Genomic DNA, 230686 nt, shown 5'->3' on the forward strand with positions numbered 1-230686 from the left:
GACTCCGGGAGGCGCCTCCACTATTCAAAGTTGAAAGGCCAGCAGAAATGCTGGCCTTTTTGCTATCTGAAATTCTAAACCCTCATGCTATGTTCAAACTTCCACGTATGCTCTCTAATCAGTAGCACCACTAGGAACAAGCTATATCAGATCACTTTTGTGCCGGTCTTTTCCTTATGTAAACCTATCATTTGCTAAACAACCAACAGCATCTGTTAACCAATTGCGCCGTTTGTGAGTGGAATGAGTGGGGAATGGAAAAGGGCGACTGTCTTTTGCGTCATTAAATTCTTCATATTTATACATAGTTGCTCATGATCCTGTAACGCTTTCATGAGTTATTACACTTATTATGACCACAAATGAAAATGATTGTCATTTACTTGTGTTGCTGCTAACCTATTGTGAAACTTTACAACATCTTATTTACTGCACGAAAGTGTATATAAAACCCCGCTAAACCTTATTAAACCTACGGTTATTCGTTTGCTTCGTATGATAAATCAGCAGATCTACCTCTTTTGTCCTACCCCTTTAGGGTAGTTCGATTTCGTAATTGATTTACATCATATTTTCATTTTCTTTCATAATTCATTATTCGCTCAGTTAAGAAATATATAACCTTCAGGAATTCTTATGAGCAAGATGAAGCTAGTCGTAATCGGTAACGGGATGGTCGGCCATCGCTATATCGAAGATTTAGTCGAGAAGACAGACGTTGCTAACATGGACATCACAGTCTTCTGTGAAGAGCCTCGCGTAGCCTATGATCGTGTACACCTTTCTTCTTACTTTTCACACCATACTGCGGACGAACTTTCTTTAGTTAAAGAAGGCTTCTACGAGAAACACGGCATCAACATGCTGATCGGTGAGCGTGCTATTAACGTTAACCGTGAAAAGAAAACAGTTTACTCAAGTACTGGTCGTGAAATTCAATACGACAAGCTAATCCTTGCTACAGGTTCATACCCATTCGTTCCGCCAATCAAAGGTAACGAAGGTAAAGACTGTTTCGTTTACCGCACAATCGAAGACTTGAAAGCTATCGAAGCAACCGCTAAGAATTCTAAATCTGGTGTGGTTGTTGGTGGTGGTTTGCTTGGTCTTGAAGCTGCAGGCGCACTAAAAGCTCTTGGTGTAACCACGCACGTTGTTGAGTTTGCTCCAAAGCTAATGGCTGAGCAGCTTGACCAAGCGGGTGGTAACCAACTTCGTCAAAAAATCGAACGTATGGGCGTTAACGTACATACAAGTAAGAACACGCTTGAGATTGCTCCTGAAGGCACTGAAGCTCGTAACGTAATGCGCTTTGCAGACGGTACAGAGCTAGAAACTGATTTCATCGTATTCTCTGCTGGTATTCGCCCACAAGACAAACTTGCTCGTCAAATGGGGCTGGGTATTGCACCACGTGGCGGTATCGAGATTAATGATCACTGTCAAACGACAGACAAAGACATCTACGCAATCGGTGAGTGTGCGTCTTGGAACCAAACGTTCTACGGCCTAGTGGCTCCTGGTTACAAAATGGCAACGGTAGCGGTTGACCACGTTGTTGGTAACGAAAGCACATTTGAAGGTGCTGACATGTCTGCAAAGCTTAAGCTTTTGGGCGTGAAAGTAGGCTCTATCGGCGATGCGAACGGTCGTACTCCTGGCTGTAAGAGCTACGTTTACCAAAACGAAGAACAAGAAGTTTACAAGCGTCTAATCGTTTCTGAAGACAACAAGAAGCTGCTTGGTGCAGTAATGGTTGGTGACACGTCTGACTACGGTGATCTTCTACAGCTTATGCTGAACGAAATCGACCTACCAGAACACCCAGATGCATTGATTCTTCCTGCTCATGCTGGTGCTGAAAAGCCAACACTTGGCGCGGATTCTCTTCCTGAGTCTGCTGTTATCTGTTCTTGTTTCGATGTGACTAAAGGCAAGATCGCTCAAGCGGTTGCTGAAGGTCACCACACAATCGGTGATATCAAAGCAGTAACAGGCGCAGGTACTGGTTGTGGTGGTTGTATTCCACTAGTGACTTCAGTACTAAACGCTGAACTTGCTAAAGCTGGTGTTGAAGTGAAGAACGACGTGTGTGAGCACTTTGCATACTCTCGCCAAGAGCTTTTCCACCTAATTCGCATCGAAGAAATCAAAACGTTCGATGAGCTATTAGAGAAATACGGTAAAGGCTACGGCTGTGAAGTATGTAAGCCTCTAGCAGGTTCTATCCTTGCTTCTTGCTGGGGTGAACACATCCTTAAGCCTGAATTAGTGAAGCTGCACGATACCAACGACAACTTCCTAGGTAACATGCAAAAAGACGGTACTTACTCTGTAATCCCTCGTATGGCGGGTGGTGAAGTAACACCTCAAGCACTAAGCGTTCTTGCTGATGTTGCTGCTGAATACAACTTGTACACCAAGATCACAGGTGCACAACGTATCGGCCTATTTGGTGCTCAGAAAGATGACTTACCAGCAATCTGGAAGAAGTTAATCGCTGCAGGTTACGAAACGGGTCAAGCTTACGCAAAAGCACTTCGTATGGCGAAAACATGTGTAGGTTCTACTTGGTGTCGTTACGGCGTTCAAGATTCAGTTGGCCTAGGCGTGATGATCGAGAACCGTTACAAAGGCATCCGTACTCCTCATAAGATGAAGTTTGGTGTGTCTGGCTGTACTCGTGAGTGTGCTGAAGCTCAAGGTAAAGATTTAGGTATTATTGCGACTGACGCAGGTTGGAACATGTATGTATGTGGTAACGGTGGTATGAAACCTCGTCACGCAGACTTACTGGCAAGCGACCTAGACCAAGAAACGCTAATCAAGTACATCGACCGTTTCATGATGTTCTACATCCGCACGGCTGCGCCACTACAACGTACTTCGGTATGGATGGACAACCTAGAAGGTGGTGTTGATTACCTACGTGAAGTGATTGTAGACAACAAGCTTGGTATCAATGACCAACTTGAAACTGACATTGCTGGCCTAGTTGATAACTTCGCTTGTGAATGGACAGATACAATCAACGACGAAGCTCAACTTAAGCGCTTTGCACACTTCATCAATGCTGATGACCGCGATGATAACGTTGTGTTTGTTGAAGATGGTCGTGAACAACACCGTCCTGCGACATTCACTGAGAAACACCCTGAAGCCATTACTTCAAAGCATCAGGGCGACATCATTCACGTAGAATCTGTTTAATTGGGAGACGACATCATGGCATTTACCAAAGTTTGTAAGATCGAAGACATTATCCCAGGTACAGGTGTTTGTGCGTTGGTTAGTGGTGAGCAAGTGGCTATCTTCCGCCCAACTGAGGCTGAAGAAGTATTCGCGATTAGCAACACAGACCCATACTTCCAATCTAACGTGCTATCACGTGGTTTGATTGTTGAGCACAAAGAAGAGCTTTGGGTAGCAAGCCCACTTAAGAAGCAACGCTTTAACCTAGCCACAGGTGTGTGCATGGAAGACGAGAACTTCAACGTGAAAGCGTACAAAGCTCGTGTTGCCAAAGGCGCTGTAGAAATCTCTGCTTAATCTTCGGATGAGTAAGATTTGATAGTTCAAGGGTTCTAGTTCTCGATATTGCCTTAACTCGGCAACTAGAGCCTTTTCCTATCCAATTTTAACTTTTAATTTAAACTTTTTAAGGACAACCTTATGTCTCCTGATTACAAACCAGCTGAATTCGTTCAAACGATGATTGATGTGGGTGAAGCGAAAACGAAAACAAGTACTCGCGATCTTCTGATTCGAAGCACTATGGCTGGTATCATCCTTTCTCTAGCGGTTGTTGTTGCTATTACAGCAATGGTTCAAACCGGTATTGGCCTTGTTGGCGCACTTGTGTTCCCAGTTGGCTTCGTCATTCTAAGTGTAATGGGTTATGACCTAGTAACTGGCGTATTCGGCCTTGCACCTTTAGCGAAATTCGACAACCGCCCAGGTATTACTTGGGGTCGTATCCTACGTTGTTGGGGTATTGTTGGTCTTGGTAACCTTATCGGTTCTTTGATTGTTGCTTTCCTTGTTGCAGTATCACTAACGGGTAACTTCTCTTTAGAACCAAACGCTGTTGCTCAAAAGTTCATTGCTGTTTCTACAGGTCGTAGCCTAGGTTTTGAAAACATGGGTATGGACGGATGGATCACGTGTTTCGTACGCGGTATCTTCTGTAACCTTATGGTATGTCTAGGTGTGATTGGCAACATGACTGCACGCACAGTATCTGGCCGTGTAGCAATGATGTGGTTCCCAATCTTCATCTTCTTCGCACTCGTATTTGAGCACACAGTGGTAAACATGTTCCTATTCCCACTAGGTATGATTCTTGGCGCTGATTTTGGTATCGCGACATGGTTGAACTTCAACCTTATCCCAACAATCCTAGGTAACATCGTTGGTGGTCTATTAATGACGTGTGTTCCTCTATACCTAACTCATGCTAAAACAGCTCCTTCTCTAGGTGCTAAGTAATTCTGAATACGGTGAAACGTAATTTAGTATGAGATTAAGAGCCCCAACAACATGTTTGGGGCTTTTTTAGTTCGAAAGCCCTTATATCATTGCGCAAATTACTCGCAATAGACTGTTTTGTTATAATTACTTCTATCTTCGTTAGTATTTAGACTGAATATTTAATTCAACACCTGATAGTCTAAGGGTTAAGGATTTGGATAAGTCATCATGAATACAGTGACTTATCACATAGATTGAAGCTTGAGATAAAACAAGCAAACCTTCGGAGCACAGCATGTCAGAAGTATCGTCATCGAATGTTAAAGAAGTAACCAAAGGATTGGTTTCATTAGTAGGCGCGGGTCCGGGCGACCCAGACTTACTTACGTTAAAAGCGGCACGAGTGATTCAACAAGCAGACGTTTTGGTTTATGACCGCTTGGTATCAAAGGATATCTTGGCGATGGCTAACCCAGAAGCGGAAATGCTGTATGTGGGTAAAAAGCTCGATCATCACTGCGTACCGCAAGATCAGATCAACCAACTATTAGTGACCAAAGCTCAAGAGAACAAACACGTAGTGCGTCTAAAAGGTGGTGACTCGTTTATCTTTGGTCGTGGTGGTGAAGAGTGTGAAACGCTAGCTGAGAATGACGTGAGATTTGAAGTGATTCCGGGCATCACAGCTGCTGCCGGAGCAACGGCTTATGCGGGCATTCCGTTGACGCACCGTGATCATGCACAAAGCGTGCAGTTTATTACAGGTCACTTGAAGAAAGATGGCGAAGATATTGACTGGCAATCTCTTGCTCAGCACAACCATACCATCGTGTTTTACATGGGCTTGAAAGAGAGTCCGAACATTCAGAAGAATCTACTCGATAATGGTATGCGAGCTGACATGCCAGTTGCGATCATCGAAAACGGTACACGCCAAGAACAAAAGGTGTTTAGAGGTGGGTTACGTGATTTAGCTGACCTTGCGAGCGTCGCAAAGAGCCCAGCGCTGATTGTTGTAGGCAGCGTGGCTCAGCTCCATGAAAAACTTGCTTGGTTTAACAAACAAGCTTGATCGTTTGACCTTCTAATTGGATCTCTAAGCCACTACTGAGTCCATCAAGAATCAAATACTGCAGCGGCTGCCTTGTCGCTGCATTTCTTGTTGGCGCATCGGCATTTCGTCAATGATATTGGTGATCTGTTTCCAATCTGTTTTGCCACTCCATCGGTGCTTCTCTTTCCCGTCTTTACCAATCAAAACAGCGGTATGTGATCCTTTCGGGATCTCGTAAATACTGGTGACTGCTTCTAAGTTAAATTCTTCTTCTAACCAAGTTGGGACTGTGTAACCACTCTCAGCAATAACCATAATGACGACATCTCGTTCGTCCAATTGACAGTTATTGAGCAACACTTCATTCAGAAACTCTTTAACGATTGAATCTTCCTTTGGAGCGAAATAAATCACACTGCGGTGTGGCAAAGGCTTTGAGTGAGAATAAGCGGGGTAGGCGAGTACTGAATTGATGGTTAAGCTCATGATTATTACCGTGCTGATGGTCAGTAGTTTAAGCAAACTAAACCAGCTACCAGAGTTTGATGGTTGATTTAAAGTTTGCATCGCTTTGGTTGTGTCGATGCTTACTATCGAATTGTGTGTTTGTCGGTGCAGCATTGCCAACCTCCCTTTAAAAACTCTAAGCCTGAGTACGATTTGAACGCTACGTAAAGAAGAAGGTGAAGATCAGAACCACCTAAGAAACGCTCAAAACAAATCCACTTACAATAAGCATAGTTAGGATTACGTAAAGACACTTAGCTTTACGCTAAAGATATTAGATTTACGTTAACGATAGCTGGCAGGTTCATTTTTATTGAGTAAAGCGACTCGCATTTTACAATTGAATAGAATAGGGTATACGGAAAATCTAAAGGTATGAATTTATGGAAAACATAGCAATTTTGGTCGACGTTCAGAACGTTTACTACACGACGCGCGACAAATACCGTTCTAACTTCGACTATAACCAGTTTTGGTATGTTGCCACGGAAGGGCGTAACGTTATTGCAGCTAATGCTTACGCAATCTCAAGCCAAGATCCAAAGCAGCGTCAATTTCATCATATCCTTCGTGGTGTGGGCTTTAATGTGAAGTTAAAGCCGTTTATTCAGCGTCGAGATGGCAGTGCAAAAGGCGATTGGGATGTGGGTATTGCGTTAGACGCGATAGAACTTGCTGAGACGGTTGATACGATTGTTTTGGTATCAGGAGACGGTGATTTCAAAATCCTTGTAGAGCGAATCAAAGAGCGCTTTGGCAAGCCTGTTGAAGTGTATGGTGTTCCCGGGTTAACTGCTCAAAATCTTATCGATTCTGCATCAAAATTTGTACCGATTGAAAAAGATTTTCTTCTATAGAGGAAATCGGGCACTTTATAATTGAAATCAATAATAACGATAATTAGAATGCAAACAGTTCTTATTTATCGGTATGTGTAATGTCTCGCGTTTTAGTTGTTGATGATGATATTCAGTTGTGTGAATTACTGGGTGAAGTGTTAGAAAATGAGGGGTATCACGTTGATACTGTTCATTGCGGTGAATCCGCGCTTGAGTTTATTCAATCTCACCCTGTCGATTTGGTTCTACTCGATGTAATGCTTCCGAACCTAAGCGGCATTCAAGTAGCAAGACGTATTTGTCAGCGTTTTGCTACTCCCATTCTTATGCTAACCGCGCTTAACGACGATGCCTCAATGCTCGATGGCTACCAAGCAGGCGCCGACCAGTACATCGCTAAACCTTTCAATGTTCCTGAACTCTTAACCCGTATTAAGGTGATCTTGCGCCGAGTGGGTTTTGAACGCCAAAGACAATCTTTAGCTTCCTCTAATCACGGCTTGTGTGAACAACTCTCTCGTTTGCCATTAACTGGCACTGAAAAAGACTTGCTTGATTATTTGGTCAAAAATGACGGTATTGTCGTCTCAAAATCTGATCTGCAAATCCATGTACTCAAGAAAGAATTGTGTCCCTTCGATCGTAATTTAGATATGCATATCAGCAATATACGTAGAAAGCTCGTTCAGGCAGGTTTGTCTAAACAACATATAAAAACCGTTCGTGGTAAAGGTTACAGTTACCTAGAGTCGGTCGGAGCATGAGTAAAAAACTGCTGCGTTGCCCTGATTTTATTGCTAAGCGTAAAGACGGACTCACTTTCCAACTGTTCAGTTACCTGACCGTCATTTTGGTGAGTATTTTGATCCTGCAAGGTGTCGCTGAAAGAGCCTTGATGAAAGCGCTGCTTAAAGTCCCAGAATCGGTAAAAGCGGAAATGCTCGACCTTGCTTACCAAGCGAATGTGTTGATCGAAGAAGGGGACATGGATGAACTCGCGGACTGGGGTAATGCTCAGCAGTATTATCTGTTCGTCATTGATAAAGACAATCGTCCGATCACACATCGTCACATGCACCCACATTTTGAATTTAAGCTCAAATACTTAAGAACGTTAGATCACCAACTTAGTGATCGTGTGAGTAAGCCGATCTTCGGCCTACCACTGGATAACGGTAAAACACTGGTTATCCAACTACCGCACCAGTTTCATCCCGCAAAATCTTTTGCGCCATATTCCTATATGCTTAAAGCATTGATTGCATTGGTCGTATTGTCTCTGTTCTCGATTATCATGGCCAAAAGCCTTCAGCAACCGTTGGATAGATTGAGAGAAGCGAGCCGCAGACTGGCTCAAGGTGACTTCACGGTCAGTGTGGTGTCGGAGTTGAACTCCACCACGCGTGAATTCAACGAGCTTGCACACGATTTTGATTATATGACCTTTGAGATTAAATCTCTGGCTGAAAAGCAACGTTGTTTGATTCGTGATGTCTCACACGAGTTAAGAACACCATTAGCAAGGCAAAACCTCGCACTACACCTGCTGCGCAGCAAGGTTGATGATAAAAGCATTGGTTTGCTAGAACGAATGGAAAATGAAACAGAAGAGATGAATAAGCTGGTGGGTGAGATACTTGAATTTAGCCGCTTAGAAACCTCTCGCTATGACTCCAAGTTAAGTTTAATGCACCTTGAGCACTATTGTTCAATGTTGATCGCGCAGATGCAAAACGATTTAAAACCGAATCAAACTTTGATTGGTTCCCTAGAGACGCCGATATCAATGGTGAACGTTGATGAGAGGCTACTGCTTCGAGTCATTGGTAACTTGGTCGGGAATGCCATTAAATACGCGGGTGAGAACGCTCATGTGGTCGTGACGACATACGAACAGGTAATGGATAGACGTTACAGTGTAATATCTGTAGAAGATGACGGTGACGGTATTCCTGATAACAAGATTGCAGGTATATTCGACCCGTTTACTCGTATTGAATCAGCAAGAGACAAACGGTCTGGTGGCTACGGTCTGGGCCTTGCGATTGTTAAAGAAGCGATGGGTGTGATGAATGGACATGTAACTGCTGAGAATAGAGAAGGTGGGGGGCTGAGAGTTAACTTGATGTTCCCAATCGGTGATTAGCTTTCCCTATTGATAATTACCTTAAATTGATAACTGTCCCAACTCAGTAGTACTGACTTAAGCGATACCCAATAAAAACGCCACTGCATCTGCAGTGGCGTTTTTCTTTATGCGCTTTGGTATGGGCTAGGCGTAGCCATTAATTACGCCTGAGCTTGAAGACAAGAGCATAAGATAAGCGAGACTATGCCTGTTGGCGAGCTAGCTTAACTTCTTCTTCTTTCTCACCTGCTGCTGGGTCGTTGAAGCGAGACTCGTCTAGAGCGCCTTCAGACTTAGCAACGATGATAGATACGGCACTATCACCTGTGATGTTTACAGCGGTACGAATCATATCAAGAAGGCGGTCAACACCCATGATTAGAGCAATACCTTCAAGCGGCAGGCCAACTTGGTTCAATACCATCGCTAGCATAACAAGACCAACACCAGGGACACCTGCAGTACCAACAGACGCCAGTGTCGCCGTTAGGATAACCATTAGGTAATCACCCATTGAAAGGTCGATGTTGTACGCTTGCGCGATAAACGCCGTCGCAACACCTTGCATGATTGCAGTGCCGTCCATGTTCACAGTTGCACCTAGTGGTACTGTGAAAGAAGCGACTTTGTTGTCTACGCCCATACGGTTCTTAGCCGTTTCCATAGTTACTGGAATTGTTGCGTTCGAAGATGCTGTTGAGAATGCAAACATGATTGCATCTTCCATCTTACGTAGGAACGTAATCGGACTAAGACCTGTGAATCCTTTAAGCATCGCACTGTAAGTCACCAAGCCATGCAACAGCAGGGTACCAGCAAGCACTAAGAAGTATTCTGCTAGGTTCCAAATTGCACCTAAGCCAAGGCCAGAGAACAGTTTCGCCATCAAGAAGAATACGCCGTAAGGAGCAAGGTTCATTAGTAGCGCAACTAGCTTCATGATCACTTCGTTTAGATCAGAGAAAACCGCAGCGATACGTTCGCCTGGCTTACCTGCAGCACTAATAGCAATACCAAACAACACGGCAAAAACGATAACTTGCAGTGTTTTTCCTTCAGCCATCGCCTGGATAGGGTTAGTAGGGAACATGTCGATGATTACTTGGCCCAGAGAAGGGGCATCCGCTGATTTGAAAGAGCTCGCAGCAGTAAGATCCGCACCAGCTCCAGGTTGGAACAGGTTACCGATAGTTAATGCTAGAGTGATGGCAACGGCAGTAGTACCGATATAAAGTGCAAGCGTTTTGCCACCCATACGGCCAAGAGTTGATAAGTCTTTAAGAGAACTTGTACCGCACACTAGTGAAACGAAGACTAGAGGCACAACAAGCATTTTTAAACTGGCGACAAAGATTTGTCCGCCCACTTCAAAGAGTCCGTTAACGATGTAGTTGTTAACAAATCCGTTGTCTGCAAAAAGGGATTGAATGGCGAATCCCGTTAATATACCTACGACCATACCGAGGATTACTCGACCAGTCAGAGACATAGGTTTCTTGGTATTCATTTAGAACACTCCTTATTATTTATAACTTTGATACCTTTTCAAAGTGAGCAGGAGATTAGCAGTCGGATAATCAATTCGAAAAACAAAAAATGAGTTTGGAATTATAGATGTGATCAAAATCACTGATAATTGTGTAAATTAAACAAATAAAAACAAAATAATTCACTATTAATTTACATCTATCGAGGGTTTTATACATAAATTTGTCGTTTCAAAGGTAGTAAATAAGAAGAGATGATTTTCTTATCAATCTTCACGTCTTCAATTGACTGAACAAATACCGTTGTTTCAAAAAATTCGGTGAAGATAACCAGTCGATTTACGTCCATGAGCCTTAACTATTTGTATTGAATGGTTTTGTTGAACTCCTCAAATATGACTCACCGACAGGCCTTTACAAAACTTTACGAATGCAAAGAATGTAAATTTAATGCAAATGGTAATAGTTATCACTTATATTCACTCCCGAAATAATTCAGTGGTACCGGCAACGGTTCAGCGAACACATCGAATAAATAACAAAGTGTTCGTCTAAAAGAATAAAAGCGGAGTAAAGGACATGTTTTCAAAGAGCCCATTGGCTTTAGTGATCGGCGCAGTATTAGCTTCACCAGCAGTATTGGCAGAAACAGTAAAAACAGACGAGCATATGGTTGTTGAAGGTCGTGACTACGGTTATAAAGCCGACACGAACACAACAGCAATGCGCATGGAGGCGACTCAATTAGAGACTCCGGGACAAGTTTTAGTAATCGATGAGCAAATCATCGATGAACAGCGTGCAACAACGCTTGGTGACGTGCTTAAGAATGACGCGAGTGTAAGTGCTGGCGGTACAAGCCGTAACCGAGAGCGTTTCTCTTTACGTGGGTTCGATCTAGAAAGTTCTTCGGGTTTTCTTCGTGATGGCAAACAACATTGGTCTCACTACCGTCAACCTATTGAATTACTTGAGCGAGTTGAAGTAGTAAAAGGTCCTTCAGGTCTACTTTATGGTCAGTCAGCTCCTGGTGGTTTGATTAACATGGTAGCTAAAAAACCAACTTATGAAACTCAAGTAAGTGTAAGTCAAGATATTGGTTCAAATGATCACTCACGTACAGTAGTGGACGTAAGTGGTAGTCTCAACGAAGCTCAGACATTGCGAGCTCGTACCGTTATAGCTAAAGAAAGTTATAGCTCATGGCGCGAATATGGTGACGGTTCGAAGCCACAAACTGAAAGGTTAGTTGGTGGTCTTTTCGTTGATTATGATGTTACAGAAGACGTACTTGTGTCACTTCACTACGACCGTACGAATGATGATGGAAGTGTTGACTCAGGTGCACTATTTGTTGATGGTAAACAAGTCGGTAGCGATAAGCATATTTGGGACGCTCAATGGTCTGAGATTGAAAATGACGTAGAGAATGTTGGTATCGATGTTAATGCTAACCTTACTGATTCAATTCGACTGAGTACTGGCTTTAATTACCAAGATTTTGAGCGTACTGATGTAGAAAGCTTTCCGGGCTTCGACAACTTAAACCCTGATGGAACTGGTACGGTTTCTCATGGTGGTAGCCATCGTCAAGATAATTGGCGTTTTCGTACTGCTTATTTAGACGTAGTTAGTGACTTTGAGTTGGTAGGTATGGAACACCAATTCTTGGTTGGCTCAAACTGGTTAGGTTATAGCTACAAGCGCGACCAATTGGGTTATAACTCAGTAGATGTTGCTCCTGGTGAAAGTGTGGGTACACCAACGTTGAGCGGCAATGACCGTCATACTTTCAGTTCTTATGATTCTTGGGGTTTTTATGCTCAAGACCTAATTTCAATAAATGAACAATGGCAAGTTTTAGCGGGCGTGCGTTTTGATCGTAAAGTTGCAAATGGTGTTGCAGAAGAACATGTTTCTCCGAAGTTAGGTGCTATTTATCACCCAGCGGAAAACGGTAGTGTTTATTTAACTTATTCTGAAAGTTTCGAGCCTCAAGGCATGGTTTCAAGTGGTCGTCGAACTTATACGAATGATGGCGAACTTCTTGACGCTAAAGTAGGTAAGTCATACGAAGCTGGCACGAAATGGGAGCTTATGGATAACAGCCTATTCGTTTCCGGTGCGATTTTTGATATTACCCAAGATAGCATCGCACTTGATGTTAAAGAGTCGAACGGTGATTACACTAAAACACAATCTGGTGAACAACATCACCGTGGTGCTGAAATTTCAGCTCAGGGCTTTATTACAGAACAGCTATCACTTAGTGGCTCTACTATGTACCTAGATGCTGAAATTGTTAATCATGAAACTTATGCTGGTAACCGTCCAGCAGATGTTCCTGAGTTCTCAGCGAGCCTTTGGTCTAAATACTCTGTTACCAATGCGACTGATGTAAACGTTGGCGTTATCTATGAAGGGTCACGTTATGGCGATGATGCTAATACATTCAAAAAAGACGGTTACACCCGTGTTGATATGGGTGTTGCATACACGCTTAAATATGACGCTGATTTAGATATGATCGTTAGGTTTAATGTTGAGAATCTATTTGATACGGATTACTTAGCCGGCGGTGGCTCAACTGATGTAATCAATGGTCAGGTATATGCTGACGGTGTAGTCATTGGCGAAGGCCGCAACTACATGGCAACACTGCAGGTTAAATACTAATTTGTCTGTAGGGTTTCATTGATAGCTTAAATACTAAGGGGAAGGTTTCGACTTTCCCCTTTCGTGATTCTGCTATTTAGTAAAAATATCCCTAGTAATGCGAGTGACTTTTAATGATAATGAGACTGCTTATCAATAAAACTCATTTGACCTTCTTCTTATAGTAAATGACTACAATTATGAATCTTTTAAAAACTAGCCTAGCGCTTGCCATCAGTTTGGTTGCAACGTCTTCTATGGCAAACAGCTTGGATCAAGCTCAATCAATTCAAAACAAGACCAATAACGCGTCGGCTTCGAGCCAAAAGGTTATTGATAAAAGCTCACAAGCGACTTTAATGCTGCAAGCTGAGATTGAGCGTCTGCAAGAAGAAGTTAAAAACTTAGAAATCTATCACGATCACCTTGCTGCATTGGTTGAAAGCCAAAACCAAGAAGCTCAAAGCATTGAAGAGCAGATCGAAGAAATCAAATACACACGCCAAGGTGTTGTGCCATTGATGTATCAAATGATCGATGGTCTTGAACAGTTGGTAGAGAAAGACGTGCCGATTAAGAAAGAACAGCGTCTAGAAAGAGTAGAAAAGCTACAAGCAATGATGACTCGTGCTGACGTAAGTGACGCTGAGAAATACCGCCGTATCCTAGAGGCATACCAAATCGAGATGGACTACGGCATTAAGTTGGGTGTTTACCAAGGTCGTGTCGCATTGGCGAGTGATAAAACAATCGAGGCAGATGTTCTGCACTTAGGTCGTATCTCTTTAGTTGCTCGTAACCTAAATGGCAGCCAATACTGGGCTTGGAATCAAACAGAAGCTCAATGGCAAGAACTTGATTCTTCTATGAAGTCTGAGCTAGATAAAGCTTACGACATTGCAAGCCAACAAGCGGCGCCAAGCCTAATTACTTTACCTGTTTCTTTAACTGTTGCGGAGGTTAAGTAATGAACTTAAAGCCATTAGCAGCATTGCTTTGCATTACATCACTTTCATTTTCTGCTTTCTCAGCTTCAGACTCAACGGCTCAGCTAGTTAATAAAGCAAAATCAGAAAACCGTACTCAAGCTTCTCACAACGTAGTGCGTGAAGCTGATTTCAAAAAGACAGAACAAGAACTGAAAGCGATCAAAGCTCAGCTTGAAGCGAAGCGTACGTCTATCCAAGGTGCGACAGATGTTCTGACTCAAACGTTCAGTGATAACGAAAACAAGCTTGCTCGCTTAGAAGAGAAGCTGCGTTTAGAAACCGGTAGCTTAGGCGAGCTGTTCGGTGTCGTTCGTCAAAACGCAAAAGAACTCGGCGCAGAGCTTAGCTCAACCGTGAATAGTGTTGATCGTGCTGAACACACTGCAACTGTTGATCAAATCATTGATGCTAAATCACTGCCTTCAATGCCACAGCTGACCGGTTTGTGGATGAGCATGGTTGAACAGATCCAAGCGAGTTCTGAGCTTAGCAAATCTCAAATTGCATTCATTAATGGTGAAGGCAATACAAACAAGGTTGACGCTTACCGACTAGGTTCGATTGGTCTTGTGACAGAGCAAGGCTATGTTAGCTGGAACACTCAGCGTGAAGATGCGATCGCTTACCTTAAGCAACCACAAAATGGTCCAACGTTAGCGTCACTTTCTTCGTTAGCGAATGGTGAAGTATCTAACGTGGTTGTCGATCCTTCTCGCGGGTTTATGCTAGAGCAATTAGCACTTACGCCAAGTTTAACTGACCGTCTACAAGCGGGTGGTGTGGTTGGTAAAGTGATTCTTGGCCTACTAGCTATTGGTCTAATCATCGCATTAGTTCGTGGTGTCTCTCTTGCTATCGCACGCCAGAAAATTCGCGCGCAACTTAAGAACCCTGAGCAAGCGGGTGATAACCCACTAGGTCGTGTTCTTGCGATGTACAACAAGGAACAAAACCAAACGGTTGAAGCGTTAGAGTTGCGACTTTTAGAAGCGGTAGTTGATGAGCAGACTCACCTAGAGAAAGGTCTATCGATGCTTAAGCTATTGGCGGCACTAGCACCAATGTTGGGCCTTTTAGGTACAGTAACCGGCATGATCGAAACATTCCAAGTGATCACTCAGTTTGGTAATGGCGACCCTAAAGTTATGGCGGGTGGTATCTCGATGGCGCTTGTAACTACGGTACTTGGTCTGGTTGCGGCGATGCCTCTTCTACTGGCACACAACATTCTTAGCACTCAAGCAGAAAACATTCGCAATATTCTTGAGAAGCAAGGTATTGGTCTTGTTGCTGAGCAGGCTGAAAAGACCGTTGAATCAAACGCTGTTGTTTCACCAGTTGGGACTGCTGCGTAATGGATATTTTGTCGGGTTCTCTATTACCAGCGAGTTGGTTAACGAGTGACTGGCTGCTGTCTTTATCAAGCTTTATGGAGCAGGGCGGTTTCGTCCTGTGGTGGCTAGCGGCTGTCGTCCTAGTGTATTGGGTGCTTGTGGTAGAACGTGTGCTTTATCTTGCGTTCTACTTTCCTAAGCAACGCCAAGCTTGGATAGCGAAATGGCATGAAAGAGAAGATCACTCTTCTTGGCATGCCAAAGCCATTCGTGAAGGTTGGTTAGGGCAAGCGAGTATCTTGCTTAACCAAAACTTGAATTTTATTAAGCTGTTAGTCGCAATTTGCCCGATGTTGGGCTTGCTAGGCACTGTAACCGGTATGATCTCTGTTTTTGATGTTATGGCGACACAAGGCAGCAGTGACCCTAAATTGATGGCTTCAGGTATCTCGTTAGCAACACTGCCAACCATGGCAGGCATGGTTGCAGCGTTAGCGGGCATGTTCGTTCACGCTCGCTTAGCGAAAGTATGTAACCGCTTAGAATTGAAATTAGAAAAATCTTTAAGGAGTCAACGATGAGACTCGGTCGACGTCATTCTAAAAACGAAGAGGCTCAAATAGACCTTACTTCGATGCTTGATATTGTCTTTATCATGCTTATTTTCTTTATTGTGACCAGTTCATTTGTTCGTGAGTCAGGGGTGGAAGTCAATCGCCCACAAGCTTCTAACGTAGTAAGCCAAAAGGATGCAGGCATCTTTGTTGCGATTACTTCTGCAAACGACATTTTCATCGACAAGCGTGTCGTAGATGTTGAACGTGTCCAAGCGACGTTAGAGCACTTGTTGCTAGAACAACCTGATGCTTCTTTGGTTATTCAAGCGGATGAACACGCTTACAACGGTACTGTTGTTAAAGTGATGGATGCCGCGAAAGGTGCAGGTGTTAAAAACATTGCGCTTGCTGCTGATAAGCGATGATCTTGGAGGATCTTCATAAATGATTCGCCTATTTCTTGCTTTACCGCTAGCGGGTGCATTGGGCTTAGCTCTGTTTTCTTTTATGGCTTGGATGGTCGATAATGGTCACCAACGTTCACCAGACAACAGTGAAACGTTAAGTTTCAACATGGTAATGGTGGAACAAGAACAAGAAATCCAAAGAAGACAACGTGCAGTTCCTGAAAAACCAGAAATGCCAGAGCCGCCACCGGAAGCGCAAACGTCTCAGTCACAAGCTGAAGTTACGCCTCTGAATTCGATGTCTTCATTACCTTCTTTGGATTTGAATACATCCATTGACGGCCTAGCGATTAACGCGCCGACATTTTCTGATTTTGGGTCAAACCAACAAGCAATGCCTCTGTATCGAGTAGAACCTCGTTACCCACCTAAAGCGCTGAAGCGTGGAGCTGAAGGCCATGTGATAATGTCTTTTACCATCGACGAAACGGGACGCCCAATTGACATTCAAGTCACTGACGCAAACCCACGTCGTATGTTTGAACGTGAAGCGATGAGAGCACTTAAAAAATGGAAATATCAACCGAAAGTCGTCGATGGAAAAGCGATAGCTCAGGTTGGTCAAACCGTGAAACTAGAGTTTAAGTTGGCAAAATGATGAAACATATATGGATATTAGTGGGCTTGTTGTTAATGCCCCTTACAACACAGGCACAAGAGCTAACCCAATATACTGCTATTCGTGTTCAAAAGGCGCATAAGCTTGCTCAAGATGAACAGGTTAAACAGGCCATTGACGTACTAGCAGGTTTAGAGCTTTCTAAGGGCTACGACAAAGCGTACGTAGCTCGTATGCTAGGTGTTTTTTACTGGCAAGATGGCAAAACCGATAAGGCGATTAAGCAGCTTACATACGCCGTCGATACCAATTTGCTGGTGGATGAACAAGCTTGGATAACGAAGCGTATGCTTGCGGATCTGTTATTAAACGATCAACAGTTCAAAAACGCGCTTCCACATTACTACGAGTTAGTAAAAACAGCGCCAGAGGCAGAAAAGAAAGACGTGCTTTGGATGCGAATTGCACAAGCGGAATACCAAATCGAAAACTGGTCGAAAGTCCTAGTGGCCATCGGTAATCACGACAAGTTCAATTCAAAACCAGAGTTATCACCTCTATCGCTAAAACTGGGCGCACAGCTTCAGTTAAAGCAGTGGAAACAGTCGATTCCTACACTGGAAAGCTTGATTGAACTTCAACCCGAGAAAGATAACTGGTGGCGTCAACTGGTTGGTATTCAACTTAGGTTAGATCGTAATCGTGATGCATTGAACACGTTAGCACTGGCTGATCTACAAGGTGTTGAGCTGAAGAACTCAGATCGCCGCTTGTTAGCGCAGCTTTACGCGAAACGTGGCATTCCAGAGCGCGCAGCACAAGAAATTAGTAAGTTAGATGATGCGAACAGCGATGTTCAACTTCTGGCTGAGCAAGCAACCTACTGGCAGTTAGCGAAAGAGTGGGACAGTGCTATTGAAGTGTGGACGTTAGCGTCTAGAAAAGACACGCAATATCATTGGAATGTGGCTCAGTTACTGGTTCAACAAGGTTACTACGATCGTGCTCTGGTTGTTTTGGATAAAGTGAAAGACAAGAACAAGCAAGCTGATGTTGCTTTAGCGAAAGTACGTTCATGGTACAAGCTAAAGAATCTTGATAATGCTCTTGCTCAAGCGAAACGTGCGAACAACATTGAGCCTTCTTCTGAGGCAAAAGGTTGGATTAAATATCTGACTCAGCTAAGAACAGTGAGTGATAACGGCAACGTCTAACTGCGAATAGCACAATAGAAGACAAGAGAAAGTAATATAGAGAAAAGGGTGTCATTTGATGGTTCAAATGACACCCTTTTTAATTTTGGCGGTTAAAGCTTTTTGAACTTTATCGTTCCAATGCGGCAGTTAAGGCTCGCACATCGTGCCGCTGGACGTAGCACTTTGAATCACGCCGCTGGTATCAGCAACCCAATTAATGGTGCAGTCACGATAAGGGTTTTTGAATGCGTGTACTGTATAACCATTGTCTAACGGTTTCTTGGTTTCAATCCAAGCATAGTTTCGAGACGCCCAAAAACTGATAGGGCGTGACCGTTCGGTGAGATAACGTTCTTGTACATCGGTTATGTCTGAACCGATGTATTCTTGAATATGTTCTTCCGTGCTGATTATTTGGCTGGTGCACGCCGTCACTAGCGCAGCAAAAGCCAAAACAAAAATACGCATTTCAAAATCCCTTTAAGCCTTATTAGCTATCGTTAAATCGGTTACTAGTCTGTATTTAACAAACCGCATCAACCGAAGAGTCCGCCGTTTGTGTATGATCTTCAAAATGTTCCAAAGATCAAATAGCTCCGAAGGTTAATAGTTACGAAGCTTAAATAGTCCCAACTTTCATTCCTTAAAGCCACAACTGCTACCTTAAACCAACCTCAATCAAGCATGTTTATATTGAGATTTTTTGAGGTTTGACCTTACTATCGATGACCTCAAATACAAGCTATCCATTCCCTTTAGTACACGTTAGCAAGAATATGCATACAGTTCGATTACTTCCCATGTAATGTTATGTAAATTTTCTTACGCCGCTCGGCAAACGTAAACAATGTAAATTGAATGCCAATACGAATGATTATCAACTAAATTGTCGCCATAAAATTTATAGGTATTGGTTTGTATGTCGTTAAAAAGTAGGGCGGTTCAGTCATGGTCTCGTCGACTTCATGTTTATATTTCTATGGCTCTTCTGTTCGTGGTTCTTTTCTTCTCAGTGACAGGTATAACCCTGAACCGACCTGAGTTATTTGAATCAAGCCAACCCAATATCCAACGCTCTACGCTAACGCTTCCTACTAGTTTATTTACGATCCAAGACGGCCGTTTAAAAGCTGACGAGACAGCCTTTGAAACGTTTCTGTTTGAAGAAGCTAACCTCTCCGGCGTTCCTTCAGGTTTGGACATCTACGCAGAGATCGAAGACGGTGAGTTGCTCATCGGTGAAGTGTCTATGGACTTCAAAGGACCCGGCTACAACGCTTCCGTTTTTGTTGACGTTACGTCTGAGTTTGTAGAAGTCGAAACCACTAATTACGGCGTTATCGCATTGTTGAACGATCTGCATAAAGGTCGTAACAGCGGTGAAGTATGGAAATGGTTTATCGATATCACTGCGCTATTGATGATCTTCTTTGTGCTTACTGGCGTGTGCTTACTGTTACCTAAGAAAAAGACGCTTAATACTTCCATCAAATGGACGGTGTTTGGGTCTGCAATCTCACTTGTTATCTATTTTGTCGCCGTGCCTTAACGCTTGATTCGATTGATGAATCGGATTGAAGAGCGAACTTAAGGTTAAACGGATTTAAAAGGTTGTTAAAAATGAAAAAAATGAACTGGAGCAAGGCGCTTCTTGCTTTATCTCTTTTGCCAAGCCTAGGTATGGCACAAGCGATTCCTGATACGGCAAAACTGGATGTCAGCTTTGAGCTTCCAAAGATTGATACCTCTATGTATGCACGTCCTTATGTGGCGGTGTGGGTAGAGAATAGCGAACGAAAGTCAGTGAAAACCATCGAGCTTTGGGTCGGTAAAGACGAATGGCTTAAGGATCTGCGCAGCTGGTGGAGAAAGGTTGGCCGTTACGATCGTGAACTGGTTGATGCTGTGACGTCTGCAACACGTCCTGCTGGCCAGTACCGTTTCGTGTGGGATGGTAAGAGCGACAGCGGTGAAACGTTAGAACAAGGCGAGTACACGGTTCATATCGAAGTGGTTCGTGAACACGGTGGCCGTAATTACCTTCGCCAAAAAGTATCACTCGCAGATTCAAACATATCTTACGAATTAAAAGCAACGGAAGAGACGGGTGAAATCACCCTGAACTACATCGCTAAATAGTAAGTACGAACTAAAACCAAGCTGAACAGAATAGACAGTGGTCATCGTAGGCTCAGATAGAGCGACACGGCTAACAATTATGAATAATGGAATTGAACATGATGAAACAGACAAAAATCAAAGCACTTGCTCTAGCGGGTGTGATGGCATTCGGCCTAGCAGCAACGACAACGGCACAAGCTCACCCACGTTGGATTTTGCCATCTCACTTTACTGTATCTAAAGAAGGTGGTGATTGGCTAACGTTCGATGTTACTGCGTCTCACGGTACGTTTGTTTTTGATAAGCCTGCTGGCAGCGAAAATGCTCATGTCATCATGCCAGATGGCCGCAGCGAGCGTCCTAACTTCGTTATTCGTGGCAAGCGTCGTTCAATCTTCGACTTCTATTTTGAAGAAGAAGGTACACACAAAGTGGCGATCAACAACCAGCCGTCTTACTACACGCAATACAAAGCGGGTCGCCGTGACACGGTGAAGTGGATTAAAGCAAACAAAGCTGAGCGTGACTCAGTTCTACCTGAAAAATCACGTGACGTGGTAACGCAGATCAGCTTCACTCGTGCAGAAAGCTACATCACGGTAGGTAAGCCAACGGATTCAGTGTTCAAAATTGAAGGCAAGCTTCTAGAAATGAAGCCTGTGACACACCCTTCAGATATCGTTGAAGGCGAACCTGTGACATTCCAGTTCTTCTACAACGGTGAAATCCAGAAAGACGTGAAAGCGGAGATTACTCGTGAAGGTACGCTTTACCGCAACCACCAAGAGCAGATTGATGTGGTGAGTGATGAGAACGGTGAAATCACGTTTACTCCAGACGTAGCAGGTCGTTACGTAATGAAAGCGAACTACAAAGGTGAGTTGATTGACAACCCACTGGCAGACAAAGCAAGCGCGAACGTTCACCTAACGTTCGAAGCGCTGCTTCAATAGTCTGTGATATCGGGGCTAGATCCCTGATTAAGAATCAAAAAAACTTAAGGGCTCATTTGAGCCCTTTATCGCTCAGTTTACTTCTGAGAATTTGCACTGTGGCTAGGGTACGAACCATGACAATAAAAACAAAACTTAACGCTTTAATGACTCCTTGCTTAGCATTGGGACTTGGTTTCGCTGCATTACCTGCGCAAGCACACTTTCCACTGATGAGCTGCTGGTTTGAAGGTAAGACTGTTGCTTGTGAAGCGGGTTATTCGGATGGCAGCAAAGCGATTGATTACGCAGTTGAGATGTACGATTACGAAGACAACTTGATTGCAAAAGAGATGACAGATAAACGTTCTATCGTTGAATTCCCACATCCTGACACTGAGTTCTACCTTGTGTTCGATTCAGGTCATGAGTTTCCAGTTGAAGTTGATGTTGTAGAGATCAGTGAAAAATGATGATTCAAAGCGTACGTGCTGATACGGGCGGCAGAGAGGGCAAATGGGTAGGACTGATCATTGTGTTCATCCTTTGCTTTGCAACTGTCGTAATCCCATTTCATCAGGCTGAATCCCACGTTAAAGCAGTGCTTGATCATCAAATTCTAGTGACTGATGTTGAACAAGAAAACTTGGCGATGCTATCAGAGCTGCGTTTAGCGCATGAAGAAATCTGTGACCTGCGCATGGACTCAGATGGTGAATGGCCGAGTGTTGCATCACTTAAAGATGAATGGGTTGCCCCGTTTGTAGAAGATCAGAGTTGGAAGCGCAAAGGTTCTCATGCTTGGGTACTGGACGAGCGTGGTTATTACTTTTCTACTCCAAGTGAACAAGCTACGCCTACCGATCATGGTTTTGCGGATTCCTTTATTTTAAATGCGAACAGCGTTTCTCCTGAAATCTGGATCTTCTTGGGCGGTGTAGCGAAACAGCCCGCTACTTTTGACCAACACACGCTAGAGTCTACGGGTTGGAAAATGGTCGTGAACGAATCAGAAATTGAACAGCATCATGAAAGCGATGCTCACTAATAATAAGAGAATTACTATGCGAATTATGACTCTGTTCATGTCGTTATTAGCGGTGTTCATGGCACCCAATGCATTGGCAAAAGAATATAAGATCGACAGCAACAAGCTGACGATTGGTATCACACTTCAACCTTACTACAGCTACGTGAAAGCCGTGGTAGGTGACAAAGTGAACATTCTTCCTTTGGTTGACGCAGGTTTCAACCCACATAACTACTTACCACAACCCAATGATTTAAAACGATTGAGCCAAATGGATGCAATCGTAGTAAACGGTATTGGTCACGATGACTTTGCGCTTAAAGTGATTTCAGCAGCGCAACGTGATGACTTAGTCGTGATCGAAGCAAACAAAGAAGTGCCTCTACTTCCTGCTCTTGGTCAGTCTGTTGGTCAAGGTGCCGTTAACCCACATACCTTTGTTGGGCTTTCGACAACAATTCAAAAGGTTTACACCATCGCGAGTGAGGTCTCTAAGCTCGACCCTGACAACGCGGCTTTTTATCGTAAGAATGCACGTAAATACGCAAAGCAATTTCGCTTTATGAAGCGCGATGCGATGTTGTCATTAGGTGAGTTAGATACTTCAGGTATGAAGGTGGCGACCACGCACAATGCGTATGGCTACATCCTTCAAGAATTTGGTGTGGATGTTGCGGCGGTGATTGAGCCTGCACACGGTGTTGAACCAAGTGCGAGCCAGTTGCAAGAAACGATCGAAAAGATCCGCGCATCGGGCATTGACGTGTTGTTCTACGAGCTAAACATGCCAAACCGTTTTGTTGACACGATTGAAGCGGAAACGGGTGTTCAGCTTTACCGTTTCTCTCACATGACGCACGGTGAATATGAAGACGATAAAGTCGAAGTTGAGATGAAGAAGAACCTAGAGACGTTAATCGAAGCCATGAAATTTGCGGCGGCGAACCAAGCTAAAAGCGGGAACGCATAATGTTAGGTCCATCAATCTCAATTAATAAACTCGGTCTGCAATACGATAACAACGTCATTCTTGATGATATCTCGCTCGAACTTAAAGCGGGCGAGTGTCATGTGATCATGGGGTCAAACGGTGGCGGTAAAACTTCATTACTGCGCTCTGTGCTTGGCCTTACGCCTTTCTCTGGCCAAATCAATATCCACTGGCCAGAAAAGCAGAGTATTGGTTACGTACCTCAAAAAGCGACCTTCGAGTCTAGCTTGCCTTTGACTGTAATGGACTTCGTACTGCTTAACCAAACACGAATCCCATTGTTTTGGCGTCGTAAATCTAAGCAATTGGATCTTGCACTCGCACAATTAGATCGCGTTGGTATGGCTACTCGTAGCGACCGCCGCATGGGACAGTTATCGGGTGGTGAGCAGCAACGCGTGCTGTTTGCCCAAGCGCTATTAGATAACCCAAGTCTACTGGTGTTGGATGAACCAACCACGGGTATGGATGAGCAGGGCGTTCGTTATCTTGAATCGCTGATTCGTGAATGTGTTGACGAGGGTCGCACGATCCTTGCGGTTCACCACGATGTAACCGCAGTACGTCGCCTTGAAGCCAATGTACATGTTGTGAATCGATTCTTGGTTGATAGTGGTCCACACGAACAAGTCTTACACCCAAGTAAAATCGAGAGCCTGTTCCAGCACTACAGCAGTGGTGCTGCGATGAACAAACCGAAGGAGGTTGCGTAATGGATTGGCTACGACAACTTGCCGTAAGTGGTGTTGAAGCGGGTTGGTTATCTGACAGCTTCATGTATGCCTTCATGGTCAATGCTTTGGTTGCAGCGTTACTACTTGGTCCTCTGTTAGGTGGTCTGGGTACTTTGGTGATTGCCAAGCGTCTGGCTTTCTTCTCAGAAGCCGTCGGCCACGCAGCGTTAACCGGTATCGCTATTGGTGTTTTGCTTGGCGAGCCACCAGAAAACCCAATTATTGGTCTGTTTAGCTTCTGTATGATCTTCGCGCTGCTTCTTCACTTTGTAAGAAACAGAACCAATGTGCCATACGATACTTTAGTTGGCGTTTTCCTTGCTTTAGCACTGGCAGTGGGTGCGGCATTGCTGATGTACGTGGCGCGTAAGATCAACATCCACATGCTTGAGAACGTACTATTTGGTTCGATTTTGACGGTAACAGACCAAGACTTAGCGATTCTCGCAGGCAGCTGCGCGATCATTATTTTGCTCTTGATACCGACGTTCAACCGTATTCTTCTAACCTGTATCAGCCCTGATATTGCCAAGGTTCGTGGTTATAACACCAGTTTCTACGACTACTTGTTTGTCATGATGATCACCTTAGTGACGATTGCAGCGGTGAAGATCGTAGGTGCTGTTCTGGTTGGTGCATTATTGCTGATCCCAGGTGCGACAGCTCGCTTGTTAACTAAACGTATGGGGAGCTTTGTTCTCTTGTCGGCATTACTCGCAACCATCGCATGTTTGGTTGGAACCGTGTTGCCTATGGAACTCAAACTGCCAGTGCCATCGGGCGCTTCAATCATCATCGTTTCTGCAACGTTTTTCCTAGCAGCAACGCTATACCGAATTGTAAGAAAGGCGTAATCATGACTTGTTTAATGAATCGTATCGCTAGCTCAGTAAAAGCAACGGCTCAAGTGAGTGTACTTGGTAGTGTATTAATGGCTGGTTCTGTGATGTCACTGAACGTGAATGCAGAAGACATCCTAACCAGTACACCTGTGACTTATGCATTGGCGACAGAGCTAACCAAAGGCACGGACATTACGACCGAATATCTGCCACCAAAGCGCTACGGCATTGATCGTCTGCCAAACTGGTTTGGTGCTAAAGGCGCAAGCAAAGTCCTTCAATCCGGCGAAAAGGCGACCGTTGCGGTAACGTTGTCATCGATCTGGCAAGCCGACCCTACGTTTGTATACGCAAGACAAAGCAATATCCGTTTAGTTGAGGTTGATGCCGCTCAAGCGATTACACCGCGTGCACAAGGCGTTGCTGCGCTTACATTGTCGAATGGTGATGTGTCTAAATACGCATGGTTAAACCCGACCAACTTAACACGTATGGCGGCGATTGTGGCTGACGACTTTAAGTTGTTGTGGCCTGCGCAAGCTGAAACGATTGATAGCAACTTACAACGTGTGATGTTGGATGTTCGTGAACTGATCAACAAGCAGCAAGCAGTATTGCTCGACAATGACGTAGATTCAGTATTGTTGCTTTCAGAAAGCTTGGAAGATTTCGCCTCTGGCAGCCAACTGTTTGTTGAAGAACGCATGTTCAAAGCTGAACTGGAATGGACAGAGCAGGACAAAGCCAAGCTTAAAGAGATGTTTTCGGAAGATGATGCTCTATGGTTAGTTACAGCGAAAAAGCCAAGCAACTTGATTAAATCATTGGTACCGAATGAGCGTATCTTGGTAGTGGATTCTGTTGATCGTTGGGGCAGAGCGGGAATCAACGCAAAAGCACCGTTTGCCCGTTGGGAAGTGCAGCCATTCAAAGGCTAACCAGCGCGATTAAAAATGGTAGGATCAAAAAAGCAGCCCAATTTGAGGCTGCTTTTTTGTTCTTGTCTGTTGGCTCTGAAAAGAGTGTCAGACAAGAGGACTGCGAGTATAAACTTACTCTGCAGCTTTTGTCTCTTCAGCTTCAACCGTTGCTTCTACTGAACCTTCAGCTTGCTCTTGAGCTGCTTTCGCTTGTTCTTCAGCTTCCATTTTTGCACGGTCAGCTTTAGAGATGTAGCGAGGCTTGTTGCTACTATGCAGTTTAGAATTCGCCTGTTTCTGCTTCTTTTTTAGAATTTGATTGATTTTTTTCTTACGGTTCATTGCTGCATAGCCTTGTATTTAGTTTAGGCGGTGGAGGATAATCATTTTAGCTCTAGAACTCAATATTTACATGGTATTCAGCAAGGAAAATATCACTATGCAGTCAGTCGAGACCGAACGTTTAAGATTAAGAATGATCACACCTCAAGATGCGGCGTTTATTCAACGACTATACAGCTCAGAAGATTTCCTGCGTTACATTGGTGATAAGGAAATCAACGACACTGAAAAGGCTGTCGAGTACATTGAAAACAACATTCTTAAGATGCATGAAGAGAAGGGTGTCTGTTTGTTGATGGTTGAAATCAAAGAAACTTCAACGCCAATTGGTATCTGCGGATTAATAAAAAGAGACACCTTAGCGTCGCATGATATTGGCTACGGGTTTGCTCCTGAGTTTTATGGTCAAGGCTTTGCCCAAGAAGCCGCGGAGGCGATAATTGAACAAGCTAAGCAGAATGCTGATATCGATCATTTAGTTGCCATCACCACCTCTGATAACATTCGAAGTATCGCATTACTGACTAAGTTGGGTTTTGTGTTTGAGCGAGTCGAAGACGTATTAAGTGAAAGCGTCAATCTCAACCTGTACGGTTTATCTCTGGGCAATTAATCATGTTTCAACATAACAACATTCTACAAGGCGAACTCGCAACGGAGTACAAAACCGTTATTGCGATGGTGCACATCTACTGTAAAGATCACCACGGTGCAGTGCGTCAGGATAACGCGTTATGTGAGGAGTGTGAGCAACTGTTGCGTTATGCCGAAACACGATTGGATAGATGCCCTTATGGTGAAGCCAAACCGACCTGCAATAAGTGTCCGATCCATTGCTATAAGCCCGATCCGAAAGAGCAGATGCGTTTAGTCATGCGCTATGCTGGGCCAAGAATGTTACTCAAGCATCCGATTTTAGCGATCAGACATTTGATACATGAAAAGCGAAAAGTGTCTGAGAAGCCACTGTCGAATGTGTCGAACCGCCATATCCGAATGAATAAGAAGTAACTGGCGTTTAAAAGTGGTTGCTGAAGAAACGAAAAAGGTCTGATTGCGCAGACCTTTTTGATGTAGATACACTTCCATCTCAGCTTGAATCTAGCCAAGTAGCCTATGCCGCTTGAGGCTCGTCATAGGTCACTGTGAGGTTGTTGATCCAGCGTCGGCTTAGGTAACGATGAGAACAAATTGCCAGTTTCACCACTTCTTCCACCAACATCAAACCATAGATGTATTTGAAATCCCATCCAGTGACAAACGCGCCGTAAACACATACTGGAATGCCGACCATCCACATCGCGATGAAATCCATGCGAAGGCAGAACGCATTATCACCACCAGCACGAATAATACCGTTAATGATCACCATGTTGAGCATGCGAATCACGACCGCAAAGCACATGATCATCATCGCAGGTGAAGCAAGCGGGTATAAAGCGTCTTTGGTCAGGTTTAGCCATGACAGAACGTGCTCTTTACCCATAAACAATAGCAAGCCTACAACCGCACCAAAACCAACCACGGCTTTGATGAACGTCAGACCCATACTCATAGCGTCATCAAACTCATCACGACCGAGTGAGTGACCAAGCAACACGGAACACGCTACAGAAATACCAAAGAATATCGAGTAACACAGCGACTCAAAAGGCGCGAGCATAGAGAACACAGCAAGTTCCGTTGTGCCCATGTGACCGAAGATCATTTGGTATGCCATAGTACCCATTGCCCATAACACGGCATTCATCGTTAGTGGCAAAGCAATACGACGGTAAGATAGCCACAATGATGGACGATGTGGTGAGCTAGGCGTGGTTAACAACCAATGTTTACGCATGCGCATGTAGCTATACATCAAGCCGACTTGAATTGCGCGAGCGAGTGTCGTCGCTAGTGCTGCACCTGCTACGCCCATAGCGGGAATACCAAAGGCACCTTTGATTAGAACGAAGTTAAGCGCAATGTTGAGTGCAATGGTCACCGCGCCTAATAGTAGCGGGGTTACGGTGTCACCTGATGAGCGCATGCTTGCTTCTACCACGACCACAATGTGAGTCAGCAGAAGGACAGGGAATCCATACCACAGGTAAGTCGCGCCAAGTTCAATCACGGTTTGATCGCTGGTCTGCAACATCATTAAAAACTGAGAACCAAGAGTGATGATTGCAGTAACAGGCAGCAGAACTTTTAAGCCAAACACCATTGCGATAGATGATACCGTTCGCGCGCTTTTTCGGTCGTTCTTTCCCCAGTATTGAGCGACTAATGTTCCGTTTGCTGAGGCCAACCCTGCCATAATCATAATAGCAACGAAGTGCCATTTTGATGCAATTCCCACAGCCGCAGCTGCTTCCATACCATAATCACTGACCATTAATACGTCAGCAAGGGCAAGAATAGCGACAAGCGCACTTTGTAAAGCAACAGGTAAACCCAGTTTAACGATACGAGGTAAGATGCTCTCTGGCTTGTTATTCATAGATGAGTTAGGGTTGATGTTAGTTGTCATAAGCTCTCCGATTTATGGCAGAACTATAGTGATTTGAGCGAAGTAACAACATGTTTAAAAAACAACAAAACCTGTGCGAATCCGTCATTGATTCAATGAGACCAAAATCAACTTGGCATGATGATGTTTTTCTCGCTGAACAGTGCAAAGAACGTTTTTTGACCGTTGAAGATATTCCAGAGATGAAAAGCTTTGGTGTCTATATGGGCGGCATGGCGAAGCTATATGATGGCTACTGGGTTGAGCGCGAATCCGTTAATGTTCATACGTTGATTTTCACTATGGAAGGTGGCGGCATTCTAACAACCGCAACATCGGTCCAAGCGATTACACCTTATACACTCGTGGTGCTTCCTGCTGAAACCCCATTTCGTTTTGAACTCGATCCTCAATATAATTATTGGAAAATGGCGTGGATGCTGACGCCTGACACCAAGCAATGGCAGCACATAGCAAGTTTAGGACAGGGGATTGTGCCTTTTGGAGAGTGTGAGCAGATCTGGTCATTAATGAACTTGGTTTACTTTGAGATAGGCGGTAGAGCCAGTTACCGTAAGTTACTCTTGAGTGAAATTATCCGAACATTGACGGGGTTTGAGCCTAAGTCGACCAGCACCACTGCACGTGTTCAAGCGCTCTATAACGAAATTGAAAGTAGTCTGCATCAGCCATGGACAGTGGCAGGGATGGCTGAAAGAGTGTTTATCAGTGAAGAGCAACTCAATAGAGTCACCAAGACGCTATTCAACCTCTCACCACGCAGTAAATTGATTCAATTACGCATGGACAAAGCCACCAGTCTACTGAAATATCAAGATTGGTCAGTTTCTATGATTGCTAATCGCTTGGGCTACAAAGATCCTTATAACTTTTCGCATCGCTTCAAAAAGCATTTCGGTTTATCACCCAGTCAATATCGAAAGAGCCATCGACTTCTTGGTTAGCCTTGCACGATGAAATGAGAAGTGTGGGAGAAGAAGGTTACATATAGGCATGAGTTGAAAAGAGCCCTTCGCTTAGACATAAAGTCTGAACTCGGAGCCCTAATGACACGCATCTAGTGTCTGTCTATTTAAGCTTACTCGCCTGCAATCTGTAGGTGAGAGCGCTTTAGGCTAGCAATCAACATGTAGATCGTTGTAGCAAGTAGAGACGCGAACAGGTAAGTGAACAATCCTGCTTGTGAATCCATAAAGCTGTCTGCAACGATTGGTCCCGCAACAGAACCGATGCTGTAGCAAAGTAGCATGATTTGAGTCACTGACACCAAGTAGCTTGGGTCAAGGTTACGGCAACCTAAGTTAATCGCGATTGGGTATAGCGCAAATGTGGCCATGCCTAATACGAACAAGCTCATGCCTAGTACGTAGAAATCGTGATTGATAGTCAGCACACCAATGCTTGCAACCCCTAGCAGGCAGAACAAAGCCATTAATAACACTTGTCCTACGTGGTGAGATAACCAAGTCACCATCGGCTGTACAGCCATACCACCCATGATAACCAAAGCCATCAAACCACCAATGTCTTCGTGTGCAATGTTACGTTGAGCAAGTTCAACTGGCATCAAGCCGTAAATCGCACCTAGCGTTAATCCGGAAACAATGCAGCCAATTAGCGCGCTGTGGCTTAATTTGCTGATCTGCTTTAAAGACAAAGATTGCGCATCGTGGATCTGTGGTGGAGTTGCTTGTCCGTACATCAGCACAATGATCGCACCAAACAGAAGGGTGAACATTGCGATGAAAGGTACGCCACCAGTAATACCTAGGTAACCGATACCAAGCTGACCAACTGCAGAACCGCCGTACAGTGAACACATGTAGATAGCGAGACGTTTTGCGCGTTGTGACTCGTCGCCGCTCATTAGCCAAGACTCTACAATCACGAAGATACCTGCAACCGCCACACCAGCCACAAAGCGAGCTAGTAGCCATACTGCTTGGTGTGGGATCAATGGCAATACAAGGATCGTTGTGATGAACACACTCAATGCGATGACGAACGCATCTTTGTGGCCAACACGCGCAATGGCACGTTCAATCAATAATGTACCAGCCAGTAGACCTGCATAGAATGCACTCGCCAACCAACTCGATAGATCTTTGTCTAAGCCATACTCAGACAGCATTAATGGTAATGAACTCATTAAGTAGCCTGAAGCGATCGCGTAAAAAGACAATGCAATAACAGGAACAGTTATGCGAGTTGTTGGTTGGATGTTGTCCAATGCAGGAGCCTCTGATAGTAAAAGAAACGATGAATTTTCCGCGACTATGGGGGAGAAACTGAATTGGGTAAAACAAATAAAAATGGTCGTTAAGATAAAAGAAATTTATCGACCAACTAAACTAAAATACGGTTGCGATATTTGGTGGTTTGGCGAGATTTTATGCGGGCAAAAAGTCGTTAAGCCGTTGTTCATTGGTGGTTTAATTTAGAAAAAGATTGCAGCGTGATTGTCTTTTTACGATTTGGATTGAGTGGGATTTTAAGTGTTAGACCGTTTCTTTACGGTATTGACGTGGCGAGTTACCACTCCACTTACGAAAGGCATGACGAAAGTTAGCGCTATCAGAAAAGCCAACTCGTTCAGATATCTCTTCAATACTCATTCGAGTTGAAGAAAGGTAGTGCCGGGAAAGGTGAAAGCGAACATGGTCCAGTATCTTCTGATAGCTCGTATCCGCTGCTTTCAGGTGACGACGCAGAGTTCGAGAAGACATGCCCAGTTCTGAAGAAATGGATTCTATAGAAGGGTAACATCCTGGCCTTTCAATCAGCATCTGAGAGACTTTCTCTTTGAGGCTACTGGGTGCACTGACTTTTGCCAGCATGTCATCACACGATTTTAAGCACATCTGTAAAGTGATGGGGTTGGCGGTAGGAAGAGATGAATACAAGGTGGTTGCGTCGAACTCCCATTCAAGCCGGTCACTATTGAATTCAACCGGGCAGCGGAAAATCTCTGTGTATAGATCGCCGTATTCAGGTTTTGGATAGGGGAAGCGGATCACTTGAGAAGGAAAGGGTTGCTGCAAGACCTCTTCGCACAAACTGTGTATCGCCGCGAACCAGTATTCACAACAAAAGGGCAGTAAAGAATCGAGTTCGATAAGTTGCTCTGCGCGAAAGTAACCAATGTTGTCTTCTACAGACATGGTTTTCCTGAGGACAGGGCCAGCAAGTTGCAGATACTTAAACCCGATTAAAAAGGCATCGAGTAGTGTTTCGCTGCTAAACACCGCATAACCGAGCACGCCGAAATCGCTGAACCTCGCTTGTTGGCCAACTTTAAGCCCCAATCCGTCTTCGTTGGAATTCGCTAACGCATTACTGAACACAGCAAGCTTTTGCGCCAAAGTGATGTGTGTATCGGGTGTGTTGAGTTGGAGAGCATCGATGTTACTGCCTTCGAGCAACTCTTCGATACTGAGAACAGGCGACAGGTAACGATGCAGCAACTGAAGATCCAGAATGCCGAATGCTTGCATGTCGGGTTCGTAAACTGCGGTGTATTCCATAAGCTGCCTCTTGTTGAATATCGATATCTTAACCGAACTTTTAACATTTACGCCTGTTGCTTGTTCTCACTTTCGCAAGCTTGTTCCAAATTTTGGTTTATGTGTGCAAGGTTTTATTGGGCTAGCGCAGGCTGTGTCCGAATATCACCGGTTTTTGTCTTTTTGAAACCTGTTCGAAATGTTATCGAAATGTTGTAATTTATTGGGCTGCACATTGGAGCGTCTCAAACATTTTGCTCAATAACGACTCTTATCTACATGACACACCAATGTGCAGGCTCGTGATGACAAGAAAGAGACTTATTACAACGATTAGAACGTCTACGGTGACCGTCACAAACAGGTCTAAGCCGCACAAGGAGATCATGGATGCACAATCTTGCTGTTAATTTGGAGCGTAGCGCTTCGCTTTTTCCAACTAAAGCCGCTCTGCGTATGGGATCGGATGAAATCAGTTTTTCTCAGTTAGAACAACTTTCTGGAAACGTGGCTGCTAACTTGAAAAGACTTGGGTTGCAGAACGGAGATAAGGTAGCGTTGTCATGCCCGAACGTGACTTACTTTCCGATAGCCTATTACGGGATTCTAAAAGCGGGTTGTGTAGTCGTGCCTTTGAACGTGCTATTCAAGGCCAGAGAGATCGCTTATCACCTTAATGACTCTAACGCGAAGGCCTATTTATGTTTTGACGACAGTGAAGAGCTTCCAATTGGTCGCTATGGTTTACAAGGTTTTGAGCAGGCAAACCACTGTGAACACTTTGTCGAGATGCCTATCCCAACAAACACAGACACTACTTTAGAAAGTAATGAGGAGCATGAATCAATCGCTGATTGGTTGGCACAACCTTTTACTCCTTTTGAGTCTGTGGCTTGTCATGGCGATGATACCGCTGTGATCCTTTATACCTCTGGCACGACGGGTCAACCAAAAGGGGCTGAGCTTTCCCACACCAACATGCAAACCAATGCGATGTCGTCACAGTATCTAATGAGATTGGAGTACAGCGACACCACAATGGCTACACTGCCTTTATTCCATAGCTTCGGTCAGACGGTGATGATGAACGCGAGTGTGCTAACAGGGTCGACCATGGTGTTGATTCCTCGTTTTGAACCGTCATTGGTTATTGAACAGATCATTAGCCATAAAGTCAGCGTGTTTGCGGGTGTTCCTACTATGTATATCGCGCTATTAAAGGCGGGAGAAGAGTCTTCTGATAGTTTAGAAAACACAAGCAAACGCTCTGAACAGGTTAAACACAGCTTGAGGTTAGGTGTTTCTGGCGGTGCTTCTATGCCGCTTGAGGTTATACGACAGTTTGAATCTCGTTTTGAATTACCAGTCTTAGAAGGTTATGGGCTCTCGGAAACGGCGCCGGTTGCGACCTTTAATCATATTGATGGCGATCGTTTATCGGGTAGTGTCGGTCAGCCTTTATGTGGCCACCTCATCAAGATTACTGATATACAAGGCAACTCTGTCGCTATGGGTGAACTCGGCGAAGTCTGCATTAAAAGCCCAAGTGTGATGAAAGGCTATTATCAAAGGCCAGAGGCGACAGCTGAATCTATTCGTGATGGTTGGTTCTTAACGGGAGATATCGGTCGCGTCGATGAGCATGGCAATTTGTTCATTGTTGACCGTGTTAAAGACATGATTATTCGTGGTGGGTACAACGTTTATCCACGTGAAGTCGAAGAAGTGTTGATGTGTCACCCCGATGTCGAAATGGTCGCGGTGGTAGGCGAGCATCATGAACATTTAGGCGAGGAGATCCACGCGCATGTGGTTCTTCACGAACATACGCAATGTGATAGTGCCGCCTTGATAGCATGGTGTCGTGAGCAACTCGCCGACTACAAATACCCGCGTAAGGTATTCATTCGTAAAGCCTTACCCATGACAGCAACCGGAAAAATCTTGAAGCGTGAGTTACACCCACTAGAAATAGCGGAGATGGCAAATGGATAGTTATGATTTTATTATTGTTGGCGGTGGTTCAGCTGGGTGTGTGATGGCTTCTCGGCTGTCGGAAGATCCTGATGTGACGGTTTGCTTGTTAGAAGCGGGTGGTAAAGACACCAGCCCATTCATTCACACACCCGTTGGCGTGGTGGCGATGATGCCAACCAAACTCAATAATTGGGCATTCGAAACGGTTGAACAGCCGGGTTTGAACGGTCGTAAAGGCTATCAGCCTAGAGGTAAGACACTTGGCGGTTCTAGCTCTATCAATGCCATGATGTACGCTCGTGGACATCGCTATGACTACGATAGATGGGAAAGCTTGGGCAATGCTGGCTGGAACTATGAATCCTGTTTGCCTTACTTTAAGAAAGCAGAAAACAACGAAGTCCACCAAGATGAGTTCCATGGCCAAGGTGGTCCTCTTAATGTGGCCAATCTTAGATCGCCAAGCCCTATGTTGGAACGTTATTTAACGGCGTGTGAATCGATAGGTGTACCTCGCAATGAGGATATTAACGGCGCTGCTCAGTTTGGGGCGATGCCGACGCAGGTAACACAGCTGAATGGTGAACGATGCAGTGCTGCCAAGGCTTACTTAACGCCAAACCTTTCACGATCGAATCTCACGGTCGTGACTAAAGCCACCACACATAAGGTTTTGTTTGAAGGCAAGAAGGCGATTGGTGTTGAATATGGTTCTAGCGGAAAGCGTTATCAGATACGATGCAACAAAGAAGTGATTCTTTCCGCTGGCGCGTTTGGTTCTCCCCAATTGCTGTTACTGTCTGGTGTCGGTGCTCAAACTGAACTAGAGACACATGGAATCGAACAGGTTCATGAGTTGCCTGGAGTGGGCAAGAACCTTCAAGATCATATCGACTTAGTACATTCGTATAAATGCAGTGAAAAGCGTGAAACTTTTGGTATCTCGCTGCAAATGGCCTCTGAAATGACCAAAGCCTTACCACTATGGCGCAAAGAACGCCGCGGTAAAATGAGCAGTAATTTTGCAGAGGGAATAGGCTTTCTCTGTTCCGAAGATCATATCGCTGTACCGGATTTAGAGTTTGTATTTGTGGTCGCTGTTGTAGATGACCATGCTAGAAAAATTCATACCAGTCATGGCTTTACCTCTCATGTCACCTTATTGCGACCGAAGAGCTACGGCACCGTAACGCTCAATAGTAATGATCCCTATGATCCGCCTAAGATCGATCCTGCGTTTTTCAGTCATCCTGAAGACATGGAGATCATGATTAAGGGCTGGAAGAAGCAGTATCAAATGTTAGAGAGTTCCGCGTTTGATGATATCCGAGGCAATGCTTTCTACCCTGTGGACGCCAGTGATGACAAGGCTATCGAGCAAGATATTCGCAATCGTGCAGACACTCAGTATCACCCGATCGGGACCTGTAAAATGGGACCTAGTAGCGATTCTTTAGCTGTGGTAGATAAAGATCTCAAAGTTTATGGATTGGATAATTTGAGAGTCATTGATGCTTCTGTGATGCCGACACTGATTGGGGCAAACACCAATGCACCAACCATTATGATTGCTGAGAAAGTCGCAGATCAAATCAAACAGCAATACGGGTTTGGCAAGCAAGAATCTAATATTCAAGCGAAAGGCGAAGCTGTAGTTTTATTCAAGAAGTTAAGTGATAACCATAAATAAAACAGTAGGTTAGATAGTCTTGATTTGGTAAGACTCTCTAACCTATTTTTGTGTGCTTACTTAGAATTAAGTAATGCTAAATCAATAGCTTAACCAATAGTATTACTTAGTTAGTGCTTGATTAAGCCACTGATCAAATTGACCTTTTGGCAGTGCACCGTTAATCGTATCAACACGTTGACCGTTCTTGAACACCATCACCGTTGGGATGCTTCTGATTTGATACATAGCCGCCAGTTGCTGTTGAGCTTCGGTATCAATTTTAACAAATCGAACATCGCCAGCGCGCTCTTTAGCGACATCGCTAAATACAGGTGCGAAACCTACACATGGGTTGCACCATGTCGCCCAAAAATCGACAACGACAGGCTGTGAACTGTTCAAAATTGATTGGAAATTCAGTGACGTACCTTCGATTGGTGCACCGTCTAGAAGTGCGTTTTTGCACTTACCACAAGTAGGGCTTTCTGAAATTCTTTCTGAAGGAACTCGGTTTACGCCACCGCAAGAAGGGCAACGTGTGTTGAATGTAGACATAACTTTCTCTTTTTATTGCGTCTCCGTGCCTAACGCGATTTACGAATCATGTACGGAACGCTTATACTGTTTAAAACAAGAATAAGATACTCAAATAAAAACAAACAATAAACAGGTAAATGATGACAAAATTTTACGCTGAAATTACGGGCTGGGGAAAGTGTCTGCCACCAGCCGTGCTATCCAATGATGATTTAAGCACTTTCATTGATACGTCTGACGAGTGGATTCGTACTCGAACTGGTATCGAAAATCGTCGTATCAGTCATGTAAATACCTCTGAGCTAGCGACCGTTGCTGCTCAACATGCAATGGCGTGTGCTGGTTTAACAGCTGAAGATATCGATCTTGTGATCGTAGCGACGTGCAGTCCAGACTCTCTTATTCCAAATACCGCGTCTAAAGTTCAACAGAACTTAGGCATCAAGAGCGCAGCAGCTTTTGACCTTAATGCAGCGTGTACAGGCTTTATCTACGGTGTTGAAACAGCAACTCGATTGATTCAAGCGGGCAACTACCGCAATGCGATCGTTGTGGGTGCAGAGCGTCTTTCATTCTTCATCGACTGGACCAAGCGTGATACTGCGGTTCTATTCGGTGATGGCGCTGGCGCTGTGGTTTTATCGCGTACTGAAGAACAAGTGGGTTTACAAGAAGCTCAAATCGGTTGTGACGCAGAGGGCCGTGACATTCTAGCAGTACCAAAATTCGGTACGTCTATGGACCGCTTTGCTGCTGATAACGGTTACTGGGATTTTGATTTCGTTGGTAAAGAGATCTTCAAGCGTGCAGTGAAAGGAATGGGCGCTGCAGCACATACAGTATTGAGTCGCACTGGCATCTCAACTGAAAACATCGATGTTGTGATTCCGCACCAAGCGAACATCCGAATTATTCAAACTCTGTGTGATATGGCGGGCATTGAACGTGAGAAAGCGTTTGTGAACATTCAAAACTACGGCAACACATCGGCTGCGACTGTGCCGATTGCATTGTGTGAATCGTTAGAGCAAGGCTTTGTTAAACCTAACTCAAACATTCTTGTGGCGGCATTCGGTGCCGGTTTAACTTGGGGGGCAGGCCATATTAAGTGGGGTAGCCGTGTTGAGCCGTTAGGTCAATCGGACGCTAAGCTTCCAGAAGCAGATAGCTCGGCATTAGAACTTCTAGAGAGAGCCATTTTACACTGTAAAACGCGTCCTAATTCTGAGAATGAGTAGCAGCATGGCGCAAGTTCGTTTTATGACAGAAGCCGACCTCGATGGAGCGGCTTTAGTTCACCAAGCTACTTTTGTTCGACAGCAAAACTCAAAAAATTGGTTACAATGTAACTTAAATGCTGCGCCACGCTTTCTTAACTTTGTTGCTGAAAGCGATGGCGAGATTGTCGGCTACATTATTTGGGTTCAAAAGAGTGGGTTTAGGCCTAAAGCTGTTTTGGAGCTAGAACAACTTGCTGTGTTACCGAGTGCTCAGGGGCAAGGATTGGGCAAAAAGCTGATTCTAGACTCTTTGCCTCAAGTGAAGCAGAAGCTATCAGAGCAGGGCTCGACACTAAAACATGTATTAGTGACCACCAGAGCAGATAACTTTGCACAAAAGCTCTATCAGTCGACATTGGGCGCTCAAGTCGAAACCACGATTTCAAACTTTTACTCAGCCGATGAAGTGCTTATGATAGCTCGCAATGTAGGTGAACGAATCTGATCGCTGAGTTCTTAGAACCATTATTATCAGCGGCATAACTCGATTAACGTTTTATTAGGGGCTTCTGTGGCCCTTTTGTTATTTCTTAGGAAGTATTTTGAAGAAAGTTTTAGCAATTGGCTACGTTTGGCCAGAACCGAATTCATCGGCGGCTGGCAGCCATATGATGTCTCTTTTACGTCTATTTAAGAGACAAGGTTGGTCAGTTGAATTTGCAACACCCGCTCAAGAAACCGAGCACATGATTGATCTCTCTGAAGAGGGCATCACAAGCCAATCTATACAGTTAAATTGCGATAGCTTTGACGATTACATTGAAGAGCTGCAGCCCGATGTTGTGATGTTTGACCGTTTTATGATGGAAGAGCAATTCGGCTGGCGCGTCGAGAAGGTATGTCCCAATGCCTTTAAGCTACTGGATACTGAAGATTTACAATTCCTACGCAATGCTCGACATGAAGCTGTTAAGAAAGAGACAGAGTTAACGAAAGAGCACCTGTACAGTGACTTGGCGAAACGTGAAATCGCTGCAATCCTGCGCTGTGATCTTTCGTTGATCATCTCAAGTTACGAGATGGAATTGCTCCAATCTGAGTTCAATATCGATCCAAAACTATTACATCACCTGCCGTTCATGGTTGATCTCAACACGTTGCCTGAAAGTACGAAAAGCTTTGAAGAACGTAAGCATTTCATGACGATAGGTAATTTTAGACATGCGCCTAACTGGGATGCAGTGCTTCAGTTACAGAAGATTTGGCCGAAGATTCGTAAGCAGTTGCCTGATAGTGAACTTCATATTTACGGATCTTATCCGCCGCCGAAAGCAACCGCTTTGCATAATCCAAAAACCGGTTTCCATATCAAAGGTTGGGCTAAAGATGCTCAAGAAGTGATGGAAGATGCACGTGTTTGTGTTGCGCCATTACGTTTTGGCGCTGGCATTAAAGGCAAGTTACTTGATGCGATGAAGCTGCAAACTCCGAATGTAACCAGCGAGATCGGCAGTGAAGGCATGCTACCGCAAGGTGAACTGCAATGGCCGGGCGCAGTGTCAGATGATATTGATGAGTTTGTTGAACAAGCTGTCGCTCTTTATAAAGATGAAAAGAAATGGCTTAAAGCTCAAAGCCAATGTCATTCAATTCTTGAAGCGCACTATGAACAGAATCAACTGGGCGACAAATTGATCGAGCGACTGACTGCGCTAGGTTCTGAGCTTGATGCGCATCGACTGAATAATTTCTTTGGTTCAATGCTTAAGCACCATAGTATGGCGAGCACTAAGTACATGTCGCAATGGATTGCTGAGAAGAACAAGGTCAAATAGCTGTTCTTTACCAAAGACAGAATAAATCTTAAGCCCTTAGGTTAACACCTAGGGGCTTTTTTCATGCAGGGCGCTTGTTAATTCCAGACTTACAAAACGACACATACTCGCAGTACATTAGCATTGACTAATTTATATTTATTAGTAAACTCTAATTTATAGGTTGTTATGAGTTTATGATGTTTGTGGATAGGAGAGGTTTGTGCTTAGTTTGATTCCTTGGGATGCTTTTTTCGGCGGCATGTTGTTAGGCGTGTCGGCCATTGTTTTAATGTTGGGGATTGGTCGAGTTGCTGGCATTAGTGGCATTGTCAGCCGATTATTGCCAACTGGCACCAGCAACAAAGAACGTAAAGATGCGGATACAGCAAACACCGAAAAACACTGGCGTATCGCCTTTGTTGTGGGAATGGTCGCAAGTGGTTGGCTATTAATTCCGACGGGCTACCAACTTCCGCAGTTAGAAGAGATGAATCTCGCTTTAGTGATTATTGCTGGCCTTCTGGTGGGCTTTGGTACTAAAACAGCGAACGGTTGTACTAGCGGGCATGGCATTGTCGGAATGGCGCGTTTATCTAAACGTTCTATTGTTGCGACCTGTGTATTTATGGGTGTGGCAATCGTAACCGTGTTTATCAAGAATCTGACTGGCTTGGGGGCATAATGAAAAGCGCTTCATTTACTATCGTTATCGGTTTGGTCGCAGGTATTCTTTTTGGCTCTGGCATGATCATCTCAGGGATGGTTGATCCTGAGAAGGTACTCGGCTTCTTAGACATTACCGGTAACTGGGACATTAGTTTGGCATTCGTCATGGGTGGCGCGCTATTGGTCTTTGCACCGTTTTATCATCTGGTCATTAAAAAGCGCGCTAAAGCCATCAATGGCGAGCCGTTAGATAGCCGTAACAATCCGTTGATAGACAGAAAGCTGATTCTTGGATCTACAGCGTTTGGCTTAGGCTGGGGGATTGCAGGCTTTTGCCCAGGCCCTGCGGTAACCAGCCTAAGTGGCGGCAACCCGACGGTGTGGGTGTTTATGATAAGCATGCTGGTGGGAATGTGGCTGGCGGATCGTATGAACAAAACGTGTTAGTAGCAAGCTTATAGCTGATTACATTGGCTTTGACGTTATCCGTTCTGAGCTGACCAAGCATAGAGGTTGACTCGCTTTCAGCACGAAAGTCAGTCAGCCTCTTTCTATATTTACTGTTTCTATTATTTTCAGTTATCTAAAATCTACTATTTAATAGTCGTTGAAACTGGGCAGTGGTCACTGAGTTTGTAGTCCAGAACATCTTGTGTTTCAAATACCTTCTGCTTTGCAGGAGAAGCATTTAGCGACTCACTCACCACAATATGATCAATAACAGAGCGGAACTGATGTGTGCGATAATTGTTGCGGTTAGAGCGTACCTTACAATCTGCACGGGTCTTTCGTGTCGCTAACTGCGCATCAGTATATTGTGATAACTCTTTCCACATCCAATCTCGTGAGTAAGCGAGGTTATGGTTAAAGTCGCCAAGAATGGCGTAGTCTTCGTTATTGCGCTCTCTTTGCTTTATCCACTTGTTCAGTTGCTGAGCTTGCACTTTTAAACGAGAGCAATCGCGGTTGGACTTATACGCTCCGCTACAACCTGCCTTTAAATGCACAGACAACATGTGAATGGGTTTAAAGTTTGTTTCTACAACGATATAGCTGGCAAACCTAAGTTTACTGTTGGATGTGGTTTCAAGCGGAAAGTCAGCGTAGTCGGTGAGGGCTACTCCTTTACGAACTGCAAATCCCGTGTATTGGTTCACTTCTTTAAATTGGCGGTTGCTGTTCTTAGATAGCGCCCGGTCAGACATCAATATCTTGTATTGATCACCAGCCACACGCTGAATGGCATTTACGTTATCGACTTCTTGAAATGCAACCACGTCTGCGTCTAAGGATTGAAAATAAGTTGCGAGTTTGTCGAAATCAGCTTGATCACGTTTGTCAGAAAACTTATTCACAGCCTCGTTGGTTGATAACCATTCGATATTCCAACTGGATATGGTCAAAGGTTCAGCAAATGTCTGGCTACTGAGTAAGCAGCCTAACATTATCCAGTTTTGAAGTCGTTTCATGCCAAATATCCCTAATTTTGTCTGCCAATATTGATGAGCCGTTATCCTACAACACTTACCAAAAATTCAACTCTTTTTAGGAGTTTTTTTATTGTTACATTGTTTCTTTTCGACTTGAGAACTAGCGTAATAATATTGAATTGATCTTAGTCAGCGTTCTCTTTTTATTGATCCAAATCAATACTCAAAGTTGGTGGTTCTCGTTAAATACGCCACAATATCTAGTGTTAGTTAAACGATAAATCGCTCTATATAGTGTGTTTGTGGATAAGTCTGTGAATACCTCAAGAGTAAGGAGAAGTGGTGAAATCAATCGTAATCAAGCGTGATGGCTCAAGAGCTCCATTCAGTAGAGATCGCATCCAAGCTGCAGTGGAAGCAGCATCAGACAAAGCCGATAAGGAAATTGCTATTTATGCACTGAATGTGGCATTAGCAGTTGAGTTGAAGCTCGAAGACTACGATGAAGTTCATATCTCTGAAATTCAAACCATGGTCGAGAACGAGCTAATGCAGGGACCATACAAGTCTCTGGCTCGTGCCTACATTGAATATCGTCATGACCGCGACATCGCCCGTGAGAAGCAAAGCGCTTTAACTCGTGAGATCGAAGGTTTGATCGAAGAAAGCAACGTTGATCTAATCAATGAAAACGCGAACAAAGATGGCAAAGTAATCCCAACTCAGCGTGACCTGCTGGCGGGTATCGTGGCTAAACACTATGCGAAAACTCACATTTTGCCACGTGATATCGTACATGCTCACGAATGTGGTGATATTCACTACCACGATCTAGACTACGCACCGTTCTTCCCAATGTTTAACTGCATGCTTATCGATCTAAAAGGCATGTTAACGCATGGCTTCAAGATGGGTAACGCGGAAATCGACACACCTAAGTCTATTTCTACGGCGACAGCGGTAACCGCGCAGATCATCGCGCAAGTGGCGAGTCACATCTACGGCGGCACAACGATTAACCGCATCGATGAGGTTCTTGAACCTTACGTTATGGCGAGCTACGAGAAGCACTTATCGCTAGCGAAAGAGTGGGACATTCATAGCCCAGAAGCTTTTGCTATCTCTCGCACAGAGAAAGAGTGTTACGACGCGTTCCAATCTCTGGAGTACGAAGTAAACACGCTGCACACCGCTAATGGACAAACACCATTCGTGACGTTTGGTTTTGGTTTAGGTGAAAGCTGGGGCTCGAAATTGATTCAGCAATCAATCTTGAAAAACCGCATTGCAGGTTTGGGTAAGAACCGTAAAACAGCCGTGTTCCCTAAACTGGTATTTGCGATCAAAGATGGTTTGAACCACCAGAAGCAAGATCCAAACTACGACATCAAGCAATTAGCGCTAGAGTGTGCGTCTAAGCGTATGTACCCAGACATTCTTAACTACGACAAAGTAGTAGAAGTGACAGGGTCATTTAAAACTCCTATGGGTTGCCGTAGCTTCTTGAATACTTATGAAGAAAATGGTGAGTTGATTCACGAAGGCCGTAACAACTTAGGTGTTGTTAGCTTGAACTTGCCACGTATTGCGATTAACGCAAAACAAGATATGGCTAAGTTCTACGAACTGCTTGATGATAAACTCAAGCTGGCTCGTCGTGCATTAGAAACTCGTATTTCTCGTCTAGAAAACGTGAAAGCACGTGTTGCTCCAATCCTATACATGGAAGGTGCATGTGGCGTTCGCTTGAAAGCAGACGACTCTATTGCCGATATCTTCAAGAACGGCCGCGCGTCTGTTTCTCTTGGTTACATTGGTATCCACGAAGCGATGACAGCACTTTACGGTACTGACGTTCACTTGTACGACGATGGCGAAATGCGTGCTAAAGCGCTTGAGCTGGTGGAGTACATGAAGCGTGAAGTGGAATCTTGGACCAAAGAGACAGGTTACGCATTCAGCCTATACGGCACACCAAGTGAAAACCTATGTAGCCGTTTCTGCAGCATCGACACCAAAGAATTTGGTGTGATTGATGGTGTGACAGACCGTGGTTACTACACCAACAGCTTCCACTTAGATGTGCAGAAGACAGTGAACCCATACGACAAGATCGATTTCGAGATGCCTTATCCTGAAATTTCTAGCGGTGGTTTTATCTGTTACGGCGAATTCCCGAACATGCAGAAGAACATCGAAGCACTAGAAAACGTATGGGATTACAGCTACACACGTGTTCCTTACTACGGCACTAACACACCGATTGATGAGTGTTACGAATGTGGTTACAACGGTGAGTTCGACTGTACAAGTAAGGGCTTTACGTGTCCTAAATGTGGCAACCATGACTCAACCAAAGTATCGGTGACGCGCCGTGTTTGTGGTTACCTTGGTAGCCCAGATGCACGACCATTTAACTTCGGTAAGCAAGAAGAAGTTAAACGCCGCGTGAAGCATCTTTAGTAAGCTCTAAGATTATTAGCTAGCTTACTTAGAAGAGCTACGTTTCAAGAAATATGTTTGGTATCGGCGCTATGTCGATACCAATTCATTTGTTTCAACTCTCGCTACTTTTCGAGTTAAACCATTAAGCCATCACGAGTTTTCAATACTGCCTTATGAATTATCACCAATATCACCCAATCGACGTTGTAAATGGCCCTGGAACACGCTGCACTTTGTTTGTGTCGGGTTGTGTACACCAGTGTCGCGGGTGTTATAACCAATCAACGCAAAGGTTGGACTCCGGGCATTTGTTTACTCAAGAGCTGCAAGACCACATTATCGCTGATCTCAATGATCCACGAATCAAGCGTCGTGGCTTGTCGCTTTCAGGTGGTGATCCTCTTCATCCTGCAAATGTATCTGAAGTGCTTAAGCTTGTTCAGCGTGTAAAAGCAGAATGTGAAGGCAAAGACATCTGGATGTGGACGGGCTACGAGCTCGACGAACTCGACGAAAAGCAGAGGCAAGTACTTGAATATGTTGATACTTTGATTGATGGTCGTTTTGAGCAAGATAAAGCGGATCCAATGTTGGATTGGCGTGGTAGTTCAAACCAAATTATTCATCGGTTCCGACTCTAGTAGACTTTCGTTAGTTAACGTCAACCTACATTAGTGCAAATTAGTAGCCTCAGCTTCTCTGTTGAGGCTTTTTTATTTTATGACGTTCTAAATTTGTAAATTGATTGAATATTGAACTATATGGAATAGGGAATATTAGATTGCACCAGTCTCAACTAGAGTTATCTCCTAAAAATCAAAACTTTGATGAATTTCTGTTTCTTAAATTGTAAATAAAATGATAACTTGGAGGCCATTACTTGAATTTCAAAGGGTTGTGACTTTCATGTTTTCACATCTACCAAAACCAACTTTAGATCCAATTTTATCTCTTTCTGTCGCTTACCGTGGCGACCCTCGTACTGATAAAGTCGATTTAGGCATTGGCGTTTACAAAAACGACCAAGGCGAAACTCCGATCATGAAAGCCGTTTCTAAGGCTCAAGATATCGTTGTTGAGACTCAGAAAACCAAAGCTTACGTTGGCCTAGCAGGCTGTGAAGAGTTTAACCAGAGCATGGTTGATCTGCTGCTTAAAGGGACTTCTGCAATGGATCGCGTAGCTGCGATTCAAACACCGGGTGCAAGTGGTGCACTTCGCATGTTGGGTGACTTAATGAAAGTTTCTCAACCAGACACCACGGTTTGGATTTCAAACCCAAGCTACGTTAACCACAAACCTGTGATGGAAGCGGCAGGCTTAAAAGTTCGATATTACAATTACTTCAGTCCTGAAACGAAGCAAGTTGATACTGCAAGAATGTTGGATGATCTTTCAAAAGCGGGTCCATCAGACGTGGTACTACTGCACGGTTGCTGTCATAACCCAACGGGTGCGGATATCAACTTTGAAGCGTGGCAGGAAATCACCAAATTATCTCAGAAGAATGGTTTCTTACCGTTCGTTGATATTGCCTACCAAGGCTTTGGTGATGGCTTAGAAGAAGACGCAAAAGGTCTTCAACACATGGCTAACAACGTCGAAGAGATGTTGATTACGACATCTTGCTCGAAGAACTTCGGTTTATACCGTGAAAGAACGGGTGCCGCTATCGTGATTGGCAAAAACAGCGAACACGTTGGCAATGCTAAAGGTAAGCTTCTAACGCTTGCTCGTTCAACTTACACAATGCCGCCAGATCATGGTGCAGCTTTGGTTAAAACAATTCTTCAGAATCAAGAGCTAACCTCGATTTGGAAGCAAGAATTGAGTGAAATGCAGCAACGTTTGTTAAATCTGCGCCAAAGTTTATGTGATGAATTGCGAAATACTTATAACACGTCACAGTTTGACTTCATTGAAAGCCATAAAGGCATGTTTAGTGTACTAGGCTTTAAAGAAACTCAAATGAATCAATTACGTGAAGAATATGGAGTCTATGGTGTTGGTGATGGACGCATCAATATCGCAGGCCTTTCCGAATCTCATATTCCTTATGTAGCAAAAGCGATAGCAAACGTTTCAAAATAGAAGGTGACTGAATGTATAATTGGAAAGCGATTGTAGTTTTAATGCTAAGTGGTGGCCTGTTTGCTTGTTCGGCTACAACTCAAGCTCCTGTTGAGCCAGAGCAAAAGCCTCAAATCGAACAACCTGTTGTGGATGACTCTTCAAAAACTGACGCAACAGAAGGCGAGAAAGTAACGGAACCTACTGAGAAGCCTGAAGAAGTAAAACCAACTGAGCCGGAAGTAAAACCTGCACCTGTTGAAAAACCAGTAGAGAAGGTTAGAAAAACAAGTGACGGCAAACTGATTCTTGGTGAAGAAGAGTGGGTGTTTGTTCCTGGTTTAAAAGAAGCGTTTAAAGCACGTGTCGATACCGGTGCAACAACCTCTTCAATCAGTGCAGTTGATATTGTTGATTTTGAACGTGACGGCAAAGACTGGGTTAAGTTCAAGATTGAACACGACGGAATTACAACTGAAGAGATCAGCTTACCAGTAGAACGCTGGGTTAAGATCAAGCAATCAAGCGCAGAAGGCACACAACGACGCGCTGTGGTTGTAGCTTCGATTCAAATTGGCGATCTAAAAGACAAAACTGAATTTACGCTAGCCGACCGAACGCATCTTTCTTTCCCACTTCTGTTGGGTAGAAGCTTCTTTAGAGATGTTGCGGTTGTCGACGTGAGCAAAAAATACGTTCAGAAGAAAATTACTAAATAACAAGTTCTGCTCGTCATCAAAGCTTTTCGTTTTGAAGAGCTATAGTTTCAAAGGTGACGGGCTTAAAAGACTTTTAGTGTTGATAAATGAAATCCCTACCAGTTCTGCTGGTGGGGATTTTTTTATTTACACCCCATAACGTATGAAAAGCATCTAAATGGTCTATGTTTACTATTCGTTTACTGTTTAGCCTCGACAACGTGATCGAGATCTCTATATAATCCGCGCTTCGATTTTTGTTTAATCCATACTTTCGTACTTCTTATTTAGGTTCTTGAAATAGCCTAATAATTATCTGTCAGTACACGCTTAGGAATTAGTTCTTTGATATCTACCGCGAACATCACAATGCAATTTGGCGCAGAGCCGCTGTTTGAAAACATCTCTGCTAAATTTGGTAACGGCAACCGTTATGGTTTGATCGGCGCTAATGGTTGCGGCAAATCAACGTTCATGAAAATCCTAAGTGGCGCATTAACGCCAAGCTCGGGCAACGTTTCTATCACTCCAGGAGAAAAACTGGGTGTGCTAAGCCAAGATCAGTTCGCTTTCGAACAGTACAGCGTTATCGACGTTGTGATCATGGGCGACAGAAAACTTTGGGAAGTAAAACAAGAACGTGACCGCATTTACTCTTTGCCAGAAATGAGCGAAGACGACGGCATGAAAGTCGCAGAACTTGAAAGTGAATTCGCGGAAATGGATGGCTACACAGCAGAAAGCCGTGCTGGCGACATCCTAATTCAAGCGGGTATTGAAGAAGAGTTCCATTTCGGCTTGATGCAGCAAGTAGCTCCAGGTTGGAAACTGCGTGTGCTATTGGCACAAGCTCTGTTTGCAAACCCAGATATCCTGCTTCTTGATGAACCAACCAACAACTTGGACATTCACACGATCAACTGGCTTGCTGAAGAGCTAAACCAGCGTAAATGTACAATGATCATCATTTCGCACGATAGACACTTCCTGAACTCTGTGTGTACACACATGGCAGACATCGACTACGGTGAGCTACGTGTCTACCCTGGTAACTACGAGTACTTCCTAGAAGCATCTGGCTTGATTCGTGAACAGCTTTTAGCAAGCAACGCTAAGAAAGCGGCTGAAATCAGCGAGCTTCAAGATTTCGTAAACCGTTTTGGTGCTAACGCATCTAAAGCAAAACAAGCAAGCTCTCGTGCCAAGAAAATGGATAAGATCACGCTTGATGAAGTGAAATCATCGAGCCGTATGAGCCCATCTATTGATTTTGGCGAAGGTAAGAAACTACACCGTCAAGCGCTTGAACTTCAAGACCTTGGTCACGGCTTCGATGGCGAAACATTGTTTGCCGGTGGTAACTTGCTGCTTGAAGCGGGTACTCGTCTTGCGGTTATCGGTGAGAACGGTGTAGGTAAAACCACGCTGCTACGTTGCCTAGTTCAAGAGCTAGAGCAAAACGAAGGTATCGTAAAATGGTCTGAAAACGCATCTGTAGGCTACTGCCCACAAGATAGTACGTCTGACTTTGATAACGACCTGAGCATCTTCGATTGGATCTCACAATGGCGCACAGTGAAGCACGATGACCTTATGGTACGTGGCATTCTAGGTCGCCTATTGTTTACTGCTGACGATGCGAACAAAAAAGCGCGTAACTGTTCTGGTGGTGAGAAGAACCGTCTGTTATTCGGCAAGCTAATGATGCAAGACATCAACGTGCTGGTAATGGACGAACCAACCAACCACATGGACATGGAAGCAATCCAAGCCCTGAACGACGCGTTGAAGGTTTACACTGGCACGCTTATCTTCGTAAGCCATGACCGAGAGTTCGTTTCTTCATTAGCAACACACATCATCGATGTAAAAGATCAACAGCTAGTGAGCTTCCAAGGTACTTATGAAGAGTACTTAGATCACCAGAAAAAGATGCTGATGGTTAGCTTATAAAGCAAGTCGCTGGCTCAGGTCGTGAACGACTAAAAGCCAGCGAAACTAACAAACAAAAAAAGCCCCGAACATTAATATGTTCGGGGCTTTTCTATGTAATACGTTTAGCTATTTATTACTCAGTAATTGAAATCTAGATTAGAATCCGAATCGAGCCGACATTAAGATTTGGTGGCCATATGTGCCGTTATTGCGCATATCAAGACCAACAGACAGTTGATCAGTTGAATGGAAACGAGCACCGATACCCAAAATTGAACGAGTGTCATCGTTGTCGATCAGTTGACCAAGGCGTGCGTTAACTTCAACGTTTGCCATTAACCAAGCTCTCAAGCCAAGGTTAATTTCTGTTTTGATGTGGTTATCGTCATTCCGTTCAATGTTGTGCAGTAACATTTGGCCAGTAACGTCAGCAAATTGACTGATTGGGCCGTTGAATCCCATACCTACCGCTGCATCCCAATCACTTTCAAATTCTGAATCGATACGAGCAACAAAATGAGAGTTCTGAGTGAACATTGTTGTGACTTCACCACCGAAAGTACTTGGGCTAGTACCCATGCGCAGCTCGAATGTGTTGTAGTTAAAGTTGTTTGCAGACGCAGAGAATGAACACAGTGCAGCGAGTCCTAAAAGGACAGTCTTATTCGTGCAACTTAGCATGGTGACTCCATATAAATTGTATTTTGCGGCAGTATAATACAAAAAAGCCTGCAATATGCAGGCCAATTATTTGAAGTCGGTATTTTTATATTAATCGCTTATAGAACCTGGATGTGGTCCACTTCGATTTCAGGTGTCTTACCACCTTCATATTCACCGAAGATACGAACTTTTGTATCAGCGGTCAGTGGTTGTGCTAGGCGGATATCATCATCAAGTTCGATTTGAATTTCACTCTGGCCATCAGAGAAGACAAACGTGTCATTCTTAAGTTGACGAACGATCTTGCCATCCACAATTGCTTCTTGCTCTGCGAACATGCTTGTGTCGGCAAGTAGTGTCGCAACAGAAACGGTTTCAATTGGGCCAGTATAAGCAATAGCGCTTTCGTGCTTGTTGCTGTTGTGGTCACTAGCCATTGCGAAAGTAGGAGCAAGGATAATAGTAGATGCGATAGCTAATACAGTTTTTTTCATGGTGAATCCCTTAATGTTGTTTTTAGTAGAAACGTTTTTCTGAATTTGAAACGTTTCTTTTCGTTAGTACGTTTTTTGTTGAAGCGCCTGTTATCGTTCACAAGCTTCGTTTCGATGGAGCTATTAAACAACACTGGGGTTGAATCCAGAGTGAGTAACACATTCATTTTCCATTCATTTTATTGAGCATCTACTCGGCAATGACGTTAAGATGGTCGCAGAGAAATATTGCCCACAGCTATAAATTGAAAATTAAGAAATTAAGAAATTAAGGATTTAAGTACAAATGCGAGCACCATTAAGTGCCCTTATGGTTCAAGGGACAACGTCAGATGCCGGAAAAAGTGTTTTGGTCGCAGGTTTATGCCGTGTTTTGGCAAGGAAAGGAATCAAAGTGGCACCTTTTAAGCCACAAAACATGGCGTTGAACAGTGCTGTGACAAAAGATGGTGGCGAAATTGGCCGTGCTCAAGCGGTTCAGGCGCAAGCTTGCAATATAGAGCCAACCGTTCACATGAACCCTGTATTGTTAAAGCCTAATTCAGATACCGGCGCGCAAGTGATTCTGCAAGGCCGAGCGCTGAGCAACATGGAAGCGACGGGTTATCATGATTACAAGAAAGTGGCGATGGATACAGTTATCGATTCGTTTGACCGACTTTCTGAAGAATATGAAAGCGTGATGATTGAAGGTGCGGGGAGCCCAGCCGAAATCAATCTTCGTGAAAATGATATCGCTAACATGGGATTTGCTGAGAAAGCGGACATCCCTGTGATCATCGTTGCTGATATTGACCGTGGTGGCGTTTTTGCGCATCTCTACGGGACATTAGCTCTATTGTCTGAATCTGAACAAGCTCGTGTAAAAGGCTTTGTGATAAATCGTTTTAGAGGCGATATCGCACTGCTTCAATCTGGCCTAGATTGGCTAGAGGAAAAAACCGGCAAGCCTGTGATTGGTGTGTTGCCATATCTGCATGGTTTTAACTTAGAAGCGGAAGATGCCATTACCTCTGCTCAAGAGTCTGACGGAGAAGCTAAGCTTAAGGTGGCGGTGCCAGTGCTAACCCGAATCAGCAACCATACAGACTTTGACGCGTTAAGATTGAATCCTTCGATTGATTTACGTTATGTCGGTAAAGGCGAACGTGTAAACAATGCTGATTTAATTATCTTGCCGGGTACAAAGTCGGTAAGAGCAGATTTGGATTACCTAAAAGAACAAGGCTGGGATAAAGATATTCAACGCCACCTGCGCTTAGGCGGCAAAGTGATGGGTATCTGCGGTGGCTACCAAATGTTAGGTAACATCATCCACGATCCTGATGGCGTTGAAGGGGAACCCGGCAGCAGCGAAGGGTTAGGGTATCTGGATACTGAAACGACCCTTACACAGCAGAAAACCTTAACCAACGTACGCGGCACCATGACGCTGGATGGCAAAACAGCACAAGTAAAAGGGTATGAAATCCACGTAGGTAGGACTGATGTCAAAGAAACAGCCTTACCGGTTCAGTTAGAATCTGGCAGCCTAGATGGCGCTGTGAATCAAGATAACTCGATTTTTGGTACTTACTTGCATGGCGTATTCGACAACAGTGATGCGTTGTCGCTTATTTGCGAATGGGCAGGAGCCAACGATGTGACCGCGATTGACCACGAACAGCTTAAAGAGCTGGGTATTAATCGAATCGCTGATGCCATCGAAGAGTACTTAAATCTTGATCTGCTTTGGCCAGAGTTAACAGCTTAAGCCGCCATTTAGAAGTTAGCTAAAGAACTTAAACGAACAATAGATAAGTGATAACAATGAAAAAGCGAGTCTTCCTTTTAACCATGGCTTTAACTTCGGCATTGAGTTCTAGTCATCTTTTTGCTGCGGAAAAGCTACGAGTTTACGCTGCATCGTCGATGACCAATGCGGTTAATCTGTTGGTTGAAGAGTTTGAGAAAGACCATTCTGTCGATGTGATTCCTGTGTACGCGAGTACGTCGTCTTTGGTGCGACAAATCGAAAGAGGAGCACCAGCAGACATTTTTATCTCGGCAAATGAGAAATGGATGACGCATTTAGTCGATCGTAAATTGGTTTATAGTGACAATGTCACAAACCTATGTGAAAACGAACTGGTGCTGATTGCTCCTAAAGAGACATCGGTAACGTTAGACCTATCAAAAGGTGAACAATGGGCTAAACTGCTTACTAATGAAAGGCTTGCAGTGGGTAACACCATGTCGGTTCCTGCTGGTATCTATGCAAAAGAAGCGTTAGAAACGTTAGGTGTATGGGACGATGTGAAAACTCGATTGGCGCCAAGTAACAATGTTCGTATGGCCTTAGCCTTAGTCGAGCGCAGTGAAGCTAAGCTTGGCATTGTCTACAAAACGGATGCGTTGCTTTCTAAAGAAGTAAACCTAGTGTCGACCTTCCCATCAGATCTGCACACACCAATACGTTACCCTGTAGCGAAGTTGAGTGATAAAGTTGTGGCAGAAGAGTTCTATACTTTCCTAAAGAGCGAAAAAGCGAAAGACACCTTGAACAGTTTTGGATTTGAAGTGCGTTAAATGATGTATTTATCGGAATACGAATACCAAGCCTTAATGCTGAGCTTAAAAGTCGCTGGGTTTGCAATCTTATGGCTTATCCCTATCGGTATTGGCTTAGCATGGCTACTTGCTAAGAAACAATTTGTAGGTAAGAGCATTGTTGAGAGTATTGTCCATTTACCTTTGGTACTTCCACCTGTGGTTATTGGCTATTTACTGCTAGTGATGATGGGCAGGCAAGGTATCATAGGTTCGTGGCTCAATGACGTGTTTGGTATTGTATTCAGCTTTAGCTGGAAGGGCGCGGCACTCGCTTGTGTGGTTGTGGCGTTGCCGCTGATGGTTCGCTCTATTAGATTGAGCCTAGAAACCGTAGACAGTAAGCTTGAAGAGGCGGCTGCTACATTAGGCGCTTCACCTCTTCGTGTGTTTTTCACGATCACTTTACCCTTGATGATCCCAGGGGTCATTACCGGCACCATGCTTTCATTCGCAAGAAGCCTAGGGGAGTTTGGCGCGACCATCAGCTTCGTTTCAAATATTCCCGGTGAAACTCAAACCATTCCTTTGGCTATGTATACCTTTATTGAAACCCCTGGCGCTGAAATGGAAGCCGCGCGTTTGTGTGTCATTTCTATTGTGATAGCGCTGGGTTCATTGATGCTATCTGAGTGGCTCAACAAAAAGTCAGCACAACGCTTGGGAGGCAATGCATGAGTGCTTTGATCCTCCAATATCAACAACAACTTGGTGAAACGTTCTTTGATATCGACTTGGAATTACCAAGTAGCGGCATTACGGCAATTTTTGGTCGTTCTGGCGCGGGTAAAACCTCACTTATCAATGCAATCAGTGGCCTTAAACAGCCCGATAAAGGTCTGATCAGCGTATCTGGAACCACACTGTTCGATAGTGAAAATGGCATTAATTTGCCGACTCACAAACGCAACGTCGGTTATGTGTTCCAAGAGTCGCGATTGTTTCCACATATGAAGGTGGCAGCGAACCTTAAATACGGTATGAAAAGCGTCGATCAAGCGCACTTTGAGCAAATAGTCTCGCTGTTGTCTTTGGGTTCATTGCTTTACCGATACCCAGCTCGTTTGTCTGGCGGTGAGAAGCAACGTGTGGCGATTGGCCGCGCTTTGTTATCAAAGCCGAGCATTTTGTTGATGGATGAGCCTTTAGCGTCTCTCGACTTGCCTCGTAAGCGCGAAGTGATGCCATTTCTGGAAAACTTATCCGAAACCGTCCAAATCCCGATCATCTATGTCACTCATAGCCTCAATGAAATTTTACGCTTGGCAAATCACCTTGTGATTATTGACCAAGGCAAAGTGATTTCGTCGGGTGTGACGGAAGAGGTTTGGGCATCGAGAGCCATGCAACCTTGGCAATCTTTCTCAGAGCAAAGCTCGTTGTTTGAAGCGACATTAGCGGAACACAATGACGATTATGCGCTGTCTCGCCTGATGTTAGGAAAGTCGACGTCGTTATGGGTTCAGAAAGTGTCGAGTGAGCTTGGTACGACAGTGAGGCTACAAGTTAGGGCAAATGATGTCTCTATCACGCTAGAACAGCCGAAAGGAACCTCGATACGTAACATCCTTCCAGTGACCATTAAAAGCGTAGAGACGCACCAACAAGGCACAAATAAGCAGAGTGTCGAGGTCGAGCTAGAGTTAGAGTCTGGGTGCTACCTATGGGCAACCATTACATTGTGGGCGCTGGATGAGTTAAATCTAGAAATCGGGCAGCGTGTTTACGCTCAAATTAAAGGTGTGAGTGTCGCTCAAAGAGATATCGCGGTAACGCATTAAACCTGACAAGGTCAGTTTTTCGATATTGCCGCGATACTGCCTGTTATAGGTTCTGAAAATTCGGTCTTGATTCCATGAATGGATACATGCGTCATTTTTATACGGTATAACTGCCAGTTTTGCGCCACACTATATGAGTGTTAAAGCATATGATTTGTCGAATCATATGAACATTAGCAACAAGAACATACAGACGTAACGATCGACGAACAGAAAATAGCGGATATAAAAAAGCCGCGTGTTTAAAGAAACATGCGGCTTAATTCTAAGTAGTACTGTTAGCGCTTAGCCTAGTTTAGGCGACTAGCGACTTACTTAGTAAAAACTTCTTTGAAATCACGCTTCAAGATTGCATCACGACGAGCTTTCTTGATTTGTTTAACCATGTCTTTTACACAGTTGTGTAGAACTTGGTCTAGCAGTTGAGCACGGTACTCTTCTTTTTCTTCGTCAGACATGTCTTCTGGAAGTTTAAGAGTAGGGAACTCTTCCATCACGTTAACACCAGCGAAAGCTTGGCTAACTGAGATTAGAGCGTGGAACTGCTCGAAGTTGTCTAACACATTTTGTGCGCTTGCTGGAAGACTATCCCAAGCTTCGCGTACTGCTTCTTCAGACACTTCGTGAATAGAAGTAACCATAAAGTGCATCTCTTTTGGTACGCCATCAAATTCGATAACTTGACGAAGTTCTGGTGAGATGGTGGTTAAATCGATTTCTTGTTGTTCGTTGTTTGTAGCGTCTGACATAGTATTTCTCTTTAAAAAGAAACAATGCTAAAAAGATCTGTAAAAAAGTCAATATAATATAGAGATTAGGGCATGATTTAAGCCCAAATTTGAGCTACTTTGAATATTCAACACTAGATAAAGGTGATGTGATGATAGAAAAGGGATCTTCAATGCGCATATTGCTGGTTGATGACGTTCAACTAGACAGGATGCAACTTGCTATCCGACTCAAGCAACTGGGTCATATTGTAGAAGCTGTCGGTAGCGGAAAAGAAGCCCTGAGTGTTTATTCTGATTTTGATCCTGAACTCGTGTTACTTGATATCAGCATGCCTGATATGGATGGTTTTGAAGTGGCGAATGAGGTTCGAAGCCGATTCCCAGAATGGGTTCCCATCATCTTTCTTAGTGGTCACGAAGAACCTGAGATGATCGCAAAAGCGATTGACGCTGGTGGCGATGATTACCTGATCAAGCCAGTAAACAAGGTTGTTTTGAATTCTAAGCTGATTGCGATGCAACGTATCGCGCACATGAGACGAGAGCTAAAACAAAGCACAGCCAAACTCGAAGAACTGAACATCCTTCTGCTGCAACAAGCCAACGAAGATGGCCTGACCAAATTGTATAACCGTCGATATATGGATACTAAGCTTGAAGAGAGCATAGCGTGGCACGGAAGACGTAATATATCCATGACAGTCATACTTCTAGATGTAGACTTCTTTAAGCCTTACAACGATAATTATGGTCATATTCAAGGGGATAAGTGCTTACAAGGGCTTGCTAATACCTTGAAACAGCTGTTTGTTCGTGCGGGAGAATTTGTAGGTCGTTATGGCGGTGAAGAGTTTGTTCTGATTCTTAGCGATACAGACAGTGAAGGCGCTAAGGTACACGCGACTCGAGTTAAAGAGGCATTGCATGAGATGAACTACGCTCATGAACACTCAACGGTATCGGATAGAGTGACAGCGTCACAAGGTGTGTTGTCATTTGTGCCAGAAGGTGGCGAATCTATTGCGTCTATTTACGAAAAGGTCGATCAAGCGCTTTATCAAGCGAAGCAAAGTGGTAGAAATACCTTTGTACAACGTAACATTTTGGAGCTTGCGCGTTAGTTGGCGAGCTCTTTTAGATATTTGAATTTATACTTCTAATAGCGTTTGAGCTAGGAAGTACTTTAAGTGATAAAAGAAATGCCACATTCGAAGTCATTTTCTATGACTAACACATCTTGGACGCTTGCGGTTCCTCTATTTTTTACCGCTTTGGCGACCACTGTTAATGCCAATACGCTATCTGATCTTTTTCGAAAGGATCTAGAGCAGAGCTTTGCCACTAGTGTATTGCTCAACGACACCGATGTTTTCACTTTTGGTATCAATAACTTTGACCCCAATAAAGTGTTTAGTTTGAACAATGAAGACATCGGTTCGAATGATTCGGTAAGTCGTCGCCAAAACATCACCTCCCTGAGTTTGCCTTACACATTTGAATTACCAAGTTACATCGAAGACAACCATCAAGAGGTGACGCTACGCTTGTCTGCATTGCGAATCGAGAACGATGTCGAGTACGCGGCAGCAAACAGAAACGATTTTCAAAAAGAGTCGGTAGTGTCTGGCTACGTCGAATTCGCGAATGTGTCCCAGCTAGACGAATATTGGAGCTTCAGCTCTGCAATCGGTAACCACATCTCTTACTACCGCAATGATTATGAATATCGCGCTTCGTTGCTAAAGCCTATTCAAGACCAACTGGATGGCGTATATCTCAATACTGATGCTTGGGCTTACATCATCGAGCCTAAAATCAAGCTGATGTACGAAGATAAGAATGACTGGGGAAAGTATAAATTGAGCACCAGTTGGCATTACTTTAATGGCATCGGCTGGGGCGAGGCGAATAATGGCAATGTCGGTCATCCTGAAGGGTGGTATATCGCCAATGAAGCCAAGGTTTTCTATGATCTCGTGCGTTGGGATAAGAACATCACTTCGATGTACTCGAGTATAAGACGAATTGATATTGGTGGTGACACCGTGGCATCTATGGGCACCACATCTTACTACGAGGGCAGTGTTGGTTGGTTGCTTAACCCAAACCTGTTTAATGAGTGGGTCGATAACGTGGGAATAGGTTTTACGATTAACTACGGAAGTAGCTTAAAAGGTGGCAGCTTGGTTATATTCTTCAACCAAGATTAAGCTCTTTTTTCCAGTTAAGCCCATACGGCCTCAAATCAATGAGGCTCGTTGAACTTGGAAGTGATAGTTATTGAAGCAGATCGCTATTAATGGCTTAAGCTATTTAGATCTCTAGCACTCAATATCTTTCGCTATCAACTATTGTTAACGGTCAATACACAGTTTGTTTCGACCGGTTTCTTTCGCTTTATACAGCGCTTGGTCAGCAAGCTTCAACACCTCTTCAGGATGTCTGGTGGTTGTACTATCAGACAATCCAATACTCACCGTCACATTCACCACTTCCGATGGTTTGCCTTTCTTGCCACGCTTTTTCATACCCACTTCATGATCGTCGGGGCGTTCATGACTATTACGAATCGTCATGTCGTAGTTTTGAACCTCGGAAATCAGAGCTTGAAGGTGCTCTTTAACTTGTTCCGAATGTTTTCCTTTGAAGATAATCGTGAACTCTTCTCCACCATAGCGATAAGCTTTAGCGCCGCCTGTGGTTTCTCTCAGAATGCGTGCCACCAGTTTTAACACATCGTCCCCAATGTCATGTCCGTAGGTGTCGTTGAATTGCTTAAAGTGATCGATATCGACCATCGCCATCGAATACTTACGCCCCAAGTGCTTCATATCGACTTCTAAGGCGTGTCGACCTGGAATGTTAGTCAGTTGGTCATTAAAGGCCATATCATGACTAGCAGACATCACATAGACGATGATCAGTGTGCCTGACAGCGAGAACATGGTGCTCGAGATGTACTGAATATCGAAGAAGATGAACGTACAAGAAGAAAGCAGGATAGCGCTATAAACCACAACATCGATAGAGCGGTTATACACCAACACGAGAATGGCAGTAAGGCCAAGCAAGCAAAGGCTATACAGCACTAAAACAAAAGGCAGTTTGGAGAAGTCTCTGACAATAAATAGAAGACCATCACTCCATGATTCAAAACCGCCGGCATGGAAGTGAGAGACGATCAATTGTGCCCACACCATAAATAGAACAAGAACGATGGCGTAGAGCAGCATCGACTTTGAGTTTACGCCGTTATCAGGGAAGGCATAAACAAGTAAGCAAGTGACAGGTACTAATGCCGCAAGTAACGAGAGCTCTAATAGCGTTGTGCCAGTATTGAGAGGCGTTTGTAAGCGAACTTGGATGATCAGATAAGCGACAAGCATGGTCACCGATACCATCGCCATTCGACCTTGTCTGAACGTATGGCATAGCAGAACCGCAACGCTCAATAAAATGTAAGGGAGGTTGCTAGCAAACCCTAAATTTGAGTCCGTCACGAGAATGACGTTGTCCATACCAACGAGCAAAATTGTTAACAGGACTAAAGGGAAGCAAAATCGAAACATGCTCGACGTTACAAAAGATGATGCCATTTATGTGGTGAGCCTAACTATATTGATGATCTTATTATTTAATACTATGCGTAGGATACGGTTAAACAAGCGATTGCCAAGCTTTTTGCCTAAATTAGAGCAAAAACATAGTCATAGGTCGCTATTGGTGCAATCATTTTTATATGTATTTGAGTTGCTATTAACCTTAGAACGAACTACACAGTATATATGAGAAATTAATTAGTCGTTATAGATACTTAACAAAATCTGCTCTGCTGCTCTTACGTTGGCGCTGTCACTTAAAGGGCTTGATGATCAGTTATCATTGAGTGACCTTTTCATTAAGCGACGAAGATCTGCAATGAAGTCAGAGTAAGATTAAATAATGCCTAAGTTTCAACTATGGACAGTAAAACCTATAACTGAGTTATAGAAAGCTATTAGGAATTGCATGGTTTCAAGTGACTTTAGAAACGACTGCGACTAGAAAAACCGCTACAAATGGAGGTGTGGTATGCAAATTAGTGTTGATGTACATAACTATATGGAAACTCTGGTCGGTCATGTATTGGCTACCGAGGAATATGTGTCTAGTTATACCAACGAACAGTTGGCCGATCTCGCGTGCTTGGCTTTGGGTCAGCTAAAACCTATCTATATTCGTTTTGATATCGATTTTCTGTCAGCATTGCCAGAAGACAAATTGGTGCTCTATAAACGCAATAGTGAGATCGCGGTCAAAAATGCAGAAAGTATGATTATTGACGATCGAAGACGTGAACGTGATGACAATGTGCCTGTTATATTTAGTCAACACAATTTTGACGATGACGTAGAATTGCAATGGTATGAAAAGCCGTTGTTGAACCGTAAACAGTCATGATAGTTTAGGGTGAATACGGTCATTTAAGGAGTAAAAACGTGGGATTCTTTTCTAGATTATTTGGTGGCAAAGAAAAAACCGAACAAAAAGTAGAGATTGAGCCAGTCGAATATAAGGGTTTCAATATCTATCAAGATGCCATTGCAGAATCTGGTCAATACCGTGTTGCTGGGCGAATCGAGAAAGAATTCGATGGTGAAATCAAAACTCACCGTTTTATTCGTTCAGATGTTGTTTCAAACAAACAAGATGCCGACGAATTGATGCTCAAAAAATCGCAGATGTTCATCGACCAAATGGGCGACAATATATTTAGCTAGCCAATTAGGGTTAGAATTGATGTTGGTCATAATTTAGAGAGCTTTCAGTGTATATGCTGAAAGCTCTTTTTAGTTTTAGGGACAAAGAACAGCTAGTAGGTTGTTATTAAAAGGATTATTGGCAAGTGGTTTGACCTCTTCGTTCGAGACGGTCGTCATTTATCCAAATGAAGCGCTCAAATTCCGTCCAAATCGTTATAAGTAATAACTTTTCCTGTTCTTTGAACAAAACGCTTGAAGTATTAGTTGTCGTTAGATACAAACGAATAAGTCATTCGTGCCAATAGTCAAGGAATAGCTATGCAAATTGGTGTACCAAGAGAAACGCTCGCAGGTGAAACGCGAGTCGCTGCTTCGCCGAAATCGGTAGAACAGCTTCTAAAATTAGGATTTGAAGTTTGTGTTGAATCACAAGCAGGTGCGTTAGCAAGTTTTGAAGATGCAGCTTATGAACAAGCTGGAGCAAAAGTTGTCACCGCAGATGAAGCTTGGAAATCCGATATTATCTTTAAAGTTAACGCTCCGATCGTTGACGAGTCTAAAAATGAAATCGATCTTCTTAAAGATGGCGCAACATTGGTCAGCTTTATTTGGCCTGCCCAAAATCCAGAATTAATGGAACAATTGTCCAGTCGTAACATCAACGTGATGGCGATGGATTCTGTACCACGAATTTCAAGAGCTCAGGCGTTAGATGCATTGAGTTCTATGGCAAACATCGCGGGTTATCGTGCTGTTGTTGAAGCGGCGCATGAGTTTGGTCGATTCTTCACGGGTCAGATTACGGCTGCGGGTAAAGTTCCGCCAGCAAAAGTACTGGTTGCAGGTGCTGGTGTTGCTGGCCTAGCGGCAATCGGCGCTGCGGGTAGCTTAGGTGCAATCGTTCGTTCATTCGATGTTCGTCCTGAAGTTAAAGAACAAGTTGAGTCGATGGGTGCTGAATTCTTGGAAGTGGATTTCAAGGAAGATACCAGTGCTGGTGACGGCTACGCAAAAGAGATGTCTGAAGCATTCAATAAGAAAGCGGAAGAGCTTTATGCAGCTCAAGCAAAAGACGTTGATATCATCATTACAACGGCGCTGATTCCAGGTCGCCCGGCTCCGAAGCTGATTACCAAAGAGATGGTAGACAGCATGAGTGCAGGTAGTGTGATTGTAGACCTTGCGGCGGCCAATGGCGGTAACTGTGAATACACGGTTGCGGATCAAGTCATTACAACGGCTAATGGTGTGAAGGTGGTTGGTTACACTGATATGGTTGGTCGACTGCCGACTCAATCATCTCAACTGTATGCAACGAACCTAGTTAACCTTCTGAAACTGCTTTGCAAAGAGAAAGATGGCAACATCAAAATCGACTTTGAAGATGTTGTTCTGCGTGGTGTTACTGTGGTTAAAGAGGGCGAGGTCACTTGGCCAGCTCCACCAATTCAAGTTTCAGCTCAACCACAACAAGTTAAGCCAAAAGCGGCCAAACCAGAGCCTAAAGTTGAAGAACCTGTTTCTCCAATTAAGAAAGTGGCGGGTATGGCGGTAGCTGTTGGTGCATTCGCTTGGGTAGCTTCGGTTGCTCCAGCTGCGTTCTTATCTCACTTTACCGTTTTTGTTCTCGCTTGTGTGGTGGGTTATTACGTAGTTTGGAATGTAAGCCATTCTCTGCATACGCCTTTGATGTCCGTGACTAACGCGATTTCAGGCATCATTGTAGTAGGTGCACTGTTACAGATCGGGCAAGGAAGTGGCGTCGTCACGTTCTTATCATTTATTGCCGTATTAATTGCAAGTATCAATATCTTTGGTGGCTTTACCGTGACCAAACGTATGCTTGAAATGTTCCGTAAAGACTAAGGAGTAACAGATGTCTGAAGGATTAGTACAAGCAGCTTATATTGTTGCTGCTGTATTCTTTATTATGAGCTTGGCTGGGTTATCGAAACAGGAATCTGCGCGTGCAGGTAACTATTACGGTATCACGGGTATGGCAATCGCGTTGATCGCAACGATCTTTGGCCCTCACTCTGCTGGTATTGTGTGGATCATCATTGCTATGGTGATCGGTGGTGGTATTGGTATCCACTACGCAAGAAAAGTAGAAATGACTGAAATGCCAGAGCTGGTTGCAATTCTGCACAGCTTCGTAGGTATGGCTGCAGTACTTGTAGGTTACAACAGCTACATCGATCCACCTGCTGCTGTTTCTATCAACCCTGCAGATATTCATGCAGAGCACGTTATCCATCTAGTGGAAGTGTTCCTTGGCGTGTTTATCGGTGCGGTGACGTTCACGGGTTCTATTGTTGCGTTTGGTAAGCTTCGTGGCGTTATCTCTTCGTCTGCATTGAACATCCCTCATAAGCACAAGTGGAATCTAGCGGCTATCGTAGTTTCTACACTGCTGATGATCATGTTCGTTAAAGCAGACGGCAGCATGTTCGCACTAATGGTGATGACACTTATCGCATTCGCATTCGGTTACCACCTAGTGGCATCGATTGGCGGTGCAGATATGCCAGTAGTTGTCTCTATGCTTAACTCGTACTCTGGTTGGGCAGCAGCAGCGGCAGGTTTCATGCTTGCAAACGATCTGCTTATCGTAACTGGTGCATTGGTTGGTTCGTCGGGTGCGATTCTGTCTTACATTATGTGTAAGGCGATGAACCGCTCTTTCATCAGCGTTATTGCTGGTGGATTCGGCCAAGAAGTGGTTGTGTCTGATGGCGATGAAGAGCAAGGTGAACACCGCGAAACATCAGCTGAAGATGTGGCTGATATGCTGAAAAACTCTAAGTCAGTAATCATCACTCCTGGATACGGCATGGCAGTAGCTCAAGCACAATACCCAGTGCATGAAATCACTGAGAAGCTACGAGCGCAGGGCATTAATGTTCGATTTGGTATCCACCCAGTTGCTGGTAGGTTACCGGGTCACATGAACGTACTGCTTGCTGAAGCGAAAGTGCCTTACGATATCGTTCTAGAAATGGACGAAATCAACGATGACTTCGATGAGACAGATACTGTATTGGTAATTGGTGCGAATGACACCGTAAACCCTGCAGCACTTGAAGATCCAAACAGCCCAATTGCTGGTATGCCAGTACTTGAAGTTTGGAACGCTCAGAATGTTATCGTATTCAAGCGTTCGATGAACACAGGTTACGCCGGTGTGCAAAACCCACTGTTCTTCAAAGAGAACACGCAGATGCTGTTTGGCGACGCTAAAAAGAGTTGTCTAAGTATCTTAGAACATCTATAGAGATCACCTCTAAACAATATGTAACAACTCGATAAGGAGCTCATTTGAGCTCCTTTTTTTATCTTACGAAAGCGACTCTATGTGTGATCTCAGTTGATACGAAGTTGACGAAGCCTGATGCAAAACTTGTCGCAATTGAGGTTTGGCTTGCCAATCAGCCTACTAGTACGTATGTACAATGTGGCCGTAATATATTGGCCTTTATCTCTGTAGCTCGCCATTCTCAAAGTTTTTCATGCGGTTAAAAATTTATCTTTGATAGCGAATGGTATATATTTGGTTGATCTATATGAATTTGCGTTGGTTTGTGATCATCAAAAGAACATTTACTCTTCTTATCGCTACGTTGTCTGTGTCTGCAAACGCATTTGCTGACTCTTTACCTGAGCGTATCGATAATTTCACCAAACTCTTTGATCATGAAACGGCAATCGAATCTTACGATATTCGAGTGCTACAGGCTGATTATCCAACACGTTTGATCATGCCGTCTTCTATGCTGCCACAAACAGCAGAGTACCCGTTAAAAGACATTCAGCGCTTGTACCAGTTATCAAAAACCTGTAGTGGTAAACTGCCGTTAAGCCCTTTGATTACTGAGCCTTTAGTTTTTACTCGTGCAATGTGTAAAGGCACCAAGCTTTCTGACCGTTGGTTTAGCCGTAGTGGTTTGATTCACCCTGGCGGCGGTTCTTATGCGGCACGATACGTTGAGAAGTACCCAGAAAAATTCGACTCTCTGAAGCGCTTTATGCATATTCAAGAGCGACCAAACACCGAACACGATGAACTACTGTCTCGCTTGCAACAAATGGATAGCGAAGCAACCACCGCGCTGTTAGCGGGTGCCAGTATGTTTGTTGAGCTTGATGAGATGTGGGTAAAACGCGGCGACAGATATTACCTGTATAAAAAATCAGTCTGGAACGAAAATGCCACGCTTGCTGGGTTATCGTTTAGCTTGTCTTCAGAAGGTAAAAGCTGTTTTGTCCAGCGTGGTAATGTGTGTTGGGAAATAGAAGATCATTCAGAGCTTCTGCAAGTCGCCATGTTTATCTTGGTTATTGCCAACATCATGCTTGTCTTAGGTTGGGCGATTTACCGCTGGAACAGCAAGAAACAAGAGATGAAGAGTCGCATGCTGGTTCTTCAAATCCTAACGCACGAATTAAGAACGCCGATTGCGAGTTTGTCATTGACGGTGGAAGGGTTCAGGCGTGAGTTCGAACACTTACCAGAATCGGTATATGATGAGTTCCGTAGGCTGTGTGAAGATACACGCCGTTTAAGACAGTTGGCGGAAGCAAGTAAAGATTACCTGCAATCAGATAATCAACCGCTCGCAACAGAGTGGGTGCCAAGTGTTGAAGAGTGGCTCCAATACAAAGTTGAAGAAGACTTTGCGCCGGGGATTGAACTCCGTGTAAACAAAGATATAGCTGCAAAAGTGAACGTATATTGGTTGGGAACGTGCATCGATAACCTAATCAGAAATGCCGTGAAATACGGTGTGGCTCCAGTAATTCTAGAACTGAATACTTCTGACAAGAAGCTGACATTCAAAGTTATAGATAATGGAGACTTGTCTCGCAAAGATTGGGGGCAACTAAGAAAGCCATTCGTAAGTAAGAGTGGACTCGGTTTAGGTCTGACGATAGTGGAATCTATGGTTGGAAAAATGGGCGGTCACATGACGCTTATCGGCCCCCCAACAACATTTATTTTGGAGATACCTTGTGAAACAGACATTGCTTCTCGTTGAAGATGATAAAAATTTAGCTGACGGTTTATTAGTTAGCCTTGAGCAAGCTGGATATGAATGTTTGCATGCAGAACTGATCTCTGAAGTTGAAGGCTACTGGGAACAAGCGGATCTAGTGATTCTAGACCGTCAACTTCCTGATGGCGACTCAGTAGATTCACTTCCAGGTTGGAAGAAAAAGAAAGATATCCCAGTTATTTTGCTGACGGCTCTCGTGACAGTAAAAGACAAAGTAGCGGGCCTAGATTCAGGTGCAAACGACTACTTAACAAAGCCATTCGCAGAGGCTGAGCTATTTGCTCGAATTCGTGCTCAACTTCGCCTGCCAGATTCTGAAGAACAAGATGCATCAAAAGTTATCGCTCAGAATCTTGTTATCGATAAAGCGACACGTGAAGTGTTTTTCAATGAACAGGAAGTAACGTTAACGCGCACTGAATTTGACCTTCTACTGTTCTTGGCAAGTAACCTTGGACGTGTGTTTACACGTGATGAGCTGCTTGACCATGTATGGGGTTACAACCATTTCCCAACAACACGTACGGTAGACACGCACGTTCTGCAACTAAGACAGAAACTGCCGGGTCTAGAAATTGAAACGCTGCGTGGCGTTGGTTACAAGATGAAAGCGTAATGAGAATAGCCTTACTTCCACTATTAATGTTTTCTTGCGTAGCGAATACCGCGCAAGCAACGGATTGGTTTAAGAGCAGCGATGCTCTGACTCAAGTTCATAAACATCTGCTAGATAATGATTTACCTCAGATGTTTGACTCATTAGTGGAAGTTTGGCAAATCAACTCGTCTCAATCACGAGAAGATCACCTCAATGAACTGTTCGATCAAGCATTGAACAAAGATTGTGGTAAAACTCTCACCAGAAAAACACTCCCAGATTGGATTAGTTCAGTCGTCGTTAAAAGACACATCATTCAAAGCCCTGGCCGAGATACCTTTCGTGTATCGATTAATGTTGAATCCGAAAACAACATTCAAGACATTACCTTCGAGAAGTGGGTCGATAAGATCGTTTCTTCGGACAGTGAGTTAACCAAAGACAGTGAAGTGGTTAACAACGCATCGGTGAGTCTATACCGCAAGCGTTACAATTTAGCCTCTCAACTTGAATCCGGTTTATACCGTTTAAGCGTTAAAGGTGATGGCGGAAAGTCTTGGAGCACTTGGGTTGTTTTGGGTGAAGTTGCCATGCGTCAACAAGTTCGCTGGGCATCAAAAGACACGTGGCGAATCGATAAAAAAGAACTACTCAATCCTTATTGTCCGCTCCCTAAGCTCGAAATCGGTTTGTACGATTACGTTGATGAACACTATGAACAGGTCTGGGGCAAGAGCTACGAATCTGATTATCCAATGAACCTTACTGGTGAAGAACTTCCTAATGATCGCTATGTTTTAGCGGTTTCAATGGTGCATTCACGCTGGCAAGGCGACATAGCGATAGAACAAGCACAAACTATCAGTAAAACTTATGATATTTCTAGCGAAGAAGAGTTAAAGTAATTTAAAATTGTGCCGTTAACTATGTAAGGGATCTAACAAAGATAAACGGCATGAAAAAAACTACAAAACTACTCGCAGCGTCAATTGCATTCGCCAGTCTTCCTCTTTCAGCAGCAAACTACGCCATTGAAGCGCGTGGTGATGCGATGGGTGGTGTTGGTGTTGTTTCAGCAAACTTCCTAACTGCTCCATTCTATAACCCAGCACTTGTTGCCATTTATCGTCGTAATGATGACATGGGAATGATCACGCCAAGTTTTGGCGGTAATTATAATGACCCTAATAACTTAGTTGATGATATCGATAATTTAGTTGACAGCATTGAGTCAGGTACTGTGACTGGTTCTGATCTAGATGCTCTTAATGGTGATAGCCTGAATGTTGATTTAGGTGGTGTTGTAGCATTCGCTCTACCAAATCAGTATATTGCAGCAAACGTATTTGCAAAAGCATACACTGAATCATTTGTAACCCCTGATACATCTAGTGACGCTGCTAATAGTGACTTGGTTAATGCTGAGTTAACTGCTGTTAAAGCTGTTTCTATTGGCATTATGGAAGCTGGTATATCATTAGCAAAATATCAAACGTTCATGGGACAACATTTGTCGTTTGGTATTTCTCCAAAACTCCAAAGAATCTATACGTATAACTACATTGCCTCGGCACAAAACTACGATCTAAGTGATGTTCGAGAAAACGACACCGCGGAAACTACATTTAATATTGATGCAGGTGCGCTTTGGTTTTACGGCCCATTTAGAGTGGGTTTTTCTGCAACGAATATTATAGACCGTGAGATTGAAACTAAATCCGTTAGCCAACAGCTAACAAGCAGCACAGGGGCTACAAGAACAGTAACATCGAGTCATTCTTATAACCTGGGGCCTGTCTACACTGTTGGTGCGGGGATCGTTTCTGATTACTTTACGTTGAGTGTTGATTATGATTTGAATGAAGCAGAGAAGTTTACTTCGTTCGAAGACAACGAACAGATGATTCGTGTTGGTACTGAAGTCGACCTGTTACGTCAACTTAAGCTAAGGGGAGGGTACTACAAGAACCTAGCTTACTCTGATTCGGAAGGAACAGTCACAGCCGGTATTGGTATCTCGCCACTCAACTTGTTCCAGTTAGATCTAAGTGCGAACTACACAAACGAAAATGCAATGGGTGCTTCAATCAATTTCCTTGCTAGTTACTAACAGTCCTTATATAGTTCTGCTCCTAAATAAAGGAGCAGAGCATGCTAAACGACTTACCAACCCTTTCTCACGAAGAACAACAGAAAGCTGTTGAACGAATTCAAGAAATGATGACTCAAGGCATCAGCACAGGACAAGCGATCAAAATTGTTGCTGAGCAAATTCGTGAAGAAATGAGTAATAAAGAAGAGTAGGGCATCAGCCCTTCTTTTTTAACACCGTAATGCACTATAACTAAATATATTACCCTCTAGTATATTATCTCGTACACCCCAACTCTTTAGTTACCCTAAATCCCAATCTACCAAAAACCATTAAATACCTTATATTCAGCAAGTTACGTCGGAGTAATCCACTTTTCAGGCTTTTCTTGGCTTTGAGTTGTAATTAAATTACAGCAAGATCTGAAAGTAAAACAATCGCCATTTTAGGTGTCAGCATTTATGTCACCACGTCTAAGTGGTTAAAAATGTGGCGTTTTTTAAGGCTAGTGACGTTGTGACTTCTATTTTTTGCGGATACGAGTGTATGAATGTTCAGAAGCAGACAAATGAGGATTTCATCTAAAAACAGCGCGAGATAAGTAGCGACGGTAATGTTCAAACCGATACCGCGAGTGACTTACCACTGGTTAGAGCGCGCGTTACTAGCCAAATATGTGGACTTTTAAAACAAATGGTTAGGAAGCTTAGAGGCGTACGGAAGAGCGGTTTATAGAGCGATTCAGGAACGATAAGTATCAACCTGAGAATGCTATCGATGGTGTTATAGCAAACGGTGTTATTACAGATGGTGTTATAGCAGATGGCGAGAGCGCGCTTATAGTCATACGAATCGATTTAAGTTCTGATGAGACAGCAAAGCTTATGGGCTTGTTTGGTCAGCACTTAAGAATCTAACGGGTGCTTAATTGGAGAGTAGATATCGACAGGGCATTAATGGCGTGTGATTGAGTATTAGCAGAGAGTTGAATGTGTAACTGCAGTCCAGTCTAGCGAGGCTTAATAAAACGTAACGACTTGGTTTCGTCCGTTGTCTTTCGCTTGGTAGAGCGCTTTGTCTGCACGTTTGATGGCAGTACGTATCGATTCATGCTCGTTAAGCTGCGTTACTTCGGTCGAAGTCGTCACTTTAAGCGCATTAGGCCAAGGGCTTTGGTCCATTGCTAGGTAAAAATCATTGATAGATTCGTTACACTGTAGCGCAGTTTGTTCCAGGCAAACGAGTAGAAACTCCTCCACCACCCCAGCGATAAAGCAAGTACTGCTCACCAAGGCTCTCGTTCGCCGTTGCGACAAACTGAATAAGTACTTTGTCACCCACTTCATGGCCATGTTGATCATTGATCTGCTTAAAATGGTCTAAATCAAACAACGCGATGTGAATCGTTTTTCCTTGTTGCGCCAGCCATTCGAAATCATAGAAGGTATCTAACGCTTCGGTTCGGTTTCTACATCCGGTCAACGGATCGGTTGTTGCCTTTACCTTGAGCTCTTCAATTTCTTCGGTCAAATAGCGTTGTTGCTCTGCTGCACGCGTTTTGCTTCTTTGCGCGATATGTAACGCACAACCCACATAATAGATGGCATACGTCACCCATAATCCAATTAGGAGTTCGCCTAACAAAGCTTTGCTGATGATTTTACCGTGGAAAACAATGCTCGAGATCTTAAGTGAATGATGTCCATCAAGCGTGCTCGCTCCAAGCCCGAGCTCAACAGACACCGCGTTTGTAATGTCTACCGCGCTACTAGTAATCGGTTGGTTGTAATGATCAATCCACCAAAAAGGAACGTTGAAGTAGTTTAAGTCGATGTGGTTTTTATCTGGTAACGAGAAGTCTAAGCGATTGAACTTATTCGACATAGCATCGCCTTTCACGCTGTAATTCTTGTCGTAATTACGAATGTAGAAGCGAAACCTTGGGTCTTCTTGGCCTTGGTAATCCATATTAATGGTGACCGAATCGTACGTAGAGAGATCGAGCCCTTTACCTTGTATCGATATAACGAATTCAATTTCACAGAAGGGTAAGCTATAGGTTCGTTCGAAGTCACACTGTAACTCAATTCCATCTTCGACTTATGTAATGAGCCTACGGTGCCACCATCGTGGTCTCTGTCTGTGTTAACGCGTGTAGGGTATTTGTCGGGTGTAATAACGTAGCTCTTATTCATGAGCGTATTAAAAAAGATCAACGACACTAGCGTGATTGCTAGGCAAAAAATCGAAAGGAATATGTTGAGTTTTCGGAATGCTTTGTCGCTCATGATACTAACCCGTACACGTGATTCGAATGTAATGCGCAATGCCTTAGAGTTGGCGCAATCGAAGATTCTATTTGAGTATTGCCCTAGGTGGAATCGGTATACCTAAAACTAACGCAGAGCTCAGGTTATACAGTAAAGAGGTTCATTTAACCAAATGGAAGTTTAAAATCTGAACGCAGAGCCTTGATTCTGAATGTTATTTGCTCAATAAGTACGGTTTTTACGGGGGTAACAATTTAACTGTATATTTATACAGTTAAATTTAAAGCGGCTCGGTTTGTTGTAATCAGAGTGGTGTGTGCAAGTTTTATGGCTTGCTGTAATAACGAGTCACGAGGCAATTGTTACTGTTCATCAATTAAAGTGGAGGGTAGTTATGTTGCAGTGTCACTTTTAAACTCAATTTTATCGAAACACTTTGTTAGCTATTTAATCTTTCGTAGCACTCATCTTGTCTTTCATTCCCAATTACGCGCCATATGTCGAACAAGGCTTCAATGCACTGCAGAGCATCCCTAACCCTTATTGGTTTGTAGTGGGTGCTGTTGTGGTTGATATGCTAGGCATGCGGATACCTACTTGAATACTACGCATCTCGATGGAAAACAAAGTGATGGCGTTCCTTGATGCGTTAATCATCGATCTTATTACAGGTTGAATCTCAAGCCTTGGCACGATTGCAGCTTTGAAAACGGACATCAACTGGATAAAGCGAATGCAAAAAGGCCAAGAGCAACGGATACGAAAACTGGAGATTCCGAATGAAAGGACACAAGTGCAAAGGCCGAAAGCAAAACGGCCAGCTAATGAAGGGCTACACGCTTAGAAATGGACGAGTGGTCAAGGCGAACACGACAAGAAAACGCTACAAAAACCCCGATAAGACCGACCAATCCAAAGAGCCACTTTGTTATAAAAGTTGTTCTTTTTTATGTTATCTATAAGAGACTGAGCTATCAGCATCTAGCTTTATAGCTAATGATTTAAATCACTGTTATAAATGAGCTTTACTTATATAATTACGCTACTAAAAATGAGAGTAGTAAATATTTTTGATCTAATTGCTACTAAGTTTCAATATGAAAAAACTATGGCAATTAGCTTAAAACACAGAAATGCTATTGGGATAGATTGGCTAGCCGTTACACGTTTTCGATGTGTTAAAAAATGCGCTATTGAATGAGCGGTACGTTAAACGCAGGAGAGGAGCTAGAGCCAAGGATAGGGTGTATCTGGTTTTACAGCAGAGAAACGGCACAAGTATCAATGTCCATCATAAAATGTCGATACTCAACATGAGAAAATAAATTATGACTATCAGGTTGTTAGTTTTTACATAAGCGAAGTAAAGTCGTTGGTGAATTCGCATTTTATAACCTAGGTTTGTTTTTTTAATTTTAATCACTAGCAATAACAGGAGAATTATATATGGATTTAGTTAGTGTAAGTGCTGATTCAGCTATAAAAAAAGTATCAGGAAATGAAGCTTCGGAGATTGTTAAATTTATTAAGAAAAAACTTTTTGAAAAATGGAGTAATTATGCTGGGAAAAAGGAAATGGAATGTTACTCAGAGAAAGTAGTTAGCTATTTCTATTTCTATACAATCACAAACCCAGATAAGAAAGTGTTTATTGATGAAGTTTATGTCCCGATAAATATGAAAACATCAGATAATATTGAAGTTTCAGCCGAAAAGTTATTTATCAAATCAAGGCATATTAATGTAATTTCTGGTGTTGCAGGTCATGGTAAGTCAACTATGCTAAGATATCTGATGAAAAAAATAGTTCTTGAAAAAGAATCACATGAGATTCCAATTTTCTTTGAATTGAAGTATTTCAGAGATGGAGGTTTAGAACAGCAACTTTGTGATTGGCTTAACAATAATGGGCTGAGTGTGAATGTTTCATTCCTTGAAAAGTTACTTACAGATGGTAACTTGATACTGTTTTTTGATGCTTTCGACGAGTTACCTAGTTATTTAATGGATACTTGTGTCAGTGAAATAACAAAATTACACCAAAAATATCCTAATACGAGTATCACGGTGACGACTAGACCTGATCTTCAAATAACTAAAAATCAGTTTTCCACCAACTACAAATTAATGGATATAAACAGAGAACAAGCTTTTGAAATAATTTTAAAAGCTAGCGGTGATAAGTTAAGAGCGCAAGAGGCTATAAGGGAAATATATAAGAGTAAATTTGTGTCGGGTGTAATTAAAACGCCATTGCTGGCCGTTTTAATTAATGTTACGTATGAGCATTGGAAACACCTTCCTGAAACGATGTCGCAATTCTATGAAAATGTATTTAGTACGTTACTAAGAGTTCATGATGGGACTAAGTCAGGTAAGAGAGTTGATCGAGAGATAGGTATTGGTCTTCATGATTATCAAATATTAGAAGTTGTGTATAATATCTCATATAAGCTTGGGTGTGATGACATTTATGAGTTTAATAACAATGAATTTGACAAGTTATCTGAAAGTATTTTAAAAAAGAAGAAACTTGATAGTTCGAATGTTACACCTTTATTTCGATGTCTAACTAAGGTATGTAATATAGTTATATCGGATGGCAGAAATAATTATAAGTTTATGCATAAAAGTTTTCAGGAATTTTATGCTGCAAAACATGTTGAAGGTCTTCATCATAATAAAAAAGAACAGTTTTACAGCAACTGTTTAAAAAACGTAGAATTTAGAAATAAGGTTAATAAAACTCTAGACTTTCTTTATGAAATAGATCAGGTTTACTTTTTCGAGTACCTACTTGTTCCATATTTACTAAATGAAAAGTTCATTAGACCATATAGTGATGATTTTGATGTTTCAGTTTTAAGAACTTATGATTTTAGTCATTTGGTGAGGTTTATGATTAACTCAAAATATATATCAAAAGACGCGAGCATTATAGAAACCAAACCAATGGATTTGTATTTTTATAGGAAGTTGATTGATGAAGAATATCTAGATGAGGTTTTAGGTCTGATAAATAAAGAAATATATGAACTTGACCTAACAGACTTGTGTCAAGATTTAAATCCTGCACATAAATTACATCGTCTTGAAAATATGTACTCAATGAATGACATAGTTTCTAAATATGGTTTAGAAGATAAAATTGTAAATAGTGTTTTAAGATCTTTTGCCGAACAGGAAATTTCTTTAGATTCTGTTGAATCTGAATTAGAAGAGAAGTTAGATTACTTTTATGACCAAAAAGAATCTTCCGATGAAAATGATGTATCTGATTTATAGATTTGTTTTATGCGTTGAAAAATATCACCACGATTTATATAAGTAGGCTCCTCAATGTAGTCCAAACCTCAATGGACTCTTAGTGAGCAATATAGTGGAGCGACAACTTAATAATATCTGTGTGTGTGTTTGAACCCAAGGTATCTTTGGTATACGACGTTCCCCCCCGAAACGGCAGCGGATGCGCTTTCGGGGGATAATATTTTGGGGGAATCAATTCGACCGTGGCGTTCGACGAGCTGACGATGTTCGTCGCGCTAATACGCAAAACTGAGCAATTCTTTCGGATTAAACTCGCGTCGTTCGTGACCAAGGTAGCACGGTCAAAGTGAACCTTAAATACATTCCAACGATAGTCTAAAGGCAAATAACCGCGAGCATGGATGTTTGTGAGTTTCGGTAAAGTGACTTAACCCATGTGAACATGTCTGTTCATGACATTACGGAGATCTGATGAACACACAGAGTAATCCAATAATCGAACCAACAAACACAAACTTTAGAGCGAGCTGTAAGTTGGGTTTAAAAAACTCAGCATGGAAGCTTACAGACGAGCTCGTGTGAGAAAACTTAACTGGCTTAGTGGATAACCCAAAACAGAATTCAACGCGTGTAGCCAACAAGAAACACGGTGGCGTGTGTGAAATCTGAAAAAGAAACGACAGCAATGCCCACAAGGTTTACACACAGCGCGCTGAATCATGAGTACAAGAAGATGTAAGTCAGACAGACAGAACAAATGTTCTCGTTGATCTGCCTTGTGTAAACGAATCATGTAGATGTTGGCCACACATATAATGGTTGGGTTAAAAGAGCATTTAGAGAATGCTGGTGAACTCAATATGCTTGAGGCACCAGTTGTATTAAGGGTTTAAGGGGAAACGATGATAAGGATAGCTTTGGAAAATAGTGACATTACTATCTGGGTCTTACAGTATCAGTGCGTATTATGTACGTTATGTTAAATGGATTTTGATGTTTATAAGGCAGGTATCTTTGTGTGATGCCCTGCCTTTGTATTGTGCCGATATTCTCTAATTTATACTGTGTATTTAACCAAACTGGCTATTTACCATAAAATACCTAATAACCAGTGATAATAATCTTCGATTTTAACCCTGGTATTAGTTAGAGATTAACCGCCAGCAAATTTAACTTTGTAGCCTTTCTTTTCAAGGTGCGCTTTGATCTTGTCGCGCGCGTCACCTTGAATTTCGATGTTGCCATCTTTTACTGAGCCACCGCAGCCGCAAACTTTCTTGAGTTCTGCTGCCATTAGTTTTAATGGTGCGTCATCTAGGTCTAAGCCAGTTACGACAGAAACGCCTTTGCCTTTACGGCCTTTGGTTTCTTTTTGGATTCGAACGATACCATCGCCTTTAGGACGTTGGACTTTCTCTTCTTCAGGCTTAATGCGACCTGTTTCTGTTGAATATACTAGGCTCATAATTTACTTCTTTTGTTGCTCTGCTTTTTGTTTTGCGAGTAAGTAAGCTTCTATATGGCGTTGGATTGCAACCTTGCCGCCTTTGATTAAGCGACCGTTAAACATGCAATACCACGCATTAGGCTCACCGGTGTCATTCTTGATTTGGTAGCCGTTGAAGTTTTCAGTCGAGCCACCAGTTCCTCTCGACTTATTTAATGACATGAATTCTTTTGGATCAATAATAGATGCGGTATCAATCCACCAATCAATACTCTTTTTCACGGCAGCTAGGTTGCCCTGAATAACGTTGTTTTTTAACTTAGCACGCCAAACTGTGTTGTTAGCATCTATCGATTGAAGATGGACGCTTCGGTAAATTGAATTAGCCATATCTATTAATCATCTTTCTGTTTTCACTGCATTAATCATAAGTATACTAATAATGATATCAAGCATAATATGGTAAAAACACCTGTCGAGGTATGGTAATTTGAGAAAAAAAGTCCCTATTTTAACTGACTCTGTGATAATTAATTCATTTATTGAAAAATTAAACAGCAACGCGACAATAGAAATTATAGATGAGTTGACAGGATTTCAATACTCTTGCAATTCACTGTTGGGCATTTACAGTGATTGGAATCGCTATCATGCGTTCTGTACCAAACATCGTATTAACACACTTCCCGCATCTATAACCGCTGTTCGTCGTTTTCTTGAAACGGAGTCTAACGATAGAAAATACGCATCGCTAAAACGTTACACTGCAACGCTTAGCATGTTACATACTGTGTTGAGCTTTGCTAACCCGATCAAGCACAGGCAAGTTCGCTTTACCCTACTCCACTTACAATCTCAAATGGCCGGTGACGCTAAACAAACCAATGCTATGACATCTGTGCATCTCACTGATTTGAATACGTTACTCTCCCATGAGAAAGCAAACCTGAAAGAGATCAGAGACATTGCTATTTATAACGTGATGTTCGAGTGTGCTTTAAAGCGCTCAGAGCTTAAGTTGTTATCGATGAGTGATGTTGAGTACGTTGAAGATCATTACCAAGTAACAGTCAAAGATTCGGCTTATCAGTTGTCACAAATAGCCAGTGTTGCACTTCAACGTTGGCTTTCGTTTACTGGTATACAAGATGAGTTGCCAGTATTTCGTGCGATAGACAAGCATGAGAATATTGGTTTGCAGCCTTTAGATGATTCGTCCATCTATAGGATATTGAGAAGAGCTAGCGACTTACTTCAACTGCCAGAAAATCACCATTTCTCTGGAAATTCGATTCGTGTTGGTGCTGCACAAGAGTTGTCGAAACAAGGTCTTAAGGTTAGAGAGATTCAGGACTTTGGTCGCTGGCTTAGCCCTGCCATGCCAGCCCAATATGTGGGTTTCACGGGAACGGCTGAGAGTGAGAAGATGAAGTTTAAGGCGCTAATACCTTGGCAATAAACGGTTCGTAATTACTTGGATATTGTTACTTGGATATAAGTTGTGGCTAAATGATAGATTCGTAAAAAACGGCTAGCTTTAAAAACAAAAAGTGCCTTGGCGAAAGCTTAAGGCACTTTTGGGTTCAGCTCTAAGTGAACGAAAACGAGTTAGAAACCTAAGAAAGGCTTGTTCTCACGCAGTTTTCTAAGAACTGGCTGAATTTGTGGCCGTCATGCTCAACCATTTTAGGGAACATGGAGATTGGCGTCATACCTGGGAAGGTGTTGACTTCGTTCAGGTAGATCTCGTTGTCTTGCGTTAAAAAGAAGTCGATACGAGACAAGTGACGAAGCTTCATCTGGGTGAAGACTTTTCGTGCGCTGTCTGCAATCAATTCACGCTGTTCGTCAGTTAAATTACTTGCTTCAACTTCAGTGATCGAGTGGCTGTCTGCACTGTACTTCTCTTCGTAAGAGTAAAATGCGCCATTCGGTGCAATCACCTCACCCGGCTTGCTGATGTGTAGCTCGCCATCGATTTCATAAGCAGCAATTTCTAGCTCTCTAGGCACCACTGATTTCTCAACCAATACTTGGTCCGAGAAAGTGAACGCCTTGTTGATAGCCTCGCTTAAATCTTCTACTTGGTTAACTTGGTAACAACCTACAGAAGAACCTTGACGAGCCGCTTTCACAAACACTTTACCCCACTTTTCAAATGCTTGAGTTGCTTGTGAGTGAGCTTGATCATTGTTGTCTGATAAGAACAGGTACGGCGTGTTTGGAATACCAAGTGCGTCGTACCAAAGCTTTGACGTGATTTTGTTAAAGCTGTTGTTGCTTGCTTCTGGACCACAACCTAGGTATGGAATTTTAGCCATTTCAAACAGTGATTGAATGTCACCTGTTTCACCTGGGAAACCGTGTATGCAAGGCACAATGAAATCGACTTTAGATGCTAAATTGTCACCGCGTAAGGTTTGGTCGTTAATATCAAGATAAACCAATTCACCTGAATCAAGACACCAGCCTTCGTTCTTAATTTCAACTCTTACAACGTTAAAATCTGCAACGCTATTAAGTTGTTCAAAAAGGTAATTGGCTGAAACTAAAGATACTTCATGCTCTGAAGATCCACCGCCGCAAAGTAGAAGGATGTTTGTGGTGTTCATGGGTAAATTCGGTCCTTGAAACTAGGAGTACTGACTTCAATGATAAACAAAAGTCGAGATAGGTACAGTGTTTTGATTGTTAAAATTGCGTTCGAAAGATCGAGCGATTAACTATTAAACAAAACAGCGAGTCTTAAAACAAAAGAAGGAGCATTTGCCCCTTCTTTATGAATCAAAACTTAGTTCAACTTGTTAAGCGTTGGGTATTCAGAGTTCTTGATGTCATCAATGCTCTTAACGAACGGCTTCAAGTTTTGGAAAGTGTTCGGCAGTGTTGAGATTGCCTTTTTAGCTTCTAAGCGTGTTGCGTAGTCACCATAAAGTACCGTGAACCACTTAGTGCCGTTAACCATTTTGTAGTTTTCCCAAACTGGCTGAGAAGTCGTAGGTAGCATTTTCACGAAAGAATCGACTTTACTTTGGCTGCCAACAGCAACAACTTGAACTGTGTAACCAAAACGCTGGTTCATGTCTTGTTGTTTCTTCGTTGGTCCTGTCACTACTGCAACTGGCTTAGCTTTAGTCGTTTGAGTGACTTTCTGTTCAACAGGTTCAGTTCTGATCACGTTGACAACGTTTTCTTCAACAACGCCTGTTTGCTCAGATTGAGATACAACTGGAGCTTCAACTTTGGCCGTCTTGTACTCTTCTTGATAACTATCTGAAGTGACATTGGTAACGTAGTCGTCAGATACACACGCAGCCAAGAGCAGTGGCAAAGTCACAATTGCAAATTTTTTCATGGAAAGCTCTATATCCTTAATAATAATTACTATAAATCATGCCGATACGTCGGTTTAGAATCAAGTTAACTTTGGGATTATACACCATTAGTGGGTGACCTATTTCACAAACTTTATGCAGTGTTTGCTTATTCATCTGAATTCGGTGAATTTGCCATCAACCTGTGAGTGCAAAGTAAGTTACGATGAACTTACGTGCATTGCTAGGATATGTCTATGAATCATCTTGATCCCCTACTTAAACCCCGTTCAATCGCTGTTGTTGGTGCTTCTCAACGAGAAACACGCGCAGGATATATTGTTATGAACAATTTGTTGCATGGGGATTTTAAAGGTGCGGTGATGCCGGTTACGCCGAAATATGATTCAGTGGCCGGTGTGCTTTCTTACAAGAACATTTTGTCGTTACCGATTGTTCCTGACCTCGCAATCTTGTGTACCAATGCGACCCGTAATGTCGCTATTTTTGAAGAACTGGCTGAGAAAGGTATAGCCTCTGTCATTGTGCTTTCTTCAGACATGCAGCAAGAAAGCGATAATGGTGAGACGTATGATGAACGATGCCTAGCGATTGCCAAAAAGCACAACATTCGAGTGTTGGGTTCCAATAGTTTGGGGGTGATTGTTCCTTGGTTAAATTTGAACGCCTCATTCTCTCCAGTGACAGCATTACCCGGTAAGATCGCCTTTGTTTCTCAGTCGGCAGCTGTGTGTACCACTATTCTCGATTGGGCTAATGACAAAGAGATCGGTTTTTCGGCGTTTATCTCTATAGGCAATGGTAGCGATATCGAATTCTCGGAGTTATTGGATTATCTCAGTACCGACTCTCACACCGAAGCGATATTGCTTTATGTAGACAGCATTACTGATGCGAGGCGCTTTATTTCTGCAGCGCGTGCGGCTTCGCGTAACCGACGAATTTTGGTGTTGAAAGGCGGTCGAACGGCGAAAGGCAGAGCCGCAGCAATGGCTCACACTGGCGGTGCCGACACATTAGATATTATTTATGATTCCGCAATCCGACGCAGCGGCATGCTACGAGTTAAGAACTTACATGAACTGTTTGCTGCGGTAGAAACACTGACTCATTCAGTACCATTGCGAGGCGAGCGCTTGGCTATTGTTACTAATGGTGGCGGCCCTGCGATTATGGCTGTGGACACCCTATTTGACCGCGGTGGTAAGCTCGCAGAGTTTTCAGAAGAGACACTTGATAAGTTGAACAAGGTTTTGCCATCGAGTTGGTCTCATAGCAATCCTATCGATATTGTCGGCGACGCTGGTGATCAACGTTATATCGACACTATAAACATCTTACTCGATGGCGATGAAGCAGACGCGATTCTTATCATGCACAGCCCTTCAGCGGTCGCACATTCCGCTAAAACGGCAGAACGAATTATTGAAGCGATTAAGAAGCACCCTCGCCACAAGCGCTTTAACATCCTGACGAATTGGTCTGGTGAGCTAACAGCAAGGCCCGCACGAAAGCTGTTTACCGAAGCGGGTTTCCCAACTTATCGGACCCCTGAAAGCTCTGTGGTCGCATTCATGCACTTAGTCGAGTACAGACGTAACCAACGTCAGTTAATGGAAACGCCGACCACTGCAGAAAAAGTACACATTGAAGATCTAGCAGATGCGAAAGGTTGGATAGAAAGAAAACTACTGGATAAAGATACAGTTAGCCTTGATACTCACCAAAACAGTCAGTTTTTCAAGAGCTTCAACCTCGATGTGTTACCAACTTGGATCGCTTCTGACCCAAGTGAAGCGGTACACATCGCTGAAACGATCGGTTATCCCGTCGCAGTAAAATTACGTTCGCCGGATATTGCACATAAGTCAGACGTACAAGGCGTGATGCTCAATTTGCGAAACAGCAGTGAAGTTGCCAATGCGGCTCAGGCAATTCTCGATCGTTCTCAATTATCCTTCCCTACAGCAAACATCCACGGCTTGTTAATTCAAGGTATGGCTAAGCTCGCGGGCGGCCAAGAGTTGCGTATTAAGGTTACAACAGACGAAACCTTCGGCCCAATCATATTACTTGGACAAGGTGGTTCGGAGTGGGATGAGTCGATTGATGCCGCAGCTGCTTTTCCACCGCTCAACATGACACTGGCGCGTTACTTGATTATTCGAGCGATAAAAAGCGGCAAGATTCGTCTACAAAAACTCCCTAACCCCATCGATATAGAAGGTTTGTCTGAGTTATTGGTACGTATATCGCAAATGGTAGTGGATTGCCCTGAAATACATGATTTGGATATCCATCCAGTACTGGCCAATGGTGACAAGTTCACGATATTAGATGCCGATATCATCTTGAAAGCGTACGAAGGCGATCCACAGGAACGTCTTGCGATTCGCCCTTATCCGGTCGAGCTTGAAGAACGTATCCAGCTAAAAGATGGAACCGAAGTGTTGTTACGCCCTATTCTTCCCGAAGATGAACCGCTTCATGCTGACTTCATTAACCGTGTGTCTAAGGAAGATCTCTATAAGCGTTTCTTTAGTGATGTCGGTGAATTCAATCATGAGGCGTTGGCGAATTTCACTCAGATTGATTTCGATAGAGAAATCGCCTTTGTGGTCGTTCGCGAGGAACAAGGCGTTCCAGCGATCATCGGCGTGTCCCGTGCGCTGATTAACCCTGAGAACACAGACGCCGAATTCGCAATATTGATTCGTTCTGACCTTAAAGGTGTTGGTCTAGGTCGCATTCTTATGACCAAGGTTATCGATTACTGCCGTGCGAAGCAGACCAAGCAGATGTCGGGTATGACGATGCCAACCAATAGAGGGATGCTGACACTAGCTCAAAAGCTCGGTTTTAAGCTAGATATCAGTTTTGAAGATGGTACTGCAGATATGGTGTTACCGTTACTTTAACGCCCATGTCTTTTTAAGATGTTGGATACACCAAGACTTGGCGTCGCCCATTTTGTTGCGTCGCCAAGCCATAACAATATCGATCGGTTGTGGTTCTGTACCGGAGATCTGCTGTAGTACGCCAGATTCAATCAAAGGTTTAGCGACACTATTCGGTAAGGTGCCAATCCCTAGTCCTGATGTCAAAGCCTCTACTTTCGCAGGAAAGCTTGTCACGGTTAAACGTGGCTGTTTCTCTAGAATATTGATGCTTAGTGCTGGCTGATCGCGTGCGGTGTCTGCAATGGCAATAACCCTGTAACTTTCTCTCGCCTTCTGATCGAATTCACCAGAACGCTTGTGAACATAGTGGCTTGATGCCGCGACCCACACCATCTCCATTTTACCAATTACGTCACTTTTCATATCGTTTGGAATTGTATCGAGCTTAGGGCATACCAATAAGTCAGCACGACCATCTGTGAGAGATTCCCAACAACCCGCTAAGATTTCCTCTTGCAAACGAACGCGTGTTTTACTGATTTTTCCTAGTTCATCTACCAGTGGGAAAAAGTTAGCAATCGGGATAATGCCATCAAAGGCGATGGTCAAATCGAGCTCCCAACCATTGGCTAGAATGCTTGCCTCGTTAACAAGACGTTCTGTAGCTCCAAGAATGATTCTACCTTGCTCAAGTATCAACTGACCCGCTTCCGTGAAATTTGCACGGTGGCCTGAGCGGTCAAAAATCATGATGTCTAGATCTTGTTCAAGCTTCTGTATTTGATAGCTGAGTGATGAAGGCGCTCTGTCCATTTCATTGGCCGCGGCGGCGAAACTTCCACGTCGGTCGATGGCGTCTAGGATGTGTAACGCTTCAAGTGTTATTGGACTATGCATAGCTTTCCTACTTTATAAATGAGACTTGAATCACAAAAACAGAAGCATTCAGACTGTAAATGGAACTGTAAAAGTCTTTTTAATACAGATATTTAAGAGTATTAATTATGAGTTAGTTGATAAAATTGAAAATTATTTAAATGCAAATAATAGTAATTATCATTTAGATCCAATATTATATTTCGCAAATCAAGATAATACTATGGAACTAAGGTAACTATCAGATGTATAAGCAATCCCTGCTCTCTGCTTCAATCGTTTTAGCGCTTTCATCAACATCAGCCTTTGCTGAAGATTATGCCCTATTTGACGAGGTTGTTGTATCTTCGACTCGTACTAATCAACAACTTGAAGATGTTGCTGCGTCGGTAACTGTGATTAACGATAAAGATATCGAAAAAAACATGGTTACGGATGTAGAAGACTTATTTAAGTACACACCAGGTGTCACGGTGACTACGAATTCTCGCCAAGGGATTCAAGGTATTAACATTCGTGGTATGGAAGGTAACCGAGTAAAGGTTATCGTTGATGGAGTATCACAAACTAGCCAATTTACTCCAAGTGGTACTCAGTCATATAACTTCATTAACTCTTCACGCATTGATGTCGATACGGATATGTTGAAGTCTGTCGAGATTGTTAAAGGTGCGGCTTCTTCTCTGTATGGTTCTGACGCGATTGGTGGTATTGCTGCGTTCGAAACAAAAGACCCGAGTGACTTTTTAAAAGACAAAGACTTCGGTGGCCACGCGAAGTTCAACTACTCTTCATCTGATAATACCTTTAGCGAATCGGTTGCTTTAGCAAATCGTATTGGCGACCTAGAAACGTTAGTTGCTTATACTCGCAGAGACGGTGAGCAAACTGATAACTTTGGTACACCTGATGAGCAAGATACTCAGAACAACAACTTGTTGGTTAAGCTTCAGTACCAATTAAACGAACAACACCGTTTAGAGTTTTCTGGTAACTTCATTGAGAATTCTGGTGATACCGATTTAAATAGTGCAAGTTACACCGACTACACTGGCGAAGACACAACTAGCCAACAGCAAATCGGTATCAAACATATTTGGGATGCAGACCTAGCGTTTGCAGATACTATTACTTGGCAAGCTGACTGGCTGAGCAAAGAAGAGAATGGCGTAACTAATCGTACTTCTAATGGCGGTATGTTCCTACCTCCGGCAGGTAATGTTCAGAAAAAGGACTATATATACGAGGATGAAGGTTATCAATTTGATGTGCAATTCGATAAGTTCTTCATGACGGGTAATGTAGAAAACTACTTTATCTATGGCGCTTCATATTCGGACAAAGACATTAAAAACGTTAATAACGAATATAACTCCATCAGCGCAGACCAAGTTATTTTCTACATCCCTGCCGCATCTGAAAGAAAATATGGATTCTTTGCTCAAAATGAAATGACGATCGGAAATTGGATGATTACTCCGGGTGTTCGTTTTGATGGTTTTGAAACTGATCCAGGTGATACAAGTCAAAACCCAAGTGGTAACCCAGAAGAGTCTTATGCAAAATATTCAGACTCAGCTGTTACCGGACGTTTGGGTACAACTTACACGCTTAATGATGAAAATAAGATCTTCGGTCAAATCAGCCAAGGCTTTAGAGCTCCTGATTTCCAAGAGCTTTACTACTCATTTGGTAATCCTGCTCACGGTTATTTGAATGCCCCTAACCCTGACTTAGAAGCTGAAGAAAGTATTTCATACGAGTTAGGTTGGCGTCATAACACAAATTATTCATCAAGCGAAATCGCTATCTTCTACAGCGATTATGATAACTTTATTGATAACGTAGCAGTTAGTGGCTCAGCCACTCCGGCCGATCCAACAATATATCAGAATGTAAACATTGATGAAGCCATAATTAAAGGTATCGAAGCGTCAAATACACAGTCTTGGAATAGCTTCATGCCAGTGAAAGGTGTTAGTACTCGTGTTTCTGCAACGTATACTGAAGGTGAAGATGGCGAAGGTAATCCTCTTAACAGTGTAAACCCTTGGAACGCTGTCGTTGGTTTTAACTATGATGCTCCTTCAGCACTATGGGGTACATCACTTAACATAAGCTACACAGCAGGTAAGAAGTCTAGTGATATCAACAGCGATGGTTTGAATGATGAAATTCTACCAATTGATTCAGCAACTGTAGTTGACCTAACAGCATACTACTTGCCGATGAAGGATCTTACGCTTAGAGCAGGTCTCTTCAACGTTACGGATGAAGAGTACTACTCGTGGAATGACGTTCGTGGATTCTCACAAGAAGATAAAGATTACACGCAAGCAGGTCGTAACTGGTCAATTACAGCTAAATACGAATTCTAACTCGTTAGAAAACTTAACGACAGAATCTGATACAGCAGAAACTAAAAAGCCAGCTTAATTGCTGGCTTTTAATTTATTTCACTAAAAAATTGTATAAAAAAGGTAATAAGTGAAATTACTTCTCTGCCATCTCTTTTTTAACCATTACTGCAGCAGCAACGATGAAAGTGATGATTAGGCCTAGTTCCATGATTAACTCCAAAGAAAATTAACATTAAACATATAATTCGCGAGCATAATAACACAGCGGATACAGAATGATACTTTTTAACCACTAATTTACTTTTTATTCGATTAAGATCAAAAAAGATGCCCGAAAGCATCTTTTAATTTTTGAATCATTCACGAAACCACTAGGTTAACCAGGGAATCCATTCGGGTTTGTTGACTGCCAGCGCCATGTATCTTCGGTCATTTCAGCCAATGTGCGGCTTGCATTCCAGCCCAGTTCTTTCTGAGCTTTAGCTGGATCTGCCCAACACTCTGCGATGTCACCAGGACGGCGTTCAACTAGCTTGTAAGGGATCTCTTTACCGCTTGCTTGTTCGAATGCTTTAACCATGTCTAACACACTTGAACCGTTACCCGTACCAAGGTTGTAGATATGAAGACCGTCTTTGCACCCTACTTTCTCAAGCGCTGCGATGTGGCCATCAGACAGATCCATTACGTGGATGTAATCGCGAACGCCAGTCCCGTCTTTTGTTGGATAATCGCTACCAAATACAGATAGGAATTCACGGCGGCCCACTGCTACTTGAGAGACAAATGGCATTAGGTTATTTGGGATACCTTGCGGGTCTTCACCTAGCTCACCACTTGGATGTGAACCTACAGGGTTAAAGTAACGCAGCAGTGTAATGCTCCAATCAGGATTGGCTTTTTGGAAATCGGTTAAACACTCTTCAACCATTAGTTTACTACGACCATATGGGTTGGTAGCGCTTGTTGGGAAGTCTTCAGTAATTGGCACACTTGCAGGATCACCGTATACCGTTGCTGAAGAGCTAAATACCAAGGTTTTTACACCCGCATCACGCATTGCATCAACAAGAACTAAAGTGCCGTTTACGTTGTTGTCGTAGTATTCAAGAGGCTTTTCCACAGACTCTCCGACGGCTTTCAGACCAGCAAAATGGATAACCGCTTCGATGTTGTGTTGCTTCATAGTTTCAGTCAAAAGCGCTTTATCACGAACGTCACCTTCAATGAAGTTGGGACGAACGCCCGAGACTTTTTCGATGCGCTCTAGAACGCTTGGTTTGCTGTTGTACAAGCTATCAAAAAGTACAGGTGTCATACCTGCGTTGATCATCTGGATACTTGTATGGCTACCAATGTAACCCATGCCACCTGTAACTAAAACATTCATGCTTAGCAGACCTTTTAATTAAAAATATTCAACCTATCACTTATGATACAACAACTTAGGGTGAGCTCACAAACACCGGTGCCTATTTACCCTCACGAGCGAACACAAACTGACCTTTTCCTTTGCGTTTCGCTTGGTACATAGCCTCATCAGCAACCTTTAGAATCACGTCAATATCACGCTCTGAGCCATCAACTAAATTGATACCTAAGCTCGCCCCAACATGAAGTGAACGCTGTTTATAATTCACTTCTTGCCCGATCAGATCCAACAATCGCTCGGCTAACTTCGCTAATAAGACTTTGTTTGTCTGTTTAATAATAAGAACAAATTCATCACCCGACAAACGTGCAACCAAATCCCCCGCTCTTACCTGAGATAATAACCGGTTTGACACTTCTTTAAGGATTTCGTCACCCGCATCGTGACCATAGTTGTCATTCACTTCTTTGAAGCCATCCAAATCCAAGTAAATAACCGCAAAATGCTGATTTGAATAGTGGCTCGACGTGACAACATCATCCATAACCTTATACAGCTGCGCTCTATTCGCTAACCCGGTTAATGCATCGTGATGAGCCAAGTGTTCGAGTCTTTCCATCTCTTTAACGTTGGATAAATCAGACAGCGTTAATACCATATCAAACTCGTCTTTCTCGTTGTCTGAGGCAATTCGATTCACTTTGACAAACATTGGAACTAACGTGCCGGACGCGCTTTTCTCCCACACTTCGCCTTGCCATTGACCATAGTTGTCTAACGAACTGCGAATTGTCGGCATCAATGATGGAAATTGCTGCCACGAAAATACTTCAAATGGTGTTTTGCCCACCAGCAGATCAGAGTGATAACCGAGAAGTTGTGTTATCGCCGGGTTAACCATGGTTATCACATTGGACGAGTTGAGCACGATCAAGCCGTCTTTACTGTTTTCGAAAACACCCGCAGCAATACGTTGGCGACTCATGGCCGTTTCTATGTCGGTGACATCTTGGATTGCATAAAGAATACGACCATGTTTTGTCAAAGAACGACTGCTCACACGAAGCCAGCGTTTTGATTGAAAGAGATCGGTGGTTTCCAGCAATTCGTCATTAAGTTCAATATTGGCATCAATAACATCTTGTAAGTAACCCGTTTGCTTGGTCGCGATCAACTCTTGGATCAACAAATTCTCAAGAAAGGCTTCCGAGCATTTAAAAATATCCCGAGTAGCTGCGTTCGCATGAAGAATGAGCCCTTTTTCATCCACCACCAACAAAGAGTGCTGAACGGTTTCAATGACCTCATTTGCGAATGATTTTTCTTCTTGTAACTTGTCTAACGTAAAATTGATTTGGTTATCGCGATGTTGAAGCCTTTCTAACATGGTATTGAAAGCTCGAACCAGATCGCCGATTTCATCGCGGTTCGTTACGACTAATTTAGGCTGCTTCGAACGACGCTCAACAAAGGCTTGCATCGCCTCATTGAGGTCAAACATCGGTTCGATAATCAAGCGTTGCACCAATTTGACCACTACTCCGCCTAACATCACCAGAAACAACAGGTAGACGACCGCAACCTTGAAAATATTCGTTAAGATCGAATTAAACGTCTCTTTCGATATTGTTACTCTCAAGTTCGCGATCACTGCGCCATCCAGTGTCACTGGAACGAGCAAGAAGATGAAATGCTCAGAGATGGCAAATTGATGATCGGCGATATCGTCTAATTCTTCTGCGTTTGGCCTTGGAACCAGAGCGTTGCTCACCTGATAGCTGGCAAAAAGCTGTTCGTTGATGTCATAGAGCTTCACTCTAACAATATCTTTATCTGCGACGAAAGCTGACAATATTTCCTGAGCCGATGACTTGTCTTCAAATAAAATCGCGGCTTGCAAGTTATAAGCAACACCTTGTGCTAGCACTTTAACACGCTGAATAAGACTCTCTTTCTCTCCCTCAAACGTGACAGTGTAATTTACCGATTGGATCGTTACAAAAGTGACTGCGATGAAGATGATAATGGGTAATATCAGCTTGTTTTTAATCGATATGTTATTAATGAAAGACAACATTATTGGCCCTCCACTATAGCGATTCGTAACAGGTTCGAGCCAATGACGTAGTCACCGCGCCTTGCGTTCTCTAGATTGATCTTAGGTTTGAGCTTATTATCGATGTGCGTGAGTTCAATGATTCCACCTAAGTCCGTAAAGTTAGGGATATCACTGATTGTCACAGTATGTGGCGAGTGCTCTTGACTAAGAAATTGGTCATTTTTACGGTCAGACAAATACGTAATATCACACTTAGAAGTAATCGACTGTTGAACTCGGATAGCGAGCGAACGAATAGATTTCCCCTCGGTAATTGACGTTAGCACTTGGCTTACCTTTTCATCGCCAATCACACAAAAGTTCACAGCGTTCATTGAGCTTTCATCATTCCAACGTATAAAATTCGCAATTCTAAAAATGTACACCGCTTTCACTTCATAAGGTTTGAAGCTAGCAGCTGAGGTGTTCAACGGCACAATAAGCATCGTTAAAGCCGCTAAGCCTAGTTTAGATAAGCCGAGCTTAATGCGGTGCTTAAGCCATTTAGAATTCATGAGAGATCCTCACATACACCGATTCTTGATTGACGCTTTTCTGAGATGTGAATTCAGCTTGATAGCCGTCACTCTTACCTATATTTTCAACAACCACTTCAATTAAAGGTGCTGCGGACGATTTTTTCCATGCGAGACGCGCATCAAAGGTTATTTCATGTGGGTAAGACTGCCATTTATATTGAGTGCCATCGCCTGCTACCCAATAGTCTGGGTAATTCACATTAATGTACTGGCCTATCACATCGAATTGCCAACTTTCGGTGATATTCCACATCAACTGTGCCGTGGCTAAATGTTCATTATCAATATCGTAATAAACACTCGTTTGAGGACTAGATTTCAGGTCATCACCTTTATTCTCACCTTCCAATGTCGTATAGGCGTAACTCAGGTAACTGGCTAAACCTGCGGTGAGTTGGTAACTCGCGCCTAACTCTAAGCCATAAGTTTTTGCTTTATAATCATCAGACAACGCACCGACATAGACATGATTCGCAGGGATATCATTCGGGTCATAGCTGTGAAAGCGAAGGTTGTCATGTTCACTCAGATAAATCGTTGCATCGAGTTCGAAATTTGAATTGTTTGAGTAGCGATAACCCATTTCAGCCGTTATGACGTCCTCTATTTCAAGGTTCGAGTTTGATTTATAGACATCCAAATAACTGTCGTTTGAATCGGTATTATAACTGTTGAAGTAGTATGTAGAGTTTGAATCCATATAAGATGGCGCAACAACCGCACGGCTAAGCCCCGCCCACACGGAGTGACGTTGAGTTAACTTATACAAGCCACGCAGTTGAGGTGAAAGTTCTGTTGAGTCATTCTGTGTAAAGTGTTCAACCTTGGCACCAATAGTAATCGATAGCGCTTCCGTCATTTGAATTTGAGACTGTATAAAAGCGTTCGCAATATAATCGTTGGCAGATTGGATATTGTAGGCTCGACCTTCGTAATCGGGATTGTACCAATCAACGTCCGAAACTTGGCTAGACGAGAAATCAAGATACATATATCGCAGGCCACCACCGAGTGTCATCTGATGCTTTGCAGATAGTTGGTTGATATAGGTCGAGTCAAAATCGATTGTGGAATAACTTCCCGGGGCGTCTGGCGCGTTATCCTCATTATATTCACCCCATAGCGAATACGAGAGTGTCGAACTTTCAGTAAAGTGACGAGAGTCGTTAAATTGAACGTAAGCAGATTGGCTCTTGTTATCAAAATCATTGGCTTGTGAACCGACAAACGAGCCTGAGTTATCATATTGGAACGTATAGAGTTCCGACTCATAAAAGCTTTTCTCACCACCAATACGTAATGACCAGTTTTCTTCAGTATTACTTGGTTGAAACACCATCCCAGCCGTTTGCGCTTTCCATTTTTCAGATTCGTTTGTGCGATACGTGGGTTCTTCTCGGTACTTATAGAATGCACGCGCATTCACATCGTCATTCAGGCTTAAACCCTGACGAACACTAAACTCGTAATTATCAGTATTAGAGGCGACACCAGAGAGATACGTCCCCTGAGTCTCATTGGCAGACTTAGTAATGATATTCACCACACCATTAACCGCATTGCCTCCCCAAATCGTTCCGCCGGGGCCTTTTAATACTTCGATGCGTTCGATATCGGCAAGTATATAGTCAACATCGCTCCAATACGTGCCGCCATAGACTGGGCTAAATAAGCTTCGTCCATCCATCATCACGAGCATTTTGTTATACAGCCCATCATGAAAGCCGCGCGTCGAAACAAACCACGAGGTCTCGTTAAACTTGGTCACTTTGAGGCCCGGTACTAGCGTCAGCACTTCCGCAATGGTTTTAGCCCCACTGCGTTGAATTCGCTCATTAGAAAGTACATAAACCGATGAAGGAATATCGGTAAGTTTTTGTGTCACTTTCGAAGCCGTTTCCATTTCGACATCTAACATAGACAACTCTTCAAGGCTCATCGACATGAGCTGGTCTAGAGAGTTTTCTTGAGCAGAGACAAAAACAGGTATCGTTAATGCTAGTCCTAAGCAAACCTGGCGGGATATCATGTGCTCACCTAATATACAGATAGATATTAATCCTTTAATCAATAGTTCAACTATATATGAAATGCCATACTGGTAAATCTACGGTGTCGAAAGTTTGAGTTAGGTCACTGTTTATTTATGGTATTTATAAGACCGTCATTACTTACCTCAACGTAAAGGATTAGCACCACGTGACAACGAAGATTTTGCTTAATTGCGACATGGGAGAAAGTTTCGGCAATTGGAAGATGGGCGATGACGAGTCGGTCATGGAATGGGTCGATATGGCAAACATCGCTTGTGGCTTCCACGCGTCTGATCCGCACGTTATGTCCAAGACGATAAAACTGGCGCAGCACTATCACACCCAAATTGGTGCTCATCCCGGTTATCAAGATCTCGTTGGTTTTGGTCGCCGTTCTATTCCACACACCATGGACGAAATCAGTGAGCTGGTTTGTTATCAAGTCGGTGCATTACAAGCCCTTTGCCGCTATCACCATACCACTGTTGGCTATGTGAAACCTCATGGCGCTCTTTATAACGATATGATGGCAAACATTGATGTGTTCAATGCGGTAGCCCAAGCCGTCGCTGAGTTTAACATCCCGTTGATGATTCTCTCTTCATCAGACAATCAACAGTATTTGGATATTGCTGACGACCATGACTTGCCTCTCTTGTTTGAAGCGTTTGCCGACCGTGCTTATTTAAATAACGGACAATTAGCGCCACGTACTCAAAAAGGCTCGGTTTACGTCAATCAAGACGATATCTATAACCAAGTTATGCAAATCATTAACTATGGCTCGGTTACGACTTTAGAGGGCGAAAGACTGCCTATTGAAGCCGATACTATCTGTGTTCATGGTGATAACCCTCAATCCATCGCATTAATTAGAAAAATCAGACAAGACCTCAACGCTTTTAATTAGTATGAAGCGTGTGATTGGTATAACGCATGGTCTAATCGCTCGTGAGATCTAATTGACTTGTATTGGCTTGGACACGGAAGTGAGACACGCCAAGTAAGCTAAAAAAAGGCAAGATAACAAACGTATGGAAACGAAATGACGACGAATCAGATTGAATTCAATATAGCGCCAGTCGCGGAATGCAGCGTTTTGGTGACCTTGACGCTATCGCCTTCAAATAATCAATCTAGCGCCGAATATGCGCAATACATAGCTCACTTTTCCGATGCCATTCGCCAAAACTTAGCATCGGTGTTGATGAATGTGACACCGGCTTACCAAACAATATTGGTCGACTACCTCCCTTATCGAATATCAGAACAGCAGCTCATTGAACAGCTCAATAATTTGTTGAGTCATGCTCTGTCGTCCTTTTCTAGTGTTAGTAAAACTCGCGATACGATTGAGCTTCCTGCCTATTACTCACCAGAAACAGCGCTCGATTTAGACCGATATCAAAACAAAGGCCTGTCGCTCGACCAGATAATTCAACATCACACCTCACAGACATACAGCGTCAGTGCGATTGGGTTTACGCCTGGCTTTGCCTTTATGTCGGATGTGGTTAATGAGCTTGCCTTGCCCCGTCACTCCACACCCCGCTTAATTGTGCCCAAAGGCAGTATCGCCATCGCGGATACGAAAACAGCTGTGTACCCTTCGGATTCACCGGGCGGTTGGAATATTATTGGCAATTGCCCACTTCCGTTGTTCGATCATAGCCAGTTGAAGAACGCCGATATCACGCAAAGACCACTGTCTCTGCTTAATGTTGGTGATACCGTCCGTTTCATAGCGATTTCAAAAAAAGAATTTGTAGAGTTGGGTGGAGGCATCGTAAATGGCTAAGACAAAAACTAAACCAACACTGACAGTGATTAAGCCCGGCCCGTTGAGTTTGATTCAAGACTTTGGGCGATTTGGTGTTGCTCATCTTGGATTAACGCAAGGTGGACCGGTTGATGACTACTCTTATAGCTGGGCTAACCATCTATTGGGCAACCCAGTCAACCAAGCGGCGTTGGAAGTCACGCTTGGGCAATGTGCGTTGAGAATCGATTTTGATTGCGAGATGGCACTATGCGGGGGTGATTTACAAGCGAAACTCGATGGTAAACCACAGGCTAACTGGAGCACTTTTCAAGCTTTTAAGGGGCAAGTTCTCTCATTTGGTTTGCCTAAAAATGGTCTAAGGGCGTATTTAGCCATTAAGGGCGGTTTCGATGTTCCATCAACTCTTGATAGCTGCTCTACAGTCACTCGTGAAAAGATTGGTGGATTAACGCAAGATGGAGAGCCATGCCAACAAGGGCAACAAATCGCTTTTACCCAGCACCAACTATCACATTCATTTAAAGCGTTGAGTGTTACCTTCCGATACACGCCTGATTACAATCTACCCGTGAACCTACGAGTGATTGAAGGCTATCAAAGCGAGCTATTCTCCGAGTCAGCAAGAGAGATTTTGTATAACGCGCAGTATCACGTTGACCAAAACTCTAATCGGATGGGTTATCGACTCAGTGGCGAGCCCGTAGACTCGCCTGACATTTCGCTATTGTCAGAAGGCATTGCCCTAGGTGCGATTCAAATTCCACAAGATGGACAGCCTATCGTGCTGCTTAATGATAGACAGACCATAGGTGGTTATCCGAAGATAGGATGTGTCGCCAGAATCGATTTACCACGCTTGGCGCAAGCAAAACCTGGACATGCGATATCGTTCAGCAAGGGCGATCGCTTGGGCTTACAAGATGTTTGGTGCCAATGGGCTCAGTTTTTCGGCTATTAGTTTTTGCGATGTGTTATGTGATAAATGCTATGTAGCTGAGAATAATCAACTAGGAAGATGTCATTTAGATGAGGTTCGGTATCTAAGCAGATGTTGAAATGAAGATTCGGCTTACCTATTACAGTAAGCCGAATTGAAGAAATTAAACGCAGTCGATGATGATAGACTAATTATAGGCTATTAAGCGTGATCTTGACCTGACACCTTGGCAAGCGCTTCTGGGTATCCACGTTCTTGTGTCAAATCTATCGCTCTGTTTTCAATATCATTTAGATTAAGTGACATTGTCACTGAGTGTGTGTCTTCAATAGATGCCGCCTCTGATACATCAAACCATTGCTCAGCGACCTTTTGTGCCGCTTCTAATGTTGAAGAAGCTTTTACTACTTCAAGTCGAGCATAGCGATCCCCACAGAATGAAACGTCTGAAGCTCTTAAGCTTGGATCGGTTCCCGGAATCTGTTGTGCACCAAACAAAGGTTTACCACCGACCAATGCAGAACTGAAACTTGGGATGAACTGAGACATATGCGTTATTGCCGCGCGAGTTCTTAATTCAAGCTGATCTTCACTCCAACCCGATACGATTTTCTTAAGCAGCTTCGAAGGCAACTGTGGCTGTGACGAGTCTGTTGACGATGAAACAAGCCCACCCTCAAACAGAGTAATCCCTTCTGTCATGCCGTGAAGTTGGAACACACCATCAGCATACGGCGTTAATTGCGCCATGCCTTGCGGTGTGCCTCTCGGGCCATGGAAGATAACTTCTGGCCACTCTTCCTTACATTCTTGCGAATATGGCCACTCTGTAACGTATGCAGCTTTAAACTCAACAAGTCTTTGCTGCTTAGAGCCAACAAAGTCATCTACGATACCCGTTTCAAACCCACTCGCATTAATCAAGTAATCGGTCGTTAGTTGGCAGCTTTGGTTTTCGGCATCGGTATAAGTCAAAGACCAACCTTGACCTGTCGACTCAACAGATTGTAATCGGCTGTTGGTTAACACAGTACAGTTAGCTTGTTGCCCCAAAGAGAGTTGAGCGGTCGCAGAAAGTCGGAATACGCTCCAGCCATACTCTTGGACCATCGCAACAGGATACTTTAGGGTCTCTAAATCCGTATGCTTGGCGAAAGGAATACACCAATCATCAAGCGATGTTGGTTTCAGAGGCTGTGTTTTCGCAGAAAGTGCTAATAAATCTTCTTTGCTGTACAGCTTATAATACTCTTCCGGATCACCGAGCACTTGGTTGCTTTTATCTTGTTTAACAAGATCGGCATAAGCGCTTTTGATTATCTTGAGACGAGGAAGCAGATCCAACGGCTCTCCACCATCACTGTGCGGAACGGCGATGATTGTCGGACGAATATTGATCGTATGAGGGAATAAGCGGACGGTATCAATTGACTGTGTGAGCAATTGAAGACACTGCTCTACAGAAATATCTCGATACAAATTGCCGCCAGCGTGCAGGTGGCAAATTGGTGGACCATTAACCAAACTCGGCCCTTTTTCTAAGATAGTGACCTTAAAACCCAACTCACTAAAGTGAATCGCGCTCGTTGTTCCGGCAATACCACCACCAACAATGGCAATAGAAGGTTGATTTGTATCCGTTTTGTTGTGGTTCATCGTGTTCTGTAGAATAAGATTAACTGCCTCTATTCTACTTTTGTTCTGCGATGAATTAAAACACATTTTTATCAAGGTCTTAGATAGGCGGGATTTAATATCTATGTAAAAAACATAAATAATCTCTTGACTCAATAACTCCAGATAGGGTTTTAAAGGTTATTCTAACAGTCAAATTTGTCCTAAGTGACGCCACATAAAGGCTGCCTCAGTACTCTTAAAACATAGCGGTTAACTTATCCCTAAAGTTATCCACCGTTTTTGTGGATAACTGTTGATAACGTTCTTGCTAAGTTGCGCAAACCCTTTGTTTACAGGGACTAACCGCTGTTCATTAAATCGGCATTATTGGGTAATTAGTTTTAAAAAATGCTAAAAACAGTGGAATCTAAGGTGCGATATTTTTTACTTATGCTACCGGTTGGTTAAATAAAAAACGGTCTAAAGCGACGTATTATAAATAGTGCATGACTAAGTATAAATAATCTCACTTTTAGACCGTTTTAAGCGCTTGGCTAGATCTCGCTAACGACTAGCCAAAATCCTTGTTTACTGGTGCCAACAAACGTTTGATTAAGCTATTCACTACCGCGGCTAATGTGATGAACGTTAGCACCGGTAGCGCTATCCACAACATCGGGTGAAGTGAAGGTTGTAACTCAAAACCAAAGTTCATCACTCCTGCCACGCTGAGCTCAGAACCAAGGGCTGCAATTGAGCCTGCGACTAACGCCATTAAACCGTACTCACACCAAATAGTATTGAGAATTCGCTTCTTACTCGCGCCTAATGTTCGATACAAGCGTATCTCTTGTTGTCTTTGAGATAAGCTCAATCGCAATAGAGTGAAGATAAGCAACAGCCCCGCCACCACACCTAACGCCGCAAGTACGGTAATCGACCAAACAATCTGCTTAAGCAACTCTTGGATCTTGCTACCCATCTTACGAATATCCATCAAACTCACGGTTGGATGATTTCGAGAGAGTTCGTTGAGCATCTGATTGTGTTGTTCTTCTAATCTGAAGCTCACTAGCCAAGTAGAAGGGATTGAACTCAAGACATCTGGAGTAAAAATGAAGTAGAAGTTCGGCTTCATTTCTCGCCACTCGACTTTGCGGATGCTATTCACCTTGGCATAAACATTCTGGCTGTTGATTGTGAATGACAGCTCATCGCCAATCTTTAGATCCAGTTGCTCCGCGACATCCGATTCTACAGATACGCCATGCTCTTGTGTCCAGCTGCCTTCTAATACTTCATTGTACTTAGGTAAGCTATCTCCCCAAGTGAAGTTGATCTCACGGCTTAGTGCGTCTGTTTCTCCAGAGGTATCACTGTATTCCGATGCTTCGACACCGTTTATCGTCGTCAGTCGTCCTCGGATAATTGGAAACGCTTGAGTACGCTCTACTTCGTTTGCATCAATCGTCTCGAGATAACTGTCTTTCTCATAGCTTGCAATGTTAAGTGCAAACGCATTCGGTGCGTTCTCGGGTAAGGTTTGTTGCCAATCTGACAGTAAATCACTTCTTACCAACCAGATGATAGACAGCAACATCAGTGAAAGCGCTAAAGAGCCAAATTGAATCCCAGTTGCTAAAGGTGTGCGATTAATTCGACTCAATGCCAAACGCATCGATGTCGATGTCGGCAACTTACTAACTAAACGCAGAACAAGCGTACTGACGACCGCAAGCACTAAGAACAGGCAAGCGATACCCGCTAAAACTATCCATACCAATAGATTGTCGCCATACATCAGCATCATTGGAATAATCGGTACCAGTAACAACAAATATTTCTTGTAGCTTTCATTGGACTGGTGACTTGATTGGATAACGCTGATTGCCGAGGTGTTGACCAAGCCAATTAACGGGATACCAAGAGCAGGAACACCAATTAGGATGCTTGATAAAATCGCCAAGATTGCAGGTTCAATACCATAGCTAGGAAGTGGCGTTGGTAATAAGTCGCCCAGAGGTATACGAAGCAAAAACTCCAAGCCGATACCGATGGTTATTCCCAGTACTGCACCGATAACCACTAACAAAGATACCTGTACAGACAACCATTTAACGATCCACTGCTTGCTTGCACCTAAACTCTTAAGCATCGCGATGGTTTTACGACGACTCGCAACATAATGTTGGCAAGTGAGTACCAAAGTGGTCGCAGCCATGATCACTACGATAGCTACCGTTAGTGATAAGTATTGAGTGGTGCTTTCGAACATGTCGTTGGTACGACTGGCTGAGTCTTGTGTACGCCAGCGGTCACTTGGTGTCAGTTCGATACTGTCTTGTGCGGCTTTGAGTTTCGATTCATCACCATTTAAAAACAATCTAAAGCTAACGCGACTGCCCGGTTGAATCGCTCCCGTGGCATCGATATCACTTGTATGAATCAGCACAGCTGGCATTTGTTGGAATGGGTTAAAGCTTAAGCCTGGTTCTTGAGTGATTCTCCAGTTATCGCTAAATCGGCATCACCAATAGTGACATTGTCACCAATTTCAACCTCTAACTGTGCAAATATACGCTCGTCTAGCCAAAGTTCACCCGGCTCAACATGGTTACTTGATGCTTTATCAGCGCCCTCTAAGATCATTTCACCGCGTAATGGGTAATTACTTTCAACTGCTTTTACCGTCACTAACTGCATTGAGTTATCACTGAATGCCATGGTTGAAAAACGAGTCAACTGAGATCTTTCTAATTGTTCAACTTGAGTGAGGTCTAACAAGGATTGCGGAATTGGGTTTGCTGAGATAAACACGCTATCAGCAGTAAGCGCATCTTTGCCCTGTTTAACAATTACCTGCTCCATACGTTCGGCCAACGCCGACAATGCAAATACACAAGCAATAATAAGCGTTAAAGCGATTGAAACTGGCCACAACTGGCCGTGTCGAATCTCTTCGATACTCCATGAAAACAGGCGTTTATTCAGTCCGTTTGATGAATTCAATTTAGACTTCCTCTATCTGACCGACATGCATCTTGAGTGTTCTTTGGCAACGTTGTGCAAGCTTAGGATCGTGTGTCACCAAAACTAAAGTTGTGCCGTGGGATGAGTTCAATTCAAACAACAACTCAACAATTTTGGCTGCCGTTTGTTGGTCTAGGTTGCCTGTGGGTTCATCGGCAAAAAGAATTTTTGGCTTAATCATAAATGCGCGCGCCAACGCGACCCTTTGTTGTTCACCACCAGATAGCTGCGACGGTAAGTGATCAAGCCTGTCTTCCAAGCCTACTGATTCAAGCAGAGCAGTCGCGCGTTCGATGTCTTCGTCTTCTCCCTTTAACAAACAAGGTAACGTGACATTTTGTAGCGCTGAAAGACTTGGAATTAACAAGAAGCTTTGAAATACAAACCCTACCGATTCACTGCGGATCTTCGCTCTTGCCTCGTCATCAAGCTGTGAAAGTGGCTGTCCTAATAAACTGATTTCGCCTTTCGTTGGTACATCAAGACCAGCAAGCAGCGTCATTAAGGTCGATTTACCCGCGCCAGACGTGCCGACAATCGCGACAGTTTCGCCTTCACGAATATCGATATCGACGTGCTCTAGGATTGTTAAATGTTCTTGATTAGTAGACACTGTCTTCGAAACAGCTTCTGCTTTAATGATGGATGTATGCATGACTCGACTAATTTCCTTTTTATTCTTTATTTTATTTTCAACCGCTTCTTTGGCTCAAGATACCCGCTTAGATTCTAAGTTACTGGTCCTTGGTGATAGCCTGAGTGCTGGTTACAACATGGACATCAAACAGAGTTGGCCAAGCCTGTTACCAGACGCGTTAGCAAAGCATGACAAAACGGTAACCGTGGTTAACGGGAGTATTTCTGGTGATACAACGGGCAATGGTTTAGCCCGCCTACCACAATTGCTTGAAGAACATGCTCCAGACACCGTTCTTATCGAACTTGGTGCGAATGATGGACTTCGTGGTTTCCCACCTAAGCTGATGTCTGCAAATCTTGAGCAGATCATTGAGCAGATAAAAGCTGCGGGCGCCAAACCTATAATGATGCAGATTAAAATCCCACCAAATTACGGAAAGCGTTACAACCAGCAGTTTGAATACGTTTTTGCAGCGCTTGCTGATCAACAAAACGTGCCACTTTTGCCGTTTTTCCTAGAGCATATCATCCTCAAACCTGAGTGGATGATGAACGATGGACTGCATCCAAAACCAGAAGCTCAACCTTGGATTGCTGAATTCGTCGCCGAAGAATTATATCAGTATCTTTAGGTTTTAATGGTCTAGCTCAATAAATTTTACACAGCTTTACGTTAGCCTGAGTGCATATCACAGTGAACTGTAAGGTTATTTATGCTGATCGAACCTGTTATCAAGGGTGTGGTAGCTAAAAGCGCTCACCCTATTGGCTGTCAAGAAGCCGTAAAGCAACAAATCAAATTTGTTAAGAGTGCGCCGCAAATCAAAGATGGCCCTAAACGAGTACTGATCATCGGCGCTTCCTCTGGATTCGGCCTTGCCGCTCGTATCGCCCTTACCTTTGGCGGTGCAAAAGCTGACACCATCGGCGTCTCATTCGAGCGCGGTCCAAACGAAAAATCCCTAGGTAGTGCTGGTTGGTACAACAACATCTACTTCAAAAAAGAAGCCGAACGAGAGCAACGCACTGCTATCAACATCGTTGGCGACGCATTTTCGCAAGAAACACGCTCACAAGTTGTCGAAGCCATTGAAACCTACTTCGAAGGTGAAGTCGATCTCATCATTTACAGCTTAGCCGCAGGTGTGAGACCAAAACCAGACTCCGATGAATTTTGGCGCTCAGCTATTAAACCGATTGGCGAAAGCGTTACTGGCGCGACGATTTCCCTTGAGCACGACGACTGGGTGACCAACACGCTCGACGCTGCAACAGAAGAAGAAGCTGAAAGTACACTCAAAGTGATGGGTGGTGAAGATTGGGAAAACTGGATAGACGAACTGATCAACGCTGAGTCTATTGCTCCGGGTTGTAAGACGATCGCCTTCTCCTATGTTGGCCCTGAAGTGACGCACCCTATCTACTTAGACGGTACTTTAGGTCGCGCTAAGATCGACCTTCATCAAACCAGCCACGCTCTTAATCTAGAATTAGCTAACTTTGATGGCAACGCTTACGCGACTGTCTGTAAAGCACTAGTCACTAAAGCGAGCGTTTTCATCCCGGGACTCAGCCCTTACTTACTTGCTTTGTATAAGGTGATGAAAGAGAAAGAGACCCACGAAGGTTGTATCCAACAAATGCAGCGTCTATTTAGCAGTAAACTCTATGGTCAATCAAAAGTACCACTTGATGGTGAGCGATTGATCCGTATGGATGATTGGGAATTAGATCCAGAAACCCAAGCGCACGTAACTGAACTGCTAGAAAAGATGGACGAAAATAACTTCCAAACCTTAGGGGATTACCAAGGGTTTAAAGAAGAATTTCTACAATTAAATGGGTTTGCTCAACCATCGGTAGATTATAGCCAGAAACTTAATACAGAAGATTTTATAAAGTTAAAGCCTTAATCTAAAATTATCTCATTACTGAGACCCGTATTCACATTTGAAAACCTCTGCAAAATTGCCGAGGTTTTTTTGTGCAACATTTCTTATACTTAGTTAACGTAAGATTCACAGTTTTCTTTGGTTCATCATAATTAACACAGGATGTGTTGATGCATTTAGCATAATTGACTCGGAGTCATATGAAGAAAATAAAAACTCTCGATTTAGATATCCCAGACGATATGGAGCACGGTTGGCAGAATATTGTCGACCTCTTAGCTCAAATTACTCAAGTTCCCGCAGCACTAATCATGCGTGTTCACGCCAATTACATTGAAGTTTTTTCAACCAGTCGTAGCGAGAACAACCCATACAACAAAGGTGATTCTGAAACGCTGGGGAATGGGCTGTACTGCGAAACAGTGATGGAAACTCAACGACAGCTTCTTGTGCCTAACGCGCTTGCCGATCCTAAGTGGGACAACAACCCAGACATCAAACTCGGCTTAGTCTCCTATTGTGGTATTCCATTACTTTGGCCTAACGGTGAACTGTTTGGCACCATTTGTATATTGGACTCGAAAGAGAATCACTACACCCCTACTTATATCAAACTGTTAGAGAGCTTTCGGACTTCGATTGAATCTCAGCTTAAAACCCTATTCCAACACGCCAAGCTTACCCAAATGAATCGCGACCTAAAAAACCGCGTTTACAATCGCACTAAAGATCTCGCGAGCCTTAATTACTCGTTGAATCAAGAAATTGATAAACGAAAAGCGGCTGAACAGAAGATTAACTTCCAAAAGAATCACGACCTCGGCACCGGCTTTTTAAACCGAAACGCATTTGAATCTCGCTTAAACCACAAGCTACTGTCACAGAGAAGGCTGACAGACAGCTCATTTGCAGTCGTTCATATTGGTTTTACCAACGGTAGACGCATACAAGCACGCTACGGCTATAACGCGTTAGACCAAGTGCTTGTTGAATACCGAAAACGCATCGACTGTATTTCTGATATCGATGTATTAACTGCACGCCCTACTTCGGTTGACCTCGTATTGGCGTTTAGCGTTAAAGATTTACACCATCGCCTTGAAGAACTTTGCCAGACGCTCGTTAAAGTTGGTCATTCAGAATTCGACATCGAAAGTGACAAAGTGCATTTGCACGCGTTTATTGGGATTGCAATTACGAACGACGAAGATGACGCGGAAAGCATTCTGCAGAAATCTTCTGAAGCGATGTTAGCCTGCAAAGATTCAGGACAAAAGTTCGCTTACTACTCTCAATCCCATACCGAAGAACAAACTCACATTAATAAGATCGAAGGCTATTTGCTTCAAGCCGTTCGTAATGATGACCTTATGCTCTACTTTCAACCCAAAGTTAGCCCGTTGACGCATCGCTGGATCGGTGCTGAAGCTTTGCTTCGTTGGCGACATCCTGTTTTGGGTGATATCTCTAACGAAACCCTGATCCACATGGCTGAACAAAACGGTTTGATTTTCGAAGTGGGCAGCTTTGTTTTACGCAATGCGATTGAAAAAGCCAAAGAGTGGTCCGAATACGTTGAAGATTTCAAGATGGCTGTGAATGTGTCTGCAATTCAACTCAAGAACGTACACTTTGCGGAACAAGTGGTTCACCTACTCGAAACCTATCATTTAGAGCCTCGTTTCTTAGAACTTGAAGTTACGGAGAGTGGACTGATAGCAGATGAAGTGGTTGCCAAGAATACCTTGGGATCTTTGCACGACATTGGCGTTACATTGTCACTAGATGACTTCGGTACGGGCTACGCCTCCTTCAGTTATCTGAAGAAGTTCCCATTCGACACCATTAAGATTGATAAGAGCTTTATCGACCAAATGCTCAACTCACACGAAGACTCGGAAATTGTTCGTTCTATTGTCCAAATTGCCAAAAAGCTCGACTTAAAAGTGACGATTGAAGGCATAGAAACGGAGGTTCAGGAGCAATTTATTATTAATGAAGGCTGCGATGTGGGCCAAGGTTACCTTTACGGAAGACCAATGCCGAGCCAAGAATTCGAACACAGCTTAATCAATCAAAACTATTTGGGGACAACTCGTTACGCTTAAAGCGAAAAAGAGCAGTTAGTTTTGGATTTAGGCCTACTTTCTCTTTACTCTAAAGGTGGTGATTTTTATAATCGCCGCCTTTCTGTTTTTATCTTTCCCCTTATATAGGCATTCCTCGTTATGGATCAGTTGACTGCAAAGCTTAAAAAGCTCGAAAAACAAAACTACCGTGCATATCAACAAATTAAAGGTCAATACGACTTTGCTGATTTTGAATTACACATCGACCACATCCAAGGTGACCCATACGCGTCAGCTTCTCGTTTTCGTGCAACGCGCGCGTGGTCTTTGACCGGGTTAGATTGGCTGAAAGAAAAGTCTTACGAATACCAAGTAGCCGCTCGTGACTTTATCGCACGTAGCTTCTCTGAGTTCGCGAAACAAGAGTCGACCGTTTCTATCGCGCTGACGGGTCAAACCGTATTAGACAACACAGCTGTTGTATTCACAGACCACGGCATCGAAATTCGTTTCCGTATTAATTTACCAGCTGATGGTCGTAGCATTCTTGCTAAGAAAGCGAACAACATCATCACTTTCTACTTACCGAAGTTTATTCGTCGCGCGACGCTTGAGCGTGAGTTAAACATCGATGCAATGATCAAACATTGTGAAACGATTGAAGACCAAGAAGCGCTGCGTGCTCAATTGGATGAAAACAACCTAGCCGCTTTCGTTGCAAACGGCAGTGTGTTACCTCGTATCGCGGGTAACTGCGACCTTCCAATGAAAGACGCGGTACCTTTCGCGGCTCCAGAATCATTGAGTGTTACGTTAAATACTCCAAACCAAGGTGACGTGACCGGCCTAGGCATTCCAAAAGGCATTACGCTGATCGTTGGTGGTGGTTTCCATGGTAAATCGACACTGTTGAACGCCGTTGAACGTTCTATCTACAACCATATTCCTGGTGACGGTCGCGAAGGCATTGTAACTGCGATTGATACGATGAAGATCCGCGCTGAAGATGGTCGATGTGTGCACAGCTTGAACCTGTCAAACTACATCAACCATTTACCAATGCAGAAAGACACATCTGACTTCAGCACACAAGATGCGTCAGGTTCTACGTCTCAAGCGGCTTGGTTACAAGAATCGATTGAAGCCGGCGTTCAAACTCTACTTATCGATGAAGATACGTCAGCGACTAACTTCATGATTCGTGACGAGCGTATGCAAGCGCTAGTGTCAAAAGGCGATGAGCCAATCACACCACTTGTCGACCGCATTGGTCAGCTTCGTGAAGAGATGGATATCTCTACCATTGTTGTAATGGGTGGCTCTGGTGATTACCTAGATGTCGCGAACACTGTGATTCAAATGCACGACTACCAAGCGGTAGATGTGACTGAAAAAGCAAAAGACGTGATTGCTCAGCACCCTACTCAGCGTACTAACGAATGTGAAACTGCTTTAGAAACGTTTGTACCGCGTTCATTGAACCGTGCTTCACTGATGAACATTCTGACTGACGGTAAATTCCGTGTTAATGCTAAAGGCAAAGAGTCACTGCGTTTTGGTAAAGAGTTTGCAGACCTTTCTGCGCTTGAGCAATTAGAATCACCGTCTGAAGTGAATGCGATCGGTTGGGCTTGGTTCCAATTCGCACAAACTCCAGGTTGGTCAAACAACCCTGCTAAAGAGTTTAACGCTATTTTAGAAAACGAATGGCACGCTAACATGCCTAACTACGGTGACCTAGCGAAACCAAGAACGTTAGATGTGATGGCTGCTCTGAACCGTATGCGTAAATCTCAGTTCAAGCCTTCGAACTGATTTCGTTAAATATCGGATTTATTGTGCTTCTAGGTTTTTGAAGTTTTAATCTTCTAATTTACTAAAGCTTCTAAGCCACTAAATAAGCAAATTAACCTTCTACGGCTCTCATTCTGAGGGCCGTAAATTTATCTAACCTCTTTTGACCTAACCTCTAGTGTCGTCAAAACTCTTGAACTTTATAAATTCATAAAACCAATCTTTACATCAATTACTTATCATCTTTTGTAATGAGAAAATTAAAGGCACTGTTTACCGCCATCTAATGCTGTCGATCCCTCAAAACATGACACAGCTTTTACAAAACCCTAGTGATATTCAGATAAAGTCCCGATTCGACAAGTGTAACCAAATGTAACAGACCCTTGAGGCTTCAATGAATCATAAACGCGTTAAGATGCGTGACCATAAAATCGAAGTGAACCTATTCAAAAACCGCGTAATCGTCGCGTTTTGTGGGATCTTGATATTCACTCTTGTCTTAGTCGGGAATCTATACCGACTTCAAGTTGAAAATTTTAAAAGCTATCAAACTCGTGCCGATGGCAACAGAATCAAAGTATTACCTATCGCCCCTACTCGTGGACTTATTTACGACCGTAACGGCGTGTTGCTTGCAGAGAACAAGCTTGTCTTTGATCTAACCATGATTCCTGAGCAAACCGATGATGTCGATGCAATGCTCACCAAGCTAGACAAATATGTCCCCCGTGATGCAGAGCAGATCGCTCGTTTCAAAAAACGCTATCACAACACCCGCCGTTTTAAATCTGTGACTATTCTAGAGAACTTAACGGAGGAAGAGATCGCCAAGTTCTCCGTGCACCAGTACCAGTTCCCCGGCTTATCTATCGATACCAGCTTAAAGCGTTTTTACCCGAATGGTGAGGTGCTTACCCATGTTCTTGGTTACGTGGCGCACATCAATGATAGCGATCTCAGAAAGCTTGAAGAACAAGGGATAGAAGCGAATTATCAAGCTACAACAATCATAGGAAAACTGGGTGTTGAACGTTATTACGAAGATATTCTGCACGGCACCAAAGGTTATCAAGAAGTCGAAGTAAACAGCCGTGGGCGAATAGTCCGAACCATTGAGTACGTGCCGCCAGTAGCTGGTAAAGATATCGTGTTAAATATTGACCTTGAGCTGCAAAAATACGTCTTTGAGCAACTTGATCACCGAACTGGAAGCGCGGTTATTCTCGATCCGAAAGACAACAGCGTGTTGGCGATGGCATCAAGCCCGAGTTACGACCCTAACCTATTTGTCGACGGCATTTCGAGTAAGAACTACCAACGTTTATTGAATGATCCGGCTCACCCGTTGGTTAACCGCACCACTCTAGGCGTTTATCCTCCTGCCTCAACCGTTAAACCATTTATGGCTGTGGCAGGACTGCAAGAACATGTCATCTCTGAAGATACCATCCGTAACGACCATGGCGTTTGGAGAATTCCTGGCTCTAAACGAAACTCTAAATCGTGGCGTGACTGGAAACGTTGGGGTCACGGACCTGTCGATGTCACTCAAGCCATTGAAGAGTCGGTAGATTCATTCTTCTATCAAACCGCTTTCGATTTGGGTATTGACCGAATTTCAAGTTGGATGAACCGATTTGGATTTGGTGAACCGACAGGCATTGATATCTATGAAGAAAGTACCGCCAACATGCCGACTCGAGAATGGAAGATGATGCGTTATCGCACCCCTTGGTATCAGGGTGACACAGTTCCGATTGGTATTGGCCAAGGTTATTGGACATCGACACCTATGCAACTTGCTAAAGCAACGTCAGTATTGGTTAATCATGGTAAGGTGATGCCACCGCATATCTTACGAGCTACCTTAGACCACGGTGAAGATTTCAGTACCCAAAAACTTGTCGAACCGGAGCCAATGCCCTCAATCACTGAAGTACCGGATAGAATTTGGGATGTGCCCATCAACGCGATGCGACTCGTGAACCACGGAAGTCGAGGCAGCGGCAGGCGTGCATTTAAGGGAACTAAATACACGAGCGGCGGTAAATCAGGAACTGCACAAGTGTTTGATCTTGCGAAAGATCAGGTCTACAACTCGAAGAAACTCGCTAGGCATCTACTTGACCACGCGCTTTACACAGCTTTCGCACCTTATGAACACCCTGAATATGTCGCGACTGTGGTCATTGAACACGGTAACGGCGGCTCGAAAGTCGGCGCACCTTATATCCGTAAAGTACTCGACTATGCCTTTGAGCATAAAAGTGGTGAGAGCAAAGATCACTCCTAGCACCAACAACTTAAGTCGCTACAACACATAACGTATTTACCCAAAACATAACGTAATTTCGACAAAGCCCCACTTGTGTCACTCACAATATGGGGCTTTATATTTTAGGGTTCCACCCAGCTAGGCAGTTAAAAGTGACTGTCGATTATGAGCTTCGTAATACATGCCATGCTTCACAGAGCGTCTGAAATTTTGCGGTGTTACCCTCGTCTCGGTCTGGATGCCATCTCAACGCAAGTTGTCGCCAACGTTTTCTAATCTCATGGTGAGTGGCGTCTATGGGGAGCTCAAATAAGTTCAACGCTCGGCTTCGATCCATATCGAGCTCATCACCACCAACAAACTTCCGGTACCGAGTCCAAAATTCGTTCAACAGCCTTTTAACTTCACCTTCATCCGCTTCATAGTTAACCCAATTAATATAGTAGTCTCGAAGTGGATCTTGACGATCGATGTTGTGGTTGCTTCCGTGATAACGACCGTTCATCAATTCAATGTCCATCGCTTGGACTTGGAGCCAACCATCAGGATGTAAAGTTTCTTGAAGCTGATAAAGCGCATTCATGATCAGGAAGTTCTTTTTAAACAACTCTTTCTCAGGTATCGAGTCTAACACTGGCACAAACCCAAGGTCGTTCAAATGAGCCGCCAATGTATGTACTTTCCAGCCGCTTGGCTTTTGCTTAAGCACTTCCATTATCGGCCAAAGCAATGGGTTTTCCATATGGCAGTGAAAGTTTGCTCGCACATCTTGATGATTCGACATAGTTGACTCAGTTAGCTTTTCTGAATTAATGGATTTTCAAAACAGTGGTTCTATAAGTAATCTGTTTCTCATCCGTTGCGGATCTTCTTTAATTGAAAGCGATTTTCTACGATTTGTCGAGCTTAAGGACAAACAACTTTCTATCGCTTGGCTTAAAGACACTTTTTACCGTCAAGACTGAATACCGTTTAGTCGAACGCAACCGTAAGCAATACAGGAGCTATTTTTTGCTACAGATGCAAAAAAGGTCAGCGATTTAGCTGACCTTTCACATCTACCCCAATTTAGGGACGAAGCATTGAACTCATTAGATAACGCCAAGCTCTCTTAGACGTTCCATTAGGTATTCGTTTGCTGTGTACTTTTCAGATAGCACTACTTCTGGTTTCGGGTGAAGGAATAGAGGCAAAGAGATACGTGACTTCTCTTGGCGTTCACCTGATGGGTTGATTACACGGTGAGTTGTCGATGGGAAGTAACCACCTGATGCTTCTTGAAGCATGTCACCGATGTTGATGATCATGTTACCGAAGTCACATGGAACATCTAACCACTCGTCATTTTGTGCTTTAACTTGAAGGCCCGGTTCGTTTGCTGCAGGAAGAACAGTCAGTAAGTTGATGTCTTCGTGTGCCGCAGCGCGAATTGCACCTGGCTCTTCATCACCCTGCATTGGTGGGTAGTGAAGTACACGAAGCAGAGTCTGTTCACTGCCGTTAATCATTTCTGATAACGCAATAGAGAATTTCTCTTGTACTTCTTGAGGAGCATGAGCTTCAACCCAACCTAGCAGCTCTTGAGCAAAAGCATTCGCACGTTGGTAGTAATCTAGAATCTGTTCTTTCAGCTGTTCAGGGATTTGGCCCCAAGGGTATACGTGAAAGTACTCTTTGATGTCTTTTACAGTGTGGCCTTTAGCAACTTCAGACACTGAAGGTGGAAAATATCCATCTTGTGTTTCAACATTAAAGTGGAAGTTCTCTTTCTCTTCAGAGATGAAGAATTGGTACCAGTTTTCGTAAATTGACTCAACAAGCTCTTTCGGGATTGGGTGGTTCTTAAGAACACCAAAACCAGTTTCACGTAGAGAGCGAACAAATTGTTCTGCTGCGTCGTCAGCAAGGTAATCGACAGTTTCCAGTTTCATGACTTTCTTTCTTGTTATGTAGTAATAGAACGATTTTAAGGATCGCTTTGTTGTAAATCAAACTTTTGTGAAACTCTAGCAACCGTTTGTCTAGATACTGGGCGATAACGCCACTTTTCAACAAATCTGGTGATTAAGACACAATTGAACACTGTTCATTATTGTGTAACACTAATAAAAACTTCGACGAGAGATCTTGATATGACAATCACGCCACTTGCTCAAAATCGACCATTACTGTCATTGACGACGCTGTATCTGACTGTGTTTCTATTTTCAGCGTTCGATCCCTCTTCAAGAGCTGTGTGGATTGCTGAAATTGTCCCAGCGCTCGCGATATTGGTGGGTATTTGGTGGTTATCAACAAAGCTCACCTTCACTAAGACAGCCTACGTTTTGATGTTTATCTGGCTGATTTTGCATACTATAGGCGCGAAATACACCTTCGCTGAGGTGCCATTTGATTGGTTCAATAACATGATAGGTTCTGAACGCAATAACTTTGACCGTGTCGCCCATTTCTCTATTGGCCTTTATGCTTACCCACTCGCTGAGTACTTGATTCGTAAAAAACTGGCTCAACCGGTACTGGCGTGTTTCTTTGCGCTATTTGTGATCATGAGTGTTGCTGCAGGCTATGAAATTATCGAGTGGTGGTACGCGGAGATTGCAGGTGGTGATGAAGGTATCGCATTCCTTGGTTCACAAGGTGATATTTGGGATGCGCAGAAAGACATGCTGTGTGATACAACTGGCGCAATTGTCTCACTAATACTTCTTAAGCTTCAAGGGCGTGTCAAAGTTCATTGATACTAGCTTTTGATTCTGAACTTCAATAACAGTTCTGAAATGCCACACAATGAGTGCGGTGGCATTTTATTTCATTGTTACCTTGCCACCAACAAACTTGTAGGCTGGCGTACCTCGAACCAAGGTATCTCGCGCAAATTCAATCCCGCATTCAGGGCACACACATGGCTCTGTCGTGAAATCTTCAACGATACGCTCCTTAAAACATTTCACGAGTGCACCTTTGCCACCTTTCAGATACTTAAAAAGTTGCGTTTTACATTTGGCGCAGAAAATCTGAACCGTCTTGGTCGGTTGTTTCTTGTTTGGTTTAGCCATAGAAGTTAATGATTGAACTCTTTATTTCTTATGTTTAGGAGCGACAAGAACCAAGCTTATCCCTAGAAGTATAACGGTTGATGAGACTATAAATTGCATGGTGACAGGTTCAGATAAAAGTAATACACCACCAAGTGTCGCGATAACTGGAACAGAAAGCTGTGCAATAGACGCCACCACGGTATTCAGCTTTTTCACCACGTAATACCACAAACTATAACCCACACCAGAAGCCACAGAGCCCGATATAACCGCGTAAATCAAACCTTGTTCAGTGATAGACACTTGCGTTAACGCATTAGGAATCAAAACTAACAAGCTTAATGCCAAAAGGATAACTAGCGAACTGAATCCAAAGTTAGCGGTGGTCGATTGCAGTGCGTTTGACGATGTCTTTCCTGCCAATGTGTAAATGCCCCACCCAACTCCGGCCAGAGACATCAAGATAATAGAAACTAAATCAGGTGCCTGTGTCGATTCCGTTGGCATTAATAAATAAACAAGCCCTGCTACCGATAACAAACATCCGCCCCATTCAATCAATGACATTCTGTTGCCAGAAAACAAGTGCGCGGCAATCATCGTAAATTGTACTGCGACAAACAAAACCAGAGCACCAAGACCTGCGCCAAGCTCTAAATAAGCAAACGAGAAGCCAAACATATACACGAGCAGTGACAATATTGATGTGAATTGGAACTGTGATTTGAGCTTTGTGTATCCCGATATATCGCTGTTAGATGAATCCTGTTTAGGTTTGGAGTTAGATTTAGACTGCGAAGATAACGTTAATAAAATCAGAAGTGTAAGCGCTCCAGACAAGATACGTACAATCGAAAAGCTCAAGGGATCAATCGTTTGATCCATTAACGCCCAGCGGCAAAGCACGGAGTTAGCAGCAAATGCCACCAGCGTAATCAGGGTTACTAAAACGATTTGCATCGGTCTTTCCTTGTCCTTGCAGAGGATTAATCAACGTCAGGTTTAACCCATACTTGGCTAAAATCAAACCAACCAAGCGCATTGCACTTCGCGTTTTGTAAGGTACCACATTGGTCTTTGTTTACGCCTAACCAACAATGGAACATCGGAATCAATTGGTTGCTTTGTACCAGTTGCTTACCGAGTTGCCTTGCTGGAAACTGTTCAAATTCACCAGAGCGCCAACGATCAATCATATGGCACCATTGATCAAAATCGTCTGCGGGACTCGATTCATCGAGGAAACTATAATCCATAAGCCAACATGCCAGTGCGTCGTCTCTGTTATTCGCAATTCCCATAGGGTTAATCCAGATGTCCACATCATCAGCATGCGGTGGATCGGTTTCGTAACCCAAAAGCTCAACATCAACATTATATTGCTTAAGCACAGTAACAATGGCCTTCGCGAGCGTAGGAAACATTGGATGCTGGCATTGGTAAGCTAACTTTATTGCAGGCTTACTATCGGCTGGTGGACATTCCGGAACCTTTAGCTTTAGCTTGATATCGTACCAACCAGGCTTGATGCCATAAGCATGCAAAACGCCCAAATCAATGACGGTTTCTTTTGGTATATGGACAAAAAGATCGGCAGCATTTAACGCGTTTGATAAAAACTCCGCCCAAGCGGGATCTTGCGCTATACCTTTCTTTCTGTTGAGTAATAGATACGTACAGCCCGGATCGAGCTCTACTTCATCGCTATCGCCGCGGTCGGCCATTACAGGCTTAGAAAGACTTGGATAAACCATTGATGAATAAGCCTCATCCACCACCCAAACTTCAACGCGATCAATTAACGGTCTGAAACCAAAATATCCGTTAAAAGCCGTTAACACGAGTTGTTTCTCGTCGTTCTTCTCGATGCGGTAAGGCCCTGTTCCAATCGGTCGAATATCATAGTCTTCACCACGTAAAGTGACCGGTAAAGTGACTTTAGCGACCGACTCCGTTAATGCGAGTGGAAAATACTTGTCTGGACGTGTGAGGAAAACATCTACAACACAATTTGCAGGTGAAGAAACATCTTTGATATGCGAAAACATGTTGAGAGGTTCGAGGGCAAGAAGTGTATCCACAACATGATTAGTTAACAGAGGTTCCCCGTTATGAAAACGAACACCTGGCCGCAAGAAGAACCGCCATTGATAGTCACTGATCTGCTGCCACGAGTGAGCAAGATCAGGCTGGAGCTGATCGTTTTCATCCAAACGCGTTAAACCACTGAAGACTTGGCAGGCGATGTGTTGCTCTGAACGACGCATAGACTTTGTCGGATTAAGCATGGATAGCGGACGATAATAAGGCAAACGAATGACCTGTTCGCCCTCTTGATATTGCACACCCAAGTAGTTTTGAATGACTTGGGTGAGTTTGGCAGCATTGTGATCAAGCACTGACAGCGCCTGCCCAATTTTGCCTTCCTGTAAGTAGCGTCTCGCTAAGTTCTCGCTGACATCACAGCGATTTTGCTTAAAGATAAGTTGAGATAACTTCCCTCGACCCGCTGCCGGTAACCATTCGACCCACCCTTCTTCTTCAAGCTTGTTGAGTACCATTCGGGCATTACGACGGGTACAACAAAGCACATCCGTGATGTCGTCGAGTTGAACATCAGAATCTTTACCATCGAAGTATTCAAACAGGGTTTCAAATTGAACGCGAAGTCTTGGGCTGCTCATAAAGAGGAAAACTTATTCAAAGGACATTGAATTCAGTTTCCCTATTTTATGGCGTAAAATCAATATTACTGACACAATTTTATTGTGAATTATGAGTACGACATCCTAAGATGTGATTCAATCTTAAGGGTTAAGTGCCTTTACCGTAAAGGATTACATTACATCGCAGCCAATTTCATTAGCGATTTCACGGAGCTGCTGTTCATCGTCTAATTTTATCGACCATTTACACTCAGAACCGTTAGCTGAAATAACATTTGCCCCTTTTCCGATCAATTGAATTGCATCAACTTGGGCTTGCAGCGTGACTCTATGCTCCCCATCTAAACGAACAACCAATTCATGTGCGGTTGCGATGACTTTTCCACTTTTAAACGTTATGACCATGGGCTTCTCGGGTTACTTCTTTAAATACTGATTGCTTGTTCTAAGTACTGATTACTTCTTCTAAAGACAAAACCAGCGTACGACTGCCTAGTCTGTTATCGCTTATGTTTCTTAACGGCAATGGTTAAACGGCTGGTACAAACTAAGCGTTGACGATCATCAGTGATATTGATCTGCCATACTTGAGTAGAGACGCCCAAGTGAATAGGCTCAGCAGTACCAATGACATGCCCTTCACGCATTGACCTTACGTGGTTCGCATTGATATCGAGCCCAACGCAATAATAGCCTTCTGGTACGCAGAAGTTTGCAGCCAATGAGCCAAGCGTTTCTGCTAGCACAACCGATGCGCCGCCATGAAGCATACCCAGTGGTTGGTGCGTAAAGTGACAAACCGGCATGGTTGCTACCAAAGAATTGTCATTTACTTCGGTGTAAACAATGTTGAGGTGTTCAATTAAGGTATTTTTTGAGGTCACGTTGAAGGTATCTAGGTCAACGGGCTTTTTCCAAATACTCATATAGGTTCCTTAATTATTGATCTTGTTATCGCGTGCATAGCTTTTTTCTATATTACCGCTGTTAGTTATCTTACAGCCCTTAGCTATTACGCAAGTTGATGTTAACATGCATAAAAACCGAATACACAGAGGATATTGTATGACGTCATGGATGAAGTTTGCCTCGCTTCTCACACTTGCAGGCCTAACCGCGTGTAGCGCTTCTCCGACAGGCAGAAACCAATTGCTGCTTTTTTCAGATAAAGACATGTCTCAGCTTGGAGCACAGTCTTTTGAACAAATGAAAAAAGAACAACCCATCAGCAAAGATGCCAAAACTAACGCTTATGTACAGTGCGTAGCGAACAGCATCACTCAATATATTCCTAAACAAGGTTTTAGTGAATGGGAAGTTGTTGTGTTTGATAGTGATCAAGTGAACGCATTCGCCCTACCTGGCGGAAAAATCGGTGTATACACAGGGTTACTCAAGGTTGCAGTCAATCAAGACCAACTCGCGACGGTTATCGGTCACGAAGTGGCACACGTTTTAGCGGACCACAGTAATGAGCGCCTTTCTCAGTCTCAAATCGCTAATACGGGCTTATCTATTACTAACGTTGCGTTAGGTGCATCAGAATACAAACAGTATCAAGGTATGACGATGGCCGCGTTAGGGTTAGGCGTTCAATATGGCGTTATTCTACCGTATGGGCGAACTCAAGAGTCTGAAGCCGATGTTGTCGGTTTAGAGTATATGGCTCAAGCAGGTTTCGATCCAAACCAAAGTGTCAACTTGTGGCAAAACATGGCGAAAGCATCAGGGGGTAATCAACCGCCAGAGTTGCTTTCTACGCACCCTTCCCACAGTACGCGTATTAAAGATCTACAAGCAACGATAAAAACGCTTCCTCAATCAGGTTCACCAAGACCAAATTGCAAAGCGTAATCTAAGTAAGAATCGCCTAGCTGGTGTAAATACAAAAATGCCCTATCCATATTGGTTAGGGCATTTTCAGTTTCTTGCTTGCTAACAGTTCAAGTGCACTAAGCAGCTGGATAATTCCAACAACAGAAACTCACTCGTTAAGTACCAAGAATTTGTAATGGTAGGCTTAATAGCTGATCACCAGTAGATGCAAAATACCAGATAACACCAATCAAACTGCTCACTAAACCTACATACCAAACGAACGACACGACTTGCCCGTATTTGTCTAACGGTAACAAGTGACTGTGATGACGTCCTTTCCATTCAAACAGTATTTCAACACTGCCCATGATCAATAAGAAACCAAACAGGGTTAAATTCAACTGATAACTCAATACCACACCAGCAACGGCAGCCGCGACACAAAGTACAATGCCAAGCACACTGTTCATCGAGAAACTGATACTTTTAAGAACATGTCCGCCATCGAGAGGCAAAATCGGCAATAGATTGAACAGGTTTAATAGAGCATTAAATACTGCAAGGCCGGCAAAGAACATTTCGCCAGTCGCCCAATACAGCACCATAAATACTAACGACAATATCAGGCCGAACAATGGCCCCATGATTGAGATAACCACATCTTGCCAACGCGTATTAATCTTTTCATCGGATAACGCCAAGCCACCAAGAAATGGTATCAAATAGATCCCTTTGGTTTTCATGCCGAAGTATTTCATCGCTCTAATATGACCGTACTCATGGAACATTAAACAGGCGATTAAGGCCAAAGCGAACTGAATTGAAAGCAACCATGAATAGGCCGCTAAACTCGCAGAAGCAAGTACGACCTTGATTAGCTTGGCGCTTTTAAGCGCTTTCATACCAAGCGACACCAACCCAATTAAGCTAAAACGCTTCTCTGGTTTAGGAGCGACAACAGGAGTTTGTTGTTCAATATCTTTGGTGTTTCGATTGCCTTCGGTAATGGTTTGCCCATTCACCGACGCTTTATACGTCATCTCAAACGGTTGCCACTGAACGGTCGATTCAACGTGACACTGCAACGTTTCTTCGCCAGCGCGTAGTGTAAATTCGTGTTTTCGGGCGTCTTCTTGGTCTGTGGTCGCATCTAATTGAGATACCAAAGTGTTATCCCAATACAACTGTTGCCACCCTGCCATTGATCCTTCTAAACGAAGCGGTTTTCCAAGAAACTCTATCGCGAGTAATTCCAAACTTAAAATTCCAATTTAATGACTTCTAACGAGTGTCGATATTATGCCGATTTAGCGAATGGTGGTAAACAGAAACAAAGTTGTTACATATTGAGCTATTGAACACTATTTATACCGCAACGATGCATAAACACTCTGGTCACACCTCCAACCACGAATAAATTATTGATTATGCTTATATTATCGATGTTAAAGTGCCGCCCCTTTAAAACATAACCTCACAAAATAACAACTCTTTCTTTGACTTTATATAAAACATGAATTTAACATGCTATTTACATTAGAGCTTCAACACCAAAAATGCTCAGTGTGTTTTCAAACCATAATAACGAAATTCGATGCCCTAGGAGGGTCAAGGATGAAAACAATACAACGCTCTCTCGTTTCACTTTCAGTACTATTTGCATGTAACTCACTTGCGGCTGGTTTCCAAGTTGCTGAGCATTCTGCCTCAGGTCTTGGTCGTGCCTTTTCAGGTGAAGGTGCAGTAGCTGATAACGCGAGTGTACTAGCGAGAAACCCCGCCGCAATGACCCTATTTGATACAGCCCAATTTTCAGGCGCGGTTTCTATCGTTGATCCAGAGGTTAACGTTTACGACGTTGACGCTAACGAGCATTCAAAAGATGTTGCTCCATTACAAGTCGTGCCAGCCGCATATTACATCAGCCCAATCAACGAAAAATGGGCTTGGGGTATCGGTATGTTCACCAATTATGGTGTTGCTACGGATTACCCTGATGACATCTCGGCAGGTGATATGGCTGGTGATACGTCGCTCTTATCTGTAAATCTAAATCCAAATATTGCGTATCGCGTGAATGAATCATTTAGCGTTGGTGCAGGTTTAAACCTTGTGTATGCGGAAGCTGAACTTACTCGCCATAAAGGCGAGCTCGCTAACTTTGTTGGTGGAAATCCATCTGACAAACTTATAGGCATGACCGGTGAAACATTTGCCTATGGTTGGAATGTTGGCGCGATGTATGAGCTGAACGAAAACAATCGCTTTAGTATCGCTTACCGCTCTTCTGTTGATCTTGATTTCGATGACGGTGAATTTACCAGCTACGATTCAGGTAGAGCAACATCTCCCAAGGTTGATGGTCGTCTTCAAATCGAGCTTCCTTCTATTCTGGAGCTTTCAGCATTTCACCAACTTAACGAACAATGGGCAATTCACTACGGTTGGCAACAAACTGATTGGAGTACTTTTAAGGAGTTAAAAGCAACAAGTCCAGATTGTACTGACAACGGTGTAGCAGGTCAGTGCTTCTACAAACCTGAAAAATATGAAGACAACAATCGATATTCACTAGGCGCAACGTACCAACTAAACAGTAAGTGGACATTAAGAGCTGGTTACGCTTATGACGAACAAGCTGGTGAAGCAACTTTAAGCATTCCTGATAGTGATCGTATGTGGTATAGCGCTGGCTTCACTTATGTTTGGAGCGAAAATATGACTGTCGATGCAGGATTCGCACTTGTTGTAAGTGATGACGGTGAGTTCACTGAGACAAATGGCGCTCAGCAAGAAAGGACTTTCGAAGCAGAAGGTACCGCTTACCTTTCTTCAGTTCAGCTTAACTACACTTTTAACTAAATCAGGATCGTATCATGAAACGTAACTTTAAGATCTCTCTACTATGTTCAGCGATCCTGCTAGCAGGTTGTGGCGACAACACCGAAAGTTCGGTAACAAGTAACCAACAACTTGAAGCCTATCTAGAAACGTCTTTGGCAAGAGCGACAACTCAAAAAATGCTCTTGCAAGGTAGTAATGCATCAGTTCCTTTAAGCAATAACCTATTATTTGACTCTACAGATGGCACGTTAGCGATCCCAACAGGTGGCGACGATAGCATTTCTAACCCAAAAGCAGCATTAAATTATGCCGATGGTTTTTCGACCAGCATGCCAATTTACATCGAGTTTGAAGGCGACGGTTTTGGTGATACTCCTGGAGTTGTTACTTCCGGAGTGACATTGTTGAAGCTTTCTAAAAAGCTAACAGACACATCCACAGCGGCTCAAGTACCAACACCTGTTGCTAGCTCTGAATACAAAGTTTACAAAGTAGGCTCAAACCTAGCAATTACACCTAATACTCCTTTTGATGAGAAGTCTGAATATTTGCTTGTTGTTACTGATGACGTTACAGATGTAAATGGTAACCCAGTAGGTACATCGCAAAGCTATGCGGCTCTCAAAACAGCCACTAAAACTTATTCAACCGGTGACTTAGCTAGTGCGCAAACTTTAATTAAAGGTCAAGAAGCTATAGCTGCCGCTGTTGGTATTGATGCGGAAAAGATTGTGTATTCAGCTTGGTTTACTACAACTTCTGTTGGTGATGTTCTTGCCTCTACAGCATCGTTGATTGGCGGAATGATTGATGCTGGGGCCCCACTTTCGACTTATTGGAATGGCAGCGCAAACCCAAATAATATCGATCTGACAAACGCTTACAATCTTAGTTTAGATTCCTCATCAACAACACCATTTGCTACAGCAATCGCTGCAGATGCTGACTTTAAAAAATATCTTGCCGATGACGATGCAACAGAAAATGCCACTTTGATTGGAGGGATAAATCTCCTTTACTCTAACGCTGGTATCAGCACTACGTCGGTAAACGTGACTAAAGGTACTGTTCAACTCCCATATTTCTTGGAAACCGATCCAACTAAGTTCTCTACAACGCCATTTGCATCAGCATTGGACAGTTTAGCGGTTATAAAAAGCGCACTAACGGATAACTCTACAAGTTCTTTCGTTGGTGGAGAGTTGGTTAAATTAGGATTAGACCCAACAAACCTTAGCGCAGCTGATGTCACGACTTTAATGGGAAAAACACTCACAAAGGACGCAAGTGGAACAGCTCTAGATAGTGATCGCATTGTCACTCAGTATTCACCAATACCACAAATTAAATCACTTGAAGCTGTTGACGTGCTTTTGTTTACTCCTGTGACTGACCCAATAACCGGGGTTGTAATCTACCAACACGGTATTACCTCTGTAAAAGAGAATGCGTATGCGTTTGCGGCAAACTTAACGGCTGAAGGTCTTGCTGTCATTGCAATTGACCACCCTATTCATGGGTCTCGTTCACTTGCCGGAGGTGCTATTTCAACTAACGATAATGCTCTGTACTACTTGAATCTAAGCGCTTTGCCCGTTGCGCGTGACAACATCCGTCAAAGTGCACTTGATGTAATAGGTCTTCGTATGGCACTTGAAAAAGTGGGGAATGACTTTACTGGTACACCATTAGCCGGAGTTGATGTAAAAGACACAACCGTTAAATTTATGGGCCACTCATTGGGCGGTATTACTGGATTTACGTCAGTAGCTACATCTGAAATTGCTGGTACACATAAATTTAGCTCGGCGGTATATGCTAATTCAGGTGGGCACATTGCTGAATTACTCTTCGCATCGGAAACCTTTGGCCCCGAAATTAAACACAATCTAGCTAAACAGTTAAATGCAACGTATCGGGATTCAGTGGCTTCAGCTTGTACTGCGGCTGACATTGAAGATGGCGATTGCTATACCGCTTTTGCTAAGGAAAATCCAACTAGTGCCGCAGCAATTGAAACTGAATTAGTTGCATTTAAAGTCGCCGCTCAAACCCTTATTGACACGGTCGATCCACATTCAATAGCAAACACTGAGGACCAGTCATCAATTAGCTCTAGCTATCCAACGTTGTTGATCCAGTCGCAAAATGATGAAACGGTACCAAACAATGGCAATGATGATAACGATAAACCATTGTCTTACACGGCTTCGTTTGTTGGTTCTGAAGGATTAGATTCAACTTTAGGGTTAGATGACTCTACAAAAGCTAGCCCTTCAACTGGGAATCGTGTGTTTGTTCAATATAACGAAATAGCTAAACACTCAACGATCATCGGACCGCAAGCAGACCTTTCTGATGCCACTCATACCCTATCAATGAGAGCTCAAGTAGCTGATTTCTTAGAATCGGATAGCCTTGATGCAGCAGCACCGGATGCTTTATTGGAATAACTAAGACTTAAGCTTTTCACTAAACCAAATGCCAGCCTAACCGCTGGCATTTTTGTCTCTGTCGTTCGAACAAGCCCCCTAGTTGACCGTTTGCATAAAACTTTAAAACACAAATGGTTGATCTCAGCTAAAATTAATCAAGACAGAATACCGTACGACCTCTTTCTTTATTGTAAATAAAGTGGATAATAGCCCCGTAATTTAATACCTAATAAATGTGAGTCCATTATGTCTTCTGAAGCTACTATGCTAGAACGCTGCCAATCTAAATGTGAACTATGTGGTTCTGATTCTTCTCTTACTGCATACGCAGTGCCGCCACACAGCCACGTAACAGTGGATCACGGCATCATGGTATGTGACAAATGTCTTGGTGAGATTGACGATCCTAAAGATATCAACCACTGGCGTTGTCTGACTGACAGCATGTGGAGCCAGGAAGCGCCAGTTCAAGTAACGGCATGGCGTCAACTTACTCGTCTGAACACAGAAAGCTGGGCTCAGGACGCGCTAGACATGATGTACCTTGAAGAAGAAACATCAGTTTGGGCACAAATCGGCATGTCTGCTGATGACAAGCCTCTTGATGTGAATGGCGTTGAACTTAAGAAAGGTGACGACGTAACAGTAATCAAAGACCTGCCAATCAAAGGTACTAACCAAGTGATTAAGCAAGGTACTGTTATTCGTGGTATCAGCGTTGGTGACGATCCTAAGCTTGTTTCTGGTAAAACAAACGGCGGTCAATCAATGTACGTAATCGCTGAGTTCTGCCGTAAGAAGTAATCTTACTGTAAGAAAGTGATAGAAAACGAAAAGGCGCTAATTAGCGCCTTTTTTCTTGGAAAAATTTAACCTATTCCGTTGTTCTAGAAACCACTGCCTACGTTAAAGTAGATAGCGCGTTCTTCATGGCTTTGCGCATAATCCATCCCAAGGTGCAAACCGTAACGTCTCGCGATTTGGTATCGAAAGCCGACACCTCCGGCATTGACGGTACTGTCGTGGCTTATGCCGTTATCTTGCTTTGCAACCCCTGAACCGTAAAACCCAGACACCTTCCAACGATGAGTGATGCTATACGTCAATTGGCCTTGGATTGTTTCAATCTCATCTCCTTGGTACCGATAAGATGACACCCCGCGTAACGACACGTACGGTTTCGCTGTGGGTGATACAAACAGGTCTTGCTGTTCGAAGCTTTGATAATTTGCAGCCAAGCCTAACGTCCATTTATTGGTAATTGGGATATAGGCTTCGCCATCTATGTTCAAATTTCGGTAATTGTAATCACTGCCAATCGCATCGTCGTACACCATGTAATCTGCAGACAATTTGTAACCTTTGGTTGGATAAAATAAATTATCTCTTGTGTCATATTCAGCCTCCAACCCTAAACCAGAAGTAACCGATTCGTTACCCAAAATTCGGTCTAAAACCATGTTATCAAATTCAATCTCAGACTTAGCTAATAACTGCTTTATTCCCAACATCCAAGGCGTATGCCCAATCCGGAACTGCACCTTTTGTGAAAGTACGGCTACCGAAGTTGACGTGCCTATTCTAAGGTCATGATCTATGGGGCCCCAGTTGATTGATGTGTACAAATCCAAATTCGCAACACCAAAGCCACCGCCTCCTGTGTAACGAATGGAATCATTCATCCAAGATCGTCTATGGCCACCAAATACAAACCAAGTTTCGTTCTCTGTCCCTACTGCGCCCACTACTGACATTGCTGAGGGTACTAACTGCGCACCACCATCTATGGCAGAAAGAGCAGCTTGCTTTCTTTGTCGCTTTTCCTCATCCGTCTCATGTAAAAACAAACCAGCCACACCGCCGCCGTACCCCACCGCAGGCTCGGTAATCAAAATTGGGATAGGCAAAAAGCCATGTGCGTTTTCCGCAAGGTGATGCCCCATATCAAATTGACCATCAACAGGATCATAAAACGATGCGAAAGAAGATGTTGTAAATAAAAAGCAGGAAAGAAGAACAATGCCGCCGCAGCGAGTCATAAAATTTGCCTCATAAAAAAGACCGGGTAACGAAACCCGGTCGAAAGTTTGCTTCCTTGCAATAAACATAGAAATAAAACACTTATTGCCAATAAAGGGGGTCCTTAATCGACGGGCATAGAATAGGCCAAATAGTGGTGTTACCCTACTCTCATATAGAGGGTCAAACCCATCAAACATATCGTTTCTCTAACGAGGTAAGGCTCAGAAAGCAGGTACAAAAAAAGGCTCTCAGTGAGCCTTCATTTCATAGTAATTGTATGGGGGACATCTAAGAAACCACTGCATAAAACCAAAAGCTACGCTCGATAGTTGCTGATTAAACGCTCTCGATACTCAGCAATCACCGAAGTCACTGAGCGTTTGATATCACTGACCTGTTTAGAGTGCGGGCACCATAATGCAAAACCAAACTTGAAGCCTTCAACCATTTCTAACGCTTGAATTGGTTCAATGTCATGTTTAGAAGACTCTGGGTCAAAGAGAAATGATTTAGGTAGAAATGCCCAGCCCAAGCCGTTTTCAACCATTTTGATCATCAAGGCAAGTTGGTCAATCTCTTCGTGGTCTGAGCTTACGACTATTTTTTCCGACATTCCTTCTTCTATTAGGGATTTCAACACAAATTGTTTAGAGTTTCTCAAAGCTACCAGCACATCCCCTTTGTCTAGATTGCTAAATTCACCACCTTTTTGTACGAACGGATAGAACTCAATATGGCCTAAAAGAGTTGCGTCTAAACTGTGCATCGCGCTGCTATCATGAATATTCACCAAACCAAAGTGATACTCACCATCCTGTATCCCTTGCTTGATCGCTTTCTTGTTACGAACCAGAAAGTTGACTCGCATCATTGGGAAGTCACGTTTGAGTTGCTTTCGAATATCGACAAGGACACGCTGAGAAATCACGCTAGAATACGCGATTGTGATGTTTTCTAATCCACCATAAGAGAGGCTCAATGCTACCTTATCGAAGGTACGAGCTTGTTCAATGGTTTGCTTGGCATAATGGTAAAGAAGATGCCCGTCTTCTGTCGGCTTTACAGAGCGCCCAACCCTTTCAAATAGGCTTACCGCGAGTTGGTCTTCAAGGTTAGTAATAACCTGCCCGATTGTCGTTCTGTGTTTATTGAGTTTAACGGCGGCTTTGCTGAAAGAGAGTTGGTCATAAACGGTAACGAACGCGAGAAGTTGTTCAATGCTGAAATTCATGTTGTTGTGCTTACTTTTAATCGTTATGTATTTAAATTATCACAGGTTGGCGAAATATCTACTTTGTCAGAATAATATTAGTGAAAATAATTCGTCAATTTGAAACAAAAAAAACCTACTTAAGCTAGTAGGTTTTATCGTTGATGTCAAACGAATAACTTAAATGTATTCGATAACTCGAGCTAGATAGTTAAAGTCCCCAGAATCACCGTGGTAATTACGGTAAACATCGACACTGAAATATCTAGGTTGGTCCACTTGAATATGCTCAGCAATTCGCTGCTCGATGGATTCTAGAGTTTCACCTGTTTGCGAGTAAATGTATTTCTTGGTGGTCTTTTGAAGCTGGCGTTCTTTAGCTTCTTTGTGTGTGACGTAATTGTTCACGTCAACCCACTGACCAATGTAGTCAATCTCCACGTAGTCTGAATTTTCTTCAACCATGAACAACGCCGCTTCTTGTTGAACGTCGGCCAGTTGTAGCATGTCGTTATCGACTTTTTGCTGTTCCATTGAGGTCACATTTTGTGCCATGGCAGCGCTAGACGTTGCCATGATAAGTAGCGCTAAAGCTGTTTTATTCATTTTACGATATCCCTAAATTAAGGTAATTCTGTTACCCAAGGTTTGCCCTGAGTTGCTTTGTGATAACCATATTCGTATATGGTTAATAAATAGTGTTCATCAAACATGTCTTTGGTTCGTTTGGCGTAACCAAAGTCGTGCTCGATGTAAGTAAATTGCATATCAATGTTGTTGATTTCACAGATGTATTTCATTCGATATAAATCACCACGTGTTTGAGCAAGAGTCAGGCTTGATACGCTCTTTGCTACTAAATCTAAACCCTTATCTCTCAGCGAGTGGTACGGCGCTTTCAGTGCTCCATTTCGAATAACATCGAGCTGTGGTGGTTTTTCTAACCCAAGAGCATCTGAGATCTGCTGATAGTCGAAGTTAGATGGATTGAAAAATACTTGAGCGGCTAAACCACCATCGACGTGAAGTTCTTCATAACTTTTACCTTCGTACTTCACATTGATAAACTGCGGTGGGAAGACTCCAGGAATAGAAGCACTTGCTGCTAAAACCTTATATATAAGTTCAGACTTATCTGGCATGTCACTATTTGCAATTGCGCCCACATTCCAAATGACAAGCTCTCCAGAATCAAAGTGTGTGCTACCAATAAACAAACGCTTACCGTTGCGGTGTCGCGCAGCAATTTGCTCGATCATCGGTTCAGGGAACGCCTGAGCGATAAATTGATTCAAGTTTTTACCGTCAGTAAAAGCATCTTTAAACACGGTGTTTAAAAAGTTCTTTTTGCCGAGCACTGATTTGTCATTGATGTTTAACATCACCTCCTTCATCTTCGGAAATGCATCTCCGCCGATGAATACAAATGGTGCTATTAGCGCTCCTGCACTGATGCCAGTAACTATTGAGTAGTCTTTCAATTGGCCAGATTCTTCCAACCCTATCAAAATACCGGCTCCAAAGGCTCCGTTCGCGCCGCCTCCTGACAAAGCTAAGATATTTAGTTGCTCACCTGACACTTTAATTGGCGTTGTTTGATCGATTGGAGAGTATAAGAAGTCTGGGTTCTCACTCGCCCACATACGCAATGGCTCTTTTACTGATATCGCTTCTTCTACAACCACTTCTTTGTAATTGTCTTTGTGTACGCGTACATCCAACGTGTGGGGTGAGCTACATGCCACTACAAGTAATGACAAAGCAACGGTAAAACCCGAGGAAATTAGACGGTTCATAATTAGGCTCATTTAATGTTCTCTAAAATGATTCAGAAACTCTGTTTAATCAAAAGAACAGCTATAAACAGAGAAGTTAATAAATAGGGATAAAGTGAAGTCCGTCTCTTTCTGGGAGTAATATAGCTAGGTTTAGTCTTAGCTCGTAATCTCGTTTGTAGGATGCGACCCATCGAATAGGTACACCCTCCACCACTATCGGAGTTAAACGCTCTACCCGATTTTGACCACGTTGAAATCGTGAGTAGGCTCTACAAATTCATATTGTGCATTGATTGTTTGTAGCTCCCAAGTGCCATAGCTTTTAGTTAGCTCCAACACACCATAGACCGCGTTATTTGCATGTCGGAATGCAGCTACGGGAGACATTCTCTTTATTAACCCTGCGGTAAACAGGCCAGAGATAAGGTCACCGACACCAACCGGTTGTTGAGCAAATTCAATGTTCGGTCGTTGGGCTAAATAACATGCCTTTTTCGTTGCTAAAATCATACTGAACGCGTCATCGGGTAATGAATGAAGATGCTTCACGAGCACCATCTTTGGACCAAGCTCCAATGCTTTCTTACATGCTGTAACCGCGTCATAAAGGGAGAGGATTTTAATGCCGGTCAATTCACTTAGTTCAAATTGGTTTGGCACTATAACATCGGCAATAGGAAGCAAGTGTTTAGTAATGGCGGTTCTAACGCCATCCTCAACGATACAACCTTTATCTGGGTCACCCATTACAGGGTCACAAACATAGAGTGCACTGTGGTTCTTTTCTTTAACTAAATTAACCGACTCGGCAACCGCTTTACATTGGTCTGCGCTTCCCTGATAACCCGATAGGATCGCACCACAGTCTTTCAGTACGTTGATGTTGTCTAAGCCTCGAATCAAGTTTCGAATATCATCTGAGCCGAATGTTTGCCCGGTCCAACCTTGTTGATATTGAGTGTGATTAGAGAACTGAACAGTGTGGATTGGCCACACATCGAGTCCCATTCTTTGGATTGGAAAAACCGCAGAACTGTTTCCTGCATGCCCGTAAACCACGTGAGATTGAATAGAAATAATGCTTTTCATGCGTCGCTCTTTCAGTTTGAAATGGATTTGAATACTTGGATAAGACGACTAAATAAACACAACGGAAAATCAAGATAGGAAGTTTTATCGATCTAACCACTGTGCTTATTTGGTCGGAATAGCCTCGACATCGCCGAGGCTTATTCTTAATGAGTTGGACGTCATCGGCTTTAAATCATGTATTTGATTCTAAGCCAGACTTGAACTTATGCGTCTTGAAACTCAGCGAAGTGCTCGTCCAATACCTTGCGAGTTGCGCGGCCAATCAGTTCGTACTCATGGTGAGTCAGGTTAGCCAGAGATACGCGAACCGACGCATGTACAGTATCGAAGCCATTTCCTGGTAGTAAAATAACACCAGTTTCGTGAGCTAGACGGAATAAGAAATCTTTACCTTTACCGCTTGCTTTGAACCATTCAACGAACTCTTGACCGTATAGTTTGCCACCTAGAGTGTCTAACTCTAGTAGTGTGTAGTAGTCCACACGATCTTTGTTCTCTTCAACTTCTAGCCCCATGTTGGTGTATAGAGTTGTATAGCGCTCACGAATGATGCGCTTGCATGCTGCTTTGTAGCTACCTTCAGAATCCATTAGGCAAGTTAGAGCAAACATCGCCATTTGCACTTGTTGCGGTAGAGATAGACCGGCAGTGTGATTCAAGGCTACGCTACGGCTATCCGCAACGATGCGGTCGATGAACTTAATGTCACGTGGCTCTGGAGTCAGTGTTTTGTAACGGTCATCAAGTTGACACTGTTTTTCTTCGCTGAAAGAACTTAGTGCGTCATCAAATACGTTTTTGTGTTGGATACCAATGGTACCTAAACGCCAGCCTGTTGCGCCAAAGTACTTAGAGAACGAGTAAACACAAAGTGTGTTGTATGGTAGTTTTGCAAATAGAGAAACGAAGTCATCGGCAAATGTACCGTATACGTCATCAGTGATGATGAATAGGTCACTGCGTTGCTCATTCACAAAGTTTGTTAGGTTCTCTAGAGTCTCGTCAGAGAATTTCACTGATGCTGGATTAGCAGGGTTAACGACGCAAAGTAGTTTGATGTCTGTATCTGCCAGTTTCTCGATTTCAGACATTGGTAGCTGCCAAGTGGTCTCATCAAGACGCAGTTCAACGATCTCTAGTTCGTACTCAGAAAGCTCTGGGATTTCTAGGTAAGGGGTAAAGATTGGCGTAATTAGCGCCACTTTATCGCCTTTTTTCAATAGACCATTGTTGAACATCGTTTGGAATGTGTAGGTCATTGATGCCGTACCACCTTCCGTTGCGAACAAGTCAAAGTCCGTGGTCATTGGAACTGGGCCATACATCTCTTCTGCAATGTACTGCTTCACCACTTTCTCAATGTTAGTCAACATACGTGGTGGTACTGGGTAGTTACACGCTAGGTAAGCAAGAACGAGTTCGTTTAGGAACGCTTGTTTTTGGATGCCTAGACGATCTTTTGCGTAGCTTAGTGCGCGCTCGATGAACTGAACACCTTTGTCGTTTGAGTATTCTTTAGTAAACGTATCGAAACGCTCAACGATACCCACGCCATCAGGGATACCACCGAAATCACCACCGAGGTAAGCGTAGTTACGCTCTGCTTCTGCTACCGCAAACTCACCAAGACGGATGAATGCTTTACGAGGTAGCGTTGCTAGGAAGTTAGGGTTACCACGACCCGCATCAAGAAGTGCACGATCTGGCACAGCTTGCGCCACTTCAATCAGTTTGTCTTTTAGCTCGAATGGGCTTAGGTCAGCGAATTTTGAAAAATCGATAGTTGGAGTTTGAGTAGTCATAATATTTACCTAATAATTTAATATTAAACACTTGTAATTAAATAAAGTGTTTTACTTAAGCGTGATTATTCAGGCCTACCCTATTTTTGATTGGGTAGGTCTGTTAATAAGTTGATGATTTTTTAAATCTATAATGAGTTGTAGGTTTTAATTACATACCCGCATTAACGGTTATAATGCCGACGATAATTGGTCCCCATAGAGTCAGTAACACGTTGGCTACGGCGTAAGTCACAGTGAAAGAGAATACTGGCGTTGCGTTGCCTGTTTTTTCCATCAATGCAGCGAACGCTGGGTTTGCACTTCGACCACCAGTCACACAACCTAACGCTTCTACTGGGTTCTTTATCTTCAATACAAAGTACGAGAAAAAGAATGAAATAATCTGTGGAATGATGGTGACCGCCATACCCAAGAACAGAAGCGACATACCATGTTCTTTTATGGTATCAACTGCTTGAGGGCCCGCTTGGAGGCCAACGATGCCAACAAATGCTGCTAAACCAAAGTCACGAATAAAGCTTGCTGCACCCGCAGGGAACTGAGCCACATGTGGGTTTCGGCTACGTAACCAACCAACAAGCAAACCAGAGATCAAACAACCTGCACCAGATCCAATCGTTACTGGAATACCTGCAATCTTGAAACTGATTAAGCCGATAAGAAGGCCCAACACCATACCAAAACCCAGTACGATGAAATCAGTCATGGTTGCTGAGCCCATACGCTTACCGATGTGTTTTTCAACTCGGTTGATGTCTTGTGCGGTGCCTGTTAATTGAATAACGTCGTTTTTCTGAACAATCAGATCATCAGTAATGGCGACTGAAGCACCAGCACGCATGTAGTCTGTAACATACACACCACGGAACGAACGTTGATTTGAGCTATCTTTGATCTCTCTTAGCGAACGACCAATCAGTTTGCGATTGTCAGCGATAAGTTGACGATTTTCTTCAATAACTTCATAGCTTTCCGGTAATGCGACTTCATTACTTTGCGCCTTGCTCTGTAGCTCATGAACCGCATTTCTACGGCCGGTAACCACAACAAGGTCGCCCGCTTTAAGTGCTGTGAACTTGTCTGCACTCAGCTCTTTTCCGTCGCGTTCAATAAGTTCGATACACGCAGCAAGTGATGATTGATTCAATTGCGCGAGTGTTTTTCCAACCAGTTTATCGTCGTGAGTGACTTTAAAAGCACGTGTCACTAGAGCTGTGACTGCGTTAAATTCGCCATCTGCCAAATCACGTGTACCGTTAGAATTTTTCTCCTCTAACGCAATTGCTTCAGAGCGAATGTCCCACTTCATCAACGTTGGGAATACCCAAGTCACCATCAAGATTGGACCTAATGAACCAAAGATGTATGTTACAGCGTAACCTACAGCAACGTTAGTTTGCATCAGATGTTTGGCTTCTTCAGACACACCACCCAAACGGGCGATCGCATCGCCTGCAGTACCAATGATCGCAGACTGAGTTAAACCACCGGCAGCTAGGCCCGCAGCAGTACCTCTATCTAAGTCAAACAACCACGCAGCAGCAAGTACACACAATAAGCCTGAAACCGTCATAACAACCGCAGACAACAGAATGTTGATGGTTCTAAAGTTAAGCGCTTTAAAGAATTGTGCGCCGCCTTGATAACCCACAGCATAAATAAAGAGCGCAAAGAAAATACTTTTTACGCCGGGATCAATCTGAACACCAAATTGCCCAATAATTACGCCCATTAATAATGTTCCGGCCACACCGCCTAAAACAAATCGGCCGATAGTAATTTTACCAACCATATAACCCAATGAGAGTGTAATAAATAATGCGACAAATGGTGCCATGTCAAACAGATTAGAAATAATGTCCATGACAAATTTACTCTTGTTACTAAATATAAGGAGTAAATAATCTAACTAATAACTTAATAATGATATTTGTTGGATTATTCAAAATAAATAAAGCATCTCGTTGCTTCGAACCGAATATTAAGAACAAAAGGTTTTATTATGTAATCCCATTTGATGGATCAAATCATCACTTTAACTGTTCGCATAGTTTTTGAAGTGCAATTTGCACCTTAAGTGATTGGTTTAAATAGATTTATCTTAAACCGGCAAAAGTAGATGATTTTCGAAATCAATTTCAATTAAGTGTTTCCACTTCAAGAACGACAACCTACCTACCGTTGTTTTACTGGCTTACGGCTCTCAACAAACAGGCAGTTGGCATAATCACCGAATAAAGTTGGATTTTGATGGGTATGATCCTCTATAAGCGATTATCACAATAAATCGAACTCCGTTATCGTTGCATTCATCAAACAAATAGAGAACAGAACCATGAATACCATGCCGCATGAGCTTGTGTGGGATGAAGTCTACTTCCCACCGCTGTTATTGGTTATCGCACTGGCTTACATACTGACAATGCTAACAGGGTCAATCGCGACACGGTTTGGCCTTCATAAGTACGTCGCCTTTCCTGCAATAGCAGAACTGAGCTTGATCGTGATTTTTACTGGCGCTATCGGCCATTTTATTACCATTTTTTGAGGCACTTACTGTGATCAAACGTTATCTCATCACACTTTTATTATTGGCTGCTGCGGGAACTGTGGTTTATAGCTATTACCAGTCGTACTCAAGTAACCCATGGACCAGAGACGGACAAGTCAGCGCTTATATCGTCTCGATTACACCTCGAGTCACGGGTCAAGTCATTGAAGTGCATGTCGAAGACAACTCGAAGGTAAAAAAAGGCGATCTTCTTTTTGAGATCGATCCGAGTATTTACAAGGCGACCTACAGAAAAGCACTTGCGACTCAAAAACAAGCATTTGCCCTACTCGCCAAAGCCAAAAACGAAGAGCAACGCGCGTTGAATTTAGAGAAAAGAACGCCCGGTGCCGTGCCCGTGCTGACACTAAACAACTTGAACAACGCGGTAGAAACCAGCGCCGCAAATGTCGAACTGGCAAAAGCGAACGTAGAAGAAGCACATCTCAACCTTGAGTACACCAAGGTATATGCGCCTACTAACGGCTATATCACCAATCTGAACCTACGTGTTGGCTCTCAAGTTGTCGCGAATTCACCTGTGGTTGCGCTAATTGATGAAGATAGCTTCTGGATTGAAGGTTATTTCAAAGAGACTGATTTAGTCGGTGTCGATGCTCAGGACACTGCTTATGTGACCTTAATGATGCACAACAATGTTCAGCTAGAAGGACATATCAAAAGTATTGGTTTTGGTATCGCGAAGCAAGACGGCAGCACAGGTAATGATTTATTGCCAAACGTGAATCCAAACTTCCAATGGATACGCCTAGCTCAACGCATCCCTATCAAAGTGAAGTTAGACAAAATACCAGAAGACGTACAACTGCGTGTTGGTATGACTGCCTCGATCAAAATAATCAAAAATAGCTAGGTGATTCTTATGTTCACTGCATCGACTAAAGACGCGATTAAAGTCGCACTCTCTATCGTTATCGCAATCTGCCTAGCGTTGTGGTTTGGTTTGGAAAAACCGTATTGGGCTGCGATAGCCGTCGCAGTGATGGCATTGAACGAGAGCTTCGCCCATTCAATAAACAAAGGCCATAACCGGTTAATGGGAACCTTGTTAGGGACCGGTTATGCCTTTTTCCTCATTGCGATGTTTTCACAAGATCGATTTTTGTTTCTAACATTTCTTACCGTGTTCTTAGGCACTTGTATTTTCATGTCTAGTGGCGAGAAATACGGCTACATCTTTTCAATAGGATTTACCGTGTGTTCGATTGTTGCTTGTCTGGGCGGGTTTGATAACCAAACCACCTTTCACTTTGCTGTACTTAGACTTCAAGAAACACTATTAGGTGTTGTTGTGTTCTCTATTGTGTATCGCATCGTGTGGCCTGTTAATACTGAACTCAACTTTGTACAACGTTTCGAAACCAGTAAACAAGCGTTGTTAGATGCAATGGAAAAAACAGACAACATCGACATTGCCGCACTTGAAAGCAACACCGCGAATATTGATAAGCTGTATCAACTTTTAGATCTGCCACTGACCGGAAGCTACCACCTTAAAGAGAACATCCAAACATGGCGCTTGCGTATCGATGAAATGGCACATATCCAAGATACATTACTCAAACAAAGTAACAGCGAATCAGACTTAGATATCCAATGGGCAGTTCTTACTCACAACTTGAAGACGTTCGATGTATTAACACCAGAACAATCTCTTGTTGAGGGTGAACTCAATGTCATAGGTGATCATAAAGACGTGTCTTGGCATCATGCACATCGCACGTTTGTTGAACATTTGAATGAAGATGGGCGCAAAGTGCTGCAAGGCGTGTCGATGTTTATCACATCGCTGTTGATTTGGATTTATCTTCCAGTTCCAGGTGGTTTCATATTTCCTATGTTAGCCGGTGTATTCTCTTCTATGGTGCCGACCATGCCACCAAGCGTTATTAAGGACGCTTTTTATGGTGTGTTGGGTACAGGGTCGGTGGTTCTGTTGCAATACATCTTTGTGATGCCATTAATGACAGAACTATGGGAGCTGGGACTATTCTACTTCCTTAACATTATGGTGATATGGAAAGTGTTCGCGACACCTAAGCTCATGGTACACCGAATATTGGGTATTAACTTATTAGTTGTTCTCACATCTGGTGCGCTCAACCTCACACCTGTTTATGGAATTGAAACGCCACTTTTGATGCTCGTAAACATTTTGATTATTCTGATGATAGCGAAGTTGTTTACTGATCTATTTAGAGTGAGGGTAACTGCTTAGAACTAAATGCGCTTAACAACTCACAACAAAACGGTCTGCCAAGTATTTTTACTTCACAGGCCGTTTTTTTATCTATTGAAAATCATTATAAATCAATTGATTAACGCTAATTATTACTAAGTGAGGATAGCGTCCATCAAACGCGATTAACGCGATCTGCCACCTCCTCTTAAAATCCTCTCATTGATTGACGCAATGCATTTTTAGTCGCGACATTCACACTAGCAATCCTAACGGATAAATACATAACAACTGAACACGACGTTCAGTATTACATCGACTGTTTGAGTCTCGAAGGTTTGAGGCCACTCAGCGTGGAAACCGTCATGAGTTTTTTTGAAATACGCACCAGCGCCTGTAAGACCCATACTCTTTCTGTGTTAGCGAGCGCCCTATTACTTACCACCCCCAATTTTGCGTCTGCGGCAGAAACCAAGACTTACAGCGAAGTTATGGAAAAAGGTCGAGCACTATTTGACAAATATGGCATCAGTCATGATTTACCAAAGCTAGCAATCAGTTCGCTCGTACAGGGCGAACACCTAGTTGAACACGCACATCGAACCATACAAATTGGCGATGAGGTTCGTGACTCAAGCGTCTATCTGATAAAAAACACAGACAGCAAAGGCAACATCGACCTGCGCATCAAATACAACCCGCAAGAGCTGGATGAAAACGAAAAACTGATCGATGAAATTGAAGAGTTTACGCGCACTGAGTATCGACTAAGAAATTATGCAGAAAGCTTCGATCCATCGTCAGTGAAAGTCAATGAAAAAGACAACGGCGACGTGACCATTAGCTTCAACTATTCGAGATACGGCTTACCACAAGACATCGCCTATTTCCGTTTCTTGAATGTTGATATTGAACTTGTAGGCGGCACACCAAAACGCATGGTAATCACCAACGACAAGCCATTTAATCTTGGTAAGTCAAAAGTCGATACCTATTACCAAGTGATTGATTTCCAAACGTTAGACTCTGGTCAAGTCGTTATTGAACGTAAGACAATTAACATCGAGGGTACGTCTAAAACGAAACCGATGACCATGAGCGCTGTAACTGAACCCGTCGCAATTTATGAAGACGACAACGGCGTTAATGTCCTGCATGAAGGGCGTCTAAAAGAAGTTTCAGATCCTCGTATGCAAGAAGCGAGTGTTAAGTTAGATCGAGTATTCCCTTTAATGGGTGACATGGTGCGTCGTCAAGGTATCGATTTACCCCTTCCATTCGGCGTATCAGTGGCTTATCGCAATCAAGATATGGATATACCCATGACAGATTACGTGATTGGTGGAGTGCGCTTGAATGATTTATTTGACCCGGAAGACAGTGTTGCGACGGTCAAAGCGGAAAGTGTTTCGATACGCGGCGACGTAAATATCTTGCCATTCTGGAATGTATTCGGGTACGTAGGAAAGGTAAACGTTGATGCGAATGTTGACGCCTCTTATACCGGCGCCGCAGGTGAATACTTAAAAGACAAGCTCAATAACAAATTGCCAGGGCTAGGTAACGCACTTTGCGAAGGTGTCTCTGCCTTATGTAACAGTGGTCGTTTGAATGTACCACTTCATCTTGAATATGACTTACGCGGCGCGGGCACCACATTATCTGTTGGTTACAAAGAGTTCTTTGCCTCAGTCACAGGTACCTATTCACAAACACGCCTAAAAGGAGTGGACGATTGGGGAGATGGCATTGTCACGGTTCAACCCATGCTGGGTTACCAATTAGTTGATTATCGAGCTCAGTTTTTCGTGGGTGCTGAATACCAAGGTTTAAATTCACGTATGCAAGGCACCGTAAAAACCGGAGACATCGAATTTGATTATGACGTTGGCGTCGATATCGACCAGTGGGCATTCCTAACAGGTGTTAACAAGCAGATCGGCAAAAACTACAACATGACCATGTTGTACAACAAAGGCGAAACTCGTTCGGCTGTAACGCTGAATCTTGGCTACCGATTCTAGTCACCGAACTTTGATTACCAGCCTAGCCCTTAAACCAGGTTGTTCTTAATAAGAAATTTTGTAGTTCTGTTATCTACGCAGATAGCGATGAAACAGACTACGCCGAATACTATTGTGGAAACTCATTTTATGACTATTGCATACCGTTCAATGATCGCTCTTACTATTACTACTGCCTTAGCAGGTTGCGATACTGATAGTGCCCCTACTGTTCCATTCCCAGACAAGCCCGAACCGTTAGTTCCGGCACCGGCTAAACCGTTTGATGCTCAAATCGGTAACGTAACGATTAAAGCGACGATAGAAGAACTGGTTATAACTTCGAATACCGAAGACGACAAACTGGCTTCCGTTGAATCTTTCAAAGGGATTCAATATGCAGAGGCTCAGCGCTTTGAACACAGTGAAGTTGTAAACCTTGTTGAAGGTACTTTGGATGCGACTCAGTTCGGTTATGCTTGTCCTCAACTAAAAACGACAACACAAACACAAGATGAGAACTGCCTTAACCTCAATATCTGGCGCCCAGCAGGCGTAGATGCTGATGCAGATCTACCGGTTTATGTATTCATCCACGGTGGTGATTTCGAATACGGTTCTGGTGCAGAGCCGCTCATCCAAGGTGATACCGTGGTTGCTCAAGGAAGCGACGATGGTAAGCCTTTCATCTATGTAAGCTTTAACTACCGTCTTGGTCAGTTAGGTACTCAATGGGTTAAAGGCGCTTACAAAGATGGCAACTATGGCCTAGGTGACCAGAAGCGTGCCTTGGAGTGGGTACACAATAATATTACCGACTTCGGTGGTAACGCTCAAAACGTAACCGTTATGGGTCAAGGCTCAGGTGCTATGTCTATCGGTTTCTTGCAGCAAGATGACGATATCGCAGGTCAATATTTCCAACGTGCAATCATGCAAAGCAACCCGTATGGGTTCGAGTATCCAAGTTATGACGTTGCTAAGAGCCGCAACAATAACTTTGATGCAGACACTTCGGTCGACGAGATCATGGCGTCGCAAGAAACAGCTTTGGATGGTATTGAACAGCTAAAAAATTGGTTGTTAGGTTCTTTGCAAATCCCAATTCTGAGCCCAGCCGCAGATGAGACGCCAATGTCAAACCTGATGCCTTTTGCTCCATACATATTGTGTGAAAAAACAAGTCTCCTTGGTAGCTGTAGCGAATCAGCAGAGTCACCAATGAAAGCAGGCTTCTCAGTACCAACTGTCCTAGGTGAAAATGCACATGAAGCGAACAGCTTTGGCATGCTATTTAGCGCTACGTTCTTAATCCCGACGGTCATCGAGTTATTAACAAATGATGAACCTGAACTGCTTACTAACGAAGATCCAACAAAGCTAGCTCTAGCTATGGTTAACTGGTTAGAAGATGAAAACAACATCGTTCTTCTGCAACAAAAACTATCTGAGCAAGCAAGTGATGAAGTTTCAGCAGATCTTGTATTGCCAAGCAGTGCGTACAGCGCAGTAACGAGCTTATTTTATGGTGCCAAGCTAGAAGGTGATCTACTTGAAATGACTGGATGCATTGATACCAACGATATTGCGGGTACCGTAGGTTGCTTGGTCGACATTGTTGAGATCACTAGCCACCAGCAAACCCAAGATATTCTGGCTCTAACTGATTTCTACCCTAACTCAGAATCTAGCTTTGGTGGCGCTCTTGACAACATGAAGCAATTTAAAACCTTGCTAAATGACACCTTGTTCAATGGTCCAGCTCGTCATATGGCAGCAAACAGCGGAGTAGAAGCAACGCTATACCACTTTGAGCACAAACCAAGCTTCAACATGTGGAACTATAAAACAGGTCTAAATGAAGAAACGGGCGAATACGACCAACTGTCAATCATTGATCTATTCAAAACTATTGGTTGTATCAGCGGTGCGTGTAACGGTTCAGAACTGCCGTTTGTGTTCAACAAAGCTGTACGTTTTGACGGTGGTGAGATTCACCCGACAAGTAATGAGAAGGCAATGATGAACGAAATGTCACGCCTATGGTTTAGCGATGAATTGTTCCAGAGCTACCAGTACAGCGATGCTACCGACAATGTGCTTGTCATTGATGGTGCAGGATTCAGCGACAACAGCACTACCTTCGACTGGGACTATGTCACTAACCCAGGTGTTGATTCTAAGCTTCGTGAAGGTCGCTTAACGGGTCTAGCAGAGCAAGGTCTTATGCCTTGGGACTGGTACCTAAACTAAACATACTCAACACCTCTCCTATTTTAACGGCCAGTTCGCTGGCCGTTTTTATATCTAAATTTTATTTAAACGCAGGTTAGTTATGACACTTAGCAAACTAAAAACAGCATGCACAATAATGTTGATTGCTTTGGTCACAGGATGTGCCCAACCTTACCCCGATGTTGAACCTGACTTCGAAGCTAACTGGCAAAGCACAGAACATCAAGCCGAAGTCTATTTGATCCCGAGTGCGCCTGAAGCCTTTGCGCGCCGCATTGATCTGGTTCGCCAAGCAAAACACTCGATTGATATGACTTACTTCTCTTGGGAAAACGACACTCTGGGTCTGATGCTGTTAAACGAGCTGAAACACGCCGCTGACCGCGATGTGGCCGTGCGCCTCACACTGGATGACTTGTTGGTATTCAATGACAAATGGCTTGCGGAGTTGGACTCACACGCCAATATTGAGATTCGACTGTTCAACCCTTTTGAGTCACGTAAAGCTGGCTGGATTGGTCGTGCGTTTAACTTCTCTACTCATCAAAAACAGTTAGATAATCGACTGCATGAGAAATACTTTAACGTTGATCACCATTCGATGATCCTCGGTGGGCGCAACATCGGTGATGACTACTTTGGCTACAGCGAAAGTGCCAACTTCTTTGATATGGATGTGCTGTTTAAAGGCGACGTGATTGCTGCTTTCGACCGAAACTACCAAGCGTTGTGGAACAGTGAGCATGTAGTGCCAATTCAAGAACGCATTAAAATCAAAGAGAAAGAGCAATACCAAGCGTTCACCAAAGCGTTGAACAAAGGTGAAAAGAATCAAGCATTGATCACGTCTGAAGTCGAAAGGCAGATAAAGAGCTTAAACCAACCGAAGTTCATTTCAGCCTCTGTCACGCCGGTATTTGACTCACTGGAGAAACTCAATGACAACAAGCCCTACTTTCGCCAACGTATTGAACACTTGATGAAGCAAAAAGTACCGACACCATCTAAGGTTATTATTTCTACGCCTTATATGGTGCCAAGCGATAACAAGTTTGTATTCGTCGATGCACTTAGAGAGAGCGAAGCCGAAGTCACCTTACTGACGAATTCATCGGCTTCTAATGATTCGGGCTTTGTGCCTGCGTATTACGAAAAACACCGTGAGACTCTACTCGACAAGGGCGTAAGTATCTATGAGTACAAAAGCCAAGCGATCAATGATGAACACTACTTTCATGTTGATACCTACTACCACAACAAGACAGTAATTTTAGATGAGCGTGTCACCTATATTGGCTCTTCTAACTTCGATCCAAGATCAGACTTTCTCAACGTTGAGTTTGGGGTGTTGGTTGACAGTGAAGAGTTTGCGAAGCAAGTGACACACTACTTAACACGTCAGAAAGAGGAGTTGTTCTGGGCTGTGTCGCGAGAACAATCAGGTGACACCATCTGGGCTTCAGAGGAACAAATCCATACTAAGAACCCGAACTACAGTTCATGGAACAAGGTACCTGATTGGTTATTTCGAAAAATGAATGGCGAGTTCGAGCTTTAAGTGTTCAGCTTCGAATCTTAATTTTTAATTTTCTCCAGTCCAAATGTAAAAAAGCCGCGTAATTCGCGGCTTTCTCATGTTTCAAATACACGTATCTGAGCTTATAGACGGTAGGTCATCGCTCTTTGGGCTACGTAGTTCACCATATCAAGCGTTGTGAAGATCGAATTAACATCATTAATGTTGTAATCCACATGTCCACGCTCCACATATTGCTCAGCGAGACGGTAAATATCAACGACACGCTCAGCTACCGCTTCCATAGGATCAATAAAAGTGACTGTTGGAAATGCCGTTTCAAGTTGCTTTCTAACCAAAGGAAGTTCCGTGCATCCCCAAATAACCGTATCAACGCCCTTCTCTACGATGGATTGAATCGCTACAGCAAGCAGTGCGGCATTACGCTCAAACTCGCCCGCTTTGATCCCGTTGGTTTCTCGGATTGCTTGTCCACACTCTGTCATCTCACCGGTTACTTCACCATAGATAGCACTATGCACGTTATGCTCTTGCTCAAAGGAATCTGGCTTAACGAACACCAGATTCGCGTCCGTTAGGTAACGATCATAGATTCCCGAATTGTATGTGCCGTTGGTACATAAAATACCAACAACAGATTCAGAGTTCTGCTCTTTGATTTGATCAACGGTGGTTTGAAGCATGTCGACGATATAAACGTTGGTGTGCTTTTGAACCTCAGGTCTAAAGTAATGAGCGGTGTTACAGGTCATTACGCCAAACTGAACATTGGCATGTTCTAAAATGCACGCTGACTCAATCAGTTCAGGCACAGGATCGGTACCGCCTTCGTTAATCACTTCAGATCGATCGGGGATATCTGAGTTTTTCACCACTATCATGGCCATGTGGTCTTAGTCTTTAAGTGCGCCGTGTTCAATTTCTTTCTTGGCGACGATATCTTGGAACAGAGCATCTGCTTCAGGGCCCATATTACCAAATACACCGAATCGTAGCTTTTTCATTGTTTTTACCTTTGTGTTTGCTAAAGCACAAAGGTTATTACGCTCTTTCGATTTACTTGAATCCTATTAGATGGTTCGCATCCTCGCGAGTGCATAAACAGCGTACAAAAATCAGAATTGAGTACCCAAGGAAAAATGAATACGAAATTCGTCGCCTTCAGGCGCATCTAAGCCGTAAGCAAAATCGAGCTTAACTGGCATTAACTGTGAGTTCCAAATCAAACTCACGCCCGTCCCACGCTTCCAATCCGCTTGTTGATCAAATGCATCACCCACATCAAGAAATGCGCCCAACCAAATTGAACGATAGACTTGATGCTGATATTCGAGCCCAGCAGTTAACATATAACGTGCCCCCGTTAGTTCACCATTCTCGTCTCTAGGGGAGATAGATTCGTAACCATAACCTCGCAGGTTTCCATCGCCACCAGCAAAATACCGCAGTGACGACGGCACATCAGATAATGATTTGGCAATGTTGATGCCTACGTTGGAGCGGAAATGGAGCTTCTGCCTGTCACTAATATCCCATGAAAGGACACTGTTTCCTTCCAACCGCAACAGCCTTGAGTCAGAGAACAGACTAGGGTCAGAATACTCGACAGAATAGATGTGTCGATGATTGAGCTCCAACTGATCATTTTTACGATCAACCTGAGAAAAACTGATGCCAGGTAACAGCAATTGCGATTGCTCTTCCTCAGACGCCTGACGGTACTGTTCGTGCAAGTATTTGACATAAATGGTGCTTTGCCAATCACTGTCTAATTGCCAGTAACGTTCGAACTTAAGATCGTTTGTAAAGCTATTGGTGTCTCGATGATCAATTCGTTTCGATTCAAACTGAATACCAAAGTAATCCGTTGTGACTTTCTCTGTGGGGATTTTGTACCCCAACTGAAGTGATTGCTCCTGTTCAGACAAATATGTCTGTGCTTCAAAGCTGTGGCCTCTCCGGTTATACCAAGGCTTTGACCAACTGAGAGAGGCGCGTAAACCGAGATCAGTAGAATAGCCGCCACCGACCTGCACGATATTTCGAGAACTTGGCTCGGCAATGATTTCAATTGGAACTTCTAGGTTGTCATCAAGTTTGTCAAAGTCACCATGTACGATGACACTTCGAAACCATTGAGTGTCTGACAAATCAGATTGCAGTTCACCTAACTTGATGGTGTCAAAGTCATCACCTTTTTTAAAGGTGGGTATTTTCTCGATACGAGTCGGGTCAACCCCATCATCAGGAATACTTATAGAACCGAACTTGTAGCGTGGACCACTTGCAAAATACAAGTGTATATTCGCGATGTTCTCGCTAGGAATAACTTCAATCTTTGACTCGATAAACCTGCCGTCAAAATAACCTTTCCGCTTTGCTAAAGAGAAAATCGCACGCTTAGTTTGGTCATATTCTTGGTGAGACAAAGTTAAACCTGAGCCTAACTTGCTTTGATTGAGTATATTGATGAACTCCGCATCTAGGCTAGCTTCACCTGTTATTTTTACTATCGATTCTGCGATGCGCATGACAGGACCAGAATCGATGTTAATGATCACGTTATCAGAATCATTGAGGTCGATATCGAGCTGTGGGTGATAATAACCATAAGGGTTGAGTGCATCTTGAATACGTTTAGATAGCTTCGTTTTCGATAGCTGTGATGCAGGAACATCGGCTAAAGGTTCTAAATATAATTCTACATTTTCGGTGAGAGTTTTATTAACCCCTTTAACCTCAAATTCAGCAGCACTAGAAGAGTGTTGGGTAAACAGGAAAAATGAAGTGGCCAGCACTAATTGTTTAATCGAGGTCTTCACGCGGTTACCCAATTGCTCAAAACCCGAACAGGTTATGAGCAAAGCGTTAAATCGCCGAATCTCTTATGGAGGACGCTATCCTTCGAACGGCTTATCGGGTTGTTTAACACTGCAACAGTCGTTTATTAACGACTCAAATCCCAGCCCTACAGACACAAAAAAGGCGCAATTAAGCACCTTTTGAATGTCTATTACTTATTGATTTATATGGCTTGCTGACTCAAGATCAGTTGTTGTTCAGCCACACATCTTGGTTTTTTGGAGCTTTCTTCTTCTTTTTCTTCTTGCCAGTACCGGCCGGTGGCGCAACAGGTTTTAGTGCTGCGATCAGTTCAGCTGTCGCTTCTTCATCCACTTCAAAGCCTTCAATTTGCTCACGCTCAAGACGAATCTTGTTCTTCTTCTCGATGATTTTGAAGTGGTGGTAATCTTCGTGATCGATCAGAGATAACGCAAGACCAACTTCACCTGCACGACCACTTCGGCCGATACGGTGCATGTAGTCTGACGGGCTACGCGGTAAGTCAAAGTTGATTACCACTGGAAGCTTCTCAATATCCAGACCACGTGCCGCGATGTCTGTCGCGATCAGAACGTCAATCTCGCCAGATTTGAAATCTTCTAGGATACGAGTACGTGAACCTTGCCCTTTATCGCCGTGGAATACTTCTGCGATGATACCGCGCTTGTAAAGCTTGTCTGCTAGGTGCTCACAGCTGTTCTTCGCATTAACGAAGATCAGAGCTTGGCGCCATTCATGTTGTTGAATTAGGTGTGCGAGTAACGCTGTCTTGCGACCTTTTTCTACTTCGAATACACGTTGAACCAGTGTGCTCGCATTGGCACTTTGAAGTTGAACTTCAATTGGATCGCTTAGAAGTTCGTGAGTCAGCGTTTTAACTTGCTCTGGGAAAGTTGCAGAGAACAACAAGGTTTGTTTTTTGCTCGGCAAGAGCTTCAAGATTGCATCAAGTTCTTCGGTAAAACCTAGGCTTAGCATTCGGTCAGCTTCATCAAGCACTAACGTTTTCACTTTATCTAGTTTGATAGCGTTGCTCGAAATAAGGTCAAGCAGACGACCCGGTGTTGCCACCAAGATATCAGTGCCGCCACGTAGCGCCTGCATTTGAGTGTTTACCGATACACCACCAAACACACAAACCGCTTTAATCGCGCCATTGAAATGCACAGCGTAAGATTTAACGCTGTCAGCCACTTGCTTAGCAAGTTCACGAGTAGGAACCAAGATAAGGCCAGAAACAAAGTTACCTTTGCCTGAACGACGGTCCAGAGGGGCATCTTCATGAATCTTTTGTAACAGTGGAAGTGCAAATGCTGCGGTTTTACCTGAACCGGTATTTGCGCCTGCAATTAAATCGCGTCCTGCTAACACACTTGGAATAACTTGCGCTTGGATAGGCGTTGGCTGTTGGTATTCAAGCTCAGATAAACGAGCCATCAAAGGAGAGATTAAGCCAAGATCAGAGAAGTTGGTTGGTGTAGTGGTGTTAGTCATTAATTGCAGGAACTCAAAGCTAAAATAATAGCGCGCTATATTAACGTATTTCAGCAGTATTACGTAACTAAATCGCCCTTTCGCTTCTATTTCACTGATTAATATCCGTCAGAAGCGAAGTTATCGATGTGAGAACCTCGATACTCGCCGTACCAACTTCGTCTAAGAGTATTCCAGCTACACAATTGTCGTGGGTTGCAGTTAGTTCAGCCAACCTGCTACCGTTTGTTCCGGTGCATACGAATTCGGCTCGGTTAACCAAACAGCGACTGCGTCTGGTGTAGCGACAAGTGGCTCAAAATTGATATTAAATTGCCATTCAGACTCACCACGCTGATAACCATCGTAAACCACAACAAAATCATGTTCGAGTTTCTTACCCCTGTTCTCGCCCGTCTTAACGCTGGTGACTTCGTTCATCGCCAGCAAAGCTATATGAGCAACATAATCCCCTTTGCCTTCGTAACTTACGCTGAACGTATCGCCTTTATAGTTGACCGTTAGCTTGGGGTTATTTTGTTGTTTGAGCGAAGGCAACGTTCTGTCTAACCAGTTAAAGTAACCGCGCCACTCTTTTCCATCGACAACAAAGCCGGGTGTGTAAACCCCACTTGTTACTCCATAAGCTTTGTACAAGCGTTGCTTCTGACTAAACGCCTTACTCGCGAACTTGTCGCCCCAACCTAAGTAATCCCAATAATCGACGTGATAGGCAAGCGGAATAACTTGTGTCCAAAGTTTTGGATGGTCTTCAAAAGTACTGAGGTACTGATCAGCAGATGGACAACTTGAACAACCTTCAGAGGTGAAGAGCTCGATAACCTGTGCGGGCTGGCCTTCATTACTCCAGGTTTGTGCAAGCGACACTGAGGAATAGAAGCCGATCGGTAAGGCAAATAAACAAAGTTTAATCAATGATGAATTGCGTTTGGCGTGTGACATACCGAGATCCTTGTACAAAGCGAATTGAATGGCGCTCAAATACAGACCGTTATGCCTAGGTTTTTCTTTCAGGTGCTTAGTTTACGAAGAGATTGAGTTTATTTCAGATACAAAAACGCCAGCTTTAGAAGCTGGCGTTTTCTTAAAATTCTATATTTACATGTTAACGCTGAGATTAACGGTTAATACCGATATCGCGTTGCATGTGACCAGATAGGTCGCTTGCGTAGTAACTACGTGGAGAGTTGTCTACGAAAAGAATATCGAAAATGTGTGCAATCAATCCTTTGAAGTTAACCGAGTAGGTTTTCTTATCCATAGAGTTAGGAACAGCGATAGTATTCATTTGTACTGCTTGAGCCATGATTGCCTCTCTATAAATTTATTAATGTGTTTCGTTCTGATGACAAGAATAATAGGTGATCTTTTGCAGGTTAAAAAATGACTAAAATTAGATTTTGGGATTAGTTTTTCTAATAAAACAAACCATTAACAATGCCACAAAATAGATATGCAGATTATGTGATTACAAATTCAATATAGTGTTTAAATCATGCATTTAGTACAAACACCCCGCAAACAACAGTGGCCAATGTCACAGAAAATTTACATAAATAAATTTTCCACTTCATCAGCCACGTGTTCATTATCGACTTTTCGATAAGTTATATTTGTTTTTAATTTACTTGTTCAATGCCTGGCTTCTTCGCATAAACCGACGCTATAACCGCAATCGTCATCGTAGAAACCAATACCGCCAATGACCAGTAAGTTGGGATAGCCCACTCGCTATCAACCAGAACCATTTTCACACCAATGAACACCATGATGAATGAAAGCGCGGGTTTCAAATAGATGAACTTGTCCATCATACCCTGCAGTACAAAATACAACGAGCGAAGACCAAGTAACGCAAACACGTTAGCCGCAAGTACCAAGAACGGTTCTTGTGTTACCGCAAAGATCGCAGGGATAGAGTCTAATGCAAACATCACGTCCATGACTGCGATCGCACCGATGACCAACATCATTGGAGTGAATGCCCATTTAGCACCCTGTTTAACCATTAATGCAGGGCCATGGAAGTCCTCTGTTACCGGCATCACTTTACGAAGTAGCTTTTCAGGCAGAGTATTCACACTCTCCTCTTCGCCCTTGTCTAATGCCAGCTTAATACCTGTACCAATCAAGAACGCAGCGAACACGTAAAGCACCCAGTGGTATTCCGCCAATAGCTGTGCGCCTAGTGCGATCATAATTGCACGAAGCACCAATGCACCAATTACGCCCCAAAGAAGCGCACGAGGTCTTAGATGCTCAGGAACTTGGTATTGAGCAAAGATCATCGCAAAAACAAACAAGTTGTCTACGCTAAGGGATTTTTCTAACAAGTAACCCGTAATGAATGACACGGTTGCTTTTTGCGCTGTGTAGTCACTGTTCGGCGCATAAATGTCCCAAAATAGGTAAATCGAGCCAGCAAACAAAAACGCAAGTACAAACCAGAAAACACTCCAGATTGCCGCTTTCTTGATAGTAACGTTACCGCCACGAGTCTGATAGATATCAATAGAGACGAGAATAACCGTTAGCAGGAAAAAGCCCGCATAAGTCGTCATGATTGGCGATGAAAAAAAGGATTCACTATTGGTAGATAATAGAGATTGAGTTGAGTTCATTATTCCTCCGGGCGGAAGAACTGTACAAAGACCTTCCGCAAACAAAGCATATCAAGCTCCATTACGGATCTTGACTGTGATTGCGTTGGTCTCGTTGAAGTGAAATATGGGATTTCACTTTTACATACCGGATAGACTCTTGGCCTAACGAGATGACGATATGTAAACTTGCGCTAACTACTCCCCAAACGCGTGGATAATAATCCTCTGGTTGTGTTTCGTCTATATAAATTTGCACGGAAAAAGCAAAAAAGGAGCAAACGCTCCTTTCTGATTGATGCCACTTTGTCAAATAGACACGCGAATTGATTCTAAGAATAAATTCGCAAGTCAAACACACTATTGCACTGCGTAATGAAGTTGCAAAAAGGGCAATTTACAGCCCTGCGGCAGGTATTAAATACACTAACGCTGACCAAACTGATACCCAACCGACAACCGCTACCGCATCTAACCAATCTTTCTTATCCATGCATATCTCCACAAGAAGGCGACCTGCAGAGATAAAGCATAAACAATGCCAATTTTATAAATAACCCAAAGTAATAGTGTTAAATATCAGTATCAGCTTTAGTTATCTAAAACACTCCATGCAATTCAACGGTTCATTGAGTTGAAGCGACTCTGGGTGGTCTTGCAGAAACTCGATGAAGCAGTCTGCCATAGAGTCAGTGGTGACCGTGCCATCACCGATCATATCCAACACAGCGTTATAGCCCTCTTTGCCTTTCATTGTATAGGCTGACGACGCGCCCCGGTAAATACGGTTGCGAGAAACAGCTTGCCAACCTGAATCATCAGAGTGAATTTCTAGATGGTGAATCCTGTGTCCTATAGGCGCTTCTTTGTGGTAACAAAACCTCAAATTATGTGTATAAGGAAAGCTACCTGAACCTGTGCCCACGACACCATTATCAATCGCGTTATTGATTGCACCTTCAAGCATGCCAGCGATCGTTTCACCTTTTACTTCATACACACCAATAGGTACGGCAAACGGTAGTAGTTTTCCGGCAATATCGGCAACAGAGACATCGCCGCTGTTCAGTGAATTTCTTACACCACCGGCGTTGTGAATGGCAAAGTCAACCTGATGCCCTTTCTTGTTCATTAGATGGTGAAATGATTGAGCAACCAAGGGGGCTAGTTGACTCGGGCCTTTAGCATCTGGAATACGTACATGGCGAAGTTTAGTGTCTGCATGAGCAATCACTTGTTGCTGAAGCTTTCGAACTCGCGGCTGGTATTTATCCGTCAGAATGCTCTGCAGCTCAGGATCTTTCTTACACACTGCAATATTAGGGTGATTGTTTAAAAACTCACACGCCATATCGTGGGCATCGTCTTGCCCTACTTCACTCAGTTTCGCGTCTATAAAGAGTCGACGGCCTAATAACAGTTCGTTTTTACCATTGAAGTGCGTCACTTTGCCTTGAGAATCGAACTCGATTTCGCAGTGTCCTAAGCTCATGGCGTGGAAACCCGCTTGCACAACATAGGTATCGCCAATTTTCACACCGTATTCATCATCTTTAACTAAGCCGATATCAGAGAAATCACCTTGTAAGCGATGACTATGACCACCAACGATGACACCAATACCTGTTACGTTGGCTGCTAACTCTAAATCAGCTTCGTAACCAAGATGGCTAAGTAACACAATCTTGTTGATACCTGCTTGATGGATTTGCTCAATGGTCGCTTTTGCTGTTTCCAAAGCATTTTCAAACGGTGTATCGATATCTGGGTTAGCGATGCCTGCCATCTTGTCGATGCTTAAGCCGAATATTGCGACCTTCTCGCCATCAAACTCTTTCGTTATAAAAGAAGCACTTCGTGTTTCAGGCCGATAAGGCTTAACAATGTCGTTGTCCGCTAGCGTATGAGTTTTATTGATATCCTCATTCGATAGATTCCAGTTACCGGCCAACAGCGGGAATTTGATTCTTTTCGCGAAAATCGCAACGGGCTCATTACCCATGTCTAACTCGTGATTACCGAGCGTCATGGCATCTATATTAAGGGCATTCAACAAATCGGCATTGGCTTTTCCCTTGAATAAGGAAAAGTACAACGTGCCTTGGAAGCAGTCACCAGCGTGCAAGAACAAGGTTCCAACCTTCTGACGCTGGGCATCTTGTTCTATTTGTTTGAAGCGTGTTGAAATTCGAGCAAAGCCACCAGCACTGACATAAGGTTCAATGATGTGGTTGTTCATTTTAAGTGATAGCTGTAACGAGGTTGGTTCAAAGTATGAGTGGGTGTCGTTGATGTGTGCCAACACTATTTTTGTCGGCTTATTCTTTTTAGTCATATTTTCTTCTCTCTTTGTCCCTTCATACTAGGTCGAGAATCATGACAGAATCGTGAATTTTATGAAACTGCACTGCAAAAAAATACTCGAGATAGATCAAAAATCTCATTTTGCACCGTATTAATAAACAACGGGTTTTGTGACAGGTGAGCATACCGGATTTGGATTTTTCGATTATGATTAAAGATATCTGTTAGCTTTCAAATAATTAGCAGAGCCTTCCGTTAGGAGTAAGCCTATGCAACTAGAAAGAATCGAGATTTCTGGCTTTCGAGGTATCAAGCGCATGTCACTCGCGTTTGACGAGCTAACCACGCTTATTGGTGAAAATACTTGGGGTAAGTCTTCATTATTGGATGCCCTTTCCGTCATTCTGCCCTCAGACGGTGTGCCATATCACTTTGAAATGACCGATTTTCATGTCGATTACTCTGTTTCACACCCGCAGTCTCAACATCTTCAAATTGTTCTCGCTTTAAAAGCTAACGATAAGAGCGAACTTAACGCAGGTCGTTATCGCAAACTCAAACCTATTTGGGTTCAAGATGAATTTGGCGTATTTCGCATCTACTATCGCATCAGCGCGACGTTAGAACAGTATGAGACAACAACACACTATGCATTTCTTGGTTTGGACGGTAATCCGCTCAAGCTTCATCATTCAGAAAAGCTTGCTCAAGAATTAATGACCTTACATCCCGTTATCCGTTTGCGTGATGCAAGGCACTTTGATCGTCCTTTCAACGGCAAGTCCCTTAACCACAATGCTCACCTGCCGACTAATGTTCACGCTAATAACGGTCACGCTAACAATGCAAACGGAAATGGGAACAACAATCCAAATAACGGGCATGGGAACGGACATAATCACACAACCAATGGTCATGGCACGAATAGAAACGCCAGCAACGGCAATGGCAATGGCAATGGCCGTCAGGCAAGAATAGAAAAGCGCATCGACAACACCTGCCGCCGCCTTATGGCGATACCCGGACATGTTAATAAGGGTGAAATGCGCAGTAGTCTTGAGTCAATGCAAAGCTTAATAGAACACTACTTCTCATTTAAGAGTGTGTCACGTAAGAACCCGAGAAAACCGCGTGACGGGCTACTGTACTCAGCTGGAGCGAACGACAAAAGTATTCATCAACTCGTCGAAGAGACCAAGAACAAACAAACTCGCTTATTATTCATGGGGTTACTTAACGCTTATCTACAAGCTAAAGGGCCAAACGACTTAAGGCGATGTGCGCGCCCTCTGTTGATCCTTGAAGATCCAGAAGGTCGATTGCACCCAACACACTTGGCAAGGGCTTGGAGCTTGATGCAGAAATTGCCCATGCAGAAAATCCTGACCACCAACAGTGGCGACCTACTTGCGGCGGTCCCACTTCAATCGATTCGTCGCTTGGTTCGTCAGTCAGACAAAACCATCGCCAATCAACTCAACATGAACCATTTCAGTAAGGATGAACTTCGACGAATTGGTTTTCATATCCGCTTCCACCGCTCTGGGGCACTATTTGCTCGCTGTTGGCTATTAGTAGAAGGTGAAACCGAGGTTTGGTTGTTCAATGAACTTGCCAACCAATGTGGCTATAACCTAGCAGCAGAAGGTGTGCAGATTATTGAGTTCGCCCAATCAGGACTTAAGGCACTGATTAAGGTCGCGCAAGAGTTTGGCATCGATTGGCATGTGGTAACTGACGGCGATGCGGCGGGTAAAAAATACGCAGCAACGGTGCTATCGAAGCTTGGTAATGATCAGGAAAGACATCGACTCACGGAACTGCCAGATAAAGATATCGAGCATTACCTATATATGAATGGGTTTGAGAGCTTTTTCCGTGACATGGTTAAGATTCCATACGATCACCCTATCCCTCCAAAGAAAGTGGTTGCCAAGGTATTGAAGAAACATGCAAAACCCGACCTTGCACTCGCCATTGTTTCTCATTGCGAGAATCAAGGACAAGAATGCATTCCGCTTTTATTAAGGTGGACATTAAAACGCGTGATCACCATGGCGAATGGAAATACCTAAACATAATTTGTTTTATAGATGCTATCAGTTGCTCTACTGATGAAATATTTAGCTAGTCGCCTCAACCAAAAAAGGCACACCAAACGGTGTGCCTGTATAAATCGATATACAAATTAATTGGGGGTTATCTTGCAAGAGTTCACAGTGAATAACTAAGGTTAGGTTAACGAATTAAGCCTTTGCCTGTTTAGCGTGTTGTTCAACAACTTCCGAAGATTGAGTCGATTTCTCGTGAAGCCATAGCCCCGTTGCTTTCATCAAGTATCCAAATACACCACCAAGCAGTAAAGATGGCACTACAAGTTGCCAATCACCACCTGCAGCAAACGTCGCACAGCAACCAATGAAGGTGCCTGGGATATAACCTAGCCACGCTTGTTTCGCTTGAATACACATAAAGAAAGCCACAATAGCAGTAATCATGTAGCCTAAAATCTCTAACCCTGCGAAGGTTGAGCTTTCGATAATCACCATTGCCCAGAATACGCCAGTCATGTTGGTCAATAAGCTACCTGCTAGTCCTTTAACGCCGCCTGTTGGCGAAGCAAAGTAACTGGTGCAACCTAAGAAACCTGCCCATGACAATAAGCCGAAAGAGATAGCAATCCATCCCCATAGACCTGACAAAATACCTGTTGTTAATGAAATCGCGACTAATGTACTCATACTATTTCTAAAGCCTAATTACGTAATTGAACGCAACCGGATTTAGCCTCACTTAAAATCAAGTAAGCATACTATGGGAAGATAGTCCTCATTTAGCCGATCACTATCACATTAATAATGTATGCAGATGTGCATTTATCACTAGATAGAGACCGAAATCGCTTATTCAACATATTTGGTTATCAGTATTTTATCAATTTATCGTTACAGAACCGATGGCTTGCCTTTCATCATGCGCTTACCTTCTCGCTTAATACACTCAGCAAGTGGGTTCTCAGACATATCTGCACGCCAAATAAAGGACAAGGTTCTTTCCATTTCAAGCTCAAGGACATTTAATGTGACCAGTTGACCAGACTCAACAAACTGTTCGACATCGAGATAAGGTAAACACGTTAAATATGGGCCGTTTGCAACCAAACTTCTTAAAACAGGAACGTGTTCATACTCTCGCCAAACATCAAGATCACCAATTAAATGGTGAATAGAGCTATCAAAAACTTTGCGAGTACCCGAACCATGTTCACGTAATACCCATTTTGCTTGTTCTAATTGCGCCAAGCTTACTCGTTCACGCTTCGCAAACGGGTGATGAGCCGATGCAACCACCGTTAAATGATCCGTACACCACACTTCTTGGTGAACTCGGTTGTCATCACAACGACCTTCGATAACACCCAGGTCATATTGATAATCTAATACGCCATCAATAACCGCATCGGTACTTTGTACGCCGAGCGAGATTCGCATCTCAGGAAAGTCGTTATCAATAATACTGATGAGGTCAGGAACTAGGTGTTCCGCTGGTGTTTGGCTTGCACCGAGTTTGAGCTCTCCACTTAGTAAATGCTGCTCATAAAAACCCATCTCAATTTGCTGCGCATCTTGCAGTAAACGCTTCGCTTTAGGCCTTAGCCACATCCCCCAATGAGTAAGAGCCATTTGCTTGCCCTGCCTTTCAAACAAAGGCCTGCCGAGCATTTTTTCCAACTGTGCAAGAGACATACTTGTCGCCGACTGGGTCAACGCCAATTTGTCTGCTGCCTGACTAACGCTCCCGGAGTCTGCTACTGCATCAAATACCGCGAGTTGCTTTAATGAATAACGCAAAATTCATCCTTAATGCTTTTAATTATTTGTGTCCTGATGCTCGTTTTTTATAAAGCCAATGAGCAATCAATTTCATTCTACGCGTAACCCAATCTATATCAATAAATTTGATGTGGTTTCTAAAAATTATCAATTTTACCTCTACCCATCAACGCCCTAATCTGGAATGGCAGGACACAACGAGCCCTGCAAAACATTACTGATTAACCATTACGGATTAACCAAGTCATTAACACTAGGAATTACACATGACGGATTGTTCAAGGGGGGGATATGGCAACCAGCACTTCTGAAAATCATCAACTGTTCTCACCAACAGAAATGATGGCGGAAGCAGAGAAGTTTGCATTAAGTAAAGCAAATAAAACCAGCAGCATGACATTGAGTTTGGCAATCATGGCTGGCGCATTCATCGGGCTTGCTTTTTTGTTCTACATCACGGTAACCACGGGCAGCGCTGATGCTGGATGGGGATTGAGTCGCTTAGCCGGCGGTCTTGCATTCAGTATGGGTTTGATCTTGATTGTGATTTGCGGTGGTGAGCTATTTACCAGCTCAGTGTTATCCAGCATCTCATGGGCTAACAAGCAAATCACCTTCACTAAGATGCTGTCTATCTGGGGCAAAGTGTATGTCGGCAACTTTATCGGTGCCATGTTCCTATTGGCTTTGGTAAGCGCAGCAGGCTTATATCAACTGGATGGCGGCCAATGGGGCTTAAACGCTCTAAACATTGCTCAACACAAGCTGCACCACAGCCCAGTTCAAGCGTTTGCTTTGGGTGTGCTTTGTAACTTGTTGGTATGTTTAGCGATTTGGTTAACGTTCAGCTCTGCTAACGCAATGACCAAAGCAATGATGACCGTGTTACCCGTTGCAATGTTCGTAAGCTCAGGCTTTGAACACTGTGTGGCGAATATGTTCATGGTTCCTCTAGGCATCACGATTCAAACATTCGCCCCGGAAAGCTTCTGGATGCAAATCGGTGCAACACCGGCGCAGTACGCAGACTTAAACGTCATGCAATTTGTCACAGCAAACTTAATACCAGTGACAATCGGCAACATCGTAGGCGGTTCAGTATTGGTCGGCTTAGCCAACTGGAGTATCTACCGTCGCCCACAACTTAAAGCAGCAAAAATTACCGCTATTACACAAACAACAGAAATTACGTCAGTTAAGGAAATTACTATGAACACAGCAACTACTATCAAGCAAATCATGAACACTCAACCAATTACATTGAGCGTTGAAATGCCAACATCAGTCGCGATTGATACACTTTTAGACGCGCAACTTGTTAGCGCTCCTGTTTGTGATGTCGAAGGCCGTCTAGTGGGTATCTTCTCTGTTCATGACGTAATGGTTGACCTTTGGTGCCAAGATTACATCCCAACTAAAGGCCAAAAAGTCGTAGACCTAATGAGCCGTGACGTTGTGGCAATCGATGCAAACGACAAGCTAGTAGACGTTGCTGAGTTCCTATGCATCGACAAAGAGCAACTGTACCCGACGACAAGCATGGGCTTCGCAACTCGCTTGACATCTCTTTCTCTAGAAGAGCGTGCAAAAGCGATGAAAGTAAGCCAACCACATATGCTTCCAGTGTTAGAAAATGGCGTGATGGTGGGTGTGTTGACTCGCATTGAAGTGATGCAAGCACTGCGTCCAATCTACGGTGACCGACTAAACGTGGTTCCTCAAGCTGAACTAGAAACAGCTTAACTAATCGTAAGTTGAACTATTAGGGATTAGTAGTTCAATTAGATAACTCAGTCATGGCAACGTTGACTGGCTAGAGGCAAATGGTGGCTTTTAACGTACTAAACGGTTTGACACAAAACAGACCTAAACGCGTTGCCATTTATCTCAATAAAAAAGGCGCAAAGTGAAAACTTTGCGCCTTTCTCTATTTCTAACTGCTGACCTATTTAGTATCGACCAAACTTTTGATATTTCTAAATAATGTTGATACCTGTCAGAGAGCTAGAAAGCTAGATTACTTTTTTACGCCTTCAACGTGTAGTTCCATGTCTACATAGCTTGAAGCGCCCATTACTGGAATGTTGAAGTCAGCAAGTTCTAGACGAGTTGTACCCACGAAACCAGCACGCTCACCGCCCCAAGGGTCTTGACCAGCACCGATGAATTCAGCTTCGATAACGATTGGCTTAGTTACGCCGTGAAGCTTAAGGTCACCCATTACTTCAAGTTTGCCGTTGCCTTTATCAACCACTTTTGTGCTGTTGAAAGTAGCGTCAGAGAATTTACCTGCATCAATGAAGTCAGAGCTACGGATGTGCTTGTCACGCTCTGCGTGGTTTGAATCAAGGCTTGTTGTATCAATAGTTACGTTTACTTTTGATGCTTCAACGTTGCTTTCATCAAATGAGAAATCACCTGAGAATGTGTTAAAACGGCCTTGGATAAAGCTATAACCTAGGTGGCTAACTTTAAAGTTAACTGAAGCATGCGCACCTTTTGTATCAATCACGTAATCAGCGGCGTTCGCAGCGAAAGGCATTGCCATAGCAAATGCTAATCCTGTAGCGATAATTGACTTTTTCATTTTGAAGCTCCTATCATTTTTCGTAGCGTATCGTCTTTGTCGATAACGTGGTGTTTTATCGCCGCTAAGGCGTGCACTGATGCCATAATGATCAGTACCCATGCAGCATAGTAGTGAACCGTACCTGCGAGATCAGATTGGTTTGCAAACAGTTCGCCCATACTTGGTACAGTGAACCAATTGAATACCTCTATCCCGCGGCCATCTGATGTCGAAATCAAATAACCTGAAATAAACAAAACCGCTAAGTTGATGTACATGAAGCCGTGAGCGATCTTCGCTGCTGCAATTTCATAGCTTTTACCTTCCACTTTAGGTGACGCGGTAACTAGTTTCCAGACCAAGCGGATAACGGTAACGGCAGCCAAAAGAATGCCTACCGAGCGGTGATAGTCTGGCGCTGTTTTGTACCACTCGCTGTAGTATGAAAGATCAACCATCCACAGGCCTACACCAAATAAGCCAAATACCGCGAGAGCTGAAATCCAATGCATCGCTCTTGCTAAAGGGTTGTAATTTCTAACGTTGTTGTCCATGCATCTCTTCCGAATGTTAACGAGTAGTGTAGTTTCGAAAAGCGTACCCTACACCAAGTTTGTGTAACATATTATTTACCAAGCTTTACATTGGTAACATCATTTCAAATTAAACGAGTTATTCAAATTATTTGAACAAGTTTGGGCTAAACGTTAGATTTCAACGATTTGTTCGATCTCGTAAAGCTCATCTGAGATATCTAACATTTTACGTTCCATGACTTTTTGAGCGTCTTCTATCCCTTTGTTGTAGTAAACCGCCCCAAACTTTTTACTTATGAAATCGACCAAGAATTCTGTGTCGAACTGACCAAGCTCCACATCGAGTTCATCCTGCAGGTACTTTTGGAGCGTATGAGTAAGCTCAGACTTTTGTTTCGAATCTAATTGAATGGTCATGAATGTTTCCAAATAAAGAGTAAGTAGATCAATTGTGATTTGCTGACTAGATTATAGTCGAGGTAACTAGCTAGAATTCCTCATAATTTAGAATACAGACCTGTAGAGCGCCAGTGCTATCCATAAAATCACTCAGCAATGGTTAATTTTGATAGAGAGATCAAGAACTCGCACTTTGACGATAGGTAACGGAACCGCAATTACCGTACTATTGCCCATCAATAAGATAGTAGCTGTGTATAAGGGACTTCATTGTTATTAGATCTAGTGATTAAAAGCGTTAATCAATTTCAAGACGATTGCCTAAAGCTCTGTGAACGCCACTACCCTACGGTGCACAATCAAGGGATCAGTGAGCACCATATAGGAAAGGCATTTGCTCGCCGAATGGAGCACACCTTCGTTAGCTTTAATCATGCAAGCAACATCAGCCCACTTGAAATGCTTTCCTCTAGAGAAACGCCTCGACACTTCCGAATATCTTCCGAAATTGGTACCGTTTGGATGATCAGTCATCATATGGTGAGCGCCGGGAAAACCTGTCGTAGAAAGTTAATGTTGGACATCCATAATTGGCAACAAGAGTATGGATTTTCCATTCAACCCAATGACGTTTTGATCATTGTCTCCGACCATTGGATTAGCCGAAGTAAAAACAGTGGTGAATTATTGCATTGGTGGATGGGTGAACTCCCAGACGAGATCACGGAATATAGCCAACAAGGTATCACGCTAAGAGAGAGTGATTCTCAATTCGCTACTGACTTAAATAATAATTTTAAAATCAGCCCTTGCTTCATTAAATTTGGACACCCTTTAAAGCGGTCAGGAAATCAACAACTGGTTCGTAAATACCTGCAACTTTACGCAGTACTTCAATGGCAGTAAGAATACGGGTCAACTTTTTCATTCAATATTGAAAGTAAATTGTTAGACCTTCATCCCAGTATTTTATAAAAGATAACTCATTCCCTGTTCATTAATTATTCGAACTTCCTGTTTTAATTATTAATAGCCGATCGACTCACAGTCTCGATTTTGAGAGATAGATATCATTTCTGTGTAACTCGCTTAGTCAATCTATTTTATAACTTTGACACTCCCCCACAATTTAAGCCATTAACCCTACTTTTCTCTGGTGTATCAGCGTTCTGGCCTTATATTGGTTGGGGTTAATATGTGAGACGTTACTCAGCCATTAGATTCACTTAAACTATCAAACACAGTCAATGATAAGTAAATTTAATGGTTAATGTCATTTATCATGCTGATTTTTCGTTAGTTATATTAATTTAAATATTGACGTTACAAATGAATTTTTATTAATTGACAATTTAGTAACACCTGTCAATATTGTGACAGCCGCGACATGTACGTCCGCCATTGAATAAGCCCTCTTTACTAGCGACTATGATTTTATCAGACAGAAGTGAATTTATTAGCTGTATATCCGTAGATGCTGATATGCAGTTTATTGCGAAATACCAAGACCTGACGCTTAGGAGCGTCTATCAACCTATATTCGACTCTTCTATGACTCAAATAGGTGTTGAGGCTTTGGTGCGCATTTCAAATAACAAAGGTGATATTGTTCGTCCTGATCACTTCTTCCATTCCGACGAAACCTCAAGCACAGACAAAATCAATGTAGAGAGGTTGAGTCGAGCGATTCATATCCGTAACTTCGCACAATCGACAATCCGTCATTTACATCTATTTTTGAACGTTCTTCCAAACGTTGGTGAGTTGTTTGCTGCAGAAAAGGTCAGCGATAGCTTGTTAGCTAAACGCCTTCACGAGCTGAACCTTTCATGCGAACAGATAGTGATGGAGTTGGTAGAGTTGAACGCAGAAAGTGAAGAGCGTTTGAAAGATGCCGCTCTTTCTCTTGCGGATAATGGCTTTCAAATAGCGGTCGATGATTTTGGAACACAAGCATCAACCGAACAACGCGTTCGTCACATTAACCCTCATATCATCAAGATAGACCGCTCGGTTATGTTGGACTTTGAACAAGGCGACACTCGAGAAATGGAGTTAGTACTTGATCTTGCAAACCAAATTGGCGCAAAGACAGTGATTGAAGGTATTGAAACCCAACAACAACTCGAAGCGATGCAGGGCTTAGGCTTCAATATGTATCAAGGCTACCACTTAGCCATGCCAAAGCCGATTGAGTTAGACATACGGCTAGCAATTTAGAATCGCCCTATTGTTCTTAAAGCCGCTTGCCCATTGAGTAGCGGATTTTTTAATGCTTGCCTATTCGTACCCTCTTACCGCTCTCACGTGTCAACACATTTCAGGACGGGACAACACGCATAAAAAACCCAGTCAAATTTGACTGGGCTGGCTTAAAAGAATCTGTTTTATATCATTCCCTAATAACCCGCAGTGGACGGTTTGATTCTATATAAAATAGCGAACATCACCGGTACTACTATTAGCGTTAGTACGGTAGCAAAGCCTAAGCCTGCCATGATGGTAATCGCCATCGAGCCGAAAAATGCATCGAATACCAAAGGAATCATACCCAAGATAGTCGTTAATGCTGCCATAGATACCGGTCGTACACGACTAATCGCACTGTCGACAACCGCTAAATATGGGTCTTTACCTGTTGATAGCTCACTGTTGATCTGGTCAAGCAGTACAATGCCGTTCTTCAAAATCATGCCGCTTAGACTCAATAAGCCAAGGAACGCTGTGAAGCTGAATGGCATATTGGTACCTAACAGACCAATTGAAACACCAATGATAGAGAGTGGAACCGTAAACCAAATCACAAGCGGCTTACGAACCGAGTTAAACAGAAGCATCGTGATGATAAACATCAGCAAATAACCCATTGGCAGTGAGCCAAACAGAGATTCTTGCGCATCTTTAGAGCTTTCGTACTCACCACCCCAGCTAATGCTGTAGCCTTCTGGTAAATCTAATGCTTCTACCTTTGGTTTCACACGAGCAAACAGACTCGCTGGCGTTTCATCACCAAGAACATCGTGGTCAGCCAATACTGTTAGCGTACGTTTTCTGTCGCGACGCTGAATCAGTGGCTCAGACCATTGAAGCTCTACGCCATCAATCACTTGCTCAACTGGGATGTAAGTTTGTAGTGATGGGCTCCAAATCTTCACATTGTTTAGCGATTCGAAATCAAAACGCTCTTCTTCCGGTAAACGCGCCACGATAGGTAACATATGAGTACCATCACGCAGTAGGCCGATGTTGTAACCGCCAAACGCCATCTGTAATGTCTCAGACAAGTCAGTTTTTGAAATGCCTAGGCGACGAGCCTTAGATTCGTTGAACAGTGGTACAAGTTCTTTAGTGCGTTCACGCCAGTCATGACGAACATTTCGAGAGCCTGGATCGGCAAGCAAGATGTCTTCGACTTCAACTGCAATGTTACGCAGTACTTGTGGATCGGCACCGATAATACGCGCTTCAATTTTTGAAGCGGGTGACGGACCAAACTCAATCAACTTGAACTGGAACGTTGGTTGCTCAAATTCGTTCGCTAAGTCTTTGTCTAGCGCCGCTAGAGCCTTAAACATAGTGTCGCGGTCAGTGGTTCTTACTTGTAACTGGGCGTACGCTTCGTAGCTTTTCTCTGGTTGGTAAGTCAGTGCGAAACGTTGCATGCCCTGCCCAACCGTTGTCGTTACAAACTCCACGTCGTCTTGCTGGCGAATGTAGCTTTCAACTTTTTCTGTCTGCTTGATCGTTTCACGAACATCGGTGCCTTCTGGCATCCACATGTCTACGTAAAACATTGGGGTATTTGACGGCGGGAAGAACTGCTGCTTCACCATACCAAAACCGACAACGGAAACCGCTAATAGCGCGACCATACTTACTACAGTAAGCCATCTAAATCGAAGCGCTACTTTCAGGCTCGCACCAAATACAACGAACAAGATGCCTTGGTATGGGTCTTCGTTCTCATCAACCTTATCTTCTTCTTTAAGCAGCATCTCGGCAAGGAATGGCGTTAGTGTTAGTGCTGTTACCCAACTCAAAAACAGTGAGAAACACAGTACCCAGAACAGCGAACCCATGAATTCGCCTGTCGCATCCTTCGACAAACCAATCGGTGCAAACGCTGTGATAGCGATAATGGTCGCACCTAACAGTGGCCATTGTGTTTGCTTGACGATGTCTTTCGCTGCTTGAAGCTTGGTTTTGCCTTTCTTCAAGCCCACCAAAATACCTTCAACGACAACAATCGCATTATCCACCAGCATACCCAGCGCGATGATCAGTGCCCCCAGAGAGATGCGGTGCAGTTCAACATCGTTGTAATCCATCAGGATGAAGGTACCGAATACCGTCAATAGAAGAACCAAACCGATGATCAAACCACTGCGTAAGCCCATTGCGAACAACAATACAATGATAACGATGGCTACCGCTTCAACTAGGCTGATTAAGAAGTCAGCCACAGATTTGTCTACTTCTTGCGCTTGGTTGTAGAAGTAATTCAGTTCTACACCCGCTGGCTTAATGCTTTCTAGGCGATCCAGTTCCGCATCCAGTGCTTTACCAATCTCAACCACGTTTACACCAGAAGAGAACGCAATACCCAAGTTGATTGCAGGTTTACCGTTGTACGTTAATACATTACCCGGTTTTTCTTGAATACCACGAGTCACTTCAGCAACGTCTTTTAGACGAATTAGATTGCCAGTGTCACGACCATGAATGATTAGGTTTTCTAGTTCTTCAACCGTGCTTAATGTGCCGTTTGGCTTAATCGTTAGGCTTTGACCATTCAGCATCACCTCGCCTGCCGATACCACACTGTTTTGTTGTGCTAGCAATGCTGTCACCGTCGACATATCTAGGTTCAATGCGGCTAAGCGTTCCAGTGACATCTCAACAAACAGTTGTTCTTGTTGGTCACCTGCAATGCTAACTTTACCGACACCGTCAACCAGTTCGATTTCACGCGTTAGGTAATCTGCGTACTGTTTGAGATCAACGTAATCGTAACCATCACCGGTCAACATGATCATCACACCAAACACATCACCAAAATCATCGATGATCTGAACGGAATTTACACCACTTGGCAGTGTTGGTTGTAGATCGTTGATCTTACGGCGCATTTCATCCCAGATCTGAGGCAGCTCGTCTGGACCGTAGTCCATCTTCATACTGACCATAATTTGGGACATACCGTTCGATGATGTCGAGGTAATCTTGTCGATGTACGGAAGCTGTCTTATCTCTTTTTCTAGTGGGTAAGTCAGCTCTTCTTCAACTTCCATTGACGTAGCGCCAGGGTAAGTTGAAATAATCATTGCATCTTTAATGGTAAAAGCTGGGTCTTCTAAACGGGATAGATTACCAAAAGACGTCACACCGCCAATGGCCAAAATGACTAGAAACAGCCAGCTGATTACTTTGTTCTTTATTGAATATTCTGCGATGTTCATTCTGCTTTTCCTGACAATTGGATTCCGTCACGGAGTTTTCTTAAATTCGAATTTACGAGTAGCTCACCTTGCTCAACACCATGAGCGATTAATGCGCCTTGGCCACTGATCTTGTCGACTTCTACTTCGCTTTTGAATGCTTGTCCGTCTTCCATTTTCCACACATAGAACTGATTCGCTTCAGAGCCCGCTTCTAGCGTTGTCATTGGTAATTGGTAGCCTTGAACATCGCTCAGGCCCGCTTTCGCCATATCTACATTGACCGTAACGCTCGTGCCTGGCAGGATTTCACTTTCAGGCTGCTGCATCTGCATCCAAAATTCGTAGGTACGGGATTGTGGGTGCAGTTCACTGGTGTGTTCTAGATACGTCAGTGGATATTGGCCTGTGTGACCGCCAAAGGTCGCCTCAGGACGATAGCTATTTGAACGCATGTCTGGGCTAATTGACGCCAAGATCGAATCTGATACTTGAATTCGCACATACACCTTGTCGTTCTGGTACACACTCAGTAGTGTTTCTCCAGGCGTCGTATTTTCGAATCGTTGCTTATCGACAGTTGAAACTGTTCCTGAGAACGGCGCTAAAAGTTCTGTGTAACTCAGCTTGCGTTTCGCCGCCGCCAAATTCGCCGATGCGAGCTTGTAGTTAGCCGTCAGTTGGTCGTGTTCTGATTGCGATAACATTTCGCTGCCAAACATCTCAGTACCACGGGCCAACTGTTTGCTCGCCAGTTTGAATTGAGATTGAGCATCAGTCAGATCTTGGACGTACGTTGCGTTATCTAAGGTGGCTAATAACTGCCCTTTTTCGACATTGTCGCCCGCTTCTACTAATACTTGTTGAATCTCGCCTGCTAGCTTAAATGCCAAGGGAGTCAATTCAGCTGGCATCACCTGTCCATTAAAACTTCTGAACTGATTAGTAAGCGGTGCGCCAACTTCAAAGGTAGAAACCAACAAAGGTGGTTGTTCACGGTGTACAGCTTCATTGTTACAGGCTTGAAGTAACAGAACCGACGCGACAACAACTGATAATTTTGAAAGGTTCATTAAATACCGCCCTCACGAAGCCAAGCTTTTACTTGTTGTCCGTCTGATAACACATCCACACCCGCTTCAACGATAAGGTCACCAGACGACAATCCGTCGATAACCTTGCCTTGCTCATCAAGAAGGACTTGTACTTTAGAAATCAGTTGAGAGTCAGGGTTATAACGCCATAGTTCACCATGGCCTACGTCTTTGTTTAACCAAGCTGAATCCACAATACCAATGCCGTAGTCAGATTTACTTTTCTGAACTTCAACTTGCGCTGTCATACCAGAAAGTAGATTGATGCCTTCTGGCTTTTCGATAGACACAACCGCTTGGTAGCTGTTGGTATCTTCATCTGGTTGCGTTGAGATTTCTTTAAAGCGAGTCGGGATACGAATGCCGCGGTGACTGTCCATCACAACCCACATGTTTGAGCTCGTTAGGTCTTGAATAGAACGGTCTTCAAGCTTTGATACTGGAATTGAAAACGTCACATCCATTTCACTGTGATTCAAAATATTCAGTACAGGCTGCTTTTCTGCGATCAATTGATATTGCTTTCCAAACACCATCGATACCACGCCATCGAATGGAGCAACTAAGGTAGTGTAGCCAAGGTTTGTTTTTGCTTGGTCCAACTCAACTTCAGCGGCAGTAAAAGTGTTTACGGCTTGGTCGTAGTAATCGGTACTGACCAGTTTTTTCGCATACAACTCAGAAGCTTGTTTGTATTGGCTGTTCGCCAGATCAAATTTAGCTTGGGCTGCGTCAACGGCAATACGGTAATCCGTCGCGTCTAATACGGCTAACACCTGACCTTTCTTCACTTCTTGTCCCATACGAACATCGAAGGTTTCTATATCTCCACCCACTTGGAAAGAAAGTGCCGCACGGTCGGTTGCATCAACCTTTGCAATGAAGCTATCGAGATCAATATCAGTCTGTTGTGGGATTTCGAACAGCTTGACTGGCTTGATTACCTGCACATTTTCCTCTGACTGAACTTTGTCACATCCAGTTAGAGAGCCTGCGAGCAATAGTGCTGCAATAACAGCTCCCATGCGCTTGCTCGATATGGCATTGATAGACAAATTGGACTGCATGATGTCTCTCCATTTAATTATTATTATTTATTACACAGATGGGCAGTATATTCAAAACTCCGTAATCCACAAGCTTTACTTTCCACCTGTGCAGTATTTTTTATTTGAGTAAAAACAGTGTAGAATGTGGTAATCAGGTAAATGTGTGAAATGAAGATGACTGAAAAGAAACAAGGCAGAAGAAGCGCAAAAGACGCTGAAGAGACGCGTTTTTTGATCATGGGTGTTGCTGCGGATATGTTCTGTGAGCATGGTTATGATAGCGTTTCGCTTCGTAACATCAGTGAAAAAGCAGGTGTATCGCATAGCCTTATTCGCCACCACTTTGGTAGCAAAGAAAAGATTTGGCATGCAATAAGTGATTGTTTACACGATTATTTTCAGTCTTACATCAGTAAGATTATGGAAGAGCTGCCAAAAGATGTTGCGCCAAATATCGCTATCTACCTGTTTAGCATGCGTCTGTTCACCAACATGATTCACTCACGTAGGCCAATGCAGCTTATTTCAGACTCTGTTCGCCAAGAAGACAACCTAGTTGATTACTTCATCGACAATGTCGGCGATGTTGAAAAAGAGATTAACGGGCTTGCCGCTGAGTACAATGCAGCTAACCCAGACAAAATGATCAACATTTACGAAGTTAAATGGCAAATGATCATGTACGCAAACGGCGCTGTATGCCTCACTCCCTTTATGGAAAGCACTTGGAATGAAGGTGATATGGTCACCTCACCCGAAGACGCCCTACTTAAGCATTGGCAGCTTTTCAACACGCAGATGGTCAGCAAGTTCAATATTGATGAAGAGTGGGCTCTAAATCCAACCTCGATTGAAGAGCTGATTTATGAAGTGCCATGTGAATGGAAGTGTAACCAGGAACATAAAGCTTAATCGGGTTCATACCCATGATGAGCTTATAAGATACAAAAACGCGCCGTTACAGAAGTCACTGTAACGGCGCGTTTTTATATGTATAGATCTTTAAACTGGAGCTTTGTACAGCTTATTAGCGACGTGCTTTACCGCGGTTTTGGTGAATCTTAAGCTTCGCTTTCATCTTACGTTTTTCTGATGAACGGCTTTTGCTGCGACCACCACGATCGGGCGCTAGATCTTTTTCAAGGCTTGGTTCAAAGCCCTCTAGCCACTCTTGAGGCAAGCGAGTATCAAGTAATCGCTCAATATCACCCAATAGGTAAGCTTCATCCTGACTCATCAAAGAGATCGCTAAGCCGCTGTTACCCGCACGGCCAGTACGTCCGATGCGGTGAACATAATCTTCTGCTTTAAATGGCATGTCATAGTTCACAACTTGTTCTAGCTGCTGAATATCAATACCACGAGCTGCCACGTCGGTTGCGATCAACGCACGAACTTTGCCTGACTTGAAATCGTCTAGGGCTTTTTGACGCGCACCTTGGCTCTTATCGCCATTGATTGATGCCGCTTTAATGCCGTCTAACTTAAGCTCTTTAACGAGAGCATCAGTGCCCTGCTTAGTCTTTGTGAACACCAACACTTGTTGCCAGTTTTTTGAACCAATCAAATACGCTAATAGCTCACTTTTACGCGACTTATCTACCGGGTAAACCATCTGTGTTACGGTTTCAGCGGTGCTGTTTTTTGGCGTAACTTGGATTTCACTTGGCTTCTGCATCATACGGTGTGCAATCGCTTTGATTTTGTTATCAAACGTTGCAGAGAAGAACAGAGTTTGACGCACTTCGTTCATGCGAGAAAGAATACGCTTAATGTCAGGCATGAAGCCCATATCTAACATACGGTCAGCTTCATCCAGTACCAGTACTTCCGTTTGGCTCAACATGATGTTTCTAGTGAACATGTGATCAATAAGACGACCAGGCGTCGCGACAAGAATATCTGCGCCACCGCGTAAGTTATCAGTTTGCACCTTCATGCTAACGCCGCCGTAAGCCACCACGACTTTAATGTCGGTGCCCTTTGCGTAGCTAGTTAAGTTATCGAAAACCTGTTGTGCCAATTCACGAGTTGGCACTAATACAAGCGCACGAACGAGCTTAGGGTTCGGAATAACGTTGTCTTTTGTCTCGATTAATCTTTGAATAATCGGTAAACCAAACGCAGCCGTTTTACCTGTACCCGTTTGAGCACCAGCCAGTACATCTTTGCCTTCTAATACCAATGGAATTGCTTGTTCTTGAACACTGGTAGGAGCCGTAAAATTAAGCTCAGACAACGTGGCAAGAAGATGCTCAGATAATCCTAGTTGGTTAAAAGATTTTGTAGATTCAGACATAGTATGATGCTCAAAGATTAAATAGGCGCGGATTGTAGCAAACCTGCATTACGCTGTTTACCTTTCCTTTTGATTTTTCTTCATTTGAAGCGCATTAAACTGCTTAGCTTCCTCTAAAACGTTGGGATAAAGCTCATTAAAGTGACACTGCAACGTATCATAGTGACGTTCGAGGTCATCGTAACATGCCTCGAGCATACCGAGCTTAGGCCTTCTCAACGCCATTCGCTGCAACACCACCTCTATAGATGACATGTCTTGATAGCTCTCTAACCATCTATGCTCAGCCATTTTCTGATGAACCATAACGAAATTTTCAGGCCAGTGTGGCTCTTGATGTTCAAAGATCTGCTCATGGCTATCTAAACAAAAACGCTCTAATGTCTGCTGTGAAAACTGATCCCAATGATTGGCTAAGCAGTGATCCCAAAATACATCGAGTGCGATAGGCGCAAAGCGTCGTGTTTGGTCTGAGAAAAGTGATTTTGCAGAACGAGATACATCATGACGATCAGTATAGCTATCAACAAATCGATGAAGCCTAATACCGTCAGAAAGGGAATCAGAATAGTGTTTATTAGGGTCGCCTTTAACAAAATCACCTAACAGGTTACCTGCTAAGTTGCTGTTACAGTGCTTGGCGATGTGAAGGTGTGCGAGAAAGTTCATTGAACCTCATTAAAGTATCGAGAACTAAGTAACATGGTAAACGTACTCGTTTATCTTCGCGAACTTTAATGAGGATAGTTTTGGTATGACGTGTGAGCGAATACGATTTGCTCAGTTTAGAATTGTTTGCTTTGAGAAGCTTTAGCTAAGAAAACTTTTAGCTTTAAAACGTTTCAGTTGAAACTGAATTAAAGATCTTAAAAGCTTAGTTCGAAGACTTGAAAAGCTCTTCTGCTAACTGTTTCACTGTCTGCTCATAGTCAGACAAATCAATGCCAATTTCCATAGCATCTAACAACTCTAGACTTTCGTCATTATAAGATTGGTCACTCATTGTGCCCCCTCTATTCCTTGATGTGGACATGATGTCCGATTAACTAGTGCACCATCTTGGACTTATATTATGTCACTTTGATGAACGTACTCTACTCTACCCATTCCATATTCATAGCTTAAAGCTACTCGCGATCATTAACGCTTTTTTGCGTTAAAGGGGTATACGCGAACGACATATGTACTGCCACCTTACACCAAGTACAACAAATTACTCTATAAATTTTGAAACCGATCATGGTCAAACGTTTGCTTTGCTCATTTGAATGCTGACATGCCCCTTTGTGTAAATATTAATTTACAGTGGATGTTTTTAATTACAATAAGAATTGCATTTGGAATTAAACTCAATCAGAATACTTCAAAATCGAGATATTCTTTGGGTTTATGCGCTTAAGCTAGAAGAATTACAATGAAAACACACCCTAACGTAAAGAATTATATACAATGAATAAATCAAAGGTTTTTGGTAGTACTTTGATCATTGCAGGCACAACCATTGGTGCTGGCATGCTCGCTCTTCCACTTGCTTCTGCAGGTATTGGCTTTTCAACTTCACTTTTCTTGATGCTGGGTTTATGGGCGTTAATGGCTTTTACTGCGCTATTAATGGTAGAGCTTCACCAATTCGCAGAATCTGACGCTACCCTACACACCCTAGCTGACAAAATTTTAGGGACAAAAGGTAAATGGATAGCAAGCTTTGCAGTTATGTTCCTTTTCTACGCTCTGTGTGCAGCTTATATTGCAGGCGGTGGTGCGCAGTTTAATCAACGTATCTCGGATATTTCAGGCATTGAGCTTAATGGCCAAATCACAACCCTTCTATTCACACTGTTAGTTGCTGGCGTTGTTACGATTGGTACGCACAGTGTTGATAAAGTTAACCGCGTTTTATTCGGACTTAAACTGATTGCGATGGTACTGGTACTCAGCTTCCTAGCACCAAACATCACCTCTCAATACCTAATGAGCATGCCTTTACAGCAAGGGCTGATTGTTGCAGCAATCCCAGTCGTGTTTACCTCTTTTGGCTTCCACGGCAGCATCCCTTCAATTGTTCGATACCTAGATGGTGACGTTCGCTCTCTACGTAAGGTCATGATTATTGGCTCTGCACTCCCTTTGGTCATCTATGTTTTCTGGCAGAGTGTGACTCTAGGTGTGATTAGCCAAGAGCAGCTTTTGTCGGATACAAGTTTGGGCGCACTGTTAGTCTCATTGTCACAAACTGTTCATCAATCAAACCTTAGCGTTATCGTTGGCGTATTCGCAGACCTTGCACTGCTGACTTCTTTTATTGGTGTGAGCTTGGGGTTATTTGAATTCATGGGGGATTCACTGAGCAAGAAACTAGGCAGTGCAAAACGCGTTAAAACGGCCGCTATCACTTTCTTACCGCCATTAGGTTTTGCCTTGTTCTACCCACAGGGTTTCATTACAGCTCTGGGCTACGCAGCCATAGCACTTTCAGTACTCGCAATTTTGCTGCCGACAGTGATGGTATACAAGATTCGTTACACTGATTTCTCTGTCAAACCTCAATCTGCAGAAGCCAGTTACCAAGTGTTAGGCGGTAGCAAAGCGTTGTTTTTAGCAGGTAGCGTTGGCGTATTTATCATTGCCATTCAAGTTCTTATTTCAGTAGGGTTACTGCCTTCTTTGGGCTAATAAACCTATACAGAACTAATTTACTTGATCCAGATCTCACAAATAACATGTCACTATCATTAATTTTCACAATTAGTAGATTAAAGTCACATTTTTATTGAGGTCGGTTATTTAGAGTCCACGGTAAAGGATTTACCGTGGAGTTTTTATGAAAGAAGTACAATTTCGAACGATAGACAAACTGTTTATCAAGATGTCGATCAACGACAAATTTTGGGTCATTTTCTTAATCTTTTTTGCCGCTCTGGCAAGCCTAGCTGGACTGAACTACATCAACAAAATGGAACACATTGACGTAACTGCAAAACAGCAGGTCGAGTATCAACTGCAAGGCATTTTATCAGCATCAGATTCCCCGGCATCTGTTCGCTCTGTTAGCCAGCAAACTCGCGCTCAACAAACCACTATTTCAAATAATGGTTCTGTGACTGCCACAGCACTCGCACAAGATGGCAACTACTACTCACTTACCGTTTCAACTAACGATATACAGAATCAAAAGCAGCAAGCACTGTACACTTTATTACTGAGCTTCTTGTGGTGTGTGCCTTTTGGTCTTTTCTGTTACTGGGTAGCGACTTTCCTAGGCGGCGCACTTTGGGTTCTTTATTCAACGACTCAAAAGATTGGTGATGGTGACTTAACATCACGCCTTGGCTTCCACCCTGGCCGTGATGAGTTCGGCACGATTGGTTGTGCGCTTGACCGTTCAATGGACACGCTTAGTGAGTTAGTCAACAACGTAAACCACAGTGCAGCAACGCTAAGCGAAACATCGGCTTCTTTCGAAACTGAGATGAAGCGCAGCGAAACACAAATCATGAGCCAAAATGCCTCTCTAGACTCTGTAGCGACAGCAATGGATCAGATGACAGCTTCGGCAAATGAAGTCTCTAACATCTCTGCACGCTCAACTGAACAAACAGAACAAGACGCGCAGCAAATCAACGATAGCCACGCGAAGGTTCAACAGGCAATCTCGGAAATCACCACCCTTTCTTCTTTGATTGAGCAAACCTCATCTTCTGTTACTAGCTTGAATGTGAATACGAGCCAAATTAACGAGGTCATCACGACGATCAATGCTATTTCAGAGCAAACTAACTTACTTGCTTTAAATGCCGCGATTGAAGCCGCTCGTGCGGGCGAGCAAGGCCGAGGTTTCGCTGTTGTTGCTGATGAAGTAAGAACACTGGCAAGCCGCACTCAGTCGGCTACTGTAGAAATCCAAGCGATGATTGAACGCTTACAGCAAGAGAGCCAAAATATCGCGAAGATCACCGAACAGACGGTTGACCAAGCGCAAACCAGTAGCCAGTTGATTTCAAACATTGGTCACGACGTAAACTCGATTGCAGATTCAGCTCAAGCACTAATGGACATGAGTATCCAAATCGCAACATCAGCCGATGAGCAAAGTAACGTTGCCAATACGATTGCAGCAGAGCTTAACGATATTCGAAGCCAATCCGATGTGATTAAAGACGTGGCTCAGAATTCTTCAAATGGCGTATCTAGGCTAACAGAAGCGTCGGTTTCTCTATCTCAGACATTGGCACGCTACCGAACTTAAGGATCAACTGGTGAACTAGCGGCGTGAATTGAAAACAAACTAATGAGGACTCGTAATGGGTCCTTTCTTTTTGGCTTTTGTTTAATAACATTACAAGAACCATGGTCAATAACGATGACATTATCAATTACCATGAAGCAAGTCGCAAAGGAGAGATTAAGAAGTGTCAGAACTGTCTAATATTCGAGCTTAGGAGTAATCTAATTGAACGGGTCTTTTTTCGCTTACCCCCTTGCTGCAGGTGACACATAATGAATAAAACAGAAACACCAAACACCGACGACATTACATGCCCTTTATGCCAACACGACGAGTATCTGCTTTCAGAAAGTGGAGAAAAGTTTACTTGTGCATCTTGCGGTTTCCACACCAAACAATTTAGTAAGGTAGTCAGCCTTCAACTAAGCTCTACCCCACCAAAGCTGCAGAATTCGATATACCACCATTTGAGCAGTGCTTGCCATTAATCCAAACTGAAATTTCTTCTAAACTGTAGATATCCTGAGCCGCGAGTTCTGCTGAGTCGGCTTCGGGATCTACGATTGCTTCATCAATACTCGGGCGTAATCGAAACGATTGGATACCCGCGCGAACACCAGCCTCAATCCCTTTCAACGTATCATCCACGTAGATGCACTCATTTGGCAGAAAGCCCATGTTCATGGCCGTGTACATGATTAGATCAGGCTCTGGCTTCCAGCTGTTAGCATCAAAAGCTGAGAACACTTTGCCTTTGAAGTCGTCTAGCATGCCTGTCATCGCCAATGAAGATTCAACCCTAGATTTCGGTGCATTGGAAGCAATACAAAACTCGATGTCTTGTTGTTTGAGGAATTCAATAAGTTCGATAGCGCCATCCATCGGTTTTAAATGACGCTGGAACAGTGCTTGTAATTCATTGCGATATAACGGCTCAAGTGTATCAATCGAGATAGATAACCCAAGACGTTCTTGTGTATCCATTAAGATGTCGGCTAGCTTCCCGCCTTGAAAGTGCGCATAGCAGTCGTTGACGTTTAGCTCCGCTCCAAAGCCAGTGAAAACGTTCACCAAAGCTTGGCAGCACAGCTTTTCACTATCGATAAGTGTTCCGTCACAATCGAAAATCACACATTTAGTCTGTTCTAACCGCATAGGTATCTCACTCAGATTGAATCCAAGTTTTATCCTATAGTGTTCTTTCAATGCGCGAGATGATTGAGGTAACAGTTTGCAGATACAGGCTTATTTCTCTTCGCGAAATATGGAGTTGATCACTTTATCGCTCAACATAAGCAACAGTTTTCATTAAATTAACCCAGATTCTACGAAACCAAATACTGCGAGGTTTACATAAGCTACTCAATTTCAGGAGAAAATATAAATCACTACTTCCTAGCCGGATCGTGGTGAATCGATAAAAAAAATGGCTTATAGGCTACTCAGATAGAGCGACAATTAGCTAACAACCGACTCTTCTAAGACCTTAGCTTCAAGCGAAGGTAAAGACGCATATTCTACAGTTCCAGTATCGGGGTACGAATCTCGGATAGCGACAAACTCGGATAAGTGTTTCAGTAGCAATTTAGTTAGCTGAGGATCAAACTGGTAGCCACACTCTCGCTCAAACAAATCGACCACCATATCTAACGGCCACGGTTCTTTGTAGCAACGTGCACTAAGCAGCGCATCAAACACATCGGCTACGGCAGTGATACGAGCAAACAGGTGTATTTCATCACCCACTTTTCCATTCGGGTATCCAGCACCATCCCAACGCTCGTGATGTTCGTTAGCAATGATTGCCGCGAGGTTGGTAATATCACCCGCTCCGCTCTTTAGTAAGTTATAGCCAGCCGTAGTATGAAGCTTCATCACCTCCCACTCTTGGTCGGTTAATTTCCCAGGTTTATCCAAGATTGATTCAGGGACTGAAATCTTACCCACATCGTGCATTGGGCTGATGATCTCAATCATCTCGACCTCGCGATGGCTCAAGCCACGATACTTAGCAAGCAGTGCAGACAACTTGGCTACACGCTTAACGTGATTACCAGTTTCGCCAGAGCGGGTTTCAATTGCCTCTCCGAGAACATGAATCATATCCTTTTGGATATTCAAGGTCTGTTTCTGAAGCTTTAAGATTCGTTTGTTCTTATTCGCCAACTCTTTCTTTTGGCGCAGAGTGACAAATTGCATCAAGATGATCAGGCTCAAACCCGCAATCACCATCGACAGCCCCAATAACAACTGGAAGTTTTTGCGAATAAAGGATGAAGGCTCGTTAATGAAAACCGCTTCGTCAGGTAACGCGTTTCCACTAATCCCGTATCTCTTCATTGCAGGGTAATTGAATACAAAACGTTTGTTGTCTCCGGGAGTTAACGGTGTAGTAAAACCAAGTGGAAGGTATTTATCCAACGCATCGACGGCCTGTTCACCCATGCTTTGTGAGTGATTAACGTAACCACCGAGTACATCACCCGAAATATAGAACTGCCATAAAGCAAACACCGGAGCAGCACTCGCTTTTGACAACGTATCCGCAATCTCTTGGTAAGTGTGATAAACCCCTTGCTTTAACTCGGTGTTGTAATGACTGAGCAATACCGCATCGTCCGCAGAGATCCCTTCCAAAAATTGGCTCGTATGCTCCAGCGACAAGTCGCGAATTTCTACGAGATTGATATTTGAAAATTCAGCCATCATTTTGTTCATTTCTTTATGAATCAATTCAGACGTGACACTGTAATCATTTACAAAATAGAGATTCTTTAGATTAGGTCTTAATTTGGAGATCAGCTTAATATTAACGTCTATCTGATCGTTATCGTAAAGCACAGTTGCTCTGTCAGACACCGCGTACATGTCGGTGCTGAAATCATTGATGCCGGCTGCAACGACAGGTGTGGAGCGATCAATCAAATTAGGCAGAGATTCAAGAAAATTGGCTGCGTTATCGTCCGTCGCAATTACGCCATCAAATTTATAACCTGCATACTTCGCACGTAAGTAGTTCGCGAGAGAGTCGTAATACTCTGGGCTGTGGACACGCTTTGAATCCAAATACTCTATTGAGAGTTTAACTTCGGTTTGAGACTGGCTGAACGCACTGTCTATCCCTTTTTGGAAGTCAGCAGTCCATTGATAAGAAGGTTCGTATGAGTGTAAAACTAGGATGCGTTTAATATCCCAGTCGTTAGCAAAACTGAGTGAAGAATAAGCGCTAACACATAATACAGCGATTGATATCAATAGCTTGTACATACAATACCCTTTAAATAAGACGGGGTATTGTACTTAGATTAACGCTTTGTCAAAGAATCTTTAGTTCTCGATCCATACTTTATCGCAAGAAGCATGATCTTGTGCCCAAAAATCGTGTAACTGCTTAGCAAAGTTGTTGATACTTTGACCATTTTCAGCAACGACATCCGAGATCAATAGGGAACCATCCGCTTCTGTGACGATAGCGCTCGCCACAACTTCACCGTTTTGAGTACCAATATATAATACATGATCGTCAGAAAGCATAATTTGGCTCAAGAACTCAAGCATGTGTGCCCTTTCGATTTCATCTTGGTAAACGCTTGCTTGGTTGAGTGAAAATAGCACGGTCAATTTATGGAAATCGACTTTATGCAGTTCATCAATTTGGGAAGGAGTTTGATCTTGTGCTAGGAGTTGGTATGTCTTGGATGGAAGTTTGCTTTGATAAAGTTCACGGCCGAGGAGGCTCTCTTTTGCGGGGTAAGCAATATCGAGCTGACTAAATAGCCATTGGTTTTTCTTGTGTGCAATTTCAGGTATTTCGTTATTCATTCTTTTAGTACCTACGGTTAGTATCCCCAAATATCGCAGTTATTTGGAAGACATACGGTCGGCTGAGGTGCCGAGCTACAAGCAGAGAGCATACAGAGCATGACCAAGGCCAACAAGTACTTTAAATGCTTCATATTTTTCATTATCCAACAACATCCTTTAAGAACTTAACGAAAAGCTCTACACTCGTATCCAAGCTTTCAATATCCTTATAGTAAACAGAACTATATAAATAAAAAGGACTTCTTATGAAAAAAGCCTTAATAGCAGCAGGTATCGTGACAATGTTAGCTGGCTGTTCGGACAACGAGGTTGGCGACGTCTCACTGGGTTTCTTCACAATGAAGGATATCAAAATGTCTTCATTAGATGACGATAAGATCGCGGGTGTTACCTGTCATATCGCATCAATCGAAGCAAACCTTAGCCTTTCTGATCCAAGTGATAGCTCTATATCTTGTCGTCAAACAGGTGAAATTACACCAGAAATGATTGCTCAAATAGACAAGAGTAAGTCTGGCGAAGTGGTATTCAAGCAATCGAAAAGTATCTTCTTTAAAACAATGAAGGTTCGTCGTATCTACGATGCAGAGAATCAGTCGCTGCTTTACTTGTCTTACACCACCAAAGAAACAGAAGGTAGCTTCAAACACAGCCTTTCAACTGTTCCACTATGGGGTACAGAGGCTTACGTTGATCCAGCGACGTTAGTACAGCCAACCGAGTAGTTTCAAACATATAGTTAGTTGAATCACCTGTACAGACATTGTGCAGGTGATTCAAAATGTAATAAAAATGAAAGAAACAGAAACAAAATGTGATATCATGCGGCAAAATTTTTTCACTGTATTTTTCATATGAAGTTTCCTGGACAGCGTAAATCTAAGCACTACTTTCCAACTCACGCACGTGATCCGTTGGTCAACCAAATTCAACAAACGCCTAAGCTTCACCGCGCAACGATTGTGGGTGTTGGCCAAACGATTGTTGATATCGAAGCCCGTGTTGACAACGAGTTCCTAGAAAAATACGAGCTGAGTAAAGGTCACTCACTGGTATTGGAAGAAAGTAAAGCAGATGCGCTGTATGAAGAGTTAGTTGAGCGCGGTTTGATCACGCATCAATATCCTGGCGATACTATCGGCAACACACTGCACAACTATTCCGTACTTGCGGACAGCAAATCTGTCCTGCTTGGCGTAATGTCTAAGAAGATTGAAGTTGGCTCATTTGGTTATCGTTACCTTTGCCGCACTTCTTCTCGTATGAATCTAAACCACCTTCAAACTGTTGATGGTCCAATTGGTCGTTGTTACACGCTGATTTCTGAAGATGGCGAACGTACGTTTGCAATCAACGAAGGCCACATGAACCAACTTCTTCCAGAAAGCATTCCTGAAAAAGTCTTCGAGAAAGCTTCTGCATTGGTTGTGTCGTCATACCTAATGCGTGGCAAACCTGAAGATCCGATGCCAAAAGCGGTACAAAAAGCGATTGAATACGCGAAAGCGCACAATGTGCCTGTTGTACTAACACTTGGTACTAAGTATGTGATCGAAGGCAACGCTGAATGGTGGCAAGAATACCTGAAAGAAAACGTAACCATCGTCGCGATGAACGAAGATGAAGGTGAAGCGCTAACGGGTGAAAAAGATCCTCTATTGGCTGCTAACAAGGCACTTGAGTGGGTTGACCTAGTTCTATGTACTGCAGGTCCTATTGGTCTATACATGGCAGGTTACACTGACGAACCAGCGAAACGCGAAACCACACTGCCATTGTTACCGGGTAACATCCCTGAGTTCAATAAATACGAATTCAGCCGTGCGATGCGTAAGCAAGACTGTAAAGACCCAGTAAAAGTGTACTCTCACATTGGCCCTTACCTAGGTGGCCCACTTGAGATTAAGAATACCAATGGCGCTGGCGATGGTGCACTTTCAGCACTACTTCACGACATGGCAGCAAATAGCTACCACCACGTGAATGTACCAAACTCAGAGAAACACGAGCACACTTGTCTAACTTACTCTTCACTGTCTCAAATTTGTAAGTACGCAAACCGTGTAAGCTACGAAGTGTTGACTCAGCACTCTCCTCGCCTTTCTCGTGCATTACCTGAACGCGAAGATAGCTTAGAAGAAACATACTGGGATCGTTAATCGACCATATTAGGCAGTTACCTCTTAAAGGTTAACGCCAAGTGAGATTACCCATTCCTTGAAGGGCTGCTATATGCAGCCCTTTTTGTATTCAACACCAATATAACGGCAGGTGAAGTTAATCATATCGAATATTTTGCTCGTTTAAGATTTGATCTCGCGCAATGACTCTTTAGATCTGTTATCTTCCAGCACATAATTCGTGTGGTTTGCCTTTACTTGGCAAATTTATACAGTACTATCGCCACGCAAACGTTTACGTACCGCCTTTCGGTTCTGATATAAGGATCAAATATGCTGTCTGATATTGATATTTGTCGCTCTACTCCCCTTAAAAACATCAGTGAGGTTGCCAAGCAAGCTGGCCTGCACCACAACGAACATCAGCCATTAGGGCAATTCAAATCTAAAGTGTCTCTCACGTCACTTGAACGCCTCGCCAACCAACAAGATGGTAAATTAGTCGTAGTCACGGCGATCACACCGACACCTCTTGGTGAAGGCAAAACCGTCACTACTATCGGATTAGCACAAGGCCTCGCAGAGATTAACCAATCTGCAATGGCCTGCATTCGCCAGCCTTCAATGGGTCCGGTATTTGGTGTAAAAGGTGGCGCTGCGGGTGGTGGTTACTCTCAAGTTGCCCCTATGGAACAATTAAACCTGCACCTGACGGGCGATATTCATGCTGTTACGGCCGCTCACAACCTCGCCTCTGCCGCCATTGATGCACGTTTGTATCATGAACAACGGGAAGGCTTAGAGGCGTTTGAAGCGCGTTCTGGCTTAAAAGCCTTGGATATTGACCCAAGCAGAATCGTTTGGCGACGTGTACTTGACCACAATGATCGCGCACTACGCATGATCACGGTTGGCAAGAACGAAGCAGACAAAACAATTAACGGCTTTGAGCGAGAAGATGGATTTGATATCTCAGCTGCTTCAGAGCTAATGGCCATTCTTGCTCTAGCCAATGACCTTCAAGATTTGAGAAAGCGCATCGGACGAGTGGTACTTGCCTACAACAAACAAGGCTTGCCGTTGACCGCAGATGACTTCAACGTTGCAGGCGCAATGACCGTAACCATGAAGGATTCTATTGAACCAACATTGATGCAAACCCTTGAAGGCGTTCCTACCCTAATTCACGCCGGGCCTTTCGCGAACATCGCACATGGTAACTCTTCAATTATTGCCGATAAGATAGCGTTAAAACTGAGTGACTTTGTCGTGACCGAAGGTGGTTTCGGCTCAGATATGGGCTTTGAAAAAGCGTGCAACATAAAAGCAAAAGCGTCGAACAAAAAGCCCGATTGCGCTGTGGTTGTTGCAACATTACGTGGATTAAAGGCCAACTCTGGTTTATACGATTTGAGACCCGGCACTCCATTACCAGATTCAATTTTTAATGATGACCAAGACGCGCTAATTGCAGGCTTTGAGAACCTAAAATGGCACATCAACAACGTTAAGCAATACCAAGTGCCTACAGTTGTTGCGATTAACCGATTCCCACAAGACTCAGCTCAAGAGCTCGATGCTTTGAAACAGATGATCACCGACTTCGACTCAAGCGTTAACGTTGAAGTAAGCGAAGCATTTGGTCAAGGTGGCGAAGGCGCGACTCAACTGGCTCACGCTGTAGTCAAAGCTTGCCAAAAACAGAGTGAATTTAAGCCTTTGTATCACTCAGAGCAAAGCCTAGAAGAAAAGCTGATGGCAGTTGCTGAAGTTGGTTATGGCGCGGCAAGTATTTCGCTATCTCCACTGGCTAAAAAACAACTGGCTGAATTCAAACTGCATGGCTATAGCGACCTATCAGTTTGTTTGGCAAAAACACCACTATCGATCTCGACAGAAGCACACGTAAAAGGTGCACCAACCCAATTTGACGTGCCTGTTAGAGAACTAAAATTGTGTGCTGGTGCTGGCTTTATTTACGCGTTGTGCGGCAATGTAATGACCATGCCAGGCTTGCCTGACAAACCGGCGTTCATGTCGTTAGATATTGATAGTAATGGAAATATCGTCGGCCTAAGCTAGCTGCCCTTAGTTAGATAATCGGCAATTAATCGCGATTAATTTAGCTTAGGTTTCGGAGCAGTGTTCTATATTGAGCAATCATTTACTAACGAAGTGATTGCTCAACAATCAAGCTTAACTGCAAAAAGTTGCACTTAAATCGTAGTTATATGCGAATCTTGTCTTAACTTCTGGGTCAAGATCACATTAAAAACCCTATAAAATATATAGTATTGCGCTGATTCTTTGAGGACAGTGATGAATACAAGTATAAAAAAACTAGTCAGCCAATTTCTATGTACCATCTTTGCCCTAGGACTAGTCCCTGCCCTCTACATTAACTCTGAATTTGACAGGGTTGAAGCTCAGCACACGCTAAATATCCAACAGTCCAGCCAGAACCAGATCGAATACAGCTTTCATGAACTCGCTGTTATTGTTGAGCAAATCTCTAACTCTGTTCCGTCAATCGCCGACTCTCAAACACTACTCCGAGCGATTCGAGAACCTTCTATTATCCATAAAGAAACCCTGCAAGATCTTTGGGTGATGTTAGCTCGTGGCCAAAAATACTATTCCCAGCTTCGTTATCTCGATCTAGCCGGCAACGAAGTGTTCCGCGTTAACTACAAAGACGGTCGAGCCACTGTCGTCCCCGAGAACGAACTGCAGAACAAATCTTCTCGAGATTACTACCAGATGCTTCAGAAATTAGAGATTGGCGATGTCAGATCCAGAGGCATTGACCTAGAAATGGAAAATGGAGAAATCATCCACCCGTTAACGCCGGCGCTTCGCATTATGACGCCAGTCGCTGAAGGGAATCGAATTATTGGTTACTTCATTGCAAATCTAAACATGCTAGAGATTTACAACCGCCTTCATTACCAAATTGGAGACTCAGATGCAGTCCCGGTCATTCTAAACAAAACTGGTCATGTCATCATGGGCCCTGACCCAGCTGAATCATTTGGGCATGTGATTGAATCACGTTCAGACAAGACATACGCAAAGCTATACCCAGAGCTTTGGAAAGACATTCAAGACAACTCTTCGTCTAGCTATTTCGATGGTAAGAACTGGTATTTCCACTCGGACATCAGCCCAAAGATAAAGCAGTTTGCAGGCCCTATTTACATGGTTCTTCACATTGAGAATCAGCATTTCAGCAGTCAATACCGACAAGAAAAACAAGCGATTGTCGTTCAGATCATCACCTTGTCTTTCTTGATTTCGATGATCTCCGCTGGCTTTGTATTGTGGAACAGTAACCACAAGAAGAACAGTATCGATAGTCAACTGGCTAAAGCCGCGATGAATGGTATGTCTGCCTTAGTGATTACCGACAGAAACAACCGTATCATCAAGGTAAACCAAGAATTCACCCGTGTTAGTGGCTACGAGTTAGAAGACGTAAAAGGCCGCCAACCATCCATGTTTGCCTCTGGTCGCTACAACGAAGAGTTCTACATCAAGATGTGGAGCATAATCACTAAGACTGGGGTATGGGAAGGCGAAGTGGTCAATCGCCGTAAAGACGGATCTTTGATCACGGAAATATTGCGAATCCAAACCATTAAAGACTCGAAAGACGTGATTCAGTTTTATGTCGCTTCATTTGTGGATATCAGTAAACACAAAGAGCTAGAAAACAAACTGAGAAACCTGAGCGAAAAAGATGCCTTAGCTGGGTGTTGGAACCGCCGTAAGTTCGATCTTGAGCTGAGAGATGAGTGCTCTCGTGTGAATCGATACCCTACTCGCGAACACTCTTGCTTAGCGATCTTGGACATAGACTATTTCAAACGCATTAACGACAGATTTGGTCACGATTATGGTGATCGCGTCATTCAAACCGTTGCTGAGGTATTACAACGTGAGTGTCGAGAAACTGATTTTGTGGCTCGCATTGGTGGTGAAGAATTTGGCGTTATTCTGCCTCATACCACAACTGAAGAAGCTGAATATGTGCTTAACAGATTGAGAATCGCAGTCAATATTGAGCTCGACAACGTGGTGACGGTCAGTGGCGGAATCACCAACCTGACCAACGACCCTACTCTCAACTACAAGTGTGCGGATTTAGCACTCTATGAAGCCAAAGCCGCAGGTCGAAACAGTGTTTGCCTGTTCCTAGACAGCGAAATGAGCGAAATCGCCTAACAGAAAATCAGTATTGTTCCGCTAGGCTATCAGTTTGGCGGTTTAACAACCCAATCCTTTCAATCAGCTTGGTGCTGGATAGAACTCTAACTTTTTCCCTTCTACCACCAGAATACAATCCATGTTCGCAGCATGAGCAGCCTGCTTACCTAAGTTCGTATCTTCAAACACAACACACTGCTTTGGCTGTAATCCCATACCAAAACACGCATCTAAGAAAGTATCCGGATTTGGTTTGTGATTCTTAACGTCTGTTGCTGTCACGAGAATATCGAGCTTACTCAAGATCTCTGTCTTATCCAGTAACTGTTCGGCACTTTTACGTTGACTGCCCGTTCCGACTGCAATCTTCTTGTTACCCAGATGCTCTAACAACAGAGAGTGAGTACAAGGGATAACGTCTCCTTTGTCTTCGATAGCCGCAAACGACGCCATTTTAAACGTAGAAACCGCTTGTGGGTCGAGCGATAAACCGTATTTGCTGTTCACCTCACCGGCTATCTTATAACTCGGCATGCCACCTAAGCTATGCAGCCAAGACGCTTCAAAATGAAAGCCAAACTCTTCAGCCGTTCGCTCCCACGCCTTTACATGTGCAGGCATTGTATCGATCAACGTACCGTCCATATCAAAGATTAATCCTTCATATGCCGTTAAATCTATTTTCATCACTACTACCACTCTTAAATAAAGTTACTGATACCATAACCAATATTCAGTATCATGGCGCCATATTACCGTTCAAAATGGATGTTTATGTTACAAATATCTAACTCTGTTTCGATTCAAGACTGGGAACTCCAGTTAACAGCGATCAGAGCACAAGGAGCCGGCGGTCAGAACGTCAATAAAGTATCGAGCGCGATACATTTACGTTTTGATATCAAGCACTCTACCCTACCTGACTTCTATAAAGAAAAGCTCCTCGCACACAAAGATAGCCGCATCACCAAAGACGGTGTGATTATCATTAAAGCGCAACAGTATAGAACTCAGGAACAAAACCGAGATGATGCTTTAGTGCGCTTGAAAGAATTGATCTTGGAAGCGACAAAGGTTCAAAAAGTAAGACGAGCAACTAAGCCGACGCGTGGCTCTCAGAAAAGACGTTTAGAAAGCAAAAAACAAAGAAGCACCACCAAACAGCTGCGTGGAAGAGTGAGCTGATGGCTTCATGCCCTCAGAGAACACATTACCCTAGAAGTATCTGTCAATTTGACTAACGAATCGATCTATTACGCTGTTTATTTGAAAGAAAGACTACTGCTTCTTTTTGACCGACAAAATCAGCTTGATCAACAACAGGCGCTCTTCGCTGGTCAGCAGACGACTGACCGCAGCTACATCTTCCGCTGTTACTTGTGATGCGCCAACAATATCAAGCACCACATCCAAATCCGTCACTTTTAAGGTTCTAGTGATTGAACGATACTGAGACATCTTGATGTCCGCCTCTCCACGTTCAATCCTTTGATAGGTTTTTAAGCTCATTCCTGCACTCGAGGCTAACTTTTCTTGAGACAAGTTGGCTTGTTTCCTACGCTCAATCAGCGCCAATATTATGGGTTCTTGTGACATAAGCTCATCCTCAAAAGACAGTTATGTCCTAAATTCAGCAAGAAGCAGACCATATTGACTTGTGATGGTTTACATAAGCCATCAAAGGCATATTATTCGCTTGATAAAACCGTTACGTTTCATAAACCTTCACACTGATATCAGTTGTGAACGTACAGGCTAGGTAACTTGAGTATTCAAGTGTTGGGAAATTAGAAAAATTGCAAATTGCGAATAAGAAAGACGTCATATTGGAAATTGCGAATCGTTATAAATTGTCATTTCCTTGCATTAAGCACGCATTAGAAACGGACAATGCCCGCTCCGAAATTATTGCAGTGCAGCATAGGCTACTCACTTACAAAGAAGTGCTGCTGCACGGAAGTATGTTGGAAGAGAAAGAATTGAAGCAGGCCTTTTCTGCTCTGAACCAAAATGAAAAAGGTGTCGCACAAGGCGGTATTCAAAGCATCAACGACGCAGTTAAAGAGATGGATGTGATTGTCGAAAGGTACAGTAGAAAAGCGTCTACTGAATTCTGTGCCTAATCCTCTGAACGGCTTAAACAAACAAAACAAAAACGGCCAGTCATAGTTGAATGACTGGCCGTTTGTTTAGCTAACATGAAGACGTGGGTATCTAACAAGACATCGCTCTTCTAAACCTACCGAGTAACATCAACGCGCCTAGCACGCCAAACGACAAACTGCCTCCACTGCCGCCTGAACCAGATGAAGTCCGTGCATTCACATAAGCCGTTCGCTTAGCTTCTGTTGCTGAAATTTGAACGGTTTCAGAACTATCTATCACACCACTAGTTACATCTGTAATCCAATCTCTGTAGTCATAGATTTCAGTGAATACCGAAGTTACTCTTGAGCTGCCACCACACGTTTCAGGACCAAAGCTGGTAATCCCTACTTGTCTGTAAACCGAACCATCCTTCCAGTAGACAGGACCTCCAGAGTCACCTTGACAAGTGCCACCGTACAAGCCAGAAGTAGCCACATCTCCAACGAAACAAATTTGATTCTCTGTTAACTCATTGCCAGCAGCAAATACCGTTTTACAAGTCGCATTGTCTACATAATTGAGGTTTGCTTTTTGTAGCAAAGTGGTTCCGTCGAAACCAGTGCGTGTATCACCATGGCCCACAGCGGTAAACGCCTCAGAAGAACTGCGATAACCATCCGAACTAGGACGCTTTACAACATCATTGATTGAGTCGATATTCAGTGCGCTTTCTAACTTAAGTATTGCAACGTCATTGCGTAATAGGTCGCTCAACGCATTTGAATAATCGCTGCGATAGTAAACCTCAGATACACGAGCTTTTTGGATGTTACCGTTGGGAAACTGAGAAGTATCTTCAATTTGAGGGACGACAACAGTAAACAACTGCCCTTCTTCATTACCGTATATACAATGCGCTGCGGTTAGAATATGCGTTGGATCTAAAATTGTTGCACCACAGTAAGGGCCTGTTGAATAAACACCGTCATAATCAATACGATCAATGAACAAGCTTGCCATCGAAGGAAATTCCGTGACTGAAGCGTCGCTACCATTCACAATATAGGGTGTTACACCCACATCAGGAGTACTTTCGTCCGTGTTTTCCGTTGCCATAACACTTGATGTGTAAATTAATGGCGCTAAAAGCCCTAAAACGGCTTTACGAACTGGACTCATTGTATGATTCACATTCATAGTTAACTCCTTGTAACCCCTACTACTTATTTACAAAATTGATGAATAGACACCATAACACGTACTGACCATCATTATAGTAAGTATTTGTAACGATATTGCCACATCTCTCAATTTATAGACGAATTTAACAACCTGACTTCAATTGTTCTATTCTGCCTTGTATACGTTTCAAAAAACAAAAAAGCCTACCGTTAAACATCCCTAAAAAGAGAAGCTAACAATAGGCTTTCGTTATAGTTTGTGTTTTCTCTTAAAAGAGATTAGCCACGGTAGTAACGTTGAGGTACGAATGGCATTTTTTCTACTGTCATTGGTAGCTTCTTACCACGAACTTCAGCAAATACTTCTGTACCGATAGCCGCTAGATCAGTGCGCACGTATGCCATTGAAACAGGTTTACCCGCGTTAGGACCCGCAGTGCCACTCGTTACCACACCTACTTTGTTTCCTTCCGCATCGAACAGTTCAGCACCTTCACGTACAGGCGCTTTAGTTTGACCCACTAGACCAACACGCTTGCGTTGAACGTCTTTAGTTGCGATTTGTTCAAGGATGATATCAGCACCGGGGAAACCGCCAGCACGCTCACCGTCAGTACGACGCACTTTTTGAATGCCCCATAGAAGGCTAGCTTCTACTGGAGTCGTTGTTGTATCTAAGTCGTGACCGTACAGACATAGGCCACACTCAAGACGAAGTGAATCACGTGCGCCAAGGCCAATCCACTCTACTTCAGCTTCTGCCGTTAGTTTACGAGCTAGTGCTTCAGCGTGATCGTTCGGTACTGAGATTTCATAGCCATCTTCACCTGTGTAACCACTGCGGCTCACAATGCACTCTACGCCGTCGATATCGACTTTTTGAACATCCATGAACAGCATGTCTGCAACGCTTGGTTGGAAACGAGCAAGAACTTCAGACGCTTTAGGGCCTTGAAGTGCTAATAGAGCGCGGTCATCAATCACTTCCATTTCTACATCTGCAGGAAGGTGAGCCGTTAGGTGGTCGATATCTTGTGTTTTACAAGCCGCGTTCACAACAATAAATAGGTGATCGCCAAGGTTAGCAACCATAAGATCATCCATGATGCCGCCCTGTTCATTAGTAAAGAACGCGTAGCGCTGCTTACCAGAAGGCAGGTCGATAATATCTACTGGAACCAGAGATTCTAAAACAGCGGCTGCATTTTCACCGTGTAGACGCAGTTGCCCCATGTGAGAAACATCAAAAAGACCAGCAGCGTTACGAGTGTGTAAGTGCTCTTTCTTTACACCCAGTGGATACTGAACTGGCATGTCGTAGCCAGCAAAAGGAACCATTTTTGCACCGACTTCAACGTGAAGCGCATGCAGAGGTGTTTTTAGTAGGTCTTGATTAGCGTGTTCTTGAGTCATTTTATTCTCCATGAAGCGTTGCAGGCTTTCCAAATCGAATCTGCCGCTTATATCTCTATTTAGAGTCGCCTCTAACGATATGGGTTAACGTTAGAAACAGTAGATAGTAAAAAGTGATGTCTTCTATATAGGCTTTTATTACTAGCGATATAAAAAGAGGCTTCTGTATAAAAGCTATACGACTCACTTTCTAAGAATTCACTTCAGTAAACTTCAATCAACATGAGTAAACCGTGTTCACTATAGTAAACAAGCCTGAGTCAGTTTTACACCCTTAACAAGATTAAAACAGCTCAAAATGTGACATTTAACAATTTAAAAACAATTTTCAATCGCATACAAAAACGCGATATTGATGCTTTTCACACCAATATCGCGTCTTTTGGCAAACGTTAGAAACAAAAGCAAACGTTTGCATTCACTATAAGAAATTCTAACTTTGTTAACTTATTTTGCAGTCACCCACAAAATCAGTGCATCTTCTGTACTAGTAGAAATCAACATATGCCCCATGTTGGCGTCGTAATACATGCTGTCACCTTCGCTCATGGGTACCGGCTCATAGAATTCTGAGTAGAACATCACATCACCAGAGATCACCATCAAGAACTCTTCACCATCGTGGCGAACCCAATCGTTATACTCTTCAAAGGTGCGTGCTCTCACTCGGCTCTTGAACGGCATCATCTTCTTATTCGAAAGTTCTGTCGCCAGCAGTTCATGCTCGTAAGTCGGAGTTGGGTGAGGTTTACCCTGGCCTGCTTTAGTTAAGTCACGACGTCCTGTGGCAACTTTTTTTCTTGGCGGCTCAAAGAGTTGCGGCATATCGATTTGCAAACCCATAGCCAATTTCTGCATCGCTTGGAACGTCGGTGAGATTTGTTCGTTCTCAATTTTACTCAGCGTTGAACGTGCCAAACCAGTGCGTTGGCTCGCCTCTTCTAACGTAATGCCCAGCTTGCTGCGGATATCTTTAATACGCTGGCCGAGCCTAAGTGGTTCGATATTCTGATCTAACGTCTCTTTAGCCAACGTTAAAGATGGGTACTCATCATAAATGTCTTCTGACATAGGTCCCTCATTTATTTCTTACTTCCTGTCTATTAATTTCATTGTTGCATGAAGCGCTTTGTTGATTAAAGAGCACACAGGAAAATAAAGCGTGCTCCCTGTAGCAAAATGAGAAAAACTGTTTCCTATTGGAAATTTTTGTTGAAAATTGATTTTATCGGAGCTATGTTATCGACTTGTTAGATGAAGAGATGCTACTTCAGCTTGCAGCAAGTGATAGATTTAACATTTGTAAGAGCTGTTTTTTACCCGAAATTTTTGGGAACCAATTCGTGCTGCATTGACCCTACAACGATCGCTTTGACGCTATGGTCGTATAAATAAGAAGCAACGCACTATTTATACACCTATATAACGCAAACGATACCGATGCAGAAATCAACGTAAGACCTAATGGACTATAAAAACAATCACCATTAGCTTAATGAAAGGTCTCGACAATGAACGCTTATCAAAACCATAGCTTAGACAGTTTTTTCTCTACGAACCTATCTGCGACTGACGACGCAGTATTTGCTGGAATCCAAGCAGAGAACACTCGTCAAAACGAACAAATCGAACTTATTGCTTCTGAGAACATCGTTTCTAAAGCAGTAATGCAAGCTCAAGGCACTTGCCTTACCAACAAATACGCAGAAGGCTACCCAGGCCGTCGTTACTACGGTGGTTGTGAGCACGTAGATACAGTAGAAGCTATCGCAATCGAACGCGCTAAGCAGCTGTTCAAATGTGAATACGTAAACGTACAGCCTCACTCTGGCGCTCAAGCGAACGGCGCAGTTAAACTTGCCCTACTTCAACCTGGCGACACTATCCTAGGTATGTCTCTAGACGCTGGTGGTCACCTTACACACGGTGCGCGCCCTGCAATGTCTGGTAAGTGGTTCAACGCAGTTCAATATGGCGTAGACCGCGACACACTTGAAATCGATTACGAAGCGGTTCGCGCTTTAGCAATTGAAAGCCAACCTAAAATGATTATTGCTGGTGGTAGTGCTATCCCACGCGTTATTGATTTCGCTAAGTTCCGAGAAATCGCTGACGAAGTTGGCGCTATCCTAATGGTCGATATGGCACACATCGCGGGTCTTATCGCGACAGGTGCTCACCCTAGCCCACTACCACACGCACACGTTGTGACTACAACAACGCACAAAACACTTCGTGGCCCACGCGGCGGCATGATTCTGACTAACCACGAAGACATCAACAAAAAGATCAACTCTGCAGTGTTCCCTGGCCTTCAAGGTGGCCCATTAATGCACGTTATCGCGGCTAAAGCAGTGGCGTTTGGCGAGGCACTTGGCCCAGAATTTAATACTTATATTGATTCAGTGATCGACAACGCAAAAGTTCTTGCTGAAGTGTTGCAAACTCGCGGTTGTGACATTGTGACTGGCGGAACGGACACGCACCTAATGCTGGTTGACCTTCGTCCTAAGGGCTTGAAAGGTAACGTAACTGAAGAAGCATTAGAGCGTGCTGGGATCACATGTAACAAAAATGGCATACCATTCGACTCAGAGAAGCCTATGATTACTTCGGGTATTCGTTTAGGTACGCCAGCTGGAACCAGTCGTGGTTTTGGCACTGAAGAATTCAAACTTATCGGTGAATGGATCGGTGATGTTCTTGATGGCTTAGTTGAAAGCCCTGAAGGCAACGCTGAAGTTGAGCAACGTGTTCGCAAGCAAGTTAAAGAGCTTTGCAAACGCTTCCCTCTTTACCGTTAATCCGTTTTTAAGATTTAAATTAAAACCTCATAAATTTTTGGAGAATAAGCAATGGACAATACACTTAAGTTTGCAGACAGCCACGAGTGGGTAAAAGACAACGGTGACGGTACTGTAACTATCGGTATCTCTGAGCACGCTCAAGAGATGCTAGGTGACGTTGTGTTTGTTGACCTGCCTGACACTGAAGACGAAATTGAAGCTGGCGAAAGCTTCTCTCTAGTTGAGTCAGTTAAAGCTGCTTCTGATATCTACGCGCCAATCTCTGGTGAAATCGTAGAAATCAACGAAGAACTAGAAGATAGCCCAGAGCTAATCAACGAAGAACCTTATGAAGGTGGTTGGATTGTTAAAGTGAAGATGTCTGATGCGTCTGAACTAAACAACCTTAAAGATGCGGAAGAATACCTAAGCTCTATCGAAGAAGACTAATAGGTAACCTCATTACGATAAAGCTGCTCTTGTGAGCAGCTTAATTTTAGGGGCTAGCTCACGGCTCCAGAGAGAAAGTAGAACGATATCATGACTGAATTACTTCAAAGCCAATTACTGAAAGACTTGGGTACACAAAACGAGTTTGTTGCTCGTCATAACGGCCCAAATAAAGCAGACCAGCAAAAAATGCTTGAAGCGATCAACGCGACTAGCCTAGACGCACTGATCGACGAAACGGTTCCTGCACAAATCCGTCTTGAAAAACCAATGACACTTGCTGCGCCACTGAGCGAAATGGACATGCTGACCTCTCTAAAAGAGATCGCTAACCTAAACCAAGTGAAACGTACTTTCATTGGCCAAGGCTACTACAACACATTCACTCCAAACGTTATTCTACGTAACGTTTTAGAGAACCCAGGCTGGTACACAGCTTACACACCATACCAACCAGAGATTTCTCAAGGTCGTCTTGAAGCTCTACTGAATTACCAACAAATGGTAATGGACCTTACAGGTATGGAAATCGCGAACGCGTCTCTTCTTGACGAAGCGACAGCGGCTGGCGAAGCAATGACACTGTGTAAGCGTGCTGGTAAAAGCAAGAGCAAAGTATTCTTCGTTGCTGACGATGTTCACCCTCAAACACTAGAAGTTGTTAAAACTCGTGCTGAGTACATCGGTTTTGAAGTAATGGTTGGCGCTCTTGAAACACTTCCAGAGCAAGACGTATTTGGTGCATTAGTTCAATACCCTGGTACAACGGGCGAAGTTCGTGACCTAACAGACATCATTGCGAAAGCTCAAGCAAACAAAACTCTAGTAACCGTTGCTACTGACCTACTCGCATCTGCTCTACTTAAGCCTGCTGGCGAAATGGGCGCAGACGTAGTTATCGGCAGCGCACAACGTTTCGGTGTTCCTATGGGTTACGGCGGTCCACACGCTGCATTCATGGGTACTCGTGAAAAGCATAAGCGTACAATGCCAGGTCGCGTAATCGGTGTTTCGATCGATACGCACGGTAACCAAGCGCTACGTATGGCGATGCAAACTCGTGAGCAACACATCCGCCGCGAAAAAGCGACATCGAACATCTGTACAGCTCAAGCACTTCTAGCAAACATGGCGTCTTTCTACGCGGTTTACCACGGTGCAGAAGGCCTTCGTACTATTGCTCGTCGTACACACCACATGACAGCTATCCTAGCGGCTGGCCTGACTAAAGCGGGTTACGAGCTAACGAACAACAGCTTCTTTGATACCATCACGCTGAACACAGAAGACAAGACAGATGCACTGTACGCAAAAGCGCAAGCAGCAGACATCAACCTTCGTCGACTTGTTGGTAAAATCGGTATCAGCTTAGATGAAACAACCACAGTCGACGACGTGAATGCCCTATTCGCTATCTTCGACGTAAAAGAAGACGTTCAAGCGCTATCTTCTGACATTGCATCAAATGAGTTTGCGGCAATTCCAGAAAACTGTCGTCGTGAATCAGAGTTCCTAACTCACCCAGTGTTCAACACGCACCACAGCGAAACGCAAATGATGCGTTACCTAAAACAGCTTGAGAACAAAGACTTCTCACTAACGCACGGCATGATCCCACTGGGCAGCTGTACGATGAAGCTGAACGCTGCTGCTGAGATGATTCCAGTAACATGGCCTGAGTTTGGTTCAATTCACCCATTCGCACCTCTAGAGCAAGCTGCTGGTTACACGGCACTAGCAAAAGATCTTAAAGAGAAGCTATGTGAAATCACCGGTTACGACGATTTCTCACTACAGCCTAACTCTGGTGCATCTGGCGAATACGCGGGTTTAATCGCGATTCAACGTTACCACGCAAGCCGCGGTGAAGCTCACCGTAACGTTTGTCTGATTCCAAGCTCTGCGCACGGTACTAACCCTGCAACAGCATCAATGGTTTCAATGAAGGTAGTGGTTGTTAAGTGTGATGAAGATGGCAACATCGACATGACAGACCTAGCAGCGAAAATCGAGAAGCACAAAGAAAACCTATCAAGCATCATGATCACTTACCCTTCTACGCACGGCGTATACGAAGAGCAAGTGAAAGAAGTGTGTGAACAAGTACACGCAGCGGGCGGTCAAGTTTACCTAGACGGCGCGAACATGAACGCTCAAGTAGGTCTAACTTCACCTGGCTTCATCGGTTCAGACGTATCTCACTTGAACCTACACAAAACATTCTGTATCCCACACGGTGGTGGCGGTCCGGGTATGGGTCCTATCGGTGTTAAATCGCACCTAGCGCCTTTCCTACCAGGTCACATCGAAAACGGTGTACAAGGTTCTGACTACGCGGTATCAGCAGCAGATTTAGGCAGTGCTTCAATTCTACCTATCTCTTGGGCTTACATCGCGATGATGGGCGAACCTGGCCTAACAGACGCAACTAAAGTAGCGATTCTGAACGCGAACTACGTGATGGAGAAACTACGTCCTCACTACCCTGTTCTTTACCGTGGCACTAACGGCCGCGTAGCGCACGAATGTATTATCGATATTCGTCCACTTAAAGAAGACACAGGCATCAGCGAAGAAGATATTGCTAAGCGTCTAATGGACTTCGGTTTCCACGCGCCTACTATGTCTTTCCCAGTAGCTGGCACACTAATGGTAGAGCCAACTGAATCAGAAGATTTAGAAGAGCTAGACCGTTTCTGTGAAGCGATGATCGCAATCCGTCACGAAATGGCAGCAGTGAAAGCGGGTGAATGGCCACTAGATAACAACCCTCTAGTGAACGCACCGCACACACAAGTTGACCTTTCAGGCGCAGAATGGGATCGCCCTTACTCTCGCGAACTGGCTTGCTTCCCATCGAAAGCAACGAAGAACTCGAAGTACTGGCCTACAGTTAACCGTGTAGACAACGTATACGGCGACCGTAACCTAATCTGTTCTTGCCCAAGCATCGACAACTACGAAGACTAATTCGTAGCGGCGCTAAGCAGTGAAACATAACAAAAGGCGAACCAAATGGTTCGCCTTTTTGTTTTCTGAAATTCGACGTAAACAAATGCATTGGCATTACTGATCACAGATAACCAAGTTGGAAACTGTGATAACCGAGTTGGAAACTAACTTGAAAACAAAAGGCGAACCATTTGGTTCGCCTTTTCTCTTTGCACAGTTTTTAGTCTAATATGGTGTCATATTTTCGATGCTTGGAACTCAGCTATGACTAACGTTAAATCAAGGAAAACTCGGAAAGCTTACACTCCAGAGGAAGCTGCTCTTTTCGCTAAAGCAGCTAACGCAGCAGCAAAACAAGTTGAATGCAACCAACACAAAAAACCTAACCATGTGGTAAATGAAGATGCGTTAAAAGCCAACAGTAAAATACGTAGATAATGTGATAAGAAGCAATCTGAGTGACATTAAACCAATACTCATGAGGACTCTCCTGCACTACTTAGTTGATAAAATGAATGCAAGACTAATCTTAGTACCAACCACCATGCATAAATAGATGAAATTGATGAAGCTGAATCGTCACTTAATAAACCGTGCGCGACCTCATTTCTTAAATTCGCCCCTAGAGAGTCCGTAAAAATGCTACCTATCTCAAAGCATAAATCCTCTCCAAAAACTTCAACCGCTTCTGGTAACTCCATCAATGTGCTCAGGCCATTTTCATTTTCTATGCCATTACGATCAATATTACTAGTATGAGCACCAACTTCTTTAAGCTTAGTACGTACGATGTGCTCAACTTGCGGACAAAGTAAATGGATAGCTACTCCAAAATCATACTCAAAGCCAAACCATAGTGCGTTACCAAGAAGCTGTTCTCGTCCCTCAGGAACAATTGGTGATTGATAACAGAGACTGACCATTAGTTCTTTCGTAACTCTATATTCCATAAGTATCTGTTGCAAAGCAGGGATAATTTTACCTTCGACAACAAATTGCATCTCTATATCAAAGTGTTGTTGAACTTGTCGATTCACAACTGCTTGGTTTGCAGGGTCATCCTCACCTGAATGTAGATTTAGAGGAGGCGTTATTCCGACAACTCTCCCATCAGTGCTCATGTGTGTCGAACCAAAAAGGCTACCAATAACGCTCGTTCGCATCGCCTCTTGGGCATTTGATTCCAAGATACGTTTATTGGGGCCAGAGTATAGTCCAACAAAATACAACAGTGCTCTCTCTAAAGTCTGTTTCCCTGAAACATGAGCTTTAGATGCAACTACGTCATCCGAAATATCTACAGCAGGGGAGCGAATCACACCCATTTCATCTAATGATGCTCTCCCAGATTCAGATATTTTCGTTCTAATTCGTTTTATTGTATTACTAACGTCATATTCGTCACGAAACTTAGTAGGAACAAGCCTATAGGCTTGAACGGCATTTTCAAATAACGAATTCGCAACCATACTACTTTCTTCCAAGCGCATATCGGCTTCATTCTCATAACTCGCAGCTAAAGCAACCAAAGAGTCCAGCCAAGCTCTTTCATCACCAGATTGCTTGTATTTTTGAGATGCCAGTTCGAAGTACGATCTAGCAGCAGGAAAATCGGAAGATCCAGATAAAGTTTTACCGCAGTCAAATAGCTTAGTAGCAATGTCATCCAAAAATTCAGAATCAATTTTCAAGCAATCCATCAACTTTGAAAGCCATAACGTCATGAATTTGTTCGCTGGATGTTCTAGGTGAAACGCATTTATGAGTTGATTTTTAATTCCATCTAAACGGTCAAAATCTCTGATCTGCATACATAATCTAGCAGCACGTTCCCAACATTCCTTTACCCCTCGATTCCAGCTTTCTGCGTCAATTCCATGAGAGATATATACATCAACTGCAAGTCTTGCATGTTCTGGATTCCTTGGTTTTTTACAAAGCCATAGAAGATCTAATAACCTAGACTTTAACCACGGTTCCGCAACGTCACTCAAAATTTCTTCAAGAAAAGTTAATTCTTCCTCAGTAAAGTCTTCTGGCATAGCTGAACGCCTGCCTCTTTCAAAGTCTTGAAAATATGGTTTAAAAGGCTCATTTACACTATGTGGAACTAGCATCATAGATGCAGAGCGACTTAACAAGTTAAGTACTCGGGCTTGGTCTGAATAACCTAGCTTAGCTTTTTCTCTCTCTAGTGCTGTTAAGCTTTGCATTATAGATGAGTACCCGTAGTGCTCATCAATGGTTAGTTCGTAAGTCCATGCACAGTCAATAAATGCATTGCAACTATATGGTTGACTTGAGTTGTTCACTACGTGACTTCCCATCGATTCGTTAGGTCTTTCGCGACGAATATGACGGGTGTTCTCACACCTTTGCTTTCTATTCATAGCTTCAAGTTTACGTGTACGTTTTCTTTTTACATCCCGTCTTCGCTTAATGTTACTAACGGGTCTCTTAATAAGTTTACCCATAACTCAACTATGGCCTCTTACGCACAGCGGAATGCAGAGAAAAACCAGCCCACGACTTGCGGAGCAAAACTTTCTTGACTCTGCTAAGCAGTTTCTTTCTCTTGATCAAAATTAAAAGTGCTTTGTTGATCTGGTAAATTTAGCAATTCACACAACAAATCATCTTTTTCCAATCCTTCATAGCGGTTTTCAACTGTTTCTCTTAGAGCAAACAACCTTGCCTCTGCGGTTCTAATCAATTCACCGTAAGTCATTGCACGTATTTCACCATCTAAAGATTCTGGATTGTCACCAACACTTTGATAGCTACTCGTTCGTGAATTAATCGTATCGCCAACAACATAGGCTTTTATGAATGGTTTATTTGATCCTACTCCCGCATGTAGAATATCTTCTACATAGCACTTAGCCTGATGCATTTCATCTCGACCTATTTCAAATCCACCTTTCTTCAATTCGATAATAAGCACTTTTTGGGTTTTCTTAATTTCCCCTTCAAAGCCCTCTAGACCTAATGCGCTAATTGTCGAGCGTTCTCCGACTACGATATCTGGTCTCTTTCGGGGATTCTCAAACTGCTTTGCTTCGAAATCTCTTTTAAAAACCGTTTGCATCGTTTTTACTAACCCTTTGTTGCTTGCATATTCGGGAGTATCAAACTCTGGGCCAAAAACCCATCTAGCCTTTTCGATCAACGGATGGAGTGTATGAAGCTCATCTACAGTCTTATCGCTGGATAATCGACTTATTGCTTCAATAACTTTTAGTCTTGAATCTATCTCAGAAAGAATTTCCATTGCGTCGCTCACACTCCACTCTTCCAAAAACTGATTAAGCGCGACAGTATCAGTCATTGAAATATGGGTTAGCTTGTAGAGCAACGATACTCCTGAGCGAGACTTTTCAAGGTTTAAAGCAGCTCTGAAGGCTAACTCTAGTAACTCAATCTTGATGTCAGGACTTTCTTCCAATATTTGATCGATGAATGCATATAACTCTTGTCGCGCTAACGTGGGTAAATCCTTTATTTCTCGCTTATGGTGATTTATTACTTCTCTTTTTCTGCTTTCAATTTGTTGACGAGAAACTTCAAGATATGTTGCCTTTACGAAGTTAGAAATCTGATCTGCTATAAGCTCGACAGTAGAAAAGTCTGATTTGAAACCTGACCAGTCAGGATGAACATAATCAAACAGGTCTTCTGATTCAGCAATTAATGTATACCTTTTAGCAAAAGATTTTCTCCCATCCATTACTTGGTGTCCGCTTATTGACCATGAAGGGTCTCCCAATAACCTGCCTCCAAGCCAAAATGAAACACCGTGTTGACCAGCAGTGCGAGAAGTAGCAGATGAATCAACTAATGTCAGCTTAATACTGATGTTCGGCATTGGCGTTATTGTTGTCTCTTTAACATAGCCTGGGTGTTCAGCTAACTGTACTTGTTTACCATTTATTTCTACTACAAATTCAGGATTAAACAAAAATCGAGCCGATATGATATTTCTAATGTCTTCTACATCAGGCAAATTCTTTTCTACTAGCACCTTGATCTTTGTGCCATGCCCTTCTTTGTCTGAATATGACTCGTTAACAACTTGTATTGGTTGGGAACCAGAAGCTATTCTTAACTCATAGATATTAGATGTACCGTCTCTCCAGGTTTCGACTTCGTAACCATCATTGAAACAAAGCCCAGCATGACGACCGACTCCATTTCTACCAAACGCATGGCGTCGCTTCGATAACTTTGCTCCACTTGGTACATCTACAAACCGCCCTTGGTGACGATGACGATCGTATCTTAACCTCATCCAGCGGGCTTCAAACTGTTCGTTAGTCATCCCAACCCCATTGTCTTCCACCACTAAATTTTGATTAATCTCAGTTGGAATTATTATCTTAACCCTCGTAGCACCAGCGTCATGAGCATTCGCTATCAATTCAGTAATTGCGACATCTGCTTTAGTCGCAATGGAGCCAATTTCTCTAACCAAGAAATCTTCTTCATAAGTTACGGACTTAACCATCAGTTTTCCAGCCAACAACATTTATCTGAGCATACTCTTTCCTGACTAAGTCTGGCAGGTACGCAAAATTCTATAGTTAAACAACAAACGCACAGTCGTAACCTGCAAGTCCTTGTTCGTATTACAATACACAGTTTACCTATACTGTATGATTTTCATATTCACATATGCGATTATTTTGATAAAGAACACTGAAAGTGATGTCAATTTAATAACAAAGCAGATTCATAAAATGGCGCTAAGTAGTTTTTATACAAAGCTAACGTGCTGGAAAGATCTGATGACAAAATCGTCACTAACTGACTATCCTGACCAACAGTTAAACATGCCCTCAGCCAAAACGTCTCATTACACTCCAAAGGTGCCAGCGCATCAGCCCCTTCAAAGATGACAAGTGTTTTGCGTCTACAATGTTCCAAAGTAGCAACCAGTTCTCGATTCTCTTCTGCTGCGAAAGCAGCTAGGGGGGATTCATAATCATTAAAGTTCAGATTAAAGACATCTATGCCTCTACTCTTAGCTTGGTCTCTACACACATCCAAGTAGCCCTCTGGTGTATGCTCAGTTATCAATGAGCAGATGGTGAGCTCCAGTTCCCATGCCATACTGATAAATCTTTCTGCGCTAACCATAACCAAGCCTAACTAATCATCACATGTTTGTAATACTAGACTCTTTAAAAAAGATATCTAACTCTGTCGAAAATAAGCAACCAGACCAATAAATTTGCATGTTTTATCAGTTTTTTTAGAGTCAGGGTTCCAAGTGTACGATCCGTGAACAATCCTTTCTTAAAGCAATGAAATATAAAGACATTAGATTCTATATCGATTTATATAAGGAATAATAAATGAGCCTAATGAAAAACTGCAAATTCCATGTATCCCTTCAAATATCACATTGAATTACAAGCTTTTCTAATTCAACTCCCTAAGCTCTAAATCAATTATTTAAGTTATAATAAATCCTTTACTTACAATGACTTAGTTGCAATACCAGTTAGACAAACCCTAGAAAGGCTGCTAACAATATATTAGTAAGTGAGGATTAGGCATATGAAAATAGTTAAGCAACCATACATAACAAACTATGAGCTCAGAAAATTAGAAAAACACTTAAAGAAGATTAAGAATGGTGAGTACGAGCCATATATTACAGTTCGCCGTTCAAATAGTGTCGGTCTATCTCATATTGTTTTCAGTCACAAGACGAAACGCTGCCATCACTTATTCAGCCTAGGTGAGCTTGCTCTATTCTTTCATCTTGAGCACGATCCTGAAGTCTTGGATATACAAGAACAATACCCCTTACCGATAAATGAAACTCTCGAGTGGGCTAAACATCTGAATTATCGACACCCTGCTAAATACAAAGAAAGGGATGGTAAAGATATTCCTGCTGCAACCATGACCACGGATTTCGTTGTCACTTTGTATGATGCGACGAGAGACCAGCTTGGCATTCAGCCGTATAACTATAAACCGAGCTCAGCGCTAAGTACTGAATTTGAGTCTCCCCAAAAAGTCACACGAACCCAACAAAAGTTCAAAATTGAAGAGATGTACTGGGGGCATTACAACCATTATCTAACGCAAATAACAGATGAAGACTTAAATCCCAACAAAACATACAACCTTCAATGGCTTAGAGAGACTTACCATCATGTACGCGAGAGTCAAATCGAAGGCCCACTGTGCGAAGGGATGTTAAACACTCTAACCAAGAGCCTTATAAACGCCCCAGAGAAAACTCTAAAGCAGCATTTGAATCACGCATCATTAGTACATGATGTAACCGAACTTGCTGCGTTGGAGATATTTCAACATCTTGTGTATTCAGGTCAACTAGACGTTGACCTGAATGAGCGCATCGAAGTTTTTCGCCCTGTAATGATGATTTCGCAACACGATGAGAATTAATCAAAAATTGGTCGATGGCAAAAAAGGGCTTGAATATCTTATCGTAGATATTTGCCAAGACCTCGACCTGATTGCTGTCACTCAGCTCAATGTTGAACGACCTAAAAGGCCTCATACGATTATGCTGAGTGATACGTTGAGCCAAGTAGAGCTGGGCAAATGGAAAGTGCTAGAGCATTCCTTTAGCCCTTACCTATACATGTCGGACGAAGAGTTACTGAAGGATAAAAAGCGCAGAAAGTGGTTACAACGCAGAGATAACAGCTTCAACATTATTGCCCCGTTAATCGATAACGACGAACTACGTTACAACTATCTTTTTATCGATAGCAGTTCAATCCTACATCGATTGATAGAAACATCAGGTCGCAGCCGCAGTTATGTAGCAAAAATTTTAAATCGTTACTGGTATTACGGTTCTCACGTCAATGCTCTACTCCCTTTATGGAGAAATTGCGGAACGAATCAGTCTTTACCTGAAGCACCGTCATTTGATCAAAACCCTGAGTTAGGCAAAAGCGGCCCGAAAACCAGATATGGAAGTCCTTATCGCGGAGTCACTCAACAAGACATTAAACATATTCAACGATTTGCTAAAACCATTCCAAACGGTGGCAAAGCTAGGCTGAGTGACCTTTACGATCAGTTTACACGCAAGTTCATGTATGCACGTGTTAAACCAATGATTGAAGAAGCACATGAGATAGCTTTACCTGTTCCAAGGGCCAAACTCATTTCACGAAATGCATTTAAATATCATTTTAAGCAAAACGTAGATCAACTTGAATTGATAAGGAAGGCTGTCGGCACGATCAATTTTCAAAAAGACCACCGAGGCCGTGCAGGCCTTGCTCGACAGGGTGTTCGTGGCCCCACAAGCCGCTATGAAATAGATGCAACAGTCGTTGATCAATACATACGCTACCCCTACGACAAAACCAATCAGTTAGCCACGGGACGCCCTGTGATTTATCTAGTTGTCGATACGTGGTCTGGCATGTTTGTTGGCACCCATGCTTGTTTTCACGGCCCAGATTGGACTGGAGCATCACAAGCCCTTTTCAATGCTTTTACCAACAAAGTCCAGTTTGCTAAACGCTATGGCGTTGAAATTACTGAAAACGAATGGCCGTGCCACCATGTCTGCTCACAGTTAGTCATGGATCGAGGTTCCGAGTATACAGACCGTAACATTGAAAGCATGCTTAAGGGGGAAATTGGCTTATCAATCGCCAGTTTCGCTCCGTATCATCGCGGGGATTGTAAAGGAACTGTCGAGAAAGCGTTTGATATCTTTCATCAAAATGCTGTTCGATTTGTGCCTGGTCAAGTCATGAAAGTGCCCAGCAAGGAAGAGCAACACGCTTCTAGAAAAGCGTCGATGTCCTTCGAAGCATTCATGGAAAAGCTCATAAGGACAATCATTTATACCAATAACAACCGCCTTAGAAAGAACAACCATAACTTCGAGATGTCTCGTGATGATGTTGGTTTCTCTCCTAGAGACTTATATCTCTACGGGCTAGAAGAAATGATGATACCGCCAGGTCAGATACCCGAAGAGCGACTTCGTTTTGCATTGCTACCTGCTGACAAGGCGACTGTGAGAATGGAGGGCGTTTACTTTAAGGGGCTGTATTACTGCGCTAACAAAATCATTCATAAACAGTGGTTAGACAAAGCTCGTAATTTTGGCCGATACACAGTGGAGGTTCGATACGACCAAAATTCAACGAACTTTATTTGGTGTAAAGACCCTGAATCTAACGAACTAATTACTTTAGAACTCACTGACCGCTCTGAAGCGTATCGTAATCAAATTTGGCAATCGACCCTTCATGAAATCGAATTAACCAAACAAAAACAAAGCCTTCATGAAGAACATTCATTCGCTAACAAAATTGAGTTCTTAAACAAACTGGATGAAATCGATAAACAAGCAAAAGCTGACGCTCGATACTTAAAAATCTCGTCAGCAAAGTCTATCCAGACAGGTATCAAAGAACGAAAGAGTATCGTCTCTTCTATTGAACGCAGCAAACAATCTGAACAAATAGCAGCAACGTTAAGTTCCGAAGATAACGCTAGCTTCACTGCTAAAAAGAATACCCAACACTTGGAAACACCTGATTTTTTTGACTTTGATGATGAACAAGATGATAGCTAATTATATACCTCACCCTAACTCTCAGATGGCAAAAAATCCTCTGATTGAAGCGCTTGGAATGCCATTGCTACCTAAACAATTTATCCAGGCAACAACACTATCTCCTGACATGTTGATTGATGTCAGTTCGCTCCCTACTGAGCATCATGGTTACTACACCAGAACATTCATTGATAACCTATCTGAGTGCTATGTTGTTCAGGATGAAGCCCCACGCCTTTATGACACCGTATTTCGCATGATTGAGCGAGGCTATATCTATCGCAATCCTTTGGTGTATGGCGATATTAAACAATTGCAATTTGCCGACTCTATTGAAATACCTGAAGGGCAAGAGCGCACTCTAAAGCAAACAGCAAATCAGCAGAGTTTTTTGGTAGCGGGCCTATCAGGTCGCGGCAAGTCAGCGATGGTTGAAAGCATCTTGTCTGCCATTCCTCAAGTCATTTCACATCAAGAGTACCAAGGACAAAGGTTCATCTACGAACAAATTGTCTGGCTTAAGATCGATATCCCAACGGCTCGCGGACAGCGTGCACTACTCTGGAGGATTCTTGAGTCCATCGATTCGGTAACTGGTGAAAATTATTACGAGTCACATCAGAAAAGCTCAGTTACGGCGCTAATGATTGCGGTTCGTAAGGCGCTACTCATCCATGGTGTTGGGATTATTGTTTTAGATGAAGCTCAGAACCTATCTGAAACTCGACAGTACGAGAAAGTCGGCAACAACGAGAACGCCACACTAAAGTTCGTGGAAGAGTTGTTTAACAAGGTGGGTGTACCTCTATTACTCGTCGGGACACTATCAACACTCAATCTGTTTTCTAAAGAGATGACTGCCGCTAGGCGAATTGGAAAGACAGGGTCGCTAATCTTAGAGCAATGTGATGTTGAAAGTTCGTTTTGGAAACGCTTCATTAAGCAAATGTGCCCGACACAATTACTTAAGAATCAGACGACTGACGTTGATACTCTAACGCGCCATGTTCACTACTTATCAGCAGGGATCCCTGCTATCGCGAGCAGCCTAATAAAGGCCACATTGTCTTATCTGACTTATCTAACACCAAACAATCAAGACCTAAGCATGGCTGCTCTAGACCATGTATTCAAAGAGCAATTTCTCTTGGTCTCAGGCGCATTAACGGCACTAAAGCGTGGTCAATTTTATAAATATGAGGATTGCAATCCTTTATCTCAATTGCACTCGGTTCAACAGGATTTGTTTTCAGAAAGTGGCTCAAATATTGACGGCAACCAAGTCTGTAAGCAATCCCCTAGAAGCTCTCGTTCTGCCCTAAACCTAACTGAGAAAGACCAAGAAATGCTTGAGAGCTTAACTCCTGAAGCCTTACTAGCGCGGGCTAGAAAGTATGAATAACATCTTGTACCTACTACCGAACGAACACCTAAGAAGCTTCCTTAGCCGAGTTCATACTATGTCCCCTTTTGGCACTTTTGCTACTTCAGCAAAACGTGTAGGGCTGGCAAATTTCAGTGCGTCGCCAGTTACAGTCATGTCTGACCTAGACGCCATACTGATGAATATTCTTAATGATGACAATCGTTCGATTTGGCAAATGCATATGCACGGTAACGTCATCGACTCTTTCCTCAACGAGCGAGAGAAACGCGAACTACCATTGTTTCTGGAAGGAAAGCCATATCACATCGACTTTACACAATCCCAAACGGTACATAATCGTTTGTGGCGTTACTGCAAAGACTGTGTTGCTGAAGATTTAGATACTGTTGGTATTTCATATTTTCACCAACAGCACCAACTACAGGGTGTTTTTCACTGCTACAAACACGGAACGAGGCTCATTAATAGCTGTTCTTCATGCAGTTACACTGTAAAGAATCTTAGTCGAATGCAAACCCCAACATTAATCTGTCCGAGCTGCGGTTCCAGCATGACAAGTCAGGGAGCGTATTATGATGAAGCAATGCTGAAAGTCGAACAGCTTATGTTGGCGTTAAACGATCAAACGCTCACCCTACGCCTTGAATCTGTGCAACAAAATACGTTGGCACACATGGGGTTTTCGCTTGAGCAAACTGAAACGTTGGCTTTTAAGAAAGCTTGTAGTGATTGGTACAAAGAGATTTTCATGACTCTAGGGAAAGGTGCTCTTGAGCAGTACTTCTCGAACACGAGGAAAGTAAATGATCACATAATTTCTCCTACTATGAGGACAACACGCCTATTTTTATCGACTTCAACAAACAGATTTAGTCCACCACTGATCTACATTCTCATGCTGGTTGCTACAGGACAGTTATAGACCTATGTACCTGCACGAAATAGCTGGTGAAGCCTTTTATAGCCTTGTTGCGCGACACCACGCAGCCTCACCAAAACGCTCGCTACGCGAAAAAAACCGAGATCTCCTAGGGCGCACAGATGTTCGCATTAACCCCCAGCTTCCTTGCATGCTTGAACAAGTTGCCAAACAGACCTCAATAAACGCGGAAAGGTTGTTGTTTAACGGTACTTGTTTCCCTGTTGTCTGCGCTTGCCTTCAAGATAACAAAAGCAAAGCAACACTTAGATGGCACATGTTGAGCAATGATGGCAGTCACATCGCGGTCTTATCACGTACTACTTCTTCTCGGTTACGGTTTAGCAGCGCACTAAAGTTCTGTCCGCAATGCCTTGAGGACGACACATTGAAATGGGGGCATGGTATTTGGCGTACCGTACATCAGTATTGCGGTATGTTCGTTTGTCCAAAGCATGCTTGTTGGCTGCAATATACACCGACAGATGCCGATGGCCTTAACAAACGCATCGAACTACCACCAACACCTTACGATAGATGTTTCCATGGTTCTGATCTTTGTTTAGAACGAGCATTGAGGTTATCGCAATTCATCGGTAGTTGGCATCGCTATGAATGCGAACATCCATCCGAGCATATTGCTACACCCTCTCACTCATCTTGGATGAGTAAGACCCATTTGTTAACTCCGAAAGGACAGATCAGGCAATCAGAAGCAGTCAATCGTCTACAAGACTTTTGGGCTCCTCTATTTACTGGTGCAAAGCTACTGCCTTCGAAACTATATCAGTTCAATTTCTTAAGGTGCCTTCTCCTAAACGACCACTACAACCATTACATACAGCATGCATTGGTTGGTGCTTTCTTTGCGAAGAACGCCAAGTGTTATCTTCGAAAAACTGATCGGGCCTCAAATTATTGTAGTCGGGAATCTCATAAACCTCGTGTCTATCTATCCCAGTTGACCTCAGGAAATTCACTTCGTTCTGTCGCCAAGGCGACAGGATGTTCGGTTGGCTTTCTGGCAGCCATGGCGCAACGCAATGGGGTCACAATCAAGCATCGATTTAAAAAACTCAACGATGCACTAGTCGACCAAATATTGAGACTCGCTTTTCGCGGGATCCATAGACGAGATATCGCCAAATTATGCGGTGTTAGCGTTGGTACTGTAGAACAGCAAATAAATGCAATGTCAGGATTATCCACATGGAGAAAACGACTCTGGTTCTGCCAAAAACGAAATCAATATCGCCAAAGCCTTAAGTCAATCATTTCCCAAAACCCAACATTAACTCGAACAGAGATTAAAGGTTCGAGCATTTGCTACATGTGGCTATTTCGATATGACAAAGATTGGCTGAACCAGCACTTACCAAAGCGAGAGCCTGCTAAGTTCCATCAATCTATTGATTGGAATCAGGAAGATAAAAAGCTGGCTAAACAAATTAAGCAACACGTAAAGAAGGCTAATTCGGTGTCACACGTCGAAAGACAAGTGAGCTCACAACACTCGTTAATCAAAAACAGAAAACGCCTACCCCTTTCGATTAGGCAAGCGGAAAAAATCGTCACAAAATCCAAAGATTAGGAACAATTACTATGAAATTTCTCGGTACATTCAAACAAATTTTCGAGGCACACGAAGTTAAACCTCACTTACGTGACATCGCGATGTTTGTGACTCTTAATAATACAAGGCTCTATCCGAGAGAGCAGTTTGATGAAAATGGAGACATTCATCCGTACCTAGCACCACGTCTTGGCCTGATTAAGATCATCAAACAAGAAAACGCAGTTAAGTGGTTCTTTACAGATAGAACTTATAAAGTTCGGGATTACAAAGTGGGCCCTGCCAACAGAGATTACATTAAGAATAGGTTTAAGTATGACCTAAAATTTGTAGATCAATTCGAGCAAGATCAGAGCTTTGTCACAGCTAGCCCTGAAGCACTACTCCGAAAAAATGACGACGGGAAGTTGTTTAGTATTTACTGTGAATACATGCTCACTGTAAATAACGTCATCTTGGAGACTAAAGAGTTCACACTTGTTGAAATGTGGGGATTTTTAATGGAAGTCGGTCGTATTTACTCCCAGACGGAAGCGAATAAAGAGAAGCGAAGACGCCACCGAGAAGTTATCGCTGAATGTAACAAATTGGAAGATGACCAAGACTCAAACGACGAAAATGAACCGTATGATGATCAACGTAATGATCGCTGTGAGGAGAGCTTATGAATAAGCTCGCAACTAAGCGATTAAAAGCTATTGTCTCGCTTCTCAACGACCTAGAACTAATTTCTCAAAAGGAATTACCCGAAGAGCAGCACAACGCTCTTTGTATCAATGTGAACGGCTGGAGGTACTACCCGTCCTTTCAGTTCGATGAGAATTTTAACCTTATAGATAACCTCAGAAACAATCTTAGTCTCATGCGAGAAGGCCGAGACGACACTGATATTCTAATTTGGATGGTCTCCGAGAAATCGGTATTGGTGGAGCGAGCAGTTGCTCCACCAGCATTAGTTTCGAAGTACCTAGATAACGGCGACTTAGAGGGCTACGAGAGATTGGTCTCAGCAGAAGCGCGAAGCCATAAATGCGTAACCGCCAAACCCTTTGACTTAATTGATGACCCGTTGTTTGAGGTGTTTATTGAGGACTGGTTGAAGCCAGATGAACGGCAAGTCTCATTTAAGTATCTAAAATATGAGGGGTACTCTTAATCAGATCTAAGCATTTTCAATTGACTACATTAGCAACAGGCACCAATATGCATCTTGTTACAAATAGCCATGTTGCATCTGTGTATTTGTTTTAAGGAATTGAAAATGGGAATCTTAAAAGAGAGCTTAATCGGAAAAAGCCAACTGTCTTGGTTAGCCTTGGCAGATAGAAAACTTTCACCTGAAGAAATCCATACTTCATGGTGTGAAAATAATTTTATCTTTCAAGAAGAAAACTCAGCTCTAGAAATCCCAGGTTTGCGCCCTCCCCAAATTGGCGGAATCTATGCTGCACTTGGTTACGAAAAATCCGAAGCTAGTAGTGCTGCAACTATAGTTATGCCAACAGGTACAGGGAAAACCGAAACTATTTTATCCATCGTTGTTGCGGGTAGATTTCGCAAAACACTAGTTATTGTGCCTTCTGACGCCTTGCGCGAACAAACCAAGAAAAAGTTTTTAGAACTTGGGCTCTTAAGACAACTAGGGATGCTTAATGATAGCTTCGAGAACCCTATCGTTGCGACTATAAAAAACGGCATTCAAGATATCAACGAAATCAATCAACTATTAAACTCAAACGTAATCATTGCAACCGCCGCAGCATTATCAAAGTTCCATAAGGACGCCTTAGAGACCTTAACAAAGGCATGTTCTCATCTAATTGTGGACGAAGCACACCATGTAACAGCGACAACTTGGGCGCGAATAAAAGCGCAGTTTGCCGATAAACCAATATTTCAATTCACCGCAACTCCTTTTCGAACGGACTGCTCTAGAGTAGACGGAAAGATTATTTTTAACTACTCACTTAGCAAAGCTCAACTCGATGGTTACTTTAAGCCAATAGAGTTTCATCCAGTGAAAGAGTTTGTAGAAGAGAAAGCAGATAAAGTGATTGCTCAGAAAGCCATTGAATTACTGAAGGCCGACTTGAAGAACGGTCTTAACCACATAGTGATGGCTAGAGCAAACAACATCAAAAGAGCAACACAAGTATTTGAATACTATAAAAATGAGACCGAGCTCAATCCTATACTGATTACAAGTAAAGCAAAACGCAAAGACGAAGTTCTTAAAGCTATCAAGGCGGGAAAACATCGAATAATCGTATGTGTCAATATGCTCGGAGAAGGATTCGATTTACCTCAATTAAAAATTTCAGCGATTCATGACCCACACAAGAGTATCAATGTAATGCTCCAGTTTACTGGACGCTTTACAAGAACAACGCAAGGAGTCGGGGATGCAAAATTTGTTGCTAACATAGCAAACCCTAAACTGAACGATTGCCTTGAAGAACTGTACAATGAAGACTCCGACTGGAATTGTATCATCAGTAACATCAGCAGTGAGAAGGTAACGTCAGAACTAAAGTATCAAGATTTCAAAGCTGGCTTTTCAGAACCAAGTAAATTGCTGGATTTGGGGTTAACACCAAGTATAAGTACCACCGTATTTAACTTAAGAGCTGCTACTTGGAAACCTGAAAACTTCTATAAGTTTGGTAACAAGCATTTTCAGATTCATGACTCCGTTCTAAATGATGAGCAAGATACCCTTGTCTTTTCGGTCAAATCATATGCTCCAGTTGGGTGGTCAAGTTCTAAAGAGCTATTTGACGAATCATGGGATCTATATATCGCCTATTTAGATAAACGAAACAAGTTGCTCTTTATCCACTCATCTGCAAAGGATGGTCTTGTAAAACGTTTGGCAAAATTAATCGCGGATGGAGCTCCTCAAGTAAACGGAGAGCGGGTATTTCGTGCACTTTCTGGGCTCAAGAGGTTGAAGCTCCAAAATGTTGGTCTAAACAAGAACAAGAAAGGTCTGCGTTACTCCATGCATACGGGAACTGAAATCAATGATCAGATTCCAGACATTGAAGCTAAACGTTCTATCAAATCCAATATTTTTGGCAAAGGGTACGAAGACGGTCAACTTGTTAGTGTCGGATGTTCCTACAAGGGTAAAGTCTGGTCGATGGACAGCGATTCTCTGGAGCAATGGATCGACTGGTGCAAAAACGTTGGCAAAAAAATCTTAGATGAGTCTATCGATACTAACCAAGTATTGAAAACTGCTATGCAAAGTGAAGAGTTAACCGAATATCCAGATCTTAGGTTACTCAATGTCGAATGGCCAGTTGAGCTATTGCGCAAGAATGACCGAAAAGTATATCTAAGCGATGGTAAGTGGGAGGAGACATTATTCAACTGCGAGTTAACTTTATCAGATAAGACCAATGATAAAGATAACGTCAGGTACTTTGACATCTCGACTCCTCTTGGATCATTTAGCGTTTCAGCAATCATTACAGCCAAGGGTGAAGTAACTTACAGCTCCGATACACCTCTATACATAATCATAGGGAGTGAAGAGCATCTAGTGACTGATTTCTTTGATGAAAATCCCCCTGCCTTCTTCTTAGAGGATACCTCAATCATCGATGGCGGGTATAGATACTATTCGTATGAAGAGTATGCATACTTATACTCCTTGAACAATATTGAGGGCTGGTTGTGGGATGGCGTTGATATTTCGGTGGAATCCCAAACACACCTAAGGCACCCACACTCAATTCAGTACCATACTATCCAACAAATCAAAGATAACTACGATCTAGTGTTCGATGACGATGGTAGCGGAGAGATCGCTGATATTGTAGCCATCAAAAATAACGATGATTCCGAGCTAATTATAGATTTATATCACTGTAAATATTGTTCTAAAAAGAAAGGCGTAGCGAAGCCTGGAGCACGAGTAGACGATATCTATCAAGTGGCAGGGCAAGCTGTGAAAAGTATTAAATGGTTTGCTAACAAAGAAGCTCTGATCAACAGATTAATCGATAGAGAGCGAGTTAGATTAAGTCAAGAGAAGGCATCACGTATTGACAAAGGAACGCTAGAACAGCTAATCCATCTGTCAAAAGTTGCTAGATATGCCTCATTCAAAGTTGGAGTAGCTATCGTTCAACCAGCAGTATCCAAGGCTCAAATCTCTAACGACATTCTATCTGTTTTAGGAGCTACTGAAGCTTATATTGACGAAATCAGTGGTATTAAGCTAAGGGTTGTCATAAGCAAATAATTTACTTGTATAAAAGAAGAAGCCCATTAGGCTTCTTCTCTATACATAATTCTCAACTGTATTTGACCAGTTGAGATGGTTTGAGCGGAAAACTTCAACACCAGTTCGACGGATAGTCTCTATCCATTGATGTGCGTCGGATTCACTAACAGATTCATAAGTCATAGCACACTGCTTAATTACCCGATGCTCGTTGTCTAGTGTTGTAGGCATCAAACCAGCATCATCCGTATTGATACAGACGCGAACAGCCCCCGTCCTGATACCGAATTTATTCGAACTACCACCAGGATTGAGATTCTCTCTGTTAGGTGGCGTCCATCTAAAAATCGGGTGTTCATGGTAATTGTTTAGTCTGCCAATATAAATATTCGATGTAGGACATGCTTCAAGTATCCATTGTGACTGACTAACCTTCTCTAACATGAAATCTTGAATACCCTGAATTAAGTCAAGTTCCGCATTAGATAATGAGTCAACAAGCTCCCTCTTATCATAGTGCAATCGATTTATTGAAATATCTTTCTCATAACTAATCGATACTATTTGGTCATGGTCAAAGTCATGACGTCGACGGCTCAAGTAGTCTTGCCATAGTGCATAAGCAGACTTTGACTGACTTTGAGGATTAGCTTTCTTGGACAGTTGTATTAACTTGGCATCTGGAACCCACAAAAGATATTCATCATCCAAGCACTCTGCATTTTGTTCGACTGTAATTGGACAATTTCTTCTCATCTGCCACGCTTGATAGAGTAATCTAGGCGAAAACTCTTGGTTATGAAGCTCGACACAGAAATGACGAATTTTTTCCGAAATAATTAAGAGCGCAGGCTGAAACTGTGGGTTTTTAGCAACCAGTTCAAGTCCTATATGGTAGCACCAAACCAAATTATCCAAGTGCTCCTGTAGAGGTAAATAAATATGTTGCTGCCTAGAGATCCAGTTATGAACGTCCACCCCTAATGCTAAACCATGCCCAATACGATCGCCTGGCTGGTATTCACAAAAGCGCACAGCTTCATCAACGGCTCGAAGACCACTAAGAATATGACTAAAATCTTCTCCAGCGTGAAGCGTGATAAAAGGTTGCCTTAAACGAACTTCTGAGGGAAACCTGAATTTGTGTTTGGCGTTTCTAAGCACCCTAAGTGCTGGCGCAAAGACTTCTATAGGGAGTTCGTTTTCGTTCCCCGCCACGTCGAATCCCCTCAACATTGCTCTTAGGTCGACTTGTCCATACTCTAGGGTATCTCGTTTCAGAATAGGAAAAGCGCCAAAGGTTAACGAACTAGAAAAAGATTGTATCGTTCTAACAGTTTCCTTGCTTTGTTTCCTCGCGATAGCATATCTGCGATTTTGCTCTTGCTTACTAAACCCTCTAGTAAAATGGTAGACAAAGTGAACCTGCTTATCTTTGCCATTCTCTAAATATGACTGTGCGAGTTTATGAAACGCCCTGTAATCCGAATCACTTATTCTAAACTCACGAAAAGTATACTCTTCTAGATCATACAGTTGAGATTGTTCACGATAATTTATGCTAGATACAGGTTTTCTGTAGTTAAAATTGAAGTAACGAACGAAATCTCCAAGTCCAACACCAGAGACCACCATATAATTGCGTAGTATTGATGACGTCACGATAAACGCTGTTAAACACTTTTTTGAGTGTGGGTTTCGAACACGACGTAAAAGTAAAGAGATAGCCGTTGTTATTAATATCCAACTCGCATGATGATCTAGGTTAGCAGCAGCATTCATTAATGCTGATATATCGTCTTTGGGATGTAAACCTGTAAACTCAGAAGCATGCCTACTGATTCTGTATGTATTCAATGACTTCCAATCATACGATGAAGACTTCTTATCCCATACTTTCCTTTCTGAGTTTGAAATAATTAAGCCAAACAAACGATGTAGTAATACTGGTAAACAAGTAACATCTATAGATTCGCTATTGAACAAACTGTGCTCTTGTCTAAATGGCCAACGACTCTTATCGGAGCTAGGTCGCTTATCTAGATGTAGCGCAAATGCGGCCATGGAAAGGCTATAATGTCCATGACCTCCCAAGTGAACATGGTTATCTGCGACAGGCTCGCCATCAAACCTTTTGGGTAATGCATTAGGGCATTGCTGTAATGTTAGTTTGACTACTTGTTCTATAGATATTGTTTTATTGTCTATAAGCTCAGCATATCCACAGCCTATAATCCATGCAGGGTCAATCTGAGCAAGCAGTGCTAACCATAGTTCAAGTTTCTCATTTTTAACTTCAAATCTATCACCTCGCCAACTAACAAAACCGTCACGAAGCTTGGTTATCACAGAAACTAAGTCCAGTGGCTTTTTAATGTCTACCCACTGTGCTAATGCAAGATCTATATCTTCCTGCCGAAGCCTACCTGGCATATACGCCTGATAGTCTCTTAAGGCCATCCTATATAAGTGTTTCTGTTGCTTCTCTTTAGCCACTGAGTGAAGCGGAGATTCTACTAATTGGTTCAGTAACCGATCAGACCCTAAAAGTACAGTTGGTACTAGCCAATGCAATGGTAAGCTATGCATTATTTGTTCTTCCTAGCCAGTAACACCTGATAAACATCCCAGTGGGATTTATGGTATTTCGATTCCTCGGGGTTTTCACCAAGCTCATCTAGTACCGCTTTAGTCATACCTTCTATCTCAATATCGCTTAGCTCTCCACTTTTAATAGCAGACTCTAATTTCTTAGCTGAATTTAAACGCTTACCGTTACCAAACCATTCTTTTAAGGTATCAATTCCCTGTTTCGCAGTAGTAGCAGTTTTAGACTTTGGTTTGTTCATAGCTACGCCATCAGAAGAATTCCGTGATACTCCATTCTGATTAGTTATTGGCGCGGAGACCAAATCAACACATTTGTTAATGTCAACGCCGTCACCTAGCGCAATGAAAACAGGGTGAAGAGAAACTGCATTTATAAATTGGGCAGCTTTAGCTTCGTGATCAAGTTCATGCCCAGAGCCCTCAACTAGGAACTCATTAATCCATCCAACGTTCTTCTGATATGTTTTTGATTGAATTGAAAACTCCGAAAGATCACGTAACATGCTGTGGGTTGAATCAAGTGCCAAGTTTGCGGGAACAACGTTTCTATTACTCAAAAGGAATCCGAAAGCATTTACCAAGATATACTTGAAGCGCAAAATCGCATCTATCAAAGTGTCATCAGCATTATTACCTTTGTGATAACGTTCACGAAGCAGGTTTAGTTGAGAAAACACTTTGTTAAAAACAGCAACTAAGAGAGCCAAAAGTCTTGTTTCATCGCCAACGAAAGATTTAATCAGCTCTCGATTACTGTTGCTCCAATCCATTACTTTACCAATGAACTCATCATAGTTCCCCGTATCTGCATCCTCTTCAGTATCTATGCTTGGTGATGAAACTGGATCTTCATCAACATACTTAGTCGGGTTAAGAGCATGAATAGAATAAAAAGGAGTGGAATCCATAACCTCTTTAAGCTTTTGCTCACATTGTTCAGGACAAAGTTCTCCATAGAAAGACATAAGGATCGAAGTAGTCAATAACTCAAACGCCTTACTAAAGTAAACTTTTCGTTGCTGACTACCTTGTGTTGCATAGTATGCCGAGTGAGTATAAAGCCCTAGTGTGTAGCGATTTTTCTCATGAGCAGTATTTCCTCTCGTAATAGACATGTAATCAGTAAACATTTCTAATGGTGGCATACTGCGTATAACTCGCGCATCGGACAAGTTTTCTAAGAGGCTCACATTATTCCCTATGCCTTTTGACTTATCGAAAGCTTGAGCAAACTTGACCTGTTCTTCACAGAACTTATGACTCGCCCAAGGAAGTCGTTCTGATGCTTGATCTCTGATATTAAAGATAAGTAATTCACTCAGTTTTAAAGGAACTTGAGTGCTCATGCTCTGCAATGCACTTCGGGCTAATGCATAGCTAGAACCATGCTGCTGACTTTCTGACCAAACACGTAACGATTCCCAGTTTTCTTCCATCCTCTTATCATCCTTTAAGGATGATGGAGCTAGAAGTCTTACTAATTGTCCAACCTCACGAGCAGACTGAGGGCTTGGATATTCAGCGCTTCTCTCTTGACCATTTACAGAGCCGAAGAAAAACTCTTTAAAACTTTGTTGATATTCCCTGTATGAAATCCATGTATCTGTAGCGTTAAGCTTAGAATCTTTAATGGTCAAGAGAGGAAGCAGAGCAGCAATAGGTTTAAGTGCAATTCGATAATGATTTGGTAAGACTTTAGCGAGATAAGCATCCGCAAGCTCGTTACTTTTCTTCGCCCCATACCCGTTAGAAACTTCATTATAACTTGGGTGATCAAGGCTTTTTGTTAACTCAAGTTTTACTAAATGATGATAAAGTTCAAGCTCTCCACTAACTAGTGGGATAATATCAGGGCACGATAAACGCCTACGAATTTCTTCTAAAACGTCGTATGCATTTTCAAGAGCCATATCAACATCATCTATTGAAATTACAATGGCGTCACATCCAAAAATTAACTTAGACACTCTAATATACTCATGGAAAAGACAATCAATCTTAATCCCTGAGCTGTATTGGATAATCTTATCCAATCCAACGTGTTCACTATGCTCTCCCGCGTACTGCACAGCTTCTGACAAACTTCTTAGAGCTTGGAAAAAAGAATCTTTAGCATTCTCTAGCTCTCGAGCAGACAACTTGGACGTTCCAGAGTTAATTACATTCATTACTTGATTGTAAATATGAGCAACAAGCACATTCGTAAAGCTATCGTGATCTTGAAGTAAGGTGGGATCAATAATGGGAGCAAAATACAGCGAAGGCAGATTATTGTCTGAGCGCTTGTGGTCTACCCACAATGCTTGAGCGCTCTTAAGAAAAACTGATTTTCCCGTCCCACGCCCACCACTTATAAGAATTGCATTGTGTAAGTTCTGACCAGCCCCTTGAGAATTAGAGGTGCACACATAGTTTCTAGCCTCTAGTCCAAAATGCTCTAAGTGTTTTAAAAGCTGTATAGCCGACTGCTGTTGCCACAACTCTTGAGCTGAGAATTGTTCATCATACTCTGGTTTATCTAAATCTAATTCGATGAGTTCCATTGGATATGCATAAGTCATTAATAACAAACCAATAGAATATGTCTAAATCAATATGAAAGCCATGACTTAACTTCAAGAATGCACTAACTGTTAACGTATTGAAATGATTAAGTTCTATATTCCCAATGTAGCCATTACAATAACGTCATCGGTACTAAATAACATTCATATAACTTAGTTCGTAAAGTGCGGTTCGCAAAGTACGGTTCGGGTTTTACGAACTGAGCAATTACTCTAAAAAAGTTGTACGAAGAACAAGTTTCCAACTTAGTTAACCAAACTTGCACCCTTCATGAGCAATGAATCGCTGAAGTTTCCAACTTAGTTATTTTTAATGAGTATTCCAGATGGTTGATTTAGAAAGCTGGTAAGTTTCCATCTTAGTTATCTGTGATCAATAACCGTAAGGTAAAGGTTTAAGGTGAAATGAATCTAACGATGAATGAGGAAACGATGATGGGATGTTGCAATAAAGCGCCAAAAGGTGGAGCCCCTCTTGGCTTACTTCTAAAGGTCACGCTTGGGATTGGGTTATTAGTGTTTCTGCTGGCTTTGTGGCAGTGAGAGGCTTATACAGAGGTAGGTTTTAAGCTAAGAAGTGATGGTATAAACAAGATAGCTAGCGCCAAGTTGATATTGGCGCCATAGTCGTTTGGTAGGTGTTTACCCTATTGGCTTACATGCTCCTAAAAACGCACTTTGATACCTATAGAATTCAATTACACCTTGCTCATCCGTGATAAAGGTATACGTGCAACTGTCATTGAAAATCCTATATTCCGCCTCAATCACACCATCATCTTTAGACTTAATTTGGTAGGGTTCTCCCCACTGCTCTACAAGTTTATCTATATGATGCCCGGTCCAACTTTCACCAAAGTAGCTCTCAGTCACAAGTAAAGAGCAACCACTTAGGACGAGCGCAAACGCTAAACTCAGTAGTCTTAATTTCATAACGGTTAACCTAATCATTCATACGGATGCGAGGGTAACAATTGAATGATTCACATAAAAGATAAAACGAGAGCGGAGATAAGAGCAGATAACTTCCAGCCAATACTTTGAGGCAGCTTGCTGCTTTAGTTAATTTGTACATTGTGAATAAATCACGATTTGTACCACACCTTGCGAACCACTCTAAACCGTTTATTAACTGTGGTTAGTTGGAGATAGTAGTCTCTTTAAAGATCAGCTTCAGTGGTTTAACTAATGAGAAAATCCACAAACCGAACGCTGCAAAACACCACATAAACAGCGTTAGAAACAAACTAAACATCGGCCACATTGCCAAAGCTAGTAGCAGACCAGACAGCCCCGTTACTGGTGTTTGTTCCCACTTTACCGTTTCCGCACCAAATATGGATGCGACACCACATATCAAGAAGAAAACAAAGAAGCTCAGACTAAATCCGATAAAGAGCATTTTGAAAAGAGACCTTTTCGAGATTTTCTTAACTGTAATTTCCATTTGCATCCCTATTTTTGTACAACACATGTTAAAAAAGCTCTGGACTTAGCTACAGAACTTTTCTACCTAGTTCCCTATCCACCAATTGTACTAGCCTTTGTCTTCTCATAACAATCACTTATACCGCCTACTTAGTGATTAATGTGGCAAATATATAATTTAACTACCTCGCATGATTCCCACTAAATCATAAACTTAAATGCGTTAAACCCGTGTTGTAACCATCAGAACCTATCCGTACCTCGGAGTAAGTGAAACTCAATAAATCCAATGCTTGACCCTATACGGTAAGGTGTTTATATTGTCGCCCGCCCAACGGGGCACATCCTAAAATGCACACCGGCCATCCTGCCATCATTCGTGTATTTATATTGGTGTTGTGAACTTCCATGCTAACGAAACTTCGTCCTTTTACTCGTGAATCGGGTGCGCTTATGCATCTTTCTATTCCAATCATTTTGACTCAAATAGCGACCCAAGCGATGGGGTTTGTCGATACGACAATGGCTGGCCAAGTAAGTCCTGCCGATCTTGCCGCTATTGCGCTCGGCACCAGCCTTTGGATTCCTGTATTACTGCTACTACGTGGCGTGATTATGGCTTTAACGCCTGTAGTCGCTTACCACCGCGGCGCACGTGATTTCCAAAGTATCTCTGTTGAATTCTTCCAAATGGTTTGGTTGGCATTAATTGCTAGCGTATTACTCATCGCTTACTTAGTGAGTGCGAAACCGATCTTAGAATGGATTGGGGTTGCCGCTGAGATCATTCCCATTGGTAGCGACTATGCTTTTGCCCTGGCCTTTGGTGTTCCGGGTATTGCCCTGTTTTATACCTTGAATGGCTTCTGTGAAGGTATGAACAACACCAAAGTGCCAATGATCATTTCGGTAATTGGTTTGCTGATTAACATTCCGGTCAACTACGTGCTTATCTACGGTAAGTTTGGTTTCCCTGAAATGGGTGCTGTTGGCTGTGGCTGGGCAACGAGCTTAGTGTATTGGCTAATGTCGGGAATGCTGTATTCCTACATTAAAGGCCACCATCATTACAAAACCATCATCAGCTTTGCAGACGCTAAGCTAAAAGCAAAAGAGATGCTTCATCTTTTAAGGTTAGGTTTACCTATCGGGATGAACATTGCAGTGTGTGGCAGTATCTTTGCGGTTATCGCATTAATGATCGGCCGTATTGGTGCCGAGAATGTGGCAGCGGCGCAAATCGCTCTCAATATATCGAGCCTAACTTATGTGATCCCGATGAGTATCTCGTTTGGCATTACGATTCGTGTTGGACACGCTTTGGGTGAAAAAGATGAACTTGGCGCGATTGAGCGCAGTAAAGTCGGTATTTTGGTGGCAGCATTAATCTCGTTGCTTTCGGTAGCGATGTTCCTACTGTTCCCTGAATTAATCATTAGGCTTTACACCACTGACCCAGTAATCAGTGCAACAGCGGCAGTGTTATTGACCTTTACCGCTATGTACCAATTCAGTGATGCTCTGCAAACCTCTGCAAATGGTGCTCTGCGTGGCTATAAAGATACCAAGATCCCGATGATCTTAGCTATCGCTTCATACTGGGGCTTAGCGTTACCACTGGGTATGGTGTTGGGCTTAACAGACCACATTGTTCCAGCAATGGGTGAAGAAGGCTTCTGGATTGGTATTCTGACGGGATTAAGCGTATCAGCTGCGTTGATGTTGCTTCGCTTGCGATACGTAATTAAGAAGCGTGACTTGCCACCAGCAAGTACTCCATTGTTAAACTAAGATAGACCTATAAGCTAATACAAAAAAGCGCGTTATTGCTACTCGGCAATAACGCGCTTTTTTATTAAATTTCTATAAACCAGATAATGTCCTTGGTTTAACACTCATCGTTCATTACCCGAACTGTACACTCACAACCATCTACTGGACATGTGTCTCCACTTGTCCTGCCGCCAAAAGAGTCATAAAGAACATAACAACCTGAAGGTAAGGCATCATCAGTTATGTTATTGCTGTTAAGGTCAGCTTGACTAAATGGCTGAGTATACCCCACTACCGTGTGTCTGTTACCTAATTCAGAGATGATGCTGTCATCATCCGACAAAGTTAGGAAATCGAGCATATTTAACGCATCTCCTGATTCACCTTCACTTTCAGGACAAAGTGTTCCCCAGTCGACTTCAACTCTACCGATACCAAAATCGATTACGTAGTTGCTCTGATCACCTGGGTTTGTTGCGTCAGGATCAAGCCCTGCGATAATAGCTTTAGAAGTCACTTGCGTGATCACGCCTTCCATCGCACCCGCAACACCTTCAAGTACCGCTTCTCTCGCTGATTCCTGAATACCTAGAAATCTTGGAGCAGCCGTTACCGCTAATACTCCAAGTATCACGATCACGATGATTAATTCCATTAACGTAAAGCCGTTTTTCTTCATAACACCCACATCAACCGATAATTAAAGAACATTCAATAAGTGAATGAATTATCAACAACTATACATTGTGGAGAGATGCGTAACACCTTATGTGTCGCATCAAAGCTGCTGTTTAGTCGGTTTTTTGAACTTGCGCATGTGAAGTAAAGGGAAGTAGCTTCATGTTACTGTCTTATTTATTCACGTTCTTTTGAATAGGCTAAATTGTCACGATATAGCGACGCGCTTACATTCTTCATCTCTGTTGTGCGCTATTGGTGTATTTGCTTTGGCATGTCGCAAAAAAGCGCTCATGTGTAACATAAGCGCGATTGAATAACTGGAGACTCGACATACCTCTTAAAGACGCATGTCGGGAAATCTAGATTTTAAATGAGCCGACATAACGGTCAAGAACTTGTGACAACTCTGCCAGCTGCTGGCTTGATTGCTCTAACTTCTCACTTGCGCTCAAACCATTCTTGACTGAGCTATTAACCGTATCCATATTCATATTAATTTCATTCGCTACCGCTGATTGCTGCTCCGTCGCCGTTGCGACTTGCGTATTAATATCGAGAATAGCCAAAACTTGCGTAGAAATTTTTTCCAAAGCTTGGCGAGCCATTTCAGTTTCAGTCGTACCCTCTTCAATTAAGCTTTTACTATTACTCATCGAACTAACAGCGTTCTTAGCTTCGGTTTGAAGTTGGTTAATCATAGTGTCAATTTCATCGGTAGACTGCGCGGTTTTTGTCGCAAGGTTACGAACTTCATCAGCAACGACAGCAAAGCCTCGACCAGCCTCACCAGCACGCGCAGCTTCAATTGCAGCATTAAGCGCCAGTAAATTCGTTTGCTCAGAGATACCTCTAATAACATCAAGAATAGTACCGATCGACTGGGTATTATCAGCAAGACTAACAATGATGTCAGAAGCACTATTCATCTCGGCTTCAAGGTTCGAGATTGAGGTCGTGGTCTTCTCAATCGTCTTATGACCTTCTTGAGTTTCACTCGCCGCCATGTTTGCCGCACTTGCAGCACCAGCCGCGCTAGATGCAATTTCATTAACCGTGGCAATCATTTCATTCATAGACGTCACGACCAACATGGTTTGTTCGTTCTGCTCTTGCCCTCTTTGCAATGCTTGTTGTGACTGCTCACGAAGACCAATAGCAGTGCTATTTAATTCAACACCCGTATTCACTGTTTGCTTAATTATCTCGTGCACCTTGCCAACAAACACATTGAAAGCCGATGATATTTGGCCAACTTCGTCATTCCCTTTGATAGGCAAACGTACCGATAGATCGCCATCACCTTCAGAAATATCGTGTAATGTATTTTTCAATACTAAGAGAGGCTGCATCAGCTTGTTAAGAAGAAGCGATAGAACAACGAGACAAACAACAAAAATGAAAACCATTGAAGCGAGCTGGTAACTAATAATACCGTTCGTTGCTTGGCTAACTTCTGTGATAGGGATACCGATATCAAAGGTACCATACAGCTCACCGTTTACGTAGATAGGTGCCATGATGTCAAACACCCATACTTGTTGAACATCAGCGTACCATTTTGAATACTGTTGTACGCCTTGGGTTGCACCTTTTACGGTATAGCTATCTTCGTAAACTTTATTAAGTTTATTTTTATCGCTGTGAGCAATAGCACTTACGTTACTATCAATAACAATGGCATAAGTGACATCAGATCGCTGTTTCAGCTCACCCACCAGCTTTTGTAAATCTTGAACTGGATTATCTGAATTCTCTAAGATATACCCAGCATTTCCAGCCAAGAATTCAGCTTGAACTTGAGACTTGTTTAATATTATCTCATCGATTTTTTCGCTCGAAATGAAATAGGTTGACGCCATACTCGCAGCGACTGCAATGCCAAACATAATAAAAACGGCAAATAGGATTGTTTTCTTCATTTAGGTTGTCTCGACGCAAGTTTGTTAAAAGTTATCTAAAGGTTTCAATAGCTGAAACCAAAGCTCGCACGTTTTATCTCGTGTTAGAGCTCCCCACTAATCCTTTATCTGTAAAAATTCCGATAACTTTAGCTAAATCATATAAAAAAACATATGTTAGTCACACATCTTTAACACGCAGACAAGTCCAACTCGGAACCTACATTTGGAAATCTAATTAATAAGTAAAGCCGTCGCTTAATAAGTACATTTGTATGGATAGTCGATTTCACGTATCGAGTCGCAGAGTTGATATCTGATGAAATGTTAGGGCTTGGTGTAAACAGTTTGCTTAGGGTTACTTAACCTTATCGCTTGTAGTTAACGCCATAAAGCAAAAAAGGCGAACCATTCGGTTCGCCTTTCTACATGAAGAATCGTGCTTATCGATTTATCGCCAAATATGAGCCAGCAGCAATCATTATTCCACCAGCACTTTGGTTTAACCTTTTATGTGCGCGTGGCGTTTTTAACAAACCTGCCATTCTGCCCGCGCCCACAGCGATAAGCATTAAGCCTGACATCAGAGCAACAAATGCTAAAGCAGAAACCAAGACGATATCTTGTGAGCGCAGAACAGTCAGATCAATAAAAGTCGGCAAGAACGAAATATAAAACAGAATCACTTTAGGGTTCGATGCTGAAATCAAAAAGCCTTGCGCGAAACTCGCGAGTTCAGATTTCTGACTCTGTTTGGCCGCAAGTTCCGCAGAGCCTTGCACTTCAGGCAGGCTCTTAAACATCTTGTAGCCCAAGTAAATCAAATAAGCTGCACCAACATAGCGAATCACCTCAAACGCAATCGACCAATTCTCGGCAATCGTTGCTAGACCGAAACAGGCAAGCGCAAGGTAAATAAGATCACTGCATATCATACCTAACGAAAGCGTGACGCACTTTCGCCATCCTTGAACCATAGCACGAGCTAAAATGGCAAAGACGCCAGGCCCCGGAGTAATACCAAATACAAACATGGCAATAAAGAATGTAATCGCACTTTCTAATGACATTGGACTGTCCTTTTCTATAACCCAACATAATTGATCATGAACGTATCATGGAGATTCGATTCTGGTAAAGAACGTTTTTTACTAAATACGATTTACACAACTCATGTATTGAATAAGTGTCACACGTAATTTACCCACCAGACTTAATTAAACCTAAACCTAAGTACTTTTCGTTAGGGCATAAAAAAGGCGAACCTATTGGCTCGCCTTAATCATTTTGTTCGCCAGAATCGTTTAGTCGTTACGAATGGGTGATAACAACTCAGGGTTAACCACCAAATTTCTCACACCGTGGGCGTGATCTTCGTTAAAGTCATTGCCTTCACACCAGCTACCTACTGTCGCGATATTTACTTTCGCGACTTGTGGTCTAACGCTCCATGTTACTTGGAAAGGTGAACCTTGCTCATTATAACCAGGACCCGTTGTAGAGCCTGCGTATTGGATCGCTGAGCCCGTATCTTGTGGGATGTTTGGTGCTTGGTGTAAGCCGTTCACTTTTGAATGTTTAGCGAGCGCTTCAAAGTCGGGTGCTTTGTCGTCATTCACTAATACGTAAACTTGGGTTTCTACACGCAGTTGCGGGTTGGTAATCGCATCGTTAAAACAAGCACCCAGTGTTTCACCCGGTTCAACTTGCGCCGTTGAATAAACATAGTGAACTTCAATGGTGTCACCCGAATGCAAAGAACCATGCTCGCTCGGACAAACCTTGCCCTCAAATGGTTTCAGCTCAGCAGAACTCAGCTTGCCTGTGTATTTAAAGCCACTCTGGAATCCCTTACCATCACCGTTACCAGCGTATTGAGTAAACTCTCCACCTTTATGCTCAGCATTTTTATGGAAGTGAATATTACATAAGTTCATCGCTGTTGAATCAGGGGCATCCGAGAACAGCCTAGTATTTTTACCTTCTAATGAACCCAAATCTCGTGGAGCTTGCGGTCCAAAACCTTGCCCTTGGGTATTTTCAGAAAGCTTTGCTCTTTGTTCTGCGATAACACCATCTGATACAGACTCATGGTTCGCGTCTGATGCACTTGCATGAGCTGACAACATCACCAATGCGACACTTAAAAACACACTCTTATTCTTCATTTTTCTTCCCTAGAATATTGATAACTAAACCTAAACCTACTTAACAGCAAACATCTTACTATGCTCGTAAGTGAATATAAGAGTTGTCTTTGTAAGATTAGATTTCATTGCTTACTTTGGGATGAGTATTAGAACCCTTGATGCATATAACAAGTCAAACAGGGTAAATTCGACGACTCCCTTCCAGAACTAATAATTCCTATTTTCGTTAACCGTCGCCTGACTCAGCGCTCAGATAAGTGAACACGATTCTTAGGAAGAATGGTGGCCAGATTTAGAAGACCAAAAAAGGCGAACCATCTGGCTCGCCTTCACGTTTCATTCTATCTATTAGGTTGTCGTTCTAGGTTAACGATTTAACCGTTACCGGTGGCAAATATCCCAAACGTCATGACGTTCAATGCATCTGTCACGCCCTCTAGTGATTTAATCACCGTCTTAGTCGGTTTATTATGACGAATAAAATAGCTTCCGATGCCTTTTTCACCGCCACTCTTAGCATCGCTTTCAGTTGTTTCTGTCGCTTCTATTTGAGAAGGCTCCACTGATTCTGGCTCTGCATTGGCGTGAGCTATCGTGTCTTTATTTGAATCAAGGTTAGTGAGTGGTTGATGATTAACGATTGAATCATGGGAAGAATCAACGCTGGTCTCAGCGTTTGTATCCTTTGAAGTCTCGAGATTACTCTCTCCCTCTATACTTTTCGACATAGCGTCTTCGTTGCTCAATGTCTCGTCGTCTAGCTGATGATTACTCGTTGAAGAGCAGGCTGTTAAGAAGAACAGGCTAACGATGAATATGAGTAAGTTTCTCATCATAATGATAAAGCACGAATTAATAAAACATTGTTCGATTGTATTTTATTTGGCTGACGACATCCAGTGATAAGCGGAGTAAACACGAACAGTCACGGTCTTGAAGAGTAAACAAAAGCGTACGGGTTTAGTGCTTAAGAATAATAATTCGAGAGCTCAATTAGGTTGCCCGCCGCTTATCATCTGAAAGGTGGTGTCAGTTAGGCTTGGGGATTCACACGCTATAAGCTTAATCTTTACTGGAACACAGTTCAGAGATTCGGTCACACATGGCTTGGTTGACTGCGAAGTGGGTGTTGAGGAATGCTAGTTGGGCAAGTGCCGATTCAGCGGTGCGCTCGTAGCCTTGGGTAAAGGTTGGTAGCAATTGGGCAAACTTAGGGAAGCGTGCTTCTAGCCTTCTATCCGACATAAATTCATCAACGAATTCAGGCTCAGACTGTTCAGTTTGATCCACAAGATCGATCAAACGATCGAGTGCGTAAGATTGAACGAACCGACTGCCCGACAGCTTTTCGCCTCGGTTATAACGAGACATACCCACATAAAGATTGGTTAGAGCCTCACCAATGATCCAATCTTGGGAATTAGTGTCTGTCTCCCCTTTTATTGGTGAAACACAACACTGTGTATCAAATTCATGTTGCAGCCAAACAATACGCCCTTCAGCAAACGGAATGTGCGCTAACTCGTGGGGTTCAAACACTGCAAACTCACAAAAGATTACGTCAGCGTACAGAACTTTATAGCCATCGACGGTATTTCTCACTGCGTAGTCGATTGAGTGAATATCAGATAGCCAATGCAAACTGTCTAAGAAATACTGCTTGTGCCCCGTTTGCACTATTGCGAAAAAATCGACATCTGAGTACTGATCAAGTCGTTCTGTTTCAATACCTACTGAGCCCAATCCCAGCAAAGCATGAGCCTTACCCGATGCTTCCAAAGACTCCCCAATAGCATCTAAACGCTGGAGTAATTTTTCTGGTGTGTTTATGTGTCTTGTCTGTATCACTTTGTCCGTCTGCATTGCTCAATCCCTATCAAGTTGAATGCCACTCAACCTAACTGATAGTTAGAACATCTAAGAAGCTTAATTTATAAAATGTGTGTTTTGGATAACGATCTGTGCAAGTTATTGTTTGAATTAAGGTGGGATTTAGAGGTGAGAAAGAGTGTGTACAAGCTATAAACAACACTCTTCTATCATGACTTATCTTTTTAGCAGCTCATATTTGCAACAACGTTGACGCCATGCTCACGAAGTTTGCTTTTCTTCCAAGCTCTCGCGTCTGCCGACATGTGAACAGAGACCGTAAAACCCAATTTGGCACTCATGATACCGATCGACATGCCTAGATTACCCGTGGATCCTACCGCAATGCTGTATTGTTGGAAGAAGTTACGAAACTCAGGTTCGAGCAGCTTGCTGTAGTCATCGCTCTCACACAGTAACCCCGCTTCAATCGCAAGCTTCTCGGCATGTGTTAGTACTTCATAAATACCACCACGCGCTTTGATTGAACCTGAAATCGGCAAATGGCTGTCTTTTTTCATCATCAAACGCCCTTTTATTGGCTGCTGATAATGAGCTTCTAATGCTAACTTCATTGCAGGGATGTCGATAAGCTCAGATTCGATGATGCCATTCGTCACATGAGTTTCAGGGAATGCCTTCGCCAGATAAGGGGCAAACCTTTGTAACCTCAAACTCGCATCATGAATATCCTGTTCGCCTAATCCCACATAAAGCAAACCGCGCTCCAGAGTCGTCACATTTGGGTTAAACCAAACCACTTCTTCCAATGCAATCAATTGTTGAAGCAGTGGGAAGTCCGAGATGAGCTTGTCGATATTTAATACAGTCATGGGTGACTTTTCTGGCTAAGCGCGTACTGCGCAGGTTCAATCATTAGTAAACCTATTTAAACGGTATTTGTGTAATCATTCAATGATCTGTAGGCTAGCCTGTCTTCTCATAAGCAAACAGTAGAACAACCTATGAGCGCCTCTCTTCGTAATAGCATTTTCGTGATGTTAGGGATTCTATTCCTAGCACTTAACCTTCGTGGGCCTTTTACGAGCTTGGCTCCTGTGCTTTCTCAGGTTATGGAAGGCCTCAACCTTACGTCATCGGCTGCAGGCTTCTTAACAGCTTTGCCACTGTTAACTTTTGCCTTATTCTCACCATTAGTCACCAAGATATCCCAACGAATTGGTCTAGAGCCTAGCCTGTTATTAGGCTTAGTTCTGATCACTACGGGTATTACACTGCGCTCTGCTGGGTTAACCCCAACCTTGTATATCGGCACGGTGATGATCGGGCTTGGTATCGCGATTGGTAATGTGTTGTTGCCTGTAGTAGTGAAAGTTAGCTTCCCGACACGCATCGCTACTGTGACTTCTCTGTACATCTTTACGATGGGCATCGGCTCGACGTTAGGCTCAAGTTTGATGGTGCCGTTTTCAAATCTAACCTTATTTACGATCACGGGTTGGCAATTAGCACTGTTAATGAACCTAATATTCCCAATATTAGCTTTGATGATCTGGTTGCCTAAAATCAGAAAACGCTCACCTTCAGCCAACAATAACAAGCAACAAGACAAACCTCTGCCGATGAAACAGATGATTAAAAGCGGCGTAGCGTGGCAAGTAACGTTAGCGCTTGGGCTTAACTCATTTACCTTCTACTCTTTGGCTGGCTGGTTGCCACAGATATTGAACGATCTTGGCTACAGCGAAATCGACGCGGGCTACATTTATGGATTTCTGCAATTTTCGACTATGGTTCCAGGGCTGCTGTTACTGCCATTCTTAGCCAAAAGTGACAATCAACAATGGCTCATCACTCTGTGTGCATCGAGTGTATTTGTTGGATTGATTGGTCTTCTGTATTTGCCTGAGTTTGCGATCTTTTGGGTGGGACTGTTTGGATTAGCCAACTGCTCGACATTTATTATCGCGCTCTCTTTTGTTGGCTTGCGTACATCGAATAGCAGCCAAGCCGCATCATTGTCGGGTATGGCTCAGGGAATCGGTTATGCGTTGGCAGCCACTGGTCCAACGCTAGTGGGTAAGCTTCATGCTCAGACAGATTCTTGGAGTGTGCCGATTCTGTTGATCGCATCTGTTGCCTTTGCGTGCACGATTTTCGCGGCATTGGCAGCACGAGATAAGAAAGTGAGCGTTTAAGCCAAACATAATGACTATGGCGTCGCGACTCTATGGCTGACGACGGTTTTGATGTATTCACTTGGCGACAAACCAAATTTGCCTTTAAAGCGCTGACTAAAACGCCCTTCCGATTGGTAACCGCAAGACTGAGCCAACATCGCCACATTCTGCTGTCCGTTTTGCATCAGATAAAGCGCGTGACTCAAGCGAACTTCAGCCAGTACCTCTCGATATTGCATGCCTTCCAGTTTGAGCTTCCGAATCAATGTGGCTCGGCTCATCGCAAAACGCTCCGCCACCGACTCTAATGGATGTTTCTCATCTGGTGAATGTGAAAGGTAATGGCTGAGCTTTTGGCTAAACGAGACGTTGGCACTGACAAACAATAGATGCAACACCCCTTTTTCAGCTAATTGCTGGTACAAGCCCTGCAACCAAAACTGTTGAGTCTCTTTGCTCATGCTCTGTGTATCAAAAGAGAACAGAGCATTGAGTGAGTCTTGTAAGTTTCGATCCGCTTTTACTGTAGGCAGTCCCAGATCATTCGACCGTTCCTCACTTAAATCAAGCATCGCCTGAGAAGGTTGGAATTGAAAGCTGAACACTCGCGACAAGAAGCGCCCTTTGTGGGGCATGTTCTCAAAACTTAGTGAAGCTGATGCCTCACACAACAGCAGCTCAGAATGTGAGAGCTCTGCCGCTGAATCTTTCCAAAACAGGCGCTTACTTCCTGTAATGATCTGAATGATACTAGGGGATAGAATCCTCACATTACGCAGCTTTTGTAACTGCTCTGCACGAAAGATCGTCACTTGATATTGATGATTCATCTCATCCCCTTATTTACTTATTATGTATGTGTATAAGCTTTAACGTACATAAGCTATTAACGTGTATAAGTTGCGGTCAGTTTAGCTTTGTCTAAAGCCATGCTGTTCAACGTGAATCCAACCACAGCCGACGGCGTATTTTCGTCGAGGTTAAGTTTGTCCGTTGGTAATGCCCAAACCGTGAACTGGTAACGGTGCATACCATCTTTTTCTGGAGGACAAACGCCACCGTAGCCAACTGTACCGTAATCAATGCGACCTTCTTTGCCACCGACTTTAGAGATGTCGACACCGCGAGGTAGCTCGTTCACAGTTGCAGGGATATCAAACGCAACCCAATGCCAGAAGCCACTTTCAGTCGGTGCATCTGGATCATAAGCTGTGATAGCAAAGCTTTTGGTACCTGCTGGTGCATCTTTCCACATCAATTGTGGTGATTGATTATCGCCGTCACAACCCCAACTAGAGTATTCAAAAGTCTTTGCCATTGGGTGACCTTCTTGAATATCGCTGCTGGTTAATTCGAACGCATGAGCAGAGCCTGTAGCCAAAATACTGATTGCCAATACTGATTTGATGATGAGTTTCATGATGGTTCCTCTTATTTGGTATGAGTTGAGTATAGTCCTTCCCACATGCTTAATAATGACAATAAGTACACAATTATCTGATTTATTGGAATAAAATGATACTTATTGTAATTTCATCATATTATTTAAAAGCATGATCCACACGACAGTTTGTTGTTAAGGGAGCACTTGTTGACATTCAGGTTACAAATCTAACCCAAAAGTCTTTAGACTCGCCTCACGACTTTTAATGAGAATGATTGGATGCGCAGGTTTACCTTAGCCCTTTGCTTGACCTTTTGGCTCCCAACTTTAGCCAATGCCCAAAGTTTGCAAGACAAGTGGCAAACCCTGTATCAACTGACCTGGCAATCATCCCCAATCTTAGTATCTCAACAAGAGTTGGCTCAGTACCCAAAAGTACTGCTTCATGAAAGTAGCCGTTATCCTGATTTCAACCAATTCGGTTGGGACGACATCGCAACGTTAGCCTCAATACAAGATCACTGCCAAGCAATTGAAAACAGTAACCCTTCATTACATGACGCCATCGAGTTTGAGCTCGCTTTGTGTCAGCAACAAGCATTGGATTCGATTTGGTTTGCAGCACACTCCAAACGTCACCCTTCCGGTGGCAGCTTTGCTGATCGTTATTTGGCAGCTTACCCAGACGTAAGCGAGCAAATACGCCCGTTTTTGAGTATTACCAACCCACTGCACCCTTTATATACCAAGCTAGAAGCACTCACGGCACAAGGCAGAGAAGCACTGCTCAATGGATACCGCGCTTGGCAACAAGACGATGTGCTTTGGTTAAGTGGCGAACAAGGCTGGAAAGCCATTCCCTTAGATGTTTGGCAACCTATCGCAGAGCAACAAGAGGTATCTTTGGCAGGTGAAACCTGTACTTTTCGTTACAGTAACGTGTGCTTAAACGAGCCTAGCAATGACAATCTGATCATGAAAACCTTGATCTTTACATTGCTGCTAACGTTGCTTTCCGGGCTCGCTAGAGTCTTATACCTAAGAACAAAACAACGAAAAGAGAGGCAGTTCGTTTTACAGCTTCTTACTCATGAACTGCGCACGCCTATTACTAGCCTAGGCTTAACCGTCGAAATGTTTAGAAATCGCTACGATGACTTTTCTGATGAAACTCAAAGTGCGGTTTGGCGTTTAATATCTGACTATCAAAGGCTTTCTCAGCTCACCGAAAACAGCAAAGTGTACCTAAGTTCGGATCAGTCAGAGCCTTTGTTGAAGCAAAACGCTTCATTAGAAGAATGGCTCGATCATGTCTGTGAAAAGCACAATATTTCTTATCAATGTGAAGTGCGTGAAGTTGAACTGAACCTTCCCTATTACTGGCTAACCATCTGCTTGGATAATCTAATCAAGAATGCCAAACAACATGGTAAAGGTGAGGTTTTGGTAAAGGTCGAACTCGGTGACAAGCTGACGATTGAGGTACAAGACGAGGGGCACTTCCCTTCAACGATACAACGGCTCATGTCTGGTGTCACGCCAAATGAAACGCACGAACTGGATAACATGGGCATTGGCCTGACTATTGTCGAGCACTTGATGAAGCAAGCGAATGGCCGCCTCATTATTCTTCGTAACCCAACCCGATGTATTTTGGAAATTGCTTATAAACACCCTACTGCTGATTGAAGACGACCAACTGCTTGGACAAGGCCTCGTCAGCATCTTTGAATCCAATGGTTACCAATGCCTTTGGGCGAAGGATTCAGAGAATGCCAGTAAGAAATGGTTTCGAGCCGATCTTGTGATACTGGATCGACAGCTTGAAGATGGGGACAGCTTGCAACACCTTCCAAACTGGTTGCTCCTCAAAGCGCTGCCTGTGATTGTGTTGACCGCTAAAGTAGAAGTTCAACAACGTGTTGAAGGTTTAATGGCGGGTGCCAAAGACTATGTGACTAAACCATTTTCGAACGACGAATCACTCGCTCGAGTCATTACCCAGCTACGTCCGTTAGGTGTGAGCCTCTTAACTTACGCAAATATCCAAATCAACTTGTCGGAACGGATCGCTTATCTGGATGAAAGCCCTGTAACACTAAAACCTAAAGAGTTTCAGCTATTGGTACTGTTTGTTCAGAACCAAAGTCGTGTGTTTCACCGAGATGAATTACTCAATAAGATTTGGGGATATCAGGCTTTTCCTAGTACCCGAACTATTGATAATCACATACTGCGCTTACGCCAGAAGCTGCCAACATTGAATATAGAAACACATCGTGGCGTTGATTACCGCTTGGCCGGGGAATCATAATGAAAGTTACTTCGTTAACCGCACTGATCTACACATTGCCGCTCGCAAGTCATGCGGCATGGTTTACCGACACGCCATTGCAGCACACCTATCAATCTCTACTTGATGACCAACCTCAAGTTGCGTGGCAAGAGCTGCAAATCGCACTCGATCACAAATCACTCGATAGTGAGCTTTGGCTGCCAGTCAAACAAGAGATCCTGAGCCAGACTCAATGTGGAACCTTACTCAAACAAAGTGCTGAGCCAAAACACCACATCCAAGTCAGCTTCATTCGACGCTATGGCCTGTCGTCGCACGGTTATCAAATCAAAGTCTCTGCCGAGCAACTCAGCAAAGGCTCAGAAACTCAAACTCTTTCTTTGGTATCGCCTAAAGGTAAAGTCCTTCTCGATGGACAACTCGCTTCCAATAATGAGTATCAAGAGATTGAAACCAATGAAATGTTCATCAAACCCGAATCTGGTGTTTATCAACTAAAGATAGGTTCAAATCACTACCCTATTATTGTCGCTTTAAATAACAGTAATCGATGGCTGACGCTCGAAAGTAAACTCAGCGAACCACATATCGTGCTCTCGCCTCCAAAGGTGATCGACAACTGCCCCGACGCTAACGTGAGTTGGCAATGGTTTGATGAAAACTACAACCTGCTGGGTTACAAAGTGCCAATCAAAACAGCGCAAGCACCCGTTCCCACAGAAAGTCCACTTGGAACCAAAGCCAAGCACTTGAGTGCTTCGGTTGAAATGTTTGAATACCAAGGCGCTATTGAAGTCCAATATGTGCAGCGCGTCGCCGTGCCTTTCTAATGGAAAACCACTAAAGCCAAACAGAAAATAGAGACATATAGGTGACAAAGCACTAGCGCTACTTAGGTGTAATAACCGTAGTTACCCTTTACGGAATCTAAATATGCTCAGCGTACGTCACCCACTCAATCTTTCTAATTTTGCCATTGTGGCTTTAACAACAGCTTGTCTGTTTTCATCCAACGCACAAGCGAGCCAAATAACGCTCACCAGTAACAACAATACCGTCGCTACCTCATCGAATACTTTAGAGGTCGATTGGAACGGCTTAAGCGTTAACAGTGCTGCTCTCACCGTTGATAACAAACCACAGAAAGCGACCAATCTGGTCATTGGCTTTTCCGATAAAGCTGACTCAGCAAAAATCGCCACTTGGACCTTAGTACCCAGTGGAATAAACGTTAAGGCAGAGCTTAATCAAGACCAGCTCACTTTTCAGTTCAGCTTACCTTCAAATATACAGGTGAAACGAAACAAACCCATCGAATTGGCGTGGTTTGATCTTGCCGAACAACAAACTCAGACACTATTTCTTCCGTTTAGTGAAGGTATGCGCGTGCCTACTGACAACAAGCTTTGGGCAAGTTATCTCGTCGGTAACCATTCTGGAAGTAACACTACTCAAGACTTGAAGATGCCTTTTTGGACAGTACAGCAAAACAATCATTTCATTAGCTATCAAATGGTTAATGCAACCAACAATCAACTGCTCTTTTCAGATGCATCCTCTAATGCTTCCTCAAATACAAAAACCAAAATTGATATGAAGGCAGCACACCAATTTACGATGCTCAATCAGTCACAACCTTTTCTTGTTCGTATCACCCTCGGAGACTCGTGGTTAGATGGTGCCAAACAATACCGAGATTGGCGCATCAATAATGACCAGTCTGAAACGCTTGTAGCAAAGCAAAAGCGCAATCCAGATGTGACTAAGTTGATCGGCGCGAGCCACGTTTACCTATTTGGCAAAGACCCATTAAGCATCCAAGATGTGAGTGACTGGTGGGGATTGAAAACATGGTATCTAGAGGGCTCTAAACTCAATGTTTCTGCGGAAGCGAAAAGAGAGCTATCGTCACTCTCCAAGGGGAAAGATTGGTTCAGTCAGTACCACAAACAACTATTGTTGGACTCTATTAGCCAGTCATTGCAGGTGTTATATCCTGTTGGTAATCCGACACTCGAAGACAACACGATTAAAGCGCAATATAAAGCAGCACAGGATAAGAAGAACTGGTTGCTAGAGCACGCTTCCCCTTACCTAAACTCGTCAGAGACTTGGGGACAAGCGCTGTCTTCAGACATGGTCGCTAATCTAAATAAGGCAGGCTTAAACAAACTGTGGCTTGGATTCGACAATTGGATGCCAGTATTCTATCAACCTAACGCTGTGGGTCTGGCAAAACAGTCCGGATATCTGGTCGGTACTTACGATTCCTACAACACCGCAATTCCTGCGAAGCTCAATGACAACTGGCTAACCGCTCAATTACCAGAGCCGATGCGTCAAAGTTGTGCGATTGAACTAGCGGATGGGAGTTTGAAAAAAGGATTTCGTGGAAACGGCTTTTACTTAAACCCGAACTGCCATTTAGAATACGTAAAACAGCGTGCTCAAGACATTATGAGATTCGGCAACTTCAACAGCTTGTTCTTAGATGTTGATGCAACCGCCATGGCACGTGAAGATTACCGCGTCTCTATAGACAGTAATGGCAATACAAACGACGAATCAGACATGCTTTCTGCGTTCAACAACCGAATGAAGTGGCTTAGCGAGCAACCTTCGTTAGTATTAGGCTCTGAAGACGGCAACAGCCTAACAACAAAAGGCATCGCGTTTGCACACGGCTTAGAAACGGTTGGTTTTGGTTGGACAGACAAAGACATGAAAGAGAACCACCAATCTCCCTATTACTTAGGTCGTTGGTACCCAGACCACAAGCCCGACTTCTTCTTTAAGCCGGCCGAGGTTAAAGAGCCCTATAAGTCGCTACTGTTTTCGCCTCAATATCGAATTCCACTTTACCAAGCCGTTTTCCATGATGAAGTAATCAATACGCACCATTGGCATTCAGACAGCCTCAAGTTCACTAATGTACAAGCAGAACGTGACTTAACCGCCATGCTGTACAACACACCACCGATGGTTCACTTGACCAGAGATGAAGCTTTATCAAGTTCAAGCCAGAGAATCAAAGCACTCAAACACTATCAAGATGGCTTTGAACCAATGCATGAGCAATTATGGGATAAACAGTTGGTCGATTCCGAATGGTTAGATAAGAGCGGCGATGTTCAACAAACTGAGTTCAGTGACGGGAGTAAGATCATTGCTAACTTTTCTAACAAGGCATTTCGTTACAACGGTGTCGATATTGCTGCCCTATCGGTCAAAGCTATATTGGCGAATGGGCAAGTCGTCGACTGGCAGCCCGATCATAGTTAGCTTCGATACGGTTTAGACAATAACGAATAATAGGAAGCCTAAGCACTTAACCGCTAAGGTTTTCCCCGTTACTTTTGCTTCCTATTTTGAAAAGCAGTCAGTAGATAGTCGATAAAGACCTTCTTACGTTTCGGCATCAACTGCCTGTCTGCATACACTAGGCTTACTGAAACTTCCGGCATCTCATATTCAGGTAGCAAACGAATCAACTTGCCTGTCTTGAAGTGCTCACGACAAATGAATTCAGGAAGCACCGCCAAGCCGAGCCCATCTACACACGCTGTTAGGCATGCCGTGATGGTATTCACCCGTAACTGACACGGCAGATCGATCAAAATCGACTCACCGCCTTCTAATTGTAAATGCCACTTGGGTAGACGCGCGGCCTTGTTCACCACCTCAATCATTCTGAATGGCGGTTCAAGATCATCGGGTGAAGAGACGTCATCGAACTGCTCTAAATACTCAGGGCTGGCTGCCAATACACGCTTTGATGTTGTGAGGTAGCGAGAAACCAAGCTCGAGTCCACTAGCTCACCAATTTGTGCGTAAAGATCGATACCCTCCGCAATGATGTCGACTTCTCGATTCGACAGTTCTAAGTTCAAAGTCACGTTTGGGTGCTCTTTTAGGAAGCTGTGGATGTATTTGGCTAATACTTGATGCCCCAATTCGACAGGCAACACAACATTCAACTGCCCTCGGATCAAATCCTGATTGGCTGAAACCTCTAGCTCAGCTTGGTTCATGATCTCTTGCATCTGCATGCTCGACTGATAAAAGCGCTCACCCTCTGGCGTTAAGACTAAACTTCGTGTCGAACGAGTGATCAACCTCACACCTAGATGCTGTTCCAGCTCGTCTAGCTTTCGGCTGACGGTCGACTTGGTCATGTTCAATGCTTCAGCTGCGTGCGTGAAACTCCCACAATCAACAACTTGTGTAAAAACAGTCACAGCATTTAAGTCCATCGTACTTCTCCCAAAGCGCCATTAGTTAGATTTTTGCAACAGTGTTTCCCTTTTTTCCTATCTTATCAATCAATCGAATTCATTTACAATTCGTTA

At 43.2% G+C, this 230686-nt stretch carries 189 protein-coding genes and 3 pseudogenes; 108 read left to right on the plus strand and 84 right to left on the minus strand.

Annotated elements, in window-relative coordinates:
• Positions 1 to 636 precede the first annotated feature (636 nt).
• The 4 genes from nirB (at position 637) to cobA (ending at position 5542) form a co-directional block, all read left to right on the plus strand.
• A complete protein-coding gene (gene nirB / locus AB4503_RS10575; RefSeq protein ID WP_017062560.1) occupies positions 637 to 3210 on the plus strand; it encodes a nitrite reductase large subunit NirB in 2574 nt (857 codons plus the stop codon).
• A 15-nt stretch (positions 3211 to 3225) separates the two neighbouring features.
• On the plus strand, positions 3226 to 3549 hold the full coding sequence (gene nirD / locus AB4503_RS10580) for a nitrite reductase small subunit NirD (protein ID WP_017062559.1): 324 nt from the start codon (positions 3226 to 3228) through the stop codon (positions 3547 to 3549).
• Between the two features lie 123 nt (positions 3550 to 3672).
• Positions 3673 to 4488, plus strand: coding sequence for a formate/nitrite transporter family protein (locus tag AB4503_RS10585; RefSeq protein WP_017062558.1), 816 nt, complete (start codon positions 3673 to 3675; stop codon positions 4486 to 4488).
• Between the two features lie 277 nt (positions 4489 to 4765).
• The gene (gene cobA / locus AB4503_RS10590; RefSeq protein ID WP_372114559.1) at positions 4766 to 5542 is read left to right on the plus strand and encodes a uroporphyrinogen-III C-methyltransferase; all 777 of its coding nucleotides are present in this window, start codon (positions 4766 to 4768) and stop codon (positions 5540 to 5542) included.
• Between the two features lie 51 nt (positions 5543 to 5593).
• Here the strand turns inward: cobA and AB4503_RS10595 are convergent, their stop codons facing one another.
• Positions 5594 to 6091, minus strand: a complete 498-nt coding sequence (locus AB4503_RS10595; protein WP_050546503.1) for a DUF4174 domain-containing protein — start codon at positions 6089 to 6091, stop codon at positions 5594 to 5596.
• A 323-nt stretch (positions 6092 to 6414) separates the two neighbouring features.
• On the opposite strand from AB4503_RS10595, the gene AB4503_RS10600 reads away from it, so the two are divergent.
• The 3 genes from AB4503_RS10600 (at position 6415) to AB4503_RS10610 (ending at position 9016) form a co-directional block, all read left to right on the plus strand.
• A complete protein-coding gene (locus AB4503_RS10600; RefSeq protein WP_372114561.1) occupies positions 6415 to 6888 on the plus strand; it encodes an NYN domain-containing protein in 474 nt (157 codons plus the stop codon).
• Between the two features lie 80 nt (positions 6889 to 6968).
• Positions 6969 to 7634, plus strand: coding sequence for a response regulator transcription factor (locus AB4503_RS10605; RefSeq protein ID WP_017062555.1), 666 nt, complete (start codon positions 6969 to 6971; stop codon positions 7632 to 7634).
• Entirely contained in the window at positions 7631 to 9016 is a 1386-nt protein-coding gene (locus tag AB4503_RS10610) for a sensor histidine kinase (protein WP_017064547.1), read from the plus strand. The genes AB4503_RS10605 and AB4503_RS10610 overlap by 4 nt, the downstream gene beginning before the upstream one ends.
• 184 nt (positions 9017 to 9200) lie before the next feature.
• Here AB4503_RS10610 and AB4503_RS10615 read toward each other — a convergent pair whose 3' ends face one another.
• Complete coding sequence (locus AB4503_RS10615; RefSeq protein ID WP_017062553.1) at positions 9201 to 10505, minus strand: dicarboxylate/amino acid:cation symporter; 1305 nt, start codon at positions 10503 to 10505, stop codon at positions 9201 to 9203.
• Positions 10506 to 11064: 559 nt separating this feature from the next.
• On the opposite strand from AB4503_RS10615, the gene AB4503_RS10620 reads away from it, so the two are divergent.
• From AB4503_RS10620 to AB4503_RS10650, 7 genes are all read left to right on the plus strand, one after another.
• Positions 11065 to 13161 (plus strand): TonB-dependent siderophore receptor, encoded by a 2097-nt coding sequence (locus AB4503_RS10620; RefSeq protein ID WP_372114563.1) that lies wholly within the window; start codon positions 11065 to 11067, stop codon positions 13159 to 13161.
• Positions 13162 to 13340: 179 nt separating this feature from the next.
• Positions 13341 to 14108 carry a DUF3450 domain-containing protein gene (locus tag AB4503_RS10625; RefSeq protein ID WP_136978242.1) on the plus strand — a complete coding sequence of 256 codons (768 nt, stop codon included), beginning with the start codon at positions 13341 to 13343 and terminating at the stop codon, positions 14106 to 14108.
• Complete coding sequence (locus tag AB4503_RS10630; RefSeq protein ID WP_372114565.1) at positions 14108 to 15484, plus strand: MotA/TolQ/ExbB proton channel family protein; 1377 nt, start codon at positions 14108 to 14110, stop codon at positions 15482 to 15484. Before AB4503_RS10625 ends, AB4503_RS10630 begins: the two co-directional genes overlap by 1 nt.
• A complete protein-coding gene (locus tag AB4503_RS10635) occupies positions 15484 to 16044 on the plus strand; it encodes a MotA/TolQ/ExbB proton channel family protein (protein ID WP_010429842.1) in 561 nt (186 codons plus the stop codon). The genes AB4503_RS10630 and AB4503_RS10635 overlap by 1 nt, the downstream gene beginning before the upstream one ends.
• Entirely contained in the window at positions 16041 to 16445 is a 405-nt protein-coding gene (locus tag AB4503_RS10640; protein WP_004739212.1) for a biopolymer transporter ExbD, read from the plus strand. Before AB4503_RS10635 ends, AB4503_RS10640 begins: the two co-directional genes overlap by 4 nt.
• 19 nt (positions 16446 to 16464) lie before the next feature.
• The gene (locus AB4503_RS10645) at positions 16465 to 17085 is read left to right on the plus strand and encodes an energy transducer TonB (protein ID WP_102394361.1); all 621 of its coding nucleotides are present in this window, start codon (positions 16465 to 16467) and stop codon (positions 17083 to 17085) included.
• Positions 17082 to 18260 (plus strand): lipopolysaccharide assembly protein LapB, encoded by a 1179-nt coding sequence (locus AB4503_RS10650; RefSeq protein ID WP_102320786.1) that lies wholly within the window; start codon positions 17082 to 17084, stop codon positions 18258 to 18260. The genes AB4503_RS10645 and AB4503_RS10650 overlap by 4 nt, the downstream gene beginning before the upstream one ends.
• Before the next feature lie 129 nt (positions 18261 to 18389).
• Here the strand turns inward: AB4503_RS10650 and AB4503_RS10655 are convergent, their stop codons facing one another.
• Entirely contained in the window at positions 18390 to 18710 is a 321-nt protein-coding gene (locus tag AB4503_RS10655; protein ID WP_017067850.1) for a hypothetical protein, read from the minus strand.
• A gap of 451 nt (positions 18711 to 19161) precedes the next feature.
• On the opposite strand from AB4503_RS10655, the gene AB4503_RS10660 reads away from it, so the two are divergent.
• From AB4503_RS10660 to AB4503_RS10700, 9 genes are all read left to right on the plus strand, one after another.
• Positions 19162 to 19791, plus strand: coding sequence for a PepSY-associated TM helix domain-containing protein (locus AB4503_RS10660; RefSeq protein WP_136981835.1), 630 nt, complete (start codon positions 19162 to 19164; stop codon positions 19789 to 19791).
• Positions 19792 to 19862: 71 nt separating this feature from the next.
• Entirely contained in the window at positions 19863 to 20381 is a 519-nt protein-coding gene (locus AB4503_RS10665) for a DUF2271 domain-containing protein (protein WP_017062545.1), read from the plus strand.
• A 98-nt stretch (positions 20382 to 20479) separates the two neighbouring features.
• Positions 20480 to 21316: a DUF4198 domain-containing protein gene (locus tag AB4503_RS10670; protein ID WP_017062544.1), complete on the plus strand. Its 837-nt coding sequence runs from the start codon at positions 20480 to 20482 to the stop codon at positions 21314 to 21316.
• Positions 21317 to 21432: 116 nt separating this feature from the next.
• Entirely contained in the window at positions 21433 to 21768 is a 336-nt protein-coding gene (locus tag AB4503_RS10675) for a hypothetical protein (RefSeq protein ID WP_017062543.1), read from the plus strand.
• Positions 21765 to 22343, plus strand: a complete 579-nt coding sequence (locus AB4503_RS10680) for a DUF6162 family protein (protein ID WP_372114567.1) — start codon at positions 21765 to 21767, stop codon at positions 22341 to 22343. The genes AB4503_RS10675 and AB4503_RS10680 overlap by 4 nt, the downstream gene beginning before the upstream one ends.
• Positions 22344 to 22359: 16 nt before the next feature.
• Entirely contained in the window at positions 22360 to 23295 is a 936-nt protein-coding gene (locus AB4503_RS10685; protein WP_017062541.1) for a metal ABC transporter solute-binding protein, Zn/Mn family, read from the plus strand.
• Positions 23295 to 24029, plus strand: coding sequence for a metal ABC transporter ATP-binding protein (locus tag AB4503_RS10690; RefSeq protein WP_372114568.1), 735 nt, complete (start codon positions 23295 to 23297; stop codon positions 24027 to 24029). Before AB4503_RS10685 ends, AB4503_RS10690 begins: the two co-directional genes overlap by 1 nt.
• Complete coding sequence (locus tag AB4503_RS10695) at positions 24029 to 24904, plus strand: metal ABC transporter permease (RefSeq protein ID WP_136974576.1); 876 nt, start codon at positions 24029 to 24031, stop codon at positions 24902 to 24904. The genes AB4503_RS10690 and AB4503_RS10695 overlap by 1 nt, the downstream gene beginning before the upstream one ends.
• A 2-nt stretch (positions 24905 to 24906) precedes the next feature.
• Positions 24907 to 25830 (plus strand): ABC transporter substrate-binding protein, encoded by a 924-nt coding sequence (locus tag AB4503_RS10700; protein WP_372114571.1) that lies wholly within the window; start codon positions 24907 to 24909, stop codon positions 25828 to 25830.
• Between the two features lie 114 nt (positions 25831 to 25944).
• On the opposite strand, the gene AB4503_RS10705 is transcribed toward AB4503_RS10700, so the two are convergent.
• Positions 25945 to 26154 (minus strand): DUF2986 domain-containing protein, encoded by a 210-nt coding sequence (locus tag AB4503_RS10705; protein ID WP_017060973.1) that lies wholly within the window; start codon positions 26152 to 26154, stop codon positions 25945 to 25947.
• A gap of 97 nt (positions 26155 to 26251) precedes the next feature.
• Between AB4503_RS10705 and AB4503_RS10710 the strand changes: the two genes are divergently transcribed.
• Together AB4503_RS10710 and AB4503_RS10715 are read left to right on the plus strand one after the other, a co-directional pair.
• Positions 26252 to 26767, plus strand: a complete 516-nt coding sequence (locus AB4503_RS10710) for a GNAT family N-acetyltransferase (RefSeq protein ID WP_372114572.1) — start codon at positions 26252 to 26254, stop codon at positions 26765 to 26767.
• Positions 26768 to 26769: 2 nt separating this feature from the next.
• Positions 26770 to 27165, plus strand: a complete 396-nt coding sequence (locus AB4503_RS10715) for a nitrous oxide-stimulated promoter family protein (RefSeq protein ID WP_372114574.1) — start codon at positions 26770 to 26772, stop codon at positions 27163 to 27165.
• A gap of 103 nt (positions 27166 to 27268) precedes the next feature.
• Here the strand turns inward: AB4503_RS10715 and AB4503_RS10720 are convergent, their stop codons facing one another.
• Complete coding sequence (locus AB4503_RS10720; RefSeq protein ID WP_372114575.1) at positions 27269 to 28666, minus strand: MATE family efflux transporter; 1398 nt, start codon at positions 28664 to 28666, stop codon at positions 27269 to 27271.
• Between the two features lie 50 nt (positions 28667 to 28716).
• On the opposite strand from AB4503_RS10720, the gene AB4503_RS10725 reads away from it, so the two are divergent.
• Positions 28717 to 29610, plus strand: coding sequence for an AraC family transcriptional regulator (locus AB4503_RS10725; RefSeq protein ID WP_017060977.1), 894 nt, complete (start codon positions 28717 to 28719; stop codon positions 29608 to 29610).
• Positions 29611 to 29744: 134 nt separating this feature from the next.
• On the opposite strand, the gene AB4503_RS10730 is transcribed toward AB4503_RS10725, so the two are convergent.
• Entirely contained in the window at positions 29745 to 30896 is a 1152-nt protein-coding gene (locus tag AB4503_RS10730; protein ID WP_372114577.1) for an MFS transporter, read from the minus strand.
• On the opposite strand from AB4503_RS10730, the gene AB4503_RS10735 reads away from it, so the two are divergent.
• Positions 30868 to 31107, plus strand: coding sequence for a hypothetical protein (locus AB4503_RS10735; RefSeq protein ID WP_017060129.1), 240 nt, complete (start codon positions 30868 to 30870; stop codon positions 31105 to 31107). The genes AB4503_RS10730 and AB4503_RS10735 overlap by 29 nt on opposite strands.
• A gap of 57 nt (positions 31108 to 31164) precedes the next feature.
• On the opposite strand, the gene AB4503_RS10740 is transcribed toward AB4503_RS10735, so the two are convergent.
• Positions 31165 to 32190 (minus strand): AraC family transcriptional regulator, encoded by a 1026-nt coding sequence (locus tag AB4503_RS10740; RefSeq protein ID WP_017069105.1) that lies wholly within the window; start codon positions 32188 to 32190, stop codon positions 31165 to 31167.
• A 369-nt stretch (positions 32191 to 32559) separates the two neighbouring features.
• On the opposite strand from AB4503_RS10740, the gene AB4503_RS10745 reads away from it, so the two are divergent.
• Complete coding sequence (locus tag AB4503_RS10745; RefSeq protein WP_372114579.1) at positions 32560 to 34164, plus strand: long-chain fatty acid--CoA ligase; 1605 nt, start codon at positions 32560 to 32562, stop codon at positions 34162 to 34164.
• Positions 34157 to 35836, plus strand: a complete 1680-nt coding sequence (locus tag AB4503_RS10750; protein WP_065584943.1) for a GMC family oxidoreductase — start codon at positions 34157 to 34159, stop codon at positions 35834 to 35836. The genes AB4503_RS10745 and AB4503_RS10750 overlap by 8 nt, the downstream gene beginning before the upstream one ends.
• A gap of 102 nt (positions 35837 to 35938) precedes the next feature.
• On the opposite strand, the gene trxC is transcribed toward AB4503_RS10750, so the two are convergent.
• Complete coding sequence (gene trxC / locus AB4503_RS10755; protein WP_017060125.1) at positions 35939 to 36373, minus strand: thioredoxin TrxC; 435 nt, start codon at positions 36371 to 36373, stop codon at positions 35939 to 35941.
• 122 nt (positions 36374 to 36495) lie between these two features.
• Between trxC and AB4503_RS10760 the strand changes: the two genes are divergently transcribed.
• The 5 genes from AB4503_RS10760 (at position 36496) to AB4503_RS10780 (ending at position 40505) form a co-directional block, all read left to right on the plus strand.
• Positions 36496 to 37593, plus strand: coding sequence for a ketoacyl-ACP synthase III (locus AB4503_RS10760; protein WP_102333615.1), 1098 nt, complete (start codon positions 36496 to 36498; stop codon positions 37591 to 37593).
• Positions 37594 to 37615: 22 nt separating this feature from the next.
• Complete coding sequence (locus AB4503_RS10765) at positions 37616 to 38080, plus strand: GNAT family N-acetyltransferase (protein ID WP_372114720.1); 465 nt, start codon at positions 37616 to 37618, stop codon at positions 38078 to 38080.
• Positions 38081 to 38177: 97 nt separating this feature from the next.
• Positions 38178 to 39410 carry a glycosyltransferase gene (locus AB4503_RS10770; RefSeq protein WP_102394371.1) on the plus strand — a complete coding sequence of 411 codons (1233 nt, stop codon included), beginning with the start codon at positions 38178 to 38180 and terminating at the stop codon, positions 39408 to 39410.
• A gap of 202 nt (positions 39411 to 39612) precedes the next feature.
• Entirely contained in the window at positions 39613 to 40074 is a 462-nt protein-coding gene (locus AB4503_RS10775) for a YeeE/YedE family protein (protein WP_010429747.1), read from the plus strand.
• The gene (locus tag AB4503_RS10780) at positions 40074 to 40505 is read left to right on the plus strand and encodes a YeeE/YedE family protein (RefSeq protein WP_017070964.1); all 432 of its coding nucleotides are present in this window, start codon (positions 40074 to 40076) and stop codon (positions 40503 to 40505) included. The genes AB4503_RS10775 and AB4503_RS10780 overlap by 1 nt, the downstream gene beginning before the upstream one ends.
• A gap of 146 nt (positions 40506 to 40651) precedes the next feature.
• Here the strand turns inward: AB4503_RS10780 and AB4503_RS10785 are convergent, their stop codons facing one another.
• Positions 40652 to 41527, minus strand: a complete 876-nt coding sequence (locus AB4503_RS10785) for an endonuclease/exonuclease/phosphatase family protein (RefSeq protein ID WP_017070963.1) — start codon at positions 41525 to 41527, stop codon at positions 40652 to 40654.
• A 303-nt stretch (positions 41528 to 41830) separates the two neighbouring features.
• Between AB4503_RS10785 and nrdD the strand changes: the two genes are divergently transcribed.
• The 5 genes from nrdD to AB4503_RS10810 all read left to right on the plus strand — a co-directional run bounded on the left by nrdD (position 41831) and on the right by AB4503_RS10810 (position 48654).
• Positions 41831 to 43951 (plus strand): anaerobic ribonucleoside-triphosphate reductase, encoded by a 2121-nt coding sequence (nrdD, locus tag AB4503_RS10790; protein WP_102394372.1) that lies wholly within the window; start codon positions 41831 to 41833, stop codon positions 43949 to 43951.
• Positions 43952 to 44106: 155 nt separating this feature from the next.
• Positions 44107 to 44574 (plus strand): anaerobic ribonucleoside-triphosphate reductase-activating protein, encoded by a 468-nt coding sequence (gene nrdG, locus AB4503_RS10795; RefSeq protein ID WP_017064571.1) that lies wholly within the window; start codon positions 44107 to 44109, stop codon positions 44572 to 44574.
• Between the two features lie 265 nt (positions 44575 to 44839).
• Positions 44840 to 46024 carry an amino acid aminotransferase gene (locus AB4503_RS10800; protein WP_372114583.1) on the plus strand — a complete coding sequence of 395 codons (1185 nt, stop codon included), beginning with the start codon at positions 44840 to 44842 and terminating at the stop codon, positions 46022 to 46024.
• A gap of 11 nt (positions 46025 to 46035) precedes the next feature.
• Complete coding sequence (locus AB4503_RS10805; protein WP_017069095.1) at positions 46036 to 46722, plus strand: ATP-dependent zinc protease; 687 nt, start codon at positions 46036 to 46038, stop codon at positions 46720 to 46722.
• Positions 46723 to 47046: 324 nt separating this feature from the next.
• On the plus strand, positions 47047 to 48654 hold the full coding sequence (locus AB4503_RS10810) for an ABC-F family ATPase (RefSeq protein ID WP_080582218.1): 1608 nt from the start codon (positions 47047 to 47049) through the stop codon (positions 48652 to 48654).
• A 138-nt stretch (positions 48655 to 48792) separates the two neighbouring features.
• Here AB4503_RS10810 and AB4503_RS10815 read toward each other — a convergent pair whose 3' ends face one another.
• Both AB4503_RS10815 and AB4503_RS10820 read right to left on the minus strand, forming a co-directional pair.
• The gene (locus tag AB4503_RS10815) at positions 48793 to 49317 is read right to left on the minus strand and encodes a hypothetical protein (protein WP_017069094.1); all 525 of its coding nucleotides are present in this window, start codon (positions 49315 to 49317) and stop codon (positions 48793 to 48795) included.
• Between the two features lie 98 nt (positions 49318 to 49415).
• The gene (locus AB4503_RS10820) at positions 49416 to 49793 is read right to left on the minus strand and encodes a YgiW/YdeI family stress tolerance OB fold protein (protein ID WP_048608277.1); all 378 of its coding nucleotides are present in this window, start codon (positions 49791 to 49793) and stop codon (positions 49416 to 49418) included.
• A gap of 286 nt (positions 49794 to 50079) precedes the next feature.
• Here AB4503_RS10820 and AB4503_RS10825 point away from each other — a divergent pair, with 286 nt between their 5' ends.
• The 4 genes from AB4503_RS10825 to modC are packed head-to-tail and all read left to right on the plus strand — an operon-like array spanning position 50080 to position 54163.
• Positions 50080 to 51546 carry a cobyric acid synthase gene (locus tag AB4503_RS10825; RefSeq protein WP_372052282.1) on the plus strand — a complete coding sequence of 489 codons (1467 nt, stop codon included), beginning with the start codon at positions 50080 to 50082 and terminating at the stop codon, positions 51544 to 51546.
• Positions 51547 to 51602: 56 nt separating this feature from the next.
• Positions 51603 to 52361: a molybdate ABC transporter substrate-binding protein gene (gene modA / locus AB4503_RS10830; RefSeq protein ID WP_017060111.1), complete on the plus strand. Its 759-nt coding sequence runs from the start codon at positions 51603 to 51605 to the stop codon at positions 52359 to 52361.
• Entirely contained in the window at positions 52362 to 53060 is a 699-nt protein-coding gene (modB, locus tag AB4503_RS10835) for a molybdate ABC transporter permease subunit (protein WP_017060110.1), read from the plus strand. It begins immediately after the preceding gene.
• Entirely contained in the window at positions 53057 to 54163 is a 1107-nt protein-coding gene (gene modC, locus AB4503_RS10840; RefSeq protein WP_372114585.1) for a molybdenum ABC transporter ATP-binding protein ModC, read from the plus strand. Before modB ends, modC begins: the two co-directional genes overlap by 4 nt.
• Before the next feature lie 311 nt (positions 54164 to 54474).
• On the opposite strand, the gene AB4503_RS10845 is transcribed toward modC, so the two are convergent.
• The gene (locus AB4503_RS10845) at positions 54475 to 54912 is read right to left on the minus strand and encodes a DUF3069 domain-containing protein (RefSeq protein WP_017060108.1); all 438 of its coding nucleotides are present in this window, start codon (positions 54910 to 54912) and stop codon (positions 54475 to 54477) included.
• 131 nt (positions 54913 to 55043) lie between these two features.
• On the opposite strand from AB4503_RS10845, the gene AB4503_RS10850 reads away from it, so the two are divergent.
• Both AB4503_RS10850 and AB4503_RS10855 read left to right on the plus strand, forming a co-directional pair.
• Positions 55044 to 56015 (plus strand): diguanylate cyclase domain-containing protein, encoded by a 972-nt coding sequence (locus AB4503_RS10850; RefSeq protein WP_372114587.1) that lies wholly within the window; start codon positions 55044 to 55046, stop codon positions 56013 to 56015.
• A 78-nt stretch (positions 56016 to 56093) separates the two neighbouring features.
• The gene (locus AB4503_RS10855; protein ID WP_372114722.1) at positions 56094 to 57104 is read left to right on the plus strand and encodes a Solitary outer membrane autotransporter beta-barrel domain; all 1011 of its coding nucleotides are present in this window, start codon (positions 56094 to 56096) and stop codon (positions 57102 to 57104) included.
• 144 nt (positions 57105 to 57248) lie between these two features.
• On the opposite strand, the gene AB4503_RS10860 is transcribed toward AB4503_RS10855, so the two are convergent.
• A complete protein-coding gene (locus AB4503_RS10860) occupies positions 57249 to 58490 on the minus strand; it encodes a GGDEF domain-containing protein (protein WP_032546996.1) in 1242 nt (413 codons plus the stop codon).
• A gap of 475 nt (positions 58491 to 58965) precedes the next feature.
• Between AB4503_RS10860 and AB4503_RS10865 the strand changes: the two genes are divergently transcribed.
• The 9 genes from AB4503_RS10865 to AB4503_RS10905 all read left to right on the plus strand — a co-directional run bounded on the left by AB4503_RS10865 (position 58966) and on the right by AB4503_RS10905 (position 67592).
• Entirely contained in the window at positions 58966 to 59334 is a 369-nt protein-coding gene (locus AB4503_RS10865) for a late competence development ComFB family protein (protein WP_017060104.1), read from the plus strand.
• Positions 59335 to 59372: 38 nt separating this feature from the next.
• Positions 59373 to 59654, plus strand: coding sequence for an HlyU family transcriptional regulator (locus AB4503_RS10870; RefSeq protein WP_004731023.1), 282 nt, complete (start codon positions 59373 to 59375; stop codon positions 59652 to 59654).
• Between the two features lie 300 nt (positions 59655 to 59954).
• Positions 59955 to 61502 carry a Re/Si-specific NAD(P)(+) transhydrogenase subunit alpha gene (gene pntA, locus AB4503_RS10875; RefSeq protein WP_371720917.1) on the plus strand — a complete coding sequence of 516 codons (1548 nt, stop codon included), beginning with the start codon at positions 59955 to 59957 and terminating at the stop codon, positions 61500 to 61502.
• 10 nt (positions 61503 to 61512) lie between these two features.
• Complete coding sequence (gene pntB / locus AB4503_RS10880; protein ID WP_017064580.1) at positions 61513 to 62910, plus strand: Re/Si-specific NAD(P)(+) transhydrogenase subunit beta; 1398 nt, start codon at positions 61513 to 61515, stop codon at positions 62908 to 62910.
• 289 nt (positions 62911 to 63199) lie between these two features.
• On the plus strand, positions 63200 to 64672 hold the full coding sequence (gene vxrA / locus AB4503_RS10885; protein WP_372114590.1) for a sensor histidine kinase VxrA: 1473 nt from the start codon (positions 63200 to 63202) through the stop codon (positions 64670 to 64672).
• Positions 64647 to 65306: a response regulator transcription factor VxrB gene (gene vxrB / locus AB4503_RS10890; protein WP_017060099.1), complete on the plus strand. Its 660-nt coding sequence runs from the start codon at positions 64647 to 64649 to the stop codon at positions 65304 to 65306. Before vxrA ends, vxrB begins: the two co-directional genes overlap by 26 nt.
• Positions 65306 to 66193 carry a DUF2861 family protein gene (locus tag AB4503_RS10895; protein ID WP_029235234.1) on the plus strand — a complete coding sequence of 296 codons (888 nt, stop codon included), beginning with the start codon at positions 65306 to 65308 and terminating at the stop codon, positions 66191 to 66193. The genes vxrB and AB4503_RS10895 overlap by 1 nt, the downstream gene beginning before the upstream one ends.
• Before the next feature lie 50 nt (positions 66194 to 66243).
• Positions 66244 to 67398 (plus strand): conjugal transfer protein TraF, encoded by a 1155-nt coding sequence (locus tag AB4503_RS10900; protein WP_372114592.1) that lies wholly within the window; start codon positions 66244 to 66246, stop codon positions 67396 to 67398.
• A 41-nt stretch (positions 67399 to 67439) separates the two neighbouring features.
• The gene (locus AB4503_RS10905) at positions 67440 to 67592 is read left to right on the plus strand and encodes a YoaH family protein (RefSeq protein ID WP_017073513.1); all 153 of its coding nucleotides are present in this window, start codon (positions 67440 to 67442) and stop codon (positions 67590 to 67592) included.
• Positions 67593 to 68399: 807 nt separating this feature from the next.
• Here the strand turns inward: AB4503_RS10905 and AB4503_RS10910 are convergent.
• Positions 68400 to 69707: pseudogene (locus AB4503_RS10910) on the minus strand (GGDEF domain-containing protein).
• A gap of 1389 nt (positions 69708 to 71096) precedes the next feature.
• Between AB4503_RS10910 and AB4503_RS10915 the strand changes: the two are divergent.
• A complete protein-coding gene (locus AB4503_RS10915; protein WP_372114594.1) occupies positions 71097 to 72935 on the plus strand; it encodes an NACHT domain-containing NTPase in 1839 nt (612 codons plus the stop codon).
• 1135 nt (positions 72936 to 74070) lie between these two features.
• Here AB4503_RS10915 and yciH read toward each other — a convergent pair.
• Positions 74071 to 74382 carry a stress response translation initiation inhibitor YciH gene (gene yciH / locus AB4503_RS10920; RefSeq protein ID WP_008221404.1) on the minus strand — a complete coding sequence of 104 codons (312 nt, stop codon included), beginning with the start codon at positions 74380 to 74382 and terminating at the stop codon, positions 74071 to 74073.
• A gap of 3 nt (positions 74383 to 74385) precedes the next feature.
• Positions 74386 to 74754 (minus strand): DUF3319 domain-containing protein, encoded by a 369-nt coding sequence (locus AB4503_RS10925; RefSeq protein WP_017060095.1) that lies wholly within the window; start codon positions 74752 to 74754, stop codon positions 74386 to 74388.
• A gap of 100 nt (positions 74755 to 74854) precedes the next feature.
• Between AB4503_RS10925 and AB4503_RS10930 the strand changes: the two genes are divergently transcribed.
• Complete coding sequence (locus AB4503_RS10930; RefSeq protein ID WP_372114596.1) at positions 74855 to 75823, plus strand: tyrosine-type recombinase/integrase; 969 nt, start codon at positions 74855 to 74857, stop codon at positions 75821 to 75823.
• A 157-nt stretch (positions 75824 to 75980) separates the two neighbouring features.
• Here the strand turns inward: AB4503_RS10930 and AB4503_RS10935 are convergent, their stop codons facing one another.
• Together AB4503_RS10935 and AB4503_RS10940 are read right to left on the minus strand one after the other, a co-directional pair.
• Complete coding sequence (locus AB4503_RS10935) at positions 75981 to 76976, minus strand: D-alanine--D-alanine ligase (RefSeq protein ID WP_017064584.1); 996 nt, start codon at positions 76974 to 76976, stop codon at positions 75981 to 75983.
• A gap of 179 nt (positions 76977 to 77155) precedes the next feature.
• The gene (locus AB4503_RS10940) at positions 77156 to 77719 is read right to left on the minus strand and encodes an SPOR domain-containing protein (protein WP_017064585.1); all 564 of its coding nucleotides are present in this window, start codon (positions 77717 to 77719) and stop codon (positions 77156 to 77158) included.
• 216 nt (positions 77720 to 77935) lie between these two features.
• Here AB4503_RS10940 and AB4503_RS10945 point away from each other — a divergent pair, with 216 nt between their 5' ends.
• Positions 77936 to 80617 (plus strand): bifunctional acetate--CoA ligase family protein/GNAT family N-acetyltransferase, encoded by a 2682-nt coding sequence (locus tag AB4503_RS10945; protein ID WP_017069918.1) that lies wholly within the window; start codon positions 77936 to 77938, stop codon positions 80615 to 80617.
• On the opposite strand, the gene AB4503_RS10950 is transcribed toward AB4503_RS10945, so the two are convergent.
• A complete protein-coding gene (locus tag AB4503_RS10950) occupies positions 80609 to 81496 on the minus strand; it encodes a LysR family transcriptional regulator (protein ID WP_372073413.1) in 888 nt (295 codons plus the stop codon). The two genes, AB4503_RS10945 and AB4503_RS10950, sit on opposite strands and share 9 nt — an antisense overlap.
• Before the next feature lie 224 nt (positions 81497 to 81720).
• On the opposite strand from AB4503_RS10950, the gene AB4503_RS10955 reads away from it, so the two are divergent.
• Positions 81721 to 83853, plus strand: a complete 2133-nt coding sequence (locus AB4503_RS10955; RefSeq protein WP_372114599.1) for a TonB-dependent hemoglobin/transferrin/lactoferrin family receptor — start codon at positions 81721 to 81723, stop codon at positions 83851 to 83853.
• 358 nt (positions 83854 to 84211) lie between these two features.
• Here the strand turns inward: AB4503_RS10955 and galE are convergent, their stop codons facing one another.
• The 4 genes from galE to AB4503_RS10975 form a co-directional block, all read right to left on the minus strand.
• Positions 84212 to 85225 (minus strand): UDP-glucose 4-epimerase GalE, encoded by a 1014-nt coding sequence (galE, locus tag AB4503_RS10960; RefSeq protein WP_017060088.1) that lies wholly within the window; start codon positions 85223 to 85225, stop codon positions 84212 to 84214.
• Between the two features lie 82 nt (positions 85226 to 85307).
• Positions 85308 to 87284, minus strand: a complete 1977-nt coding sequence (locus AB4503_RS10965) for a diguanylate cyclase domain-containing protein (RefSeq protein WP_372114601.1) — start codon at positions 87282 to 87284, stop codon at positions 85308 to 85310.
• Positions 87284 to 87820 carry a YfiR family protein gene (locus tag AB4503_RS10970; protein ID WP_372114602.1) on the minus strand — a complete coding sequence of 179 codons (537 nt, stop codon included), beginning with the start codon at positions 87818 to 87820 and terminating at the stop codon, positions 87284 to 87286. The genes AB4503_RS10965 and AB4503_RS10970 overlap by 1 nt, the downstream gene beginning before the upstream one ends.
• On the minus strand, positions 87810 to 89873 hold the full coding sequence (locus AB4503_RS10975; RefSeq protein ID WP_372114603.1) for a TonB-dependent receptor plug domain-containing protein: 2064 nt from the start codon (positions 89871 to 89873) through the stop codon (positions 87810 to 87812). Before AB4503_RS10975 ends, AB4503_RS10970 begins: the two co-directional genes overlap by 11 nt.
• Before the next feature lie 170 nt (positions 89874 to 90043).
• Between AB4503_RS10975 and AB4503_RS10980 the strand changes: the two genes are divergently transcribed.
• The 3 genes from AB4503_RS10980 (at position 90044) to AB4503_RS10990 (ending at position 92618) form a co-directional block, all read left to right on the plus strand.
• Positions 90044 to 90787 (plus strand): 5-oxoprolinase subunit PxpA, encoded by a 744-nt coding sequence (locus AB4503_RS10980; protein ID WP_017060084.1) that lies wholly within the window; start codon positions 90044 to 90046, stop codon positions 90785 to 90787.
• A 135-nt stretch (positions 90788 to 90922) separates the two neighbouring features.
• On the plus strand, positions 90923 to 91675 hold the full coding sequence (locus AB4503_RS10985; protein WP_017060083.1) for an allophanate hydrolase subunit 1: 753 nt from the start codon (positions 90923 to 90925) through the stop codon (positions 91673 to 91675).
• Entirely contained in the window at positions 91668 to 92618 is a 951-nt protein-coding gene (locus AB4503_RS10990; protein WP_372114605.1) for a biotin-dependent carboxyltransferase family protein, read from the plus strand. Before AB4503_RS10985 ends, AB4503_RS10990 begins: the two co-directional genes overlap by 8 nt.
• A 180-nt stretch (positions 92619 to 92798) precedes the next feature.
• Here AB4503_RS10990 and AB4503_RS10995 read toward each other — a convergent pair whose 3' ends face one another.
• The 3 genes and pseudogenes from AB4503_RS10995 to AB4503_RS11005 form a co-directional block, all read right to left on the minus strand.
• A complete protein-coding gene (locus AB4503_RS10995) occupies positions 92799 to 94253 on the minus strand; it encodes an FAD-dependent oxidoreductase (protein WP_017060081.1) in 1455 nt (484 codons plus the stop codon).
• Between the two features lie 532 nt (positions 94254 to 94785).
• A pseudogene (locus AB4503_RS11000) lies at positions 94786 to 97223 on the minus strand (ABC transporter permease).
• Between the two features lies 1 nt (position 97224).
• Positions 97225 to 97899, minus strand: coding sequence for an ABC transporter ATP-binding protein (locus tag AB4503_RS11005; protein ID WP_017082262.1), 675 nt, complete (start codon positions 97897 to 97899; stop codon positions 97225 to 97227).
• Between AB4503_RS11005 and AB4503_RS11010 the strand changes: the two genes are divergently transcribed.
• The 5 genes from AB4503_RS11010 (at position 97898) to mrdA (ending at position 105934) form a co-directional block, all read left to right on the plus strand.
• Positions 97898 to 98515 (plus strand): arylesterase, encoded by a 618-nt coding sequence (locus tag AB4503_RS11010; protein ID WP_017060079.1) that lies wholly within the window; start codon positions 97898 to 97900, stop codon positions 98513 to 98515. The two genes, AB4503_RS11005 and AB4503_RS11010, sit on opposite strands and share 2 nt — an antisense overlap.
• A gap of 81 nt (positions 98516 to 98596) precedes the next feature.
• Complete coding sequence (gene fabV, locus AB4503_RS11015) at positions 98597 to 99796, plus strand: enoyl-ACP reductase FabV (protein WP_372114607.1); 1200 nt, start codon at positions 98597 to 98599, stop codon at positions 99794 to 99796.
• A 179-nt stretch (positions 99797 to 99975) separates the two neighbouring features.
• On the plus strand, positions 99976 to 101883 hold the full coding sequence (locus AB4503_RS11020) for a GGDEF and EAL domain-containing protein (protein WP_017064598.1): 1908 nt from the start codon (positions 99976 to 99978) through the stop codon (positions 101881 to 101883).
• A 120-nt stretch (positions 101884 to 102003) separates the two neighbouring features.
• Positions 102004 to 103659, plus strand: coding sequence for an ABC-ATPase domain-containing protein (locus AB4503_RS11025; protein ID WP_017060076.1), 1656 nt, complete (start codon positions 102004 to 102006; stop codon positions 103657 to 103659).
• 376 nt (positions 103660 to 104035) lie between these two features.
• Positions 104036 to 105934, plus strand: a complete 1899-nt coding sequence (gene mrdA / locus AB4503_RS11030; RefSeq protein ID WP_372114609.1) for a penicillin-binding protein 2 — start codon at positions 104036 to 104038, stop codon at positions 105932 to 105934.
• 145 nt (positions 105935 to 106079) lie between these two features.
• On the opposite strand, the gene AB4503_RS11035 is transcribed toward mrdA, so the two are convergent.
• Positions 106080 to 106700, minus strand: coding sequence for a DNA-J related domain-containing protein (locus tag AB4503_RS11035; protein WP_065675332.1), 621 nt, complete (start codon positions 106698 to 106700; stop codon positions 106080 to 106082).
• A 307-nt stretch (positions 106701 to 107007) separates the two neighbouring features.
• On the minus strand, positions 107008 to 107847 hold the full coding sequence (locus tag AB4503_RS11040) for an isopenicillin N synthase family oxygenase (protein ID WP_009845327.1): 840 nt from the start codon (positions 107845 to 107847) through the stop codon (positions 107008 to 107010).
• A 201-nt stretch (positions 107848 to 108048) separates the two neighbouring features.
• Between AB4503_RS11040 and AB4503_RS11045 the strand changes: the two genes are divergently transcribed.
• Positions 108049 to 108657 (plus strand): DUF2238 domain-containing protein, encoded by a 609-nt coding sequence (locus AB4503_RS11045; protein ID WP_372114611.1) that lies wholly within the window; start codon positions 108049 to 108051, stop codon positions 108655 to 108657.
• 66 nt (positions 108658 to 108723) lie between these two features.
• Here the strand turns inward: AB4503_RS11045 and AB4503_RS11050 are convergent, their stop codons facing one another.
• From AB4503_RS11050 to AB4503_RS11070, 5 genes are all read right to left on the minus strand, one after another.
• Complete coding sequence (locus tag AB4503_RS11050) at positions 108724 to 108975, minus strand: hypothetical protein (RefSeq protein ID WP_372114612.1); 252 nt, start codon at positions 108973 to 108975, stop codon at positions 108724 to 108726.
• 21 nt (positions 108976 to 108996) lie between these two features.
• Positions 108997 to 109917: a DMT family transporter gene (locus tag AB4503_RS11055; RefSeq protein WP_372114614.1), complete on the minus strand. Its 921-nt coding sequence runs from the start codon at positions 109915 to 109917 to the stop codon at positions 108997 to 108999.
• Positions 109918 to 109943: 26 nt separating this feature from the next.
• On the minus strand, positions 109944 to 111641 hold the full coding sequence (locus tag AB4503_RS11060; RefSeq protein ID WP_372114616.1) for an SgrR family transcriptional regulator: 1698 nt from the start codon (positions 111639 to 111641) through the stop codon (positions 109944 to 109946).
• 153 nt (positions 111642 to 111794) lie between these two features.
• A complete protein-coding gene (locus AB4503_RS11065) occupies positions 111795 to 112028 on the minus strand; it encodes a DUF3389 domain-containing protein (protein ID WP_017064605.1) in 234 nt (77 codons plus the stop codon).
• 95 nt (positions 112029 to 112123) lie between these two features.
• On the minus strand, positions 112124 to 112549 hold the full coding sequence (locus tag AB4503_RS11070) for a hotdog fold thioesterase (RefSeq protein WP_372114618.1): 426 nt from the start codon (positions 112547 to 112549) through the stop codon (positions 112124 to 112126).
• Positions 112550 to 112688: 139 nt separating this feature from the next.
• Between AB4503_RS11070 and AB4503_RS11075 the strand changes: the two genes are divergently transcribed.
• Positions 112689 to 113477 carry a M48 family metallopeptidase gene (locus AB4503_RS11075; protein ID WP_017060066.1) on the plus strand — a complete coding sequence of 263 codons (789 nt, stop codon included), beginning with the start codon at positions 112689 to 112691 and terminating at the stop codon, positions 113475 to 113477.
• Positions 113478 to 113614: 137 nt separating this feature from the next.
• Here AB4503_RS11075 and AB4503_RS11080 read toward each other — a convergent pair whose 3' ends face one another.
• Positions 113615 to 114697, minus strand: coding sequence for a site-2 protease family protein (locus AB4503_RS11080; RefSeq protein ID WP_372114620.1), 1083 nt, complete (start codon positions 114695 to 114697; stop codon positions 113615 to 113617).
• Between the two features lie 358 nt (positions 114698 to 115055).
• On the opposite strand from AB4503_RS11080, the gene AB4503_RS11085 reads away from it, so the two are divergent.
• The 3 genes from AB4503_RS11085 to AB4503_RS11095 all read left to right on the plus strand — a co-directional run bounded on the left by AB4503_RS11085 (position 115056) and on the right by AB4503_RS11095 (position 119524).
• Positions 115056 to 116303: a porin gene (locus AB4503_RS11085; RefSeq protein WP_050654485.1), complete on the plus strand. Its 1248-nt coding sequence runs from the start codon at positions 115056 to 115058 to the stop codon at positions 116301 to 116303.
• A gap of 14 nt (positions 116304 to 116317) precedes the next feature.
• The gene (locus tag AB4503_RS11090) at positions 116318 to 118738 is read left to right on the plus strand and encodes a VolA/Pla-1 family phospholipase (protein WP_372114622.1); all 2421 of its coding nucleotides are present in this window, start codon (positions 116318 to 116320) and stop codon (positions 118736 to 118738) included.
• Positions 118739 to 118966: 228 nt separating this feature from the next.
• Positions 118967 to 119524, plus strand: a complete 558-nt coding sequence (locus AB4503_RS11095; protein ID WP_017060062.1) for a PhnA domain-containing protein — start codon at positions 118967 to 118969, stop codon at positions 119522 to 119524.
• An 83-nt stretch (positions 119525 to 119607) separates the two neighbouring features.
• Here the strand turns inward: AB4503_RS11095 and AB4503_RS11100 are convergent, their stop codons facing one another.
• The 7 genes from AB4503_RS11100 to aspT all read right to left on the minus strand — a co-directional run bounded on the left by AB4503_RS11100 (position 119608) and on the right by aspT (position 128491).
• Positions 119608 to 120759: a BamA/TamA family outer membrane protein gene (locus tag AB4503_RS11100; RefSeq protein WP_048608357.1), complete on the minus strand. Its 1152-nt coding sequence runs from the start codon at positions 120757 to 120759 to the stop codon at positions 119608 to 119610.
• A 299-nt stretch (positions 120760 to 121058) separates the two neighbouring features.
• Positions 121059 to 121973, minus strand: a complete 915-nt coding sequence (locus AB4503_RS11105) for a LysR family transcriptional regulator (RefSeq protein ID WP_372114625.1) — start codon at positions 121971 to 121973, stop codon at positions 121059 to 121061.
• Positions 121974 to 122132: 159 nt separating this feature from the next.
• Positions 122133 to 122558, minus strand: coding sequence for a hypothetical protein (locus tag AB4503_RS11110; RefSeq protein WP_017060059.1), 426 nt, complete (start codon positions 122556 to 122558; stop codon positions 122133 to 122135).
• 17 nt (positions 122559 to 122575) lie between these two features.
• On the minus strand, positions 122576 to 123748 hold the full coding sequence (locus AB4503_RS11115; protein WP_017064613.1) for a patatin-like phospholipase family protein: 1173 nt from the start codon (positions 123746 to 123748) through the stop codon (positions 122576 to 122578).
• A 213-nt stretch (positions 123749 to 123961) separates the two neighbouring features.
• On the minus strand, positions 123962 to 124819 hold the full coding sequence (pdxY, locus tag AB4503_RS11120; protein ID WP_017060057.1) for a pyridoxal kinase PdxY: 858 nt from the start codon (positions 124817 to 124819) through the stop codon (positions 123962 to 123964).
• Between the two features lie 206 nt (positions 124820 to 125025).
• Positions 125026 to 126624, minus strand: coding sequence for a bifunctional aspartate transaminase/aspartate 4-decarboxylase (locus tag AB4503_RS11125; RefSeq protein ID WP_372114627.1), 1599 nt, complete (start codon positions 126622 to 126624; stop codon positions 125026 to 125028).
• Positions 126625 to 126775: 151 nt separating this feature from the next.
• The gene (aspT, locus tag AB4503_RS11130) at positions 126776 to 128491 is read right to left on the minus strand and encodes an aspartate-alanine antiporter (RefSeq protein WP_372114629.1); all 1716 of its coding nucleotides are present in this window, start codon (positions 128489 to 128491) and stop codon (positions 126776 to 126778) included.
• Positions 128492 to 128962: 471 nt separating this feature from the next.
• Here aspT and AB4503_RS11135 point away from each other — a divergent pair, with 471 nt between their 5' ends.
• From AB4503_RS11135 to AB4503_RS11160, 6 genes are all read left to right on the plus strand, one after another.
• On the plus strand, positions 128963 to 129175 hold the full coding sequence (locus tag AB4503_RS11135) for a DUF1656 domain-containing protein (protein WP_017059802.1): 213 nt from the start codon (positions 128963 to 128965) through the stop codon (positions 129173 to 129175).
• A 10-nt stretch (positions 129176 to 129185) separates the two neighbouring features.
• Entirely contained in the window at positions 129186 to 130052 is an 867-nt protein-coding gene (locus AB4503_RS11140) for an HlyD family secretion protein (protein WP_017059803.1), read from the plus strand.
• 9 nt (positions 130053 to 130061) lie between these two features.
• A complete protein-coding gene (locus tag AB4503_RS11145; RefSeq protein WP_372114631.1) occupies positions 130062 to 131417 on the plus strand; it encodes an FUSC family protein in 1356 nt (451 codons plus the stop codon).
• Positions 131418 to 131743: 326 nt separating this feature from the next.
• Positions 131744 to 133402, plus strand: a complete 1659-nt coding sequence (locus AB4503_RS11150) for a hypothetical protein (protein WP_102333453.1) — start codon at positions 131744 to 131746, stop codon at positions 133400 to 133402.
• Positions 133403 to 133531: 129 nt separating this feature from the next.
• Positions 133532 to 135634 carry a carboxylesterase family protein gene (locus AB4503_RS11155; RefSeq protein WP_102333454.1) on the plus strand — a complete coding sequence of 701 codons (2103 nt, stop codon included), beginning with the start codon at positions 133532 to 133534 and terminating at the stop codon, positions 135632 to 135634.
• Between the two features lie 82 nt (positions 135635 to 135716).
• Positions 135717 to 137174, plus strand: a complete 1458-nt coding sequence (locus AB4503_RS11160) for a phospholipase D family protein (protein ID WP_372114633.1) — start codon at positions 135717 to 135719, stop codon at positions 137172 to 137174.
• A gap of 101 nt (positions 137175 to 137275) precedes the next feature.
• On the opposite strand, the gene AB4503_RS11165 is transcribed toward AB4503_RS11160, so the two are convergent.
• The 7 genes from AB4503_RS11165 to AB4503_RS11195 all read right to left on the minus strand — a co-directional run bounded on the left by AB4503_RS11165 (position 137276) and on the right by AB4503_RS11195 (position 146426).
• Entirely contained in the window at positions 137276 to 138040 is a 765-nt protein-coding gene (locus tag AB4503_RS11165) for an aspartate/glutamate racemase family protein (RefSeq protein ID WP_017070494.1), read from the minus strand.
• 228 nt (positions 138041 to 138268) lie between these two features.
• A complete protein-coding gene (locus AB4503_RS11170; protein WP_372114635.1) occupies positions 138269 to 139987 on the minus strand; it encodes an autotransporter assembly complex family protein in 1719 nt (572 codons plus the stop codon).
• 214 nt (positions 139988 to 140201) lie between these two features.
• On the minus strand, positions 140202 to 141491 hold the full coding sequence (locus AB4503_RS11175) for a DEAD/DEAH box helicase (protein ID WP_372114636.1): 1290 nt from the start codon (positions 141489 to 141491) through the stop codon (positions 140202 to 140204).
• Positions 141492 to 141692: 201 nt separating this feature from the next.
• Positions 141693 to 142433, minus strand: a complete 741-nt coding sequence (locus AB4503_RS11180) for a DUF1223 domain-containing protein (RefSeq protein WP_372114638.1) — start codon at positions 142431 to 142433, stop codon at positions 141693 to 141695.
• A 175-nt stretch (positions 142434 to 142608) separates the two neighbouring features.
• Positions 142609 to 142797, minus strand: a complete 189-nt coding sequence (locus AB4503_RS11185; protein ID WP_017059812.1) for a hypothetical protein — start codon at positions 142795 to 142797, stop codon at positions 142609 to 142611.
• Between the two features lie 313 nt (positions 142798 to 143110).
• The gene (locus tag AB4503_RS11190; protein WP_372114639.1) at positions 143111 to 144112 is read right to left on the minus strand and encodes a TerC/Alx family metal homeostasis membrane protein; all 1002 of its coding nucleotides are present in this window, start codon (positions 144110 to 144112) and stop codon (positions 143111 to 143113) included.
• A gap of 574 nt (positions 144113 to 144686) precedes the next feature.
• Positions 144687 to 146426: a bifunctional UDP-sugar hydrolase/5'-nucleotidase gene (locus AB4503_RS11195; protein WP_372058294.1), complete on the minus strand. Its 1740-nt coding sequence runs from the start codon at positions 146424 to 146426 to the stop codon at positions 144687 to 144689.
• 238 nt (positions 146427 to 146664) lie between these two features.
• Here AB4503_RS11195 and AB4503_RS11200 point away from each other — a divergent pair, with 238 nt between their 5' ends.
• Complete coding sequence (locus tag AB4503_RS11200) at positions 146665 to 148470, plus strand: ATP-dependent endonuclease (protein ID WP_372114640.1); 1806 nt, start codon at positions 146665 to 146667, stop codon at positions 148468 to 148470.
• Between the two features lie 171 nt (positions 148471 to 148641).
• Here AB4503_RS11200 and AB4503_RS11205 read toward each other — a convergent pair whose 3' ends face one another.
• Positions 148642 to 149136 carry a DUF1097 domain-containing protein gene (locus tag AB4503_RS11205; protein ID WP_017059817.1) on the minus strand — a complete coding sequence of 165 codons (495 nt, stop codon included), beginning with the start codon at positions 149134 to 149136 and terminating at the stop codon, positions 148642 to 148644.
• Positions 149137 to 149340: 204 nt separating this feature from the next.
• Positions 149341 to 150246, minus strand: coding sequence for a LysR substrate-binding domain-containing protein (locus AB4503_RS11210; RefSeq protein ID WP_372114642.1), 906 nt, complete (start codon positions 150244 to 150246; stop codon positions 149341 to 149343).
• Between the two features lie 273 nt (positions 150247 to 150519).
• On the opposite strand from AB4503_RS11210, the gene focA reads away from it, so the two are divergent.
• Entirely contained in the window at positions 150520 to 151971 is a 1452-nt protein-coding gene (focA, locus tag AB4503_RS11215) for a formate transporter FocA (protein WP_017064629.1), read from the plus strand.
• Positions 151972 to 152245: 274 nt separating this feature from the next.
• Here focA and AB4503_RS11220 read toward each other — a convergent pair whose 3' ends face one another.
• The 3 genes from AB4503_RS11220 to AB4503_RS11230 form a co-directional block, all read right to left on the minus strand.
• The gene (locus AB4503_RS11220) at positions 152246 to 152815 is read right to left on the minus strand and encodes a YceI family protein (RefSeq protein WP_017064630.1); all 570 of its coding nucleotides are present in this window, start codon (positions 152813 to 152815) and stop codon (positions 152246 to 152248) included.
• Positions 152812 to 153351, minus strand: coding sequence for a cytochrome b (locus tag AB4503_RS11225; protein ID WP_017064631.1), 540 nt, complete (start codon positions 153349 to 153351; stop codon positions 152812 to 152814). The genes AB4503_RS11220 and AB4503_RS11225 overlap by 4 nt, the downstream gene beginning before the upstream one ends.
• Before the next feature lie 153 nt (positions 153352 to 153504).
• Complete coding sequence (locus AB4503_RS11230; protein WP_017059821.1) at positions 153505 to 153750, minus strand: DUF2164 domain-containing protein; 246 nt, start codon at positions 153748 to 153750, stop codon at positions 153505 to 153507.
• A 252-nt stretch (positions 153751 to 154002) separates the two neighbouring features.
• On the opposite strand from AB4503_RS11230, the gene AB4503_RS11235 reads away from it, so the two are divergent.
• Together AB4503_RS11235 and AB4503_RS11240 are read left to right on the plus strand one after the other, a co-directional pair.
• Complete coding sequence (locus AB4503_RS11235; RefSeq protein ID WP_017067365.1) at positions 154003 to 154638, plus strand: hypothetical protein; 636 nt, start codon at positions 154003 to 154005, stop codon at positions 154636 to 154638.
• 576 nt (positions 154639 to 155214) lie between these two features.
• Positions 155215 to 155952 carry an EAL domain-containing protein gene (locus AB4503_RS11240; RefSeq protein WP_029235240.1) on the plus strand — a complete coding sequence of 246 codons (738 nt, stop codon included), beginning with the start codon at positions 155215 to 155217 and terminating at the stop codon, positions 155950 to 155952.
• Positions 155953 to 156131: 179 nt separating this feature from the next.
• On the opposite strand, the gene AB4503_RS11245 is transcribed toward AB4503_RS11240, so the two are convergent.
• The 3 genes from AB4503_RS11245 to AB4503_RS11255 are packed head-to-tail and all read right to left on the minus strand — an operon-like array spanning position 156132 to position 161331.
• A complete protein-coding gene (locus AB4503_RS11245; RefSeq protein WP_372114645.1) occupies positions 156132 to 159191 on the minus strand; it encodes an efflux RND transporter permease subunit in 3060 nt (1019 codons plus the stop codon).
• Entirely contained in the window at positions 159188 to 160243 is a 1056-nt protein-coding gene (locus tag AB4503_RS11250) for an efflux RND transporter periplasmic adaptor subunit (protein ID WP_017065790.1), read from the minus strand. The genes AB4503_RS11245 and AB4503_RS11250 overlap by 4 nt, the downstream gene beginning before the upstream one ends.
• Positions 160243 to 161331 (minus strand): efflux RND transporter periplasmic adaptor subunit, encoded by a 1089-nt coding sequence (locus AB4503_RS11255; RefSeq protein ID WP_017065789.1) that lies wholly within the window; start codon positions 161329 to 161331, stop codon positions 160243 to 160245. Before AB4503_RS11255 ends, AB4503_RS11250 begins: the two co-directional genes overlap by 1 nt.
• A 150-nt stretch (positions 161332 to 161481) precedes the next feature.
• Between AB4503_RS11255 and AB4503_RS11260 the strand changes: the two genes are divergently transcribed.
• Positions 161482 to 162225, plus strand: a complete 744-nt coding sequence (locus AB4503_RS11260) for a TetR/AcrR family transcriptional regulator (RefSeq protein ID WP_372114648.1) — start codon at positions 161482 to 161484, stop codon at positions 162223 to 162225.
• A 115-nt stretch (positions 162226 to 162340) separates the two neighbouring features.
• Here the strand turns inward: AB4503_RS11260 and AB4503_RS11265 are convergent, their stop codons facing one another.
• From AB4503_RS11265 to AB4503_RS11275, 3 genes are all read right to left on the minus strand, one after another.
• Complete coding sequence (locus AB4503_RS11265) at positions 162341 to 163612, minus strand: DEAD/DEAH box helicase (protein WP_017059829.1); 1272 nt, start codon at positions 163610 to 163612, stop codon at positions 162341 to 162343.
• Positions 163613 to 163669: 57 nt separating this feature from the next.
• The gene (locus AB4503_RS11270) at positions 163670 to 164281 is read right to left on the minus strand and encodes an ACP phosphodiesterase (protein WP_017059830.1); all 612 of its coding nucleotides are present in this window, start codon (positions 164279 to 164281) and stop codon (positions 163670 to 163672) included.
• A gap of 205 nt (positions 164282 to 164486) precedes the next feature.
• On the minus strand, positions 164487 to 164615 hold the full coding sequence (locus AB4503_RS11275) for a hypothetical protein (protein WP_017059831.1): 129 nt from the start codon (positions 164613 to 164615) through the stop codon (positions 164487 to 164489).
• Between the two features lie 446 nt (positions 164616 to 165061).
• Here AB4503_RS11275 and AB4503_RS11280 point away from each other — a divergent pair, with 446 nt between their 5' ends.
• Both AB4503_RS11280 and AB4503_RS11285 read left to right on the plus strand, forming a co-directional pair.
• Entirely contained in the window at positions 165062 to 166285 is a 1224-nt protein-coding gene (locus AB4503_RS11280; RefSeq protein WP_372114650.1) for an aromatic amino acid transport family protein, read from the plus strand.
• Positions 166286 to 166433: 148 nt separating this feature from the next.
• Positions 166434 to 167858, plus strand: coding sequence for a methyl-accepting chemotaxis protein (locus AB4503_RS11285; RefSeq protein ID WP_372114652.1), 1425 nt, complete (start codon positions 166434 to 166436; stop codon positions 167856 to 167858).
• A 408-nt stretch (positions 167859 to 168266) separates the two neighbouring features.
• Here the strand turns inward: AB4503_RS11285 and AB4503_RS11290 are convergent, their stop codons facing one another.
• The 3 genes from AB4503_RS11290 to AB4503_RS11300 form a co-directional block, all read right to left on the minus strand.
• Positions 168267 to 168992 (minus strand): HAD-IA family hydrolase, encoded by a 726-nt coding sequence (locus AB4503_RS11290; protein WP_017059834.1) that lies wholly within the window; start codon positions 168990 to 168992, stop codon positions 168267 to 168269.
• A 303-nt stretch (positions 168993 to 169295) separates the two neighbouring features.
• The gene (locus AB4503_RS11295) at positions 169296 to 171104 is read right to left on the minus strand and encodes an HD domain-containing phosphohydrolase (protein WP_372114654.1); all 1809 of its coding nucleotides are present in this window, start codon (positions 171102 to 171104) and stop codon (positions 169296 to 169298) included.
• A gap of 60 nt (positions 171105 to 171164) precedes the next feature.
• A complete protein-coding gene (locus tag AB4503_RS11300; protein WP_017064644.1) occupies positions 171165 to 171659 on the minus strand; it encodes a hypothetical protein in 495 nt (164 codons plus the stop codon).
• A gap of 248 nt (positions 171660 to 171907) precedes the next feature.
• Here AB4503_RS11300 and AB4503_RS11305 point away from each other — a divergent pair, with 248 nt between their 5' ends.
• The 4 genes from AB4503_RS11305 (at position 171908) to AB4503_RS11320 (ending at position 178006) form a co-directional block, all read left to right on the plus strand.
• Positions 171908 to 172387, plus strand: a complete 480-nt coding sequence (locus AB4503_RS11305) for a CreA family protein (RefSeq protein WP_017064645.1) — start codon at positions 171908 to 171910, stop codon at positions 172385 to 172387.
• 129 nt (positions 172388 to 172516) lie between these two features.
• Complete coding sequence (locus AB4503_RS11310) at positions 172517 to 173821, plus strand: inosine/guanosine kinase (RefSeq protein ID WP_017069885.1); 1305 nt, start codon at positions 172517 to 172519, stop codon at positions 173819 to 173821.
• Between the two features lie 294 nt (positions 173822 to 174115).
• Positions 174116 to 175864, plus strand: a complete 1749-nt coding sequence (locus tag AB4503_RS11315) for a formate--tetrahydrofolate ligase (RefSeq protein WP_017059839.1) — start codon at positions 174116 to 174118, stop codon at positions 175862 to 175864.
• 237 nt (positions 175865 to 176101) lie between these two features.
• The gene (locus AB4503_RS11320; RefSeq protein WP_102331910.1) at positions 176102 to 178006 is read left to right on the plus strand and encodes a GGDEF domain-containing protein; all 1905 of its coding nucleotides are present in this window, start codon (positions 176102 to 176104) and stop codon (positions 178004 to 178006) included.
• A gap of 63 nt (positions 178007 to 178069) precedes the next feature.
• On the opposite strand, the gene AB4503_RS11325 is transcribed toward AB4503_RS11320, so the two are convergent.
• The gene (locus AB4503_RS11325) at positions 178070 to 178675 is read right to left on the minus strand and encodes a beta-phosphoglucomutase family hydrolase (RefSeq protein ID WP_372114656.1); all 606 of its coding nucleotides are present in this window, start codon (positions 178673 to 178675) and stop codon (positions 178070 to 178072) included.
• An 87-nt stretch (positions 178676 to 178762) separates the two neighbouring features.
• On the opposite strand from AB4503_RS11325, the gene arfB reads away from it, so the two are divergent.
• Complete coding sequence (gene arfB, locus AB4503_RS11330; protein WP_017059842.1) at positions 178763 to 179173, plus strand: alternative ribosome rescue aminoacyl-tRNA hydrolase ArfB; 411 nt, start codon at positions 178763 to 178765, stop codon at positions 179171 to 179173.
• Positions 179174 to 179266: 93 nt separating this feature from the next.
• Here the strand turns inward: arfB and AB4503_RS11335 are convergent, their stop codons facing one another.
• Positions 179267 to 179584 carry a helix-turn-helix transcriptional regulator gene (locus tag AB4503_RS11335; RefSeq protein WP_017059843.1) on the minus strand — a complete coding sequence of 106 codons (318 nt, stop codon included), beginning with the start codon at positions 179582 to 179584 and terminating at the stop codon, positions 179267 to 179269.
• Positions 179585 to 179784: 200 nt separating this feature from the next.
• Here AB4503_RS11335 and AB4503_RS11340 point away from each other — a divergent pair, with 200 nt between their 5' ends.
• The gene (locus AB4503_RS11340; RefSeq protein WP_372114658.1) at positions 179785 to 180111 is read left to right on the plus strand and encodes a hypothetical protein; all 327 of its coding nucleotides are present in this window, start codon (positions 179785 to 179787) and stop codon (positions 180109 to 180111) included.
• A gap of 91 nt (positions 180112 to 180202) precedes the next feature.
• Here the strand turns inward: AB4503_RS11340 and AB4503_RS11345 are convergent, their stop codons facing one another.
• The 3 genes from AB4503_RS11345 to AB4503_RS11355 all read right to left on the minus strand — a co-directional run bounded on the left by AB4503_RS11345 (position 180203) and on the right by AB4503_RS11355 (position 183741).
• Positions 180203 to 181273 carry a trypsin-like serine protease gene (locus AB4503_RS11345; protein ID WP_372114660.1) on the minus strand — a complete coding sequence of 357 codons (1071 nt, stop codon included), beginning with the start codon at positions 181271 to 181273 and terminating at the stop codon, positions 180203 to 180205.
• A 263-nt stretch (positions 181274 to 181536) separates the two neighbouring features.
• Positions 181537 to 182670, minus strand: a complete 1134-nt coding sequence (gene gcvT / locus AB4503_RS11350) for a glycine cleavage system aminomethyltransferase GcvT (RefSeq protein ID WP_372114662.1) — start codon at positions 182668 to 182670, stop codon at positions 181537 to 181539.
• A gap of 447 nt (positions 182671 to 183117) precedes the next feature.
• On the minus strand, positions 183118 to 183741 hold the full coding sequence (locus AB4503_RS11355) for a helix-turn-helix domain-containing protein (RefSeq protein ID WP_017059847.1): 624 nt from the start codon (positions 183739 to 183741) through the stop codon (positions 183118 to 183120).
• 440 nt (positions 183742 to 184181) lie between these two features.
• On the opposite strand from AB4503_RS11355, the gene AB4503_RS11360 reads away from it, so the two are divergent.
• From AB4503_RS11360 to AB4503_RS11375, 4 genes are all read left to right on the plus strand, one after another.
• Positions 184182 to 185474 carry a serine hydroxymethyltransferase gene (locus AB4503_RS11360; protein ID WP_017064653.1) on the plus strand — a complete coding sequence of 431 codons (1293 nt, stop codon included), beginning with the start codon at positions 184182 to 184184 and terminating at the stop codon, positions 185472 to 185474.
• Between the two features lie 51 nt (positions 185475 to 185525).
• Positions 185526 to 185906, plus strand: a complete 381-nt coding sequence (gcvH, locus tag AB4503_RS11365; RefSeq protein ID WP_017067508.1) for a glycine cleavage system protein GcvH — start codon at positions 185526 to 185528, stop codon at positions 185904 to 185906.
• Positions 185907 to 185996: 90 nt separating this feature from the next.
• Positions 185997 to 188876 carry an aminomethyl-transferring glycine dehydrogenase gene (gcvP, locus tag AB4503_RS11370; protein ID WP_372114664.1) on the plus strand — a complete coding sequence of 960 codons (2880 nt, stop codon included), beginning with the start codon at positions 185997 to 185999 and terminating at the stop codon, positions 188874 to 188876.
• 246 nt (positions 188877 to 189122) lie between these two features.
• Positions 189123 to 189296 carry a hypothetical protein gene (locus AB4503_RS11375; protein ID WP_319557163.1) on the plus strand — a complete coding sequence of 58 codons (174 nt, stop codon included), beginning with the start codon at positions 189123 to 189125 and terminating at the stop codon, positions 189294 to 189296.
• A 38-nt stretch (positions 189297 to 189334) separates the two neighbouring features.
• Here the strand turns inward: AB4503_RS11375 and AB4503_RS11380 are convergent, their stop codons facing one another.
• The 3 genes from AB4503_RS11380 to AB4503_RS11390 form a co-directional block, all read right to left on the minus strand.
• Entirely contained in the window at positions 189335 to 191071 is a 1737-nt protein-coding gene (locus AB4503_RS11380; protein WP_372114666.1) for a DUF4209 domain-containing protein, read from the minus strand.
• Between the two features lie 344 nt (positions 191072 to 191415).
• Positions 191416 to 193362: an ATP-binding protein gene (locus AB4503_RS11385; RefSeq protein WP_372114668.1), complete on the minus strand. Its 1947-nt coding sequence runs from the start codon at positions 193360 to 193362 to the stop codon at positions 191416 to 191418.
• A gap of 203 nt (positions 193363 to 193565) precedes the next feature.
• Positions 193566 to 193994, minus strand: coding sequence for a hypothetical protein (locus AB4503_RS11390; RefSeq protein WP_372114669.1), 429 nt, complete (start codon positions 193992 to 193994; stop codon positions 193566 to 193568).
• 423 nt (positions 193995 to 194417) lie between these two features.
• Here AB4503_RS11390 and AB4503_RS11395 point away from each other — a divergent pair, with 423 nt between their 5' ends.
• The 8 genes from AB4503_RS11395 to AB4503_RS11430 all read left to right on the plus strand — a co-directional run bounded on the left by AB4503_RS11395 (position 194418) and on the right by AB4503_RS11430 (position 205561).
• Complete coding sequence (locus AB4503_RS11395) at positions 194418 to 195281, plus strand: TnsA endonuclease N-terminal domain-containing protein (RefSeq protein WP_199449471.1); 864 nt, start codon at positions 194418 to 194420, stop codon at positions 195279 to 195281.
• Entirely contained in the window at positions 195271 to 197448 is a 2178-nt protein-coding gene (locus tag AB4503_RS11400; protein WP_372114672.1) for a Mu transposase C-terminal domain-containing protein, read from the plus strand. Before AB4503_RS11395 ends, AB4503_RS11400 begins: the two co-directional genes overlap by 11 nt.
• Positions 197438 to 198832: an ATP-binding protein gene (locus AB4503_RS11405; RefSeq protein WP_372114674.1), complete on the plus strand. Its 1395-nt coding sequence runs from the start codon at positions 197438 to 197440 to the stop codon at positions 198830 to 198832. The genes AB4503_RS11400 and AB4503_RS11405 overlap by 11 nt, the downstream gene beginning before the upstream one ends.
• Positions 198825 to 199739, plus strand: a complete 915-nt coding sequence (locus AB4503_RS11410; RefSeq protein ID WP_372114675.1) for a TniQ family protein — start codon at positions 198825 to 198827, stop codon at positions 199737 to 199739. Before AB4503_RS11405 ends, AB4503_RS11410 begins: the two co-directional genes overlap by 8 nt.
• Before the next feature lie 4 nt (positions 199740 to 199743).
• Complete coding sequence (locus AB4503_RS11415) at positions 199744 to 201327, plus strand: TnsD family Tn7-like transposition protein (protein WP_372114677.1); 1584 nt, start codon at positions 199744 to 199746, stop codon at positions 201325 to 201327.
• An 11-nt stretch (positions 201328 to 201338) separates the two neighbouring features.
• Positions 201339 to 201977: a hypothetical protein gene (locus AB4503_RS11420; protein ID WP_372114679.1), complete on the plus strand. Its 639-nt coding sequence runs from the start codon at positions 201339 to 201341 to the stop codon at positions 201975 to 201977.
• On the plus strand, positions 201974 to 202465 hold the full coding sequence (locus tag AB4503_RS11425; protein ID WP_372114680.1) for a hypothetical protein: 492 nt from the start codon (positions 201974 to 201976) through the stop codon (positions 202463 to 202465). Before AB4503_RS11420 ends, AB4503_RS11425 begins: the two co-directional genes overlap by 4 nt.
• A 105-nt stretch (positions 202466 to 202570) precedes the next feature.
• Positions 202571 to 205561 carry a DEAD/DEAH box helicase gene (locus AB4503_RS11430; protein WP_372114682.1) on the plus strand — a complete coding sequence of 997 codons (2991 nt, stop codon included), beginning with the start codon at positions 202571 to 202573 and terminating at the stop codon, positions 205559 to 205561.
• A gap of 39 nt (positions 205562 to 205600) precedes the next feature.
• Here AB4503_RS11430 and rdrB read toward each other — a convergent pair whose 3' ends face one another.
• The 4 genes from rdrB to AB4503_RS11450 form a co-directional block, all read right to left on the minus strand.
• Positions 205601 to 208132, minus strand: coding sequence for an antiviral RADAR system adenosine deaminase RdrB (gene rdrB / locus AB4503_RS11435; protein WP_372114684.1), 2532 nt, complete (start codon positions 208130 to 208132; stop codon positions 205601 to 205603).
• Complete coding sequence (locus AB4503_RS11440; protein WP_372114686.1) at positions 208132 to 210696, minus strand: hypothetical protein; 2565 nt, start codon at positions 210694 to 210696, stop codon at positions 208132 to 208134. The genes rdrB and AB4503_RS11440 overlap by 1 nt, the downstream gene beginning before the upstream one ends.
• A 663-nt stretch (positions 210697 to 211359) precedes the next feature.
• A complete protein-coding gene (locus tag AB4503_RS11445; protein WP_372114687.1) occupies positions 211360 to 211650 on the minus strand; it encodes a hypothetical protein in 291 nt (96 codons plus the stop codon).
• 205 nt (positions 211651 to 211855) lie between these two features.
• Positions 211856 to 212170, minus strand: a complete 315-nt coding sequence (locus AB4503_RS11450; RefSeq protein WP_372114689.1) for a hypothetical protein — start codon at positions 212168 to 212170, stop codon at positions 211856 to 211858.
• A gap of 383 nt (positions 212171 to 212553) precedes the next feature.
• Here AB4503_RS11450 and AB4503_RS11455 point away from each other — a divergent pair, with 383 nt between their 5' ends.
• Positions 212554 to 213936, plus strand: a complete 1383-nt coding sequence (locus AB4503_RS11455; protein ID WP_372114691.1) for an MATE family efflux transporter — start codon at positions 212554 to 212556, stop codon at positions 213934 to 213936.
• Positions 213937 to 214033: 97 nt separating this feature from the next.
• On the opposite strand, the gene AB4503_RS11460 is transcribed toward AB4503_RS11455, so the two are convergent.
• The 7 genes and pseudogenes from AB4503_RS11460 to AB4503_RS11490 form a co-directional block, all read right to left on the minus strand.
• On the minus strand, positions 214034 to 214597 hold the full coding sequence (locus AB4503_RS11460; protein ID WP_372114693.1) for a type II secretion system protein: 564 nt from the start codon (positions 214595 to 214597) through the stop codon (positions 214034 to 214036).
• Positions 214598 to 214958: 361 nt separating this feature from the next.
• On the minus strand, positions 214959 to 216485 hold the full coding sequence (locus AB4503_RS11465; protein ID WP_372114724.1) for a methyl-accepting chemotaxis protein: 1527 nt from the start codon (positions 216483 to 216485) through the stop codon (positions 214959 to 214961).
• Positions 216486 to 216940: 455 nt separating this feature from the next.
• The gene (locus AB4503_RS11470) at positions 216941 to 217567 is read right to left on the minus strand and encodes a LysE family translocator (RefSeq protein WP_372114694.1); all 627 of its coding nucleotides are present in this window, start codon (positions 217565 to 217567) and stop codon (positions 216941 to 216943) included.
• Positions 217568 to 217801: 234 nt separating this feature from the next.
• Positions 217802 to 218665, minus strand: a complete 864-nt coding sequence (locus AB4503_RS11475) for a delta-class carbonic anhydrase (protein WP_372114696.1) — start codon at positions 218663 to 218665, stop codon at positions 217802 to 217804.
• 356 nt (positions 218666 to 219021) lie between these two features.
• Positions 219022 to 219483 carry a hypothetical protein gene (locus AB4503_RS11480; protein WP_029235242.1) on the minus strand — a complete coding sequence of 154 codons (462 nt, stop codon included), beginning with the start codon at positions 219481 to 219483 and terminating at the stop codon, positions 219022 to 219024.
• A gap of 226 nt (positions 219484 to 219709) precedes the next feature.
• On the minus strand, positions 219710 to 220510 hold the full coding sequence (locus AB4503_RS11485; protein ID WP_372114698.1) for a hypothetical protein: 801 nt from the start codon (positions 220508 to 220510) through the stop codon (positions 219710 to 219712).
• Positions 220511 to 220719: 209 nt separating this feature from the next.
• A pseudogene (locus AB4503_RS11490) lies at positions 220720 to 221349 on the minus strand (D-serine ammonia-lyase); the annotation flags it as partial.
• Between the two features lie 132 nt (positions 221350 to 221481).
• Between AB4503_RS11490 and AB4503_RS11495 the strand changes: the two are divergent.
• The gene (locus AB4503_RS11495) at positions 221482 to 222675 is read left to right on the plus strand and encodes a CynX/NimT family MFS transporter (RefSeq protein ID WP_372055142.1); all 1194 of its coding nucleotides are present in this window, start codon (positions 221482 to 221484) and stop codon (positions 222673 to 222675) included.
• A 14-nt stretch (positions 222676 to 222689) separates the two neighbouring features.
• Here the strand turns inward: AB4503_RS11495 and AB4503_RS11500 are convergent, their stop codons facing one another.
• Positions 222690 to 223487 (minus strand): helix-turn-helix transcriptional regulator, encoded by a 798-nt coding sequence (locus tag AB4503_RS11500; RefSeq protein WP_372114700.1) that lies wholly within the window; start codon positions 223485 to 223487, stop codon positions 222690 to 222692.
• A 56-nt stretch (positions 223488 to 223543) separates the two neighbouring features.
• A complete protein-coding gene (locus AB4503_RS11505) occupies positions 223544 to 224077 on the minus strand; it encodes a YbhB/YbcL family Raf kinase inhibitor-like protein (protein ID WP_372055146.1) in 534 nt (177 codons plus the stop codon).
• 243 nt (positions 224078 to 224320) lie between these two features.
• Between AB4503_RS11505 and AB4503_RS11510 the strand changes: the two genes are divergently transcribed.
• The 4 genes from AB4503_RS11510 (at position 224321) to AB4503_RS11525 (ending at position 229619) form a co-directional block, all read left to right on the plus strand.
• Complete coding sequence (locus AB4503_RS11510; RefSeq protein ID WP_372114702.1) at positions 224321 to 225730, plus strand: DUF3404 domain-containing protein; 1410 nt, start codon at positions 224321 to 224323, stop codon at positions 225728 to 225730.
• Entirely contained in the window at positions 225708 to 226355 is a 648-nt protein-coding gene (locus AB4503_RS11515) for a response regulator transcription factor (RefSeq protein WP_372114726.1), read from the plus strand. Before AB4503_RS11510 ends, AB4503_RS11515 begins: the two co-directional genes overlap by 23 nt.
• A complete protein-coding gene (locus tag AB4503_RS11520; RefSeq protein WP_017060501.1) occupies positions 226355 to 227167 on the plus strand; it encodes a DUF2861 family protein in 813 nt (270 codons plus the stop codon). Before AB4503_RS11515 ends, AB4503_RS11520 begins: the two co-directional genes overlap by 1 nt.
• 103 nt (positions 227168 to 227270) lie before the next feature.
• A complete protein-coding gene (locus AB4503_RS11525) occupies positions 227271 to 229619 on the plus strand; it encodes a glycoside hydrolase (RefSeq protein ID WP_372114705.1) in 2349 nt (782 codons plus the stop codon).
• Between the two features lie 68 nt (positions 229620 to 229687).
• On the opposite strand, the gene AB4503_RS11530 is transcribed toward AB4503_RS11525, so the two are convergent.
• The gene (locus AB4503_RS11530) at positions 229688 to 230590 is read right to left on the minus strand and encodes a LysR family transcriptional regulator (protein WP_017064671.1); all 903 of its coding nucleotides are present in this window, start codon (positions 230588 to 230590) and stop codon (positions 229688 to 229690) included.
• Between the last annotated feature and the right edge of the window lie 96 nt (positions 230591 to 230686).

This window comes from Vibrio sp. 10N.222.55.B11 (assembly GCF_041473705.1).
In the GTDB taxonomy this organism is placed as follows: Bacteria; Pseudomonadota; Gammaproteobacteria; order Enterobacterales; family Vibrionaceae; genus Vibrio; species Vibrio crassostreae_C.

Bases quoted from the DNA above. Each gene is read 5' to 3' on its own strand.
- AB4503_RS10685 (WP_017062541.1), top strand. From the start codon at position 22,360: ATGCGAATTATGACTCTGTTCATGTCGTTATTAGCGGTGTTCATGGCA.
- AB4503_RS10925 (WP_017060095.1), bottom strand. From the start codon at position 74,754: ATGGCTAATTCAATTTACCGAAGCGTCCATCTTCAATCGATAGATGCT.
- AB4503_RS11300 (WP_017064644.1), bottom strand. From the start codon at position 171,659: ATGAATAACGAAATACCTGAAATTGCACACAAGAAAAACCAATGGCTA.
- AB4503_RS11090 (WP_372114622.1), top strand. From the start codon at position 116,318: ATGAAACGTAACTTTAAGATCTCTCTACTATGTTCAGCGATCCTGCTA.
- AB4503_RS11410 (WP_372114675.1), top strand. From the start codon at position 198,825: ATGAATAACATCTTGTACCTACTACCGAACGAACACCTAAGAAGCTTC.
- trxC (WP_017060125.1), bottom strand. From the start codon at position 36,373: ATGTCTACATTCAACACACGTTGCCCTTCTTGCGGTGGCGTAAACCGA.
- AB4503_RS11230 (WP_017059821.1), bottom strand. From the start codon at position 153,750: ATGACCATTCAATTAGATTCGAAACAAAAGTCTGAGCTTACTCATACG.
- AB4503_RS11115 (WP_017064613.1), bottom strand. From the start codon at position 123,748: ATGAACCGTCTAATTTCCTCGGGTTTTACCGTTGCTTTGTCATTACTT.
- AB4503_RS11175 (WP_372114636.1), bottom strand. From the start codon at position 141,491: ATGACTAACACCACTACACCAACCAACTTCTCTGATCTTGGCTTAATC.
- AB4503_RS10915 (WP_372114594.1), top strand. From the start codon at position 71,097: ATGGATTTAGTTAGTGTAAGTGCTGATTCAGCTATAAAAAAAGTATCA.
- AB4503_RS10670 (WP_017062544.1), top strand. From the start codon at position 20,480: ATGATGAAACAGACAAAAATCAAAGCACTTGCTCTAGCGGGTGTGATG.
- AB4503_RS11045 (WP_372114611.1), top strand. From the start codon at position 108,049: ATGACAATCACGCCACTTGCTCAAAATCGACCATTACTGTCATTGACG.
- AB4503_RS10780 (WP_017070964.1), top strand. From the start codon at position 40,074: ATGAAAAGCGCTTCATTTACTATCGTTATCGGTTTGGTCGCAGGTATT.
- AB4503_RS11010 (WP_017060079.1), top strand. From the start codon at position 97,898: ATGACTCGACTAATTTCCTTTTTATTCTTTATTTTATTTTCAACCGCT.
- AB4503_RS10895 (WP_029235234.1), top strand. From the start codon at position 65,306: ATGAGAATAGCCTTACTTCCACTATTAATGTTTTCTTGCGTAGCGAAT.
- AB4503_RS11305 (WP_017064645.1), top strand. From the start codon at position 171,908: ATGAAAAAAGCCTTAATAGCAGCAGGTATCGTGACAATGTTAGCTGGC.
- AB4503_RS10680 (WP_372114567.1), top strand. From the start codon at position 21,765: ATGATGATTCAAAGCGTACGTGCTGATACGGGCGGCAGAGAGGGCAAA.
- AB4503_RS11475 (WP_372114696.1), bottom strand. From the start codon at position 218,665: ATGAAGAATAAGAGTGTGTTTTTAAGTGTCGCATTGGTGATGTTGTCA.
- AB4503_RS11020 (WP_017064598.1), top strand. From the start codon at position 99,976: ATGAAGAAAATAAAAACTCTCGATTTAGATATCCCAGACGATATGGAG.
- AB4503_RS11485 (WP_372114698.1), bottom strand. From the start codon at position 220,510: ATGCAGACGGACAAAGTGATACAGACAAGACACATAAACACACCAGAA.
- AB4503_RS11285 (WP_372114652.1), top strand. From the start codon at position 166,434: ATGAAAGAAGTACAATTTCGAACGATAGACAAACTGTTTATCAAGATG.
- AB4503_RS11060 (WP_372114616.1), bottom strand. From the start codon at position 111,641: ATGAGCAGCCCAAGACTTCGCGTTCAATTTGAAACCCTGTTTGAATAC.
- AB4503_RS11315 (WP_017059839.1), top strand. From the start codon at position 174,116: ATGCTGTCTGATATTGATATTTGTCGCTCTACTCCCCTTAAAAACATC.
- AB4503_RS10815 (WP_017069094.1), bottom strand. From the start codon at position 49,317: ATGCTAAGTTGCACGAATAAGACTGTCCTTTTAGGACTCGCTGCACTG.
- AB4503_RS10820 (WP_048608277.1), bottom strand. From the start codon at position 49,793: ATGAAAAAAACTGTATTAGCTATCGCATCTACTATTATCCTTGCTCCT.
- AB4503_RS11195 (WP_372058294.1), bottom strand. From the start codon at position 146,426: ATGACTAAAAAGAATAAGCCGACAAAAATAGTGTTGGCACACATCAAC.
- AB4503_RS11095 (WP_017060062.1), top strand. From the start codon at position 118,967: ATGTCTTCTGAAGCTACTATGCTAGAACGCTGCCAATCTAAATGTGAA.
- AB4503_RS10940 (WP_017064585.1), bottom strand. From the start codon at position 77,719: ATGAAAAAATTTGCAATTGTGACTTTGCCACTGCTCTTGGCTGCGTGT.
- AB4503_RS10660 (WP_136981835.1), top strand. From the start codon at position 19,162: ATGTCGTTAAAAAGTAGGGCGGTTCAGTCATGGTCTCGTCGACTTCAT.
- AB4503_RS11145 (WP_372114631.1), top strand. From the start codon at position 130,062: ATGTTCACTGCATCGACTAAAGACGCGATTAAAGTCGCACTCTCTATC.
- AB4503_RS11395 (WP_199449471.1), top strand. From the start codon at position 194,418: ATGAAAATAGTTAAGCAACCATACATAACAAACTATGAGCTCAGAAAA.
- AB4503_RS11065 (WP_017064605.1), bottom strand. From the start codon at position 112,028: ATGGTCATAACGTTTAAAAGTGGAAAAGTCATCGCAACCGCACATGAA.
- arfB (WP_017059842.1), top strand. From the start codon at position 178,763: ATGTTACAAATATCTAACTCTGTTTCGATTCAAGACTGGGAACTCCAG.
- AB4503_RS10850 (WP_372114587.1), top strand. From the start codon at position 55,044: ATGATAGAAAAGGGATCTTCAATGCGCATATTGCTGGTTGATGACGTT.
- AB4503_RS10620 (WP_372114563.1), top strand. From the start codon at position 11,065: ATGTTTTCAAAGAGCCCATTGGCTTTAGTGATCGGCGCAGTATTAGCT.
- fabV (WP_372114607.1), top strand. From the start codon at position 98,597: ATGCTGATCGAACCTGTTATCAAGGGTGTGGTAGCTAAAAGCGCTCAC.
- AB4503_RS11345 (WP_372114660.1), bottom strand. From the start codon at position 181,273: ATGAATGTGAATCATACAATGAGTCCAGTTCGTAAAGCCGTTTTAGGG.
- AB4503_RS11460 (WP_372114693.1), bottom strand. From the start codon at position 214,597: ATGAAGAAAAACGGCTTTACGTTAATGGAATTAATCATCGTGATCGTG.
- AB4503_RS11270 (WP_017059830.1), bottom strand. From the start codon at position 164,281: ATGAACTTTCTCGCACACCTTCACATCGCCAAGCACTGTAACAGCAAC.
- AB4503_RS11430 (WP_372114682.1), top strand. From the start codon at position 202,571: ATGGGAATCTTAAAAGAGAGCTTAATCGGAAAAAGCCAACTGTCTTGG.
- AB4503_RS10605 (WP_017062555.1), top strand. From the start codon at position 6,969: ATGTCTCGCGTTTTAGTTGTTGATGATGATATTCAGTTGTGTGAATTA.
- AB4503_RS11360 (WP_017064653.1), top strand. From the start codon at position 184,182: ATGAACGCTTATCAAAACCATAGCTTAGACAGTTTTTTCTCTACGAAC.
- AB4503_RS11240 (WP_029235240.1), top strand. From the start codon at position 155,215: ATGCAGTTTATTGCGAAATACCAAGACCTGACGCTTAGGAGCGTCTAT.
- AB4503_RS10655 (WP_017067850.1), bottom strand. From the start codon at position 18,710: ATGCGTATTTTTGTTTTGGCTTTTGCTGCGCTAGTGACGGCGTGCACC.
- AB4503_RS10970 (WP_372114602.1), bottom strand. From the start codon at position 87,820: ATGAATTCTAAATGGCTTAAGCACCGCATTAAGCTCGGCTTATCTAAA.
- AB4503_RS10625 (WP_136978242.1), top strand. From the start codon at position 13,341: ATGAATCTTTTAAAAACTAGCCTAGCGCTTGCCATCAGTTTGGTTGCA.
- AB4503_RS10740 (WP_017069105.1), bottom strand. From the start codon at position 32,190: ATGGAATACACCGCAGTTTACGAACCCGACATGCAAGCATTCGGCATT.
- AB4503_RS11290 (WP_017059834.1), bottom strand. From the start codon at position 168,992: ATGCGGTTAGAACAGACTAAATGTGTGATTTTCGATTGTGACGGAACA.
- pntB (WP_017064580.1), top strand. From the start codon at position 61,513: ATGTCTGAAGGATTAGTACAAGCAGCTTATATTGTTGCTGCTGTATTC.
- AB4503_RS10615 (WP_017062553.1), bottom strand. From the start codon at position 10,505: ATGAATACCAAGAAACCTATGTCTCTGACTGGTCGAGTAATCCTCGGT.
- galE (WP_017060088.1), bottom strand. From the start codon at position 85,225: ATGAATGTTTTAGTTACAGGTGGCATGGGTTACATTGGTAGCCATACA.
- AB4503_RS11390 (WP_372114669.1), bottom strand. From the start codon at position 193,994: ATGGTTAGCGCAGAAAGATTTATCAGTATGGCATGGGAACTGGAGCTC.
- AB4503_RS11450 (WP_372114689.1), bottom strand. From the start codon at position 212,170: ATGCAAATGGAAATTACAGTTAAGAAAATCTCGAAAAGGTCTCTTTTC.
- AB4503_RS11495 (WP_372055142.1), top strand. From the start codon at position 221,482: ATGAGCGCCTCTCTTCGTAATAGCATTTTCGTGATGTTAGGGATTCTA.
- AB4503_RS11445 (WP_372114687.1), bottom strand. From the start codon at position 211,650: ATGAAATTAAGACTACTGAGTTTAGCGTTTGCGCTCGTCCTAAGTGGT.
- AB4503_RS11005 (WP_017082262.1), bottom strand. From the start codon at position 97,899: ATGCATACATCCATCATTAAAGCAGAAGCTGTTTCGAAGACAGTGTCT.
- AB4503_RS10635 (WP_010429842.1), top strand. From the start codon at position 15,484: ATGGATATTTTGTCGGGTTCTCTATTACCAGCGAGTTGGTTAACGAGT.
- AB4503_RS10905 (WP_017073513.1), top strand. From the start codon at position 67,440: ATGCTAAACGACTTACCAACCCTTTCTCACGAAGAACAACAGAAAGCT.
- AB4503_RS10855 (WP_372114722.1), top strand. From the start codon at position 56,094: ATGCCACATTCGAAGTCATTTTCTATGACTAACACATCTTGGACGCTT.
- AB4503_RS10675 (WP_017062543.1), top strand. From the start codon at position 21,433: ATGACAATAAAAACAAAACTTAACGCTTTAATGACTCCTTGCTTAGCA.
- AB4503_RS11075 (WP_017060066.1), top strand. From the start codon at position 112,689: ATGACGTCATGGATGAAGTTTGCCTCGCTTCTCACACTTGCAGGCCTA.
- AB4503_RS11220 (WP_017064630.1), bottom strand. From the start codon at position 152,815: ATGAAAAAGTCAATTATCGCTACAGGATTAGCATTTGCTATGGCAATG.
- AB4503_RS10765 (WP_372114720.1), top strand. From the start codon at position 37,616: ATGACAGAAGCCGACCTCGATGGAGCGGCTTTAGTTCACCAAGCTACT.
- AB4503_RS11510 (WP_372114702.1), top strand. From the start codon at position 224,321: ATGCGCAGGTTTACCTTAGCCCTTTGCTTGACCTTTTGGCTCCCAACT.
- AB4503_RS11420 (WP_372114679.1), top strand. From the start codon at position 201,339: ATGAAATTTCTCGGTACATTCAAACAAATTTTCGAGGCACACGAAGTT.
- AB4503_RS10645 (WP_102394361.1), top strand. From the start codon at position 16,465: ATGATTCGCCTATTTCTTGCTTTACCGCTAGCGGGTGCATTGGGCTTA.
- AB4503_RS11025 (WP_017060076.1), top strand. From the start codon at position 102,004: ATGGATCAGTTGACTGCAAAGCTTAAAAAGCTCGAAAAACAAAACTAC.
- AB4503_RS11035 (WP_065675332.1), bottom strand. From the start codon at position 106,700: ATGTCGAATCATCAAGATGTGCGAGCAAACTTTCACTGCCATATGGAA.
- modB (WP_017060110.1), top strand. From the start codon at position 52,362: ATGATGTATTTATCGGAATACGAATACCAAGCCTTAATGCTGAGCTTA.
- AB4503_RS11375 (WP_319557163.1), top strand. From the start codon at position 189,123: ATGACTAACGTTAAATCAAGGAAAACTCGGAAAGCTTACACTCCAGAG.
- AB4503_RS10715 (WP_372114574.1), top strand. From the start codon at position 26,770: ATGTTTCAACATAACAACATTCTACAAGGCGAACTCGCAACGGAGTAC.
- AB4503_RS11520 (WP_017060501.1), top strand. From the start codon at position 226,355: ATGAAAGTTACTTCGTTAACCGCACTGATCTACACATTGCCGCTCGCA.
- AB4503_RS10950 (WP_372073413.1), bottom strand. From the start codon at position 81,496: ATGCATAGTCCAATAACACTTGAAGCGTTACACATCCTAGACGCCATC.
- AB4503_RS11355 (WP_017059847.1), bottom strand. From the start codon at position 183,741: ATGTCAGAAGACATTTATGATGAGTACCCATCTTTAACGTTGGCTAAA.
- AB4503_RS11255 (WP_017065789.1), bottom strand. From the start codon at position 161,331: ATGCAGTCCAATTTGTCTATCAATGCCATATCGAGCAAGCGCATGGGA.
- AB4503_RS11400 (WP_372114672.1), top strand. From the start codon at position 195,271: ATGAGAATTAATCAAAAATTGGTCGATGGCAAAAAAGGGCTTGAATAT.
- AB4503_RS10935 (WP_017064584.1), bottom strand. From the start codon at position 76,976: ATGAACACCACAAACATCCTTCTACTTTGCGGCGGTGGATCTTCAGAG.
- AB4503_RS11295 (WP_372114654.1), bottom strand. From the start codon at position 171,104: ATGTACAAGCTATTGATATCAATCGCTGTATTATGTGTTAGCGCTTAT.
- AB4503_RS11405 (WP_372114674.1), top strand. From the start codon at position 197,438: ATGATAGCTAATTATATACCTCACCCTAACTCTCAGATGGCAAAAAAT.
- AB4503_RS10800 (WP_372114583.1), top strand. From the start codon at position 44,840: ATGTTTTCACATCTACCAAAACCAACTTTAGATCCAATTTTATCTCTT.
- AB4503_RS10725 (WP_017060977.1), top strand. From the start codon at position 28,717: ATGTTTAAAAAACAACAAAACCTGTGCGAATCCGTCATTGATTCAATG.
- AB4503_RS11205 (WP_017059817.1), bottom strand. From the start codon at position 149,136: ATGAGTACATTAGTCGCGATTTCATTAACAACAGGTATTTTGTCAGGT.
- AB4503_RS11415 (WP_372114677.1), top strand. From the start codon at position 199,744: ATGTACCTGCACGAAATAGCTGGTGAAGCCTTTTATAGCCTTGTTGCG.
- AB4503_RS11185 (WP_017059812.1), bottom strand. From the start codon at position 142,797: ATGGCTCAAGCAGTACAAATGAATACTATCGCTGTTCCTAACTCTATG.
- AB4503_RS11150 (WP_102333453.1), top strand. From the start codon at position 131,744: ATGAGTTTTTTTGAAATACGCACCAGCGCCTGTAAGACCCATACTCTT.
- AB4503_RS10900 (WP_372114592.1), top strand. From the start codon at position 66,244: ATGAAAAAAACTACAAAACTACTCGCAGCGTCAATTGCATTCGCCAGT.
- aspT (WP_372114629.1), bottom strand. From the start codon at position 128,491: ATGGACATTATTTCTAATCTGTTTGACATGGCACCATTTGTCGCATTA.
- AB4503_RS10690 (WP_372114568.1), top strand. From the start codon at position 23,295: ATGTTAGGTCCATCAATCTCAATTAATAAACTCGGTCTGCAATACGAT.
- AB4503_RS11050 (WP_372114612.1), bottom strand. From the start codon at position 108,975: ATGGCTAAACCAAACAAGAAACAACCGACCAAGACGGTTCAGATTTTC.
- AB4503_RS10965 (WP_372114601.1), bottom strand. From the start codon at position 87,284: ATGTTGTCTTTCATTAATAACATATCGATTAAAAACAAGCTGATATTA.
- nirB (WP_017062560.1), top strand. From the start codon at position 637: ATGAGCAAGATGAAGCTAGTCGTAATCGGTAACGGGATGGTCGGCCAT.
- AB4503_RS11280 (WP_372114650.1), top strand. From the start codon at position 165,062: ATGAATAAATCAAAGGTTTTTGGTAGTACTTTGATCATTGCAGGCACA.
- AB4503_RS11190 (WP_372114639.1), bottom strand. From the start codon at position 144,112: ATGAACTCAACTCAATCTCTATTATCTACCAATAGTGAATCCTTTTTT.
- AB4503_RS10650 (WP_102320786.1), top strand. From the start codon at position 17,082: ATGATGAAACATATATGGATATTAGTGGGCTTGTTGTTAATGCCCCTT.
- AB4503_RS10825 (WP_372052282.1), top strand. From the start codon at position 50,080: ATGCGAGCACCATTAAGTGCCCTTATGGTTCAAGGGACAACGTCAGAT.
- AB4503_RS10955 (WP_372114599.1), top strand. From the start codon at position 81,721: ATGTATAAGCAATCCCTGCTCTCTGCTTCAATCGTTTTAGCGCTTTCA.
- AB4503_RS10665 (WP_017062545.1), top strand. From the start codon at position 19,863: ATGAAAAAAATGAACTGGAGCAAGGCGCTTCTTGCTTTATCTCTTTTG.
- AB4503_RS10585 (WP_017062558.1), top strand. From the start codon at position 3,673: ATGTCTCCTGATTACAAACCAGCTGAATTCGTTCAAACGATGATTGAT.
- yciH (WP_008221404.1), bottom strand. From the start codon at position 74,382: ATGAGCCTAGTATATTCAACAGAAACAGGTCGCATTAAGCCTGAAGAA.
- AB4503_RS11500 (WP_372114700.1), bottom strand. From the start codon at position 223,487: ATGAATCATCAATATCAAGTGACGATCTTTCGTGCAGAGCAGTTACAA.
- AB4503_RS10865 (WP_017060104.1), top strand. From the start codon at position 58,966: ATGCAAATTAGTGTTGATGTACATAACTATATGGAAACTCTGGTCGGT.
- AB4503_RS10630 (WP_372114565.1), top strand. From the start codon at position 14,108: ATGAACTTAAAGCCATTAGCAGCATTGCTTTGCATTACATCACTTTCA.
- AB4503_RS11320 (WP_102331910.1), top strand. From the start codon at position 176,102: ATGAATACAAGTATAAAAAAACTAGTCAGCCAATTTCTATGTACCATC.
- AB4503_RS10745 (WP_372114579.1), top strand. From the start codon at position 32,560: ATGCACAATCTTGCTGTTAATTTGGAGCGTAGCGCTTCGCTTTTTCCA.
- AB4503_RS10805 (WP_017069095.1), top strand. From the start codon at position 46,036: ATGTATAATTGGAAAGCGATTGTAGTTTTAATGCTAAGTGGTGGCCTG.
- AB4503_RS10975 (WP_372114603.1), bottom strand. From the start codon at position 89,873: ATGATATCCCGCCAGGTTTGCTTAGGACTAGCATTAACGATACCTGTT.
- AB4503_RS10845 (WP_017060108.1), bottom strand. From the start codon at position 54,912: ATGTCAGACGCTACAAACAACGAACAACAAGAAATCGATTTAACCACC.
- AB4503_RS11225 (WP_017064631.1), bottom strand. From the start codon at position 153,351: ATGGACAACAACGTTAGAAATTACAACCCTTTAGCAAGAGCGATGCAT.
- AB4503_RS11440 (WP_372114686.1), bottom strand. From the start codon at position 210,696: ATGGAACTCATCGAATTAGATTTAGATAAACCAGAGTATGATGAACAA.
- AB4503_RS11165 (WP_017070494.1), bottom strand. From the start codon at position 138,040: ATGGCCATGATAGTGGTGAAAAACTCAGATATCCCCGATCGATCTGAA.
- AB4503_RS10945 (WP_017069918.1), top strand. From the start codon at position 77,936: ATGAATCATCTTGATCCCCTACTTAAACCCCGTTCAATCGCTGTTGTT.
- AB4503_RS11180 (WP_372114638.1), bottom strand. From the start codon at position 142,433: ATGTCACACGCCAAACGCAATTCATCATTGATTAAACTTTGTTTATTT.
- nirD (WP_017062559.1), top strand. From the start codon at position 3,226: ATGGCATTTACCAAAGTTTGTAAGATCGAAGACATTATCCCAGGTACA.
- AB4503_RS10695 (WP_136974576.1), top strand. From the start codon at position 24,029: ATGGATTGGCTACGACAACTTGCCGTAAGTGGTGTTGAAGCGGGTTGG.
- AB4503_RS10595 (WP_050546503.1), bottom strand. From the start codon at position 6,091: ATGCAAACTTTAAATCAACCATCAAACTCTGGTAGCTGGTTTAGTTTG.
- AB4503_RS10750 (WP_065584943.1), top strand. From the start codon at position 34,157: ATGGATAGTTATGATTTTATTATTGTTGGCGGTGGTTCAGCTGGGTGT.
- AB4503_RS11265 (WP_017059829.1), bottom strand. From the start codon at position 163,612: ATGTCTGAATCTACAAAATCTTTTAACCAACTAGGATTATCTGAGCAT.
- AB4503_RS11055 (WP_372114614.1), bottom strand. From the start codon at position 109,917: ATGCAAATCGTTTTAGTAACCCTGATTACGCTGGTGGCATTTGCTGCT.
- gcvT (WP_372114662.1), bottom strand. From the start codon at position 182,670: ATGACTCAAGAACACGCTAATCAAGACCTACTAAAAACACCTCTGCAT.
- AB4503_RS11200 (WP_372114640.1), top strand. From the start codon at position 146,665: ATGCAACTAGAAAGAATCGAGATTTCTGGCTTTCGAGGTATCAAGCGC.
- AB4503_RS11385 (WP_372114668.1), bottom strand. From the start codon at position 193,362: ATGGTTAAGTCCGTAACTTATGAAGAAGATTTCTTGGTTAGAGAAATT.
- AB4503_RS11125 (WP_372114627.1), bottom strand. From the start codon at position 126,624: ATGACTACTCAAACTCCAACTATCGATTTTTCAAAATTCGCTGACCTA.
- AB4503_RS11160 (WP_372114633.1), top strand. From the start codon at position 135,717: ATGACACTTAGCAAACTAAAAACAGCATGCACAATAATGTTGATTGCT.
- AB4503_RS10985 (WP_017060083.1), top strand. From the start codon at position 90,923: ATGACGACGAATCAGATTGAATTCAATATAGCGCCAGTCGCGGAATGC.
- modC (WP_372114585.1), top strand. From the start codon at position 53,057: ATGAGTGCTTTGATCCTCCAATATCAACAACAACTTGGTGAAACGTTC.
- AB4503_RS10860 (WP_032546996.1), bottom strand. From the start codon at position 58,490: ATGGCATCATCTTTTGTAACGTCGAGCATGTTTCGATTTTGCTTCCCT.
- AB4503_RS11335 (WP_017059843.1), bottom strand. From the start codon at position 179,584: ATGTCACAAGAACCCATAATATTGGCGCTGATTGAGCGTAGGAAACAA.
- AB4503_RS11310 (WP_017069885.1), top strand. From the start codon at position 172,517: ATGAAGTTTCCTGGACAGCGTAAATCTAAGCACTACTTTCCAACTCAC.
- AB4503_RS10700 (WP_372114571.1), top strand. From the start codon at position 24,907: ATGACTTGTTTAATGAATCGTATCGCTAGCTCAGTAAAAGCAACGGCT.
- AB4503_RS11455 (WP_372114691.1), top strand. From the start codon at position 212,554: ATGCTAACGAAACTTCGTCCTTTTACTCGTGAATCGGGTGCGCTTATG.
- AB4503_RS11250 (WP_017065790.1), bottom strand. From the start codon at position 160,243: ATGAACCTTTCAAAATTATCAGTTGTTGTCGCGTCGGTTCTGTTACTT.
- vxrA (WP_372114590.1), top strand. From the start codon at position 63,200: ATGAATTTGCGTTGGTTTGTGATCATCAAAAGAACATTTACTCTTCTT.
- AB4503_RS11155 (WP_102333454.1), top strand. From the start codon at position 133,532: ATGACTATTGCATACCGTTCAATGATCGCTCTTACTATTACTACTGCC.
- AB4503_RS11040 (WP_009845327.1), bottom strand. From the start codon at position 107,847: ATGAAACTGGAAACTGTCGATTACCTTGCTGACGACGCAGCAGAACAA.
- rdrB (WP_372114684.1), bottom strand. From the start codon at position 208,132: ATGCATAGCTTACCATTGCATTGGCTAGTACCAACTGTACTTTTAGGG.
- AB4503_RS11425 (WP_372114680.1), top strand. From the start codon at position 201,974: ATGAATAAGCTCGCAACTAAGCGATTAAAAGCTATTGTCTCGCTTCTC.
- AB4503_RS10705 (WP_017060973.1), bottom strand. From the start codon at position 26,154: ATGAACCGTAAGAAAAAAATCAATCAAATTCTAAAAAAGAAGCAGAAA.
- AB4503_RS11530 (WP_017064671.1), bottom strand. From the start codon at position 230,590: ATGGACTTAAATGCTGTGACTGTTTTTACACAAGTTGTTGATTGTGGG.
- AB4503_RS11135 (WP_017059802.1), top strand. From the start codon at position 128,963: ATGAATACCATGCCGCATGAGCTTGTGTGGGATGAAGTCTACTTCCCA.
- focA (WP_017064629.1), top strand. From the start codon at position 150,520: ATGGCAACCAGCACTTCTGAAAATCATCAACTGTTCTCACCAACAGAA.
- AB4503_RS11245 (WP_372114645.1), bottom strand. From the start codon at position 159,191: ATGAACATCGCAGAATATTCAATAAAGAACAAAGTAATCAGCTGGCTG.
- AB4503_RS10760 (WP_102333615.1), top strand. From the start codon at position 36,496: ATGACAAAATTTTACGCTGAAATTACGGGCTGGGGAAAGTGTCTGCCA.
- AB4503_RS11480 (WP_029235242.1), bottom strand. From the start codon at position 219,483: ATGATGAGAAACTTACTCATATTCATCGTTAGCCTGTTCTTCTTAACA.
- AB4503_RS11260 (WP_372114648.1), top strand. From the start codon at position 161,482: ATGAAGATGACTGAAAAGAAACAAGGCAGAAGAAGCGCAAAAGACGCT.
- AB4503_RS11465 (WP_372114724.1), bottom strand. From the start codon at position 216,485: ATGTTTGGCATTGCAGTCGCTGCGAGTATGGCGTCAACCTATTTCATT.
- pdxY (WP_017060057.1), bottom strand. From the start codon at position 124,819: ATGAAAAGCATTATTTCTATTCAATCTCACGTGGTTTACGGGCATGCA.
- AB4503_RS11325 (WP_372114656.1), bottom strand. From the start codon at position 178,675: ATGAAAATAGATTTAACGGCATATGAAGGATTAATCTTTGATATGGAC.
- AB4503_RS11380 (WP_372114666.1), bottom strand. From the start codon at position 191,071: ATGCAAAGCTTAACAGCACTAGAGAGAGAAAAAGCTAAGCTAGGTTAT.
- AB4503_RS10995 (WP_017060081.1), bottom strand. From the start codon at position 94,253: ATGAACCACAACAAAACGGATACAAATCAACCTTCTATTGCCATTGTT.
- gcvP (WP_372114664.1), top strand. From the start codon at position 185,997: ATGACTGAATTACTTCAAAGCCAATTACTGAAAGACTTGGGTACACAA.
- AB4503_RS11110 (WP_017060059.1), bottom strand. From the start codon at position 122,558: ATGAATAAAACAGCTTTAGCGCTACTTATCATGGCAACGTCTAGCGCT.
- AB4503_RS11100 (WP_048608357.1), bottom strand. From the start codon at position 120,759: ATGACTCGCTGCGGCGGCATTGTTCTTCTTTCCTGCTTTTTATTTACA.
- cobA (WP_372114559.1), top strand. From the start codon at position 4,766: ATGTCAGAAGTATCGTCATCGAATGTTAAAGAAGTAACCAAAGGATTG.
- AB4503_RS11085 (WP_050654485.1), top strand. From the start codon at position 115,056: ATGAAAACAATACAACGCTCTCTCGTTTCACTTTCAGTACTATTTGCA.
- AB4503_RS10600 (WP_372114561.1), top strand. From the start codon at position 6,415: ATGGAAAACATAGCAATTTTGGTCGACGTTCAGAACGTTTACTACACG.
- gcvH (WP_017067508.1), top strand. From the start codon at position 185,526: ATGGACAATACACTTAAGTTTGCAGACAGCCACGAGTGGGTAAAAGAC.
- AB4503_RS11525 (WP_372114705.1), top strand. From the start codon at position 227,271: ATGCTCAGCGTACGTCACCCACTCAATCTTTCTAATTTTGCCATTGTG.
- AB4503_RS11275 (WP_017059831.1), bottom strand. From the start codon at position 164,615: ATGAGTGACCAATCTTATAATGACGAAAGTCTAGAGTTGTTAGATGCT.
- AB4503_RS11070 (WP_372114618.1), bottom strand. From the start codon at position 112,549: ATGAGTATTTGGAAAAAGCCCGTTGACCTAGATACCTTCAACGTGACC.
- AB4503_RS10990 (WP_372114605.1), top strand. From the start codon at position 91,668: ATGGCTAAGACAAAAACTAAACCAACACTGACAGTGATTAAGCCCGGC.
- AB4503_RS10785 (WP_017070963.1), bottom strand. From the start codon at position 41,527: ATGAAACGACTTCAAAACTGGATAATGTTAGGCTGCTTACTCAGTAGC.
- pntA (WP_371720917.1), top strand. From the start codon at position 59,955: ATGCAAATTGGTGTACCAAGAGAAACGCTCGCAGGTGAAACGCGAGTC.
- AB4503_RS11105 (WP_372114625.1), bottom strand. From the start codon at position 121,973: ATGAATTTCAGCATTGAACAACTTCTCGCGTTCGTTACCGTTTATGAC.
- AB4503_RS10720 (WP_372114575.1), bottom strand. From the start codon at position 28,666: ATGACAACTAACATCAACCCTAACTCATCTATGAATAACAAGCCAGAG.
- AB4503_RS11505 (WP_372055146.1), bottom strand. From the start codon at position 224,077: ATGAAACTCATCATCAAATCAGTATTGGCAATCAGTATTTTGGCTACA.
- AB4503_RS10640 (WP_004739212.1), top strand. From the start codon at position 16,041: ATGAGACTCGGTCGACGTCATTCTAAAAACGAAGAGGCTCAAATAGAC.
- AB4503_RS10710 (WP_372114572.1), top strand. From the start codon at position 26,252: ATGCAGTCAGTCGAGACCGAACGTTTAAGATTAAGAATGATCACACCT.
- AB4503_RS11470 (WP_372114694.1), bottom strand. From the start codon at position 217,567: ATGTCATTAGAAAGTGCGATTACATTCTTTATTGCCATGTTTGTATTT.
- AB4503_RS10610 (WP_017064547.1), top strand. From the start codon at position 7,631: ATGAGTAAAAAACTGCTGCGTTGCCCTGATTTTATTGCTAAGCGTAAA.
- nrdG (WP_017064571.1), top strand. From the start codon at position 44,107: ATGAATTATCACCAATATCACCCAATCGACGTTGTAAATGGCCCTGGA.
- AB4503_RS10735 (WP_017060129.1), top strand. From the start codon at position 30,868: ATGCGAGTTGTTGGTTGGATGTTGTCCAATGCAGGAGCCTCTGATAGT.
- mrdA (WP_372114609.1), top strand. From the start codon at position 104,036: ATGAATCATAAACGCGTTAAGATGCGTGACCATAAAATCGAAGTGAAC.
- modA (WP_017060111.1), top strand. From the start codon at position 51,603: ATGAAAAAGCGAGTCTTCCTTTTAACCATGGCTTTAACTTCGGCATTG.